Origin of the sequence: Moellerella wisconsensis ATCC 35017 (genome assembly GCF_001294465.1) — a bacterium.
GTDB lineage: Bacteria > Pseudomonadota > Gammaproteobacteria > Enterobacterales > Enterobacteriaceae > Moellerella > Moellerella wisconsensis.
The window spans coordinates 1-188,353 of sequence record NZ_LGAA01000022.1; the positions used below are offsets into that span (position 1 = coordinate 1).

The following is a 188,353-nucleotide window of genomic DNA, read 5'->3' on the forward strand; positions in this document are numbered from 1 at the left end:
CACGTGAAGGGAAGGATTCAACCACAGCCAGTTCTTCCAGATCTGTTTTGATGCGATTAAGCATCGCCATACCGATCTGTTGGTGTGCCATTTCACGACCGCGAAAACGCAGAGTGATTTTAGCCTTGTCACCATCTTCTAAAAAGCGAATCAGGTTGCGTAGCTTGACCTGATAGTCGCCTTCATCTGTGCCAGGACGGAATTTAATTTCCTTAATCTGGACAATTTTTTGTTTCTTTTTCTGTTCTTTCTGAGATTTACTTTTCTCATACAAGAATTTGCCGTAATCCATGATCCGGCAGACCGGAGGCTCAGCATTTGGGCTGATTTCAACTAAATCAACCCCTGCCTCGCCCGCTTTTTCCATAGCTTCTCGTAAACTGACGACACCGACAGGTTCACCTTCTAAATCAGTTAAACGAACTTCTGTTGCACGGATTTCATCGTTAATACGATGTGGACGTGCTGTTGGGATTCTTTTTCCGCCTTTAATACTTTATTCCTCCAGTTGATTAAGATGACGACCGCGAATTTCTTCAAGCAATTTAGCCATAAATTCATTGACATCTAAGCTGCCTAAATCTTTACCGCGACGCGTACGAACTGAAACGGTTCCATCGTTGACTTCTTTATCACCGCAAACCAGCATGTAAGGAACACGACGTAACGTATGTTCGCGAATTTTAAAGCCAATCTTTTCATTTCTCAAGTCAGCTTTAGCGCGGATCCCGACACTTTGCAGTTTATCGGCCAATTGTTGCGCATAATCCGCTTGTGAATCAGTAATATTCATCACGACAACTTGCTGGGGCGCTAGCCATGTTGGGAAGAATCCTGCATATTCCTCGGTCAGAATACCGATAAAGCGCTCTAATGAGCCCAGTACCGCACGGTGGATCATCACCGGAACAATACGTTCGTTATTTTCACCAACATAAGAGGCATTCAGTCGACCCGGTAAGAAAAAGTCTAACTGCACTGTACCGCACTGCCATGCACGATCTAAACAATCATACAGAGTAAATTCAATTTTTGGCCCGTAGAATGCACCTTCTCCTGGCTGATATTCAAATTCAATATTGTTATCTTTTAATGCGCCAGCTAAATCGGCTTCAGCTTTATCCCACAGCGCATCATTACCGATACGTTTTTCTGGGCGAGTGGATAATTTAACCACAATTTTTTCAAAGCCAAATGTCGCATAAACATCATAAATCATTTTAATGCAGCTGCTGACTTCACTCATAATTTGTTCTTCAGTACAGAAGATATGTGCATCATCCTGAGTAAAACCACGAACTCGCATTAAGCCATGCAATGCGCCTGATGGCTCATTACGATGACAGCTACCAAATTCTGCCATTCTTAATGGCAAATCACGGTAGGATTTCAAACCTTGATTAAAAATTTGTACGTGCCCTGGGCAGTTCATTGGTTTAATACAATATTCACGGTTCTCTGAAGAGGTCGTAAACATCGCGTCTTTGTAGTTTTCCCAATGTCCTGTTTTTTCCCACATCACACGATCCATCATAAATGGACCTTTAACTTCTTGATATTGATATGACTTTAGCTTAGTGCGAACGAAAGTTTCCAATTCACGGAAAATAGTCCAGCCATCGTTATGCCAGAACGCCATTCCCGGCGCTTCTTCTTGCATATGATATAAATCAAGCTGTTTACCAATTTTACGATGATCGCGTTTTGCTGCTTCTTCCAAGCGTTGCAGATAAGCATTCAGCTGTTTTTTATCCGCCCATGCAGTCCCGTAAATGCGTTGCAGCATTTTGTTGTCGCTGTTACCGCGCCAATATGCACCTGAAATTTTTTGTAATTTAAGGTGATGGCAGAAGCGCATATTCGGCACATGAGGTCCGCGACACATATCAACATATTCTTCATGATGATAAAGACCTGGTTTATCATCTTGGCTGATATTTTGATCAAGGATTTCAACTTTGTAATCTTCGCCACGCGCAACAAAAACTTCACGCGCTTCTTGCCAAGAAACACGTTTTTTTATCACATCGTAATCTTTTTTAGCCAGCTCCAGCATACGCTTTTCGAGCTTTTCTAAATCTTCCTGCGTTAATGGATGATCAAGATCAACATCATAATAAAATCCATTATCGATAATCGGACCGATCGCCATTTTGGTGTTTGGCCATAATTGTTTTATGGCATGACCGAGTAAATGAGCGCAAGAGTGGCGAATAATTTCTAACCCTTCTTGATCTTTACTGGTAATAATCGCCAAATTGGCATCATGTTCAATCAGCTCACAGGTATCGACTAACTCACCATTTACACGACCCGCGATACAGGCTTTAGCCAGACCTGGTCCGATATCACGCGCAACATCGAGAACTGAAACAGCATGGTCAAACTGACGTTGACTTCCGTCAGGAAGAGTAATTACAGGCATTTAAAATCCTTATCAACAGTGGTGACCCCCACGAAAGATCACTTGTTTGATTATTTTTGTGTATTAATTCAATACGTTAATGACAATCACCTGCTTCACCCTGCAAGTTGTGTACACAACAATGTACTCAAACCACTATAGATTGAACCACTGATATATTATGTACATTGTCAAAACTCGAAACCCATAATATCACAGCAATCCCACATAAAAAATATATAGCCTTCAACCTTCTAGACGCTTAGCTTATTAATTAACCCATTCTTTGAAGTGTTATTCTAATTATTACATTTATATTTCATTCAGTTTATTCAATTTATTGGCTTATTTTGTAATATTAACATCGGTGATTAATAAGTAATTGACTGAGTTAACGCCATTTTTTGTTTTATAGTCGGAGTTTTGAAAACTTATATATTGAACTCATTTCTACTTAAACTTTTCGAGTTTATAACCAGCGACGCGTCTGTTGGATATAATCAGACCACGATTCAGAAAAGCATCTGGCCAGCATTTTTTCTTCTTTAGGCACAGTATAATAATGCGTCAATAAAAAGAATAATCCACCAGCAATAATAAAATAGGCTGAACGACTAATGGCTGCGATGGCTAAGCTGATTAGTAAAAAAGCTAAATACATCGGATTTCTAGAGAACTTAAACGGGCCGGTAGTGATTAACTTTGCTGTGGCTTTTCGTGGATCCGGTGAGGTATTAAAATAAATAAAGTAACCCACACAAATAAATATCCATATGAGGCTTATCAGTATCACTATACTGCCAATAATTCCCGGTAATGAATAAATATCAATTGTTTGCCATGAATCAGAAGGCAGCATTAAACCAGCTAATATCATTAAAAATATCCAATTTAGAAAGGGTAAATTAAACAATTTCATCGAGTGATTCTCTCCGGCTTAATCATATTTACTGACTATCATCTTATCTATTGGCTGATGTTATTTACCCCAAGATTCCGCTGGGTTCGATATAAGCGAGTATACTAAATAGTAGAGCTGTAGAGTGTAATTGTAGAGTACCACTGTCTCATTATTTAGAATAATCATAATTTATGATCTTCTAAAAAGAACACACTTTTTAAACCCTCTAATTTTGCCATTTCATGCTGGCATGCATTACGTTTCATTTTTACCGGCATTTGCTCTATACGCTGGCGGATTAGCTCTAATTGCTCATCGAGTCCATTCATTCCTTTAATGTGTACAATCGCTGTATTAGCCTGTAAATAATCAGAAAAACTGTCTAAATTATTGCCTAATATTTCACAGGCACTGTTATCCTGCCCCCATTGAGACAACATAATATAGGCGGACTCCGGTAAAATAACGGCTATTCCTTGCTTCAAATAGCTAACTGCATTATCGCTCTGTATATTATTACTTTTAGCCGGTTGATTAAATAAAAATACCGCCCCCAAAAATATGATCACCGTACCACCGATTAGCGAGCTAGTTAATAATATTATTTTTTTCATCGTAGAATTAACCTGAAAACTAAAAATAGACGACTTAATGATAAAATAAAAGGTGTAAATCAATCTGTAAAACACAAATATTTTGTAAAGAATATTAGAGTACTAAATAATTATAGAAATAAAATTTGAGACAGAAAAGACAGAAGTATAAATAAAACAATATCTATTATCGATTAGTCTCTATTGTATTTAAGCATCTGTTATTGGCTGTTTTTATTATAAAACATGATTTTTATCTTTTTTATTTACAAAAAATAATTAGATAAATTTAAAATTACCATCTGTAAAGAACATCATATTTTGATACAGTAATGCATGAATGTTTTAATAGCCAACTATTTAACATCCTATCAATAGACACTTTTATTCCCTCTATTAGACGGTTTTTTTATAGCAATAATCTTATTTCCATTGATTTTTTTCTATACGAAAATGGTTTATCCCAGAGAATATTTTTGACCTAAAGATAAATTAGATTGTTTTTTAATCAATCTAAACATCTCTTTGATTATAATAAATAAAATTGAGTTATTAACATTAGAGCGCTAGTTTTATCCACAGGAAATGTGTGCAGTTTTGCGATCTACATCAAATAAATGATTATTAATGCCATTCGAACATCTAATATACAGATTAATAACATTTTTTGTTATGATGGTTATAATCAATTAGATCAATATGCTAAATGAAGTGTAGAAATCCCTAAATAAAGGCGTCGTAAAACTATTATGAAAGATATTATTGAACTGTTTCAGGCTGTCGGCATTGGGTTAATCCTGCTACTTCCTCTAGCAAACCCATTGACCACCGTCGCGGTGATGCTGGGTATTTCCGGTAATATGACCAAAGAACAGCGTAATCAGCAATCGTTGATGGCCTGTGTGTATATCTTCGCGATTATGACAATTGCCTTTTATGCCGGGCAATTAGTCATGAATACCTTTGGTATCTCGATTCCTGGTTTACGTATCGCCGGGGGATTAATTGTGGCGTTTATTGGTTTTGGCATGCTATTTCCGAGTAATGAAACTACCGATGATAGTGCCAGTCTTTCAAATGAAGATCCTGCTGTTTCCAAGAAACGGCAAAAAGCACCAAATATTGCGTTTGTGCCATTAGCTATGCCAAGCACTGCCGGCCCGGGGACTATCGCGATGATAATCAGTTCCGCAGCCTCAATGACAGGCGACGTAGGTTTTTCACCTTGGGTCTTAAAAGTAGCGCCAGTAGCGACCTTTTTAGCCGTTAGCGTGGTGGTGTGGCTGACATTAAAAAGCTCAACCTCGATTATGAAATGGTTGGGCTCAAGCGGAATCGATGCTATTTCACGAATTATGGGATTTTTACTAATTTGTATGGGCGTTCAATTTGTGATTAATGGGGTCATTGAGATTATCGCCGACCTACCGCATTTAATTTCAGCTCATCAATCTGTCATTGCTAAAGCGTTATAAGCATTCTTCACTTTCCATAAATAACGTGGTGCTTGAGGTGCAGGATGTTTACTCTGCACATGCTGATAAAACTCCTCAGGCGTCAATCGGTTAATCTTATTAATAGCCACTCGCCTATCATTATCGAAAGTGCGTAACAACGCCCCGGCTCCATTAACATATGCCACCACCGTGGCATAATACAGGGTTTGTGGGTGAGCAATGCCTGTCAGTTGCTGCTCGCGCAATACCCGAATATACGCGGTGCCTAAATCAATATTAGTACGAGGATCTTTTAATTCACGCGTACTTGGCTCGCCACTACGCCCCTGATAACGAAATGCATCTCGTCCTGCCGTTGACGCTTTTATTTGCATTAAACCAACGGCATTTGATTTACTCACCACATCGGGCCTGAAGTTAGATTCAACCTCAATAATTGCTCGGATCAAAGTCTCTTCGACTTGATAACGATGAGCTGATTCGCGAATAAATTGATCATAGGGTGTGCGGGGAAAAGAAGCCAGCTGCGATGAAGCATTTACCTTATGTGTTTTGCTTAACATCTTTTGAGTTGATGACGGCGTTTTTTGTTGGCTTGAACAACCAACTAATAACAAAGCCATACATACTCCACCAATATATCTTTTCACCTCTGGATCCTCTGCTAATAGCCTAAATAATTGGTATGACTCTCACCCATAATACACACTCACAATATACGATAATCGTGTTAAAAATTTGTATTCGCGAGACGCGTCATAAATAAGATAATAAACTGTATAAGTAGATAAGGCTGATAAATAATACCGATAAATTGTATTCTCCGCAGAGAATAACCAAATGTAAAAAAAATAAAAATATTTTTACTTAACTTTTACTTTAAGACATGTTTTATTCATAGATAAAACCATTGCTAACGATAGGGTAATTATAATAGAAATAGCCTTGACTTTTCCTTAATGATATTGATAATCATTATCAATTGGTGTTTTTCTTGACCGGTTAGGCTGTTTCAAAATTAGACCTTTGATCCCTTTCCTTAGACAAGTTAACAGCAGAACACCAGAGGATAGCTCACATGGCTATAATTGCAGATTATCGCGCAATATACATACCCTAAACAGCACTATCATAAGGCTTAAAATATGAAGAAGAGATTGTCGAGATTTTCTCCCCCTTTGTTTACCACGTTAATAGCAATTATTGCAATGCTCTTTATTAGTCAGCCCGCATTTGCTAAAAAATTCAAAGTGGTCACCACCTTTACTATAATTCAAGATATCGCGCAAAATGTAGCGGGTGATGCGGCAATCGTGGAATCAATCACTAAGCCCGGCGCTGAAATTCATGATTACCAACCCACACCACGGGACATTATTAAAGCTTATGACGCTGATTTAATCTTGTGGAACGGAATGAATTTAGAGCTGTGGTTCAATCGTTTCTTTGAAAACTTTAAAGATGTTCCGAGCGTTATTGTCACCACCGGAATTCAGCCAATGTCTATCCGTGAAGGCGAATACCAAGGAACGCCTAATCCGCATGCTTGGATGTCTCCCGCTAACGCAGCTATTTATATTGAAAATATTCGTGCGGCTTTAGTGAAATACGATCCACAAAATGCAGCCACTTATAATCAAAATGCCGCAGCCTATGCAGCAAAAATCGCCCAACTTGACGCGCCTCTGCGTGAACGTTTAAATCGTATTCCTGAGCAACAGCGTTGGTTAGTCACCAGTGAAGGCGCCTTCAGTTATTTAACTCGAGATTATGGGCTTAAAGAAGTTTATTTATGGCCGATTAATGCCGAAGAACAAGGGTCGCCACAACAAGTTAAAAAAGTCATTGATACCGTGCGTAAATACAATATTCCAGTAGTGTTTAGCGAAAGTACTATTTCAGATAAAGCTGCCCGTCAAGTAAGTAAAGAGACGGGTGCGAAATATGGCGGCGTACTGTATGTCGATTCGCTCTCATCTGCTGAGGGTCCTGTTCCCACGTATATCGATTTATTAAATACCACCGTAGACACTATAGCAAAAGGGTTTGGTCAGTAATGAGTAGCGCAAGTAACTTTGAAAAACCTAATTTAGTGGTTGATGATGCCACCGTAACTTACAACAACGGGCATACAGCCATTCATAACGCGAGTTTTGATATCACCGGCGGCTCTATTTGTGCACTCGTCGGCGTCAACGGCAGTGGTAAATCCACCTTATTCAAAACTATTATGGGGCTAATTACGCCATCTCAGGGGCAAGTTTCACTAAATGGTCAACCGATTAAAGCGGCCTTAAAAGATAATGTAATTGCTTATGTGCCGCAAACCGAAGAGGTTGATTGGAATTTTCCCGTTTTAGTTTCTGATGTTGTGATGATGGGACGCTATGGGAAAATGGGTTTTTTCCGCATTCCGAGTAGCGCAGATAAAACTGCGGTCGCAAACGCATTAGCTCGGGTTGATCTCACAGGATTAGGGCATCGTCAAATTGGCGAATTATCCGGTGGACAGAAAAAACGTGTATTTCTGGCCCGCGCTTTAGCTCAGGAAGGTAAAGTGTTGCTGCTTGATGAGCCCTTTACTGGCGTGGATGTTAAAACTGAAAATGCCATTATTGATTTATTACGTGGTCTACGTGATGAAGGGCATTTAATTTTGGTATCAACCCATAATTTAGGCAGTGTACCGGAATTTTGCGATCATGTTATTTTGATTAATCGCACCGTACTAGCCAGCGGCCCTACGGAAACCACCTTTACACAAAAAAACTTGCAAATGACCTTTGGCGGTGTGTTACGCCATATAAATTTATCCGGTTCAACACTTCACGATGATGATGATCAGCGTTCCGTGACTGTTATTACTGATGATGAGCGTGCCGCGGTATTTTACGGTCACGACCACGATGCTCCTGTTCATAAAAATCCACCTAAGGAATGACAATGTTTGAGTTGTTACTTCAGCCTTTTGAGTACAACTATATGGTTAAGGCGATTTGGGTTAGTGCGATTGTTGGCGCTGTGTGTGCCTTTCTTTCGGCTTATCTAATGCTCAAAGGCTGGTCATTAATGGGAGATGCGCTCTCCCACTCGGTTGTCCCCGGTGTCGCTGGCGCTTACGCTCTCGGCTTGCCCTATGCTGTCGGTGCTTTTTTTACCGGTATTCTCGCGGCATTAGCGATGACATTTATTCGCCATATAACCCGATTACGGGAAGACGCGGTGATTGGCTTTATCTTTTCAACCTTTTTTGCCGCAGGCTTATTGATAGTTTCATTAAATCCAACCTCAGTGAACGTACAAACCATCATTTTTGGTAATATTCTTGGAATTGCTGATTCCGACGTACTGCAAGTTGAAATCATTATCGGTATTTCGTTTGTGGTTTTAATGATGATTTGGAAGGATTTGTTAGTCGTATTTTTTGATGAAAGCCATGCCCGTTCTATCGGTTTAAACCCGATGAAATTAAAAATTATCTTTTTCACTCTATTAAGTGCGTGTACTGTCGCCGCATTACAAACGGTTGGGGCAATTTTGGTTATTGCTATGGTGGTTACCCCTGGCGCTACCGCCTATTTATTGACAGATCAATTCAAGCGTTTGTTAATTATTGCCGTTGCGATAGGGACAATAAGCAGCGCTGTTGGTGCGTATGCTAGCTATTTCCTTAATGGTGCCACCGGGGGATTAATTGTCACTTTACAGACAGTTATTTTTCTCCTTGCATTCTTTTTCGCGCCGAAGCATGGAGTATTAGCCTCTCGGCGTAATGCTAGAATAGAATCTGCCAATCTGCGTGCTATCCATCAGAAAAAACAACAAGGAGCGGAAAATGAATGATTTTATTGAGATATTAACCGCTCCGTTTATTTTTCCCTTTATGCAAAAAGCCATTATTGCTGCTATCGTAACCGGGGCGGTTTGCGCTGTTTTATCCTGCTTTTTGGTTCTCAAAGGTTGGTCATTAATGGGGGATGCTATCTCCCATGCTGTACTGCCAGGGATTATCTTAGCTTTTGTGGCAGGGATCCCTTTATCTATCGGTGCATTTATTTCAGGCATATTTTGTGCATTTGCTACTGGATATCTAAAAGATAATAGCCGAATTAAAGAAGATACCGTTATGGGGATCGTTTTTTCGGGAATGTTTGCTGTTGGTTTGGTGTTATTCGCTAAAATTGATACTGATCAGCATTTAACCCATATTTTATTCGGTAATATACTGGGGATCACTGATGCGGAGTTTTCTCAAACCTTATGGATTGCAGGAATTACTATTGCCATTATTCTATTAAAGCGTAAAGACTTTATGCTTTATTGTTTTGACCCTAACCAAGCTAAAGTCATTGGCTTGCCAGTTAAACTACTGCATTACGGATTATTATCTTTATTAGCATTAACTATCGTTGCATCATTACAAGCCGTCGGTATTATTTTAGTCATCGCTATGCTGATATCACCGGGAATAATTGCTTTTATTCTCTGCCGAAGTTTTGGCTGGATGCTGGTGGTCGCGGTTATTGCCTCGGTCACATCAAGCGTAATCGGCACTGTTGTTAGCTTCTACATTGATGGTGCAACAGGCCCATGTATTGTTATTACGCAAGCTATCTATTTTGTTATTGCACTAATTTATAGCAAAATTCTATTGGCACGTAAAAAAGCCAAATCACACCAGCAAGCACTTAATGCGGCCTAATATTGAATGTTTATTGCAAGGGGCATCATTTAATCCGTGATGTCCCTTTCCATTTAAACATTTGTCACTTTTCATTCTGATATCATCCCTATATTATATAAAGACATTAGCGGGCTGAGCGAGGTGGATCATGTGGCAGGCGATAAGGCGTGTATTGAGTGAGCACTGGGGTGAAGCAGAACTGCATAATAAGCAAATTCTTTCTGGCGGTGATATTCATCACACTCTAAAAGTTGATTATGGTGAACACACTGTATTCATTAAACAAAACAGGCGAGAATTTTTACCGCACTTTAAAGAAGAAGCCGAACAACTAGATATTCTCGCCCATAGCCAAACAATAAGAGTTCCGAAAGTCTATGGCGTTGGCAGTAATAAAACTCACAGTTTCTTATTACTCGAATATATTGAGTTAAAACCCTTTACTCCCACCAACGCATGGCAATTCGGTCGACAATTAGCCCAATTACATCAATGGGAAGAACAACCCGCTTATGGCTTTGATTTCGATACTCGTTTAGGCACCACATTTCAGCCAAACAGTTGGGAAAAGCGCTGGAATTCATTTTTTGCCGAAAAGCGCATCGGCTGGCAATTACAGATTTCCGCAGAAAAAGGTATGATTTTTGGTGACATTCCACAGATTGTGGAGAGAGTCAAACAGCGCCTACAAGGACATCAACCTCAACCTTCTTTATTGCATGGTGATTTATGGCCAAGAAACAGCGCCATAACTGACGAACATACGGGTGTTATTTTTGACCCAGCCTGTTATTGGGGAGATCGCGAGTGCGATTTAGCCATGTTAACCGCTTATAATCATATCCCCATCCAGATTATTGACGGATACCAGAGCATCTGGCCCCTATCTCATGGTTTTATTGACCGACAGCCTATCTATCAGCTTTATTATTTATTGAATAGTTGTAATCTATTTGGCTGTGAAAAAAGCTATTTACAGGCACAATCAATTATTGAAAATCTTTTAGCTGAATAACATTTATAGTGTTATACCGCCTGAGCATTATTTGTTCAGGCGTTTTTTTTAGCGCATTATGGACATTTAATCAAATTAGGCTCAATAAAAAACTATCAACTGAAATTACCAATTTAGTAATTTAAAGCCAAAATACAGAATTAACCCGAAGATAATTGGCCAGAAATACAGTACAAAGATCTCGCTAAAAATACTGTGGCGAGGAATGGTCACTTTCTGTTCTAATTCAGTCTGTGAAATATCATTTCCTTTAGCTTTCTCAACAATAACGTGATCTTCTAAACTCTCGCGAATAAATTTAATTTGTCGGAACATACGCAAACCTGAAGCACTGAGTGCCAAACCAACAAAAATCAGCAAAAAAATAATCATAAAACTAATATTTGCTGAAGAAAATCCCATTTCAGTCGAAGGTACCGGTGAATTTTTCCAGAAAAAATTCAAAAAAGGTGAACTTTGACGTGCCATCTCCGCCATGACTTTAATAAAATCATTTAATACCGCATTAATACCCTCACCCTGAATTCCTTTTATACCCGCCAAGCTAATAAGAGATATCAAAGTAGAGATCAGTGAAAATATAAAGATTATCCAGCCGACAACACGCTTACCTATTGCGATAGAACTCATGGTCTTAAAATTCATTTTTATTCCCCTGTATTTTTGGCATCATGATAACCGAATTTAATTATATCCTCTACGCTGATATATACTGTGTCTTGCCATGGCTGACTTTATCAATAATCAACAGAGTCATTTCTGAATAATGCTATGCTAGCTTTCTTTAAATTATTTATTGTTGGACGCTATTTATTTCTCGATGTAGTCAAAATTCTGGGTTCTAGCCATAAACTATTTTAAATAATCCAGTGCTTAGAATAGGCAATAAATGATAATAAAGGATTTATTCGTGCTGAATTGCTACACTCTCGATTATAAATAACTGTTTTACTGGAGCCCCTTTGATGTCTCATAAATTATCAATTCAAGCTGCAATTTTTGATATGGATGGTTTACTGATTGATTCAGAACCTTTTTGGTCACAAGCCACAAAAGAAATTTTGGCCGAAATAGGTGTGGATTTTTTAATGGCTGATCAAATGCCTGATACTCTTGGATTACGCATTGATCATGTCGTTGAGCTTTGGTATCAAACCGCACCTTGGCAAGGATATAGCCAAGAAGAAGTGGCACAGAAAATTATCGACCGAGTCATTAGCCTAATAGAAGAAACTCGGCCGCTGCTGCCCGGTGTTAATCAAGCGTTAGAACTTTGCCAATCTCTTAATCTGAAAATAGCCTTAGCTTCTGCCTCTCCGCTCTATATGCTAGAAAAAGTCTTAGCGCTATTTAATCTTCGTGATTATTTTTCAGCAGTTGTTTCAGCCGCGGAACTTCCCCACAGTAAACCTAATCCTGAAGTCTATTTGCAAGCGGCACAAGCCCTTGGCGTTAATCCAATTAATTGTGTCTCATTAGAAGATTCATTTAATGGAATGATTGCGGCTAAAGCAGCAAGAATGCGCTCGATTGTCGTTCCAGATCAACATCACTTCAATGATCCCCGTTGGGCACTAGCTGATGTAAAACTGGCATCTTTACATGAACTTACAGCGAAAGAGTTGCGATAACTCGCGGAGCACTTACTAATGGATTCCTCTCGTTTATTTCGGGAGGAATATCAATTAATTACTTCTATTCTGTGTATTTCTATTTTTTTACACTCTTAGTACAAAACTTACCTTCAGCATAAAATATTTCGCTTATTCCTTAATAACTAAACACTTTTCTACTGTTCCCCCCCTATCTAAATACTATAAAAAACTTTATACTGGCCATTAACTGTATAGATTCACAGATGGTATTTTATCCACCATGACAGCTGAAGGACATCTTCTTTTCTCTGTTGCCTCATTAGTTTTGGCACACAAATTAGAAATTACCCCAGAGTTTACTCAGGGCGATTGGCTACACATGCTGCCAGGGGTATTGCTGGGTGCTTTATTACCAGATATTGATCATCCTTCATCTATTATCGGCCGCTTATTTCGTGTTATCTCAGTACCTATATTTAAATTATGTGGGCATCGAGGATTTACCCACAGTTTTATCGCATGGGGATTATTAATACTTTTTTGCTATACCGGTATTCCTACCGGATGGGTATTACCGAATGATTTACTGCAAGCTTTTTTATTGGGTTATTTAAGTCATTTAATCGCCGATATGTTAACTCCCGCTGGAGTTCCGCTATTATGGCCCCTCCCCCAGCGCTTCCGTTTACCTATCTTGCGCGGTAAAACTAACAAAAAAGCAGAGCGTTTTATTGCCGTTCTTTTGACGGTTTGTGCCTGTTTTATCCCTACTCATATCTCGCTACCGTTACAACAGCAAATGTCACATTTTATAAATTTAATTATTAATCAATAACATGCGTTAATTCCAGGTCATTTTTTTTTATTACTTAATTGTCCTATTATTTATAATACTATCTAATTCGATTTAATTATAAGTAATGTATTTACTCAACTGATACCATATAACCAATAGTTAGTTTTATCGCTTTTCTTATAATAGATAATGCCGATAGCACTAATAGATGATAAATATAAATCTCAGTCTGGATCTGGAGTGTAGGGATGAATCTACCGTTAATTCTCAATGTGCTAGTTTTTGTAGCATTGATGTTCCTGTTAGCAAAACTAGGGGCTAAGGGTTGGAGCTTATCGAAAAAAGTTCTTACCGGCTTAGTTTTTGGTGTAGCTTATGGCGTCGCTTTACATTTAGTTTATGGCACTAATCATCAAACGGTAAAAGAATCTATTCAATGGTTTAATATCGTCGGTAATGGGTATGTTCAACTGTTACAAATGATTATCATGCCATTAGTCTTTGCCTCAATTTTGAGTGCTGTTGCCCGACTGCACAAAGCGTCTTCATTAGGTAAAATCAGTTTTCTGACTATTGGTACCTTACTATTTACCACCGCAATAGCTGCATTAATTGGTATTTTAGTCACTAATATGTTCGGTTTAACTGCCGATGGGCTGGTACAAGGTCAGCAAGAAAGCGCACGTTTAGATGCTATTCAAGCTAATTATGTGAGTAAAGTCTCTGATTTATCTTTACCACAACTTATTTTATCGTTTGTACCTAAAAATCCATTTGCCGATTTAACTGGTGCTAATCCAACGTCTATCATCAGCGTTGTTATCTTCGCCGCATTCTTAGGCGCAGCTGCATTGCAATTACTAAAAGATGATAAAACACGTGGTGAAAAAGCCTTAGCGGCGATTGATGTGGTTCAAGCTTGGGTCATGAAACTGGTTCGTTTAGTTATGCGTTTAACGCCTTACGGTGTTATGGCGTTAATGATTAAAGTGGTCGCTAGCTCAAACCTTGCTGATATCATAAAATTGGGTAGCTTCGTGGTTGCCTCTTATATCGCACTGGGTTTAATGTTTATTGTCCATGGATTATTAGTTTCGTTTACCGGGATCAACCCGATTAAATTCTTCAAAAAAGCCGGACCATTACTTACATTCGCCTTTACCAGCCGTTCAAGCGCTGCGAGTATTCCGCTGAATGTTGAAACACAAGTACGTCGTATTGGGGTGCCTGAATCTATCGCTAGCTTCTCTTCTTCATTCGGTGCCACTATCGGACAGAATGGCTGTGCAGGTATCTATCCTGCAATGTTAGCAGTAATGGTTGCACCAACCGTGGGTATCAATCCATTTGATCCTCTGTGGATTGCTACGTTAGTCGGTATTGTTACTATTAGCTCCGCGGGTGTTGCTGGGGTCGGTGGTGGAGCAACATTTGCCGCCTTAATCGTACTCCCTGCGATGGGATTACCGGTGACATTAGTTGCGCTACTAATTTCAGTAGAACCATTGATTGATATGGGTCGTACTGCACTGAATGTCAGTGGTGCCATGACCGCTGGAACAATTACCAGCCAACTCATGGGTGAAACGAATAAAGAGATCTTTAATCAAGATAATGAGGAACAGCTTAAACACGTATAATGTATAAGCTACCTTTACCCTAGTAATTTTTGACTAAAAATTAACTCCCTCGCAGACTCAATCAGACTCTCCGAGGGAGTTTTTTATCACTAATCCATTTAGCTATTTAGCTATTAATAAATAGCTACTCACACTGAAATCTATCCCTTTTATTTACCCTTCCATCTTTGGCACTTGCTGACGTATAAATTTCATACAAATAAAATCAATTATAGATATTATTTCCCCTAAAGAAGACCATTAGTCTGTATAAATTTTTAATTAAGCCGTTTAACCTAATTGAAATCTTGCAAAAATCAGCCTAGCTATACAATAATATCTGCGCAATAATCCGCCTCTATTTTTTGATTGGCGGTTAGTTATGGCTGTTTGGGATCCCCCAAACTATTATCATAGACAACAGATTTTATGGTATTAGAAATGACTAATATTCATACGCTAACAATTCAACATCCAGAAAATCCTTGCATAAACTGTGGTGCTTGCTGTGCTTATTTTCGTGTCTCTTTCTATTGGGCTGAATCAACCGAGGGGGACGGCAGCGTCCCTACGGAATTAGTCGAAAAAGTCACACCATTTATCAGTTGTATGAAAGGCACTAATCAAAAAAATCAGATACGTTGTGTGGCTTTGGACGGTGTGATTGGTGAATGTGTCTCTTGTTCCATTTATACGCAGCGGTCAACGACCTGTCGAGAGTTTGATGCGTCGTGGGAGAATGGCGCACATAATGAAGCCTGTGATCGTGCTAGAGCAGCGTACAATTTGCCTCCGCTACAACCTGCTGATCCAACGAAGATAGCCTGTTAGTTATCAGCACTTGATACTCTTAAGTCACGGATATCAAGTGCTCCATTTGTTGCTTCCCTGATATTAGTTATTTTGCCAAATTCTTCTTTATATTAGTAAACAAGTGGTCATCATCAGCCATATCCTTACTATGCCGCTGGCTATAACTAAATACCGTCCCTAAACACGGCTCAACAATTGGAAAAGTAAATATTTTTTCACTTCATGGAGAAAATATGAAGATCGTGCAGACAATATGAGGTTTCAGTCAGTCAGGGTAAATACAGTTGCCGCTTAAATAGAATTACGAGATTATCAAGGCATCAACTACCTAGAGGAAAATATAATGAATAAGATAAAATCTGGTTTATTAGCCGTCGCGTTATTAACCGTTGGTTTTAATGCAGCAGCTGCAGATTTACACCCTAACGGCCCTGGCCCACACTCTCAACGCCAGCATTCGCAACAACAGCATAATGCAGTTTATCAATCATCAATTCAAACTGAAAACCCGAATGAATCACTGAAAAAGTTAGCCGCAGATGCTCCGACTATTGAGCAGGGTAAATCCTATTATGTGCGTGTAGGTGTGGCTGACATTAGCGAGCGTAATTTAGCGACGAATAAACCTATCAATGATGCAAAAAATACCAAACAACGCGATAGATCTATGCAATGTGATCAAATGAGAAATAAACATAACTCAGTTTATCAGGCTTCTGTACAAACTACAGATCCTAATGGTTCATTGAAAAAATTAGTCGCAGATACCCCGGCATTAGCTACAGGCAAACCTTATCAAGTTAGAGTTTCTATCGTGGAAGCACGTAATCCACCCGTAATGCCAGCCGCGGTCACTAACTAAATATCGCTATAATATTCATCAGTTTTGTCTGTTATAATAAGCACAACCAAATAGCAACCGCCCCATACCCAACTATAATTGTTGAGTAAAGTTAAATATTGTATATGTCCTACTTTAGCCTGTGCATCTGTGCAGGCTTTTTTTTACTTCGAATATCGAAGTAATAGTAATTAACAATCTAGGTTTAAAATAAGATACGTAATAACGCCGTTACTATTGAAGCCGATAACACAATCACAATAAATGGTTTTTGATACCAGGTTAAAATACCCGCCACGATCACCCCAATAATTTTAGCCCCATCAGAGAATTGAGTACCTTCAAATAGCGTAGATGTCATCGCGACAGAGAATAAAATAATAATAGCTGCTGCTGAAAAAAGAGTTTTACTGTATTCAGATAAAATAATCCGCCCTTGTAATAACGCTCCCGAAGCCCGCATTAAATAAGTTGCCAGCGCTAATAAAAGAATTCCCGCCAGCATTAACCAAGAATTAGGCATTGTATTATCTCCGAACATAGAGCAATAAGCTCAATAATGAAACCAGAACAGGTATCCCCGCAGGTAAATATGGGGTTAAAATGACAGCCAAAATCGCACCAATAATCGCCGCGGCTCTTAAACGTTTATCCTTTAAAGCGGGTAAACACAGCGCCAAAATAATTGCTGGGAACATCGCATCCATACCAAACATTCGAGTGTCATGAATAAATGTTCCTAAAACTTCACCAATAATCACGCCGGCTGGCCAACACAGCATAATTCCTAGGCCGCATAGCCAAAAGGCGGCTTTTTTGTCTGCCTCTGTCTGTTGTGCCAATCCAAAAATGACACTTTCATCATTCATAATATGGTAGCCCAAATAAGCCTTTGCGCCTTTTCCGGTCAAATTACCCACGGCAAAACTAAAAGGAATATGCCGAGAATTAACTAGGATCCCTGCTAATGCCGCGGAGATAGGACTACCGCCCGTAAAAACAATACCGATAAATAAAAATTCTGAGGCGCCCGCCAAAACTAAAATGGATAAGGTTAATGGAACCCACCCATCAAATCCTTGAGAATGTGCTAGCGCCCCATAAGAAACACCCACAATCAAATCTGCCAAGCATACCAGCGCAATATTTTTAACCGTGTTATGATTTAAAGCTATTGTGAACATAATTTTCGTTCTATATATTAAACATTCGTTCATTATGTTGTTATAATTTTATAAAAGCAAGTCAGGAAGGATTGTAAATTGAGCATCTCATCTCCCCCGATTGCATTAATTTCACAGGCGCTAGTACGAGAAAGAAAGAAAAGTGGTTTATCATTATCAGAAGTATCCCGTAGGGCGGGTATCGGTAAATCAACACTTTCTCAATTAGAATCGGGCACTGGTAACCCCAGCATTGAAACACTGTGGGCAATTTGTATTGCATTAGATATCCCTTTTGCCAAGCTCATTGAACCGGAAAAACAAGAAATAACAATTATCCGCCACGGTGAAGGCACAATGGTCAGCGCTGAACATGCTAACTATCTGGTCTATTTATTATCATCCTCACCTGCGAATGCCAGAAGAGACATCTATACCGTTATTGCCCAGCCCGGTAGAGATAGAATCTCTGAGCCCCACATGCAAGGCGTTAAAGAGCATATTATCTTAATGACTGGACAAGCTTTAGTCGGTCCCTTAGATAATCAAACCGAGTTATTTCCTGGCGATTATATTTGTTATTCCGCCGAACAGCCTCATATCATGAAAGCTTTAGTGCCTGATACCATGGCTATTATGATCATTGAAAAAAGCTAATTAACGAGTAAAAATGGCGATTAGTTTAAGAAGATTATTAATAAGGGCAGGAGCAGCAATCAATTAATAACTGATACTATGATAAACAATGTACGTCTATATTTTGAGGGTATTTAATGAACTACTACGATGAAATTAAAAATAGTGTGGATGCTCGGCTCAAAGAAAATTCAATTACTGAAATGAATATCTTATTAACTCAACTTTCACATGATCAAAAATTGACGCAAGAACAACGCTTTGAACAACAACAGCGTTTAAGAGAAGCTATATTTACTCATCATGAAACCAAATAGTCTAAAACGTAAACATCCGATATCTAAATGACAAAAAACGATTAAAACAACTAAGCTGGATTATCACTATTCAGCTTGGTCAAGCAACCTGTCAGAATGCTATTAACACGAGATTAATTGGTTACTTACTGAATAACTGAACTGACCATTTTCACGTTTAAACTTCGATACATTATATTCGAACCTATACATTCGCAGCTATACCTACGCAGCGATATAATAACCTCATAGCTGTGCTTTAGGATATGGATAAAAAAGTAGGTAAATCAAAATATTATGTTGTCTATAATCAATTTCATACAACAACAATTAAATAAGAATTAATGCGAATGGGATAATCAATAAAACGAGGGATAACATAAAATGATTGGAGCGGCCAGTGGGAATCGAACCCACATCATCAGCTTGGAAGGCTGAGGTAATAGCCATTATACGATGGCCGCGTCATTGGTGTTGATCATAGCGCTATCATCAGTAAGTGTAAATAGCATAACACTATTTTTTTATCTTGTATCGTATCTCGCTGTATCAAATAACGGCTAATTAAACCTTATGATAGCAATAAATAAAAAGCCAGGCCAATAGCAAGAGGATATGCCCTGTGGAACAGAACATTCCACTAGCATGTACTATTCGCGTACTAGATTTTATCTTTTGGCTGGCAGATATACACCCATGCGGGAGGAACATTGCGGTATACTCTTACTTTGCTAAACGAGAAGTAGCGGCTTAGCATGTTTTCACAGCCTTTGGTATATTGAAATAAAATAAATCGCCCTGCACTACTCGCAACTCTTTGATTTACTTGTTTCAATATTTTCAATCCACAACGTTTACTGAGTGAGCGAAACGGGATCCCTGATAAAATAATATCGTAATTATCGGCCAAATACTCTGCGGAAGTATGTTTGACACTCATTCTTGAATCACTAACTTTATTCAAAATAGAAACAAAATTTTCATCAATTTCATAGGCATCTAATAAAGAATGTTCTCCCATACATTCCAATATTTGTTTGGTTAAAACACCATCTCCAGCACCTATTTCAGCAATATTTAAATCTTGCTGCCAATTAATTGGTTTTAGCATCGCATCACACAACCAACGAGAAGAAGGCATAATTGTTCCCATACTTTTTGGCTGCGTAATAAACTTTTTCATGTATAAAAAATAACTACTAAATGGAGAATACGACAGTAAATCCATGCTTATCTCCTTATTATTATGTTTTTAATTTCGCTTCCATTACGACACATTTCGCATCCCAGATACGAAATTAAATTCAGATAAAAATCCAAGCCACTAAATACAGATACCGCATTGATTACAATAGCTCAATTTATTCATTAATCGTGAATTACAATGGCAACATTTAGCACTATCACGCTCGAATTTATTCGTCGTATAACCATAACGACTAGCCATTTTTCCATGCTGTTGAGGATCACTTAATTGCTGATATTTATCTGCTTTACGCCCAAACATCATGCTTAAAAAACCCATAATAATAACCTCACTAGCTGCCTGAATTCGAATAACAGTAAACTATAGAGTTACCTTCACACTCAATAGTAACAGCCATTTATTACAGAACATTACATAATCAAACAAATAAACCAAAAATAATAAAATTACATAATAAATCGAGTAAATTAGAATTAAATTAATTCATAATTTTCTCATATTTTTGAAATTACTAGAATATAACCAGACATAATGGCATGAAATTTAGCTTAAGTTAATTCAAATACATTGAAAGTAACCTACTCTACAGATTACTTTTTAGATCTTAATTACATAGCTATACCTGCAAAGCATCACTAACATAACTTAAATATTATCTATAAATTAGCCAGTGGATCCTATAAAAAAATAAAAAGTGTCCCTTATTTAGTACCACAATACGGAGTAACATCTTCTCCATTGAATAATAAATTACTATTTTATTGGAAAATAAACCTATGCAGATTGATAAAAAAACCATTACTATCGAATTAATTCAGCCCGATGAATATCAACAATGGTTACCTCTTTGGCAGAGCTACCAACAGTTCTATCAAGTTACACTCTCTGAATTAACCACTAAAATAACTTGGCAACGTTTTTTTGATACTAATGAGCCGGTATATTGTGCAGTAGCTAAAATAGGAAATGAATTAATTGGCTTTACACACTTTGTTTTTCATCGCTCAACTTGGGCAGAAAAAAATTTTTGTTATTTAGAAGATTTATTTGTTGTACCCAATATTCGAGGAAAACAAGTCGGTAAACAATTAATTGATTATGTCAAGCGGCAAGCATTAGATCAACAATGTGCACGGTTATATTGGCATACCCAAGAAACTAATAGTACCGCACAAAAACTTTATGATTGGGTCGCAGAAAAACCCGGTGTAATTGAATATAGAATGGCACTATAAATAAGCAATTATTATCTAAATATAATAATGTTTTAATAATTAATCATCCCCATCTCAATTTAATGAAATGGGGATGACATTTGTAAGAAAAATAGTTTTTAGCAATCAAGCTAATTATCTGCCAATATAGGAGCTACTGTTTTAACCCGTTTATTATTCACAAATCCAGGTTGAGGTACTTTAATAAAGAAGGTTAATATACCGGCAAAGATATATAGTAAAGTGTATGCCCATACTACTCCTTCAATATCAAAGAACGGTAAAACTAAACTGGCAATCGCAGGCGCAGCAAAGTTACTCAATCCAGCCGATAAATTATAAATCGAAACAGCAGCACCTTTGTGATGAGGTTCAATCGATGGGAAAACTGCCGTCATTGGCACAAATGCTGCGACAAAAACACCTAATAAAATCGCTGGAATCAATGCGATAGCAAAATTGTGACCATAATGCAGTGGTAAGTAATAAAATAATAAACTGGAAACGGCCATACCTAAACAACCGAACCATCTTACCTGACGGATCCAACCAATATGTTCACCTACAATTCCCCAGAATATATTGGTGAAAATAGTAGTAAAAAAGAATACTGCCCAAATTTGCAGCCACTCAGAAATTGTAAATCCTAAACGGTCAACAAATAACAATGGCATAATAATCGCAAATCCGAATAAAGAAATGGTATTAATTATTCGTATAATCGAGGCCATAAAAATATTGCGATTAGTAAATAAAATCGTAATCGCTCGTGAAAGTTCGGTTAATTTTTCTTCAAGTGGTAAATTAACTTTTGAGCGATCAACGGGTATATTTCTCAGGCTAAAATAAGCAATCATTCCACCAACAGCTACCCAGCCAATTGCCATCCATAGCGTTCCTATTTCACCTAAAGCAGGAATAGTTAAACTCGGTAAATAACTGCCGATAACACCGATACCGACAGAATACATGGCCCAGAACCATCCTGTAGCAGCGGCTAAATGATTTCGTGGAATAACTTGTACCAGCATCATCATAAATGAATAAATAAATAATGGATAAGCCAGTCCACGAATACCATAGAATAATAGCATTAAAGTATAATTATGCATGCCTAGGCCAAAAGCCATAAATAAAGTATGCATGACTATCCATAATAAAAAACCAATTAACATTGCTTTTTGCGGTGTAATAATCTCAGCAACAACACCTGATGCCCATGCTGCTATTGCTGCTGCGAGGCCATATACAGTAAATACCATCGCTGATTGGGTTGGTGTAAAACCAATATCCGTAATATGTTTAGATAAAAAAGCCATTTCAAATCCATCGCCACTCATAAAAATAGCTATTGCGATGAATCCCCAAAATAAGTTTTTAGGTAAACCTAACCAATACTGCTTTTCTGTCATAGCAGTGTTCCTCATTATTTGTAGTAAAAGTACAAGGTAAGATTAAATAATTATTTGTTTTGTAATCGGTAATTTTTAATATTCTAAATTAGCTAGGGGTAGGTTAAGGTTAAATAACTGCCCCGATTTTTATTTTTAACCGGTATTGTTGATAAACTATGCGGCACCTTATTTTGCTCAACCGATGTAGCAGTATGTGCAAATTCATTATTTAGTGTCAATTAGCGTTAAAATATTTGTGACCGAGGTCTGAGAATGCAACAAAAAACCTCATGCCCATCACAAATAATTAACCTTATTAAGTACGAGAAATTCGTATATCTAATAAGAAAAATAACGATAAAAAATATCAATATGAGCGATATAGTGAATAGGCCACACTTTTATTCATCGATATCGCCCTCGTTATTATTCTGGCAACAATTTCCGAGCCTCTACCTGTTGCTTATATAGCAAACGAAATAGTGCTAAACGTTGCTGTAAATAAGCTTGATTCGCCTCTTGTGGCTGATATGAATTACTGATAGGTGGTTTTTTGCAAACTTGTTTTTCATCACCACCGACCGCTAGCCATGCGAGCCTGGCCGCACCTAATGCCCCAGAAGAGCTGGCTGGATGCGTAACAATAGGAATGTTAACAATATCTGCAATTAATTGGGCCCAAATCGGGCTACGCGCACCGCCACCGGTTAAACTACACTGCTTAATATTCGTTTCACTGTTGGATAAGACAGCCATTCCATCGGCCAACGCAAACGCAACACCTTCAATTACCGAATATCCCATCAATGCACGGTTCGTTTCATGTCTTAAAGCAAAAAACGATCCCATCGCATAAGCATCATTATGTGGAGTTCTTTCCCCAGATAAATACGGCAAGAAAACCGGTGCTCGCTGTTTATCTTGCTGCGATAATTCGGCAATTTCTTCCATTAACTGATTTTCTGTGATCGACAGTAAATTGCACAGCCAACGCAAACAACTAGCAGCGCTTAACATTACGCTCATTTGATGCCAACGATGCGGTAGAGCATGAGCAAAGGCATGCACTCCACGTTCAGGCGCTGTCTGTAAGCGATTATTAACCACAAAAATAACGCCAGAAGTACCGAGCGAAATAAAAGCATCATCTTGATTTATCGCCCCTACACCGACGGCAGACGCAGCATTATCCCCCCCACCTCCAGCGATAATTACCTCGGCACTTAATCCCCATTGAGACGCTAACTCTGCATTTAAGCAGGTACTTTTTTCACTGCCTTCGACTAATCGAGGCATCTGTTCACGAGTTAATTGTGTCGCTGCTAATAATTCATCAGACCAATCACGCTTAGCCACATCCAACCATAAGGTGCCGGATGAATCAGACATATCGCTGATATATTCCCCACTCATTTTCCAGCGCAGATAATCTTTAGGTAATAATACTTTGGCTATTTGATTGAATATTTCCGGCTCATGCTGTGCCACCCAGCGTAATTTAGGCGCTGTAAACCCTGGCATAATAAGATTGCCGCTAATCGTTAAAAACTCCGGATGATGAGCTAGCAACCATTCACATTCTGCAGCACTGCGTGTGTCATTCCATAAAATACAATTTCTGAGAACCTTTCCTTGACTATCTAATAATACTGCACCGTGCATTTGCCCCGATAAGCCAATCGATTTAATCCCAGCCCATGCCTCTGGCGCACTTTGCCTTAATGCTGCAACCACCGAATGTGTAGCATCCCACCATGCATTAGGCGCTTGTTCTGCCCATTGCGGTTTAGGACGCTGAACCGTCAAGGTGACATGGCTAGATGCTACTATTTCACCTTGATTATCAATAATTAGCGCTTTTAGCTCCGAGGTTCCAATATCAATTCCGAGATACATGTTTGCCTCTCTATAAACAGTTTTTTGGCAAATTATTTTGGCGTAAATTACTGTCTGGTGTCGTTATCCAAGCCTCAATATTAGCCACGGTTTGTTGCATCAATTGATAAAAATCCGTTGATAGAGCTAATTCACCAAATAACGTTTTATCTGCAACGAAAGTAGCTAAATCGCCTTCATGATTCAAAAATGACTGATAATGTAACTGATTCATTACCCCATCCTGATACTCATAAGGGATCTTTTTCTCCGCCCAATAGCGTAAGAAAACAAAGAATAATGCGGGTAAGACAGCCGTTGCTACGGGAATATCACCCTGCGCGTAACGCTCAATAAGTGTCGGAGTAATAAACCCAGGAATTTTTGATAAGCCATCCGCAGCAACACGTTGATTAGTATCTTTAATATACGGATTACCAAACCGTTCTAATACTACATCACGGTAAGCCGCTAAATCTAATGGGCTTGGCGATAGCGCCGGGATGACATCTTGAGTAACATAATTCCAAGCCATCTGACGAATAGGCTCTTTATGTGTACTTTCATCAATATAGTTCAGTCCGGTTAATGTTCCCGCCCAAGCAATACAGCTATGGCTGGCATTTAAAATACGGATTTTCGCCTCTTCCCACGGCAATACCGAACTGACCATTTCGACTCCAACCTGCTCTAGTTTAGGCCGTCCATTAATGAAATCATCTTCAATAACCCATTGAATAAACGATTCTCCCATCACTGGTACTTGATCATCCCAGCCGGTGTGCTGTTTGACACGTTCAGCAATATCAGCGGTTGGACGAGGAGTAATCCGATCAACCATCGTATTCGGTGACACAGTTTGTGTTTTTACCCACTCATACAGGGCATTATCCCCTTTGGCCTGTAAGAAAGAGAGAAACCCATGGCGAAAACGTTCACCATTGTGCCGCAAATTATCACAATTCAATAATGTAATAGGCTCACCCTCATTCTGTGAACGCGCTCGTAAAATGAGGCTCAGAGCACCATAAATTGTACGGCTGGCGCCCGCTAAATCTGCTTGAATATCGGCCTGTTGAAGATCCAATTCATGCTGTGGCGTCAAATAGTACCCCCCCTCGGTAACAGTAAATGATAGAACCCGAGTTTGTGGCTGACAACCCTGCACAATTAATGCACTAAGATTTTCATCCCACGGAAGGATTTTCTTGATTGACGTAATTTTTTCATAATGACGTTCGCCTTCAGGTGACACGGTTTCTAGCGTATATTCACCGTGCTGAGCAGCTAATTTTTCTAATAACTCATTGGCATCATTACGAATATTTCCCAGCGCGATCGACCAACTATCATCACCTTGAGCGATTAATCGATGCAAATACCAAGCTTGATGAGCGCGATGAAAAGAACCTGCACCAATGTGCATCCAAACAGAATGTTGCTGCGGCATAATGCCTCCTAAGAACCAATTAAACATTTGACCTTTAAAGGGGCATCTGCCCGTTTGTTATAGTTTAGTTAGGTTTATGCTATAAATACTGCGAAGCTTCTCACAAAATAAACATTTGCCCTTTCAAATAGCATCTGCTCACAAATACAATAAGCTCAAATAATTGGGGAATGGCTAATGCAAAAAGAAGAAAAAAAACAGGAACAGGCGGCGCGGGCAGCTTGGATGTACTATGTAGCAGGAAAAACACAGCAAGAGATAGCCCATGAGCTCGGATTATCTCGTCAAGTAGCGCAAAGACTGATTTCTATGGCAAATGAACAAGGAATGGTCAATGTCAAAATAACCCATCCTATTAGTGAATGTTTACAATTAGCTCAGCAATTACAACAAAAATATCAATTACAACTGTGTCAAATCGTTCCTTCAGGACAATTAGATAACCATGCAGTAAATAACATGATTGCTGTCGCTGGTGCTGAAGTCATGACTCAGTGTGTTGATCACGCAGAATCCACCATTATCGGCGTAGGATCGGGTAAAACTTTACGCTCAGTAATTGATGCTTTGCCCCGTTTAAATTATCCCGCACATCAATGTGTTTCGTTAATAGGAGCCATTGCCAGAGACAGCTCAGCAACACGCTATGATGTCCCTTTATGGTTAGCTGAAAAATTACAATGTAAACACTTTATTTTGCCTGCTCCATTATATGCCGATAGCTTGATCGATAAACAAATGTGGTGCCAACATCGCGTTTATCAAGATGTAACCACCAAAGCATTACATGCGGATGTGACATTTATTGGGATTGGTGAAGTTAATTTAGGCTGTCCTTTAAACTCAGAAGGATTTATTACTGATGAACAAGTCGAAAAAATAAAAAAACAAGGCGCAGTTGCCGAATTACTCGGGCACTTTATTTGTGCGGATGGTAAACGATGTCAAACCGAATTAGACGAAACATTAACCAGCATTCCATTAATGAAAAATACCTCTCGCTCTATTATTGCATTTGCTGGTGGTGATAATAAATACTTAGCCATCAAAGCCGCATTAACTGGACGATGGATAACAGGTTTAGTGACTGATGAACATACCGTAAGAAAATTATTAGCAGATAAAAACTAATTTTTATTCATAGATTCTGTATTAGTGTCACTATTTTCTAGATCCCAATTAGCTCATGATAAGAATTAATTGGGATAATATTCAATCCTGTCATGACGACTAAAATTGGTAATCATTTAAACTTAATATGCTTGTCTAACATTAACTTGATTCATCCATGACTCAACGTTACAGTAACGTTGGATTAGTCGATATATCCCAATTATTGATAAAAATAGCCCAGTCTATTAATAGGGGACTGTTAGCCTTGAGTTAACAATTTTATTTATTAACCCACTATATTTCACTTTATTATTTACGGCTCATGTAATTCATCTATTTATGAGCTGAACTTTATGCTTATTACTAACAGACTACTTTAGATAATCATTTTATGGAAATTACTATACTTGTTTTTTTAGTCGTCTATATCGCGATGGGATTTGGCAAACTCCCCGGCTTTAAAGTCGATCGTACGGGCGCAGCTGTCATTGGTGCATTAGCCATGATGGCCGCAGGCAGTATAACCGCGCAACAATCTTGGGCAGCTATCGACTATCGCACTATTGGTATGTTATTTGGCTTAATGGTAGTTTCCGCCTCTTTTGTGGTTTCTGGCTTTTACGACTGGACAGCTCACCGAGTCGCGAACCTTAAAGTCAGTGCACCGATACTATTGGCAGTATTGATTGCTGTGGGTGGCCTATTATCTGCACTCTTGACAAACGATGTGGTGGTAGTTGCAATGACACCGCTGTTGGTCTCTATCACTTTGTCACGCGGGCTAAATCCTATTCCTTTTTTACTCGGCTTTTGCTTTGCTGCAAATAATGGTGCAGCCGGTTCGCTCATTGGTAGTCCGCAAAATATGATTGCAGCGCAGGGATTAGACTTATCATTTGTCGGGCTATTACAAGTTTCAGCCCTTCCTGCATTAGTCTCATTACCGATTATTTGGGCTGTATTAAGTATTATTTATCGTAAGCGCTGGTATTTATCTTCAGCCGACAGCGCATTACCAAGCCTCAATAATCAAGAAAAAACACCGTTAAATCTCTGGGAAACGAGTAAAGCAGGTATTATAACCGCTATTGTCATTGTCGCATTCGTGGTCAGTGATATTCCCCGCGAATTAATTGCACTTACTGCCGCTGGATTTTTATTGCTTAATCGCTCAATTGCCTCTAGTGATATGTTAAAATTAGTTGATGGTAATTTATTATTACTTATCATGGGCTTATTTGTTGTTAATGCTGCATTTTCTGCAACTGGTCTTCCTCAATCGCTGCTAAATGACCTCCACCATGCTGGAGTAGATCTTAATAATCCTTTAATATTATTCTTTACTACTGGCGTACTCAGTAGCATCGTAGGGAATAATCCGGCAGTTATGTTATTGGTGCCCTTTTTAGCGCCAGATGGGAATGCAGAAGCGCTTGGTGCAGCACTGGTGCTTGGCTCCGGGTTTTCCAGTAATTTATTTGTCTTTGGCAGTTTAGCGGGGATCATTGTGGTCGAACAAGCCGCTGTTTATGGGGTCAAAATTTCCTTTATGGAATTTGCTAAATCGGGTGGAATTGTCGCCGTAATCTGTATGGCAATGGCTGCTGGATGGATAATATTCACTGGCTAGTCAATCAAATTTAAGTTATTTATTAATTTTCACAAGTTATAAATATTAATTCTCTATCAAACTTTTACCAAGACAAACGCGAAAGTTAGCCTATAAAATAACGGCTTTGAAAATAGTGTTATTAGATTAATCAATTGCTAAAACTCTACGGAGAACTGCCTAATAACGCTAATTTTTGACTAGCGTAGAAAAAGAGTACACTAAGCAATACAGCGTAATAATAGCAATTGAACGGTAATTAGCTATTAGATGTAATCAAGTTAAAAAATGAGGTAAAAATGAAGCTAACGCCGATAGAAAAACTACAATTACTCATGCTATGTGACATCTATAAGCAATCAAATATTCAAGGCAACTTTAATCCGCAACTTATTGAAGATGCTATTCGTTCAGGTAATAGTTGGGTGATTGAAGAAAACTATGCCTCATTAATCAATCAACCTGATATTGATGACAATAAAGTTGCCTTAGTTTTTCAAATATTAGCCATGTATCGAACTATAAAATCTAGCTATGACAAATTGTCAGAGGCAGATAAACAGCGATTAAGTGAAAAACTACAACCTTTTGGTCGAGAGAAGGATCTACAATTTTGTGGTTTTGATGCTAACTTAGAAGCTGATTATTTTAGCATTGCTAATATGCTCAAAAAAAGCAAACGATTCATCGAAATAACTGGCTTAGATAGCGATTCACATACTTTAATGTTACCTACTTACCAAAAGATGTTAACTGTCTATACTCCTTTATTTAATACTCGTCATATGGCAGAAAAACTCAGTGTGGATGATTTAATTCGTATTTTCTCCATTCGTTATGAAAGCCATTAGCGCCTGAATTCTCTGCCCTATTCCAAGTTACTGGTAACTATCTTTCTAGTAACTTGGTTGATTAAATAATATAACTAATCACTACTATTATATTAAAAAATATAAAATACTCCTTAGTGTAAAATTAGTAATTTTATTATTTACCTTTAATAGAATGTAATTAAAAAATTAAACTCATTGTTTAAAAATAAACAATAAATATTAAATTATTCTAAGAAATACAGTTATTGAAATATTTATTCAAACATTTCATATAAAACACTCTTCATATAATTAAAACAAGAAAACAATATTTAACATAAAAATCAATAGGCTATTCAGTTTTACACTTTGAAAATTGGAGTTTTCAATAAATTAACCAATCGATCATATTACAATGATCATATAAAGATACATGCACTTGATTGTATAAAAAACAGTTTATTTATTAACTACATTAATAAATGAATTGATATGCATCATTAAATAAATAAATTTTTCTGGTATGGTTTACTGACAGGTGAATACTGTTTTAATGTTATGTTCCTCAAAGCCCTCGCTCATTGGAGGGCTTTTTTAGATATTAACACCGAAATATATAATTATTATCTATCAATCTTATAATATGCAATATCAAAAAAATTATTTATACTGTATATATATTATATTTTCAGCTAAGAATATAAATAATAATCCTATCATCGCCTGACAATATGATGATAATTATCCATACATAAAATATAGACAGTTGTTTCGCCTTGATATAGTTCTGCTCAACTATATTGAGAGTTCACAGAAAAAATCCGCGTTTAGAGTCTATGTTTCAAGCACTTTTTTAACTGTTATAATTATTAATATACAAAATCCATTAACATAAAAATGCTCCGAAGATACTCATACAATTCATTTTTCATCTGCAGACGAAGTATTTGATATTAACTGATGAGATTCTTGCTGTTCTCTATTTGGTGCTGCAAAAGCTAATGTTTTAATCCAATCAGCTAACAATGGCGTTGTTTTCTTGGCTTCCAATACTGCTCGTTCTTGTTTGGTTAACCGAATAACAATAACTTCTGTTTTCATAATAACTAAATTCCATGACTAAAAAATCTAATTTGCCACAGAATCTTTATTTTACTATCACAGAACCATCTGATTTACTTAGATTTACCTATTATATTCATTCGCGTATAATCCTTTAAAAAACCAATAACTATTAATAGCTCTGTTAAATATAGAGGATAAAAAATTATTGGTGCAAATATATTCGCTATTCTCGCATATCGTGAATATCCAGCATCTGATGATGAGCCACATTTAATTTAGAGCTTGTATCATCGCAGAATTCTTGTAATTCAACAGACCCATAATCACTCGACAGACAGATATGATTAATAGTAGAGGAGGAAATCACTCTTGATAAATCAATAGCTTGTTTTAATTTTTTAGTACAGGAAACTTGTTCTGTTTTACAGTCATCATACGCAATCGCAATCACTGCTTTTAATGATAAATGATCGAAACTGACATCAGTAGTACCTTCAGCAGGTAACGCACTACAACTGATCCCTATAAATAAACAACAAAAAGTAATATTTTTCATCATGTTAAACCTACTTGTATTAGTCTGTTTTATACAATTAACGGCGACAGATAAAATTACTCCTTCTGTAGGATCCTTGATATTTATCCAGCCATTATTACTTGTATTGATAAAGCAATAAGCTAATGCCACTAGTTTTAATCTTTTACAAACAATTAATGATAAGTTATTACTAATCGTTAACAAACGCAACAACAAAAGATATTTTAAATAATGTCAAATTTACTCAAATTAATATTTTTTATTTATCAAAATTATTTTAGTCGCTCTCACTTTATCGCTCCCTCTTTTACCAAGTAGACAACAACATGAAAAAAGGATGAAAGTGCTCTAATAAATAAGTCAGTTATATGAGAACTTTTATAACCCGTTGAATTAACTTCAGATATTATATCTATTCCCTAACTAACCTTAATAAATTAAAGATTGATATCCAAAATAACAACGAGTATTCTCCTAGCTATGAGTACCTGACTGTATATATCAAGTATTCATAGCGACATTACTCACATTGCTTCCAATTTATTATTTAGACCAGTCGATATCTGAGCTGGTCTTTTTTTTATATAAAAAATTAATTAATAGCTATTTATCTTTATTAATTAGTTTCTGAGTTTGATTAACGCGTTTTTCGATCTGATGTTTTTTCTCAATCCCATCATTTTTTATTTTTTGACTATCAACATCTAAGCTTTTATCAATCTTTTTCGTCCCTTGAGTCTGTAGAGCTTTTTTACTGTCACAATTACCTGATATCCCTATCTTCTGCTCTAATACTTCATTTCTTGCCACTTTTTTAAAATCACACTGTGCTATGGCTGAAGTCGATAATAAAAATAGCGATACTATCCAATATATATTTTTCATAACACCTTCTATTTAAGCTATTTTACAAAACCATTATAAAAATAATGAGGAAAATTAAATATTATATCATTGTCTGCTGTTATCTAACTTAACGTAGCTTTCTATATTAATACCACTTTAGTATATATACTTATTGTAACTAATTGTTATTTTAAATAAGTAATTGACGAATTATAAAATGATATATTTAATTCTTTTTGTGAGCATCAATATTAGTGTTTTTATTTATCTTGCTTTATGTGCTCTACTCATATAAATATATATCATTAATAATTTTTTATTTATTGGGTGTACAAATTGAATCTTCTAAATTCAATCTGGAAATTTTTTAGTATCTATCAGACTCGTAAAATACGCGTTATTCATTTACTCATTTTATTATTAGTTATCACTCAAATTATTATTAGTAATTGGATGGAAATAGCTAAAACTGGTGTGATTGTAGATCAAGGCTATCAATTTTATTGCACTTGGCTACATATTATTATTGGGATAAGCTTATTTTTTTTAGCTCTCTATTTTATTATCAACTGTATGAAAAATAGAGGAATTCATTACTTTTTTCCTTATTTATTTGGTGATTTATCTCAAATAAAAAAAGATTTTAAATTACTTAGTCATTTAAAATTACCAGGAAGCTCTGCTAATGGCATAGCCACTTCAGTACAAGGTTTAGGACTAGGGGCATTATTTTTGGTCGTTAGTTCTGGGTTAATTTGGCTGTTATTGTGGTTACAAAATGCTCCTTTAGCTAATGAAGCCAAAAATATTCATAAAATGCTAACTGGTTTGATTGAAATATATATCGTTGGCCATGGTAGTATGGGATTGTTACATTTTATATTATGGCATAAACATCATTAAGATCTAAAGAAATCGATATTAGAATATCGTTTTAATCTCAAAAACGATATTCCTTCGATACATTTATTAAATAATATTATTATAATAACATATAATTTTCATTTGAGATTAAACTAGAAAATAATATCATGCTATTATTCTTTAACGATCACATGATGATTTATCGCTCGACCATTCAACAAAAATTGCCTTATAGACGCTATCATCTTTACCGACAATCGATATTTCACCCCATTTAGCTGCATTTTTTTCAATTGAACCTAATAAGTCTAATTGAGTTGTTCGAGCTACATAACGTTTTCCTTGTTTATCAAAGGCTTTATAGCAACCGCTAAACCCTGTCAACTCAACTTTGCTTTCACCCCGATTAACTACCGTTATCGCTAATTTACGTTCATACAATGCTTGGCCGTTAATCACTAAAGTGCCATTTTTTGAAGAGAAAGTTTCAACTGATAAGCTATTTTTTTCAACATTAAGTGTTGTTGCTTGTCCACTGCATGAAAGATACAACAAACATAAAGTTCCAAGTGTTTTTTTCATTCTACTCCTACTATCAATAGTATATTGAATAGTGCTTATTTTATAAGCCATAATCCTTTTATTTATCACAATAACAATTCCTTTAATAAACAATAGCACGCGTTTTGATTATAGGCATAACTATTGCTCTCTGTTTATTTTACTACACACTTTTATCGCTCGGATGCAAGTTCCTCACGACATAACAGAGAAGTGATAGTATCATTGCTGGCTATTATGTATTTTATTTATTCGGAATTTTGATTGTGACCTCATTTGCTGAACTTAACGCGCTTCCTGCGGAACAACTTACCAACTTAAACGAGCTGGGTTATTTGACTATGACCCCAATACAAGCCGCGGCATTACCGGCGATCCTCGCAGGGAAAGATGTCCGTGCACAAGCCAAAACAGGCAGCGGTAAAACAGCAGCTTTTGGTCTCGGCCTACTTCAGGGTATTGATGTCAAACAATTTAAAACTCAATCACTGATCCTATGTCCTACCCGTGAACTAGCTGATCAGGTAGCAAATGAATTACGTCGCCTTGCTCGTTATCTGCCGAATATCAAGGTATTAACTCTGTGTGGTGGTACGCCTTTTAGTATTCAACGTGATTCTCTACTGCATCCCGCACATATTATTGTCGCTACGCCGGGTCGATTATTAGATCATCTTAAAAAACAAACTGTTGATCTTGATGCTTTACAAACACTGGTGTTAGATGAAGCTGACCGTATGCTCGATATGGGCTTTGTCGATGCAATTGATGAAGTTATTGCTTGCATGCCTACTCAACGTCAAACCCTGCTATTCTCGGCCACATGGCCAGAAGCTATTGCGGCTATTAGCCAGCGAATTCAAAATCAACCATTAACAATTGAAATTAATTCCGTTGATGAGCTCCCTGCTGTCGAGCAGCAATTCTATGAAGTGCCTCGCAAAGGTAAAATCGATTTATTACAAAAGCTATTGAGCCGTGAGCAACCCGCTTCATGCGTAGTATTTTGCAATACCAAAAAAGATTGCCAAGATGTCTTTGAGGCTTTATCCGATAGTGACCAGAGTGTACTGGTGCTGCATGGTGATATGGAACAGCGTGATCGTGACCAAACCTTGGTACGTTTCTCAAATGGCAGTAGCCGGATTTTAGTCGCGACAGATGTCGCTTCTCGTGGATTAGATATCAAAGCATTAGAAATGGTAATTAACTACGAACTGTCTTGGGATCCTGAAGTTCACGTCCATCGCATAGGGCGTACTGCCCGCGCAGGAGAAAGTGGCTTGGCTATTAACTTGTGTGCGCCTGAAGAAGCCCAACGTGCAAACGCGTTAGAAGAAATGCTCCAGATAAAACTCAATTGGCAAACTGTTCCGGGAGGATTACAAATTACTCCTCTCGAAGCTGAAATGGCCACATTATGTATCGATGGTGGTAAGAAAGCTAAAATTCGTCCCGGCGATATTCTCGGTGCCTTAACTGGTGATATGGGCTTAGAAGGTGCAGATATTGGCAAGATTGTCATTCACCCTGTACATGCATATGTTGCGGTTAAACAATCTGTGGTAAAACATGCTTTAAAACAGTTACAACAAGGTAAAATTAAAGGGAAATCAGTCAAAGTTAGATTATTAAAATAATCCTCTTTTATTATCCTCCAGTTTTCTTTCACATCTTTGAGGAAGGAAACTGGAATTATTTCGCTAATATACAACGGTTTCTTAGTCTAAAAATAAAATTTCAGTCACAAAAAAAGCGACCTTATAGGTCGCTTTTTTCTGACTCTAACTTGTTGATTTAACAACTAAGTTTTATATGGTGCCCAGGGCGGGACTTGAACCCGCACAGCCTTACAGCCGAGGGATTTTAAATCCCTTGTGTCTACCGATTTCACCACCTGGGCTAAATTCTTGGAGGCGCGTCCCGGAGTCGAACCGAGGTTCACGGATTTGCAATCCGCTGCATGGCCACTCTGCCAACACGCCATCTTTCATCTCATACTGTAGTTATAGTTGAGATTGGAGCGGGAAACGAGATTCGAACTCGCGACCCCGACCTTGGCAAGGTCGTGCTCTACCAACTGAGCTATTCCCGCTTTAAAACTGTTTTATTGATTTATTTATTTATTTTATAAATCATTGCGTTGTATTTTACGCATCTTACATTTCTAGTCAACACAATTAATGTTTATTATCATTAGTTTTAATTTTTCTTTAGTATATGATAATCGCTAAAAGAAATAATACTGATATTTTTATCAATGCATTGGAAGATTTATACATAAAAATGGACCTCATTTTAGGTCCATTTTCTAATTTTGGTGCCCAGGGCGGGACTTGAACCCGCACAGCCTTACAGCCGAGGGATTTTAAATCCCTTGTGTCTACCGATTTCACCACCTGGGCTAAATTCTTGGAGGCGCGTCCCGGAGTCGAACCGAGGTTCACGGATTTGCAATCCGCTGCATGGCCACTCTGCCAACGCGCCTTACCTAATCTCATTACTTTAGCAATCTGAGATTGGAGCGGGAAACGAGATTCGAACTCGCGACCCCGACCTTGGCAAGGTCGTGCTCTACCAACTGAGCTATTCCCGCCTTCAAACTTTTCAAACTCACTGATTTACTTATTTATTTTAATAAACCGTTGCGTCGTTCGATGCGTTGCATTTTACTGATTTCACATTTCTAGTCAACACAATTATTTAATATTCAGTTCGTTCGGCGATTTTTCAATCATTTCGATCACGCTTCATTCAAATCAGACCATGCAGCCTGTAAATATTGAAACATTGACCAAAAAGTTAAAATTGCCGCGATATATAAAAGAACAATCGCCGCTATCTCAACTTCCATATTTGGCCGCCATAATAACCCGACTAATGACATCATTTGTGCCGTAGTTTTAAATTTTCCTATCCAGGATACCGCTACGCTACTTCGTTTACCTATCTCGGCCATCCATTCTCTTAACGATGAAATAATAATTTCACGCGCTATCATAGTGGCCGCCGGCAAAGAAACCCACCAAACATTATAATGTTCTGTCACCAAGACTAATGCAACAGCCACCATCACTTTATCCGCAACCGGATCTAGAAATGCCCCAAACTTAGTCGTCTGCTTCCAGAGCCTCGCCAAAAAACCATCAAACCAATCGGTGATAGCCGCAATGACAAAGATAAATGCACAAGCAAAGGGTGCCCATGTATATGGGAGATAGAAAGCCAAAACAAAGAATGGAATTAAGGCTACGCGAAATAGCGTTAACAGAGTTGGGATATTTAGTTGCATAATGCTCGCTAACTTTTTGGCCAGAATAAATTTTCTTAATATGGTGCCTTAAGACACCTACTGTTTCAATGCATTATAAATCTTTTCTGCTAATGCGTATGAGATCGAGGGCACTTTTGCGATCTCTTCTACACTTGCATTACGTAAGGGTTGTAAACCCCCCATATATTTTAGCAGCATTTGCCGCCTTTTAGGTCCAATACCTTCAATTGATTCTAATGCGCTGGTATTTTTAACTTTTGCTCTTCGCTGACGATGCCCAGTGATCGCATGATTGTGTGATTCATCACGAATATGCTGGATAACATGCAATGCCGGTGAATCGGGAGGTAACGAAATTCCCTCACCTTCAGGTTTAAAAAATAATGTTTCTAATCCTGCTTTACGATCACTACCTTTAGCTACACCAATTAATAAAGGATGATTTTTATTCCAATCAACTTCTAATGATGAAAAAACATCTTTTGCTTGCGCGAGCTGTCCTTTACCTCCATCAATAAAAATTATATCGGGGATTTTATCCTCATCGAGATGCTTACCATAACGACGCGTGAGTACTTGATGCATCGCCGCATAGTCATCACCACCAGTGATCCCAGAAATATTATAGCGCCTATATTCTGATTTTACTGGGCCATTTTCGTCAAAAACCACACATGAAGCTACTGTTTGGTCACCCATCGTATGTGAGATATCAAAGCACTCCATACGCTGAATATGTTCAATTCCAATCACCGTCGATAATGCACGGAGCCGCTGATGAATTGTTGATTGCTGAGCTAATTTAGTGGTTAAAGCGATAGTCGCATTGGTTCTAGCTAATTTCAAGTAGCGCGCCCGAGCACCTCTAGGATGGGTCTGGATATTAATTTTACGGCCTGCAATCTCTGATAATGAATTAGCCAGTAATTCTTTATCAGGCAATGAGAAATCGAGTAATACCTCGCTCGGTAATGTTCTATTTTCACTGCCTTGTAAATAGAATTGTCCTAAGAATGTCTGAACAACTTCATTTAATAATGTTCCGTTAGGTATTTTAGGATAATAACTGCGACTCCCTAATACTTTTCCTTGGCGAATAAACAATACATGTACACAAGCCATTCCAGCATCAAATGCAACACTAATTACATCTAAGTCATCTTCACCGCCTGAAACATATTGTTGTTCAGTTACGGCTCTAACAGCTTGAATTTTATCACGATAACGGGCTGCTTCTTCAAAGCGTAAAGCTTTACTGGCTTCTTCCATACGCGTAATTAATCCGGACAATACTTGTTTATCTTTACCAGATAAAAATAATCGCACGTAATTTACTTGGCGTGCATATTCTTCGTCACTAATCAGCTCAGAAACACAAGGCCCTAAACATCGACCAATTTGATACTGTAGACAAGGCCGTGAGCGATTACGATAAACACTGTCTGTACATTGGCGAATTGGAAATAATTTTTGCATTAATGCTAACGTTTCCCTCACCGCATATGAGTTTGGGAAAGGACCAAAATATTCACCTTTTTTATGTTTTGCTCCTCGATGCATCGATAATCGTGGATGCCGTTCGCTGCTGAGAAAAATATAAGGATAGGATTTATCATCACGCAATAATACATTATAACGGGGCTGATAAAGCTTAATATAGTTATGTTCAAGTAGCAGTGCTTCGGTTTCAGTATGGGTAACCGTAACATCAATTTGTGCAATGTTTTTAACTAGTTGTTCAGTTTTTTTACTCGCAACATTGCTGCGAAAGTAGCTTGATAATCTTTTTTTCAGATCTTTAGCTTTTCCGACATAAATAACCGTCCCTGAGATATCGTACATCCGATAAACCCCTGGTTGGCTAGTAACCGTTTGTAAAAATGCACGTGAATTAAATTGATCTGCCACTTTGATAAACCCGCTCTATTGCTATTAATCCATAGCTTATTGCTATATGAGTTAATTCTACATCACTACGGATATTTAGTTTACTAAACATTCTATAACGATAAGAATTAACTGTTTTAGGACTAATTTGCAAACGTTCTGCGATAACAGTAACCGCAACCCCCCCTGCAATCAAGTGCATAATCTCCATTTCTCGCCGTGAAAGTATCGCGTATAAGTCGCATTGCTCAGCATAACTAGCACGATGTAACGCTAATTTCTGTGCTATATCTGGCGATAAAAATTTTTGCCGTGTATTAACTACTTTTACTGCATCAATAATATTGTCCATGGTGGCACTGATACTGAGTATGCCATGAACCCCCATTTCTAACGATTTCAATAAACAAGCATAATTGTCATATGCCGAGTGTAATAAAATCACTGCATCTGGTTGTAAGCGCATCAGAGTTTGTATTTTATCTAAAGAGATAAAATGGCACTGATTTGCATTCATTAAAATAACATCCGTATTATGATGTCGGCACCATATGATAGCCTGGCTCACCATAGATACCGCTTCCAATACTTTAAGGCGTGAGCTCTTCGTAAAAATAGACTGTAATCCATGTAAGATAATATTATTATCTTCAATAATGAGTATATTAATCAAAGAATATCCTTCTTCTTAGTTAATATTTTTTATATCTTTAATAATCAGTCTGAATAAACCTGATCCCCAGATAATCAAATATCTTATTTGTCATGCTAATAAAATGACTAAATTATTGAGCTAACATTATTAATCACCAGCGATGCATACTATAAACATTCAATAATTCAATATCAAACAAGCTTAATCATACAATAAGCGTTTCATTACAGCATTAAAAGATAGAATAGAAAGTTTATAGCTTTTGATTTATTTAATTATCATTTAAATGAATTGATTTATATTTGATATTCAAATTAATTTTTATTTAGTTCCAAATAAAAATAGCTATCCTTACGAATAGCTATTTTTATCATATTTATCTGTTTTAGCGACATCATGCCTAAATAGACTATTTAGCAACTCTTTGAATCTTATCATCCGCTAGGCACGTTTTAATTTTTCCGTATTGGCTAAGTAAAGTGCAATAACCAGAACTAGAATGGCCCCCGCGTGTAGTAGTGTCGTCGTTGGGTCGCTATGATCAACAATAATCAGACGAATTATTGCAGTTATCCCTATATAGATAAAATAACGTAATGGGAAATGATAACCTGATGTAAAATACTTAATAATCAGAGCAATAAACTCGAAATACAAAAAATATGTAACAATACTTTCGAGCAGTTGATAAGAAGTTGTCTCCTGTACTTCGTTTAATATATCACCAAACATTAATGATGATAAAATATAAGTTTCTTTAACTAAAAAGAACACTAGTACTGTCGCAAGACAGATTAATCCCAAATTAAGAACCCACTGTAGTAGCGAGGCCATCTTTTCTATATAGTTGATATCTTTCATCTTTATGTATTCCTGCACTACAATTTAAACCGCATTATTTTTAAACTAAATTTTAATGCTATATTTTAAGCCAAATTCCAAGCCTCTTTTCCATCTATCTGCATCAGTGGACTTATTTTTATCACACCGTACCTTAAAACCCTCTTAAATTATGTTACTTCAGACGAGGTATCAAAAGCATTGGCTATTACCTAGTACGAAAACTATACACTTTCAATCAATACAGAATCATGCAAAAAATCAGTTAGATACAAAATACTAGGGAATATTTAACTTCTTGATTTTATTTTTATCTGTTTACTAGAAAAACGTTTATCTAGATCGACATCGCTAATTAAAATCCGATTAAATTCATTATTTTCTCGAATAGATTCAATATCTGCATCAGAGTGTGAAGCTTGAGAATGCACAATATGGGATACTTGATAAACAACTGGCGAAGATAAATCACTAGCAGAAGCTACCGCTGTGCTAAATGCAAGGCTAATCGCTATCAGTAAGCCAAAGACTGATTTAGTCCAAAAATCATTTGCCATATTTATTTACTCCAGATAGACAGTTAAGTTGTTATTCATTTAACACCTAAAACTGCAATGGAGTGACAGTTAAGCGTAATAATTTGCGATTTTCATGTAAAGTTATCAGTAAGATAAACAGTATATAAACAAGAAGGCCGATAAAAATATCACCGTACCTTCTTGGTTTAAACCATATTGAAGCTAATCAATCAAATAATTAAAAATGATCGACTTTCACAACATCGGAAAAATCAAATTTTCCTGTTCGTGGATATGGCTCAGTATTGGCTTTACCCACAGCAATCATCAGACAAACTTCATGATTTTCAGGTAGCTTGATTAATTTTGCCATCGCATCAAAATCAAAACCATCCATTGGACAGCTATCTAACCCTTGGCCTTTCGCTGCTAGCATTAATGTTTGGGCAAAAATACCGGCACTTCGCATAATTTCATCACGCTGAACTTGAGGACGATCACGGTAATATTGATCAATTGCAGAAGTCATTAATGATTTAACTTGCTCTGTTGCCCCTTCCCAGACACGCTGCGGTTTGGTTTGCCAACTAGTCACTTCAGCACACAATACAATCAACATAGAGGCATCAGTCACTTGTGGTTGATCCCACGCAATTTCACGTATCTGCGCTCTTAATGCTGGGTCTTCAACTAACACCGGGCGCCAGTGTTGTAAGTTAAAGGCACTGGGCGCATTTTCTAATACTAACTCAATTAATTGCTTTTTTTGATCTGAACTCAATATAAATTTACTATCGAATTGTTTAGTTGCCCTACGTTGTTTGATAGCTTCTATCACGTTCATCGCTAAACTCCTTGCTAATAAATGGCAAAATTAACCTGACTTATTATCGACAATAATGACAGTTATCCGTTCAATCTAAACTGCTCAATTAGTCACCACTCGGTGATTGCCTTTTTAAATCAATCAGTAATCGCCAACAAAAAAATCCTAGAATGAGTATACCAAGGCACAAAATGCTCCACAAAATATAATGTTGCCATTTCGTATCATTGGCTAAATTATTTTTATTCTTCAAACGATCTGAACCACCCAGCTCAATAATATCTTTATCCGCTTCAATTTGATTAAATTGTGCCATCACCTGCTGGGGTGTCAACGAACTCGCTAATAACTCGGTTAATGGCAAGCTGCCATTTTGAGCATTAATATTACCCCAGACTAATAAATAAGGCGCAACTCCTTGTGCATTAAAAATAATATTCATTCCATCACGCGTACCAGAAACATACGGAGGATGTTCCCCCCAACCACCTCTAAGCGCTGTTATACGCATTTTACGGATGATTAAATTATTCACGGTGATCGGTAAGCTATATTTCTGCAGATCATTATCCTCTAATGAATAAACCACATAATTCCCTAAGTGGATCCACGGACCATCGGCATGTGATTGATAATCAATTTTTATCGGTAATACCTGATTTTTTTGCTGTAATGTGATTTTTAGCGAACTAATCAATTGTTCTGTGGGCAAACGATAAGTAACTTCATTACGCGTTTCACCTTCATTAGTTTGTTTAAACTTAAATACTTGTTGTCGCGCTTGTACATTTTTATGCTGAGAAATACCGTTTACAGACATAATTTTTGGCGCTGATTGTGATTTATCGGTATCGATAATTAGTAACCAATAGGCTGATTGAGCCTGTTTATTTAATACAATATTGCGGCTAATTAACTTACCATCAACTGACGTTAACTCCATTAATGGCACATTATTTGCCAACGGTGTCCAATTTTTTTATCGCTACTGCTGTACACCGTTGCTTTTGCTTGCCAATTATTAGTTATCGTGGACCAATTAATAATTAATTGATCTAATGGCGTGGCTAATTCTTTCTCATCCTGAGCCACTAACAAATAGGCTTGATTATTCACATTTGAATGCTGTTCAATCATTGCCCCCGAAACTTTCAACCAGATACCCTTCTCAGTATTAATCTCTAACTGCGGCTTATTATCAGTCACACTGTTATTTGTAATAAATTGAGTTTGTACCGGATACAGCATAAATTTTATCGGCGTTTGTACCGAATTTTCTGTGCTATCTTTAAACAGTGAAAATGGGATTTCCTCACCTTCGCTATTGAACACACTAATATCTTGTAAACTGTCTGGATACGCCGAATTTAAATAGGCCTGCTCTGGTAATTGTAACCAATAAAAAGCGTCAGTATATTGGGTTACCAATGGCTTATTTATCGATGAATTGCTTATCGGTACCTTTGGCGTGGTTAATTCAGTACCTTGATAAAAATCATATACCATCCATGCAGTGGTGTTATTTTCATTAGCAACAGCAGATAAAGTAAACACCGTCAATAATGATATCAATAACCGAATCAGTGCGGAAAACATAATCCTACTTTTTGGCATCGGATAATTCTCCGGTTTCTAATGGTGAAATTTGATTTCTCGGTGGTAACGGAGAAAAATAACCCACAACTAAAATTAATACAGCGACCACAATAAATGTTATCGCTTTGATTAATCCATCTTCATTAGTTATGTCAATTAAAAATAGTTTAGCCATTACCGCACTAAGGATAATTGCACCTACAAACCAACTGATTCGTTGCTGTTTATTGTGAGCCATAATCATGATAATTAACGCAACGAGAGTCCAAACTATCGATAATGTTGTTTGAATAAATCGTGAGTCTAAAATACTGCTGAGAGACCAATATAAATCAAGATAATCCACCAGCCCCCGTAATAAAACACCATTAAACCAACAAATACTTAAGATAATAATAGCTAAATTTAAGCTATTAACTAAGATCTTACGAGTCTTACTTGACAGATTTTTTAACCGTCGAATACAACGCGTAGCACAAATCAATGCCACAATGCTAAATAGTCCCGCCTCATCCAATGGATTAAGTAAGGGAATATAAGTCCAAAATGTTAACTTTCCATCGAGTAAGTTTCCGGCTAATGAACAGCCAACCATTAATCCAATGAGCGGTAATGTAGCTAGCCAATATAATTTCTTATGCAAAACCATCGGATTAATACAACTCCGCTGTAACCAATAAAGCATTAATATAATTGCTACCATTGCCATGATATAAATAAAGTAGCTCCATTCCGTCATGCCCCAAGGCAATAATGAAACGAACCAAGATATTTCAACAGCCAAGAAACACAGAATCAGCCAATATGTAGCAATATGCATAGTCGCATAGAACCAGCGAGGAACTTTTTGATAAGAATTAACAATAAATAGAATCAAGCTACCCAATAATACCGGCCAAATCAGTGAACTTTCAGCCTTACCTAAGGGTTCTTGATTATTAATGAAATCTAAGAACAGATAATAATATCCCGCCAGCCACAATAATAATTGGCAATAAAGCAAACTTGCCCATTGAGTTTTCATTCCTACTACACGCCAAAACCAGGCAGATAGAACAACTACTGCCATAATAGTAAAGCTTTCTGATTCTATGCTCCAAGATAGAATATCGGCGATATCGAATAGCCAGTTAGCCCATGCACATAAACTAAGCCATAAAAACAGTCGGCTAATAACTTTAGTTAATGGTTGTCCTGGGCGATAATAACGGAATAATACACCGGCAAAAGTACAGCATATAATCAATACTGGCACCATATAAACACTACCTCGACTCCATGTTGTGAAGCCCAGTCCGCCGAGTAATGTCATACTACTAACAAAGATCAACAAGCTACCAGCGATAATCACATTTCTACGATTTTGCTGAAAACCAAACCACAGAATAGCCAAACCTTCTACTGCCCAGACAATAGAGGTCCATTCATAAGAAATCGCGAGGGGAATGGCTAATGTTATAAATGCCATTCCCAAAGTAATGTATCCCAACGCTAAGTTTCTGCCTAAAAAATAATAACGTTTATGCGATATGTAGCCGATGAATAAATATATTGCTGCAAAAATTAGTGCTGAAAATGCAGCGCCAAGGTAAAAAGGCTCAACTAATACATACTGCAACATAAAACTAATTATCGGTGGACCAAATAATAAAACATTATCAACTAACATCTGTTGATGTTGACAGTTTTTATTAGCGAAGAGCTGGGTCAATAAGCTGAAGATTATTAAGTTGGCGATTAATAATAGCTGGCAAGAAAGATAATATTGGTGCTGATAGTATTCCATACCCCACATCAATGCAGTGCCATAAGTAAATATAAACCCTATCAGGTTTAACGGCCGCCAAGACTGCCAATAACTTATCACCAATATCCCAAGAGATAACATAAGGTAATAAGAAAACAATACAATATGACTCCCACCGCCAGTAGACAGTAAGATAGGCGCAGCATAGCCCCCAATAGATGCTAACATCGCCAAGCTTACTGCCCGCTGTAAAATAGCTAAAATTACACTCGCCGTACAAATAAATACCATCAACATTAAGGCTGCAATATAAGGCAGCATGAAATACAGTTTACTGGCAGCAAACACGGTAATATATAAACCGCCTATCGCCCCGCCCTGCAAAATAAGCGCATACAATAACCGTTTCTTTTTTAATCCAATCCCTAATCCTAATAATATAATGCAGCCAACTGCCGCAAAAATTAATCTAATTTGTGGCGATATTAGCTCTTTTTCGATACTGAATTTCAATAAATAGGCTAAGCCCAAAAATAACAATAAGATACCAATTTTAGCTAATGGATTGCCTTTAAATAACCAAGAAATAAAATGGCTAACCACAGTGATAACTTCAGGGGATTTATTAACCTTAGACTGTAGTTCTGGCGCTGTAAAAGAAGGGATATCAATCATTCCTTGAGCCTTCAAGGAAGACATATCTGCTGTCTCTATTTCACTTTGTTCACTCGGAATCGCTTTTATCTGCACATTTGTGGGTAATAGTTGCTCTTGTTGACCATGAGTCGGCGAAGTAATATCCGAGGATGAAAATGTCGGTGACGGTAACGATGACGACGATAAAATGGACGACGCTGAAGATAATCGTCGTTCAAGTTGCTGAATCTTTTGCTTTTGAAGTGCTAATTCTTGCTGTATCCGCTTGGTACGACCCATCGCAATCAATGCCAATATAGGGGAAATAATTAGCAGACTAACAATCAACAATCCGATAAATAACAGTTCATCCACTCTGGGTTATCTCTCAAATGTAGGGACGGGAAGGTTTCCTCATCATCGCCATGAAGTAATAGGCTGATCAGTAATTAATAGCAATAACATCCATCTGGGTTAAAAACACATTTGCCACATAAGCGTTCTATCATCAAATAATCATTCGCCATGACAAGTATAAAACGAATAGTGAATACGCGCCATTAGTGTATTTGTTATTACATTAATCAATCGTAATACCAACATCTCAGCTAGTTCCCTGACTATGTTTAGTTTGGAATAAGCATTAATGATAACTGATCTCATCAAGCAATACTTAGTATGATAAATCATTTATTTTCCACAAAATTTTAAGCCAAATAAATCGCAAATCGTACTATTTAAAATTTAATTTTTCTAAAAAAACATTTCATTTGAATTAAAAATCTTTCATTGATATTAATCTCTCAAAAATAAAACCTAACTCTGTTTTATAAATAAATAATGTGTATAGTTAATATATTATAATTATAAAAATGTTTCTGTTCACCATAATCTAATAATAGAAATAATAAATAGTTTATTGCGTTTACGTGCTGATGTTTAATTCTGATAACTTTATAATGAACCTATCATAATGAACACATCAAAATAGGGTTTTATTAACTGATATTTAAATAATATTAATATATTTAGACTTACCTCATGAGGTAGAACATGATTTTATTCCAGACAATTTTGGCCGCCTTAGGCCCCATTATTCTAGGCTTGGCCGTTGGCTATTTTTCTGGCAAATACGGCTTCATAAAAAGAGAATATTCCCAAGCATTTGCTGATTTTGTGGTCAAAATAGCTTTACCTTTTGCACTTTTTTTAGCCGCGGCAACGGCTTCGCCTTCAGTGATCCTCAATATTGATTATTTACTGGCGTTGGCTGCCGGTCTAATCATCTCTTACGCTATAGGTTTTATCCTCGGAAAAATTTGTTTTAAACACGATAAAAAAGATGCTGCCATGCAAGCTCTTTCGGTATCCTTTCCGGATATGGCCTATTGTGGTCCACCGGTATTATTAGCCACTGTAGGTTCTTCTGGGCTAATTGCCATGGTACTCGGTAACCTTATCTATACAGTGATTATTATTCCATTTACTTTATTAATGATAAGTGGCAATAAACAAGGCAAAAGTATTTCAAGTTCATTACTCCATGCTGTTTCTCAACCTTTAGTTTTTTTACCTATTCTTGGGGCTATTTTAGCCATCACTGGGGTAAAACTGCCTGAAGTCGTACAGAACTCCGTCAATGAATTAGGAAAAACTGCCGGCGGGGTCGCGCTATTCTTCTTAGGGTTATTACTTTCTGGCATCAAGCTAGTCATCAACCGCGAAATTATCTTTAATGTGGGGATCAAAAATATTATTCAGCCTGCATTAATTTTAGCTACAGGTATGGCATTGGGACTGGAAAATGATTTACTTAAAGCTGCATTTCTTATCGGTGTACTCCCTACAGCGACCGCCGTACCTGCATTAGCGATCACCAATAAAGCCTATACCGATACCGCAGCAGCAACCGTGCTGTTAAGTACCTTGTTCGCGTTAGTATCGATTATTGTCGGTATTTCAATTGTCGAAATGATGTAAGGTAAACTATCTATCGGGCAACAGCGTCATACAAATATTATTATGCCGATGTTGCCTAAGATATCTTAACCATCAAGATACCACGACTGCGCTGAATTGATTTAAAATAATAATCTTATCTAGCTGGATACTTTGTCCCCTATTTTTCTCATTTTCTCCACAGTTAAGTTTGCAACCCATTGACTAAAAAAAGTATCATATCCCTATTATTTCCTTCCATTTCTTCACTCGAGAACTAGTTAATCATGAAAATTAGCGATGAACTTGCTCATGCAATCGCTTCCGTTACTGAAGTTGCTGCAATAGCAGCCTATGATTGGGTTGGTAAACAAGATAAAAATGCAGCAGATTTAGCTGCGGTTGAGGCGATGAGAAATCGTCTTAATGAAATAGATTTTCAGGGTAAAATCGTTATTGGTGAAGGTGAAATTGACGATGCCCCGATGCTGTATATTGGTGAAACTGTTGGACGTCAACATAGTAACTCGTCGTTAGATATTGCCGTAGATCCGATTGATGGTACTCGAATGGTCGCTTGCAATGAACCAAATGCAATCGCTGTACTCGCAGCTGCTGAAGCCGGATCTCTGTTGCAAGCTCCTGATATGTATATGGAGAAGCTAGTTGTAGGCCAACAAGCTAAAGGTGTGGTCAGCTTAGATAATCCTCTAGAAACTAATATTAAGTTGCTTTCCTCTGCGCTCAATAAACCCATCGAACAATTATCTATCTCTATTTTAGATAAGCCTCGTCATCAGCACATTATCCATCGACTCCGTAGTCAAGGAGTTAATGTCATAACTATGCCTGATGGCGATGTTTTAGCCTCATTGTTAGCTATTTTGCCGCAACATAATATTGATATGATGTACGGTATTGGTGGTGCTCCTGAAGGCGTAATTAGCGCGGTTATCGCCAAAGCCTTAGGCGGTGATATGCACAGTCGTTTAATTACCCGTGATCAAGCTAAAGGTAATAGTGTAGAAAACCAGAGAATTGCAGAACAAGAACGTACTCGCTGTCAACAAATGGGTGCCGAAGTCGGGCAAATTCTCACCTTAGATAACGTTGTAAGAAGCCAAAATATAATGTTTGCGGCTACAGCGATTACCCCGGCATCACCAATGGCAGGAATTTATAATGATTTGTATGTGAAAACGACAGAAACATTATTAATTAATGGACACAATAAATCTTTAAAATTGATTAAAAATCACTATTATCAATAATCAAACAATAATTCTCTCTACGCTGGTGATCTCCTCTATTACCAGCGGCTCATTTCTTATAATTTACAAAAAGATCACTAATTAAATCGAGAAAAAATTTAATAAATCAGATAATTAACTTTTTTTCGATAATCAAATCTATAAACCTAACTAAACGAGTTAATTCTTTTAGTCCATAAAGTGACCCCGTCACTTAAATATCTACTCATATTTTTTATAAGTAAATAATCTAAAATTGATAGCATGATTTTCACTCCCCTCCAGCCTAATTTTTAGGCATTTAAGGTTAAATCAATTCTTTTTTAGAAAAAATAGTTTCATTTATACGCAAACTAATAATTTATGAGCTAATATTTAACAAGTAATTATTATTTTTATCGCATTATTCTGGCTAAAATTTCTATAGGGAGACCATTTATGTATCAAGATTTACATGGAAAAGTAGCCATTATTACTGGCGGATCATCCGGTATTGGTGCTGCCGTCGCTGAACGGTTGGGCCAAGAAGGTATGAGTGTGGTAATCAACTACCATTCAAACAAAGATGATGCTCAAAAAGTAGCTAATATCGTAGAACAATCTGGTGGTAAAGCCGTTATTTATCAAGGTGATATTAGCGATGAACTACATGCTAATCAGGTAATTGAAACCGCGCTAGATAGTTTTGGTCGGTTGGATTTATTGGTGAATAACGCCGGAATTGAATTTCAAAAACCCACTCATGAAGTTGATTTAGCGCAATGGGAGCAAGTTATTAGCGTTAATTTGACGAGTTTTTTTCTTACGGCTAAAGCGGCGATCAATTACTTTATTAAACATAATATCAAGGGCTCTATTATTAATATGTCATCAGTCCATGAAATTATTCCTTGGCCGACATTTGTCAGTTATGCCGCCAGTAAAGGTGGCGTGCGAATGCTGACTAAAAGCTTAGCATTAGAATATGCGCCTTATGGTATTCGAGTAAACAGCATCGGTCCTGGAGCAATTGAAACGCCAATTAATCATGAAAAGCTACAGGATGAACAAAAAAGAGCAGCATTAGAGAAAATGATCCCAATGGGTAACATTGGTCAGCCAGAGGAAGTAGCAGCAGCGGCAGCATGGCTAGCTTCTTCTCAAGCCTCTTATGTGACAGGAATTACGTTATTTATTGACGGTGGAATGACTTTATACCCGTCGTTCCAAGGTGGTGAAGGCTAAACCTTCATTTTTAGCCGATTCATTATCTGTATCATGCGTTAGAATACATCAATAAAAAAGGCCAGCGCGAATAATCGACGGTGGCCTTTCTTTTTATACCTTTTCAATTAACGACTGCACTCAGCCGTTCACTCAATCAGGCAGATTAAAAACTAGCGATCTAATGTCATTCTGTTCAACATAGGTGCCGTTATTACCATTATAATTGCGATAACACCGGTTACAATACCAATATTTAAGAATACATCGCTATAGACATTCAAAGAAGCAATAGGGTCGGCAATTTGACCTTCGGGTGCTGCAGTCAGTGAAGCCACATATCCAGCAATAAATGCTGCCGCAGAGCTAGTCAGGAACCATGATCCCATGATAAAGCCCATCAAACGCTGAGGAACTAACTGTGCCACCATCGCCAGACCTAAGCCAGAGATCATCAATTCGCCAATACTTTGTAGTGCATAACAAACAACTAACCAACCGACAGAAACAATCCCAGCATCGGTGGCAAATTTAGCGCCTAATGGCAACACTAAGAAAGCTCCGGAGCACAGCAGCATTCCGATAGCAAATTTGTGAGGCATAGGTAAATGGTCACCCAGCTTATTATATAAAGCGGCTAAAATTGGACTCGCCAACATAATCCATAAGGGGTTCAGGGCTTGATACTGCGCAGGTTCAACCGTAATACCAAAAATTTCATGCTCAACGTTATGAATAGCAAAGAAATTTAGTGAAGTTGGCATCTGGCTGTATAGAACAAAGAATACCACGGCCTGCATCATCAAAATAAAAGCTACTATCATTTTACGGCGTGCTGCGCCCGTCAGTGCAAAGGTCTCTTTGGCAAAAATGATAAAGATACCCAAAGAGATAATCCCTAACGCTGCACGCGCAACACCCATGTTATGCAGTAACCAAGTAGATAAAGCTACTAATGCAATCACACCAATAATTGATGCAATCAATTTTGAAATGACTAATGGCTCAAAGTCAGGTTTAGAGCCATGCTCTTTCACCCAATGTTTACATATGAAAAAGTTAATTAGAGTGATCACTAAGCCAACTACACTGAGGGAGAATGCGACATCCCAACCATAGTGTTTGGCTAACCATGGTGTAGCTATCATTGAGAATAATGAACCAATATTAATCGACATATAGTACATGGTAAATGCACCGTCGAGACGTGGATCATTTTTATCATAACATGTTGAAAGTAAAGATGATGGGTTAGCTTTAAATAAACCATTACCCACGGCAATCGTTGCCAATCCAATATAGACTAATTCTACATCGTGACCAGAATATGCCACTAAGGCATAACCAACTATCAGTACCAGTGTTCCCAGCACAATGACACGTTTGGTCCCGAGGACTTTATCACCTAACCAGCCACCAATCGCGACAAACCCATACACTAGCGCGGTAAATGCAGCAAATAAGGTGAAGGATTGGGTCTCTGACATACCTAACACCTGGGTTAGATATATTGCTAAGATACCTTGTAGACCATAGAAACCAAAACGTTCCCATAGCTCGATAGAGAAAATTAGGTAGAACGATTTTGGCTGTTTGAATGCATTCAAACTCACATCGTCGTTATTTTTATTCGTTGACACAAGTGACCTCTATTACAACCTGTACATAAATTAAAAGGAGTACTTCTGTACTCTCGGCTTATACTCTCAGTTTGTACTCTCAGTATTATTATTCCCATCAACATCAGTTCAGGCTTATTGGCTACACTCAGCTACCCTATTCTCCTAACTGAATGATACCCTCTGCCGCTGGCCTGATACTGTTATATTCTGGGTACATCTCAAGAATTAAAACCAAGAAAAGATTATTATCAGATAATTACAGTACTTATTTCCTGCTCATTATTTAAGCTCTGATTGTCGTCTTAAAATATAAATATTTTTATATGCCCATCATAATTCACAAATGATCATCCACTTGCGCTATAGGCAAACAGTGAATTTGATGACATTGGACATAGAATTAATACTTATAAATCATGGATAGTAAATTCAATGAGTTAAAGCAATAAATGATTTTTTATTCATCACACATCGCATAACTTTCGGCTAATATGTGCAAATCATCGCAGCAATATACGCTATTTATGCACCAAAAATAAAGATTTAGCTAGTATTAATTCATCACTATGCAGCTTATTATTGTGATAAAGCTTACTTTTACAGTTACATGGGGATTAGATTATTGGCGTTAATTTAACCTTATATCATCCAATTTTATAGAGATCATACTAATTAGCACAAAATATATTCATTACTATATTAATGTTTTATTGTTAATATTTTAGACAATATATTTTCTAAAAGTTAATTTCAGCACAAATAATCAAATAACTGTTAGTAATTTATTATTTTATGAATATTTTATTACACTTGAAATTAAAATCATCTATTTCATCTAGAAAGTAGAAGCTTTAGTTATGCTAATTACTGGCTAAAATGGATAGTTTTTAATCTAATATTTAACACAATAATAAAGCTCAATAAGTTGATTTTCAGTGTTCAAAAATCAACCTAAATCTAAAAAAGAGACAAAAAAAACCCGGTTTAAAACAAACCGGGTATAATGCATTCTACTCAAGGATTTTCGTTACTACGTTTGAAACGGATTTCAACGTTAGAACATCAAAATCATCATCTCATAGCTGCATTATTGCATTACTTTATGTAAAGAAATGAAAGATGAGGGTAAAAATATGCATTCTTGCAGCAGCAAAAAATCATATTCATTGTTATATATGACTTGGCTTGTCTCACAAAGTTCATCTTTTTTTCGTTATTTTTTATAATTACGTTATATTTAAACTCTGCTTTACGTGAGTTAATAATAAACATCCATTTATCCGATTGAAATTTAAAGAAAAATAAAATAAGGCCTGCTGTGAAATATTTTACTGTCAGTATAATGATTATTTTTACTCTACTCACTGCAGTAGCTACCGCCTCTCCTTTTATACCTTCCGAGATCAATCAGCTTTCTGAGCATGAAATGTCCGAGTTGCTAGCTCAAGCAGAACAAGGTACAGCAGAAGCTCAATTTAATCTTGCAATCTCCTACCAAGCGCAACGACAATTCAAAAACGCGTTACACTGGTATTTACTCGCAGCACAACAAGGCTTTACTAAGGCTCAGATTAACTTGGCACTACTGTATCAAAACGGTTATGGCAGTGAAAAAAATCCACAACAGCAAGTCTATTGGATGCAGATAGCCGCCCAGGCGGGAGATCCGCTCGGTCAACTCAATATGGCTGATTATTGCCTACATGGGGTACCTACTGTATTAGCCGCTGATCCCCAACAGGCACTACAGTGGCTAAACAAATCTGCACAACAAAATTATCATCCGGCACAATTAACTCTAGCCTATTGGTATGAACAAGGTATTGCTGTTCGAGCCGACCCACAGCATGCTCAACAGTTATATAAGCAATTAGCCGAAGATAGCAATGCACAAGCGCAATATATTCTAGGTTATCAATTAGCAACTGGGAAATATCAGCCCATTGATTATACACAGGCTTATCATTATTTTAACCTAGCGGCACAGCAAGGATTAGCCCAAGCAGAATATAGTTTAGGCATGCTGTATTTACAGGGGCAAGGCGTAGCAGCTAATTCAACACAGGCCAAAAATTGGTTAACTAAAGCAGCCAAACAAGGCGAGATTTCTGCACAATTTAATCTTGCCTTGCTTTATACCCGTGGAGATGGTGTTAAAAAAGACAATAATCAAGCCTGCTATTGGTATCAACAAGCCGCACTACAAGGAAGTGCTGAAGCGCAATACGCGACCGGGGCCTGTTATCAATATGGGATTGGATTTGCACAAAACGATAAGCAGGCACTTAGCTGGTATAAAGCGGCGGCTCAGCAAGGTTATGAACGCGCAAAAAAGAAAGTATTAATCCTCTCCCAGCATTAATCATCTATATTACTGTCGAGCCAACTGTTCATTGGTATTTTATGGAAAATTATTTTCAATTCAATACCATGCAGTTCTGTTAGCTCGACGATGTAAGATTAACAAGCTAGCTACGGTTGTTTTTTAACCGCGCGATATACTCGTTGTGGGCGGCCTACCCTGCCATATTCAATTTCTGCTTCAATCTTATGTTGACCTGAGCAATATTCTAGATAGCGACGGGCGGTCGTGCGGCTAAGCTTTAAGTCTTTAGCGATGCTTTCTGCTGTATGCTCCGCTTCAGAATGTTGAAATAATCCCAGCACTTTATCGAGCGTGAGTGAATCAATCCCCACAGGCAACTCTTCTTTTGCTTCGCCTCGCGCATAAGTATTGAACATATCATCAATTTGACTTTGGCTTGTTTTATCATTCGCTTGCAGCACTGATCTGCGTTGAATAAATCGATCAAGTGTTTGCCCTAACCGTTCATAGGCTATCGGTTTGACCAAATAATCAAACACTCCCAATCTAATCGCCTCAGAGACTGTTTCCATATCACTAGCCGCCGTAGTAAAAATAATGCTGGTATCTATCCGCTCTTGAATAAGCTCATGCACCAGATCAATGCCTTTACCATCAGGTAAATAGTTATCAAGCAGAATTAGATCGGGCTTTAACACGTCAATCATTTTTCTGGCTTGAGCTAAATCACCCGCTACCCACACTTTGTCACACGCTGGATAGTTTTTGATAAATTCGCCATGCATTTCTGCTAGCAGCATTTCATCTTCCACAATGAGGATTTTAATCTTTATCATTTGGTATCTTCACTTTTGGAATGAAAATTGAAAAAAGTGTGCCGCAGGGGTCATTATCTTCGATAATCATCACTCCCTGACATCGTTTTACATACGAGGCAATCAAATATAATCCTATACCATGTCCTTCTGGTGATTGTATTTTTGTCGTTATTCCTCTTTCAAAATAGTTGTCGCGCCCTTCTTTAGGGAACCCACATCCTTGGTCAGCTACTTCTATCACAATCTCTTTCCCTTCGTCCGATAAATATAACTCAATCTGCTTATTTCCTTGCGGATTTTTCAGACTTGCTTCAAATGCATTATTTAACAGATTACCTAATATGGCACAAAATTCTGTACTCGTCAGCTTAGCCGGAATTTCACTCAGTTGACATCCTTCGATAAACTCTAATGTCAAGCCTAACTCTTTGGCACGATGATATTTTCCAAACAATAATCCCGCAACTTGTTTATCCGCAAACTTTCCTCGCAATGAGTCAATAAGCTGTTGTTGTGAAGCGGATTCACCTTTGATCATTGCCAGTGCTTGCTGATATTCACCCATCTGGATTAAACCACCTAACGTAGACATCCAATTAAGGTGTTCGTGCCGTAAAGTACGTAAATTTTCAACATATTGTTTAACTTGAGTTAATTGAGTATTTAAAGATTCAATATCATTTTGACTTCGAAAACTGACTACTGAGCCCATCTGCTGCTGTCCATCCATAATTGCAATACGACTGGAGATCACGTTCAATCCATTGAAAGTTGAGAGCTGATCATACTTAGCGTCTGATGTATCAGAGAGGAAAAAATTAACCGGAGTAATAACACTGGAAATAGGCCGTCCAATTAAGCTTTTTTCTGGTTCAATAATCCCTAACATTTGGCGCGCATTATGATTAATTGCAATAATGTTACCGTCACAATCGATTGCAATAATACCTTCAAAAACCGCATCAAAAATTGCATTTTGAAGCATCACGACCTGTACGATTTTTTGCGGTTCCATACCCAACATTTGACGCCGAATATGCCGAGAAAAGCCCCAAGAAAAAAACAATAAAATCACTAAAATAGCCAAAAATGCACCCGCAGTTTGCACTAAGAACTCTGCCCGTGACACATTGATCGTTTTAGTTAAATAACCAATTGAAACAACCCCGATGACCTTATTATTAGCATTAAAAATAGGCGTTTTTGCACGTATTGCCCCGCCAATAGAGCCTTCTCCGTCAATGAAATAGCTTTCACCTCGTGCCATTGCACCAGGCTTATTCCACTGCATCATAAAACCAATTTTTTCACTATTGGGATGATAAAGCCGAATCGAATTTTCATCTCCAATCACAATATAGTCAAAGTCAGAACGGGAGTTTAATTTATCCGCGATAGTTTGTAAGCGATGTGTGTCTTTATTTTCAACCGCGCTCACAATACTGTCCATTGAGGCAATGATTTTTGCCTGATTCATGGCGAGCGTACGAACATTATTAATTAAATTATTCTGAAAACTGTCAGTAAAGTATTTACCCAGTACCGCTATCAGCACGACAGAAGCCAACAGTAATAAGATGAACACGCGGACCGGAAACGATATAGAGCGGATCTGATGGGCGAATATTTTATTGTCCAAACCTTTCATCGTAATCCTAATATAAGTTTTTAATGACAGATTATACATTTATCCATTGATAACACATAATAAGCACACTGAGTAATAATCAATATAACTAGCTATAAAAAATGCGACAAATTTCATTAATGTTAACAATAACATCCTGATAACCTAATATGTATTGTATACATAATAATAATTAAAATAATAAAAACCAACTAATAAAACACATATATTTTAATTAAATTAATAAAAACCATTAAATAAATACAAAACAAAGTTCAAAACTTGAAATAGGTCAAATATATTTTACTATTAACTACCTACTATAATTAGCAACTGGCAAAGATAATTAAATAAGTATATTTACATTCTAAATATTTATTAATTGAATAAACTTATTTAATTAACTTTAACATTAGCAACATTTAGCATACATCTCTAAATGAGATGCAGGATACCCTATATGTTCGAACAAATTGCCTTCCATCAGGTGAAGCGTCACGAGAACAGAAAAATCATTGAAATCAGTAAGTTTTTACAAGAAAATAATTTAGATATAGATTCCAGTGTTGATGTTTTTATTACCGTCACCAAAAATGATAATTTAATTGCGTGCGGTGGATTGGCAAAAAATATTATTAAATGTGTTGCCATTAGCGATGAAGTTCGGGGCGAAGGTTTGGCATTAAAACTTGCAACTGAACTTATTAATCTAGCTTATGAAAATAATATAACGCATCTATTTATTTATACTAAAACCGAAAATGAAGTTTTATTTAAACAATGTGGTTTTCACACGCTAACTATCGTACCCGGTATTATGGTTTTAATGGAGAATAGCCGCTGTTATATTAAACGCTATATTAAAAGCTTAACCGCACAACGTAAACCAGGCACTAAAATTGGCTCTATAGTGATGAATGCCAATCCTTTTACCTTAGGACACCGTTATCTAATCCAACAAGCGGCGAAACAGTGTGACTGGCTGCATTTGTTTGTAGTTAAAGAAGATACCTCACGCTTTCCGTATGCCGATCGCTTAAATCTAATCGAAGCCAGCACCCAAGATATCCCCAATTTAATTATACATAAAGGTTCCGAATATATTATTTCTCGGGCAACCTTCCCTTGTTACTTTATTAAAGAACAAGCGGTAATCGATCACTGCTATACCGAAATTGATATCAAAATCTTTCGTCAATATATCGCGCCCGCGCTAGGGATCACCCATCGCTTTGTTGGCACCGAACCATTTTGCGCCGTCACTCATCAATATAACGAAGATATGCGCTACTGGTTAGAAACTGAAGAGATGCCTTTCCCTGCTATCGAGCTGGTTGAACTCCAGCGAATGGTTTACAACGGCACTGCAATTTCTGCATCACAAGTTCGTAGACTGCTCGCTAAAAAAGATCTTGCGGCAATCAAGCCTATTGTTCCTGAAGCTACTTATCAGTATTTACAGAAGCTGGTGGCTTCTCGGCCAGTATCAGCACCGAGCCGCTCCGAAAATTCTACTTTAGTCACAGGTGAATTATGAAAATACTCCATGCCGCGGTTGCCGGCACTCTTGAATCCAGTGATGTGATGGTACGCATCGAACCGCTGGATGATCCTGAGGAACTCGATCTGCAAATCACCAGCAGCGTTGAAAAACAATTTGGCGCTGCTATTCGTAAAACAGTATTAGATATTTTAGAACAACAAGATATTATTGGCGTACAGCTCATCGTTGATGATAAAGGTGCATTAGATTGCGTATTAAAAGCCCGAATCGAAGCCTTGATAGCACGTGCTTGTGATATTGATTATCTGCCGTGGGAGGGTCAAAAATGAGCCCTGAAAGAAAAAAACGTACCCGCAGAAGCATGTTATTCGTCCCAGGCTCCAACGCGGCCATGCTTAGTAATTCGTTCATCTATAAAGCCGATGCACTGATGTTTGACCTTGAAGACTCGGTGACACTGCGCGAAAAAGATACCGCTCGTCGTTTAGTTTATCATACATTGCGTCATCCGCTATATCAGGATATTGAAACCGTTGTTCGCGTTAATGCTCTCGATTCCGCTTATGGTGTGGCTGATCTGGAAGCTGTCGTCCGTGGCGGTGCAGACATTGTTCGTTTGCCAAAAACCGATAATGCACAAGATGTGATTGATATTGAAAGCGAAATTTTACGTATTGAGAATGAATGTGGCCGTGAACCGGGCAGCACCGGCCTACTCGCTGCTATAGAATCGCCAATGGGAATTACGCAAGCCGTTAATATTGCTCACTCATCACCACGGTTGATGGGGATTGCATTAGGCGCAGAAGACTATGTACGCAATTTACGTACTGAGCGTTCTCCCGAAGGTGTTGAGCTGTTATATGCACGCTGTGCCATATTGCAAGCTGCACGTTCTGCCGGTATTCAAGCTTTTGATACCGTCTACTCTGATGCCAATAATGAAGAAGGCTTTCTCAAAGAAGCATCTCATATCAAGCAATTGGGCTTTGATGGTAAATCACTAATCAATCCACGCCAAATTGAGTTATTACACAATCTGTACGCGCCGACCCAGAAAGAAGTCGATTATGCCCAACGTGTTGTCGATGCGGCTGAAGCTTCTGAGCGTGAAGGCCGCGGTGTCGTTTCTCTCAACGGCAAAATGGTTGATGGCCCAGTCATCGAACGTGCGCGTTTGGTTCTTTCTCGCGCTGCATTATCAGGACTCCGGGAAGAGTAAGGTAGAATTATGACACAACAAACTCAACGTCAGGCCCGCGTATCCGCATTTGCTCATGATGATGCGCCGCGTCTGTTTAATGATATTGGTAAAGTTCAACAACAAACTCAAAAACCAAGAAACCGTAAATTGTGTGCCGATCTCGAAGAGGCTATTCGCCGCTCAGGCCTTAAAGACGGAATGACCATTTCATTTCATCACGCATTTCGCGGTGGTGACTTAGTGGTCAATCAAGTTTTAAAAATTATTGCAGATATGGGATTCCGTAATCTGACCCTCGCCTCTAGCTCGCTTAGCTCTTGCCACTCACCGCTGGTAGAACATATCCGCCATGGGGTGATTAGCAAAATTTATACCTCTGGGCTGCGTGGCACACTAGCCGAAGAAATTTCACGCGGATTATTGAAAGAACCGGTACAAATTCATTCTCATGGTGGTCGCGCTAATTTAATTCATAGCGGTGAATTATCTATCGATGTGGCCTTTCTCGGTGTACCTTCTTGCGATGAGTTCGGTAATGCCAATGGGTATAGCGGTAATGCTTGCTGTGGTTCATTAGGCTACGCCAAAGTGGATGCAGAAACGGCGAATAGCGTGATTATGTTGACCGAAGAATTAAAGCCTTATCCACATAATCCTGCCAGTTTGAAACAAGATGAAGTGGATTATATCGTACAGATTAAGCGCGTCGGGGATGCCGATAAAATCGGGGCTGATGCTACTCGTATGACTTCAAATCCGCGCGAATTATTAATCGCACGTCGTGCCGCTGATGTGATTGAAAAATCAGGTTTATTTAAAGAGGGTTTCTCTCTACAAACCGGTACCGGTGGCGCCTCATTAGCAGTGACTCGGTTCCTTGAAGAGAAAATGCGTCGCCATAATATTCATGCTGATTTTGCCTTAGGTGGAATTACATCAACCATCGTTGATCTGCATGAAAAAGGCTATATTCGTAAATTACTTGATGTACAGAGTTTTGACCGTGCAGCGGCTGAATCCTTAGCTCGTAATCCAAATCATATTGAAATTAGTGCCAACCAATATGCTTGTTTTGATTCAAAAGGTGCCTCCGTTGATCGTTTAGATATCGTGGTGCTTAGCGCTTTAGAAATCGATACACAATTTAACGTCAACGTACTTACCGGGTCTGATGGTGTGATCCGTGGCGCATCGGGTGGTCACAGTGATACCGCGGTGGCCTCAAAATTATCGATTATTGTCGCACCACTGGTTCGTGGGCGTATTCCGACATTAGTCGACGAAGTCATTACCTGTGTTACTCCCGGCTCTAGCATCGATATTCTGGTGACCGATCACGGCATCGCCGTCAATCCGGCTCGTCCAGAATTGAAACAGCAATTAGAATCCGCGGGTATTCAAATCGTGTCAATTCAGTCTCTACGAGAACGCGCAGAATTACTAACCGGAAAACCGGATCCGATTGAATTTACGGATAATGTAGTTGCTGTCGTGCGCTATAGAGACGGCTCTATCATTGATGTTGTTCATCAAGTGAAGGAGTAAACCATGTTTCACCCACTGCCTAACTCACCACAACAATTTGCAATAACACTATCTGAATTGCTGGCAAGTCGTGATGCCCGTCAAGCTCGCCAGCAAACTTGGTTACAGAGCCATCAGGTAACTCTGATTTCGTTTACTGTCGTTATCCCCGGTCCAGTTAAAGATAATCAACGGGTCAGGGATATCTTCAATCAGGGATTATGCGCGCTAAAACAAGTTGTTAGTGAACGGCAGTGGGTGATCATCGCTCAGCAATCACTGGCATTAACCAGTGGCCCTGAATGCTTGGTTGCTGTCGATGCTCCCGCAAAAGAAGTTAAACAACGGATGATCGAAGCAGAGCAACAGTTTGCAGTAGGTCGATTATGGGATTTTGATGTTTTCACTGCCCAAGGACAGCTACTTTCTCGCCAGCAATTAGGGGTAACTGAAAGACGCTGTTTAGTCTGTGACCAACCAGCAAAAGTCTGTGCTCGCCAACGGACCCACTCATTGTCTGAAATTCTTAATCAAATTGAGGTATTGGCTAATGCGTCAATCAACCATTAATCAAGCTGGATTGCTAAGCGCAGAAACGGTGAATTATTTTAGTCAACTCGGCTGGCAAGCGATGTTAGCAGAAGTCAATTTGACACCTAAACCGGGTTTAGTCGATCAATTTAATAACGGTGCACATAAAGATATGTCGCTGTTAGATTTTCATCGCAGTGCTCAGGCAATCGCTCAACATTTTCCGGCTTTTTTAATCGCGGGGGCTACCACAGCTCAGTGCCCTAGCCAGCAAATTTTATCATTAATCAGACCGATTGGTTTGGCGTGTGAAAAATCAATGTATCAGGCAACCTCGGGGGTAAACACCCATAAGGGAACCATTTTTTCGCTCGGATTAACCCTCACTGCTGTGGGTCGATTAATCGCACTGAAATCAATAGTCTCACCATTTGCTATCCATCAGTTAGTGGCTGAATTTTGTCAGGGAATAACCCTTGAACTCAAAACAAACAGCATATCTCCCACCGCTGGGCAGCGTTTATACCAAGAATATGGTTTAACCGGTGCGCGTGGCGAGGCTGAAAATGGTTATCCTTTAGTCATTCAATTAGCGCTACCGCACTATTTGCAGCGATTATCGGAAGGAAAAACACAGTCAGTCGCACTATTAGAAACACTGATTCTACTTATGGCACACAATGACGATACCAATATTGCAAATCGTGGAGGTATGCAGGGACTTTCTTGGATTAAAAAAACTGCGCTCACCTTACTTTCTACTGGAGGATTAACTAGCAAGGCTGATTTTCATAAAATAAGTACCTTTGATAAGCACTGTATTAATAGAAATCTCAGCCCGGGAGGAAGCGCTGACTTGCTAATTCTTACCTGGTTTTTAGCGCGTCTACCTTATTCAGGCGTTAAGTTACAAAATTGATATTAATTAAATATGAATATCAATTTATTTAAACCATAAATGTTTTTTATTGAAGATAAAATTACTTAAATTAAACAGTGAAATAATTAATTTAAATAACTGTTTGAAATAAAATTTGATTTATTTTTTCTCAATATTGATTTAACCAAATTATAACTTATATCTATTTTAATTAAATACGAATATTAACAAATCCATAATATTAATATTTATTATATATAATATTAATCAAGTTTAGTTTTCTATTAAAGGAAATTGGCCTATGAACAAGAGTAAAATGTGGAAGCTATTATTATTAATAGCTATTCCCATTATTATTGCCCTCATACCCACGCCCTCGGGGTTACCTCATATAGCGTGGTTATTATTTGGATTATATCTTGCAGCCATTGTTGGGTTGGTATTAAAACCCTATTCTGAACCGGTAATTTTAATTGCTACTATTGCTGCTAGTGCTGTAGTTATTGGTATGACGGGAACTAAAGATATTAAAGTCTCGGCAGTTTTAGGCGGGTATGCTTCAGGCACAACTTGGTTGGTCTTTGCAGCCTTCACGCTAAGTGCAGCCTTTGTAATTACCGGTTTAGGCAAACGACTGTCATATATTTTAATTGGTAAACTGGGCGGCACTACCTTAGGACTGGGTTATGTTACGGCAATTCTTGATTTAATTATTGCACCTGCAACGCCATCAAATACTGCACGTGCTGGCGGAATTGTATTCCCTATCATTAATAGTGTGGCGGTCGCGTTAGGCTCTGATCCGGTTAAAAGTCCGCGTAAAGCTGGGCATTATCTATTAATTAACGTTTATATGGTGACCAAAACCACTAGCTATATGTTCCTTACTGCAATGGCGCCAAATGCCTTAGCATTAGCCATGATGTCGGACATTATGGGGATTCATTTAAGCTGGGGTGGATGGGCATTAGCGGCCGCAGTTCCTGGGCTGATCATGTTAATTTTAACTCCGTTGATTATTTATAAACTTTACCCACCAGAGCTAAAAAAGGTCAACAATAAAGAGATAGCCGCGCAAGGCTTAAAAGAATTAGGCCCGATGACCCTCAGAGAAAAACTGCTTGGCGTTATCTTTATTCTGGCACTTTTAGGCTGGATATTTGCCGGTAATTTCGGGGTTGATGCTTCCTCTATCGCATTATGTGTTATGGCACTGGCTTTAATTCTCGGGGTGGTTACCTGGGATGACGTATTAAAAAATAAAGGCGGCTGGAATACGCTTATCTGGTACGGCGGGATCATCGGGATGTCTGGCGTCCTGACCAAAGCAGGATTCTTCAAATGGTTAGCCGATGTCATGGGGCAGCACTTATCCTTTGGTGACCAAACCATGTTGGCCTTCTTCGTCATTATGTTCATCAGCGTAGCAATTCGCTATCTATTTGCTTCGGGCGGCGCTTACGTTGCAGCCATGGTACCGGTGTTCGCAACCGTCGGTATGGTTGCTGGTGCACCTCCAATGCTATTAGCACTTGGCCTACTATTCTCTAACGCCTATGGCGGTAGCTTAACCCATTACGGAGGCGCTGCAGCCCCTATCATCTTCGGTGCAGGCTACAACGATATTCGTTCATGGTGGATTATTGGTGGAATTATTGCATTCTTAAGTTTACTGGTTCACATGACTATTGGTCTCGGTTGGTGGGAGATCCTCATCAATATGGGGCTAATCTAATACCACTATGTTTACTCTATCAAAAAACAATAATGGCGGAATGATCACTACCTAGCCATTGATCAAAAAAGGGACTCTATTGTGCAATTGAGTCCCTTTTTTTAACTTTATTATTCCAGGTTGCCATACTTCACGCTGCAAATTTCGGGATCGACTTCTGTTCTGCAACATGAATTATTCCAGCTAAGAAGCCCAAATAAGAAGAGTAATACTGATGAAAAAAATACCCTGTATATTAATGCGTGGCGGCACATCTAAAGGTGTTTTTCTGCTAGCTGATGATTTACCACAACACATTGAACAACGCGATAAAGAAATTTTAGCGCTAATGGGTTCTGGTCATGATCTGCAAATTGACGGTATTGGCGGCGGCAGTCCACAAACCAGCAAAGTCGCAATTATAAGTCGCTCAACACATCCTGAGGCCGATATCGATTATTTGTTTGCCCAAGTATCAATTACCGAAAAAATTGTCGATACTGCGCCCAACTGCGGCAATATCTTGTGTGCTGTAGGTCCATTTGCGTTAGAAAAAGGTCTTATACCTATAACAGGTGCCACAACCACAGTACGGATCCGAAATGTAAATACCCAAACATTGATTAACGCGACCATACAAACCCCCAATCAGCAAGTCACTTACCAAGGTGAAACCTCAATTGCCAGTGTACCGGGCACTTCCGCACCTATCGCTCTCACCTTCTTAGACGCCTGTGGCGCTAAAACTGGACAGTTTTTACCTACCGGCAAGCCTATTGATATTTTTGATGGTGGTATTGAGGCCACCTGCTTGGATATGGCGACTCCGGTCGTAATTATCGCGGCACAACAATTGAATAAAACCGGTTATGAAAGTGCTCAAGAATTAGAGTCTGATAGGTTATTTATGCAAAAATTAGAAGCGATTAGATGCCAAGCCGGACAAGCGATGGGATTAGGAGATGTCAGCCACAAAGTGATCCCTAAACCGATTTTGATTTCACCGGCAAGACATGGCGGTACAATTAATGCCCGTTACTTTATGCCGCATAAATGCCATGGAGCACTTGCTGTCACTGGTGCGATCGCTATCGCAGCAGGTGTAATGTTACCTAATAGCATTTTTCCCCCCTTCTTAGCGAAAAATCTGGATATGCAACATATTACTATTGAGCATATCAGTGGTGATTTTGAAGTTACATTAAACTTACAAGGCGATTTTCCGCAAGGATTACAAGCCTCTATTATTAGAACAGCTAGAAAACTGTTTGCCGGTGATGTTTTTATTCCCTAGCTACTATTTATCAAAAATTAGATCAGCCTTATCAAAAATTAGATCTGGCTAACTATTCGATACTTTCTGATAAACAACGAAAAATGGCCTGATGAAGATCTCAGGCCAAATTAAAGAAATAAACAATTGTTTAATACAGACCTAACAATGCTCCAACCCCTAAGGTGAAGAAGCTGAATAACCATATCCAACCAAAAGAGTAACGTAAATGACGCCCCATATCGGTGCCCGCTAATCCCATGGCTAACCAAGCCGCCGGAGAGAATGGACTAACAAACGTTCCCGCATTGTTACCAATCGCCATCGCATACACCACGGATGAAGGATCAACGCCCGCAGTTTCCGTAATTTGTTGAATAATCGGTAACAGTGCAAAATAGTATGCGTCAGTACTGGTAAAAATATCGAGTGGGACGCCTAGTATACCCACAAAAATATGTAATTTAGACACCCAATGGGTTGGCAATATAGCGGTTAAATCTTCAGCAATAGCGCGTAGCATGCCACCATCACCGAGTATCCCTAGGAATGCTCCCGCAGCTAAAATAATAGCCACCATACCTAATGCCTGCGGTGCGTGTTTAGAAATGATTTTCATCTGATCTTTCGGATTAGGAAAGTTCACTAATAATGCCAGTGACAACGCTATCATAAAGACATAAGGTGCGGATAATAATCCTAATGCTAAACAAATAACTGAACCCACAATCAGTAAGCCATTAAAAATCGGTCTTATTGGTTTTTGGATCTCACTTTGGCTGGCCAAATCATCTTCATCTTCTAGCAAAGAATCCAATTCATATGGCGTAGTACCCTGTAATTGCGCCGCAGCAATACGACTTTTTTCGCGCATTCCCATAAAAATTGCAAATACTGCAGCCCCCGCGACTCCGGCAATTTGTACAGGGATCAATCCCTGCCATAACATCGATGCATCAATCCCCGTAACTGCCGACGCTCGCCCAAGAGGCCCGCCCCATGGTACCATATTCATTACTCCCATACTGGCACTCATCAGCAGCAACATTAAATAAGGGCTCATACCTAATTGGCGATAAAGCGGTAATAATGCAGGAATAATAATCAAAAATGTTGCGGCACCAGAACCGTCAAGATGGACTACCGCTGCAATTAACGTGGTCATAATACACACAATAATTACATTACCTCGAGTCATTTTAACCATCGCACGAATTAGCGGGTCAAAAATATGCAAATCTTTCATCAAACTGAAGAATAGAATTGCAAACAAAAACATGGCGGCAACTTTTGAAACCTTATTTATTCCACTCTCAAAAAAGACTGATATTTCAGATATTGAATAACCCGCAATCAGAGCGCCAATAAAAGGAATACAAGACATTGCTATAATCGGGCTCATTTTCCCCATCATAAGCAATGTGACTATCGAGACAATAATTAAAATACCGATTATCGTTAGCAAGGTTATTTCCTTCTCAATATAATTACTTCTTCATTATAGAAAATTTTAATTTCAGCATAAAACCACCAGCCTAGCTTTGCCAAATTAAAACCAAATATTAATTTTACTAAGTATCTACAATGAAGAATTTCTATTTATATTTAAATAAAGCTAGCAGCAATTAAATATAATCCTTATTTAATCACTCACTAAAAATATGTTTCTTTCATTGTTTAATATGACTATATAGTCTAAACCTTATATAAATCAATCTTATAATATGCAAGGTGATTTTTTAATTTTTGCTAGTTAGTACACATTTCAATAAAAAAATAACTATAATAATAATTAAAACACTGGTTTTATTATCCATTAACAACATAAAAACCATTAATATATATTTAAACCAATACCAGAGAGTTTTAATTATTCCAAAAGAATAACTGGATAATATTAATCATATATTTTCCCAATTATCATTTTATTTGAAATTTTAATTATTTTTTTAACTCGTGATGAATAGTTTATTTTTTTAGATTAGTATGAAATACTTTTTTGTACTTGTACTCATAATCAAACTCACCCATTTATGCACAAAATATAACCTACCACTAAAACAATAATACTACGAGTTGACTGATTATTTGCCCACTTGCCACATAAATCGCACAACAATTTATAATTTGCCCGTTTATACTTATCAAAGTACGTTCCATTAAATAACGATAAGGAAGGGATAGATGAGTAAATTATTTTCCCCAAGCCCGTTGGGGCAATATTCACTGGATAATCGCATCGTTGTTGCCCCTATGTGTCAATATTCAGCCCAACATGGTTTAGCCAATAGTTGGCACGCTCAGCATTATACTAATTTAGCACTTTCAGGCGCATCGCTGGTTATTTTTGAAGCGGCAGCAGTCAGCCCTATCGGCCGGATTTCTGATCACGATCTTGGGCTGTGGGATGATCAACAAGCCGTTGAACTGAAAAAAATAGTTTCGGATATCCGCAGCTATTCTTCAGCCAAGTTAGGCATTCAAATCGCTCATGCAGGCAGAAAAGCCTCAACTGAGGTACCTTGGCTTGGTGGACATGGAATCGATGAACAGCAGCCACGAGGCTGGAAAACAGTCGCACCTTCTGCCATTGCATTTGATGATTACCCAGAGCCTGAAGCTTTAACTCAAGAAAATATTCAGCAGATTAAACAACAATTTATCGATGCAGCTCTCCGAGCAGAAACCGCAGGATTCGAGGTTATTGAGTTGCATGCAGCGCATGGCTATTTATTGCACCAATTTCTATCTCCACTATCGAATCAACGCCAAGACCAATATGGCGGCAACTTTGATAACCGATTACGCTTGTTAATTGAAACATTTACTGCTGTACGTAACGCCGTTGCAGAAAAGACAGTCGTTGGCGTACGAATTTCAGCCACCGATTGGGTAGACGGCGGATGGAGTTTAGCCGAATCTATTGAGCTAACTGAACGGCTTGAAGAATTAGGCTGTGATTATATTCATGTTTCTTCAGGTGGATTATCAGAAAAACAGCAGATCCCTGTAGGGCCTAATTATCAAGTTCCTTTAGCACAAGCGATCCGCGAGACAACAGATATTCCGGTGATTGCCGTAGGATTAATTACCGAGCCAGAACAAGCAGAAGCAATTATCGCTACCGAACAAGCTGACTTTATCGCATTGGCACGAGGTATTCTCTACAATCCTAGATGGCCATGGCATGCGGCGGCAAAATTAGGAGCTACAATTCATCCTGCACCGCAATATTTACGCTGTGCACCACATCTATATAAAAATTTATTTAGTTAATAACAGCAAAATTTATTTAGCTGTTATTTGACTAATAACTACAATAAACCCGCCTGTAATATTTAACTTACAAGGCGGGTTTATAAAATTTCAAATCAACTATTTTGCTGCTGTTATATTAACGAGTAGAAATAGTACACTGCTGAACGAAGCCAAGCATATCTTGTTCAAAACCACTGCTGGCTTTGCCGGTTTTAGTTAATTCTTCGTCAATACGTTTAAATTCTTTAATACCGTATTTTTCGATAGTTTTATCATAAGCACAGCCACAAATTGCACTCACAGCAGCTTTAGTTTCACCATCAGGATCGCCAGAAGCTTTGATACAACTATTAATAAAAGTAGCTTTATACTGTTCAATTTCGGCTTTATCATCAGAGCAGCCAGCCAGTAATGTCATAACGCTAGCAATTCCTAATACTAATACGATTTTTTTCATGTTAAACCTTACCATTCTGTTTTTAATCGCTCAATCATATTAAAAGTAAAAATATCATTTTGGACTTTTCATTTTTAGACTAAGCGGCCAGTTTAAGAATATATAGATTATATGATAACGCCTAATTAAAAAAAAATCCGGTGCATTTTCATAACTTAACTTAAATTTTTCATTTTGTTTTATTTTATCCGGCAGAATTGAATGAGCGCCAGCGATAATAGAATAAAGCTATCAATATAAGAATGCAGCCAATAATTTGAATCAATGGCATCCTTTCGCCATACCAAAAAGCAGCAACAAATACCGTCATTACCGGTTCTAGAATCATAATAATAGCGGCATTTGCCGTTGTGGTATTTTTTTGCCCAATCAACTGCAAGACAAAACGTAAGCAGGTTGCAATGACTACACTGGCTAAAAACCATAATAATGTTATCGACGAAAATTCAGTCGTCCAATTTTCGAACAATACAGATAATATTAATCCAATTGTACCAGTACAGGTCAATTGAATAGCGGTGAGGGGAAATATTGGAATACTACGTGCATACAAACTGGTGTAACAAAAATAGATCGCTTGTGCTAATGCCGCAGCTAAAAACCATAATTGGCTAGATTTAAATTCAACCTGAGCTTTAAATAAAGTCAAACACGCTAGCCCCATAATTGCCACCGGTAAAGCTTGCCAAAAATAACGGGCAGGCCTAATTTTCAAAATAACCCACGCTATTAATGGAACAAACAACATCGATAAACTCATAATAAAAGCCCCTTCACCTATTGAATCGGTGATAGCAACTGCATAAATCCACAGCACTAAATTCAGGGCCATCCAGCCTCCTGTCATAATAACCTTGGGTAACTGACGAAGAGGAAAACGATTCTTTTTACCGTGGCAAAAAGGTAACAAGATAATTGCCGCAAACAAAAAACGCGTCCCTAAAAAGCCAAAGATAGGCATTCCCTGCACCGCTTCACGAGAAAAAACCCATCCCCAAGCCGCGATAAAGGTGGTTAATACCAAAAATAACTCGGCTTTACGCTGTGGTTGCATTTTTTCTCCTACCGACTAACTGAAACGCTGTATTTATTATCTATAATAGACCGTTTATATATTAAACCAATAATAATTTAACTCATGCTAATATAAATAATATTAAACCGAATCGAGTTAAATTTCACCCTTACACCTCTGTATTTGCATATATCACGAGCATTATAGGCATAAAAAAAACTATTTTGGCAAAGAGTGATTAACATACCAAAATAAAAGAAGATTTTTACGATGAGCTCTTATTCAATTAATTGTAAATATTAATAGCAAATATGCCCCAATAAAAAACAGGCTATTCACTATAATAAGCAAAATAGCCTGCAGAAACTATATTAGCACTAAATCAATCACCAATAACCCAAGTATTTCCACCACATACTGCCTAAAGTGAGCCAAATAATTAAATTAACAATACTCATGATAAACCCCACTTTCCACCATTCACCGAGTGTGGCATATCCCGAGCCAAAAATAATCGGTGCGGTGCCGGTACCGTAATGTGTCAGAGACATCATTAGTGAAGAAGAGAATGCTAAAGTTAAACCAAGCAACATCGGTGGCACACCTAATGCTAGTCCAGCGGCAAAAAAAGCGGCAAACATGGCAGTGATATGAGCGGTAGTACTGGCAAAGAAATAGTGGGAATAAACATATACAAGGACTAATATCAGCATTCCGCCGATCCAGCTAATGCCCATTTGCTCAATCGAACCACCAACAGTCATTGATAACCACTTGATTAATCCAAGTTTTCCCAAATAAGTCGCCATCATAACTAAAGCCGCAAACCACACAACGGTATCCCAAGCACCTTTATTTTTTAACACATCATCCCAACTTAATACGCCTGTCGATAATAAAATAGCCAAGCCAATAAGTGCAGCAGTGGTCGGATTAATTGCAAAGGTATTACCAAAGATCATGGCCGGTACGCCCGCCCACATCATCAGTAACAGTGCAAAAACGCCAAGCGTTATAAATTCAGGTAACGATATTGCGCCTAATTCTTGTAAACGCTGTTTAGCAAAATTAGGCGCATTCGGCGTGACTTTTATTTCTGGCGGATAAATAAAATAAATAATCAACGGCATCACAATTAAAGAAACTAACGCTGGAACAAATGCAGCAATGGCCCACATACCCCAAGTTAATTCAAATGCAGATGCGGTGCCCGCAGCAATCAGACTAACAATTAATGGATTTGGAGCAGTGGCGGTAATGAACATCGCTGAAGTGATTGGGTTAATATTATAATTCACCAAAGATAAATAACGGCCAATTTTCTTGGTGGTCCCATCATCAGCTTTTGAACCGAAACTGTCTGAAATAGAACGCATAATAGGATGAATAATTCCACCACCTCTTGCGGTATTACTTGGTGTTACTGGTGCAAGTACGGTTTCAGCTATCGCCAGAGAATAAGCAATACCTAACGTGTGTTTACCAAATAGAGAAATAAAATAATATCCTATTCTCGCTCCTAATCCGGTTTTATTTAAACTCATTGATACCATAATAGAGATACCAATTAACCAAATTAAGTCATTAGAAAAACCACTCAGAGCATCAGTAATTGCGCCTTTGGTCGATGTAGGATTGGTAACTCCAGTAACGGCAACTAATGCTAATGCAACAATGGATACGGCACCTATTGGCATTGCTTTACCGATAATAGCGGCAATAGTACCGACAAATAATGCTAATAGATGCCAAGCTTCTGGCGTAACACCTTCGGGGACAGGAATAACAAACCAAATAATTAAGGTAATAGCTAGCGAGATAAGGCTTGGAATAACTTTTAACGGCGTGAGTTTATTCATCAGGATATCCGTAGAGGTCAGAGTTTATTATTAGTTATAAAAATTCAATTATTATGTTATGGCCTTATAAGAAATATACTTTGATCGTTATCACTAAGTAATGAAAAAATTAGCAACCCATCGATTGTTAATTAAATGTGAAATTAAAGTTTGTGTATTCTGATGAATATCTCTACAAATAATAACTACTATACCCATAAACGCATATTTGTAGAGATATTAACTGTTATACATGATCCTTAATTACAAGATTTTAAATTAATATTCCAATTACTTCCTGAAGATATTTGGTATTTTTCCGCGAAATTCATCATATTCAAAGCAATTGAGACATTCATTAAGCTATTAATATATACCAATGGCTTTCCCTTATTTACATCACCAAAGGTTGACACAAAAGGTGCCTTACCTTGGTATTTGATCACTTTATGCTCAAATATTGTGATACATAATTTATCATGTTTATTAATATTAGCTTTCTTGAGCATATCAGCAGGAATATTTGTCCAGACATTACCATAGCGTATATCTAATATAGAAATATTACCGCTAATCTGCTGTTCACCTGTTATTTCTGCTGCTTGATAAGGAATAGAAGTTATTTCTTGAGAAACTTTGGCACCCACATCATCAAAACGCATTAAACCGGAGGCTAATTTAGCACCGACATAGGCGTAAACATCACGGCCATGAAAGGTATAAGATTGATTGGAGTTTTTTAATCTATTCGTCGCTTCATTAATTTCTCTGACTTCAGCAATACCGAACTTTTCCGCTACCAATGTCAAAGTTCCATTATCTGGTGAAACGAAATATTGATTATTTTTTGTTTTCAATACGACGGATTTACGCTCTGTTCCAACACCAGGGTCAACAACGCTAACAAATACAGTTCCTGCTGGCCAGTACTCTGCAGTTTGATATAATCTATAAGCAGCCTGCCAAACATCATACTCAGGAATATCATGGGTTAAATTAAATAATTGAATTTTATCATCAACGGTAAACGCTACCCCTTGCATTGCAGATACAGCGCCATCACCGAGACCAAAATCGCTCTGTAATACTAAAGCATGGTTAGCCATCGAGGAAAAGGATGAAAGCCAACCAAGGATAACTAGCGAAAGTAATCTTTTTTTCATATAAACCAACCTAGAATATAGTTTTATGCAGAATTATTTCCAATCAAAAAATGATATTATTCTACTAGTATGCATTAACTTACAACAATATACTATTTTTAAAATGTAAGTTAATTTATATTTATAAATTCAATTAAAAAATAATACGTTATTATTTTAAAGATCTTCCCACAGGCAAATGATTTTACATTTAAAAATGTGAAATAACTCGCAAAAAATAAATTTTAAATAGTGTAATAGACAGGCAATTAAACGAGAAATATAAAATTAAATTAGTAAATATTCATTTTAAAATTAATATATTTAAATTACCTGAGAATATTTCAGCATAATTATTATGATTAAAAACTACTTAAGTATATAAATAAACTCAATCAATTATAAGATACTTTATTTATCGAATCAGCATAGAGAATAGAATTGGTCAGCAGTTATAGAGAATGATAAATATACTTTTACCACATCAGAATATATTACCTCAGTATTAATACGGCCTAAATAACAATCTAGAGAATCTGTCAATAAATGGAATAAGCACCCCACGGCTATCGCTTTTATTTTCCATGAAGGAATAAATAATAATAATCCATAAATAGTAGCGGCCCAAAGAGTATGTAGTGGGTGAAAGCCAATACTACAACGATTGGGATCAAAAATCGGCGTGGCTAATAAATGGTCTAAATCTATTGCTATAGTCGCTATCATTAAAAATGCTGCCAGTTTCCAATGCTTCCCCCAAAATAAATAGGCTAATAATAGAGGAACCAAAAAATGGAAACTGTAATGGAGTATATTTCTAATCAACTCAAAATTTCCAAGCAATTCAATATTCTTAATCAACTCAGACATCGCAATAAAATCTCTAATTGGTGAATAGTTTTGTGTCTTTATTGAATATGATTATAACGTAAAATATTAAATAACATCGAAATTCATTATTATCTGAGAAATAAAACTTGAGAGATGATAGACAGGAGTCGAAGTTGATAAGTTGAATCGACAAAAGAAGAACTGCAAGCTACTCAAAAATGATATTCTTTTTCATCAGAATAACATAGGTAACTTGCAGTCTTTTATGAGGCATTCAGTTAACGCAAGCAAAATTATCAAACAGCATTATTATGCTCAGTTATCAAATCACATCAATACAAATACGATTAGCTAGCGTTACAACCTATCATGAATTAGCCACAAAATAGTCCGCCGTACTGGCGACTAATGGTTGATGACCACGAATTTTATCGGCCATTTTTTCAGCGATCATAATTGTCGTCGCATTTAAATTACCAGTAATAATTTGTGGCATAATTGATGCGTCAACAACCCGGAGGTTTTCAACACCATAAACCTTACCTGAGCCATCAACTACCGCCATTTCGTCAGTGCCCATTTTACAACTACCACACGGATGGAAAGCGGTTTCCGCACATTCTCGGACAAAGGCATCCAATTCTTCATCGCTCTGAATATGTTTACCCGGCTTAATTTCTTCGCCGCGATACGCATCCAGCGCCGGTTGTGACATGATTTCACGAGTGATGCGAATAGCCGCTCTGAACTCTTCCCAATCTTGCTCCGTAGACATGTAATTGAACAAAATACTCGGATGTTGACGTGGATCGCGTGATTTTAAAGTTACACGACCGCGACTAGGCGAACGCATTGAACCAACATGTGCTTGAAAACTATGCTGATTAATTGCATTACTGCCATTATAGTTCACCGCTACAGGCAAAAAGTGGAACTGTATATTTGGCCAATCAAATTTATCGCTAGAGCGAATAAATCCCCCGGCTTCAAATTGATTGCTCGCACCAATGCCCGTGCCTTTGAATAACCATTCAGCGCCAATCATCGGCTGATTGTACCATTTTAATGCTGGATACAAAGATACGGGCTGTTTACATTCATACTGAAGATACATTTCCAGATGATCTTGTAAATTCTGCCCGACTCCCGGCAATACCTGTACCTCAGGAATATTAAATTGTTGCAATACTTCCTGCGGACCAATACCTGAACGTTGTAATATTTGTGGCGAGGCAATCGCTCCCGCACACAGCAACACTTCTTTTCTCGCTTGAGCCTGCACTGGTGTATTACTTTCACCAATAAAATAACGCACGCCTTTGGCTGTTTTGCCTTCAAATTCAATAACATCAGTGGTAGCGTGAGTAACTATGGTTAAATTACTGCGTTTACGCGCTTGATCAAGATATCCTCTGGCAGTGCTAGCACGGCGACCTTTCGGGGTGACCGTTCTGTCCATCGGACCAAAGCCTTCTTGTTGATAGCCATTAAGATCATCCGTTTGCGGATAACCGGCTTGAACTCCGGCCTCAACCATGGCATGAAATAATACATTATTGCCATTTTTTGGTGTAGTCACACTCACGGGACCTTCGCCGCCATGATAGTCGTTAGGGCCAATATCACGGGTTTCTGCTTTGCGAAAATAAGGCAAACATTCGGCATAGCGCCAATCTTCAAGGCCCGGTGTTTTCGCCCAATTGTCAAAATCCATGGCATTACCGCGAATATAACACATGCCATTGATTAATGAGGAACCTCCGAGACCTTTTCCGCGTCCACACTCCATACGACGGTTGTTCATATGAGGCTCAGGATCTGTTTCATAAGCCCAGTTATATCGTGTTCCCTGCAAAGGGTAAGCTAAAGCCGCAGGCATTTGAGTCCGGAAATCAACACGATAATCCGGGCCTCCCGCTTCCAGTAGCAGCACAGTAACATTAGGATCTTCTGTCAAGCGGGTAGCAAGAACGTTACCGGCTGAACCAGCACCGATAATAATGTAATCATAGTCCATTGTTATCTCCTCTGTTTCAGTCATTATGAGTTAATAGATAATTTAAAAAACCGATTCAAAATCTCCTAATTCAACTTGGATAGATTTTATTTGGGTATAATTTTGTAAAGTGACAATGCCATTTTCGCGGCCAACACCGGAGTGTTTATATCCACCCACCGGAACTTCAGCGGGTGATCCTCCCCAAGTATTAATCCAACAAATTCCAGCCTCCAATTGATGGATAACACGGTGAGCTTGCGCTAAATCTGGAGTTACAATTCCTGCCGCTAAACCATACAGCGTATTATTTGCACGGCTGATTACTTCTGATTCATTTTGATAGCTTAAGATACTCATCACAGGGCCAAAAATTTCTTCTTGGGTAATTTTCATTTCATCGGTGCAATCAGTAAAAACAGTCGGTGCAACATACGCTCCATGCGCCAATGCGCCTTCTGTTAAACGATGACCACCGCACAGCAATTTTGCGCCCTGCTGTTTACCACTATCAATATATTGCAGCACACGTTCCATATGTTGAAAGCTGACTAATGGACCAAAATTAGTCTCTGGATCCGTCGGCTCGCCTACACGAATACGCTGTACACGCTCAATGATTTTTTGTTCAAAACGCGATTTTAATGCGTCAGGAATAAATACCCGAGTACCATTGGTGCATACCTGCCCTGAGCTATAAAAATTAGCCATCATGGCGATATCTGCGGCTTTATCGAGATCTGCGTCCTCAAAAATAATCAGCGGCGATTTACCGCCCAGTTCCATGGTGACATCTTTTAAGCTAGAAGCAGATGCACTTGCCATCACTTTTTTACCGGTAACAACCCCCCCGGTAAATGACACTTTGGCGATATTAGGATGCTCAGTTAGCCATTGCCCCACTTGAGCGCCGGTCCCTGTTAAAACATTAAATACGCCATCAGGAACTCCTGCCTCGGTATAAATTTCAGCTAACTTAAGTGCTGTCAACGAGGTGACTTCACTGGGCTTAAAGATCATCGCATTTCCCGCGGCTAATGCCGGCGCCGATTTCCATAAAGCTATCTGAATAGGATAATTCCATGCGCCAATACCAGCTACCACGCCTAAAGGTTCACGACGGGTATAAGCAAAGGTGCTTTCCCCTAACGGGATCTGCTGGCCTTCGAGCATCGGGATCAAGCCAGCATAATATTCCAGCACATCAGCGCCAGTAACAATATCAACCGCTTCAGTCTCAGAAATCGCTTTCCCAGTATCTAATGTTTCTAATTGGGCTAGTTCTTCATTACGTTGGCGTAGAATATCGACCGCACGGCGTAAAATACGCGAGCGTTCCATCGCACTCATCGCCGCCCAAACTTTTTGCCCGCTGTTCGCACTTTCAACCGCACGTTCAACATCTTCAGGCGCAGCGGATTGCAGAGTTGCAATTATCTGACCATTGGCAGGGTTAATTGCTTCAAAGGTGTTATGTTCCGGACAGATACTGTCAACATAAGCACCATGGATATAAAGTTTTTTTAATTCAGTAACCTGCATTATTTCTCCTTTAAGACTTGCCGTATGCAGCCAGTTGCATATCGATATAATGATTAGCGATAGTTATCGCCTCATCAGACTGAAACGGCTTTTTGTTCAATGCACTCCGTAGCCATAAGCCATCAATAAGTGCAGCTAACCCCTTGGCAGACTGTCTGGCGTGGGGTTTGTCCATCACACGCGCAAATTCAGCGCATAAATTCGAGTAAAGCCGTCTATCATTCACTTGTTGTAAACGATAAAGATTGGGCTGATGCATACTGCTGGCCCAAAATGCTAACCAGGTTTTCACCGCTGGGCCACTGGTTTGGCTAGGATCAAAGTTAGCCGCGACAATCGCTCTTAATCGCATCGCAGGCGAACTGTCTTCCAGCAAACGTAAGCGAATAGCCACAGCAAAACCTAATTGATACTGGATATACCGCATACTGGCTTCGAGTAAGCCGTTCTTATCTTTGAAGTAATGGCTAATAATACCGTTGGATACGCCAGCTTTACGTGCAATCAACGCAATACTGGCTTCCTGCATACCGACTTCATTAATAACTTCTAAAGTTGCCTGGATTAATTGCTGTTTACGAATCGACTGAATTCCAACTTTTGGCATGCTTTTTAACCCGAAAAATCATTTTGTCTTACCCCATTAAACTTTTTTTTTATTGAATGTTCAATCAATATTACATATCTTTTATTACAAATGGTTTACAAAGATAGGCTATTTTGCATCTAAAAATTTAAATGTTTTGATTAATATTCAATAAGTTAATTGAATTTTTATCTTTTCATTCTTTTACCAACAAATTCAGGAACTGCAAAATGAATACACAGAACAGTTCAAAAAAACCACAAAAGGATAAATTAAATTGCGTGGTGTTTTTCACTTCTGCCGGACTGATCCTTTTGTTCGCATTATTTACAATATTGGCTACAGATACAGCAAATGTATGGATCGTTAAGACATTGGGCTGGGTATCAAAAACATTTGGCTGGTACTATCTGCTCGCTGCAACCTTATATATTGTTTTTGTTATCTTTATCGCGACATCTCGTTTCGGTAATATCAAATTGGGGCCCGAGCAATCAAAACCCGAATTCAGTATGATCAGCTGGGCGGCGATGTTGTTTGCTGCTGGGATTGGCATAGATTTAATGTTTTTCTCTGTAGCAGAACCGGTTACTCAATATATGCTGCCACCCACAGGCGAAGGTGAAACCGTAGAAGCAGCTCGTCAGGCGATGGTGTGGACTCTTTTCCACTATGGCCTGACGGGCTGGTCTATGTACGCACTCATGGGCATCGCACTTGGTTACTTTAGTTATCGTTATAATTTACCCTTAACTATTCGTTCTGCTTTGTACCCTATTTTTGGACAACGTATTTATGGCCCTATAGGGCATACCGTTGATATTGCAGCAGTTATCGGAACTATTTTCGGTATCGCCACCACGTTAGGTATCGGTGTAGTGCAGCTCAATTATGGGCTAAAAGTCTTATTCGACTTCCCTGAGGGATTAGCCGTACAAAGTGGTTTAATTTTGTTATCGGTGATCATGGCGATTATTTCGGTAACGTCAGGCGTTAACAAAGGGATCCGTGTTCTGTCCGAACTGAATGTATTGCTCGCCTTAGGATTAATCATCTTTGTTTTATATGTCGGCGATACTGAGTTTTTACTCAATGGGTTAGTGCAGAATGTCGGCGATTATACTAACCGCTTTATGGGGATGACGTTAAACAGCTTTGCTTTTGACAGACCAACTGAATGGATGAATAGCTGGACGCTGTTTTTCTGGGCATGGTGGGTTGCTTGGTCACCGTTTGTTGGGCTATTTTTAGCGCGTATTTCACGCGGACGAACTATTCGTCAATTTGTGATGGGCACCTTAATTATTCCGTTCGTTTTTACCCTGTTATGGTTATCCATATTTGGTAACAGTGCGCTATATGAAATTATGCACGGTAACAAAGAACTTGCAGAAACCGTATTAGCCTATCCTGAACGTGGATTCTATTCATTGTTAGAACTGTATCCCGGCTTTGGATTAAGTGCCTCTGTCGCCACTATTACCGGCTTATTATTCTATGTAACTTCCGCCGACTCGGGTTCTCTAGTCTTGGGTAATTTCACTTCGGAGCTGAGTGATATTAATAGCGAAGCCCCTAATTGGCTGAGAATTTTCTGGTCGCTAGCGATTGGTATTCTGACGCTCGGTATGCTGATGACCGACGGTATTTCTGCATTACAAAATACCACTGTGATTATGGGCTTACCGTTCAGTTTCGTGATTTTCTTCGTGATGGCTGGATTGTATAAATCGCTACGGGTCGAAGATTTCCGCCGTGTAAGCTCGCTAAATACCACCGCCCCTACGCCAACGTATGGCAATGGCTCGTTGAATTGGAAACAGCGTATTAGCCGAGTGATGAATTTCCCTGGTACAAAGTATACCCAACGGATGCTAGATTTAGTCTGTCGCCCAGCAATGCAAGACGTTGCTAAAGAGTTGTCACTGCGCGGTGCAGATGTACAATTCTCTGAATTACCAGCAGAAAATGGCGAAAGGCTTTATCGTCTAGAACTAATTGTCTCTTTAGGCGAGGAGCAAGACTTCGTCTATCAAATTTGGCCTCAGCACTATTCTGTGCCCGGTTTTACTTATCGCGCACGCTCCGGTAAATCACATTATTACCGGTTAGAGACTTTCTTAATGGAAGGTACGCAAGGTAATGATTTGATGGACTATACTAAAGAGCAAGTGATCAGCGATATTCTGGATCAGTATGAAAAACATTTAAACTTCATTCATTTAAGTCGTGAAGCACCGGGACAAACCTTGACATTTCCAGGCGCAAATTGATTGATTAATATGACTAATAAGCGGAATTAATCGCCATGCAAAAAGGAGAAAACCAGTGTGGTTTTCTCCTTTTTTATCGATATGCAGCCATTTTATCGCTGTATCTTATTGTGATAAAAACCAGTGGCGCATGGTCTTTTAACGTCTAACTTTTAATTCATCGCGATATGACGCGATATAGAATTAACCCGCTAGACCATTAATATCGGTGATATAAGATTAAATAATCTGAGCTATTTGACTTTCTGCATGAATAAATTCGCCTTTAGGCACACCGTGTTTTAATTGGCCTGACTTAGGTGCTATCACCTGAACCTCCATTTTCATCGCCTCCATAATCGCAATCACATCGCCTTTTTCAACATGTGTGCCTTCTGCCACCAACCAGTTAAACAGGATCCCGGAAATAGGCGCTTCAACCCTATTTTTTGATTCAGAAACTGCACTGGACTGAGGCCATTCAGCTAAGTTATGGCTCGTAGATTGCGCCGCTAGTCCATTCAACAGCAAAGCAGGCAGCGCTAAGCTATGCCGCTTGCCATCAATTTCAATTAATGTATGCGTTAACTGTTCAGCTGGTGAAGGTAAATATCGTTTAGCCGCGGGAATTTGCACCGAAAACTCAGTTTCAATCCACTGGGTATGCACCGCAAAATTATGTTTAAAATCTGATTGTTCAACGACGGCTTGATGAAAAGGCAATACCGACGCAACACCTTCAATCTGACACTCGGCTAAGGCGCGACGGGCTCTCGCCAAGGCTTGTTCACGCGTCGCCCCGGTCACAATTAGTTTCGCCATCAACGAATCAAAAGTGCCAGGAATAACTGACCCCTGCTCTACTCCACTATCGACACGGATCCCTGGACCAGAAGGCATTAAAAAATGGGTGATTTTACCCGGTGTGGGTAAAAATCCATTCCCTGCATCTTCAGCGTTAATTCGAAACTCAAAGGCATGACCACGCGGCACAGGAGTTTCGGTGATACTCAATGGTAATCCTTGAGCCACTCGCAGCTGCTCAATAACCAGATCGACCCCCGCGGTTTCTTCAGTGACAGGGTGCTCAACTTGTAGGCGAGTATTCACTTCAAGAAAAGACAGCGTTCCATCTTGGCTCAATAAAAATTCGACCGTACCAGCTCCAACATAACCCGCCTTAGCACAAATAGCTTTAGATGCTTGGTGGATGCTGTCACGCTGGTGGTCGGTTAAAAAAGGAGCGGGAGCTTCTTCAACTAGCTTCTGATTTCGGCGTTGCAAAGAACAATCTCGGGTTCCCACCACCACGACATTCCCCTGCTTATCCGCAATAACCTGCGCTTCTATATGGCGTGGGTTATGTAGAAATTGTTCGATAAAACATTCACCGCGTCCAAATGCAACTGTCGCTTCTCTGACCGCTGAATGATATAGCTCTTCCACTTCCTCTAATTTCCAAGCCACTTTTAATCCACGGCCACCGCCACCAAACGCCGCTTTTATGGCGATAGGTAATCCGTACTGCTGGGCAAAAGCCACAACTTGGGAAGCATCAGTTACCGGGGCTTCCGTCCCAGTAACTAAAGGCGCGCCAACCTGTAGCGCTATTTGACGGGCTTTTACTTTATCGCCCAAAATATCGATGGTCTCTGGCTCTGGGCCAATCCAAGTTAATCCGGCTTCTTGAACTGCGCGAGCAAATTCCGCACGCTCTGATAAAAAACCGTACCCCGGGTGAACCAGGGTAGCACCCGATTTTTTGGCGATAGCGATTAATTTCTCAATATTTAAATAGCTATCAGCTGGGGTATTACCAGCCAAGCTATAAGCTTCATCAGCCAATTTAACATGCAGTGCATTAAAATCACTTTCTGCATATACCGCGACCGAAGCAAGGCCATAGTCGCGGCAAGCGCGAATAATACGTACCGCAATCTCACCACGATTAGCAATTAAAACTTTATCCGTTGTCACAGAAGGATTGATATTATTCATCATTTGCGCTGCCTTTATTTATTTCATTAAATTGACTAATCGGGTTAAAACGAATACGGCCATTAATCGGAATTTGTCCTGCTAAATCAATATGATACTCTGCCACAGTAGCTATTACTGGATACCCTCCAGTCAACGGATGATCATGGAGAAATAACACTGGCTGTCCATCTGCAGGCACTTGGATCGCACCGAGACACGTTCCCTCACTAGGGAGCTCTTGCGTTTGACTGCGACTGAGCCCATGTTCAGCGGATAAACGTAAGCCAATACGATTAGAGGCCGGAGTGACTTGCCAAGATTGCTGTAATAACCGTTCTAGCGCCTGAGCAGTAAACCAGTCCGTTCGCGGACCGAGATAAATATCCAGTACCGTTATCTCTTCGCTAGTAGGATAACGAAATGCCGGCATTTCAGTTAAGGAAACAGCAGAGAGCGGCGATGAGTGTTGAGATAAAGACCAAACCCGAGAGTTAATTGCTATCTGCTCACCGACTTTTAATGGCGCAGGACCAACATTGGCGAGCGAATCATAAGAACAACTGCCCAAAATAGGAGACACAGCAAAGCCGCCACGTACCGCTAAATATCGACGAACCCCAGAGGTTAACTGCCCCAATATCAGCTGATCACCACAGGATAAATGCACTGGCTGATAACTGGGCAAAGCATGAACCTGTTGATCTGCCGTGACCAACTCGATAGCACCGGTTGCCCCGGTGATAGCAATCAGCATATCGCACTCGGCTTGAGCACGAAATCCACCTTGGGTTATTTCTAAACACACCGTATCAGGAGGATTACCGACGGCACGATTAGCACTGTGCAGCGCCTGTTTATCCATAGCTCCCGAGGCGGATATTCCTAATGCCGCCTGACCAGCACGCCCAGCATCTTGATATAACGTTTGCAATCCAACAGATAATAAGGTGAGTCCGACGATAGAAGACGGTGTTTCTTTGTCGGTCATCGCGGTATTTTGCGAGGCTGGAGTTGCAGATAACACACGGCTATTTTCAGTTGAATCAATCGTGGGCAAACTAATAGTTGGGGGGGCTTGATCGGCATTATAGAAACTAACTTGATAACCGGGTTTTAATAAAGCTGGCTCGGCGCGATCAATATCCCACATCGCCATATCTGTTTTACCAATCAACTGCCATCCTCCGGGACTAGCCTGCGGGTAAATCCCACTGAATTCTCCCGCTAAAGCAACTGAACCGGCAGGAATACGAGTTCGGGGAGTCTTTCTACGTGGTACATTTATTTGTGCATCCGGCGCTATCATATAGGCAAAACCTGGGGCAAACCCGGTAAAAGCGACCTGATAGAGAGATTCTGTATGGCGAGTAATCAACTGCGCTGTTGTCATACCTAAATATTCAGCGACATCAGACAGATCTTCGCCACAATAATGAACAGGAATAGCCAAATGTTTACCCTGCTTCAGTAACTTTGCGGATAAATCACAGCGAGCAATTTGACGCGCTAAACGCGTTGGCGTAGTGATCCAAGGGGAATAATGGACTAACAATGTTTTTGCCGCCGGAATAATTTGCTCGATGCCGGCTATTGATTGAGTATTTAGTGCAGCAAAAAGCGCTAACGTGTGTTCTAAGTTCGTTAATTCAACCAATAGCGCACGATCATTTATCGGTAAAAAGCGCACAATAACCCCCTAAACATGGTAAGCCGCATCCGGCACATCGGTAATAAACATATAACCGGGAGCATGACTAAGAGCAAAAGGTACGCCAGATTTTATGACCGCAGCTTGTGGCGTCACACCACAGGCCCAAAATACTGGGATCTCGCCAGCCTCAATTCGCACGGCATCACCAAAATCTGGCTGCATAATATCACTGATCCCTAACGCTTCAGGACACCCTACATGCACCGGACTGCCGTGTACTGCAGGAAACCGCCCACTGATCATTACAGCGTCAGCCACTCTGTCGGCGGCAATAGGGCGCATAGAAACCACCAGCTCACCTTGTAATCGCCCTGCGGGTCGACATAACTGGTTAGTACGATACATGGGGACATTACACTTATCTGTAATATGACGGATTTCAATACCCGCTTCTCGCATCGGCGTTTCAAACGTAAAACTGCATCCTATCAAAAAAGTGACTAAATCAGGATGTTGATGATAAATATCTGTGGCATCAGTGATTTCATCGACAAGTTTACCTTGCTGCCAAACACGATAACGCGGTATGTCTGTACGTAAATCGGCATCTTCAGCTAATACCGTTTGCCAATTTCCCGCATCACAAACATCTAAAAGAGGACAACTTTGAGGATTACGCTGTGCATACAATAAAAAATCAAAAGCCCATTCTTTTGGCAGCGCTATCATATTAGCTTGTGTCATGCCGGGAGCCATTCCCGCAGTCGGCTGGTTAAATCCATGGCGAATAGATTCGCGCGCGGCCTTGGCAGCCGCGATTGCCGCTGTACTTGCTTGCATCAGTGCGCTCATTTTGCCTCCTCAACAATGGTGGCAGAGATAAATGAGCCGACAGTAATACCTTGCTGCTCGAGGGCTAGACGTAGCTGACGCGCCATTTCAACCGCGCCCGGGCTATCGCCATGCACACAAATAGAATCAGCCTCTATTGGCGTAAATTGGCCTTCAATAGACATCAATCCGCCTTGCTGCACTAATTGCACCATCCGCTCAGCAACCTGCTGTGGATCATGTAATACGGCCCCAGCCTGTTGGCGTGAAACTAAACGCCCATCGGCATGGTAAGCTCTGTCGGCAAAAGCCTCAGCAACCGTATTTAATCCGGCATCTTTGGCCCATTGCACTAACGGGGAGCCGGCTAATACCACCAATTCTAATTGCTTATCAAGCGCCAATATGGCGTCGATAACCGCCATCGCCTGACGCTTATCCTGCGCGATGGTGTTATATAACGCCCCGTGCGGTTTAACGTATCTCACATCTGTGCCCGCTGTCGTCGCCAAACCAATTAATGCCCCAATTTGATAAATGACATCCGCAAACAGCTCTGAATAGGACAAATCCATATTTCGCCGACCAAAACCGACTAAATCGGGATAAGCCACATGAGCGCCAACCACGACATTATTCTGCATCGCTGCTCGTAAAGTAGCCAAAATGCCCGTTGGTGATCCCGCATGGAAACCACAAGCAATATTGGCGCTACTAACAATTTTCAGCATCGCTGCATCGTCGCCCATTTGCCATTGTCCAAAGCTTTCACCTAAATCACTGTTTAAATCGATTCTTTTTCTCATTATTTGGTCTGCCTTATTCTGTGTATTGGCTTATTAGCGCCGAGGATCAAATACATTCTGCTGCTGACTACTTCAAATAGTTGAAAATAGCACTGACAGACATCGCGCCCATATACCAAGTCAATACACAGGTAATTACGCCTAACCACAACAACCAGCGTGGGTATAAATATCCGCCCATTAAATCCGCACGTTTCCAACCGACATAGATAAAAATACTTAAGCCAATCGGTAAAATTAAGCCATTAAATCCACCAGCAAAGACTAACAATGCTGCTGGGGCGGTTCCCATCATTAAATAAATCACTAGCGAGATAGCAATGAAAATGATGGTCGCAATACTGCGCTGGCGTTCAGTGATTGAACGATGAAAAACAGTAATAAATGTCATCGAGGTATAGGCAGCACCGATAACGCTAGTTAACGCAGCAGCCCAAAGGATCAGACCGAAAATACGCAAACCAAACTCCCCTGCTGCCGCTTGAAATGCCTGTGATGCGGGGTTTGATGCATGCCCAGAAATATCGATAGTCACCCCACTAGCCACCACGCCTAGAATGGCCAAAAATAAGATATAGCGCATTAAACCAACCACAATGATCCCCTTGGTTGCCGCACTCGATACAACTTTAATATTTTCAATTCCTACCGCGCCCTTATCCAATAATCGATGGGCACCGGCATAACTGATATATCCGCCAACCGTTCCGCCGACAATCGTAGTGATCGTGGCAAAATCCACCTGATCTGGCATGACACTCTGTTTTAAGGCTTCGCCTAAAGGAGGGTTAGAGACAATGGCGACATATAAGGTAAGGAAAATCATAATTAATCCCAACCCAATCATTAATCTATCAATCGCTGTACTGGCTTTACGGGAGGAAAAAATATAAATCGCCAATAAAGCACTAATCATCCCTCCCCATTTGGGATCTAAACCAACTAGTGCATTTAAACCCAATCCAGCGCCCGCAATATTACCAATATTGAATACTAGACCACCAAAAATAACCAGTATGGCCAATAAATAACCACTGCCGGGGATCGCTGCATTTGCTACATCGGATGCATGCATTTTAGTCAAAGTAACAATGCGCCAGATATTTTGCTGAACCACATAATCAATCACTATTGAGGCGAAAATACCAAAGGCAAAAGCTGAACCCATGGTTACTGTGAACGTGGCTGTTTGTGTTATGAATCCGGGACCAATCGCCGAGGTTGCCATTAAGAAGATGGCCGCAATCAATGAGGAGCGACGAGCTTTTATATAACTGCTGGGGCTTGCTTTGTGTTGAGTTGCCATGTGCAGACTCCTGATTATTTATTATTGTTTGCCGCTAACGCTATGATTGTGTGAGTTATGCACAGCTGGATCTTGCGGTCACTAGGTAGAATAACAGAGGCAATTATCGTGCCATTGTTCTATCAGACTTGATAATTGTTAATTCATTGATGTTATATTGTTGAACAATTAATAGGACATGATGAATAAATCAGCAATCTAATTCGTTTTTTCAGATTCAAAAATCATACTGCGATCACTTTTTTAACAAAAATAATATTTAATTAACATTATTATGCTTGTTAATTAAGCTAATTTGCCGAGCACTATGGTGGTGCAGTTACGTCGTTTTTCACTGTTAAAGTGCAAATTAAAAGTGCACATCGAAAATACAGATCAAAAGCGCTCGCGGCTGGCTTACGATGCCTAGCTTGCTGCGCTCTAGTGAATATGTGAAGATAACGCTGTCCCTGCTATTTCGCCGCAGTGTTCACTTATTTGCTACTTTTATCTCGGCTATCTGGGCACATAGCTATAAATAAATAGATACATAACTATAAATAGACATATAACTGTGAATATCATGAAAAAACAAAAGACTCCCCCGATCTTAGCCGTCACTATCGCAGAAACTATGCGCAATAAAATTACGTTAGGAGAATGGATTCCGGGGCAGCGATTATCCGAAGCCGCATTGAGCGAAGAGCTTGAGATTTCACGCAACACATTAAGAGAAGTATTTCGCGTTTTGACTCAAGAGGGCCTGTTAACATACACCCCAAATCGTGGCGTGTGTGTCTCTATTCCCGATGTTGCTACAATAAATGACATTTATCGGGTGCGACAACTGATAGAATGCGATGCGCTACAACACGCTTATGCTATGCATCCCGCCGTCGAGAAAATGCAGCAAGCGGTAAGCAATGCTCGCGTTCATGCAGAAAATAAATATTGGATAGGTGTCGGAAGTGAGAATATGCAATTTCACATGGCGATAGTGGAGCTTTCTGATAGCCAACGATTAATTAAACTCTATCGCCATATTTCAGCCGAATTACGTCTCGCCTTTGGCCATCTGCAAGATGCAAAATTATTGCATGCTCCTTATATTGATCAAAATGCGCAAATACTTAACTTACTTAATGCAGGAAAAAATCAGCAGGCCGCTGAATCTATGCGCCACTATCTTGATTTATCTGAGCGCACTTTACTCGCAGCACTCGCACGCCAAGCCTTATAGCGAATATATTCGATCAATATAATAATCTTAATCATAAAGTATAAGGTTTCTTGGAACGTTAAAAAATTAACCCCGCGATAAGTCAACACTATTAAAATTCATAATTATGCAATAATAGCCTAAACATAATAGCTGATAATATTCAAAGCGAGTTATTCGACAAAGTAATCTTCGGATATTTATATTTGTATCAAAATAAATCATTGCTTTCAGCGTAAAATACCGAGATCATTCACTGCATTCAATCAAGTAACATCTTATTTAATTGATAAAGACAATGAGTTAACTCCTTTCTAGAAAGAATTAATTAACCTTATCATTCCTTAGCTTTCGATTCTTTACCTCAACTAAAAGCTGTCAGTTTAAGATTTTTAATTATTCAAAATTTATTATTAATTCACAAAATATGATTGCGAAGCCTAAGATATTTGTGTATTTTTATTCACATAAAATGCATAAATAGAGGCAAGTATGTTAAAGAAAATTATTTTCGCAGGATGTTTATCGCTGATGGCATTCTCAGGGGGAGTGGTAGCCAAAGAAACTTATGTGGTTGGATCTGGCGGAACTTATCGTCCCTTTGAATTTGAAAATAGCCAAAAACAGCTGGAAGGATTTGATATCGATATCATTAAGGCTATCGCCCAAGCAGAAGATTTCGACATTAAATTAATCAACACGCCATGGGAAGGTATTTTTGCCACTCTGTCGACCGGTGATAGAGATATTTTAATTTCAGGTATTACGATTACCGATAAGCGTCAGAAAATGGTCGATTTTTCTGCCCCTTATTTCCCAGCAGATCAGGCGATTGTCGTTAGTGAAAACTCAAAAATTGCAGATTTAGAGGGATTAAAAAAACTTAATGTCGGCGTGGTGAATTCCAGTACTGGGGATATTGTAGTATCCGATATTATTGGTAAAAACAGCACCGCAATCAAACGCTTTGATAATACACCGTTATTACTGCAAGAACTGTACGAAGACGGAATCGATGCCGCGGTCGGGGATGTAGGCGTGGTAAAATATTATATCAAAACTCACCCAGAGAAAAAATTCAAACTGATTTACGACCCACACTTTGAGAAACAATATTTCGGCATTGCCGTCGCTAAAGGTAATAGTCAATTACAGCAAAAAATTAATACTGGTTTACAAAAAATCGTTGCCGATGGTACCTATGCCAAAATATATCAGCACTGGTTTGATGAACAGGTCCCCGAATTACCAAGTAAATAATTAAGTTATTAATTAAACCATACTGTGGGTAAATAGGATTTTATCAGGAATGTGTTATGACAGGATTTCGCTGGGAAATTATCGAGGAGTATGCGCCTTTATTTGCTGAAGGCGCATTAATGACCATCAAATGTACCATTATTTGTGTCATTTTAGGGACGCTCTGGGGCTTAACCCTTGGGCTAGGCAGAACGGCTAATGCTGAACAAGGCCCATGGAAACTAGGATTGCGTATTTTTGTACAATGGCCTGTTCGTTTTTATGTCAGCGCATTTCGTGGTACGCCATTGTTTGTACAAATCATGGTGGTTCATTTCGCACTGGTTCCATTATTTATCAATCCACGAGATGGGCTATTAGTTACCAACGGTATTATGTCGATAGATACCGCCAGAATGTTACGTTCAGATTATGGTGCGTTTCTCTCATGTATTGTGGCTATTACATTAAATTCAGGGGCTTATGTTTCTGAAATTTTCCGCGCGGGTATTCAATCGATTGATAAAGGTCAAATGGAAGCCTCCCGCGCTTTAGGCATGAGCTGGGCGAAAACAATGCGTAAAGTCATTTTGCCTCAAGCTTTTCGGCGTATCCTGCCTCCGCTGGGCAATAATGCCATTGCGATTGTCAAAGATTCTTCATTAGCTTCGGCTATCGGTCTCGCTGATTTAGCTTACGCCGCGCGTACTGTTTCCGGCGCATATGCCACTTATTGGGAGCCGTATTTAACTATTTCAGTTATTTACTGGATGCTGACCTTTATTCTGGCGCAGTTAGTTCAATATATGGAAAGAAGGTTAGGCAGAAGTGATTTACGTTAATAATTTACAAAAACAATTTGGTCAATCACATGTGTTGCGTGGCATTTCCTGTGAAATCAAACCTCAAGAAGTGGTTTGTGTTATAGGCCCTTCTGGGTCAGGAAAAAGCACTTTTCTGCGCTGCTTAAATGCATTAGAGCGTCCGGATGGCGGCGAGATCATCGTCAATGGTTTTAATGTACATGATCCTAAAACTGACCTGAATAAAATGCGCGAAAACGTTGGGATGGTCTTCCAGCGCTTTAATTTGTTCCCACACATGACCGTGCTGGAGAATTTAACTATGGCACCACTGATGGTTAAAGGATCGAAAAAAGCCGAGGTACTGGAGAAGGCCGAACAATTATTAATCAAAGTGGGTCTGCTGGACAAAATAGATGCATGGCCTGCCAGCCTTTCTGGTGGACAGCAACAACGGGTCGCCATTGCTCGCGCATTAGCCATGGATCCATCGATTTTATTGTTCGATGAACCGACATCTGCTCTTGATCCTGAATTAGTGGGTGAAGTTTTATCGGTGATGAAAACATTGGCGACAGAAGGTATGACCATGGTGATTGTGACCCATGAGATGGGATTTGCTCGTGAAGTTGCAGACCGGGTATTTTTTATCGATCAAGGGATTATTCAAGAAGCCGGAACGCCGGAACAGATTTTCAATCACCCTCAGAATCCTCGTACCGCCAGCTTTTTAAGCAAGATTTTATAACTTTTAAGGTTTATCTCTGCGGGGATAAACCTGTTTCCTTGCAAATCGATTCTCCGCCACGCTAAAAATCTATTCTCAGCTATTTTAAACACCATTACTCTATGTTAGCGTAACTAATCACATATAATTAATGTCATTATTATCATTTTTTGAATAATAAACTATTATTATAGTGAAAGAACAATAGTCTTCAAATTATAGCCCTCGGCTAAATCCACTGTTTGCTCTCAGCTTTCCTGATAATAGATAGCCGTTCTGACGCCTATTCGCTGGGATAAGACAAATATCAACCGGAGATACCAATTATGACCGTAAAGATCTTAGGTTATGCCGCAAAATCCGCTACTGCGCCTCTTGCTCCATTACATTTTGAACGCCGCGAACCTCGCGCTGATGATGTAGTTATTGAAGTTCTCTATTGCGGCGTTTGCCATTCAGATCTACATCAAGCACGTAATGATTGGGGCTTCAGCCAATACCCATTAGTTCCTGGACATGAAGTTATTGGTCGCGTCACATCTGTCGGTAAAAAGGTGACTAAATTTGCTGTCGGTGATATCGCCGGCATTGGTTGTATGGTCGATTCTTGTCGTCAATGTAACCCATGCAAACAAGGATTAGAGCAATATTGTGAAGAAGGCAATATTCAAACTTATAATGGTAACGATCGTCATGACCATAGCGTGACCTATGGGGGATATTCACAATCAATCACTTGCAGTGAAGATTTTGTGCTTAAAATTCCTCAAGGTTTAGAACTGAGTGGTGCAGCACCTTTATTATGCGCAGGCATTACTACATGGTCGCCACTGCGTCATTGGAATATCGGTAAAGGCAGTAAAGTCGCTATTGTAGGACTCGGTGGCTTAGGTCATATGGCTCTGAAATTAGCCAATGCACTAGGCGCTGAAGTGACCTTATTTACCCGCTCTGCCAATAAAGAAGCGGATGCACGACGCCTCGGAGCCCATCATGTGATTTTATCCAACGATCCTGAGCAAATGGCGCAAGTAAACGGCCAATTTGATCTGATTATCGATACCGTCCCTTATACACATGATATCAATTTATACATGCCAACCTTAACGTTAGACGGAACACTCGTCTTTGTTGGTTTATTGGGAGAAATTGATCCGACAGTCAGCACCGTATCTATGGTATTAGGTCGCCGTTCGATTGCTGGCTCATGTATTGGGGGAATTGCAGAAACCCAAGAAATGCTCGATTTTTGTGGACAATATAATATCACTTCCGATGTTGAAGTGATTAACATGGCAGAGATCAATGAAGCCTACGAACGGATGTTAAAAAGTGATGTGAAATACCGCTTTGTAATCGATATGGCAACATTACGCCCTTAATTTTCCGAGCTACGTGAACAGAGTAACCGGCTAAATTATCTAATAATTTCACTCGTGATTACCTACCGTCCATACTGATTATGGACGGTTTTTATGGGTTCTACTCCAGATAATGCCCGCCACTATTCTTATAACTATTCTTGCAACCATTCTTATATCTTGCGCCATTGATAATTCTATCGTATCAATAATAAAGCGGTTATCCAGCACATACATAGAGCTTAATCACCGGTAGATTAATGTCAACCTCAACGTATTTATTCAGTTATACACCTCATTTATTTAAACTTTTATTAAATCCGTTGCAGCATTACCTTCAAAAATCGGGATGCCAATATTAGTCATATAGTCAATGCCAATACTGCACATTCAACTATAATCAATTTTCATCTCAACTTTACGTTCCCTACTAATCCATAAAAAGAACCCCGCTTAGAAGCCGATGAAATTTATCGTTCTTGTATTCGCCCATATAGTAGGCAATATCACACAATATATTTTTATATAATATTAATTTAAATAATTTAGTGGACATAAGAGGCTATAAAATGAATAAATACACTGAAATTACAACTGACATCGCGAAAAACATGACTGAATTAAGTAAAAATATTCCCGATGTGATGAAAAGCTTTTCAAATTTAGCTAAATCAGGTGCTGAAGCCGGAATTTTGGATGAAAAAACCAAAGAGCTAATTGCAATGGGGATAGCAGTTGCGGGTCGTTGTGATGGATGTATTGGATTTCATACAAAAAAATTAACCAGCTTAGGGATCTCAGAGCAAGAATTTTCAGAAATGTTAGGCGTAGCTATCTTTATGGGGGGTGCCCCTTCTGTGATGTCTGCGGCTAATGCCCTTTCTGCTTATAAAGAATTTAGCCAGAAATAATTGGCCTGATTATACAACCAATAATAAATCGACTATCTGACAAAAAAATAAAATAGCGCCCTTAAAATAGTGGACGCTATTTAATATCAGCATGATTAAAACATAGGTTAAATAACTTACTGTGGCTGATTAATTTTAACCACTAATTTACCAAAGTTTTTTCCTTCGAGCATTCCCATGAAAGCACTAGGTGCATTTTCAAGCCCTTCAACAATTTGTTCTTTATAATAAATCTTATCCTGTTCTAACCACGCGCTCATTGCTTGGGCAAATTCATCGTACCGATCAGCATAATCATTAAAAATAATAAATCCTTGTACTTTAATCCGCTTAACTAACAATTGTCCCATCAGCATAGATAAACGATCCGGGCCTGATGGCAAAGATGTCGCATTATATTGCGAAATTAATCCACATAATGGAATTCGCGCACGCGGATTTAAGAGTGGTAACACCGCATCAAAAACTTTTCCGCCGACGCTTTCAAAGTAAACATCAATTCCTTTATCGCAGGCTGTAGCCAGCTGTTGTGCGAAATCAGCATCATGATGATCGATACACGCATCAAATCCCAACGTTTCTACTGCATAACGACATTTTTCTTTTCCGCCAGCGATACCGATAACCCGACACTGTTTTATTTTACCAATTTGCCCGACGGTCGCCCCCACAGCTCCGGTTGCTGCCGCAACTACAATAGTTTCTCCCGCTTTCGGCTGGCCAATATCTAATAAGCCCATATAGGCGGTAAAACCTGGCATCCCCATGACACCTAAAGCCAGTGAAGGATGTGCCGGATTTTTACCCAACTTGATTAAACCTTCGCCGTTAGAAACGGCATAATCCTGCCATCCTGTATAGGCTAAGACCCATTCGCCTTCAGCGAAATCAGCATGTTGTGATGATTCAACTTGGCAAACTGTTGCGCCAACCATTACATCCCCTACGGCCACAGGCTCAGCATAGGATGCGGCATCACTCATACGACCACGCATATACGGGTCTAACGATAAATAAATACTGCGTAATAGCATTTCACCAGACTTAATGCTTGGTTTTTCTACATTTTCCAGTCTGAAATTCTCTGCCGTTGGGGCACCATGTGGACGAGACGCCAGCACAATGCGCTGATTTTTTGTTAGAGTCATGTCAGAAGTCATAATATTTCCTGTAATTTTTATCACCGACTATCTTATTATCGAAATACATATTATTGATATAGATAGATAAATAATAGACCGGTCACTTAGTTGTAGGGTAAAAAATCAATTAATTTGATTTTTAATTAGTATGAATCACGGCGATTACCGTGAATTATAGTTTCTCTAGTTTTAATCACTGTTTGGAGTAATAACTATTTTCTTTAATCAATTATTAGGTTTCAGTAAATCTTTAGTACTTTCTAAACATTGATGTAGCCCGGACTGATCTTGATATAATTTATTCAAGACACTGGCCCCCACCCACAAAAAATACAATTGATGAGCGGTTTTTTGGCTATCACTTGGCTTAATCGAACCATCGGCGATACCTTTTTCAATACATCCAGCAATAGAAGTAACCACTTGATCGGCACCATTACGCAGTGCTAAGCGCATTGGTTCTGATAAATCAGACACTTCGGCACTCAGTTTTACGACCAAACATTTGTTGGCATTACAGCATTGGTCATCTTTGCCTTTCCAGTATTCAAAATATTCTAACAAGCAATCATAGCCACTGCGCTGGGGATGATTAAAAATATTACTTGCCTGCTCGAGGTAATGTTTAAAATAAACGTGAATAAGCTCAGTACCAAATAACTCTTTAGATTTAAAGTAATGGTAAAAAGAGCCCTTTGGCACATTGGCTAATTTCAGTAACTCTGATAGCCCCACTTTAGTGAAGCCCTTGGTTACAATCAGTTGATAGCCGACATCAAGTATATGTTGGCGTGTATCATTAGTCGTTTCATTCATAACTTTCATCATTAAGGTTATCGATATCAATTATCATAGAGGGAATTAGACCAATCGTCTAGTCACGTTGCTCATTTTGAGCATGACTTGCCTCGCACATCACATTAATTCTTTGAATTTAAATGAAAAAAATTTCAACCTCTACCATAAATAGCTTTATTTTTAATCAATAAGCCCCGCACCTAAAGCAAAAAATAAAACACTAGACGACTAGTCTATTTTTTTGTTAGTGTGAATACATAGTCAACATAATCCCTCGAGTTACTCGGTTGATAGTTAATAACATCAGCGATTAATTCAGCCAGTAACCTAGTTTAGGACAATTTAATGCTTAATTTTAATTTCTATAATCCAACTCGTATTATTTTTGGGGCTGAAACCATCGGTCAATTAAATCAACTTATTCCAAGCGATGCCCGCGTTCTGTTACTGTTTGGTGGTGAAAGCGCACGACGTAATGGTACCTTAGACGAAATTTATCGAGCATTAGGGCAACGCAAAGTCGAAGAATTTGGCGGTATAGAACCTAATCCAAGTTATGAAACATTAATGCGAGCTGTCAGCCAAATCCGTGAAAATCAAGTTGATTTCTTACTTGCTGTGGGGGGTGGCTCGGTAATTGATGGCACTAAATTTATTGCGGCAGCGGTTGAATATGACGGTGAACCATGGGAGATCCTCGAAACTCGCGGTAGCAAGATTACTCGAGCATTACCGTTTGGTTCCGTATTAACCTTGCCTGCAACAGGTTCAGAGATGAACAGTGGTGCAGTTATTACCCGCAAAGCGACACAAGATAAACTGTCCTTTATGAACCCACTGGTTTTCCCACAATTTTCTATTTTAGATCCAACCAAAACCTATACATTGCCGACACGTCAAGTAGCAAACGGCATCGCCGATGCTTTTGTCCATGTGGTCGAACAATATTTAACCTACCCGGCAGATGCCGCAGTACAAGATAGATTTGCCGAAGGATTATTACACACACTAATCGAGATAAGCACTCAGATTAAAGATGCACCAGAAGACTATGCCGTGCGGGCTAATTTAATGTGGGCAGCCTCTTTAGCCCTCAATGGATTAATCGGTGCAGGTGTACCTCAAGACTGGTCAACTCATATCATCGGCCATGAGCTAACCGCGATGTACGGCATTGATCATGCAAGAACATTGGCTATCGTTCTGCCGGCTAATTTACAGATACGCCGCGAGGCTAAACGTCAAAAATTACTTCAATATGCGCAGCGTATTTGGGGAATAACTGACGGAACAGAAGAAAGCCGTATTGATCAGGCAATTGAAAAAACCCGTCAATTCTTTGAAACGCTGGATATCGGCACCCATTTATCCGACTATGATTTATCTACCGATACTATCGATGCAGTAATTAAACAGCTTGAAAAACATGGAATGACCGCGATTGGTGAACATCAAGATGTCGATTTAGCAACTAGCCGTCGTATTTTACAAGCCGCGCTTTAATTGCTCAGCCAGCGTAACTATTAGCTACCTTAAATATAAGAGAGATGCCAATGAATATCCTGCTCATTTTGACCTCGCATGATAGCTTGGGCGATAGTGGAGAAAAAACCGGTTTCTGGCTGGAAGAATTAGCTGCGCCCTATTACACCTTTATTGATGCAGGCGCACAAGTTACACTTACCTCGCCAAAAGGTGGATTACCGCCATTAGATCCAAAAAGCAATCAGCCTGAATTTCAAACGGCTGCAACCGTACGTTTCAGTGCCGATACTTCGGCAATGCAAGCGCTGCAGACTACCCTGCCCTTATCTACAATTAATGTGGCGAATTATGATGCCATTTTCTATGCCGGAGGACATGGTCCATTGTGGGATCTGGCCGAAGATCCGTGCTCAATTAGCTTAATCGAGCACGCGATTAAAGCAAATAAACCCGTGGCTGCCGTTTGCCATGCGCCAGGGGTTTTTCGCCATACTAAAGCCGTGGATGGACAATTTTTAGTGCATGGGAAATCAGTCACGGGATTTAGCAATAGCGAAGAGCAGGCTGTTGGTCTTACCGACATTGTGCCTTTCTTGCTTGAGGATATGCTGAAAAATCATGGGGCTAACTACAGTAAACAGCAAGACTGGCAGCCATACGTGGTGACTGATGGTTTATTAGTTACCGGGCAAAATCCGGCGTCTTCAATGGAGACAGCTCAAGCAGTATTAAACTTATTATCAGCAAAAAATAGTGCTGGCGCCGCATAAGGGTGACATCATAGAAATGCCTATCTTTGTGAATAGATTATATTATATTGCCACACTATAAGCACTAACAGAGACAGAAAACGCGGCATAAAATACCGGATAGAATATAGATAAGCCAAGTGGATTAACTCTTTTTGGCTTATAGGAAAAGGGAAGAATAATTTATTATTCCTCCCTTTTTTAATCATAGTATTTTAATTATTTATCGACTTATCACGCCGACACTAACGCTGCGGTATAACTCCAGTTTGCAGCAGAAGTTAGCATACGATTTATTTATTCTAGTATATGGCTTATATCTTCTTTATAGAGAGAAGATATACAACGACTTATTAGAATTTATTCGCAACATTTTACCGTCAGTGTTTCAAATTAGTCTTTTACTATGTTAAACCGCTATTATTAAACTTAAAAACAGCTATGTTTTGAACAGCTATAGTAAGTATCTATAGTAAGTATCTATAGTAAGCGGCATTAAGCGGCGCTAAACTCTCGAATAAGATGCTGTTTATAATCAGCAATAAACTGGTCAACCTGTGGCTGTTTAATCACATCATTAACCATAAACGAGGGCAGACTCGTCATTCCTAAAAACTGTTGTGATTTATGGAATGGAAAATAAACACCATCGACTCCCTTCCCTTCAAAGAAATTATCAGCATCATTAAAGGCAGCTTCAGGTGCGTTCCAGGTAACTGAAAGCAGATATTTTCGACCTTGCAATAAACCACCACTTCCATATTGCTTCGTTGGATCTTTACGGGTTCGTCCATCACTTTCATATAACTTAGAATGACCTGCCGTATAAACCTCGTCCATATATTTTTTAACTTGCCACGGCATCATCATCCACCAGCCCGGCATTTGATAAATTATCGCCTCGGCCCATAGAAATTTTTCAACTTCTTCCTCAACTTGATAACCATGCTCAATATCTGTCGTTTTAATGGTATGACCTAACTCGGCTAACTGATTACACGCCGTTTCATGCAATGTTCTGTTTAATTGTCCACCGGAGTGACCAAATTGATGCCCACCATTTATTAATAATATATTCATAAGCTAATCACCTTAAGTTGAACCAATATCATAGACTTTAATTTATGTGATCAGCTTAACAAAATTGACATAAATCTGACAGATTGTTCTAACGTCAGTATTGAAATCTCGCACAAAAAGATAATTAAAAAATCATACTGTGCATCCAGTTTATTTTCTCTAAAATAGAGTGATATTAAGATATCAAAATTCCCATCTATCTCATCTACGCATCACTATTTCGGTACAGTTCATCATAGGCGTGGCATTCGTTATCTCGCCCAAAAAGAGCCCTAAGCTTTTTTACCTTCCAACTTTCTGTCTTCTCTCACGCATACGCCTTAGCTTCAGCTTGCTTTTAATTATAAATAGAGCCCGGGCATAAATACCCGCACGTCGCTCCAACGCCCTGCGAGGTTTATCTACCGGCGTACTATTTTCTAATTCTGCAAACTCACTATTTACGGCTTAGTGAGCTTAGGCTAAATTTTTAAATGTGTACGCTTGAGGTTCCGTGATAAATGCAAGCATGACAGTAATGTTATTCAGCGAAAGAGTTTTCTCGGTAATTAGAGTGATGCAATAGCGCCTAACTCACGGCTGTTTTCTCAGTCGCTTACATCACTCGCGTACGATAGCTTTCTTCAATGACTTCTCCACGGGCGCTGTTTTAGATTTACTGCTCGAGTAGATAAAGAACAGTGCAATACCTAAACATATGACTGCTCCTAGTCGTGTTGACGAGAAGTGAATGACTTCGTTTCCTAACCAACCGAAGTTATCGATCAGCATACTCATTGTCAGTTGCCCAAAAATAACCGCAACAGTAGCTACAGCTGAACCGATTCGTTGGACTGCGATCACCATAATAACGATATAAGGCACACCACAAAGAGCCCCCAGTAACTGCCATTTTGGAACATCCAGCAGTGTAAGTGCATGCTTTGGCTCAAAGAAAAAGATCAACAGAGCGGTAACTAATGCACCAGTAGAAAAGGTCAGGAATGCACTTCGGAATACACCGACATTGCTACCCAACTTTCCACCTATTGCAGCCTGCATGCTCAGCACGGCTCCACCTACCACGGCAAGAATAATCATCAAAATATTCATAGTTTTACCTCAATCTTTTGCCACTAAAGCCAGAGCAGCAACAATAAAAATAAGCGCAATGACTCTTTTACGATCAATTTTGCGATGAGCGGTGCCAAAAAGTCCATAGTGGTCAATCACCAGACTTTTAAATACCTGGCCTGCAAGAATGCCGATCATGGTCATTGCAATACCAATACTGGGAACCGCAATAGTGAGGATCACCACATATATCGGTCCAAGAATACCGCCTACTAATGTCCATGCCGGTTGCGAGAAAAAAGAGGGGCTATTACGCGGGCTGAAGAAAAGCATCAGCATGAATGTCAGCGCAGCACCGACACCAAAAATGCTAAATGTGGCCCATAAATCTCCAACTTCCTCGCCTAGTGGTCCTAATAAACCAGCTTCAACGGATAATCCCATCCCGCCAGCAACGACGAGTAATATAAATAAAAGCGGCATAAAACAGTCTCCAACTTGGTTTAGGAGACAGATGATAAAGATGCTCAGAGTAATGAAAAACAGTATAATTCATGAAACACTTTTGCAGGAATCGAGATAATGTATGATGTCAGTTCAATAAACTTTCGTAGCTTATTGTTTTTTATAGAAGTTTTTGATTCACAGAGTTTTTCTGAGGTTGCCAGGCGAGAGGGAGTGTCTGCGTCGATGGTGTCGCGAGTGATTCTGCAATTGGAAGATACTCTCGGACAGCAGCTATTCTACCGTAATACTCGCTCTGTCATTCCGACCGAAGCTGGACGATTATTCGTAGGATATGCCCGAATAATGAGTGAGCAGCTCAGCGAGGCAAGAAAAGAACTTCAAGACAGATCTCTTGAACCTTCAGGGTTGGTAAGAATCAATGCGCCGGTTTTTTTTGGCCAACGGCATATTGCGCCCTGGTTGACTGGCCTATCCGAGCGCTACCCTAAGCTATTGATCAAGTTGGCGCAGACAGATGACTATATCGATCCCCACCGTGATGCTTCAGATATTATTTTTCGTATTGGAACACTTACCGACTCATCTTTTCACGCACGCATCTTCTGTACTCAGCGCTACCATCTTGTTGCGTCTCCTAAATACATTCAAAAGTGGGGAATGCCAGTTATCCCTTCAGATTTAGCACAGCATAAATGTCTGGTTTATGCGGGCTCATCCGGCCCTAATCGATGGCTATTCAGAGAACAAAATGATAACTGGATTCATTATCCGGTTTCTGCATTATTGATTTCTAACAATGCAGAAACGCTTCTTACTGCTGCTTTAGGTGGAATGGGGATGGTGCTCTTCCCGGACTGGCTGATAGGAGACAGCATTGATAAAGGGAAACTGGTCAGAATTATGCCCAATCTTGACGCTGCCATAAAAACAGAGCCACAGCATATTGCTGCGATTTATCCAAATGCCCGTCATCCCCCTCTGAATGTTAGAGCGGTTATTGACTACTTTCTGGAGGTTTATGGCGCCCCCCCTTATTGGCAATTCGACTGAATAATATATCTAATAAAATCATGCAATTAAGATGATCAACACGAACGCTCTAAAGATAATATATCACTAATAGTTAGCGTGCTTTTGGCGTATTAAGTGTGTGCTGATCTAGAGAAAATAAAATGCAGTTATTCCGGAAATTCTCGGTCAGACGCTCTGATTGCATTGATATAGTTGTGAAGAACGCCACGAAATCGTCATCATAACGAGGGAAGTGGCGCAGTCTCGGCACATTATCTGCATTCAGTCCATTGCTCAGTTATCTGCTTTTCACCATCAGAGACTGCAAAATCATTTCTTGTGTCTGCCATCACATAAGCGATTTTACCTTTAGTTTCAATAAATAGATTACCATTTTTCTTTTTCATTGCAGGGCTGGTTATTGTTGTCTTATCAGGCCTATTAGCTTTAAAAATATCTCCATTAACCTCTACATTAGCCAGCGAGAAATCTCTCATTTCTCCTACAACACCGTTTTTTATTGCCGCTTTGGCATATGAGCATCTGTATTTTATTAAATCAGATGATGACGCGGCGACAACAGATGTTATCGATGCCCCTGCTATAGCTAAAGATGATGCCTTTAATGCCTTACTTTTGTATTTGCTAGAGTCGTTGCTGGAGCGGCTATATAAACTTGATAAGCTTGAGTTATTATTACGCTTATATGTATTTGAACTTGATGAATAGCCCGTTCCTATACGGCAAGTTTTGCTAGCTGAAATGCAGCTATTACCACAAGGTATTCCTTTTTTACAATTTTTTGCTGACGCAGGAAAAGAAAAAGGTAGACTCAATATTGCAACTGATACTGATATAAGAATTATATTTTTAGCCTGCTCCATATCCTCACCATAAATTTAACTTAAGATTCATTAATACTATCAGTGAAACGAAAAAAGACTCAATCAAAAGACTCTATATGTGAACTGAGTTACAAGCCCAAGAACAAGCTAGATTGTGGTAATAAATTAGGCACTATGTGGTCAATTTATAACTATCATCAACCAATGCCTTAAGCTCACTTTCAGGGAAGTCACTATCCAACTTTATAGTAATCCAATGCTCTTTATTCATATGATATGCAGGATAAATATTTTCTTTTAATCGCAAAGAACCGACTAATTCAGAGGGAACCTTTAAGTCTATAATATCAACGATGTCATCAGTTCCACCTTCATACAGTTTTTTAGAAGGAACATCCATGATTAGAGCAAACCATTTTGAGTTATTTTTATGCCTGAAAATGATGTAGTTAGGAAATCTATCCCATAGATATTCTGCGGCGACACCATAATTACTCTGAATATAGTCTACAAGCTCATTCCTTTTCATTTTCTTTGCCCTTCTCTATTGATTTACTTTCATAATGATAAACCTAAAGCGAAGTATATCAAGATGAACTCTTAGCACTAATAATAAATCCTGTAATAAAGAAGATAGTTGGAATAGTAATAAAAATCATATTAGACGGGATATCGACTGCACCCCGATTTTTTGTGATACGTCCATTGAGCATAGTTTTAATTTATTTAGGAATAAGTGCAAAGAGTTTAATGATGCAACAGATTATTTAAAATCAGCCTAAAACATCAATTAAATAAATTCAAAATTAATAAGTATGCTATCTCATTAATTATGGACACTGATATTTCTATTATTAGTAACACATTGCGCGAACATAAATCTCGATTACTTATTCGTGCAAACGAAAACTCCCTAGATAAAGCATCTAGGTAAGCTATTAATTATGCGCACGAGTCTCAGGCTTAGTGTCATTGGCGATATTCATCCTAGTAACCAGATAGACTAGTGAGCGACTCAATCTGCTGAAAAAATAGCTACCCAGCCCAAGGCCGTGCTAATGAATCAAAGAGAGCAAAAGTTAAATACTATTGACTATTAAAATAAAAACTTTAATAGTATCTTTTAGTGACTTAGGTGAAATATTTATTTTATTATTGGTTCACTTTCAACTGCAAACATCTATTCTTATAAAGGATTTACAATGGACAGACGAAGTTTCATGCTAAAGTCAGCGATTCTAGCATCCTCCATGTTATTACCATTTAAAGTATTAAGTAAGCCGACTGCTGACAATAATCTTAACGGAGCAACTTTTAAAGAAGTAGAGCCCAAAGACTTCATCAAAGTAAGTTACGGCCCAGATAAAAATAACTACTTTGAATTAAGGTTACCTAAACAAATCGCAGGGAAAAAAGCACCAATAGCTATCGTGATTCACGGCGGGTACTGGAGAAACAAATACACTCTAGATTATATGAGTTACTTTTGTGAGTGGTTAAAAAATAATGGGATCATAAGTATCAACATGGAGTATCGTAGAATTGGAGACGTCGGTGGAGGATATCCTAATACATTCCTTGATGTGTCCGCATGTATAGATAGCATTCCACAGGTACTTGACAATATAGAGTCATTTGATATCAAGAATATTGACCTCAATAACACTGTCTTAATTGGACACTCAGCAGGAGGTCATCTAGCTACTTGGGCTTTTAGCAGAGGAAGCATTACTCAAGAGAGCCCTCTGTATGATGAAAAGATGTTTACGATTAAGAAAGCAATATCATTAGCCGGATTATTAGATCTAGAATATGCAAAAAAATATCACTTATCTAACGATGCAGTGCTAGAACTAATAAATGGTGTTCCTCTAGAGTTTATATCTAAAAATATCTCCCCTATAGATATGTTGCCAATAAAGAATGGAGAAGTTATTTTATTTCATGGTAATAAGGATAGTGAAGTTCCCATCGAAATAAGCACTAACTATAAAGAAAAAGCACAAGAAAATTGTCAATATTTTACTATCAATGGAGCTGGACACTTTGATCTGGTGGATCCCAAATCGCCTTATTTCAAAGAGGTAGGTAATAAAATATTAACCTCTTTTCTATAAAATAAATTCGCTATAACCATCTGAAATATTACGCATTGTACAAGCAGAAAATTTATCTATCTAACCTAATGATCGCTTAATTATATCCAATACCATTATGGAGTAAGTAGAATTGATCTGCTTTTTAACTAAATTAGTAAGAAAGGCGATAGCTGATAACTGAGCAAAGGACAGCACGCTGCCCTATTTTTTATCTTTCTGCTCTTGGTCTTTCACCCCACTTTCGCGGAATAAATTATCTAATGCAAAAATTCCGGACTAAAATCCTCTTCGAGTTATTGCTGTTAGCCTTGTTAATAAGCATTAATCTATATCGCTAAGAGATAAGGGTAATGGGCTAGATGATATTTCCGTATAGTTCCAGTGCCGATATGTGATACTGTAAGTCATTGATAAATAATTTTTTATTGCATGTAATGCTAGGGTGGGAATCTCAAGAAAACCTAGTACCTTTCGTTTTCAGCGCGTATTTTTCTCCTAAATCATCGCCAAACTCAACAAGCCATACCAAACAATCATTTATTTGGATCACATCAATCTCATGCGCTGATAAATCACTGCGCCCATGAAAGAAACGGTTTCACTTCGTAAAATACACAACATCGCCCTTATCTGCACAATCTGTACAATCTGTACAATAAAATTATTTCAGTTTTAAAATTCTACAAAACATATGGCCAGACCGCTCCACGCCTAGGGACTTGCGAGGGATCACAAACTGAAATGTGTGAAAGGATTTTCAGTAAATTTCAGCTTTTGGATCGCCGAATAGATCGCATTAAAAACATAACACAATGAAAAATATCGATAATTTTTATTTGTCGTAGGATTGATTAGATCGCGAAACTAACCGCATAATTTCAAAGAGTCAGTAATTATGCGGGTTTAGGAGAAATGAAAAACTGAAATAAGCTATAAAGATATTTATAAAAATTAGCGTGACATATTTTTGAAAAATAAAATGTATTGTGACATGTCACAAACTAATTAGGGCACGCAAAAAACCTGTCGCCATTTTGTCGCCAATGACTCATAAAAATAAAAAAAGCCACTTCATTAAAAGTGGCTTAATGTACTGATTTAACAGCTTAAAATTGGTGGGTCGTGGGGGGTTCGAACCCCCGACCAATTGATTAAGAGTCAACTGCTCTACCAGCTGAGCTAACGACCCGATAAGTATTATTTAACGCCTCTCATTCTGTACAGTCAATATTTTTCTGCTATTTTTATTAATATGGTTAATCCTAAACCATCTAAGTAAATGCTTTGTCATCAACAGGTTAAGTAATAGTCACTTCGAGCTCTATTAGCAAACTTTTTATTACTAGAACTACAATTTGTGTCACAATAATTTCGCAAACACCGTCACAACAATAAAAAAACACTGTGACAGCGAGTAACAATAAAAACATCGGACAGAATATGGCAGACAATCATCAAGCGACAACTAGCCACCCTGTGGCAGAAAAAAATCAATTGCGGCGAAGTCTTAGCAATCGTCATATCCAATTAATTGCTATTGGCGGAGCGATTGGTACCGGCTTATTTATGGGATCAGGTAAAACCATCTCGCTAGCGGGACCTTCGATTATCTTTGTTTATATGATAATCGGCTTTATGTTATTTTTTGTGATGCGAGCAATGGGCGAATTATTGCTTTCAAATCTTAACTATAAGTCGTTCAGTGATTTTTCGGCTGATCTTATCGGTCCGTGGGCTGGTTTTTTTGTCGGCTGGACCTATTGGTTTTGCTGGGTCATCACCGGAATTGCAGATATTGTGGCGATTACCGCCTATGTCAGCTATTGGGCACCAAATTTTCCAGAATGGGTGACGTCATTTATCTGCGTGCTAACCTTGTTAACTTTGAATTTAGTCTCTGTTAAGTTATTTGGCGAGATGGAATTTTGGTTCTCAATGATCAAAATTGTAGCGATTGTTTCACTGATTGTTATCGGTGGCACACTAATAGGCATGTCATTTACTTCGCCTTCGGGACACACTGCTGCGCTAGAAAATATCTGGAATGATGGAGGGATGTTCCCTAAAGGGCTGAGCGGATTTTTTGCTGGTTTTCAAATTGCTATTTTTGCTTTTGTGGGGATTGAATTAGTCGGAACAGCCGCTGCGGAAACCCGTGATCCTGAAAAATCTTTACCAAAAGCCATCAATGCTATCCCTTTCAGGATTATTACTTTTTATGTGCTTTCTCTCATTGTAATTATGGCAGTGACGCCTTGGCGCACCATCTTGGCGGATAAAAGCCCGTTTGTTGAGATGTTCGTGCTCATTAGCCTGCCTGCTGCGGCCAGTATTGTGAATTTTGTGGTATTAACCGCGGCAGCATCATCAGCGAACAGTGGGGTGTTCTCCACCAGCCGTATGTTGTTTGGTTTATCAAAAGAAGGTGATGCCCCCAAACAATTTAGTCAATTATCACGTAAAGCAGTACCTGCAACGGGCTTGATTTTTACTTGTCTCTGCCTGAGTTGCGGTATTATCTTAATCTATTTTATTCCAGATGTGATGCATGTGTTTACCTTGGTAACCACGGTTTCAGCTATCTTGTTCATGTTTATTTGGAGCATGATTATTTGCAGTTATTTGGCATTTAGAAAAAAACGTCCGCACCTGCATCAAGCTTCACGCTATAAAATGCCGGCAGGAATAGTGATGTCATGGGTCTGTTTGGCGTTCTTTGTCTGTATGATTATTTTGTTGACCTTACAACCAGATACCCGCCAAGCATTATTAGCTACCCCGTTATGGTTTGTGGCGCTATTTATTGGTTATAAAGTGGTACAACGCCGCAAACAAAAAGCATAATCGCTCTGCGATAAGATATAGATAAAAAAATAGGCGCTGATAATCAGCGCCTATTTTCATAATGACCCCATATAATTTAGTTTATTACTGTTTCAAGCTACAATATTCTAATGGGTTTTATACTCGGCTTCAGCTTCATCAAAACGTTGCTGTGCTTGAGCACTCGGAGCTCTAGTCACTAAGCTGACTGCAAATATAGCGATTGAGGCTAGAATAAAGCCGGGAATAATTTCATATAATCCAAACCATTTATACTGCACCCAAACCAAGACCGTACCCGCCCCTACTAGCATACCTGCCAACGCGCCACTTCGGGTCATGCGTTTCCACAGTACTGAAATTAAGACCACCGGGCCAAAGGCAGCACCAAAGCCGGCCCAAGCATTACTAACTAAGGCCAAGACTTTGTTTTCTGGGTCTCGAGCAATATAAATAGCGATAGCAGAGACTAGCAGTACCATGCCACGACCAACCCACACTAGCTCTTTTTGACTGGCATTTTTGCGTAAGAACGGCTTATATAAATCTTCAGTTAATGCGCTGGAACAGACTAATAACTGGCAGCTTAATGTGCTCATTACCGCCGCTAAAATCGCTGATAATAATATCCCGGCAATCCATGGATTAAATAATACTGTGGCTAATTCCATGAAGATACGTTCATTGTTACTATTAACCGGCCCAGCGAGTTGCGGGTTCATTTCGTAGTAAGCGATACCAAAGAAACCTACAGCAATGGTGCCGATTAAACATAAAACCATCCATGTCATACTGATGCGACGCGCACTACGAATAGTACGGTGAGAATCCGCGGCCATAAATCGGGCTAAAATATGCGGTTGCCCAAAGTAACCTAAACCCCAGCCTAACAATGAAATGATCGCCACAAAATTAAGCCCTTTGAACATATCTAAATATTCAGGATTTTTGGCTTCAATAATCGCAATCGAGGATTCAAAGCCGCCCACCGACATAATCACCATAATTGGAGTTAAGATTAAAGCAAAAATCATTAATGACGCTTGTACTGTATCAGTCCAACTTACGGCTAAAAATCCGCCTAAGAAAGTATAAGCAATCGTTGCTAACGCCCCGAGCCACATGGCTTTTTCATAGCTCATATCGAAGGTGCTTTGGAATAATAATCCACCGGCAACTACGCCAGATGCACAATAAATGGTAAAAAAGACTAAAATAACTAGCGCTGAAATGATACGCAGTATCTTGCTATTGTCTTCAAAGCGACTAGTAAAATAATCCGGCAACGTTAACGCATTATTATTTTTTTCAGTATGAACACGCAGTCGTCCTGCGACAAATAACCAGTTAAAATAGGCTCCAAGGCTTAAACCGATAGCAATCCAGCTTTCTGAAATACCCGCCAAAAATACCACGCCTGGCAATCCCATTAATAACCATCCACTCATATCGGATGCTCCCGCAGAGAGTGCGGTTACTACGCTTCCTAGACTTCGCCCACCGAGGATATAATCATCAAAACTGTTGGTTGAGCGGTACGCTAGATAGCCGATAAGTAGCATAAAGCTAATATAGATGATAAATGTCACTATCATCGGTGTACTTATAATCATCGGTTTTCTCCATTGAATTTTCGTTGTTATATTTTGCAAGTTACTGCTTTCCGTGTTTTACACGTGTTATTGCTGTGAAACTCTAATTACCTTGCCTATTGTTAATAATTTATCTTTACTAATTTTTAGCGTTTTACCCGCATCATCAAGGCTATTAACCTAGGTTATCGTAGGGTTTATAGCCTGAATTTAACCTCATTTTTAACTTTATCAATAAATAATGTTGTACATAATTGTTTAATTATGTTGCACATTTAGCGATCTAATTAGCTATTTATGTATAACTATAGAAAATATCTAATTAATTTAGATAGCCTCAATCCTAGACACTCAATTGATAATTTAACAAGAAATTGACTTATATTTATCTTAAAAACGACGTGTTAATCACATTTATTACTTTTTGACTATGTGGATTACATCAATTGATTAACTTACAAAATCAACACACCGCCGAATAAAACAAATAAAATCAAATATATAATAGAGAAATTTATTATATATATATTTTATTGATAGAAAAAATACGACTTAATTCACATTTCTTTGCTAACTATCATTAACAAAGTTGCACAATGTTGCAACATGATCGATATTGATACCTAACTAAGTAAATTCGTCGACATAATGTTGAAAGGAGCGGGGATGAGCAGTACAACCATGGGTGTCAGACTTGATGAAGCAACTCGAGAGCGAATTAAAACCGCTGCTCGGCGTATTGACCGAACTCCACACTGGTTAATTAAGCAGGCAATATTTAACTATCTGGAATTCCTTGATAATGAACAGATCATCCCTGAACTTTCTGCCCAAAAAGATAGCAGAGAAGACAGTTCTGATGAAGAAAATTCTGTTCCTGAAACCACATTCCAACCGTTTTTAAGCTTTGCTGAGCATATTTTACCCCAGTCGGTTAAACGTTCTGCAATTACCTCAGCTTATCGCCCCCCAGAAACACAAGCAGTGCCAATGTTATTACAGCAAGCTCAGCTCCCTGCCCCGCAAGCGGATGCGGCGCATAAGCTGGCCTATTCAATTGCCGAAAAATTGCGCAATCAAAAAAATGGTATAGGTCGTTCGGGATTAGTTCAGGGGCTATTACAGGAGTTTCCGCTCTCCTCTCAAGAAGGCGTCGCGCTAATGTGTTTAGCCGAAGCATTATTGCGTATTCCAGATAAAGCCACCCGCGATGCGTTGATCCGCGACAAAATTAGTCGAGGAAATTGGCAATCGCATTTAGGGCAAAGTGCATCGATGTTTGTTAATGCAGCAACTTGGGGACTGCTATTTACAGGAAAATTAGTTTCTACCCATAATGAAGCCAAATTATCCTCATCACTTAATCGTATTCTCAGCAAAAGTGGCGAGCCACTAGTGCGTAAAGGGGTCGATATGGCGATGCGATTAATGGGTGAACAATTTGTGACGGGCGAAACCATCGCACAAGCGCTAGCCAATGCCCGTAAATTAGAAGAAAAAGGCTTTCGTTATTCCTATGATATGCTGGGTGAAGCGGCATTAACCGAAGAAGATGCCCAAGCCTATTTAGTCTCGTACCAACAAGCTATTCATGCTATTGGCAAAGCCTCAAATGGCCGAGGAATTTACGAAGGACCAGGGATCTCAATCAAGTTATCCGCTCTGCATCCGCGCTATAGCCGAGCGCAATATGACCGAGTAATGCGTGAACTGTACCCTCGTCTATTAGCGCTGACATTACAAGCTCGCCAGTATGATATCGGGATCAATATTGATGCCGAAGAAGCCGATCGCTTAGAGATCTCCCTCGATCTATTAGAAAAACTGTGTTTTGAGCCGCAACTCGATGGCTGGAATGGTATTGGATTTGTGATTCAAGCCTATCAAAAACGCTGTCCATTAGTCATTGATTACCTGATTGATTTAGCACAACGCAGTCGCCGACGCTTGATGATCCGCTTAGTTAAAGGGGCCTATTGGGATAGCGAGATCAAACGCGCTCAAGTTGACGGCTTGGAAGGTTACCCGGTATATACCCGCAAAGTGTATACAGACGTGTCTTATCTAGCCTGTGCTCGTAAGCTATTGGCTGCGCCAAATCTGATTTATCCTCAATTTGCCACGCATAACGCCCATACGTTATCGGCTATCTATCAACTGGCAGGCCAGAATTATTATCCTGGTCAATATGAATTCCAATGCCTACATGGCATGGGCGAGCCATTATATGAGCAAGTTGTAGGTAAAGTCGCCGACGGTAAATTAAATCGCCCATGCCGTATTTATGCACCGGTAGGCACCCATGAAACACTGTTAGCTTACTTGGTGCGTCGTTTATTGGAAAACGGCGCTAACACCTCATTTGTTAATCGTATTGCTGATAACACCCTACCGTTAGAGGAATTAGTCGCCGATCCAGTTAGCGATGTACTAGCATTAGCTGAAACCGAAGGCCACATTGGAATACCCCACCCCAAAATTCCACTGCCGCGTGATCTGTACGGTACACGCCGAGTCAATTCATTAGGATTAGATTTATCCAATGAGCACCGGCTCGCCTCCCTATCGAGCGCGTTACTGACCGCCTCGATGAGTCCCAAACTAGCCGAGCCGTTATTGGGCGGAAATTGGCACTCAGAGACACCACTCGCGGCAGCTAAACCCGTTATTAATCCAGCACAGCAGCAAGATATTGTTGGCCACGTGCGCGAAGCTAGTGAGGCCGAAGTTGAACATGCCTTAACCGTGGCGCATCAAGCCAGTGAGATTTGGTTCGCGACGCCGCCTTCAGAGCGTGCCGCCTCGCTGTTACGTGCCGCACAATTAATGGAGCAACAGCTCCAACCCTTATTAGAGATTTTAGTGCGTGAAGCAGGAAAAACTTATCAAAATGCAATTTCAGAAGTTAGAGAAGCGGTTGATTTCTTAAATTATTATGCCGTGCAAGTGCGTGATGATTTTGATAACAACACCCACCGACCATTAGGGCCGGTAGTCTGCATTAGTCCGTGGAACTTTCCCCTCGCGATTTTCTCAGGCCAAATTGCAGCCGCATTAGCCGCTGGCAATACTGTGTTGGCTAAACCCGCTGAGCAAACGCCATTAGTGGCGGCCATGGCGGTCTCATTGTTGCATCAAGCCGGCATCCCGCGTGATGTATTGCAATTATTACCCGGCGATGGTGAAACTGTCGGCGCGACCTTAGTTGGCGATCCTCGGGTGCGCGGCGTGATGTTTACTGGCTCGACCCAAGTCGCTGGCTTGCTACAACGTAATATTGCCGGTCGTTTAGATATACATGGCCGTCCAACGCCATTAATTGCCGAAACGGGTGGGCTAAACGCCATGATAGTCGATTCCTCCGCATTAACCGAGCAAGTGGTGACCGATGTGGTGGCTTCCGCCTTTGACAGCGCGGGCCAACGCTGCTCTGCCCTGCGCATTCTGTGTGTGCAAGAAGATATCGCTGAACACACATTAAGAATGTTAAGAGGCGCTATGGAAGAGTGCCGCATGGCCGATCCACAACATTTATCCACCGATATAGGCCCAGTGATCGACGCACAAGCCAAACAAGTTATCGAGCAGCATATTCAACAAATGCGCAATAAAGGCAAAGTAATTTTCCAAGCAGCATTAGACAATAGTGCTGATCAAGCCGAGCAACAGGATGGAACTTTTGTTAAACCGACACTTATCGAACTGGATTCTTTCGACGAGCTAAAACAAGAAATTTTTGGCCCTGTATTGCATGTTGTACGTTATAAAAGTGAAAATCTCGACTCACTCATCAAGCAAATTAATGCCGCGGGCTATGGATTAACCCTAGGCGTGCATACTCGAATTGATGAAACTATTGCTAAGATTGTCGCGCAAGCCAAAGTGGGTAATTTATACGTTAATCGCAATATGGTCGGAGCCGTAGTGGGCGTGCAACCTTTTGGTGGCGAAGGATTATCCGGTACCGGTCCTAAAGCGGGTGGTCCATTATATTTATATCGCTTATTGGCAGAGCGTCCCGCAAACGCACTGCTCAAAACACTAGAACGTCAAGATAATGAATTGCCAATGGATGCCACTTTGCGTTCGACGTTGTTAGCACCGTTCAATGCTTTTAGCCAATGGCTAAATGAGCAAGCAAATAATGAATTAGCTGCTGTGACAGAAACTTTTAATCATTTGTCACAAAGCGGTACTTGTCGGGTATTACCGGGACCTACTGGTGAGCGAAACACCTACTCGTTATTGCCCCGAGGCCAGGTCTTGTGCCTAGCGGATAATCGCCACGATATCTTAATTCAACTTGCCGCTGTATTAGCCGCCGGCTGTCAAAGCCTGTGGCCATCATCCGATATTCATCAACAAATAGCGCGTGAGTTGCCTGAGCAAGTGCGTCAAACTATTCAGTTCACTAAACAATGGCAGGATGATCCACTGGCTATTGAAGCGGTGATCCATCACGGAGACAGTGATCAGCTCAGAACCGTATGTCAGACGATTGCCCAGCGTAAAGGGCCGATTATTTCGGTGCAAGGGTTTGAACGTGGGGAAACTAACCTATTATTAGAGCGCTTAGTGCATGAACGTTCGCTAAGCGTTAACACCGCTGCGGCCGGGGGTAATGCCAGCTTAATGACTATTGGCTAAGTGGCTAAGTGGCTAAGTGGCTAACGTGCTAAGTAATCATAGATTGACCATGGATAGATAAGCCAATAAAAAATTGCTTGATATCTATCAATTAATATCTACAAAGTTGATATCCACAGAATTAATAATCTTGGATATCAACGAATTAATCTAATGATAAGCTCAATATTGATATTTATCGGTATCATGGATAGCAAGGAGCGCTATACAGTATGGCCAGATACGATACAAAATAAATGCAAAATAAATTACTGAGCAGATAAAAAAAGCGTCGATAACATTTATCGACGCTTTTTTATTAATCACTCTGATGCTGTTTAGCCGCAGTGATTGACAGCGTGTACAGTTTACGACTAATAGTAGTATTAATAACAACGCATTATTACTAACTTATCGAGATTAACCTGCTGCCTTGACCTCTAAATATTCATCGGTATAGATAACACATCCAATGAAATTAATTAGAGCTCGTATGCCAATTTAAATATTGCTCATATTTACGCAGCGCAATATTGTAGTTACTGAAAGCTGACTCAGTTAATTTATCACTGAGTTGCTGCTGGATAACATCGGCAGTGAATTCTTTCATCGAGAAATTAGTTGAAGAAAGTAATTCATCTAAGCGGCGTAGGCGAACAACATATTCACGAACGGTGCTATGGCTCATTTCAGTCTGCTCAAACAAATACTGTTTAAATGACATAATGTCAAAATAATCAGTATTGCTGTTACAGAAAATTTCGCTGCAAAAACGACATAATGCAGTAAATTTTCCCTGTAGCTCATTCCATTGTTGTTCATCGACTAACTCGGTCATCTCGGCGATAGCATCTTTGTTTAGAATTTTATCGTCAAAAACTAACGAGATACGGTCGAGTGTTTTATGGCAATGTGCACAATAAGTTTGGCTGTGTTTAAAATCTTTGATGTAACGGCTAAGCGGCCGCTTCTTTACATTAGAAACAGACATGATATTAAAGCCCTGTGTGTGAGTCTTAAAATTAAGAAAAAATAATATTACTGCTCTGTATTTAGGCGTGCTCGCAATCTTTTTACTGCCTGACTGTGTAGCTGACTTACGCGAGATTCCCCAACATTAAGTACTGCGCCAATTTCTTTAAGGTTTAGTTCCTCCTGATAATACAGGGTTAGAACCATTTTTTCCCTTTCCGGAAGGCATTCTATCGCGTCTATCACTCTTTGGCGAATTTCTGCGACCACTAGAGTTTGAAGTGGATTTTGCTCGTCGTCAACCTCTATTACAGGTTCACAGCTCTCACCGTAGTTTTCATGCCACTCTTCATAGGAAAAAAGCTGACTACTATTAGTGTCGGTTAAGATTTGTCGATAATCGGCTAAGTCGAGCTGTAAATGCTGTGCAACCTCTTGTTCTGTTGCATTTCTTCCGAGTTGTTGCTCCAGTAATTGCATCCCCTTAGAGACTTCACGAGCCTGACGCCGAACGCTTCTTGGTGCCCAATCTCGCGCACGTAGTTCATCCAGCATCGAGCCTTTAATACGTTGTACCGCATAAGTTGAAAAAGATGCGCCTTGCTGTGCATCAAAGCGATCTACCGCATTTAATAAGCCAATACTACCTGCCTGAATTAAATCATCCAGTTCAACACTGGCGGGTAACCGGACTTGTAATTTCAGTGCTTCATGTCTAACTAACGGTAAATAACGTTGCCATAGCAAATTTTTATCCATTTTCCCATCCTGGGTATAAACATCATTCACAAACACGCACCTGTATTTTCAGAAAAGTAAGACCATTATCTGAAATACAGCCCAGAGCAATGGGCTGATAAGCGTGTGAAATGTCTATTTATTCCGACTAAGAGAAAGGATATTGCTACTTGTAACTTTTAAGTCATCGCTGATATTCGTCTCTATTAGGAAGCGATATTGTAAGCTATCAAGCGCGCGCTTGGCCAAAACAGCCTAGCGCATGGCCTGTAGCGCAATCTCAGTCAAACTATTCGCCATTTGCATCGCTTGGGCGATCGCCTGCTGTTGAATTTTATACCGACTAGCGCTGGAATATGTTTCTAGAATATCCGCTTTCACAATACGAGTATGCGCATCCGCGGTATTGGCAATATTAGTACTTAAACTTTCAATGTTCTGATGCAGTCCCGTAATCGTTGCCCCTACCGAGCTACTCACTTCATTGATGTGGTCGTACGCCTGTTTTAAACGAACTAACCAGCTATCCGCCGAATTCTTTGGTGCGTATTCAGTTAATTTATCCGCGTGCTCCCCAATAACTCGCAACTGAACATCCCGCTGACTTCCCGGCAAAATCATCACTGAGTTAACCTCAACATCATACAATTTTATCTCTGCCGTATGTGGGTCTTTAACCACCATTAATAACGTATTAGCCTCAACCTGTCCCTCGGCATTGACCAAACGACGAAACGAAGCACCTGCCGGTAATGTTAGATGAGGAAATATTCGACTAGGCAGTAATTTAATGTGGCTATCAGCAATCGGTAAAGTATCTACATAGCGCTGTATTTCAGGCTTTACTAGCCTGTCTAAATCATCGACCGAATTAATAGCTCCAGCTTGATGATACTGAGCGTTAAACGTCGCTCCATCAATAATCCCCGTGCTGGTAATGGCAACCTGTATCGCCCCTACATTATCGACGCTAGTTGCCAAATCCAACATAATATAAGCGTTACCTAAACTGTGTTTAATGGCTATTTTATCGGTTACTACCGGCCCTGAATGTTGCTCTAATGAAATAAGTTCCCCAGACATAGCTGGCAATGCATTAGCAATCAAAATATCAAATCCGGTACTACTATCATATGTTCCTCTAGGGCCTGGCCAGCCCGCTGAAATATCAATATCGTGAAGCGGTGTAGCATTACCTGATAGCAAAGGATCCACCGATGTTCTATGGTTTCCGGCAATCTCCACACCGTGAAGAACTTGTTGGTCATAATAACGGTCAGCCTCAGAAAATAGCGCAAACTCGATATCCTCTAATTTCAAACTCTGAGTCGTCATAGACTGAACCTCTAGTGTCAGCGTGTCATTGGCCGAGTCACCAATTTGTACGCTAAACTCACGCGCTTGCTGCATCAGATTAATACCATTAAAGTGGCTCTGCTGCGCTTCACTATTGATCCCGCGCAGCAAGGTTTTTACTTCTTGATTAATATTGGTAATATCGCCGATATTATTAAATGAACTCTGCGCTTGAATAGCTAATTCTTGTAATCGAGCTACCCGGGTAGTTAAGCCTTTTAACGATCCCCCCAATACCTGAAATGCCGAAATAGCATCATTGGCATTACGTATTGCTCGCTGCATACCGCGAACTTTATTATGCATATTGCTGCCAATGGTATAACCGGCGGCATCGTCTCCAGCATGATTAATTCGATTCCCTGTAGTTAATTGAGTCAACGCCTTATTCAAGGCCTGATTATTATTTTGCATCTCTCGCACAGTTTGGTTGACTGCCGGGTTAAACCCCAATGTAATCGTGCCCATAGTGTTCCTTATTATGTGTTTTTATCTGTCGCTAACATCATCACATAAGGAGAAAATTGCTGGTTGTAATCGCTGCGTATGGTTTTGTTATTTTTTAAGGGAATTATCAGAGGGATTGAATCTGGCGGGAAAACGCATAAAAATAGACATAAAAAAGGCCGGAAAATCCGACCTTAAAATAACCTAAAAAACAAGAATAATAATTTAGGAATAAGAGTAACGATTAACGCATAGCTTGCAGAGCGATTTCTGTCAGGCTGTTAGCCATTTGCATTGCTTGGGCGATAGCTTGTTGCTGAACTTTACGGCTTGAAGCTTCTGAATAAGTTTCGATGATATCAGCTTTAATGATACGTGCATGAGCATCTGCGGTATTAGAAATATTAGTGCTCAGGCTTTCGATGGTATTATTTAAGCCAGTAATTGTTGCACCCACAGTGCTGCTAACTTCGTTGATTTTATCGTAAGCTTCTTTCAGTTTACCTAACAGCGTATCTTTAGAAACAGTCGTTGCATCATATTCTTTCATAACTTCAGTATGCGGACCAACAACATCTAACGTCATCTTTCTTTTACTACCATTCATTACTTCAATTTTATTGATTTTAACTTCAAACAATTCAACATCGCCCGAAGATTGAGTAGTCACAGATAATAAGAATTTACCTTCTTCAACGGCTCCACTATTATCCAGAACTTGTTTCAATTCAGTGATTTTACCAGATGCTGTACCTAAAGCCGTTGGAACACTTGTAGTTCCTGGAGCGATAGTAATATTTGTATCGTCAATAACTCGAGCAGCAGCGGACTCCTGCACTTTCGGTTTAACTACACTATCAATGCCCGTCGTCGCAGAAATTGGTGTTGATAATGTATATAATGCATTAAAATCATTTTGATCTAATGCATCAGTACCATTTAAGCTAACCGCTACTGAAGCTTTACCCGCAGCATCCATTGATGTAACTAAATTTAAAATAGCGTATTTATCTTTGGTATCATTTTGAATAGCGATTTTATCAGCCACTGCGTTACCATGTTGATCCACTAAAGCGAACATCCCTTTAGCACCATTTGCCATTGATGCCGTCGAGATAGCCGTAAAATCATCATCCGCTGCGATAGTTAAATTATCACTAGCATTAAAGTCTGTGATATCTACCGCTGTTGTGCCTAGTTTAATATCACCCGCGACAATGGCCGTCACTGTAGTATCAGTCCCTTTAGCAACGGTAACACCTGTTGCTGGAGCTTTTTGCAGATAACGGGTTTCGCTAGAGAATACTGAGAAATCAATCTTATCCATACCCAACGATTTAACCGTCATCGATTCTACGTTTAATTTAATTTGATCTGACGCAGAGTCACCGACCTGAACGGAGAATTCACGCTCTTTTTCCATTAGGTTAACACCATTGAAGTTCGCCTGTTTTGCATCGCTGTCGATACCAGCAATCAGTGACGAAACTTCTTTTTGGATGTTAGCGATATCGCCAGCACCGTTGAATGAGCTATTAGCCTGAGTCGCTAGTTCTTGTAAACGAGCCACACGGTCGGTCAGACCTTTCAATGAACCGCCCAACACTTGGAATGCAGAGATTGCATCGTTGGCATTACGTACAGCACGTTTCATGCCCGTAATTTTAACTTCCATGTTTTTACCGATGGTATAACCCGCAGCATCATCACCTGCCGTATTAATACGGTTACCGGTGGTCAGGCTGGTCAGCGCTTTATTTAATGAACTGTTGTTCGCTTGCATTTCACGCGCTGCCTGATTGGCCGATGGATTAAAACCCATGTAGATAGATGACATGTTATTTCCTTTTAAGTAATTTTTATTAGGCATCAAGCCTTATTATTACGGGAGTTTCCCGTTGCCAAATTACTATCGTCATCTAGCCAGTGACTCTTTAATAATTATTTTATTATTTATTCAATATTATTATGCTAGCACAAATTTTACGGTTAAATCTGGACAATTAAATATAGGCTATATTCCATGGCTATTAATAATTGATAAGCAATTACCTATATAGTGCTAACATGACACAGGTTTGTACTAACATGGCATTGGTATATTACTAACATGACGTGGGTATCTGACTAACATACTACGAACGCTAAATTTTTTGTGGGCTTGGCCGATAGAGATAAATATCATTGTTATTATCTAAAGGAATATCCTATGCCTACGATTAATCCTGCCCAAGCCAACACTAATAGTGCGCTACAAAAAACACCCCCTACGATTTATGACGCTAAAACTAAAAGCCAAGAAGTCCAAAATATATTGCACCAAAAAGAACAAAATGTCATTACTGAAGCTCAAGAAAAACTATCTAGCGATGCTTCTGCATCACTGAATAATAATAGCGATTTAAATATTGATTCATTTTTAAGCCATGCAAATAAAAATAAACAATTAGAAATCGATAAAATTCAGCAAACAATTAATAAAAATACGCTTCAATTAGAAAGCTACCATAAATTTGATACTTTAATGCGAGATTTTCAAAAATCCTCTGAAGCACTGGTCTTCTCTAATAACCGCATTGAAATGAAAGCCTCAGTGGATAAAGACACTCAGGATTTTAAAATTACTCCCAGTGCGCAATCTCCCAGTTCGGATTTTAATTTAACTGTAAAGCAATTAGCGATGCCTCATCAGTTAAAAAGCCAAGCATTACCCGCAATAAATAGCTCTTTAGGTGACACTAATACCAAAGAGCGCACCGTTAATATCCTCTTTAAAAACGGGGAAATATTAGAGCTCAAATTAACTCATAAACAAACATCGCCACAAGAAATCGCTAAGGCGATTAATGCAACCAAAAAAGGCCTGACCGCGCTGGCTATTCCGAGTGATACCAATAAAAGTTATTTATCAATTAGCTCAACGGATACCGGCAGCCAAGCGGCGATTAGCAAAATTACCGTCAACCATGACTCTCAATTAGCCTTATATTTGGATTATGATGCCACTGCTTCTTCCACCACCACGCCAACCGGCATGCAACAATCGCAAGCCGCGCAAGATTCGAAAATCATGATTGATGGCGTAGAAGTCACTCGAACTAGTAACACTCTGACCGATGTCATTAAAAATACTGAAATTTCGTTGCTCCAATCCTCGAATGAATCTGTCGGCATTATTATTGAACAAGACAACCAAAGCTTTGTTAAAAATGTGACTCAGTGGATTACGGGTTATAACGAGTTACGTCAATTTCATGATCAAGCAACGCATAATGATATTGATGCCGATAAACGTGGACCGCTAAGTTATAACAACCCCGCGTCTAATTTGATGACCGCCATAACGCATATTATGCGTAGCCAATTTGGTGAGGGTAAAATATCCCATCTTACTGATCTTAAAATACGGACTAATAATGATAATATTTTTGATATAAAAGAGGAAGATGCGGCAAGTTTCCAGAAAATAGTCACTGAAAACATGGAAGATTTTAAACAATTATTCATCGGTAATGACCAACATCATGGATTAGCCGGTGAAATAAAATCATTTATTGATCACGAATTGCAACAACGCGGCCAAAATAAAAATAGTGCTTTAGAGCAAGTCCAATTTAGATTACAAAAAGATAATCTTAGCTTAAAAAATAAAATCACCAAAGTGGAAGAAACTACCGTTCAAAAAATTGAACAATTAAAAACACAGTTTGCCCAAATGCAAGCCGCGGTCAATCGATTTAAAGATGCTGAAAGTAGTCTTAAATTAATGACAAGGCAACGAAATGACTAATTTATCGGCACAAAAGTTATATCAATCGGTCGATAATGAAAGCCAGATTTTACACTCATCGCCGCAGCAAATTATTCATATTTTGCTAAAAACAGTGATCTCACGGATTAAGCAAGCCAAGTTATTTATTCAAAAACAAGAAATTGTTAAAAAGGGTGAATCGTTCAATAAAGCCATCGATTTACTGCAAACGATTATTTATGCTGATATCGATTTTGCTGCCTTACAACGCGAAGATGCGGCATATACGTCGTTATACCATACAGTAATCAAACAATTAATGTATGCCCATCTACATAACGACGTTTCTATTCTTGAATCCGTGATCGACGAGATGAGTACACATTTGATACTGCGCCAAAGTCAAGAAGAGATACAATGAGGTTAGTAACTGAATACAATGCGGTGGCATCAATTAATGGGCTAGGTCAGTCATTATTGAACTATGCTGCACAGGCACAATGGGAGCGGCTATATGCACAGCAACCGATTTATTTATCGGCAATTGAGCAACTCAGCAAACAATGTGCAACCATAAAATTAACCGCGCAGCAGCAGAGCGAACTGGATGATTTATTAGCCCAAACTCAAACTATTAATCATCAGTTATTGTTACTTAGCCAATCTCATCTCGCACAACTAGCTCGTGGATTATGCCACCAGCGACAGTATTTAAAATTAGAAGCCGCCTACGGGAATTAAAAAAATGGCCTGAGATTACTATCAGGCCATTTTCTATTTTGCAGATTACGTGTTGGTGCTAAATATGTATATTCATCATATGACGGTAAAGATCGACTATATAAAAAAATACCGAGTAAGATCGAGAATTAACTCAAGCACTGGCTTGCCGTTGAATAATACTATTTGCCGGCAACCAAATACTGGTTTCAATAAAAACGCCATCACATTAATTAATTAGAATGGCAAGCTATTAGCCGCAAATTTATCGATAAAATAGTATTGTTGCTCTATATTTTATTTGCTCTATATTTTATTTGCTCTATATCTTATTTGCTCATATAGACCTCAAGAAAGGTTTATACAATGAAAGGATTTTCAATCAAGGAGAATACTAGAATTTTACGTGGAATAGAAACGGCTTAGGGCGTTAGCTATCCCCCAAGGACAAGCTATCAATTCAGCCATTCACCGGAATCAAAACACATCAATAAATCGTAAGCAATAAAAAAGGCCGATAAACGACTTATTCAATGCTTTCCACTTTTTTTGCTACTTATTGGCATAGTTTGCATACAGTAGAAGCAATATTGGCGTTGCAATAATATCACCAGCAAGAGTAAATGGAGTACTTATGATATTGCCAGCTAAATTACCCGCATTCAATGAGTTATATCTCTCTGTAGTATAAAACTCAACCTTATAGGGTTGGTTTAACTTGCCATTTAGTTTTGATGGAAGAGTAATTCCGTCTCGCTCAAATAAATAACCACTTATTCGGATAGTTTTAACCCAAGACCTATCTTTATCATAACGCGTTTCACTAAAACCAAAATTTTTGAGACTTCTTTCTTGCTCTGGGGTTAGCGTATATTTTTTATCTATATAAACAAAGTATTCATCATTAAATCTTACCAGCCCTTTACTACGTACATCCGGCTTAAGTTCGACTCTAATCACACCATCTGGATTATCGAACGCAGACAATGGAATTACTTTTACTAGCTCGTTAAGTTCCATTAGCTCGGCGGAACCCTTAGTTAATATATAAATATATTTATCGCCTAAGAAACCATAGCCTGAGGTCGGTATCTCAATATCTTTTAATTTTTCATGAGTCAGCTTATTCTTAATGCTGATATCTTTATATTCAAAAACTGAGACAATATTATCTTTTAAATCGACGTGTTCTCTTGTTTTAGTCTCATTCACAGCATTTGATTGCCAAACTATTGCCGTTACACACCCAGTAGAACTTAAAATCGATACACTCAAAAAGCACGCTAGTAATTTATTCATTCCATTTTCTTAAAATAGTTTAGCTTAAGTTCTAAGAATGCTAGGACAATACTTCATTTAGCGCAATAAAAACTTACTTATATGAATTAGTCTGATATGAGTCAAATAATCGCAGAAGAATGATAGGAAAAAACATCAAAAGTGTCTCCTATCACGCGAGGCTAAATTATAATTTTAAACCCAAACGCCCCACTTATCTCCCATGCAATTAAGAAAATAGCTTATTAAATATTAATATGTTAATCGTTCTAAATCTGCATATTCATCACTTCTTGATAAGCCGAAACCAGTTTATTTCTCACTTGTACCGCAAATTGCAACGATATTGTGGCTTTTTGTGAATCTACCATCACGTCGCTTAATTCCACATTGGGCACTTCTTGGGTAAATAAACGCGCTTTTTGCGTCGCATTATTTTGTAATTTATCGACATTCTTAATCGCATTAACTAATTGGGCTGAGAAACCTTCATTATTTGCCCCCGTTACTGGTGCAGACAACATGCTAATGGGCTCAAGTTTATTAATGGATAATCCACCAATACTGTCGATTGCACTTATTGCCATGAGTTATTTTCCTGTTTGATCGTGAATTAGTTGCAGCATAAGCAAGATGGCATAAAAGCTACCACAGACAATCAGAATCAAAGCGGATAATTACACTAAAAATTAAAAGCTTATCTACCGATAAGTAATTTTTTGCGGCGCCATAATACTGCAACATGACACGAAAATATTCGATAGCCAAACAGAGGAGTCTATTTTGTCACGCCACATTATTTGTATTTATTTACACCGCAAGGGCAAAAATTGACTATGAGCGCAATTAATACATCTGTGAGTCCGACGGCTAAATTTGCCGCTATCATGCAGAAAATAAAATCCGACCATAAAATACCGTTAATCATTAGCAGTGCGATGGCGATAACAATTTTTCTCAGTTTATTTTTATGGCTGCAAGGGACGGAATACCGTCCACTGTTTACCCATTTAACTGATCAGGATGGGGGAGAAGTTGTTACTCAATTGAATCAAATGAATGTCCCTTATAAGTTTTCGGAACATGGGGCAGCAATCTTAGTTCCTTCAGACCAAGTGCACGAAATACGCCTAAAACTAGCACAATTAGGGCTACCTAAAGGCGGTAATATAGGTTTTGAATTGCTTGACCAAGAAAAGTTTGGTTTGAGCCAATTCAGCGAGCAAATTAATTATCAGCGCGCCTTAGAAGGTGAATTATCCCGAACTATTGAATCTCTCGGTGTGGTCAATAAAGCGCGAGTGCATTTAGCATTTCCGAAACCAACGTTATTTGTCAGAGAGCAAAAACAACCAACCGCATCGGTTACTTTAAGCGTGCAAGATGGGCGTGTGCTTGATGAAGGACAAATCAACGGAATTGTTCATCTCATCTCTGGCAGTGTATCCGGATTACCGGCGACAAATGTAACTATTGTTGATCAAGCGGGTCGTTTATTAAGCCATCCCCAAGGGATCGGACAAGATTTAGATACCAGCCAATTAAAATATGTTCAAACCATTGAAAATCGATATCAACAACGGATTGAATCGATTCTGTCGCCGCTGGTGGGTAAAGGCAATGTGCATGCTCAAGTTACCGCACAAATGAATTTTGCCAAAACGGAAGAAACCTCTGAGCAATATTCGCCTAATCAGCAAACAGAAAATGCCACCATTCGTTCACGACAAATTAGTAGTAGCCAGCAACAGCATGATTTTCTTGCAAATGGTGTCCCGGGGGCGTTATCCAATCAACCTGTCGCCACCCCTGCGCCTGAGTCTAATGCTAAAAATGCGCCTTCGGCAAAAAATAGCGCGGAAACCACGCAAAAAATCAATGGTAATCAACGCCTTGATGAAACAACAAACTTTGAAGTTGATCGCCATGTACGCCACACCCAGCACCAAGTCGGCCAACTGCAACGCTTATCGGTCGCGGTAATTGTCAATTATCAAGAAAATATAGCCAAAGGGGCGAAGGATATTAATTTACCTATCCCTACGGATAAACTGCAACAAATTGAATTATTAGCCAAAGATGCCGTCGGTTTCTCGCTTGAGCGTGGCGACAGTCTCAATATTGTTAATGCGCCTTTTGAACAAATAATCGGCGAAGATTTAATTGATGATATTCCGCTATGGAAAGATCCTATTTTCCTATCATTCATTATTGATATAGGTCGCTATCTACTGTTTGGACTAGTTGCGCTTGGGTTATGGCGAGGAATGATTAAACCACAGATTATTAAACAAAAAGCCGCCCGTATTGCCGCGAGAACTGAAGCTGAACATCAAGATAAATTACGTATCGAGCAGCTTGAACGCCAAAAAATTGAACAAGAGGAAGCCTCTCGTCGTACACAAGCTAAATACCGCGTGACCGCAGAAATGCAGGGCGTGAGATTAAAAGAGATGGCACAGCAAGACCCTCGCGCTATCGCTATGATTATTCGTGACTGGATGGGGAAAGAATAATGCCAGCAAATGGAATGGAAAAATGCGCAGTGATTTTAATGTCACTGGGTGAAGAGCATGCGGCAGAAATATTTAAGCATTTGAATAACAAAGAAGTGCAAAGATTAAGTATCGCTATGAGTCAATTGCGCCATATATCAACGCAAGAGCTTTCCGATATTCTGATCGAGTTCGAAGATAATACCATGCTCTATACCTCACTTTCTCAGGATAATGACGGTTATCTGCGTAACGTATTGATTAAAGCCCTAGGCGAAGAACGTGCCGATAATCTGCTTGAAGAGATTTTTGACAGCCAAGAGACCACAACAGGTATTGATACACTGAATTTTGTTGAACCTCAATTAGCTTCTGAGCTGATCCGCGATGAACATCCACAAATTATCGCCACCATATTAGTTCATCTACGTCGAGAGCAAGCTGCTGATATTCTGGCTTTATTTGATGATAATTTACGCAATGACATCATGTTACGTATTGCCACCTTTGGTGGTGTTCAACCGCTGGCATTGGCAGAACTGACCGAAGTACTAAATAATCTGCTCGAAGGCCAAAATGTTAAGCGCAGCAAAATGGGCGGTGTACGTACTGCAGCAGAAATTATCAATCTGATGAAAAGTCATCAAGAAGAAAATGTTATTGATGCAGTTAAAACCTATGACGATGAATTGGCACAAAAAATTATCGATGAAATGTTCCTCTTTGAAAATCTGTTGGGTATCGATAGCCGTTCAATTCAGCGTCTACTCGAAGAAATCGAGAATGAATCACTCGTCATCGCACTGAAAGGCTGTAAACCTGAATTACGTGATCACTTCCTGAATAATATGTCTCAACGTGCGGCCGAAATTTTACGTGATGACCTAGAATCTCGTGGTCCATTGCGCTTATCACAAGTGGAATCAGAACAAAAAGCGATTCTCATGACTGTTCGCCGCCTGGCCGATAGCGGAGATATCATGATCAGTAATGGTGACGATAGCTATGTCTAATCAACGCCAAATTAACTGGCATCGCTGGCAATTAGACGATTTAAACGCGGGGAAGCTATGGGCTTCCCCCCCAGCGACGGCAGAAACAGCCACTGACGATAGCAACCTAGAAACGCCAGAAATTGATCCTACTTTTTTATTGGAACAACTTAAACAGGCAGCGCGAGAAAGCGGAACCCAAGCTGGGTTTGCTGTGGGTAAAGATCAAGGATATCAAGAAGGTTATCAACAAGGGCTAGAAATAGGTCGTCAGCAAGCACGAGATGAGCAGCGCGTTTGCCAGCAGCAAATCACCGAACAATGGCAAACCAGCTGTGAAAACTTCACACTGGCCCTGCAATCTCTGGATAAACGTATCGCTATCGAACTAACTTATACCGTTTTAGATACGGTAAAACAGCTTATCGGTAATGATAATAGTGAATTACATCCACATATTATGCGCCAAATAACCCCAATTCTCAGCGCACAGAAACGCCGGATTGAGCACGCTAAATTAGTGGTACATCCTAACCTTATCGCACAGATCCAGTGTCATCTTGGTGAACAATTAGCGACTTTGGGCTGGCGTATTGAAGCCTGTGAGACCATGCACCCACAGGGCTTCAAAGTCATAACTTCAGAAGGTGAAATTGATGCCAGCCTAGAAACTCGCTGGCAGCAACTGTGCCAACTGAGTATGCCCGAGGACGCGTAATGAATCTTCACTCACAGCGTTGGAAGCAACCTTTTGCTACGTTGCCCGAGCAAATCAATCAATTGCCCGCTTACCGAGTTTATGGTCAGCTAACACGTGTCACTGGCTTAATATTAGAAGCCACAGGATTACAATTGCCGTTAGGTGCAGTATGTCGTGTTGAACCTAACCAGCCTCAGGATAGAGATATTGACTGCGAAGTGGTCGGTTTTGATGGCGCTAAACTGCTATTAATGCCGTACCATAAAATGGTCGGTGTTATGCCGGGGGCGCGAATTTATTGCCATCATCAGTACTCGCAATCACCTTCTTCGGCTCGAGTATTTCCCTTAGGAGAACAATTGCTGGGACGGGTGATTGATGCCCAAGGCCAGCCACTAGACGGTAAAGCGCCCCTAAATCAGCAACATGCAGCTGCGCTACATACACCGCCACTCAATCCATTATTACGCCGTCCCGTCACTCAAACGTTGGATGTTGGCGTACGGGCGATTAATGGCTTATTGACCGTCGGGCGTGGGCAACGTATGGGATTATTTGCCGGTTCTGGCGTCGGAAAAAGCCGCTTATTAGGCATGATGGCGCGTTATACCGAAGCCGATATTATTGTGGTGGGATTGATTGGTGAACGTGGACGCGAAGTAAAAGAGTTTATTGACAATATTTTAGGCGACGACGGATTAAAACGTGCGGTTGTAGTCGCTGCACCTGCGGATGTTTCACCATTATTGCGCTTGCAAGGAGCTGAATATGCGACCCGTATTGCCGAAGACTTTCGCGATAAAGGATTTAACGTACTGTTAATTATGGATTCCTTAACGCGCTATGCAATGGCACAACGTGAAATAGGATTAGCGATTGGCGAACCTCCTGCCACCAAAGGCTATCCCCCTTCGGCCTTTGCTCGCCTTCCCGCTTTGGTTGAACGCGCAGGTAATGGAATTGATGGCGGCGGCAGTATTACCGCCTTCTATACGGTATTAACCGAAGGTGATGATCAGCAAGATCCCATTGCCGATGCTGCGCGAGCCATTCTTGATGGCCATATCGTGTTATCTCGCCATTTAGCCGATTCCGGTCATTATCCCGCCATTGATATTGAGATTTCGATTAGCCGAGTAATGACTGAGCTGGTAGATAACGATTATTTTAGCCACGTACGGCGGTTTAAACAGCTTATTTCACTGTATCAACAAAATATGGATTTAATAAATGTAGGCGCTTATGTCGCTGGCAGTCACGTATTAATTGATACTGCAATCCGCTTATACCCTCATATGATGGAGTATTTACAACAACAATTAACCGAACATTGTGATGATACGATGGCAAAACAACAATTATGCGAATTATTAAATTTCACATAACAGCCAACTGCTTTTATTACTCATAAAATACAGCAGGAGCGATAGCAATGAAACCTCGTTCGGCTTTTCTCAATTTAAAACAGATTAGCGCTCGAAAAAGCGAACAATTAGCGTTGCAATTAAAACATCAGAATCAACAAGTTCAGCACTTACAACAACAATTGCAGCAACTGACTGATTATCATGCAGAATATCAACAGCAACTGGGGCAACAATTACTCCTCGGGTTGACATCTGCGACGATAAAAAATTATCACGTATTTTTATCGGTGTTAGAGCACTCAATAGCCCATCAACAACAGCAACTGGTAATCAGTGAACAACAGCGCAATAAAGCACAACAGCGCTGGCGGGACAGTAAACAAAGAGAGCAAGGATTCGCGACATTAGTTCAGCGACAGCAAATGATAGAACAGGCTAAGCATCAGCAACGCGATCAAAAATTAATGGATGAATTCGCACAACGTACAACTTATAGGTTAAGCTAAATATGGAAATTCAATTATCACCTACTACGCCGACAGCAAAATATTCTTCAGCCTCCATAGATGCTGAAAATATAGACACTGAAAACAGAGATACTGAAAATAAGGCCCCTAATTTTAGTCAGTATTTGTCCTCAGCTCAGCCTGCAAAGACTAATAAATTATCTAAACAATCTGTAGCAGACGATGAAATATCAGATCTCGCTAATACAAATACGTTTGCATTAGCTGAGACTAAGGCAGAGATTAACCATCAACCGATTAATCCGTTGTCTGCGCCGGATATTGCTGCATTTAATCTGACTCTCAATCAGCAGGATTTCAAATTATCAACACAAGAAAATACCAATGAGCCTAATGATCTTGACGCTAAAATACTTGATTCAAACATATTCAGCTCTCTAAATAATCGGACAATCAATAATCCAAAAACCACAATAGCCTATGGTAATCATGAGATTAAAGGGCTAGCGAGTGATGAAAATAATCTCGATAGCGTGCCGTTAGTCGAGGAGCAGAGCCTTAATAATGCCTTCAGTATAGACAAAATATTTAACCGAACGCATGGATTGAATACGCCCCCATCCGTTGCCACTAATAACTTAACCAGCCAGACTAAGCGGGAAAATATCACCAAAAAAAGCACAATGCTATCGGCTCGTAATGCACAACAAACAGAATTGATCGCCGCTAAAGCCCTGCAATTTGCAACCATTCAATACGCACTAACCCACAATAAACACGTCGGTGATAGCCAGAAATTAAATGCCGAGGCTTGGGCCGAAAGCTTACCGGCCACAGCTAATAACGGAGGAAAATTATCTGTGGCGGACAGTTTTTCAACTCTGGCCTATGGGGGAAATTACACATCATCTTCCACCGCTTTAGCCAGCGCACCTTTAACTGCACATTATCAAACTGAAGAGTGGCAAACACAATTTCAACAACAGATTTTACGCTTTAATAAAAGCCAACTGAATCACGCTGAACTTATATTACACCCGGCAGATTTAGGGAGTATTCAGGTTAAAATAAAAATAGAGGCTAATCAGGCAAAATTTGAATTTATTGCTATGCACGATTCGGTAGGTGCAGTAATCAAACAGGCGCTACCTGAATTAAAACATGCCCTCTCCCAACAAGGGATTGAATTAACTCAATCTGATATTATTTTAGATAATCAATCGATGAATAATAAACCTTCTCTAAATTCAGAAAATCCGTCGTTAGCTCAATATACTGCGAATACCCATGAGCCATCAGAAAATTCGTCTTCAGAAAATCCATCAAATAAACAAAAACAAAAGGTTAGCTTGAATAATTCGAATATCTCAACAGCCTTATTAACCAATATAATTAGCGATAAATTAAACAATAATAATTTAACGTCTAAAAACAATATCAGTATATTTATTTAGTGCCGATATCGTAAAGGACAATAAACACTCAATGACGATAAATAACCGTATTTTTCAGTCTTTATTTCCGGTTCATTAGCTAAGAATTTAAGGATAATTAATCCGGTTGTTATTTCATTATATTTGTATTAACTGACCTGAAGGATTCAGGTTATCTAAAAAAAGGATTTTACCCATGAGCAATACACAAAATACAACAAAGTCACCGTTACTGATTATACTTTTCACAATATTCGCCATGACTGGTGTGATGGGAGGTGCAGGATGGTGGATATTACACGCCGAGAAAGAGAATAATAGCCAATCCGTTCAAATTGAAAATGAATTGGAAGTGATGCCGCCGGCTCCTATTTTTCTGCCACTTTCTCCCTTCACGATTAATTTAATTAGTGATGATAATAAAAATCGAGTGATTTATATAGAAATAACGTTACGACTGGCGGATGAAACGACACGCCAACATTTAGAGCAATATATGCCTGAAGTACGTAGCCGATTATTATTATTAATCTCTCGCCAAAATATTTCCGAATTAGCATCAGATGAAGGAAAGCTATCTTTGATGTCTGATATTAAGGAAGTTCTAAGACCTGGTTTGGTAGTCGGTGGATCCGAGCATACGATCACCGATGTGTTATTCACTACGTTTATTCTGCGATGATAATATGAGCGAAAAGATAGTTTCAGAGGCAGATAAAGATAATCTGTCTCTGGATGAAATAAAGGCCCCCGTCATGGGGGTTGAAAATATGGGGATTGATAACCATCCTCAGGAGGTACAAAACCTCATACGCCCTTATGATCCGAGCACCCAAAGACGCGCAATACGCGAACGTCTACAATCGCTAGAGATCATTAACGAGCGCTTTGCCAGACAATTTCGTATTGGGTTATTTAATATTATTCATCGAAATTCAGATATTACCGTCGGCGCGATAAAAATAGAATCGTATAACGATTTCTCTGAAAATTTATCTCCGATGACTAATTTAAATTTAGTGCATTTAAATCCGCTCAGAGGAACTGCACTATTTACATTTGAAAAAACCTTAGTTTATGTTGCAGTTGATAGCTTATTTGGCGGAGATGGACGTTTCCCTGTTAGTCGAGGAGAGCGTGAATTAACCCCAACAGAGCAACGTATTATTAATAAAATGATGCGGCTTGCATTGGATGCCTACCGGGATGCATGGAGTTCTATCGCTAAAATTTCGCCTGAATATATTCGCTCAGAAAGTCAGGTTAAGTTTACCAATATCACCTCATCACCAAATGATATTGTTATTACTACTCCATTTTTAATTGAAATAGGCAATATGGTTGGGGAGTTCTGTATTTGTCTGCCTTTCACCATGATCGAGCCACTGAGGGAGCAATTAATTAATCCTCCCGTAGAAAATAATAAACAAGAAGAGAATTCTTGGTTTGGCGGATTAGTTAATCAGGTTAAATATTCTGAATTAGAATTAGTGGCTAATTTTATCGATCACCCAATGCGCCTGTCTAATATCTTGCAGCTAAATAAAAACGATGTCATTCCAATTGAGAAACCAAACAGCATTTTTGTCCACGTTGATGGAGTACCGGTACTTAATGGCAAATATGGCACGCTAAATGGGCAATATGCTCTACAGATTGAGCATTTAATTAATCCTGTTTTACATCATTTGGAAGAAGAAAGATCATGAGCGACGAAATTAAACACATAAAAGATAGTGAAGTAAATTTAGCAGATTCAACCGCTGAAGAAATGTGGGCGACAACCGTAGCACAACAATCACAACCGCCTAAGCCGGATGATAATGGCCCGGCTATTTTTGATAAGCTTGATATTAAAAATATTGATGGTTCATTTTCAGATATGAAAATGATCATGGATATTCCGGTCAAAATGACCGTTGAGCTCGGCAGAACCAAAATGACTATTAAAAAATTACTCAGTTTAACCCAAGGCTCAGTAATCTCCCTTGACGGTATGGCGGGCGAACCGCTAGATATTTTAATCAATGGCTATTTAATTGCTCAGGGTGAAGTCGTGGTGGTTGAAGATAATTACGGTATTCGAATTACTGATATTATTACCCCCTCAGAGCGGATGCGTCGTTTAAGTAAATAATAATTGTTAGCCGAATAAAGTAGAAATAATAAATAAATTGTTTGGGATATTATATATTTCAAAAATTTAAGCTGCTATTTTTTCTCTTTAAGCCAGCAATAAGGCGGCATTCTGCCGCCTATTTTTATTAAAATCCATTTTATAGATACCCATAATGGCTTAATTATGTTTAATGATAGTTTAATAAAAACTAGTGCTTGTCTTATATTTCTAATTACTCTCGCGATAGTCATTCTATGGGCGATGAAACGTTTTATGCCCGAAAAATTTAGTACATCCAAGAACCAGAATATACTAAAAGTTATTAGTCAGCATAATTTAGGCGGCAAAGAGCGCTTAAGCTTAATTGAATTTAATCAACAATATTTATTAATCGGGATAACTCCCCAAGAAATCACTTTATTAGCGACCCATTCAACAATCGAGACTATCAATAAAGAGGATATATTAATCAATACAGATCAAATAAGTTAATAATTTCTTTATTCCTATTCTATTTTTAATTTTAAGCATCCGGCTAACCTAGTTTATACCGCTATTTAAACTATGATCAGTCTATAATGAGTAAAAAGCAATGCGCTATATATTCGCCAGTGTAACACTATTTTTAATCATATCCTCGCCAGCCCAGGCTCATTTACCAACGTTTTATAGCCATGAACTCGCTGATGGTGGTCAATCATGGTCACTACCGGTACAAACACTATTAATGATCACCGCTTTAGGCTTTATTCCCGCGGTGATATTAATGATGACCAGTTTTACCCGAATTATCATTGTGCTTGGATTGCTGCGCAATGCATTAGGTACGCCAACCGCACCACCTAACCAAATTTTATTAGGGCTAGCGCTATTTTTGACTTTTTATATTATGTCACCGGTACTGGATGATATTTATCAACATGCTTATCAGCCTTTTAATCAAGAAAAAATTAGCTTAGAAGAGGCGTTAGATGAAGCTATTAAGCCACTACATCAATTTATGTTAAAGCAAACTCGACAAACAGATTTAGCATTATTTTCTAATTTAGCTAAATCTCCGGAGTTTAATTCAGAAAGTGATATTCCATTACGTATTTTAATTCCATCATTTATTACCAGTGAATTAAAGTCTGCATTTCAAATTGGTTTTATTCTATTTATTCCATTTTTAATTATCGATTTAGTCGTCGCTAGCGTATTAATGGCATTAGGAATGATGATGGTACCCCCTGCAACCGTCTCATTACCATTTAAATTAATGCTATTTGTTATGGTCGATGGCTGGCAACTGGTCATTGGATCCATCAGTCAAAGCTTCTTTAGTTAGGAAATCTACCATGACACCAGAGTTTATTGTTGGATTAGGCATTGGCGCAATGAAAGTAGCGCTAATCTTAGGTGGCCCATTATTATTAGCAGCATTATTAAGCGGATTAATAATCAGTATATTACAAGCAGCGACACAGATAAATGAGATGACGCTGTCGTTTATTCCTAAAATAATCTGTGTTTTTGGTATTGCCATCTTGCTTGGACCTTGGATGCTAGATTATGTTTTAGATTATATCCAACAGTTATACAGCCAAATCCCTAATGTTATAAATTAAAATGATAACTTTAAATACGACTGAACTACTTGCGATATTAAATCAATATTTTTATATTGTGGTAAGATTATTAGCTTTTATGACTATTGCCCCACTATTTAGTGAAAAGGCATTCCCCAAAAAAATAAAGTTATTATTAGCGTTATCAATCTCTATATTAGTATTTCCTAATATTACAACTAATAAAACTGCAATTCTATCACTTGAAGGTGTGATGATCATCATTTTACAAATGATCATCGGTTTATTAATTGGTTTTGCCTTACAATTTATGATTGTAACCGTAAAATATATTGGTGAGCTCATTGGTATGCAAATGGGGCTTTCTTTTGCTATGTTTGTTGACCCCTCTGGCGGACCTAATATGCCAGTAATCTCACGTTTTTTAAACCTGATATTTATTTTATTGCTATTCTCATTTAATACACATTTATGGTTTTTATATTTATTGGTAGATAGCTTTAATGTTATTCCGATCTCTTCAATCCCATTGAATAAACAAGGTATCTGGTTAATTATTCAATCTGCGGGCTATATTTTCCTGTATGGATTATTGTTCTCGCTGCCATTTATTTTTACCCTTTTAATGATCAATATTGCTTTAGGTATCTTAAATCGTATGACGCCACAGCTTTCTGTTTTTGTCATCGGCTTTCCTATCACAATGCTTAGCGGAATTATTATCATCTTCTTTTCTCTGCCGTTATTCCCAGCTTTTAGCGAACGGATCATCTCATCAAATATGGATTTTATTTTCAAATCTATCGAATATTTAAACTAAAAAAGCCCTGTCTTAGACAGGGCAACGTATCAATTAAAGCACTCTTATTGCTGTATCTCAACCGGCTTATTTAACGTAATTTAAGATATTAACATCTTTCATTAATGAGTAATTTGAATAGGCATATAATAAAGCCGTTTTTATATTCATTAATTCTTGAAAACCTTTAAGAGGATCTAAGAATTGCACCTCGGTTATCCTCTCATTAGTAATATCTGTTATTTGCTTATCCCGTTGATTAAGCGCATCAACTTCTTCTAGTTGTAATCCTATCTTAGCCATCGACAAACTAATATTTTTATTAAATTTATCTAATTCATTTTTAGATTCGTCCAATGCAGTACGCTGTGCATCTCGCGTTGCTTGGCTGGCATTATCCGTCGGAACTTTTAACGCATTAATAGCTTTATCTAATAAGGTGAAAACATCGTCATTACCCACTGAAGTTAATATATCTTTACCTGTAACATTCACTACCGTACTGTGATACTGATCAATTTGCTGTGATTTAGCTTCTCCCCCCTGATATTCTAACTTCCCAGCGACTAATTGATAAGGAACAACATTAGATTTATCGCCAGAAAAAATATATTCGCCACTATTATCCTGTCGGTTAACTTGCGATAACATTTGATTTTTAAAATTAGTTAATTGCTGAGCATAAGTATTTCGCTGCTCGTCACTGGTACCCACTTGATTCATTCCAGAAATAATAGTTTCATTAATATTTTTGATATTTGATGAGATGCTATCCATAGTATTTGATTGAAATTGCATCGCCTCTTTAGCTGAATCACGAATCAACGTGTATTGGCTACGTAAACTTTGAGCTTGTTTTAAACGCATAAGCTCACGATGCCCGGCCGGATTATCCGCAGGAGATAAAAAATTCTTTCGAGCATTAAATTTTTCAGATTGGCTTTGTTGAGCTAAATTATATTGGTTAATTCCTGCGGTTTTCGTTTGGGTCATTAATAATGTACTGAGGCGCATGTTTTCCCTTACTTATTTTGTATTTTCAATATTTATTTTTATGTATTAAGCGATTTAAACTTAATATAATTTATTATTTTAAATTATTAATTAAAATATCGAATAATTGGTTAGCCGTTGCTAATACTTTGGCATTAGCTTGGTAATATTGTAATATAGTATTTAGTTCAAGATATTCTTCATCCAAGTTAACCCCTGAAATTGATTCTTGCTTTGCAAATAATGATTTAGTAATAGCTAATTTATTGGTGTAATCGCTACTGGCTTTATTAGCTTTATCACCTACCGATGTCGATAATGAAATTAAAGATTCTGCAAAGCTTTTTTTACCATTAATACGATGTTCCTGTTGTAAATTAAATATTTCATTTAAATTTTGTGCATTATCTGCCCCATTATTCCGGTTAGCTTTTGCCGCAATTTTATCCGGAGAAATAATATTTAATTTAAGATCAGGAATAGCATTTTGAACTGTAATTAATTGATAACTATCACCTTCTTGGCTAAGTGGTCGTGTTGGTGGCGTAACAACTAATCCATCAAATTCAAAATTACCAGAAGCTAATATATGAGGATGAATCTGAGTATTATCAGATAAACGGTTAATTTCCCAATCACTACCTTTACGCGTTATTGTATATTCAGAAGCTTGAACATCACCAATTTTGCTGGTATCAAACGTTACCGTAAAATGGTCTTCCCGCGAATTTTTGCTATTAGCAATAATCTCTGGCTGCCCATAAGTAAACATATCAATACCGGCGGCATTATTTAGATCAAAACCTTTTTTATGTACTTGGTTCATACTTTCAGCAAAAATTAAAGCCGTTTGATTTAATTGATTATTAGCTGAGTCAATAACTTGATTTCTATATTTTAATTCACCCACTATTTTACCTGATCCTAATGCCGCCAAAGTTAATTCTTTGACAACACCTAAATCATTTTTTACCCCAACAATAACTTTGCTACTGTCTGAATTAGAATTAAAAGCAACTAAATCAATATTTTTATCTTGATAAACTAAATCCATTCCATTAGATAAAGATAAATTAATAAAACCATCGACCTCTTCATTTTTCACTTCAACTAATCGACTTAAATCATGTATGAAAATTTCACGTTGATTCAGCATATCGAAAGGTTCGATACTATTAGCACTTTTAGCATTAAATATATCGTGATTTAATTTAGCAATTTGGCTTGCGAGTGTAGAAACTTGATCGGCATAATCCGTTACACGTTCATTTGAATTTCGCTCTTCTTCGGTTAACTGATTATCCATAAATTTAAATCGATTAACTAAATCTTCTCCATCATTTAATACTTGCAAACGTGAAGTTTGATCGCCTGCATTGCCGCTTAATGTAGCAATACTTTTAAAAAATTGATTAAGCTGTGAGTTAATATCACTATCTGATTCAGCAAATAATTTACTTATCTGCTGTGATTGTTGAAAAAACACCTCAGACATGCCCAAGTTAGATAATGACTTATTGTATTGTTTATCAATAAGACTGTCATATTCCCGTTGGATTTTACTAATATGTGCCCCAGTCCCAAGATAACCATCTGCCGTTTTTAACCCATTATTAGCGCTCATAATTGCCGTTTGTCGTTTATATCCATCCACTTTAGATGAGGATATATTATTGCCAATGGTCGACATTGCGGTATTTGCCGAGTTAATACCACTCATTGCAATATTTAATAAATTATTTGACATGACTGTTCCTAGAAAGATAATTTTATCTTTATTCTTTTAAAGAAAAATAAAGATGGAATAGATTTAAGGGCCTAATATTATATCGGCAAAATATTATTATTCTTAAAGGATGAATGGCGTTTTAATAATTAAATTTTAGTGATTTTATTATTTATATTTGAATATATTAATATGAATAGATGGATATAATATGGCTATTTAAATACGCTGATTTAAATAGCCGAAATATATTCCATTAATTATTGATTGAATTTTGAGCACTAAAGATAATTATTAAAATAACTCACTCAAATCATATTGTACTGTAGCTTCCTGCTCCAAAGAACGAGTTAATTGCTGAATAATTTGAGTTAACTTTTGGCTATAATGAGGATCAGTTGCATAACCGGCTTTTTGAATTGCCACTGCAGCTTGCTCGGCATTCGGAGCGTTGATAACACCTTGATAACGCTTAGAACGACTAACTAATTGTGCATAATCAGAGAGTGCATCAAGATAGGAGCTATACACTCTGAAATCTTGTTTACATTTTACTTTTTGACCATCAATATATTCAGTTGTGGTTATTCGCGTAGTTTTTCCCGACCAATTTTTGCCACTTTTAATTCCAAAAATGTTATAGCTCGGCTGACCGTTGGGATTAAGGATTTCTTTTTTCCCCCAGCCGGATTCTAATGCCGCTTGGGCTAAAATCAGCATATAAGGAATTCCTGTGTTTTGCCCTACGATACGCGCTGGGACCAATAATTTAGTGAGAAATTCACGGCTACCGGGGGATAAAATCTGTCGTGCTTTAGCCACTAAGGTATTTTGCGACCATGCATCTGACCAATTTTGCTCAGCATGGAAAAAAGCAGACATATGACCGGATGGCGATTGGCTCAGCGGTTGTTGCACGCTATGGGACATATTCGACGGTGATAATGGTGTTTTTTCTGGTTTAATGACTAATTGTTGGCTGAGCTGCTGTACAATTTTATCCGCAAAACCGAGACCATGACGAGAGAGATCTTGAGCGATTTGTTGATCATATAATGAGGTGTACAATTTAGATTGTTCACTGCTCATCGCGTCATTTTGTGGCAAGGCAGCACGCATGCTTTTCAGCATCATATTAACAAACACACTTTCTAATTGTTGTGCCACTTGACGCAACCCCTGCTGGGGTTGCTGACTCACGTGATTTTTAAGTTGGTTCAGCGATTGAACATCAAACGCTGCTCCACCAATATCTGGCATGCTCATCCCCGTGTGAAGTGGAGTACGCATGATTAAATAATCTCCAATTTAGCATTTAAGCAACCGGCACTTTCCATCGCTTGCAGAATAGACATTAAATCCGCCGGTGTTGCACCTAAAGTATTCAATGCAGAAACCACTTTGTTGAGATCGGCGCTGGTATTAACTCTTTGCAAGCGATTATTGGGTTCACTAATATTAATATCGGTATTACGACTAACTACTGTACTCCCACCTGCTAGAGGTGCAGTTGGCTGACTAACCTCAATTTGACTGTCGACAGTGACCGATAAATTACCTTGCGCAATGGCACAGCTTTCTAAGGTAACATGTTGATTCATGACCACAGCCCCGGTACGAGCATTCAGAATAACTTTGGCATCTTGAATAGCCGTTGGCACTTTAATATCTTGAATTTGTGCAATAAATCTCACTCTATCGCTATCACGTAATGGCAATTGTAATTTAATCGTGCGGGCATCTAAGGCGGTAGCAATGCCATGGCCTTTGAGGCGATTAATACTATCAGTAATATTTTGTGCCTGAGTGAAGTTATCTTCATTGAGTTGCAAATTAAGAAACTCTTTATCTGTAACCGACATCGCAACTTCACGTTCAATCACTGCGCCATTAGAAATTCGCCCACCTGCAAGCTGATTGATTTTTACGCTATTTTTCCCTGATTCCGCACCGATACCGCCAACAATAATATTACCTTGTGCCATCGCATAAACTTGATTATCAGCGCCTTTAAGTGGAGTCATTAATAAGGTTCCGCCACGTAAGCTCTTCGCATTTCCTAAAGAAGAAACCACAATATCAACGGTTTGCCCAGTACGTCCAAATGGAGGTAATTTAGCTGTAATCATGACTGCCGCGACATTTTTAAGCTGCATATTGGTTCCCGTCGGGACAGTAATACCCAATTGAGACAACATATTACTCATACTTTGGGTGGTAAAAGGGGTCTGCATGGTTTGGTCGCCCGTGCCATCTAGCCCCACAACTAGCCCATAACCAATTAAGGCGTTATCACGGATACCCTGTAATGAGGATAAATCACGAATACGCTCAGCGTGTAAATTCAGTGGCACAAAAAATAATATGCTGCACAATAACAGTCGCAAATATGAAACTACACCATTTCGCGTCGATAAAATCGCAAAGCTACGCATAGAGATTTCCTAATTAGAAAGGAGAAACATTTAAAAAGAAACGCTGTAGCCAACCCATATTTTGCGCTTCATTAATATAGCCATCACCAACATACTCGATGCGCGCATCTGCAACCTGCATCGAGTTCACCGTATTATTTCCATTGATGGTTCTTGGATTCACCACGCCCGAAAAACGGATATATTCGGTTCCTTGATTAATCGCAATCTGCTTTTCACCCACCACGCGTAAATTACCGTTAGCCAATAATTGGATCACCGTAACCGTAATTGTGCCTTTAAAAGTATTTTTGGCATTAGCGCCTCCTTTGCCTCCGAACTCACTTTGCCCTTCCATCGACATATCGACCGTATCGCCTGCAATTAATTTTTTTAGAAACTTAGGCGTAATCCCGGCACTAAAGCTGCTTTTACCGTTTCTCCCCGCATTGGCCGACGAATTTTTGCTAGCACTGACATCTTCTTGTAACGTAATCGTCAACGTGTCGCCGACATTCCGGGGTCGCCTATCTTCAAATAAAGGTTGATAAGCATAATAAACAGGCTGACTTAATTGATAAATTGCACCGGTATTAATATGCTCTATCGCTGCCGCTGGTTGAGCGGAAGTTGGGCCATTAACCAATGCCTTTTTAGGGATATACGCACATCCCCCCGCTGTTATAACCATAATGAGAATAATAAAACGCCACATTGCAGTAATCTTTCCTTAATATAAGCAAAAAGAGTGCAACGGTTATTCAGATAATAACCGCAGTACACTCTTAGCCACTTTTTTTCAAAATTAGAGGGAATGAATTTATAGCTGGGTTAACTTCTGCAACATCTGATCTGACGTTGTAATCGCTTTGCTATTTATTTCATATGCACGCTGAGTTTGGATCATACTAACCAATTCTTGTGCTACATTAACATTCGATGTCTCAACATAACCTTGGTAGAGAAACCCTGAGCCATTAATGCCCGGGGAATTTTCAACTGGTGCACCTGAACTGTTAGTTTCCAGGTACATATTTTCACCCATACTTTCTAAACCGGCGTCATTAACAAATGTCGTCAATGTCAATTGACCAATTTGCTGAGAGGCAGAGCTGCCAGCTAAGGTAGCACTAACAATTCCATCACGGCTAATTTCAACTTTATCAGCACCATCAGGGATAACCATTGCCGGTGTGATCACAAAACCACTGGCAGTCACTAATTGACTATTTTGGTCAATCTGAAACGATCCATCACGAGTATAAGCATCAGAACCATCAGGCAGTTGAATATGAAAATAACCATCACCTTTAATCGCGATATCGGTGGATTTATCAGTTTGAGATAAATTCCCTTGGCTATGAACACGTTCAGTCGCGGTAGTTCTGACCCCCGTACCGATTTGCAATCCCGATGGTAAAGTAGTTTGCTCCGACGATAACGCCCCCGGTTGGCGAACGGTTTGATACATTAAATCTTCAAACACCGCTCTTTGACGTTTAAATCCGGTGGTATTTACGTTAGCCAAATTATTGGCAATCACATCCATATTGGTCTGTTGAGCATCAAGACCGGTTTTAGCAATCCATAATGAACGGATCATTATTTTACTTCCTATATTTTAGCTAATTAATTAACGCTATAATTTGCTTGTAGTAATTAGTTTATTGATAATAATTGATGGCTACGCTGTGCGTTTTCATTTGCGCTATTAATTACTTTCATTTGCATCTCAAATGCCCGTGCATTACTTATCATGGCAACCATAGCTTCAGCCGCATTTACATTACTGCCTTCTAATGCGCCACTTACCAGTTTGATTTTATTGCTGTCTTCAATCTGTGCACCTCGGGCTAACGCTGCCGGTGACAGTGTAAATAGCCCCTGATCACTACGTACCAAATCTTCAGAATTCGCAGTTACTAAACGCAACTTGCCAATCTGAGTTAGTTTTGTTGGCGGCTCAGTGGGTAAAAAACCGGTTATTGTGCCATCCGACGCAATGGATAATTGCGCATTTGGCGGTGTTTGAATTTCAGCACCCCCCCCATCACCGGGCGACCATTAATGGTCAGTTGCCCCTCAGCGGAGACTTGAATATTGCCATTGCGGGTTAACGCTTGCTGGCCATTTTCAAGTTGTACTAGTAAATAACCTCCATCACTGAGCGCAACATCTAATGAGCGCGCAGTAAAATTAATCGGCCCCGCGCGATTATCGCTGCCCGGTGTCGAACTTAATGGAAACATTCGCGTGGCTTGCCCGTGAGGATCGGTGACTTCAACCGTACGCGCGGCAGCTAATTGCGCTTTAAATCCATTCGTTGAGACATTGGCTAAATTATTACCCACAATAGCTTGAGCAGATAATGCCTGCTGTACACCGCCCATCGCGGTATAAATTACACGATCCATCAATTACCTACCTGATTAACGCAGACTGACTAAGGTCTGTAACATTTGGTCTTGGGTTTTAATAGTTTGCGCGTTCGATTGATAATTACGTTGAGCCACTATCATAGTTACTAACTCTTTGCCCATATCTACGTTCGACGCTTCCAAAGCGCTTGAGGTCAAACTACCCAGTGATCCCGTTCCCGCCGAACCAATCAACGGGCCGCCAGAAACACCGGTTTCAGACCAGACATTCTCACCTTTAGATTCCAATCCATTCGGGTTAGCAAAATTAGCCAATACAACTTGCCCCAAAATCTGTTTTTCTGAATTAGAATATTTCGCTACGATGCTGCCGTCCGGCTCAATAGCAAAAGAGTTAAATTGACCGGCTAAGTAACCGTTTGGCGTGCAACTATTAACATTGGAAGCATTAACCCGTTGCTGCACCGTATTAGCAAAATTAATATTAATTTGATTAGTTGCAGAGCCATTATTACCTTCCAAAGTGAAATCCATGGAACTTGGCTTGCCGCTAACTAATCTGCCTTGCTGATTAAAATATAATTCGCTGGCTGTCGGTGCTGCGCTGCTAGCGGGATCAACCACATAAACATTCCACTTAGTTTCACTACTCGCGGCTGTCGCTGGACGACGTGCAAAATAAGCTTGTAGATCGCGCTTATTGCCCAAGCTGTCATAAGTCGTCATCGGTGTAGAATAGTTATAGCTGTCAGTATTTGCGGTACTAAAAGGTATTGCGCTATTATCAATTGCGGTTTCACTGGAATTTAAATTTACAGATAGCGCAATTTTATCCGTGGCTTTCGCATTCATCATCTCTGCTGGGATCTTAATCGCAGTGGGCGCAGCTCCTTTTTGTAACGTCATCACGCCGTTTATTTCTGTCGCCGGATACCCAGAGAGTCTCAAGCCTTGAACATTGGTTAAATAACCAGCAGTATCTTTGGTCAATTGTCCATTACGCGAATAAAATACATTCCCATTCGAGTGTTCCATACGGAAAAAGCCGTTACCTGAAATAGCCAAATCAGTCGGTTTACCGGTTCCAGTAACTATACCGTCGTTAAAATTTTGCCCAATACCTGCCAATTTAACCCCAAGCCCAGCCCCTGAACCGGCCATCATATCGGCAAAAGTAGCAGAACCACTTTTAAAGCCAAAAGTCCCTGAGTTGGCAATATTATTACCAATCACATCTAAATGGCTGGACGCCGCATTTAATCCACTAATTGCCTGAGAAAAAGCCATACATTTTCCTTATGTTAATATTCAGTTATAAGATCTCTCGGACTTCATCCAATGAGATAGTTTTATTAAAGCCCACGGCTAATTGTGTGCCCTGCGCGTTATTACTGACGGAACTGACTCTGCCATGCATTAATGGAACCGTTGCAATGACGCCATTTTCATTTTTAGCCGTAATTGAAAAAGTATATTTACCCGGTGGATGTACGCTGCCATCAAGTCCTTGGCCATTCCAGCGATAATGATAAACACCTGCGCTCATAGGAAGGTCTTCTTCAATATGCTGAACTACATTTCCTTGTTTATCTTCAATAGTGAGCATAATCTGTTGGGCGGGAGAAAACAGTTCGAAACCAAAAGGCTGAGATAGAGTATTGTCTCGACCCTCGGCAGTCATCTGCCCTAAGGTGATACTGTTTCCTCTAAACATTACGTCTTTGTCTTTTAAGGCGATAGCATCCAAATACTTTTTCGACTCTATTTTTCCGGCTAAGTTATTAACTGTCTGATTTAAACTTTCAATGCCCTGAACCGTTTTAATTTGCGCAATCTGAGAGGTCATCTCATGATTTTGCATAGGATTAGTGGGGTCTTGGTTTTTTAATTGGGTCAATAACATATTGAGAAAATTCTGCTCAAGAGATTCTTCTTTTACGGCTTTATTATTTTGAGTTGACTCGCCAATATGCCCATTGCTTCGTACTTCATTAATACTTGCAGCAAATCCCATATTTTTCCCTTATTGCCCCAACGTTAACGTTTTTTGCAATAACGATTTAGACGTGTTCATCACTTCAATATTGGCTTGATAACTTCTGGAGGCAGATATGGTATTAATCATTTCGGCCGCGACATCAACGTTAGATTTGCGTAAGTAGCCATTAGCATCTGCAAATGGATGTCCCGGCTGATATTCCAATCGAAAAGGTGAAGCATCACGGATAATCTGTTTAACTTCGACACCACCAATATGGCCCTGATAATCAGGCTTAACTTGAAAAACTGCTTGTCTGGCCTGATAAGGATTGCCGTTCATATCGGCAACACTCTCGGCATTCGCCATATTACTTGCGCTAATATTTAAGCGTTGAGATTGCGCCACTAAAGCCGAACTACTAATATCGAGAATTGATAATAAAGCCATCATTTTATCCTATTGTAAAACCGCTAACATTTTTTTAACTTGACCATTAAGCATAGTAAAACTTGCCTGATATTTCAGTGTGTTATCTGCGAAATTACTTTTTTCAATATCCATTTCCACGGTATTGCCGTCTAAAGAAGCTTGATAAGGCACGCGATACAGCAAATCCATTTCTAATGGTGACATCGGTGCCGAGGCTAAATGCTGAGACGAAGTCACCGCTAACGTCAGCGATTTAGCGGCACCAGCCTGCAGTTTATTTTGTAACTGTTGACTAAAATTAATATCGCGCGCCTGATAACCAGGCGTATCCGCATTAGCAATATTGGCTGCCAATATAGTTTGGCGTTGATGCCTTAATGCAACAGCTCGTTGCTGAAAACCAAGCATCCCATCGAGTTTATCGAGCATCATCTTCCTTACATATATTTAACCTGACTCATAGATTAAGAAGTCAGCAAAAATAATGTTTGTTATATTTTCTAAGGGCTCACTATCTGGGCTATTTGCTTCAAACTATTTGCTCTGAACTATTTGTTCCGAACTATTTGATAGTAAAATGATAGTAAAATAATAGTGCAGCATAACCAGCTCTTAGATGAGTTGAATTTAATTTGGCGTTAGCTTAGCGCGAATAAAAAATAGTAAATGATAGAAAAAGAATGATAATTGGGCTTATTTATCACTATTTAGAAAAAGAAAAAAACGTAAACTTTAATATGATAAATATCATGAAAAAATAAGCTCTCGGAGAGAATATTGATTAAATTAGTCTCATTTTGTTTGCTGGTTTTAACCACAGATATTTATGCCCAAGAAAGTGTGTTAAACAGCGATTATTTAAAAAATAACTCGCTGAAAGATTTAGCTACCGAATATTTTGAACAATTAAATCTAGCGCAAGATTCAGTTAAGATTCATATCAATAATTCACAGGGATTTCCTAACCACTGCAATAGATTTTTTATAGAACGCACTTTCTATAAAATACCTTGGGGAAAATTAACTTTACCTGTTCGCTGTAATGAAAAAAAATATTATCTTCAAATTGAAGTACAAGTCACAGGGGGATATTGGGTAACTAAACAGAAAGTGGCGAAGAATAGCGTGTTAAAAATCACGATGCTGACCAAAAAAAGAGGATTAATCAATCGATTACCCAGCGGGGTCATACGCCAAAAATCGGCTTGGGATGGCCAGGTAAGCTTATACTCATTATCCCAAGATAGCCCAATAACGCATACCATGCTCAGAAAACCTTGGCTTATTCAAGCAGGACAAACCATCACCGTAAGTACATCAGGCCAACAATTTCAAATTAATGCGACAGGACAAGCGCTAAATAATGCGACCACAGGACAAAGCGTAAGGGTTCGTATGAATAACGGCCGTATAATCACCGCTATAGCTAGCCATCAGGGCATGGCAACTATTTTATCCCTGCTAGACTAAAGTTTAGATTTTCTCTGCCGTTAATCTAGATGTAGCAATTTATATCATATGATAACAGGGATATTACTATGACAATTAACAAAACAAACTCACTGACCTCAGCGTCATCTATCAAAAGCTATCAGCCTGATGAGCAACGCAATAAAGTCGCGACCGTACGCGAATTTCAGCCTGAAGTGAAAAACCTCAAACAAGAAAACTCGGTTTTTATTACTGAGGATGCACGTCACTTACAGCAAGATTCACAAGATATTAATCAACAAAAAATAGAGCGTATTAAGCAGGCGATTAATAATGGCAGTTTTACTATCCAAGCAGAAAAAATTGCAGATAAATTAATTAATCAAACTATTTTAGATCTTAAAATAAATAAATAAATAAATAAATCGATGAATAATGATTTTCTTTCGTTTCACCAATCACTCACCGAAGATCTGGGGCAATTAGAGGCGGTATTATTGCAAGAAAACACACTTCTCTCGCAAGCGCATTTAACCCCCAGTTCACTGCAATCTATTGCTGAAAAAAAACGTCGTCTGATAGAAACTATTCAATATCGTTTAAAACAAGCTCAATTAATTCCTACGGATTCAAGCAGCAAAGAAACGATAATCAAACAGCAGCTACAAAATAAATTAACTCGATTACAAACAACAAATCATCATAATGGCCTATTACTCGAAGCTAGAATGATGCTTAATCAATATAAACTTGATTTTTTAGCTCCTCATTATTTGCCTGAATATTATGGTGAACAAGGTTATACTCAACCACTTATCCACAAACGTTATGAATCTAAAGTATAACTCATCTTATTTATTAAATAATTCAGTAATAATTAATCCATAAATTTAGCTAAAAATTAAAATATACACTCAATAGCCGCTTATATTATATAAGTGGTCATTGACTTGTTTAATAAAACGTAACCTAACTTATTAGCTGACAACAAGAGAAAACTTTATTATCTATTGATATTATTCACTTTTCTAAATTCTAATGATGGCTACTAGATACCATTTATCCGTATCGTAGGTAAATATCATCTCAGACAATCGATTGCTTTAGCTTTTCCTATACATCCGCCTAAAATCCTTGCTCAAAAGAAATAGCTCACAATTTCTGTGGATAATTCCTCGAAAGGGCTGTGGATAACTTACTGTAACAGCATCCCCATGCAGCCTATCCATTATTGAGCAAAAAACAACCAGTATCTGTGTTTGATAAAAAAATTCCCGCTAATCCGCTTATCGATCTGCTGAGCGATATCCGAATGAACGGGACTAATCTAGCTTACCTTAAAATAAGCTATTTATAGTTAGATCACGACAATAATTATTTAATTATCTATATACTAATTAATAATTTATTTTTAAAACGAAAGTTATTTAGCCATTATCTTAATTTAAATAACTCTCAATTACCGATTTGTGCCGTCACTTGCACTCGACGATCATTCACCAATTCGAGACTCGATAATACCGTTAACTGAGGCAATGTACGGCGTAAAAAACGCGAAAGTAATGATCTCAATGGATGATTAACTACTAATACTGTTGGTAAACCGGCTAATTGCTGCTGTTGCATCGCGGCTAATGCTTGCTGCTCTAAAGTTTCGGCTAATCCCGGTTCAATACTGCTACCGGATTGGAATGCCTGCATTAACATATTTTCAATTCCCTGCCCTAAACCTATTAATTGTAATTCTTTACTATCAGAAAAATACTTCTGAGTAATTGCCCGATTTAATGCAACGCGTACAATCGCCGTTAATTCATTAACATCTTTCTGCTCTGGTGCATATTCCGATAATGTATCAATAATGGTCCGCATATCGCGAATAGGAATTTGCTCATTTAATAAATTTTGCAATACTTTATGGAATAAAGTTAACGAAATAATATCAGGCATAAAATCTTGAGTCAGTTTCGGCAAGGTTTTACTTATCTGCTCAAATAATTGTTGTGCTTCTTGGCGACTAAATAATTCGCTGGCATGTAAATTTAACAGATGATTAAAATGTGTCGCTATTACTGTACTAGCGGCGACCACGGTATAGCCAAAGACTTGTGCTTCCTCTTTTTGAGCTTCATCAATCCACACAGCAGGTAAACCAAATGCGGGTTCTTCCGTTGCTATTCCCTCTAGCTCAGCTTCGGCACCACCGGGATTAATTGCCATCCATTTTCCCGGATAGGATAAACCTCGCCCGACTTCTGCACCTTTAATTAAAATTCGATAACCTTCCGGGCTCAATGACATACTGTCACTAATATGCACAACTGAAGGTAAAAACCCCATTTCTTTGGCGAATTTTTTACGAATACCACCAATTCGATTTAATAATTCGCCGCCTTGGGCTTGATCAACTAAAGATATTAGACGAAAACCAATTTCAAGCGCCAGAGGATCTTCAGGTTGCACATCATCCCAACTGGCTTCTGTTGGCTTATAGGCAGATTCAAGAGTAGGTTGTTCAAAATCATCAGCTTGCGAGGATTGTTGTCCACGTTTAAATAGTCTCCAACCTAAAAAACCAAGTACCGCAGTAAATAGTAAGAAAATAGTATTCGGCATACCCGGGACTAAGCCTAGCATGCCTAAAACGCCAGCAGTAAGCATTAATACTTTAGGATTATCAAATAGTTGGCTTACCATCTGTTCACCAACATCTTGATCTGTCGCAACTCGAGTTACAATGACTCCGGCAGCGGTGGAAATAATCAATGCTGGGATCTGTGCTACTAGGCCATCACCAATGGTCAGCAGAGTATAGGCACTTGCTGCATCGCCCGCCGCCATATCGTGCTGCGCCATACCTATTACTAAGCCACCAATAATATTAATCGCCATAATCAGTAATCCAGCCAGAGCATCACCGCGGACAAATTTACTGGCGCCGTCCATCGAACCATAAAAATCAGATTCTTGGGTTACTTCCTTGCGACGAGTTTTAGCTTCATGTTCATCAATGACTCCGGCATTCAAATCAGCATCAATCGCCATCTGCTTTCCGGGCATTCCATCGAGAACAAAACGTGCACCAACTTCGGCAATACGTCCTGCTCCTTTAGTTATTACCATGAAATTAATCACAATAAGAATAATAAAAACGATGATCCCAATAGCAAAGTTTCCCCCCACCAGAAAAGAAGCAAATGCCTCAACAACTTTTCCCGCTGCACCGCCTCCAGTATGTCCATCCATCAAAATAATCCTAGTAGACGCAATATTTAGAGAGAGGCGCAGTAACGTTGAAAATAATAAAATGGTCGGAAACGCGGCAAATTCCAAGGTGCTTTTAGTAAACATAGCCACTAATAACACCATAATTGACAGCGCTATATTAAAAGTAAAAAAGAAATCTAATAAAATAGGCGGGAGCGGTAAGATCATCATTGATAAAATCAATAAAATAAGTACCGGTCCGGCTAATATTTGCCACCGTTTTTTTGATATTGCGCCAGGTAATGACCATCGCGAGGTCTGGTTAACCATGTGTATTTTTCTCTTCTGCAAAATCCAGTGCGCGAGGCACCGGTAAATTAATAGGCTGCTGAGGTTTTAATCCTCCACGCCGTTTCCAATGTTTTAATTGATATATCCAGGCCAAAACCTCAGCCACTGCGGCATATAACTCTGTTGGGATTACCTGATCAATTTCGCTGTGCCGATATAATGCACGCGCTAAAGACGGTGCTTCTAATACAGGGATCTGATGTTCTGCGGCTCGCTGTTTAATATTTATTGCCATCAGGCCTCGTCCTTTTGCCAGAACTTTTGGCGCTTTCATTTTTTGGCGATCATATTGTAATGCCACCGCATAATGAGTCGGATTGGTCACAATGACATCAGCTTGTGAAATATTTGACATCATACGCCGCCGTGACATTTCCTTTTGTTGTTGACGTAGTCTGGCTTTAATTTGCGGGTCACCCTCGCTCTGTTTATATTCATCTTTTATTTCTTGTTTACTCATCCGTAGTTTTTTCATATGCGTTCTAAATTGGTTATAAACATCAAAACCAATCATCGGGACAGTAATAAAAATAACCATGAATACCATTAAAAGCACCATGCTAAAACCAGATGATAATGCTAATTGCAAAGGTCGAGTAACAAGTTGATTAATCGCTGAGAAATTATAAATAATAATAAAATATAGGGCAGTTAGAACTAAACTAACCTTTAATATATTTTTAAATAATTCAGCCAACATATTTTGGCTAAACATTCGCTTTAATCCTGATAATGGATTTAATTTTTTTAAATCAAATTTAAGCGGTTTTTTAGGTAATGAAATACCGCCATATAATGCAGGTCCAATAAAGGCAATAATCATTAAACCACCTACAATCGGTAATAATCCTTTCATTGTATGTTCTAAACCATGCTTAATTTTTTGCGGTAACAAATCAGAATGAACTAAAATTTCACGTTGAAAAACCAAATTTTCGGCTAATACAATCCATAATTGATCAATGAGATAATCTCCTCCGATCCAAAAAAAAGCACCACCGCTCAACATCATCAAAAAAGAGCTCAGCTCTCGTGAGCGTAAAACTTGCCCGTCATCTCGTGCTTTTTCTTTCCGTTGGGGGGTCGGTTCTTCTGTTTTTTCTACATCACTATTTTCTGACATATCACTATGTTACCGACTAAATTTAACCATTAGGCGTGTAAGGATCACATAAATCAGTTAGATCAAAGACAGGAAAAAATGCATAAAATAGGGTTTATTAGCATCTTCAATTATTGAGAATTAAGAATAAGTTTTGATAACAAAAAATAACATATTAAAGGATTAATTTAGCCTAATGAAAAAATTAAGCCTATTTAATCTCATTTTTTTGTTATTAAAAATAAAAATAGAGAATTTAAATATCGTGCTTTATTTTTCACCTAATAAATAGATGATTTAGGATTTATTAACGTTTCATCCTGTTCATAACACTTATATACTTGATAGAAGTATATAAATAACAGTTTAAAAATAGGATACATTATGAAAAAAGTACTATTAGCTTGTGGTTTAGGTTTATTAGCACTGACCATTACCGCATGTTCAGAAGAAGAAAATAAATCGCAAATTGCGGGCGCAACTGAGACCTGTAATACTTATTTCAATGATGTCGATTTAATGATCTCTAAAGCCTCTGAAGACCCACGGACGAAAGCTCAGCTAGACGCAATGCAAGAACAATTAAATGAAGGTAAAAAACAGATTGCTGCATTACCGAAGGATCAGCAAGATGTAGAATGTCAAAAAGGTATCGATACAATGAAACAATTGAAAGCTGCTATAGAAGGCGCTCAATAAGATATCAGTCAGCGATAATTAATACCCGAAATAGTAAAAAAGAGGAATTAACCTGCAAATTAAACTATTCCGGGTATATTTTTATTTCTGGTTCAATTTTTTGATTAAATAGTATTCTTTTTTTGTATGGCTATTTGTCGCTTTAAAATATGCTCTTCAGTCTCTTTATTTAATACAATAATCGTAATTCTACGGTTTTCCGCAGCCCCACCATCTGCGCTAATAGGTAACGTCGATGCCATACCTATTACCTGTAATATTTTTACATCATCGACGCCAGCCTTAATTAACGCTCGACGCGTAGTATTTGCTCGATCGGCTGAAAGTTCCCAGTTACTGTATAATCCACGTATATTAGAAAAAGGTCGGTTATCCGTATGCCCAGAAATACTTACACGATTAGGATAGCTGTTAATGACCGGAGCAAGTGCATACAACGTTTTCTGCATTTTAATATCTAATGATGCGCTACCAGAAGCAAACATCGGTCTATTTTTACCATCAGTAATTTGGATCTGTAGCCCATCCTCAGTTAACTCAATCAGCAGATTTTGTTTCATCTCTTTTAAGCGCGGATCAATATCAATGATTGACTCTAAATCATTCTGTAATTTATGAAAACGTTCTTCTTCATCATCAGGAACACCTTCGTTATTAGCCCAAAAATCTTCCATCGTTTGATAAAAATCACCTTTAATCTCATTAGGAATAAAATTTTCAGTATCACCCATTTGTTGCCCATCATGGATTGAGGCATTAATTGGTATACGAAAGTATTCGGCTAACATTTTTATTTCTTGCGGGCTAGAAATTGAAATAATCCACATGACAAGAAAAAAAGACATCATTGCGGTCATAAAATCAGCATACGCAATTTTCCACGAGCCTCCATGATGACCACCATGGCCTCCGCGCGATTTCCTTTTTTTTATAATAATTGTTGGTTTATTATTTTTCATCGGTATCAATCTTAAGAATTATTGGCAGAAGAAGAAACTTTTACTTTTCTGACATGCTCTTCTAATTCACTGAATGAAGGTCTATCATCTGAAAATAACGTCTTCCGACCAAACTCCACGGCTATTTGTGGTGCATATCCAGAAAGATAAGACAGCAATGTCACTTTAATACACTCCATCATTTTTATTTGTAAATGACTTTTTTGGCGCACTAAATTAGATAATGGTGATACAAATCCATAAGCTAATAAGATCCCGACAAAGGTTCCAACCATTGCATTACCAATTAGAATACCTAATTCTACCGCGGATTGATCCGCCGAACCTAGCGCATGCACAACGCCCATAACCGCGGCCACAATACCAAATGCTGGTAATGAATCTCCTAACATGGCTAAGCTCGTTGCAGGAATATCACTTTCACGTTCAAACGTATCAATTTCTTCATCCATTAATGCTTCTATTTCATGAACATTCATATTTCCAGTGACAATTAAACGTAAATAATCTAATAAGAATGTCATCAAATTTTGATCATTAAGTAATCGAGGATAATGTGAAAATATTTCACTATTTTTAGGATCATCAATTTCTTTTTCTAATGATATAGCACCAGAAATACGTACTTTAGTCATAACTCTAAATTGTAAAGCCATTAAGTCCATATATAAGGCTTTATTGTAATTAGAATTAGCAATAAGTTTAGGGAGAATTTTGACCGTTGCTTTTATTGCCCGCCCATTATTTGCCACCAAAAAGCCGCCAATACCTGCACCTAAAATAATTAAAAATTCGGCAGGCTGATATAATGCTGCTAAATGTCCGCCGACAAGTGTATATCCGCCAATAACAGCACCAACTACACATAAATAGCCTAAAAATACAAACACATGACATTCCTTATAAAACATAAATGACGGGATAGGCCTGAATTATCGGGAATGCTCATCATTCCTGTACACTGTCTTTTTACATCGTATATTGAGAAGAGAAATTCAGTACCTGTAGATCAACATCGGCAATATTATGCGAATGTTTACGTCTTTTTATCGCTCGTGACGGTGGCTGACATAAACTACAAATAAAGCTATTAATAGGTTGATGCGCATAAGTAACAAAATGCCCTTTACAACAACGGCAAGCTGATAACTGTAATAAATTGCTGTCAATAAAACGAATTAATGTCCATGCACGAGTTAAACCTAAAATAGGTTCTTCACCTTCAACTGCAGGGCATTGTTCCAAATAAAGTTTGAATGATTTGATCACTGCATCAATACCAGTTTCCTTTGCACTATGAGTTAAATAATAATAAATATTATAAAACATCGAGGAATGAATATTATGCTCCCAAGTCATAAACCAATCTGTAGAAAAAGGTAACATTCCTTTTGGTGGCGGATAACCTTTTAATTCTTTGTATAATTTAATCAGCCTTCCACGACTTATTTGTGTTTCACTCTCTAGCATTTGTAATCTAGCACCTAACTTAATTAGATCTATTGCTAAGGTGATATCTTTAGCTTCTTGAACAATACTTTTTACTACCACTTTATGCTCGCTTTTTATTTGCTGTTTTTATTTTCAATAAATCATGATGTAAAGTTGTTGATAATAAAATACCGGTATGAATTTGCTGTAAATCGTCTACTCTTGAATCTTTAGTTAATTTTTCAATTAATTCATTGCTAGCAAATCGTAACTGACAAATAAATTGGTTAGTTTCTGCTAGTTTAATTAATTGACTTAAAGATAAGTTTGATAATGTAGCGGCCATAGTATCTGAAACGCCTAACCTAAACATAGCTGATGATTTTTCATCTTTAATCAATTGTTGTGCTAAAAGTAAATAGGATAAATTCATATCATAAATTTGTTTAAGAAGCTCTGCAGTATTCATTGTTTTTCTCTTATTAAAAAATGGGTTTTTATTTATCAAAAATATTAATTCTCTAATTTAAATTAAATGTCTTTATTATTTTTAAATATAGTAAAACCCCACAATATTAGCTTTATAAATCAATGACTATAGGCTAGTTAATTAAGGGCGGATTTTATATCAAAAATAGTCGTCATTTATTATTAAATCTTATAGATAATTATTTACTATTAAATACTCCATAGATAAAAACAACTCTTTTTTGTATGAAGTATATCGTTAAATGTTTTATTATTATCGATATCTAAAATGTAAAAAAAGAACTTAGCTAAACAATATAATTAAACACAAAAAAAAGCAGCGTAATCGCTGCTTTTTGTGTATTTTACAACCAGGCGTTAAATCGTTTTATATAATAACGTTTCATTAATTGAGCAACTAGACAATAGCTGACTAATGTCAATATTAACCATGGAAAATAACTTAATGGTAAAGGCTGTAAACCAATCAATGGACCAAATGGAGAGAAAGGTAAATATATCCCTAAAGTAACGATTATTATGGTCGTTAATAACACAGGCCATGCAGCAGTACTTTGAATAAAGGGTATTTTTTGAGTTCTCAACATATGTACAACTAATGTTTGAGATAATAATCCTTCAACAAACCAACCTGACTGAAATAATGATTCCCCAGCCAGAGTATTAGCTTGAAAAATATACCACATTAACCCAAACGTTGTAATATCAAAAATAGATGAGGTTGGTCCAATCCATAGCATAAAGCGGCCAATATTTTTAGAATCCCACTTACGTGGACGTTTTAAAAATTCTTTATCCATTTTATCCCATGGTAATGACAATTGAGAAATATCATATAGTAAATTCTGGACTAATAATTGAATAGCTAGCATCGGTAAAAATGGAATAAAGGCACTCGCTATTAATACAGAAAATACATTACCAAAATTTGAACTGGCCGTCATATTGAGATATTTAATAATATTACCGAAAGTTTCCCTTCCTTTAATTACCCCCTGCTCTAATACCATTAAATCTTTTTCTAATAAAATAATATCTGCTGATTCTTTAGCAATATCCGTTGCTGTATCCACTGAAATACCCACATCTGCATCTCTTAATGCAGGAGCATCATTTATTCCATCTCCTAAAAAACCGACAGTATGGCCATTAGCTTGTAATAATTTTAATAATCTCGATTTTTGCAATGGGGTTAATTTACAAAAAACGCTATGTTGCTCGACTTTTTGACTTAATTCCTCATCAGGCATATCTGCTATTTCTGAACCAGTTAGAATAACGCCAACATTAATACCTACATCACTACAAATTTTTTCAGTAATTACTGCATTATCTCCTGTAAAGACTTTTACCATGACTCCATTTTCACGTAGGGCTGCAATTGCAGAAATAGCACTTTCTTTGGCTGGATCAAGAAAAGTTAATATGCCTTGTAATTCAAGATGCTGTTCTGAATTTACCGTAAGCGGTAATTTTATCTCCTCGTTAGACATCGGACGTGTAGCTAATAATAACACTCTAAACCCATCACGATTATAACGATTAACTAATGCCATAATGTCCATCTTAGCTTGTTTATCAAGCATTCGACATTCACCATTCATGGAATAAGTTTGGCAAACGGATAGCATTTCTTCCGCAGCACCTTTACATATTAATAAGTTTTTCCCTTCTCCCGTACTGACGGTAACCGATAATCTGCGACGAATAAAATCAAAAGGTAACTCATCAATTTTATAATATGCTGGCAATAATGCTTCAATATCTTTTTTGCCTCGTCCACGGCGAATAATCGCCTGATCCATCATATTTTTTGTGCCACTTTGATGAAAACTATTTAACCATGCTAGATGTAAAATAGTCTGATTCTCATTGCCTAAGCTGTCGAGATAATGCTCTAATATAATACGATCTTGAGTTAATGTTCCCGTTTTATCGGTACACAATACATCCATAGCTCCAAAATTTTGAATAGCATTCAATCGCTTAACGATGACTTTATGTTTAGACATCGCAATTGCACCTTTAGCCAAGTTTGAACTAACAATCATCGGCAGCATTTCAGGTGTCAACCCAACAGCAACCGCTAATGAAAATAGTGTTGCCTCAAACCAATCGCCTTTAGTAAAACCATTAATTAGCAAAACAATCGGTACCATAATCATCATAAAACGGATTAATAACCAACTTACACTATTAACACCACGATCAAATGACGTTTGTGCTCGAGTTCCAATAATCGATTTAGCCAATGAACCAAAATAAGTATCAGCGCCCGTTGCAACCACGATCCCTCGAGCAGTACCACTAGTTACATTAGTTCCCATCAGACAAATATTTGATAATTCTAGTAATTCAGACTCAGACTGACCATGAGATAGTGGTTCTGTATTTTTAGCTTTGATCTCACCCAAAGTATCATATTTTTCAATCGGGATAGATTCGCCAGTTAAAATAGCTTGGCTAATAAATAAATCTCGAGAATCTATCAGTCGTAGATCAGCAGGGATCATATCTCCTGCAGACAATAGTACGATATCCCCCGGCACTAAGCATTTAATTGGGATTTCTTTACGGATTGATTTACCTGCGTTTTTCTCTCGACGTAATACTGTCGCTGTTGTTCTTACCATGGATTTTAATGCTTCAGCAGCTTTATTGGTCCGATATTCCTGCCAAAAACGCAATAATCCACTGAGGCACACCATAGTTATAATGATAATAACCCCAGTTAAATCAATATCTTCATTACTTAATGAGGGAATATAATAATCAGTAATAAAACTGATAGCAGCTAAGATTATTAGTACATAAATAAATGGATTATTAAATGCCGCTAAAAATTGTTTCCATGCAGGAGGAACCTTTTCATGGGCAACCTCATTTTCGCCAGTCGAAATTAACCGATCAAGTGCATCTGTATCAGTTAAACCCAACAAATTAGTATGATAGTCGTTGAGTGTTTGCTCTAAACTTTTTATCGCTTGCTCTCCCACAATGAATGATCTGCGGGTGCGTTTAGCTGAGCTACGCTCTTTAGCTTTTTTTTCAGTCATAATCTCAAACTCAGGCTTTTACATTATCAACATAATGTAACGTCATTGCTTTACTCTCTGACTGAAAAATAGCTTTAAATATCATCTATAATTCAGTCAGATAGCGCTGTTTATACACCTCGATGGAGGGTGATCGTCCATTTAAATCTCCTGTTAATGGGACAAATAATTTCTATGCAGGAAGCTCCGATGCGATTTTCCAGTTAATCGCACTGACGCTTTTTTCAATACTAATTCGACAAACTAAGGCTTCAATTTCCTTCTGCTCGGCAGGCGTCGCAAGCACTTCAGCTCTCACCTCTAATCGCTCTGGTTGTAACATATCTTTGCTGCTTAATGAACGTAATCGAATATGTAGTCCATTTAAAGCTTGTAATATCAAAGTTCTAACTAAAATTTCATCATTCTGATGGCAAGTAACATGGATCTTGTAACATTGCTCTATATCAATAGCTTGCTGGACTGGTTGTTTATTAATTCGTTGTGCTGCTTCACGTAATAAGATATTGGCGCATAAAATAATTAACGTCGCGGCAGTGGCTAATCCATATTGACTTAAACCACATAGCACACCAATTCCCGCAGAACACCACAGTGTTGCAGCGGTATTCAAACCGCGAATATTCATGCCTTCTCGCATAATTACTCCAGCCCCTAAAAAACCAATTCCGGAAACAACTTGAGCAGCAATACGTCCTGGACTGTCCGGTGAGGTTGTTACTGAACTTAAAATAAATACCGCAGCGCCTGTTGCTACCAGCGCATTAGTACGTAATCCCGCCATACGCTGACGCCATTGGCGCTCAGCCCCAATCAATGCGCCTAAACACATAGCAGCAATAAGATTTAAAATATATGGAGTTAATAACATGACTTTTCCATCCAATAATGGATTAATAATCATGTGCAGCAAAATTGTGCACACAGCAAAAACTAAATAAAATTATTCAGTGGCTATGCGTCAATGCCCGGAGGAAATAAGGTATGGCTGGTATAGATATTGGCGTGGATACTGGTATGGATATAGCACAGCATAACAATCGTCCCATAAAACTTTACTGCAAATAAACCAATAGCAGATAAGCTCCATCATTAGAGATAGAATATATATTTTAGGGAGTACTTACTGGGATTCAGAAAGGTACTGCCCGCCGAGTGGCAAGCAGTTAAATCAATAGAGAATTACTGGCTTGCCTTAAAAATAAGCTGTTATATGACAACTCTGACTGTCCAAGTATTATTCTCCAAAACAAAATTTCTTGAAGTATATGAGCGGATTTAGCATAAGTAAAGCTAAAAATCGTCGATAGACACTAATTTTTATTCAACTTCATTATCAATTGGCGTAACAAAAATGCCCTCTTTGCCTTCTTTTTCATTAAAAAACCAAATGCCACCGGGATAATCAGGTAACGAAACTAAATACATATTACCTTCACTAAACGGCTCTATCAGCAGTATGGTGCCTTGGCGAATATGTTCTCCATCGCTTTTAACGTAAACACGATCATTAATTTTCATTGTTGGCTTACCCCTGAGAAAAATTTATAAACTAAATTATATTCTAGCCATAACGAAAAAGCCCGTCACTAAAAAGTGACGGGCTTTAGAAATTAGTATCGAAGCAGAGCTTAGATAGCAGTTACGTTAGCAGCTGCTGGGCCTTTAGCGCCATTTTCAATTGAAAATTCAACTTGCTGGCCTTCTGCCAGAGTTTTAAAACCATTGGTTTGAATGGCAGAGAAGTGGACGAATACGTCTTTGCTACCATCAGCTGGAGTGATGAAACCGAAGCCTTTAGACTCGTTGAACCACTTAACTTGACCTTTCATTTTGTCAGACATTTGACTTTTCCTATATAACATCAAAAAAACTTGCCGTTTGGCATAGATACTGGCCAGAGTCGACTATTTAATCGAAAAAACACTAAGAAGGAAGCGGTCAAAAGCTATCAAGGATAACATTTATACAACACACTAAACTCAGTAATCGTACATCAAATAGGACTGTTTTTCAGGCCGTAACTTATTAACTCACGAGTGAAGAATAATAGCAACTACTTTTATTATTAATATTAAAAAAAAATGAATAACTTTAACCTTAGTCACTTTTATAAACATTCTTATATAAAAAACATCTTATTCTATATTCGGTTGCAATAAACTAATCATCATATTAGCTTCTATTATCTATCGTTTTCTGCCGTACATTCATCATACTTCTAAATAAGTATGACTGAGGAAAAAGCAATCAACATAATACAATCGAGTACAATAAAAATTGCAACTGATATATAACAATTTATAAACCTCATGATATCCTGATTACATATAAACACATTGCGCTATAAAGAATGGGTAAAATATTATGGATAGCATACAAACAATCTTAACCGACGAACTAAATAATATAAATAACAAAGAACATCGTACCGGGAAGCCTTACTTTAATAGCCAGTTTATCGTTAATCACCCTATTCTCTGCTTAGGTATGCTATTAGCTTATATACCTTTAGCATTTTTGATTTTATATGCACCTTATTTTGGACTGTCATGGCTAATTGGCTTTACGGTACTGTTTATCCTACTGGCAGGTATTCTATTGTTTGATATTAAACCAATTTATCGTTTTGAAGATATCGGCGTGTTAGATTTACGCGTCTGCTATAATGGCGAGTGGTTTGTTGATGAAATAATTTCTGCTAGCTGCTTGGATAAAATCCTTTCTTCTTCTGAAGTTAATCCTCAGATGAAACAAGAAATAATTCGTTTACAGGCTTTAAAGGGAGGATTATCTTTTTATGATATCTATCATATCGCCTATCCCGAAATCTCAACACCAGAAGCTCACGTATCCATGGTGTAAAAATCACCAATTTTCAATGAAATAGAATAAAAGTTAACCACAATGGACACTGTATAGCCAGTTAAAAAAAATAGTTATTTTTATCGTTGACAGCAATCATCGAACTCGTTAATATTCGCCTCGTTCTTAGGAACACAGTAATTCCTCCATAGTTCAGTTGGTAGAACGGCGGACTGTTAATCCGTATGTCACTGGTTCGAGTCCAGTTGGAGGAGCCAGATTTAGAAAAGCCCGCTTTATGCGGGCTTTTTGCAATTTATTATTGTATTAGATACATTTCTAGCCATAGTCATTGCCCCAATACTAGCCAATAATTTCCTCTTTCAGCCTAAGCCAATCATATCTATCCGACATCAGTAAGACTATTCCCTGTAATCTGGAAACCGTTATTTAAATTCAATATAACTTCGCAAATAGTACGAACATGAGATTAAATTCAATGATCTTATTCTCTGGTTGTTTTTAACTTATATATGTTGCTGGCAAATATTGAATGATCTACTTATCAAAAAATAGTGATAATATTTATTGAGTGTTTTTTGCACTAACCTCATGGAAAATACACAAAAAATCATCTTTTTGAACATTGATTAGCCAGTCGGCATTTTTTTGTATTTTAATGCTTTACAAGCCAAGCGATGATCGTTAATATTCGCCTCGTTCTCAGGAACACAGTAATTCCTCCATAGTTCAGTTGGTAGAACGGCGGACTGTTAATCCGTATGTCACTGGTTCGAGTCCAGTTGGAGGAGCCAGATTTAGAAAAGCCCGCTTTATGCGGGCTTTTTGCTATTTGTCGTTTAGCCTAATAGCTATTTGTACTAACGGCACCGTACTAACTTTAACTGTATTTTTTTATAACTTTTGAAACATAGATTTATGTCATTAATTTTAAAACTAACCATATCGTATATTCTCCCATAAATTAGCTGGGTATTTTAGCATTGCTATCTAACTTAACCAGCTAATAAAAATATCTGCCGCTTTTTACCTGTCCTTAGCTAATTGATTAATTTTGGTCAAACAACAATCAATAAGAACAGAAAACCATCAAACACACTTTTTTTTCTTTTTCTCCTTTGACTTTCCATTCTGAGAACGTTAATATCCTTCTCGCTTTGAAGCAATTCCTCCATAGTTCAGTTGGTAGAACGGCGGACTGTTAATCCGTATGTCACTGGTTCGAGTCCAGTTGGAGGAGCCACTTCAAACGCATCATTATATTTTCTTCATTAAAACTCTCTAATCTAACGTACCTTAATTACTACTTTCACTGTAAATATTCCAATAATATACTAATTCTATATTTTCATTGATCACATTATTCTTTATAAAGAATAATAGCTATTTTAGTTATTTCAATTTATCATCCTATCCCGGCCTGAGCACCCTGCTCACCTATAATTATTGTTCTGATAATGGAGCCGGTTCTATGACTATCCCTGCAATGACTTTAACCATCCGCCGTCCTGACGATTGGCATGTACACTTTCGTGATGATGAGATGCTCAAAACAGTGGTTCCTTATACCAGTCAATTTTTTGGCAGAGCAATTGTGATGCCTAATTTGGCATCTCCCATCACCACAATTCAGGCAGCCAAAGAATACCGCGCACGTATTCTACAAGCCGTGCCTCAAGGTCAAAATTTTACGCCATTGATGACCTGTTACCTCACTGATAATACCGATCCACAGGAGCTAATTGACGGTTTCACGCAAGGCGTGTTTACGGCTTGCAAACTTTACCCAGCCAATGCCACCACTAATTCTACTCATGGTGTGTCTGATATTAAAAGGATTTATCCCGCACTAGCTGCGATGGAAAAAATAGGCATGCCACTCTTAGTGCACGGTGAAGTCACCGCAAGCCATATTGATATTTTTGATCGCGAAGCATTATTTATTGAACAGGTCATGGAACCCGTCAGAAAGCAGTTTCCACAGCTTAAAATTGTGTTTGAACATATCACGACTAAAGAAGCTGCGGAATATGTGCTGGCAGGAGATAAATATATTGCCGCTACATTAACGCCACAGCATCTGATGTTTAATCGTAACCATATGCTAGTAGGCGGAATTCGTCCTCATCTATTCTGCTTACCTATCCTTAAGCGTAATATCCATCAAGAAGCTTTACGTAATGCTGTTACCAGTGGTTGTGATCGATTTTTCTTAGGTACCGATACTGCACCTCATCTTAAACACCGTAAAGAGTCTTCTTGTGGTTGTGCTGGCGTTTTTAATGCACCTACAGCACTGGCTGCTTATGCGACTGTGTTCGAAGAAATGAATGCACTTAATCATTTTGAAGCATTCTGTTCACTCAATGGCCCTAAATTTTATAACCTTCCAATCAATGATGGTCGAGTTAAATTAGAAAAAAAATCCACCATTGCGGTAGAATCTATTCAATGCGGTGATGACCAACTGATCCCGTTCCTGGCTGCCGAAGATATTCACTGGACAATCAGCAACGTAGAGTAATTATTTGACTGCCGGCGATCGATTTATCTATCGTCGGTAAACTCCTGTATTACCGTGTTCATTTCCGAACACTGTTTAATTTCCAGCTATTCTACTATCGCTTTTGCTCTCCTAATTTTACTGTCCTAATCTAGGGTTCCCCTTAAAAGATAAAATTTTTCTCTTTTCTATTATTGAAATCTCTCTATACTGGTATCACTTATTGTTATAAGTGCCTCGCTCTTAGTCAGTTCACGATATTAATAATTATCACGTAGTATGATTAGGAGGTTTTATGGATAGAAAAGATGATGTTATTCAAACTCATCCTGTTGTTGGTTGGGATATCAGTACCGTAGACACCTATAATGCTATGATGTTACGTTTACACTATCTTTCAGGTCATACTGAAGCCGCAGAGAATGCGACTATTGATAAAACAATGTGGCTTACTACCGATGTAGCAAAACAACTTATTCATATTTTGCAGGCTGGAATCGATAAGATAGAATCCAGTGAATATAATGAGTTAGATCATAAAAAGCACTAGCGAAAATAATGGGTATTCAAGTGATGAATACCCATTACAATTAATTGCAATATAATTAATAACACTAGTTATATTCGTTCCCTCACTAAAAATCATTAAATTTACAGACTACCTTTTTCTGCTTAGCCAGATTAAATACTAAAACATCAATGAATTAATTGTATAGAATTAAATTAATTTAAAACACATAGAAATAATAAATCATATATTTGTCTTTATTTAGTTGACAGTAATATCAAATTCCATTTATTGTAATCTCCATTAAAGGACAAGGATGTTCAAATGAAGATATTAATCATTGATGAGTGTTATTACACACGTCTTGGTATTACCGAATATTTATCAAAAAATGACTCTCTTAAATTTGTGAGCGTCAACAACATTACTGATGCAACGGCATATGTAGAGAATGACAATCCTACAATTATCTTGGTAAATTTAACTTATTATTGTCATCATTCAGATTTTTGCCCACGGTTGCAATCTTTATTTAAGGTGGCTCAAAATACGCGTTTTTATATTTATATTGACGCCCCTTATCCTTTTACTGATAAACCAGTGTTATTAAAAGATAACTTTTTCTTAATGTCTAAAAATATTATTGAAAAAACGCTGGATAAACTGATTTTTGATTCGTCTCAAATAGAACATATTACTCAGTTAACCCATGAGTTAAATTCATCAGTATTTAGTTATCAAGAACAGTGTATAATTAATAGCTGGATGAATGAGATCCCTAATCATGTTATTTCTAAACGATTAGGTATTAGTAATAGTACCGTTTATTCTCATAAAAGACATATCACAGCAAAAGTATTTGTTAAAAATAGAATCGAATTATTTTTTATTTATAATATATTTAAATATTTATATTAATAATAAATTTAACTATTAAGGTAAAAATAAGACACCGTATTAAATCATAAAGTAATACGGTGTTTTTATTCTATTTTTCTGGATTGATAAAACCTGCAGATAAACGATGGCGCGATTTATTAAAAATTTTATTACTAACTTCACGCCCAGCACGACGGCTACGCTGCTCTTCTTCAGTCAGTTTAGATTCTTCTTGGCAAGCCACGCTACAGCAACCTTCATATTTTTCGGCACACGTTGGGCACTGAATAAATAATAAATGACAACCATCATTTTTACAATTGGTATGAGTGTCGCATTCGCTACCACATTGATGACAATGTGCTAAAACATCTTCGGTGATCCGCTCCCCCATGCGATTATCAAAAACAAAGTTTTTGCCTTTAAAACGTAAAGGTAAACCTTGTTCTTTGGCTTTACGCGCATATTCGATAACGCCACCTTCGACATGATAAACATTATCAAAGCCGTTATGTAGCATATAAGCGCTGGCTTTTTCACAGCGAATACCGCCGGTACAATACATAACTATTTTTTTATCTTTTTGATCTCTCAGCATATCTACAGCCATCGGCAATTGCTCTCTAAAAGTATCCGATGGAACTTCCACTGCCTGCTCAAAATGTCCAACTTCATATTCGTAGTGATTACGCATATCAACAAATATTGCGTCCGGATCGTCTAACATCTGGTTAACTTGTTCAGCTTTCAGATATTGCCCTGTATTTGATGGATTAAAACTCTCATCCGTGATCCCGTCGGCAACCACGCGGTCACGAACTTTCATGCGTAATACCCAAAAAGATTTACCATCATCATCGAGTGCGATATTTAAACGCAAATTATCTAGCTCCGGTGAGATGCTATAAATCAGTGCACGCAGTGCCTCAACCTTCGAGGAAGGCACACTTATTTGTGCATTAATTCCTTCTTTTGCAATATATACGCGACCAAAAACCTGTAACTCTAAAAACAGTTTATACAAACGATCACGAAACTCTTGTGGGTCAGCAATGGTAAAATATTTATAAAACGAAATCGTGGTCCGTGGCTCAGTCTCCGCCAACATTCTTTCTTTTAATACTTTATTTGAAACTTGATTATGTAACACTGGCATGGTGTTCTTAATTCCTTTGTAACTAGCTAATATTTATATGTTTAATATCAAGAATGTCCACGCAGTGTCCACTTTTGATGGTTATTGAATATTATGACCCAAAATTGTCAAACAAAAAACCATGCTAATTTAAAGGGTTTAAACCGCTAAATGAGCTATTAACCGATAAATCTTCGATCTAAAAAAGAAAAAAGGAGAATTTCTTCTCCTTTCATAATTACAAATTAAATTTTTTATATAACGTTAAACACTATATCTAACTAATTAACTCTATTTTTGCCGGTAATCCCTGCCGTACAGAAGCGCCAGAGACCCAATCTAACCAGGTATTAGTCACTTCACGCGTTGGATCAGCAAAACCAAGATCATTTAAATTGATGCCTGAAGCATTCGCTTTGTTCATCGCCATCGCTTGGCCATCCAGATAATGTTGGCTGGCGCCCATTTCTTTGTGCCCATAGCCATGTTCAATCGCTAGCACGCCAGGCATTACGCCATCGAGTAAGCTAATTTGCGCTTCAACCGTTCCTCCCGGAGTTATGATTTTGACCCAATCACCGTGTTTTACTCCCATTTTCTCACCCTCTTTTGGATTTAAAGCCACTAAATTGGTCGGTTTAACATGGCGCAAACGTTCAATCATCGTTGTCGAGCTGCTCATAACATGAGATTTAAATGACATCAATTTGAGCGGCCACTCTTGAGGTAAATAAACCTGATCAATATCGTCGCCATTTGATAAACGAGGAGGATAATAGGTTGGGCAACCACTGTAGCGCTCACCAGTGATGGCATGGCGATTAGCTGCGACTGTTGGATTCCAAATTTGCAGCGATTTTTTCCACTGAGGACCCGTTGCATCGCCATCCCACGCTTTTTCATGCGGAGCAAATCGGCCCCCTCGGCTATAAATATACGCCACACGCAGCTGTTCATCCGGTTTTAAAATCTGAGTTATTGCTGGCATAATGCGGTCAACACCACTGATTAATACTTCTTGCTCAGTTAGCGGTGCGACCGGTTTTTCGCCCAACATAGCCATGTTAGCCGCAATGCGTAAATAGTAGTCTTCTGCGGTATTTAACGGGTATTTATTCCCTTCGGTATCTTCAATCGCATTATCACCAAAGCCCGGTAAATCCAGCTGCTTAGCCACTGCAATACAAAATGATTCCATCGAAACAGGCTGGCCATCTGCCGTTTTTACCGTACGAGATCCCACCACCGGCCAACGGGCAGTACTGGCTTTTACTTGAACTCCCGCCCATGGCGCACTAAACCCCCAACTTTCAAAGTTATGGGTATCAGGAACAATATAATCAGCCAATGCCGTAGTTTCGTTCATGAAGGCATCAATGCCAATAATCAACGGCAAATGCTGGGGATCTTTCAGCTTTTCTTCCATGACCTGACGAATACCCGCAATACCATATAGCGGATTGGTCATATTCGTGATCCATGCCTTCAATGGGTACGGATACCCAGCTAAAGCAGAACCCAGTTGTTCGGTCAATTGACCTTTAGCGAAAGGATACCACGGTGCTTTAGCTGGATAAGGCGATTGCCCTGCGGCGACTCGCGTCTGATATTCCTCTGATTTTTCATACACTTCATTACTGCGTGAAAGCACCATACCTTTTGGTTTTATTTTGCCCGCAAAACTGTCCATTTTATAGCATGGGCCATCGGTCGCACCATTGAATTTACCGCCACCAACAGACACACCGCCTTTAAGATTTAAGTTACCAATCAATGCGTTAAGCATTACTACTGACCATGCAGTATAAAAGCCGTTGCCGCCCATCATACCGCCATGAGAGATAACTGCGGCTTTACGCTGATAAGAAGTTAGTGCTTTACCTAATGATTCAATAGTGGTGACAGGTACCTGACAACGCTGGCTATATTGCTCCAGTGTCATACGTTGTGCTGATTCTTTTAAGCATTGGAAGCTGGATTTCACGGTAACTTCACTGCCATCGTGCAATCTAATATTACGCGTGACAAACAAAGCGGCTTGCTCAACCTGATCAGCCGGTTTTAACTCGCCATTAAGGGTTTCGACTAACCATGCGTTTTCATCATCGCCTTCACCACTAAGATGCGAAGCTAATAATAATTGCCCTGCTAAGGGGTGTTGATCATCGGTTATGACTAAATGAGTCGCGTTAGTCCAACTTTTTTCACCGACCGCGAGCATTGATTTTTCACTTGGCACCGATAAATAACTGGCGTTATAGCGTTCATTTTCAATGATCCAACGGATCATACCCATCACTAATGCCGCATCAGTTCCCGGCTGGACCGGTACCCAGTGCCCATGATCATTGGCTAAAGTAGTGGTTAATGGCAGTGCTGGCGCCACCACCACATAATTAAATGAATCGCGCAAACGTGCATTAGCTAATTGGCGGCCCTGTCGCTTAAACGGATTGCCGGATTGCGCTGGAGAGGTTCCTAAAAATAGTGCGAAACGGACATGATCCCAATCTGGCTTAACGTGGGCATTTTTATCCAAATCATTCATCAATGCCCCGGAGCCGGCGCGGTAGGCTAATCCGCAATATGATCCATGCGCGCCAAAGTTTTTACTACCAAAACTATTTTGAGCAAAGCGACGAATAAAGGTATCACGACCATCATCACCGGCATTGGTAACTAACAACTGATTAGCTTTAGGTCCCAATTTGGGCTGATTAGGGTCAATCGGCGTATTGAGGTCACGAATTGCACGTAAGCCATCAATATGGCCTTCACCGAATAAGTTCCCGCCTTCAACCACTTCAGTGATCAACTGTTCAAAACTAATCCGTTGCCACTGACCTTCGCCACGTTTACCGACCCGTTTCATCGGCTCAAGAATACGTTGCGGGCTAGTTAGCCCTTCCATTAACGTTGCCCCACGCGCACAAGCGGTTGAGCGACTTTCTAGTCCACTTTCACCGGACATTTTATTAAATGCGGTTTCTAATGGCATGTTATAAGCAAAATGCTGATCTTGAGATAATGGATGATACGGATTGCCGGCAATTCGAATAACATCGTTGGTTTCACGATCAATACGCGCTCGGATACCACATTGCGTCCAGCAGCCAAAACATTGTGTCATGGCAACCACTTGCTGTGGATTGGGTTGCCAACCGCTAATGCCCGTCGCCCTCCCTTCTGGGATCAACGAGTTACCATTAATTCTGTCCAGTGTGACTTTACCCGATGTTCCATTGACTAAGCCATCGACCGCGCGTTTTGCGACATCGCGATAACTCACGCCGAAGGCGGCCAATCCCCCGAGAACTAATCCGCCTTTCAGCCATTGACGTCTTGTAGTTTTAGCCATGTTGCACTCTCCTAACACACCAGCGAATACCTTCACGAAAAATAATAATTAACGCTATCCATAGACAGAACGTACCGATAAGCCCCTGTAAACCATCAGTTCCTAACGGGAACACATAGGGATTATAGAGAATATTATTTTTAGGTACGGCTTGGACTTCCATTAAGAAGACCCAACGTAATGACCAGGTTAATGCCATAGAAACTAAGGCTAATACGGTGATATAAACCACCGAGCGGGTTTTGCTCATGTTGCTAATCGACATAATTAATGCCATCAGCCACAGTGCACTCATCCCGATTAACATCCACCAGCCTGGGCTAGCAAATTGCAGCTGCTCACGAATAGCAATACCGGAAATCGTATCGCCCGCTACCCATAAAGCAAAACTGACTGCCAGTAATAGCAAGGTCACAGTTTGCCAACGCGCTAATAAGTTCTGATATTGAGGCTCACGGCGAGCGCCTAAGCTAATCAGTGCTGGGAGCGCTTGCATCGCACTAAGCAACATTAATACTGGTACCCACCAACTAAACCAAATCGGCCTAGCGCGAATAACTGAGGCTTCACGCCCGGTATACAGTAATAAACCAATAGCTGATAATGCCGCCAATAATGCTATCCATCGTGTGGCTTTAAATTCTTTATGCCACACCTGTTTTACCACCAGTGCCACAAAATACAGGCCGAGAAAGGTGGTAAACATCGGCAGTAACACCGAACCCCATGCCATCCATGACCATGGCGTCGGATACGCATAAAAATGCCAAACACGTGCGGTTTGATGCAAGTCAGCGGTCAAGGCTAAAGGGGCAGTTATCCCCATCGTGATAGCAATAAAAACCGCTATCATTTCTAAGCGCTGATTCTGTGATTGCCCCATCCAATGCTGCCAACAGGCATACAACACCGCACACGCAGAAATACCAATAAAGAAGAAATATTGCACCGCCCACGGTAACCAAAAGAACTCCTGCGGCTGTGCCATAATTTCAGCGATGGTTGTGACTTGTGAGTTCATCAAAATACCTCCTGCCATAACTCGGGCTGGCCTTTGCCCACCAGTGGCTGTACAAATGCATCATCTAATCCGAGATAGAAAACCTGCGGTAATGTGCCTTGTTCAGGTTTTAATACTTTAATTTCAGACTCATGCTGTTTTAGCATTTGGCGTAATGTACTGTTTGGATCTTTTAAATCGCCGATAATTCGCGCGCCACCAACACAAGATTCAACACACGCAGGTAACAATCCAACGTCTAATCGGTGAGCGCAAAAAGTACATTTATCAGCGGTTTGCGTAGAATGGTTAATAAATCGTGCATCGTATGGGCAAGCTTGAACGCAATAAGCGCAACCAACACAGCGTTCATTATCGATCACCACAATGCCATCTTCACGCTGGAAAGTAGCTTGTACAGGGCAAACAGGAACACAAGGTGGGTTGTCACAATGGTTGCACAAGCGCGGTAATAATACGTTAGTGATCCCCTGTTGACCGCTCACTGATACTTGATATTGATTCACCGATGTTCTGAATTGCCCTTGCGAGGATTGGTTTTCCACCGAACAACTCACCGTACATGACTGACAACCGACACATCGACGCAAATCGATTAACATGCCGTAACGTCGGTCTGGGGAACCTTCTCGTCGAGTTGGGGAGAAATTAATTCCCGCCTCTGCAATCGGAACTAATGATGCTCCTGCGGTTAATGCGCCGAGCTGTTGTAGAAATTTACGTTTACTCAGATCCATATTTGGCTCCAGTATTACACTGCTAATACAAAATATTTAATTAAGAATTTGATGGTTAAGGCCATCTTCTGCGGCCTTTCGATCACTCATATACTGATACGGTCGATAACGCTGTTATTTTCATTTTTGTTTAAATTCGGTATGTTATCGTTACTCCGTTCCCCGATGAGCTCAGGTTGTATTAACTGCACCAGAGGCCGAATGGGAATAGCTTCATTGTATGAAACCGATACTTGCTCTCCCTATTGTGGTTTACCACATACCCGAACTAGACTTGATCTAAAACAAGTAATAACTCAAATATGATGAAAATAAATATCAACAAATCGCATCGATGGTCAGTAATTTTACTTATGCTATGCAGCTTTTCTCTGCATGCCGCAGAATGGACGATCGGCGTGCTGGCATTACGCGGTTCGGTATTAACACAAAATTACTGGCAACAATTAATCGACACACTTAATAAAGATATTCCCACAGAACATTTTCGTTTAGTGCCACTTAATTTAGATGAAATGCGTCAAGCCGTTGAAAGTCAGCAAGTGAATTTTTTATTAACTAATCCCGCACAATTTATTCAATTGGATAGCCGCTATAATCTGCGCTGGCTGTTATCATTGCGTTCGCCACGGGAACCCAATAACCAAACACGTAATGTGTTAGGCAGCCTGATTTTGGTGCGCAATGATGACAGTGTGAACTCACTAGATGATTTAATTGGTAAAAATGTTGGGGCTATTTCTCCAGATGCTTTTGGCGGTTATTTGTTGGGGTATAAAGTCATTCGTGATAATGGCTATGATCCGAATAAAGACTTTAAAATGCAGTTTTTAGGCTTTCCGGCGGATGCTTTGATTTATGCATTAAGAGACAAAACATTATCTGCAGCGATTGTGCCCAGTTGTCTGTTAGAAAATATGCAAAAAGAAGGGTTAATTAATTCACAGTTGTTTCGCCCATTGATCCAACATCCAGCCTCATCTTCTTGTCTTACTAGCACCGAGCTTTATCCTAATTGGTCTTTCGCCGCGCTAAATAATGTGCCCGATAATTTGGTAGATAAAGTGACCCGTATATTATTGTCTTCAGATAATGATGGCTTACGCTGGGGAGCGCCCTCTTCAGTAAGCCAAGTTGAAGCCCTACTGCGCTCGGTGAATCAACATCCTCAACAACGTCAATTTTGGCGTGATATCGTCAGTTGGATTGTGCAATATCAACTGGCTATTGGCGGTATTGCCCTGATTTTTATTCTTTTAGGCATTAATCATATTTGGATTGCCTTTCTGGTGAAGCGTAGAAGTCGCCAATTAGAAAAGGCTCATAATCAATTACGTCAGCAAGAAGTCGATTTAGAAAAGGCTCAGCGCCTGAGTATTCTGGGCGAAATGGCTTCGGGGTTTGCTCATGAGCTCAATCAACCACTAGCAGCAATCCGCAATTATGCCCAAGGTAGTGTTATCCGTCTGAAACAAGAATCCGAACAACATCCACTGATCCCAGCCTTAGAAAAGATAGATACTCAAGCACAACGCGGAGCAGATATCATACGAAATCTGCGCTCATGGGTGGGTAAAACACATCAAGATCAGCCAATAAATTATAGCTATCAACCGATTATCCAAACCGTTCTTCATCTCTGGCGGCTGCTGCGTATTGAGCAGTATTATCCTAAAGCACAACTATTTTTACCCACAGGTGACGATATCGAACTACGTCTGCCAGATACACTGCTAGAACAATTATTATCCAACTTAATTAATAACAGCTTGCAGGCAGGCGCTGAAAAATTGCGTCTTGAATTACATCCAGGTCCCAATCACTTTTTATTGATTTTACAAGATGATGCAGGCGGTATGAACGATCAACAATTACACCGTGGCATCATACCTTTTTCAACCACTAAACAAGATGGCTTAGGCTTGGGATTAGTTATTTGTCAGCGGTTAATTCGTAGCCAAGGTGGCGATATTCGACTAGAAAATCAATTATTTGAAGACTCGACTGATAACATTGTTGATAATAATGCCGCAGAAGAACAAACCGCAAATAGACACCTTATGGGATTAAGAATGACGTTAATTTTCCCGCAAGATTGCGTTCATCAAAAAAATAATCTGCTATAAACGATAGGCGTATTTTTACGCCGTTCTCTACCACGGAATTATCTGATATAACTGATATAATACATAATTATTTTGCTCTAAGGGCCAAACCAGATGCCAATCATTCACTTAGTTGATGATGACCCGGATGTCACTGATGCCTGCCAATTCCTACTCGAAACACTCGGTTACGAAAGCCAAGTTTGGAATAACAGTAAAAATTTTATCGAAAATGTAGATCTATTAACTGAAGGCATAGTGTTGTTAGATATGAGAATGCCAGAAATCGATGGCCGTCAGGTCTATAAAAAATTGCTAGATGCTCACAGTACTTTAGCGGTCATTTTTTTATCCGCGCATGGTGATATCCCGATGGCGGTCGAACAAATGAAATTTGGCGCCATTGATTTTCTGCAAAAACCTATTGATAGCCAATCGCTGATTAACGCGCTTGCACATGCAGAAATAGCCACTCGTAAAGCTACTCAGAAATATATAAATATGCAGCGTTATCATAGCCTAACGCCACGGGAAAAGAATATTTGTGCCTATGTCATCCAAGGAATGCTTAACCGTGAAATTGCCGATGTAGCTTGTGTTTCGGTACGTACTGTGGAAGTTCACCGCTCTCGCGTGATGGAGAAAATGGCGGTGAAAAATATTGCTGAGTTGGTAAATATCATGCAATCGGTTAATATTTAAAATTATTAGTTTGTTATAATTGATGGTTTTACTATAAAAAAATGTGTTACTGATGACTATCAGGCGCATATACAGTAAATAGATTCGGAAACAGATGACTAAGACTCCCACTTTTCAAGCCCGTTTTTTGCATCCTCGCTACTGGTTATTATTACTGGGTATTGGGCTGCTTTATATTCTGACGCTTTTGCCTTATCCAATAATCTATTGGATGGGAACACGCCTTGGGCGCCTTTCGCGCCATCTGTTAAAATCTCGCGTTAACATCGCTGATAGAAATTTAGCGCTGTGTTTCCCTAATATGAGCCTCAGAGAACGCCAAAAATTAATTCAACAAAATTTTGAATCGGTAGGAATGGGTATTTTTGAAACCGGAATGGCTTGGTTTTGGCCCGATTGGCGTATTCAACGCTGGTTTACCATTAAAGGCCGTGAAAATATTCAGCAAGCACAACAAACTGGCCGAGGCATTTTAGTCATTGGGGTGCATTTTCTGACCTTAGAACTCGGAGCACGGATTTTTGGTATTTTAAATCCCGGAATCGGTGTCTATCGCCCTAACGATAACCCATTACTCGACTGGCTACAGGCGTGGGGACGCGTGCGATCGAATAAGAGCGTTATCGATAGAAAGGATGTCAAAGGCATGGTGCGTAATCTGAAACAAGGGGAAATCCTGTGGTATGCCCCTGATCATGACTATGGTCCTAAAAACAGTGTATTTGCGCCTTTCTTTGCTGTCGATAAAGCAGCTACAACCGTGGGAACTTCAATATTACTGCGTTTAGCCAATCCGCTGATCATTCCCTTTACCCCGCGCCGTTTACCCCATGCCCGAGGGTATGAATTAATCATTCAACCGGCGGTGGAAGATTTTCCAATGAAAGATGAAGTCACTGCGGCGGCATTGATAAATCAAGTGGTAGAAAAAGAAATTATGCAAGCGCCTGATCAATATATGTGGTTACATCGCCGTTTTAAAACTCGCCCCCCCGGTGAGCCTTCTTTATATGGTAAGCTCGATAAATTACACGATTAACCGGCTGATAGTTATTCAAAAACTAATAAATATCGGCCATTAACATGTAGTATGAGGTCTATGGTCAGAATATCGCAAAATACCTATTGGAAACGCAACTTATATGTTGTCTGGTTTGGTTGCTTCCTTACAGGCGCAGCTTTCAGTCTGATCATGCCTTTCTTACCACTCTACGTTGAAGAACTCGGCATAACCGATCCCGGCTCACTCAGCTTATGGACCGGGGCGGTATTCAGCATTACTTTCTTATTCTCCGCTATCGCCGCTCCATTCTGGGGGAAACTCTCTGACCGTAAAGGGAGAAAATTGATGCTATTACGTTCCGCCCTCGGTATGGGGATAGTGATGGTATTGATTGGTTTTGCACAAGATATTTGGCAATTACTTATTTTGCGTGCTTTGCTAGGGATACTAGGCGGTTTTGTTCCCAATGCCAATGCATTGATTGCTACACAAGTTCCGGTGAAAAAAAGTGGCTGGGCATTAGGTATTCTATCGACTGGTGCGGTTAGTGGTGCATTAATTGGTCCTTTAATTGGTGGTATATTAGCTGACCATTATGGCCTAAGGCCGGCCTTTTTTATTACAGCTACCGTATTATTTATCTGTTTTTTAGTCACTCTTTTTTATGTCAAAGAAAACTTCACTCCGGTTTCGCGTAAAGATGCACTTAGTAATCAGCAAGTTTTTGCTTCATTAAAAAACAAGCGTTTAGTTATTAGTTTATTTTTCACCACCATGATTATTCAAGCCGCCATGGGGTCAATCAATCCTATATTAACTCTGTATGTCCGGGATCTCTCCGGCTCTATCGAAAATCTGGCCTTTATCAGCGGTGTTGTCGCGTCTATTCCGGGTATTGCCGCCTTAATCAGTGCCCCTAGGCTCGGTAAACTCAGTGACAGAATTGGCCCGGACAAAGTATTACTCGCTGTATTAGGTGCTTCAATTTTTGTCTTATTTCCGATGGGATTAGTCAGTAATTACTGGGAATTAGGCGCACTGCGCTTCTTACTCGGGGCATTGAATGCCGCCTTATTACCGGCGGTACAAACACTCATTATTTATAATATTTCTCATCAAGTTACTGGACGTATTTTCAGTTATAACCAAGCATTACGCGATATAGGTAATGTCACCGGCCCATTGATGGGATCTCTGGTCGCGGCAACTTATGGATTTAGAGCTGTATTTTTCTTCAGTGCCCTATTAGTATTAATTAATCTAATTTATTCTTGGTATTCAATAAAATACCAAACAAAAAACATATAATTACCACGGAAAATTTACGTTATGTTGATAAATATATCTGTTAATTTATCTCTATTTAATCCAAATCTACTGACTAGCTTATATAATTAATATTCTTTATCTAGAAAAACCAATCAATTTGTTGTTTTTATTAATAAATTATATTCTCCTCTCTTTCATATAACATTTACTCTTTCTGTAAATAATAAAATATGTTATTACAGGTAATACATGTTTAAAAATGAGAGTTCCCTCGAACTTTCATCTAAAAAACATGCAAAAGCCAAGAAAGATGTTCTCTATCTAGACGCTTTTATAATAATGTATGTTGCATAAATGTTTACAGAAAGGGATGCTGTACACATAAAATTAACGTGCGTTGTAAGGATATTTAATAGCAACGTTATTTTATAACCTAAGTTACCCAAGCTGCGGCTCATTACGCGCATTGGTGTTCTCTGGGTATATTGCCAGCTACAACCTCATTGAGGTTATTGACGAGAGTATTCAGATGGAAAATTCAGTAACGAAAACCAAGACTTTTTTTGGTCATCCTTATCCCCTCAGCTCATTATTTCTCACCGAAATGTGGGAACGTTTTTCTTTTTATGGTGTTCGTCCACTATTAATCCTATTTATGAGCGCCGCGCTATTGCAGGGCGGAATGGATCTCCCCATTGAACAAGCCTCCGCTATCGTCGGTATATTTGCCGGTGGCGTGTACATTACCTCACTCCCCGGAGGATGGTTAGCCGATAACTGGCTCGGACAACGCCGTGCCGTATGGTATGGCTCACTAATTATTGCTTGCGGTCACTTATCGATTGCATTATCCGCATTCTGGTCCGATACCTTCTTTTTCATTGGATTACTACTAATTGTGCTCGGTACCGGCTTATTCAAAACTTGTATTACTGTCATGGTCGGCACTTTGTATAAAAAAGAAGATCCTCGTCGTGATGGCGGTTTCTCTCTATTTTATATGGGTATTAATATGGGCTCATTTATTGCCCCTTTAATTATTGGCCCACTGCATGAAAAGTATGGCTGGCATTTAGGCTTTGGACTGGGCGGGGTCGGCATGTTAATCGCCTTACTAATTTTCCGTTTTTATGCCGTACCACAAATGCGTCGTTATGATAAACAAGTAGGCTTAGATTCCAGTTGGGATCATCCTACTGTGCAACGTAAAAATGTAGGTCTGTGGGTAACTCTAGCCATGGCAGCATTAGCTGTCTTGGTCGTGCTGATTAGCCGCGGCACAATTCCATTTAACCCATCGATTATCGCCAAAAGTTCGGCTTACATTATTTCTATCTGTGTCGGGTTGTACTTCTTGTTTATGTTCTTTTTAGGCGGACTAACATCCAGCGAACGCTCTCGATTATTAGTATGTTTAATTTTATTAATTGCAGCAGCTTTCTTTTGGTCAGCATTTGAACAAAAACCGACTTCTTTTAATATTTTCGCTCGTGACTATACCGACCGCCAGTTAGGAAGCTTTGAAATCCCGACTATCTGGTTCCAGTCAATAAATGCACTATTTATTATTATTTTCGCACCGATTTTCAGCTGGTTGTGGCCTTCGCTGGCGAAACGTAGCATGAATCCAAGCAGTATCAGCAAATTTATTATTGGGATCTTATTTGCAGCGGGCGGTTTTGCCATCATGATGTTTGCCGCCAATCAAGTTCTTGCGACCCAAAGCGGCGTGTCTCCCGGCTGGTTAGTGTTCAGTATTTTACTGCTCACCATGGGGGAACTCTGCCTCAGTCCTATCGGGTTAGCCACGATGACCTTATTGGCGCCACAAAAAATGCGCGGACAAGTGATGGGACTATGGTTCTGTGCCAGTGCACTGGGTAACCTAGCCGCAGGGATTATGGGTGGGAATATCAATAAAGAACAATTAGGCTCGATGCCAGAATTGTTCTCTCATGTTTCTATCGCGTTAGTTATCTGTGCCGCTGTATTGGCTTTACTAATTATACCCGTACGAAACATGCTTAAAAATGCAGATCAAAAAGAACTCACATCTCAATAATTAGCCACTAAATATACAGCGAGGCACGTATTTTGACCCGTGCCTCGTTATTTTAAATCTTACTTATTTCGCATCTCAGTCACCACAGCATCTGCTCTAGCCGCAAACCAACGTTCACGTAATTTGTCATACACCAGATTATAAATATAGGTATAAAATAAGAAAAATGTAAAGAAACCAATCTCTAGCATAAAGGCATTAAATAATGTCATATTAAGCAATAGTGCAATAACCGGAATACCGATAATCACAAAACTTAATTCAAACCCTATTGCATGAATGACTCGTATCACGGTCGAACGAGGCCCTTTGGATAAAGGCCAAAAATAATCAAAAATCATGTTATAAACTACATTTAATATCATGGCGATAGTTGATAAAATAATCGCCACGCTCCCCATCTCAAGTATCGAACGGCCTAACATGAGTGCACTTATCGGCGCAGTAATCGCTATCGCAATAACTTCAAAACATACCGCGTGAAAAATACGCTCTCGCAAAGACTTTTTATTAACACTCATTTAGTACCTCAAAAAATTATTCTCAATTCTGTATAAAATAAGTCCTACTTTTCAATGCGAAGGATTAACCTAAATAGTCCTCTATATCGCATCTTACTTGAACTCTGATTGCTATAGTGCAATTATCATCGGTTCTATGTATGAATACAAAATACCAGCCATCGATAAAACCGATACCATGATGAATTATTCGTTTGATACATTACGCACTTTCGTTGAGGCCGCAGCACTAAAATCTTTTTCTGCCACCGCACGTAAACTAAATAAAAGCCAATCAACCGTCAGTACGCTGATTGCAAATTTTGAGACCGATATAGGAGTCTTACTGTTCGAACGCCAAGGTCGTCAATCAATTCTCACCCCAGCAGGAAGAAAAGTTCTAAGCTTAGTTGAGGATATATTGTCTGCCAATGAACGCTTATATGCGGTAAGTATTGAGTTGAACCAGCAGGTGGAATCTCGATTAAGCTGTTGTTTTTCTGATATTTATCAGCCGCCACATACTGACTATCTCATGCAAGAAATGGATGCAAAATTCCCACAATTAGAATTTGAATTTATTATTGCAGAAAGTGAAGATACATTGTCACTGCTACAAAATGGTCACGTGCATATAGGTATGATTGACTCTCGTGCTGAATATCCGCCAGATATTGCATCTGCACGATTGCCTAAACAGGGCGAAATGGGGCTGTATGTCATTCAAGATCATCCCCTAACCAAAGTCACTAAATTAACCCATCAGCACCTAACTATGACTCGTCAATTGCATCTGAGTAGCAAGAATCAATTAATGATCAACAGTGAAAAATTATGGGTTGCTCCCACCTATTTATTACTGTTAGAAATGGCAGAGCAAGGCATGGGTTGGTCAATTTTACCCACTTGGTTAGTAAAACAATTTGGTCATGATAAATTGGTCAGTTTGCAATATGCTCAGTGGCCTAAATTAATTGATGTTGATCTGGTCTGGTCAAAAACTAATCCTCCCGGACTAGCAGGTTATTGGTTAATTAATCAGCTGCTGACAGAATAATGAAATATTCCGCAAAAGCATATTAACATTATGACTCTATTATTTGTTCTCTAATATAACCGTTTCATTGATAAGAAGAATAATATATGACCGCTTCTACTTTTCCCGTTTATTACGTTAATGCTTTTACCGATCAGTTATTTAAAGGCAACCCAGCCGCGATTATATTACTTGATCAGTGGCTAGATGATACGTTATTAATTTCTCTTGCCGCAGAAATTAATTTATCTGAAACCGCATTTATCGTCGATCGACATATTCGCTGGTTTACGCCCAAAATAGAGGTTGATTTATGTGGTCATGCTACATTAGCCGCCGCTTTTATCATCGATAAATTATCAACCAGCCAACAACCGATTATATTTCAATCGAAATCGGGAGAGTTAACCGTCACCCGAACGACTAACAGATTTACGCTAGATTTTCCCCAAATAGCTTGTTCAATCGCTCCCACCGAATTAAAAGACCATCTGAGCAAAATTATCCATACCCAAATTGACGAGTTGTACTTAGCGAATGATCGCTATATTTGCTTTTTATCTCATGAGCAAGATGTCGCTTCTTGTTCTCCTGATTTCGATGCAATAGCCCAATTACCTCTCCCCGGCTTATGTGTTACTGCATTATCTCAAAACAACACCTGTGATTTTGTATCACGTTATTTTGCTCCCGCGAAAGGTGTTAATGAAGATCCGGTAACCGGAACTGCCCATTGTGCGATTGCACCGCTTTGGGCCAAACGATTAAATAAAAATCAGCTTACCGGACATCAAATATCTGTACGTGGCGGATTTGTAGATTGCAAAATTATTAACTCGCGAGTTCATCTTTCTGGGCAAGCCACTTTATTTCTGAGCGGAACGATTCAACTCGAAAATTATTTAGATAAAAAATAACAGGCTAGTATAATAAAGGCCATGACTATCAGCGAATAGCACCGGTTCTATTTTAACTTATCGTTTCTATACAATGGCTAATCACCCTAAAATCGCGGAAATTAAAATCATAACTCGGGTATTACCAGTGTAGATAATTAATCCTAAGGATGTTGTATGGCTATAGAAGTACCCCAAAAAGATCCCGCAGAGTGCTTATTAGAGGCAAAAATATCATCATCGATAACGAGGGTATCGAAAGTTATTTTTCCGACCACCACCAATCATCATGACACCTTATTTGGTGGAACTGCGCTCGCGTGGATGGACGAAGTCTCTTTTATTACCGCCACACGTTTTTCTCGTAAACGATTAGTTACTGTTTCAACTGAAAAAATTAACTTCACTCACCCTATCCCTTCCGGCACTATTATTGAATTAATTGGTAAAGTTATCCGCGTAGGAACCACCAGCTTGACAGTGAATGTATCTATTTTTCTTGAAGATATGTATTCCGAAGGCCGCGAAGAAGTTATCCACGGGCAATTTAATTTTGTAGCGGTTGATGATCAGGGTAAACCAGTAAAAATACTGGATAATTAATTTTTATTCCTCCGAAATACACAATGAAAATAACCAGTAAAACTCATGATTAATAGATTTTTAATTCACCACTGGTTATTTTTATTTCTTATTGTACAGTATTATTTTTTTCTAATTAATCGATAAAAACTCAAAATATATTTTTATTGAATTTTATCTAAAAATAGCTGTATTTGGTCTCATTATTAAAATTTCAAACTGGGTATAATAACTCAAACAAGAAAAGGAGATCATATATGTATAAAACAATATTAGTGCCAATTGATGTTTCAGAAGATGATTTAACCGAATTGGTTATTTCTCATGTTAATGAATTACAAAAAATTAGCGGTGCATCAGTTCATTTTTTAGCAGTCACAGCACCAATTTCTACCTACTTTCGTTATGGTAGAACGATGATCCCTACAGATTTTCCGGATGATGAAAAACAAGCTGAAGCCATGGCTAAAGAGCTAAAACAGAAAATAAAATTGTTTTCTATTCCTGAAGATAAAATTCACAGCTATTCATCGATTGGATCAGTCAAAGACTGTATACTCAATACCGCTGAAAAAATCAATGCTGACTTAATTATATTAGGTTCACGTAGGCCAAGTATGAGTACCTATCTATTAGGTTCAAATGCAGCATCGGTGGTTCGATATGCTAAGACCTCAGTTATGATTATTCGCTAGTCATTATCTAATGATCTTAATGAGAAATATATGCACACAATTTGTGTGAGTATTTCACATCTAAATAGGTTAAATTAGCATTTCATAAACATTTTAGTGACTTTTTCACACCCTGCTATATTAGCAGGGTTTTTTATGTCAAAATTACAGTCACTGAGTTTATATCCCGTTAATTACGTTCCTAATTCCCATTTACCCGCGCTTTAGCTATCGATTAACAAATATAATGGCCAAAAAGAATCAGCATAATTTCCCCATACTGCCAATGAGTAGCGGACCGCTACATGAACAGGTTTATCACTCGTTACGCGATGCTATTCTTAATGGCCGGTTACATCCAGGTAATAAAATTCCCTCCAGCCGAGCAATGGCTGAAATTCTATCTATCTCACGTAATTCAGTCATCGCTGGTTTTGAACGCTTAGTTGATGAAGGCTATCTAGTCACCAAGCGAGGTTCAGGCACCTATATTTCAGACATCATCCCTGATGAATTAACTAAGACTTCGATTCCAATCATAAAGAGTGAAATATATTCCCCCATAGATTTAGAAATAAATCCTAATATTTCTGCCATGCTTGATATATGGAAAAAACTACAAACTTCACTAGCCAATAATAATTTGTTTAATATTGGCATTGGCTGCGCAGATTTATTTCCCCATCAAACTTGGGGGAGATTATTAAAACGCGCATGGCATCAATATCAGCATAGTCAAATATCTCATAGTGATCCTGCCGGTTTTCAACCCTTACGTGCCGCAATCAGTCAATATGCACGCGCAACTCGAGGATTAAATTGCACAGAAGAACAAATCATTATTGTTAATGGCACCCAACAAGCGATCAACTTAGCCACTCAGGTTCTAACAAAGCCTAGCGATAATGTTTGGCTCGATGATCCCGGCTATGATGGTGCTTATGGTGTTTTTCTGTCTGCGGGTATGATGGTTAATTCAGTCACCAGCGATCAACAAGGAATGGATATCTTCTATGCTATTAATAATTTACCAACTGCCAAATTAGTATTTACTGCTCCATCACATCAGTTTCCACTGGGCGGCGTCCTGAGTTTAGAACGTAGATTACATTTACTAGAATGGGCCGTTGGGCATAAAAGTTGGGTATTTGAAGACGATTATAATAGTGAATTTCGCTATTCTGGCAGACCCCTACAGGCACTCCAGGGCTTAGATAAATATCAGCGCGTTATTTATGCTGGTTCATTTTCTAAAATGATGTTTCCTGAGTTTAGATTAGGATTCATGATTGTTCCTCCCCCCCTACTTGATGCCTTCAAACTGGCAAAATATTATGCAGATTCAAGCAGTTCATTTCTAGAACAAGCTACCTTAACGTTATTTATTACAGAAGGGCACTATGCACGCCATGTAAGACGTGTTCGACGTGCTTGTAATGAACGAAAAAAAGCGCTTATTGATGCCATTGAGCAGTATTTAGGCGATAAATTTCGCGTCCATCCGGCTGATTCAGGTATCCATCTTGTTTGCTGGTTACGCAATGGTCTAACCGAAGCTCAAGTCATTGAGGCTTCACAATCGTTAGACTTTAAAATTCAGCCGTTATCACGATATTGCCGTCAGCCTCCGGAACACCCCGCCGTTTTATTTGGTTTTGCCGCTCATCCTGCTGAAAAACTAGTCGCAGGAATTAAAGCACTCGCGCTGTTACTCTAAATATTATTCTATCCTATGAATGCAGATACTATTTTTTATCGTAATATTCTTAATCAAATAGACTAAATTAAACACTTATTCAGTCTATTTAACGTGGGAATATACTTATTTAGGGCAAATAGTTGAGAGGTGAGTTAAATTTTGCTGTTCCCGCATAAAGCTAACATGGGTCTCATTGTTACTGGTTCTCTCAATGCGAATAACATAGATACTATCAAAATCATCACCTTTCCATTTAGGCACTTGTTCAGAGTCTCCCCCTAATTGCTCCATAATAGCTTTAGCTGTTTTGACTAAATTATCATGCTCCCATGCCACAAAAATTACTGAATCTGCGTATTTATCATTTAATAAAGACCTCTGTAATTCCTTAGTTTCTTTAGCGTGATATTTAAGATTAATTGGCAATGATAAACGGATCGCCGTCGGGCTAATGGTTTGTAACGCACGCAATGAATGCCCCAACTTATTTTGTTTTGGTGCTGCCGCATAAATTGCCTGTGGGATCCCGTACTTATTAATCAAAATATCAGGCAATGCTAATGAACGATTCAATCCTTTGCAGGTTAATTGTCCGCTGTCATTATCTGGTTTTTCACCATGACGAATAAAGACGATTGTTTGTGAGGAATATGCCATTTGTCCTAGACTCGCGATGACTAAATTTAAAATAATGAATAATTTACCCATAATAATTATTCCAATTTTTGAATACAGCTTTCGAGAAGAAATATTCAATTTATCTTCAGCTATTTAAGTTAATCTATACGATGATAAATTGACTAGCAACTTGAATAATGATCATATACTTAATAACACACTAGCCATAAAGTCATTTATTTCCAACCGCTAATAATAACGCCAGCACCAATGATCACGATTAGAGCCCCTACCCAATCCGTTGTCGTAAGAACTACACCATCGACAAAACGTAACCATAACAATGCAGTAACAATATAAATCCCGCCATAAGAAGCATAAATTCTACCACTTGCCTCAGGATGCAAACTTAAAAGCCAAACAAATCCCATCAGGCTTAACACCGCAGGAAGTAATAACCAAATACTGCCACCTTTTTTTAACCATAAATAAGGAAAGTAGCAACCAGCGATTTCCGCGATTGCTGTGACTACAAACAGTAATGTGATTTTTAATGGCATTTAACTTCCTTTGTAATTTTAACTTCAACAGACAATAATCTCTATTATATAGCTGAAATAACATAAATCAGCATAGGCCTTAATCTAATTAAATTAAAAATAAAGACTTGAGAATAAAGCTAGATTTAATCATTATTAAGCACGATAATGCATAATATGCTTATCAACAATTATTGTTACGAATTAAAAAGTAACATTAATCTTTGTCCAAAATGTACGTCCTGATTGATTAATCGGTTGCTCAAAAGAATAACTAAATCCACTATTTCCAACAAAATTCAAACATTTCTATAAGCTTAATCAAACAGATTATCAATGCCAGAACTGAGCTTAATATAATCATTCAATTGATAGGCCGCATTAATAGAGAAAGCAGAGTAACTCGCACTACGATCAAAATCTTACCCAATCACATTTTTTTGATTAATAGCAATACGCCCTTGACGACTCACTAATCTTAGTGATCCGGCACTGCTCCATTTATCTTTTTACCAATCTAAAGTTAAGCGAGTTTCTAATGGTGGCATTTGAGATAATGCATAATAATCGCTGATATTTTCTTCTCGAGCATAAGCAAGACTGACATCCATAAAGATTAATTCGCTTTCATTAATATTTTCTACGCTAGGATAAATATAATTTTCTTATTACATGGTAATCTATAATTTAACTTAGATTTATTTTAGGTGAAGAATTTCTGTAGCTGTAAATAAACTATTAATCACGATATGAATTATTATTAATTTATGACAGTTTTTATATTCGCTCTGTGTCATATCATAACGCATAGACATATTATGCATAGCAACGAATGGTCGGTGAAGAGAACATGCTGTATTTTGCATCAATGATTTTGAGAACACAGTAGCAATAGACAATATAATCATCGAGAATAGGGCTAACAAGCCACGTTAGGCAGAAAAAACGTTCTCACCTGTAATCATATTCCATCATTTATATAATTCGGTCTGAATTGTATCTTATATGATAAATAATTATTATCGTTTTTATTCTAATTAATGCTATTTTTAATATCTTCCATATAGGATAGTCCATTAATACATTAAACGAATCATTACTTTTAATCCTACTCTAGCTAATTTTTATACAGTAAAAAATTATTAGAAGATAATTTATATTATCGCCATAAAAAATGAACTATATCTAATATATTTAGTTTTATTGCATATCTATAAATATATTTCTATAAATACAGTTCATTGTCTCAAGTTAAACAACATGACCTATTAATTAACCGATTTAATTCCCCAAATAGCCTCAGCTACCGGAATAGTAGTAAACTCTTTAATAATAGTATTATATGTTTCACCTGGATTTAAATCAGAGAATTGATTGGGATAAATAAATTTCGCCAAATACTCTAAGCCCACAATATTATAAGTGTGATTATAAAAGTTATGATATACGCCGTATAATTGATTATCAGCTACCGCACTAATTTGATTAAATCCAACACGATTCTTTAAGCGCTCAAAACCAGCGGCGGTTTCTTGTGTTGTAACACCATAACCAAACGGAACCGCAATATTCTTTTTATTTACCCAGCGAGAGCCTGTCACAATATAAACATCAGGTTTAGTACTGATGACTTGTTCCAAAGAAACGGTACCAGAAGATCCCGGTAAATAATGGCTACCGATATTATCAGCCCCCACAGCTTGGATCATTCCCCCCCAACCCGCATTGTTATGGGTAAAACAGCAACTGTCTGAACCATTAGCTCCGGCTTTTGCTTCAACAAAAACACGAGGTTTAATCGCAATTTTAGCTGTTTTGATTTGTATATTGTCTAAATGCTGCTGATAGAAATCGGTATATTGCTTAGCTTGTTGTTCTTTATTCAGTATTAAACCTAATAAACTCACGCTCGCTTTGGTATTTTTAACCGGTTCCAAAAAGGTATCGACGTAAATAATCGGAATATTAGCTTGTTTTAATTTACTTACCACGCCTGAGCCTTCTAAAGCTGGCTTAGCTCGTAATTGAGCGATCAATACATCTGGACGCTGTGCAATAACTAACTCGGTATTAACTTCACCTTTATCATTAAATCCCATATCAGAAATATTATTCATTGTTGATTTCCACTGACTTTCTAACAATGAAACCGCTTGAGGGTCAGATTTTTTTAAATTGTTATTCCAAGCAACAACTCGCTCAAAAGGATTATCTCTATCGAGTAATGCTAGCGCTAAGATATCTCGACCATCTTGTAAAACAATACGTTTAGGTTCTTGCTGTAATGTAATTTTTTGCCCATCAGTATCTGTAAAAGTAACTGGATAAGTAGTCGCGGTGGCAGAAAAGGCTAATGAAGCCAGTAATGATGCTGAGAGCAGGTGACATTTTATTTTCATATTATACCTCTATATTAAGAATACAGATGTTAACAGTTATCATTATCACCAGCAAAGAAAAATGCTATTGTTACTTGCGGATAATGTTAATTTTTAACATTATCATCATGCAGCCTCCCTCTACCATATCACTGCCATCGAGTAACCATTAAAATTGCGAGCTATCTGGTCAATTATTTGATAATTTTTAGTAGTTATTAATGGTTAGCATAGAAATTGCCCTTAATGTTTAATCTTCGATAATAAAAACTGCTGAGTCTTACTGACTATCTCCTGCCATTGCGGTAATTTTTCCGGTGTAAAAATCACCTCAATAAATACCCCTATTTCAGGCATGACAAACATCGCTTTGCAGGTGTAATATCTTTTAGCCAAGGGCAGCCATATGCAGTCAAAAACCACCGATATACGCCCGTCTATTTCTGCCCAATAGTAATTATTAATATTTTCATCAAAAAAATAGCGACTACTTCTATCCGCAAGCTTAGTGCGGACTGATTTTTTAGTCACCTTAACAGAATAGAGATTTAATTCCTGATGATACATCATCGGATCAAAACGTTTATCCTCACGTTTTTTAAGATAAAAATTACGCATATAAGTTAGATCAGGATCAGTTTTTTGTAATGGCTCAACACTAATGGTTAGCCCATCAAATCCCCGTTTTTTTTCCACCATTCTTCCTGATCTCCAGCCTGCATATCTGGCCAATTGATGATCATCGGCAATACTCTAAATTTCGCCTCACAGCCTTTTTTATTATAGATAAAATCGGCTTCAAAATACTGGCATCTTCATATTCTGCCCAGTAAATAATATAGTTCGCCGGAACTTCCATCACATGACCATTGAATTTACCGCATATAAAACCAAGTCTATTATCGGCAAAAGTCAATAGCGATAATATTAATAATACTATTATTATATAATTTAATCGTAAAACTGAATAGATTACTTGCCTCACTCTTAATAATAACCTCAGAATTATAATTACCCCCTTCAATAATAAATTATATTCTTACTATATAAATAATAGTTAATATAATAAATAAAAATATATTACATAGGGAAAATGAAATAAACCATAATCAAAAACAAAAAACATCTACTTAAAGTAATTAATAATCTATTAATATGAAAGGTATGAGAAGTAAAAAAAATAAGTCATCGCCATGGTAAAAAATAACAACCAGACCAATTACAAATAATAATTTAATTATCTGCACTTGACGTATCACCACCCGCAATGCCCGCCGCCAGACTCGCAAATGCACTGACTGTGGCTTTTTCATCTTCGGTCAGTTGACTTACATCTTTGCTATACAGTTTCTCGGACAGTATTCCCACCGCTTCGGCCGTCATTGTACCGAGCGATTGGGCGCCTGCATTTTCACCTTTTATTTGTTTATCCACCGATTGATAATCGCTGTGCATCTCGGTTTTATTGGCATTCATGGAAGCCGTGATATTCAAGTCCGATCCAACACTGCCAGACACACCGCCACTCTGTTGCTTTGAGTCGTATTTATCGGTGGTTTGTTAAGATATTTTTTGTATAACAAGAGAAATAAATAAAAAGATTAGACGCAGCTCTTCGTGCCGACGGCTAAAGGTGAAGTAGTTAAAACCAAACGATATTCAGTGGGTTATTTACAGAATAGAGGTCAACCCAACCTCAGCCCATAACTTACCTTAAGTAGTAAGTAACTGAAATATATGGAATTTTAGTCGGGTACGCACTACACCTCTCTCACCAAGCCGGACAGTTGATCATCCAGTTGGCTGAGAGGGAGTAAGATAATTAATGAAGATCGTAGTATTTACAGGGATCTTCTTATAATTAATCATTCGGTGAGTTGGCAATAAATGGTGTTATTACAATACTTAGATTTTCGTATATCGCTTTGTCTATCAACTTGATTATTTTGTGTATATAGTCAATTGATTGAGTATCTTTTAACTGTTCTTTCAGAGTATTAAACTCTTCTTTTAGTGCTGATAGCATTTCACTCCCTGCATAGAACTCTTCATCACAATTAGTTAGCGCTGATAATATTGGAAAAGTGCCATTATTTAATGAAGTGAATAACTGTTCATTCCCATCATAGTTATTCACAGACATTACTGAATCATATCGCTCTGTATCCCATAGCAAAAAAGTATACATAATTAATTAACCTTTGTTTTACCCGGAAATGTATTTACTAGATTTCCATGTTTATCTGTAATAACAGTCATTATAGATGTAGGATTGCCGCCACTTTTCGCATCAATACCTATTGGTCGCCCCATATCAACAAAACGCATATAGTTACCAGTGGTTTGGGAATAAATAACGGGAGATTTAACAACAGTATCAGATTGTAAGATTACTATCAGATTGTAAGATTACTTTTAACTCATCTTTAGTCACTGTAAAGTGAGATTTGTTAGCTCCCCATTCACCACCGTGTTTCTTCCATGCATAATCAAGCCCTGAGCCTGTAGAACCATCACCGATTTTTACATTAACACGAGACTGTGTAATTGAATTTTTCCACTCTGAGCTAACTTGCTCTGTAGGTAATGTATGCCCAGACTCCACGCTTTTAGGTGCCGCTACATCTGGTTTCACATTCGGCTTGCTAACAACCTTATTCCCTAAATAACCACCTGATACAGCCAGCCCACCAAGACCAACATTGATACTACCTTCCGCGATCTTACCATCAATAATTTGACCAATCCCTGTTCCAGCCTGATATGAACCGCTCGAAATCAACGCTAATCGCATTAATTGGCTTATTCATCCCGGACCTGCTAATAATGCATCTGTGCCGATTGCGGCTTGCCATACATGCCGCTCTTCGGTACTTAGTTGGCCTAATGCTTTATTGTATTCTGCAGACAAATCAGGTTTCGCACTGCTTGGGTATTTCAATATCTGCTCTACTACTTTGAGGGCATCCGCTTCACTCATTCCTCTCAATTGCAATTGAGTTCCATACGCATCAAGGTATTGAGCTAATTCTAATTGTCCGGCTTCATCCAACTTACCGGAGCCATAGCGGGAAAGTAAACTATCGCTATAATTATCTTTATCTGTCAGATAAATAATATTTTGAGAGGCTTCTTTAAGATTTTTACCTGTCTTCTGATCGTTGAGTGCTTTATCCCTTATATCTCGATCATCTTGACTCAAGAAGTTATTCTCAACCGT

The 188,353-nt window shown here is 38.8% G+C and carries 167 protein-coding genes, 11 tRNA genes and 3 pseudogenes; 82 read left to right on the top strand and 99 right to left on the bottom strand.

Features of this window, described 5'->3' with window-relative positions; translation table 11 throughout:
* From infC to M992_RS11000, 4 genes are all read right to left on the bottom strand, one after another.
* Positions 1–493, bottom strand: a 493-nt coding sequence (gene infC / locus M992_RS10985; protein ID WP_072165954.1) for a translation initiation factor IF-3, incomplete at its 3' end; no start/stop codon positions are given.
* A 3-nt stretch (positions 494–496) separates the two neighbouring features.
* Positions 497–2,425, bottom strand: coding sequence for a threonine--tRNA ligase (gene thrS / locus M992_RS10990; protein WP_053908647.1), 1,929 nt, complete (start codon positions 2,423–2,425; stop codon positions 497–499).
* 448 nt (positions 2,426–2,873) lie between these two features.
* A complete protein-coding gene (locus M992_RS10995) occupies positions 2,874–3,281 on the bottom strand; it encodes a methyltransferase family protein (RefSeq protein WP_167308882.1) in 408 nt (135 codons plus the stop codon).
* A 206-nt stretch (positions 3,282–3,487) separates the two neighbouring features.
* Complete coding sequence (locus tag M992_RS11000; protein WP_053908649.1) at positions 3,488–3,919, bottom strand: hypothetical protein; 432 nt, start codon at positions 3,917–3,919, stop codon at positions 3,488–3,490.
* Between the two features lie 728 nt (positions 3,920–4,647).
* On the opposite strand from M992_RS11000, the gene M992_RS11005 reads away from it, so the two are divergent.
* Positions 4,648–5,373, top strand: coding sequence for a MarC family NAAT transporter (locus M992_RS11005; protein ID WP_047254705.1), 726 nt, complete (start codon positions 4,648–4,650; stop codon positions 5,371–5,373).
* Here M992_RS11005 and M992_RS11010 read toward each other — a convergent pair.
* Entirely contained in the window at positions 5,346–6,005 is a 660-nt protein-coding gene (locus tag M992_RS11010) for a transglycosylase SLT domain-containing protein (RefSeq protein WP_053908650.1), read from the bottom strand. The two genes, M992_RS11005 and M992_RS11010, sit on opposite strands and share 28 nt — an antisense overlap.
* Positions 6,006–6,500: 495 nt before the next feature.
* Here M992_RS11010 and M992_RS11015 point away from each other — a divergent pair, with 495 nt between their 5' ends.
* The 5 genes from M992_RS11015 (at position 6,501) to M992_RS11035 (ending at position 11,054) form a co-directional block, all read left to right on the top strand.
* Positions 6,501–7,412 (top strand): metal ABC transporter substrate-binding protein, encoded by a 912-nt coding sequence (locus M992_RS11015; protein ID WP_053908651.1) that lies wholly within the window; start codon positions 6,501–6,503, stop codon positions 7,410–7,412.
* Positions 7,412–8,296 carry a manganese/iron ABC transporter ATP-binding protein gene (locus M992_RS11020; protein WP_053908652.1) on the top strand — a complete coding sequence of 295 codons (885 nt, stop codon included), beginning with the start codon at positions 7,412–7,414 and terminating at the stop codon, positions 8,294–8,296. Before M992_RS11015 ends, M992_RS11020 begins: the two co-directional genes overlap by 1 nt.
* A gap of 2 nt (positions 8,297–8,298) precedes the next feature.
* Complete coding sequence (locus tag M992_RS11025) at positions 8,299–9,198, top strand: metal ABC transporter permease (RefSeq protein WP_053908653.1); 900 nt, start codon at positions 8,299–8,301, stop codon at positions 9,196–9,198.
* Positions 9,191–10,057: a metal ABC transporter permease gene (locus M992_RS11030; protein WP_053908654.1), complete on the top strand. Its 867-nt coding sequence runs from the start codon at positions 9,191–9,193 to the stop codon at positions 10,055–10,057. Before M992_RS11025 ends, M992_RS11030 begins: the two co-directional genes overlap by 8 nt.
* 130 nt (positions 10,058–10,187) lie before the next feature.
* On the top strand, positions 10,188–11,054 hold the full coding sequence (locus tag M992_RS11035) for a fructosamine kinase family protein (protein WP_053908655.1): 867 nt from the start codon (positions 10,188–10,190) through the stop codon (positions 11,052–11,054).
* A gap of 105 nt (positions 11,055–11,159) precedes the next feature.
* Here the strand turns inward: M992_RS11035 and M992_RS11040 are convergent, their stop codons facing one another.
* Positions 11,160–11,699 (bottom strand): YniB family protein, encoded by a 540-nt coding sequence (locus M992_RS11040; protein ID WP_053908656.1) that lies wholly within the window; start codon positions 11,697–11,699, stop codon positions 11,160–11,162.
* Between the two features lie 320 nt (positions 11,700–12,019).
* Here M992_RS11040 and hxpB point away from each other — a divergent pair, with 320 nt between their 5' ends.
* The 5 genes from hxpB (at position 12,020) to M992_RS15330 (ending at position 16,739) form a co-directional block, all read left to right on the top strand.
* The gene (gene hxpB, locus M992_RS11045; protein WP_053908657.1) at positions 12,020–12,685 is read left to right on the top strand and encodes a hexitol phosphatase HxpB; all 666 of its coding nucleotides are present in this window, start codon (positions 12,020–12,022) and stop codon (positions 12,683–12,685) included.
* 244 nt (positions 12,686–12,929) lie between these two features.
* On the top strand, positions 12,930–13,484 hold the full coding sequence (locus M992_RS11050) for a metal-dependent hydrolase (RefSeq protein WP_053908658.1): 555 nt from the start codon (positions 12,930–12,932) through the stop codon (positions 13,482–13,484).
* A gap of 209 nt (positions 13,485–13,693) precedes the next feature.
* A complete protein-coding gene (locus tag M992_RS11055) occupies positions 13,694–15,085 on the top strand; it encodes an L-cystine transporter (RefSeq protein WP_053908659.1) in 1,392 nt (463 codons plus the stop codon).
* Positions 15,086–15,505: 420 nt separating this feature from the next.
* Entirely contained in the window at positions 15,506–15,895 is a 390-nt protein-coding gene (locus M992_RS11060) for a YkgJ family cysteine cluster protein (RefSeq protein ID WP_053908787.1), read from the top strand.
* 325 nt (positions 15,896–16,220) lie between these two features.
* Positions 16,221–16,739 carry a hypothetical protein gene (locus M992_RS15330; RefSeq protein WP_053908660.1) on the top strand — a complete coding sequence of 173 codons (519 nt, stop codon included), beginning with the start codon at positions 16,221–16,223 and terminating at the stop codon, positions 16,737–16,739.
* 184 nt (positions 16,740–16,923) lie between these two features.
* On the opposite strand, the gene M992_RS11070 is transcribed toward M992_RS15330, so the two are convergent.
* Both M992_RS11070 and M992_RS11075 read right to left on the bottom strand, forming a co-directional pair.
* Positions 16,924–17,241 (bottom strand): AzlD domain-containing protein, encoded by a 318-nt coding sequence (locus tag M992_RS11070; protein ID WP_053908661.1) that lies wholly within the window; start codon positions 17,239–17,241, stop codon positions 16,924–16,926.
* Between the two features lie 4 nt (positions 17,242–17,245).
* Positions 17,246–17,902 carry an AzlC family ABC transporter permease gene (locus M992_RS11075; RefSeq protein WP_053908662.1) on the bottom strand — a complete coding sequence of 219 codons (657 nt, stop codon included), beginning with the start codon at positions 17,900–17,902 and terminating at the stop codon, positions 17,246–17,248.
* A 78-nt stretch (positions 17,903–17,980) separates the two neighbouring features.
* On the opposite strand from M992_RS11075, the gene M992_RS11080 reads away from it, so the two are divergent.
* Positions 17,981–18,538, top strand: a complete 558-nt coding sequence (locus M992_RS11080; RefSeq protein ID WP_053908663.1) for an XRE family transcriptional regulator — start codon at positions 17,981–17,983, stop codon at positions 18,536–18,538.
* A gap of 116 nt (positions 18,539–18,654) precedes the next feature.
* Positions 18,655–18,834, top strand: a complete 180-nt coding sequence (locus M992_RS11085; RefSeq protein ID WP_053908664.1) for a DUF2526 family protein — start codon at positions 18,655–18,657, stop codon at positions 18,832–18,834.
* Positions 18,835–19,202: 368 nt separating this feature from the next.
* Here the strand turns inward: M992_RS11085 and M992_RS11090 are convergent.
* The 3 genes from M992_RS11090 to M992_RS11100 form a co-directional block, all read right to left on the bottom strand.
* Positions 19,203–19,277 (bottom strand) — tRNA-Gly (locus M992_RS11090).
* A gap of 197 nt (positions 19,278–19,474) precedes the next feature.
* Entirely contained in the window at positions 19,475–20,041 is a 567-nt protein-coding gene (locus tag M992_RS11095) for a class I SAM-dependent methyltransferase (RefSeq protein ID WP_053908665.1), read from the bottom strand.
* A gap of 96 nt (positions 20,042–20,137) precedes the next feature.
* Positions 20,138–20,338 carry a hypothetical protein gene (locus M992_RS11100; RefSeq protein WP_053908666.1) on the bottom strand — a complete coding sequence of 67 codons (201 nt, stop codon included), beginning with the start codon at positions 20,336–20,338 and terminating at the stop codon, positions 20,138–20,140.
* A 458-nt stretch (positions 20,339–20,796) separates the two neighbouring features.
* Here M992_RS11100 and M992_RS11105 point away from each other — a divergent pair, with 458 nt between their 5' ends.
* Complete coding sequence (locus M992_RS11105; RefSeq protein WP_053908667.1) at positions 20,797–21,255, top strand: GNAT family N-acetyltransferase; 459 nt, start codon at positions 20,797–20,799, stop codon at positions 21,253–21,255.
* A gap of 110 nt (positions 21,256–21,365) precedes the next feature.
* On the opposite strand, the gene M992_RS11110 is transcribed toward M992_RS11105, so the two are convergent.
* The 3 genes from M992_RS11110 to dalD all read right to left on the bottom strand — a co-directional run bounded on the left by M992_RS11110 (position 21,366) and on the right by dalD (position 25,953).
* Positions 21,366–22,646 carry an MFS transporter gene (locus M992_RS11110; protein ID WP_053908668.1) on the bottom strand — a complete coding sequence of 427 codons (1,281 nt, stop codon included), beginning with the start codon at positions 22,644–22,646 and terminating at the stop codon, positions 21,366–21,368.
* Between the two features lie 408 nt (positions 22,647–23,054).
* The gene (gene xylB, locus M992_RS11115) at positions 23,055–24,524 is read right to left on the bottom strand and encodes a xylulokinase (protein WP_053908669.1); all 1,470 of its coding nucleotides are present in this window, start codon (positions 24,522–24,524) and stop codon (positions 23,055–23,057) included.
* A 10-nt stretch (positions 24,525–24,534) separates the two neighbouring features.
* A complete protein-coding gene (gene dalD / locus M992_RS11120; protein WP_053908670.1) occupies positions 24,535–25,953 on the bottom strand; it encodes a D-arabinitol 4-dehydrogenase in 1,419 nt (472 codons plus the stop codon).
* A 177-nt stretch (positions 25,954–26,130) separates the two neighbouring features.
* Here dalD and M992_RS11125 point away from each other — a divergent pair, with 177 nt between their 5' ends.
* From M992_RS11125 to M992_RS11135, 3 genes are all read left to right on the top strand, one after another.
* A complete protein-coding gene (locus M992_RS11125) occupies positions 26,131–27,084 on the top strand; it encodes a sugar-binding transcriptional regulator (protein ID WP_053908671.1) in 954 nt (317 codons plus the stop codon).
* Between the two features lie 373 nt (positions 27,085–27,457).
* Complete coding sequence (locus M992_RS11130) at positions 27,458–28,696, top strand: ArsB/NhaD family transporter (RefSeq protein ID WP_053908672.1); 1,239 nt, start codon at positions 27,458–27,460, stop codon at positions 28,694–28,696.
* A gap of 278 nt (positions 28,697–28,974) precedes the next feature.
* Positions 28,975–29,526 carry a YfbU family protein gene (locus tag M992_RS11135; RefSeq protein WP_053908673.1) on the top strand — a complete coding sequence of 184 codons (552 nt, stop codon included), beginning with the start codon at positions 28,975–28,977 and terminating at the stop codon, positions 29,524–29,526.
* Between the two features lie 882 nt (positions 29,527–30,408).
* Here M992_RS11135 and M992_RS11140 read toward each other — a convergent pair.
* The 3 genes from M992_RS11140 to M992_RS11150 all read right to left on the bottom strand — a co-directional run bounded on the left by M992_RS11140 (position 30,409) and on the right by M992_RS11150 (position 31,975).
* Positions 30,409–30,588 carry a hypothetical protein gene (locus tag M992_RS11140; protein ID WP_053908674.1) on the bottom strand — a complete coding sequence of 60 codons (180 nt, stop codon included), beginning with the start codon at positions 30,586–30,588 and terminating at the stop codon, positions 30,409–30,411.
* Between the two features lie 187 nt (positions 30,589–30,775).
* A complete protein-coding gene (locus M992_RS11145; protein WP_134473697.1) occupies positions 30,776–31,240 on the bottom strand; it encodes a hypothetical protein in 465 nt (154 codons plus the stop codon).
* Between the two features lie 453 nt (positions 31,241–31,693).
* On the bottom strand, positions 31,694–31,975 hold the full coding sequence (locus M992_RS11150) for a hypothetical protein (RefSeq protein ID WP_053908676.1): 282 nt from the start codon (positions 31,973–31,975) through the stop codon (positions 31,694–31,696).
* 288 nt (positions 31,976–32,263) lie between these two features.
* Between M992_RS11150 and M992_RS11155 the strand changes: the two genes are divergently transcribed.
* On the top strand, positions 32,264–32,839 hold the full coding sequence (locus M992_RS11155; RefSeq protein ID WP_248842522.1) for a cytochrome b/b6 domain-containing protein: 576 nt from the start codon (positions 32,264–32,266) through the stop codon (positions 32,837–32,839).
* A 141-nt stretch (positions 32,840–32,980) separates the two neighbouring features.
* On the opposite strand, the gene M992_RS11160 is transcribed toward M992_RS11155, so the two are convergent.
* On the bottom strand, positions 32,981–33,382 hold the full coding sequence (locus M992_RS11160) for a DUF4354 family protein (protein ID WP_053908678.1): 402 nt from the start codon (positions 33,380–33,382) through the stop codon (positions 32,981–32,983).
* 245 nt (positions 33,383–33,627) lie between these two features.
* Between M992_RS11160 and dbpA the strand changes: the two genes are divergently transcribed.
* On the top strand, positions 33,628–35,001 hold the full coding sequence (gene dbpA / locus M992_RS11165; protein ID WP_053908679.1) for an ATP-dependent RNA helicase DbpA: 1,374 nt from the start codon (positions 33,628–33,630) through the stop codon (positions 34,999–35,001).
* 176 nt (positions 35,002–35,177) lie between these two features.
* On the opposite strand, the gene M992_RS11170 is transcribed toward dbpA, so the two are convergent.
* The 14 genes and pseudogenes from M992_RS11170 to M992_RS11240 all read right to left on the bottom strand — a co-directional run bounded on the left by M992_RS11170 (position 35,178) and on the right by M992_RS11240 (position 45,715).
* Positions 35,178–35,264, bottom strand: a tRNA-Leu gene (locus M992_RS11170).
* Between the two features lie 8 nt (positions 35,265–35,272).
* Positions 35,273–35,346, bottom strand: a tRNA-Cys gene (locus tag M992_RS11175).
* Positions 35,347–35,380: 34 nt separating this feature from the next.
* Positions 35,381–35,456 (bottom strand) — tRNA-Gly (locus tag M992_RS11180).
* Between the two features lie 223 nt (positions 35,457–35,679).
* Positions 35,680–35,766: transfer RNA gene (locus M992_RS11185), tRNA-Leu, on the bottom strand.
* Between the two features lie 8 nt (positions 35,767–35,774).
* A tRNA-Cys gene (locus M992_RS11190) sits at positions 35,775–35,848 on the bottom strand.
* Positions 35,849–35,881: 33 nt separating this feature from the next.
* Positions 35,882–35,957 (bottom strand) — tRNA-Gly (locus M992_RS11195).
* A 147-nt stretch (positions 35,958–36,104) separates the two neighbouring features.
* Complete coding sequence (pgsA, locus tag M992_RS11200) at positions 36,105–36,653, bottom strand: CDP-diacylglycerol--glycerol-3-phosphate 3-phosphatidyltransferase (protein WP_053908680.1); 549 nt, start codon at positions 36,651–36,653, stop codon at positions 36,105–36,107.
* 57 nt (positions 36,654–36,710) lie between these two features.
* Complete coding sequence (gene uvrC, locus M992_RS11205) at positions 36,711–38,543, bottom strand: excinuclease ABC subunit UvrC (RefSeq protein ID WP_053908681.1); 1,833 nt, start codon at positions 38,541–38,543, stop codon at positions 36,711–36,713.
* The gene (locus M992_RS11210; protein ID WP_053908682.1) at positions 38,527–39,195 is read right to left on the bottom strand and encodes a LuxR C-terminal-related transcriptional regulator; all 669 of its coding nucleotides are present in this window, start codon (positions 39,193–39,195) and stop codon (positions 38,527–38,529) included. The genes uvrC and M992_RS11210 overlap by 17 nt, the downstream gene beginning before the upstream one ends.
* 423 nt (positions 39,196–39,618) lie before the next feature.
* Complete coding sequence (psiE, locus tag M992_RS11215; protein WP_053908683.1) at positions 39,619–40,038, bottom strand: phosphate-starvation-inducible protein PsiE; 420 nt, start codon at positions 40,036–40,038, stop codon at positions 39,619–39,621.
* 269 nt (positions 40,039–40,307) lie between these two features.
* Positions 40,308–40,574 (bottom strand): hypothetical protein, encoded by a 267-nt coding sequence (locus M992_RS11220; RefSeq protein WP_053908684.1) that lies wholly within the window; start codon positions 40,572–40,574, stop codon positions 40,308–40,310.
* A 199-nt stretch (positions 40,575–40,773) separates the two neighbouring features.
* A complete protein-coding gene (locus M992_RS11225) occupies positions 40,774–41,379 on the bottom strand; it encodes a nitroreductase family protein (protein WP_053908685.1) in 606 nt (201 codons plus the stop codon).
* Between the two features lie 88 nt (positions 41,380–41,467).
* Positions 41,468–42,975, bottom strand: a pseudogene (locus M992_RS15640) (DUF3999 family protein).
* The gene (locus tag M992_RS11240; RefSeq protein WP_053908688.1) at positions 42,962–45,715 is read right to left on the bottom strand and encodes a DUF2339 domain-containing protein; all 2,754 of its coding nucleotides are present in this window, start codon (positions 45,713–45,715) and stop codon (positions 42,962–42,964) included. Before M992_RS11240 ends, M992_RS15640 begins: the two are co-directional and overlap by 14 nt.
* Positions 45,716–46,396: 681 nt before the next feature.
* Here M992_RS11240 and M992_RS11245 point away from each other — a divergent pair.
* The 3 genes from M992_RS11245 to M992_RS11255 all read left to right on the top strand — a co-directional run bounded on the left by M992_RS11245 (position 46,397) and on the right by M992_RS11255 (position 49,752).
* Entirely contained in the window at positions 46,397–47,320 is a 924-nt protein-coding gene (locus M992_RS11245; protein WP_053908788.1) for an AEC family transporter, read from the top strand.
* 245 nt (positions 47,321–47,565) lie between these two features.
* On the top strand, positions 47,566–48,549 hold the full coding sequence (glpX, locus tag M992_RS11250; RefSeq protein WP_053908689.1) for a class II fructose-bisphosphatase: 984 nt from the start codon (positions 47,566–47,568) through the stop codon (positions 48,547–48,549).
* A 417-nt stretch (positions 48,550–48,966) separates the two neighbouring features.
* A complete protein-coding gene (locus tag M992_RS11255) occupies positions 48,967–49,752 on the top strand; it encodes a glucose-1-dehydrogenase (RefSeq protein ID WP_047257155.1) in 786 nt (261 codons plus the stop codon).
* A gap of 152 nt (positions 49,753–49,904) precedes the next feature.
* Here the strand turns inward: M992_RS11255 and dtpA are convergent, their stop codons facing one another.
* The gene (dtpA, locus tag M992_RS11260) at positions 49,905–51,371 is read right to left on the bottom strand and encodes a dipeptide/tripeptide permease DtpA (protein WP_047257156.1); all 1,467 of its coding nucleotides are present in this window, start codon (positions 51,369–51,371) and stop codon (positions 49,905–49,907) included.
* Positions 51,372–52,695: 1,324 nt separating this feature from the next.
* Between dtpA and M992_RS11265 the strand changes: the two genes are divergently transcribed.
* Entirely contained in the window at positions 52,696–53,715 is a 1,020-nt protein-coding gene (locus M992_RS11265) for an SEL1-like repeat protein (RefSeq protein WP_134473701.1), read from the top strand.
* A 110-nt stretch (positions 53,716–53,825) separates the two neighbouring features.
* On the opposite strand, the gene dpiA is transcribed toward M992_RS11265, so the two are convergent.
* Both dpiA and dpiB read right to left on the bottom strand, forming a co-directional pair.
* Complete coding sequence (gene dpiA / locus M992_RS11270) at positions 53,826–54,515, bottom strand: two-component response regulator DpiA (protein ID WP_053908691.1); 690 nt, start codon at positions 54,513–54,515, stop codon at positions 53,826–53,828.
* A complete protein-coding gene (gene dpiB, locus M992_RS11275; RefSeq protein WP_053908692.1) occupies positions 54,502–56,145 on the bottom strand; it encodes a sensor histidine kinase DpiB in 1,644 nt (547 codons plus the stop codon). The genes dpiA and dpiB overlap by 14 nt, the downstream gene beginning before the upstream one ends.
* A 439-nt stretch (positions 56,146–56,584) precedes the next feature.
* Between dpiB and citC the strand changes: the two genes are divergently transcribed.
* The 8 genes from citC to M992_RS11315 all read left to right on the top strand — a co-directional run bounded on the left by citC (position 56,585) and on the right by M992_RS11315 (position 64,775).
* The gene (citC, locus tag M992_RS11280) at positions 56,585–57,661 is read left to right on the top strand and encodes a [citrate (pro-3S)-lyase] ligase (RefSeq protein WP_053908693.1); all 1,077 of its coding nucleotides are present in this window, start codon (positions 56,585–56,587) and stop codon (positions 57,659–57,661) included.
* The gene (gene citD / locus M992_RS11285) at positions 57,658–57,957 is read left to right on the top strand and encodes a citrate lyase acyl carrier protein (RefSeq protein ID WP_053908694.1); all 300 of its coding nucleotides are present in this window, start codon (positions 57,658–57,660) and stop codon (positions 57,955–57,957) included. Before citC ends, citD begins: the two co-directional genes overlap by 4 nt.
* Positions 57,954–58,850, top strand: a complete 897-nt coding sequence (citE, locus tag M992_RS11290; RefSeq protein ID WP_047257366.1) for a citrate (pro-3S)-lyase subunit beta — start codon at positions 57,954–57,956, stop codon at positions 58,848–58,850. Before citD ends, citE begins: the two co-directional genes overlap by 4 nt.
* Before the next feature lie 9 nt (positions 58,851–58,859).
* On the top strand, positions 58,860–60,377 hold the full coding sequence (gene citF, locus M992_RS11295; protein WP_053908695.1) for a citrate lyase subunit alpha: 1,518 nt from the start codon (positions 58,860–58,862) through the stop codon (positions 60,375–60,377).
* A 3-nt stretch (positions 60,378–60,380) separates the two neighbouring features.
* Positions 60,381–60,926, top strand: a complete 546-nt coding sequence (gene citX, locus M992_RS11300; RefSeq protein WP_053908696.1) for a citrate lyase holo-[acyl-carrier protein] synthase — start codon at positions 60,381–60,383, stop codon at positions 60,924–60,926.
* Complete coding sequence (gene citG, locus M992_RS11305; protein ID WP_053908697.1) at positions 60,907–61,806, top strand: triphosphoribosyl-dephospho-CoA synthase CitG; 900 nt, start codon at positions 60,907–60,909, stop codon at positions 61,804–61,806. Before citX ends, citG begins: the two co-directional genes overlap by 20 nt.
* A gap of 262 nt (positions 61,807–62,068) precedes the next feature.
* Positions 62,069–63,502 carry an anion permease gene (locus M992_RS11310; RefSeq protein ID WP_053908698.1) on the top strand — a complete coding sequence of 478 codons (1,434 nt, stop codon included), beginning with the start codon at positions 62,069–62,071 and terminating at the stop codon, positions 63,500–63,502.
* Positions 63,503–63,716: 214 nt separating this feature from the next.
* Entirely contained in the window at positions 63,717–64,775 is a 1,059-nt protein-coding gene (locus tag M992_RS11315; RefSeq protein WP_053908699.1) for a 4-oxalomesaconate tautomerase, read from the top strand.
* 130 nt (positions 64,776–64,905) lie between these two features.
* Here the strand turns inward: M992_RS11315 and M992_RS11320 are convergent, their stop codons facing one another.
* A complete protein-coding gene (locus tag M992_RS11320; protein ID WP_053908700.1) occupies positions 64,906–66,219 on the bottom strand; it encodes a CitMHS family transporter in 1,314 nt (437 codons plus the stop codon).
* 719 nt (positions 66,220–66,938) lie between these two features.
* On the opposite strand from M992_RS11320, the gene M992_RS11325 reads away from it, so the two are divergent.
* On the top strand, positions 66,939–68,030 hold the full coding sequence (locus tag M992_RS11325) for an NADH:flavin oxidoreductase/NADH oxidase (RefSeq protein ID WP_053908701.1): 1,092 nt from the start codon (positions 66,939–66,941) through the stop codon (positions 68,028–68,030).
* A 118-nt stretch (positions 68,031–68,148) separates the two neighbouring features.
* Here M992_RS11325 and M992_RS11330 read toward each other — a convergent pair whose 3' ends face one another.
* The 8 genes from M992_RS11330 to betI form a co-directional block, all read right to left on the bottom strand.
* Positions 68,149–68,469, bottom strand: a complete 321-nt coding sequence (locus M992_RS11330) for a hypothetical protein (protein ID WP_053908702.1) — start codon at positions 68,467–68,469, stop codon at positions 68,149–68,151.
* 184 nt (positions 68,470–68,653) lie between these two features.
* Entirely contained in the window at positions 68,654–69,523 is an 870-nt protein-coding gene (locus tag M992_RS11335) for a DMT family transporter (RefSeq protein ID WP_053908703.1), read from the bottom strand.
* A 347-nt stretch (positions 69,524–69,870) separates the two neighbouring features.
* Complete coding sequence (locus M992_RS11340) at positions 69,871–71,343, bottom strand: DASS family sodium-coupled anion symporter (RefSeq protein WP_053908704.1); 1,473 nt, start codon at positions 71,341–71,343, stop codon at positions 69,871–69,873.
* Positions 71,344–71,582: 239 nt separating this feature from the next.
* Positions 71,583–72,485, bottom strand: coding sequence for an SAM hydrolase/SAM-dependent halogenase family protein (locus M992_RS11345; protein ID WP_053908705.1), 903 nt, complete (start codon positions 72,483–72,485; stop codon positions 71,583–71,585).
* A gap of 402 nt (positions 72,486–72,887) precedes the next feature.
* On the bottom strand, positions 72,888–73,334 hold the full coding sequence (locus M992_RS11350) for a DUF6122 family protein (RefSeq protein WP_053908706.1): 447 nt from the start codon (positions 73,332–73,334) through the stop codon (positions 72,888–72,890).
* Between the two features lie 328 nt (positions 73,335–73,662).
* A complete protein-coding gene (betA, locus tag M992_RS11355; RefSeq protein WP_053908707.1) occupies positions 73,663–75,312 on the bottom strand; it encodes a choline dehydrogenase in 1,650 nt (549 codons plus the stop codon).
* Positions 75,313–75,354: 42 nt separating this feature from the next.
* Positions 75,355–76,833, bottom strand: coding sequence for a betaine-aldehyde dehydrogenase (betB, locus tag M992_RS11360; protein WP_053908708.1), 1,479 nt, complete (start codon positions 76,831–76,833; stop codon positions 75,355–75,357).
* Positions 76,834–76,843: 10 nt separating this feature from the next.
* Positions 76,844–77,440: a transcriptional regulator BetI gene (gene betI / locus M992_RS11365; protein WP_053908709.1), complete on the bottom strand. Its 597-nt coding sequence runs from the start codon at positions 77,438–77,440 to the stop codon at positions 76,844–76,846.
* A gap of 209 nt (positions 77,441–77,649) precedes the next feature.
* Here betI and M992_RS11370 point away from each other — a divergent pair, with 209 nt between their 5' ends.
* The gene (locus M992_RS11370; RefSeq protein WP_053908710.1) at positions 77,650–79,692 is read left to right on the top strand and encodes a choline transporter; all 2,043 of its coding nucleotides are present in this window, start codon (positions 77,650–77,652) and stop codon (positions 79,690–79,692) included.
* Between the two features lie 219 nt (positions 79,693–79,911).
* Here M992_RS11370 and M992_RS11375 read toward each other — a convergent pair whose 3' ends face one another.
* The 5 genes from M992_RS11375 to M992_RS11395 all read right to left on the bottom strand — a co-directional run bounded on the left by M992_RS11375 (position 79,912) and on the right by M992_RS11395 (position 86,245).
* Positions 79,912–81,672, bottom strand: a complete 1,761-nt coding sequence (locus tag M992_RS11375; RefSeq protein WP_390892500.1) for an acetyl/propionyl/methylcrotonyl-CoA carboxylase subunit alpha — start codon at positions 81,670–81,672, stop codon at positions 79,912–79,914.
* On the bottom strand, positions 81,662–83,338 hold the full coding sequence (locus M992_RS11380; RefSeq protein WP_053908711.1) for a 5-oxoprolinase subunit B/C family protein: 1,677 nt from the start codon (positions 83,336–83,338) through the stop codon (positions 81,662–81,664). Before M992_RS11380 ends, M992_RS11375 begins: the two co-directional genes overlap by 11 nt.
* 9 nt (positions 83,339–83,347) lie before the next feature.
* The gene (locus M992_RS14985; protein WP_053908712.1) at positions 83,348–84,154 is read right to left on the bottom strand and encodes a putative hydro-lyase; all 807 of its coding nucleotides are present in this window, start codon (positions 84,152–84,154) and stop codon (positions 83,348–83,350) included.
* Positions 84,151–84,939, bottom strand: coding sequence for a LamB/YcsF family protein (locus tag M992_RS11390; RefSeq protein WP_053908713.1), 789 nt, complete (start codon positions 84,937–84,939; stop codon positions 84,151–84,153). Before M992_RS11390 ends, M992_RS14985 begins: the two co-directional genes overlap by 4 nt.
* A gap of 67 nt (positions 84,940–85,006) precedes the next feature.
* Positions 85,007–86,245: an NRAMP family divalent metal transporter gene (locus M992_RS11395; RefSeq protein ID WP_047256619.1), complete on the bottom strand. Its 1,239-nt coding sequence runs from the start codon at positions 86,243–86,245 to the stop codon at positions 85,007–85,009.
* Positions 86,246–86,807: 562 nt separating this feature from the next.
* Between M992_RS11395 and M992_RS11400 the strand changes: the two genes are divergently transcribed.
* The 6 genes from M992_RS11400 to M992_RS11425 all read left to right on the top strand — a co-directional run bounded on the left by M992_RS11400 (position 86,808) and on the right by M992_RS11425 (position 92,484).
* Positions 86,808–87,464 carry a GntR family transcriptional regulator gene (locus M992_RS11400; RefSeq protein WP_053908714.1) on the top strand — a complete coding sequence of 219 codons (657 nt, stop codon included), beginning with the start codon at positions 86,808–86,810 and terminating at the stop codon, positions 87,462–87,464.
* A gap of 471 nt (positions 87,465–87,935) precedes the next feature.
* A complete protein-coding gene (locus M992_RS11405) occupies positions 87,936–88,703 on the top strand; it encodes a basic amino acid ABC transporter substrate-binding protein (RefSeq protein WP_053908715.1) in 768 nt (255 codons plus the stop codon).
* Positions 88,704–88,759: 56 nt separating this feature from the next.
* Positions 88,760–89,524: an amino acid ABC transporter permease gene (locus M992_RS11410; protein ID WP_053908716.1), complete on the top strand. Its 765-nt coding sequence runs from the start codon at positions 88,760–88,762 to the stop codon at positions 89,522–89,524.
* The gene (locus M992_RS11415; RefSeq protein WP_053908717.1) at positions 89,511–90,233 is read left to right on the top strand and encodes an amino acid ABC transporter ATP-binding protein; all 723 of its coding nucleotides are present in this window, start codon (positions 89,511–89,513) and stop codon (positions 90,231–90,233) included. Before M992_RS11410 ends, M992_RS11415 begins: the two co-directional genes overlap by 14 nt.
* 305 nt (positions 90,234–90,538) lie before the next feature.
* Positions 90,539–91,594, top strand: a complete 1,056-nt coding sequence (locus tag M992_RS11420; RefSeq protein ID WP_053908718.1) for an NAD(P)-dependent alcohol dehydrogenase — start codon at positions 90,539–90,541, stop codon at positions 91,592–91,594.
* A gap of 548 nt (positions 91,595–92,142) precedes the next feature.
* The gene (locus tag M992_RS11425; protein WP_053908719.1) at positions 92,143–92,484 is read left to right on the top strand and encodes a carboxymuconolactone decarboxylase family protein; all 342 of its coding nucleotides are present in this window, start codon (positions 92,143–92,145) and stop codon (positions 92,482–92,484) included.
* Positions 92,485–92,600: 116 nt separating this feature from the next.
* On the opposite strand, the gene M992_RS11430 is transcribed toward M992_RS11425, so the two are convergent.
* Complete coding sequence (locus M992_RS11430) at positions 92,601–93,644, bottom strand: NADP-dependent oxidoreductase (RefSeq protein WP_282955650.1); 1,044 nt, start codon at positions 93,642–93,644, stop codon at positions 92,601–92,603.
* Between the two features lie 207 nt (positions 93,645–93,851).
* Complete coding sequence (locus M992_RS11435; protein WP_053908720.1) at positions 93,852–94,442, bottom strand: TetR/AcrR family transcriptional regulator; 591 nt, start codon at positions 94,440–94,442, stop codon at positions 93,852–93,854.
* 327 nt (positions 94,443–94,769) lie between these two features.
* Here M992_RS11435 and M992_RS11440 point away from each other — a divergent pair, with 327 nt between their 5' ends.
* Both M992_RS11440 and M992_RS11445 read left to right on the top strand, forming a co-directional pair.
* Positions 94,770–95,927 carry an iron-containing alcohol dehydrogenase gene (locus tag M992_RS11440; protein ID WP_053908721.1) on the top strand — a complete coding sequence of 386 codons (1,158 nt, stop codon included), beginning with the start codon at positions 94,770–94,772 and terminating at the stop codon, positions 95,925–95,927.
* Between the two features lie 50 nt (positions 95,928–95,977).
* On the top strand, positions 95,978–96,679 hold the full coding sequence (locus M992_RS11445; protein ID WP_053908722.1) for a type 1 glutamine amidotransferase domain-containing protein: 702 nt from the start codon (positions 95,978–95,980) through the stop codon (positions 96,677–96,679).
* Positions 96,680–97,153: 474 nt separating this feature from the next.
* Here the strand turns inward: M992_RS11445 and M992_RS11450 are convergent, their stop codons facing one another.
* The 3 genes from M992_RS11450 to M992_RS11460 all read right to left on the bottom strand — a co-directional run bounded on the left by M992_RS11450 (position 97,154) and on the right by M992_RS11460 (position 99,274).
* Positions 97,154–97,738 carry an NAD(P)H-dependent oxidoreductase gene (locus M992_RS11450; protein ID WP_053908723.1) on the bottom strand — a complete coding sequence of 195 codons (585 nt, stop codon included), beginning with the start codon at positions 97,736–97,738 and terminating at the stop codon, positions 97,154–97,156.
* Between the two features lie 600 nt (positions 97,739–98,338).
* Positions 98,339–98,830, bottom strand: coding sequence for a DMT family transporter (locus M992_RS11455; protein WP_053908724.1), 492 nt, complete (start codon positions 98,828–98,830; stop codon positions 98,339–98,341).
* A 9-nt stretch (positions 98,831–98,839) separates the two neighbouring features.
* Entirely contained in the window at positions 98,840–99,274 is a 435-nt protein-coding gene (locus M992_RS11460; RefSeq protein WP_053908725.1) for a DMT family transporter, read from the bottom strand.
* Between the two features lie 99 nt (positions 99,275–99,373).
* Between M992_RS11460 and M992_RS11465 the strand changes: the two genes are divergently transcribed.
* The gene (locus tag M992_RS11465) at positions 99,374–100,309 is read left to right on the top strand and encodes a LysR family transcriptional regulator (RefSeq protein ID WP_053908726.1); all 936 of its coding nucleotides are present in this window, start codon (positions 99,374–99,376) and stop codon (positions 100,307–100,309) included.
* A gap of 233 nt (positions 100,310–100,542) precedes the next feature.
* On the opposite strand, the gene M992_RS15100 is transcribed toward M992_RS11465, so the two are convergent.
* A complete protein-coding gene (locus tag M992_RS15100) occupies positions 100,543–101,154 on the bottom strand; it encodes a hypothetical protein (RefSeq protein WP_134473703.1) in 612 nt (203 codons plus the stop codon).
* Between the two features lie 133 nt (positions 101,155–101,287).
* Positions 101,288–101,644: an MmcQ/YjbR family DNA-binding protein gene (locus tag M992_RS11480; protein WP_053908729.1), complete on the bottom strand. Its 357-nt coding sequence runs from the start codon at positions 101,642–101,644 to the stop codon at positions 101,288–101,290.
* Positions 101,645–102,317: 673 nt separating this feature from the next.
* On the opposite strand from M992_RS11480, the gene M992_RS11485 reads away from it, so the two are divergent.
* Positions 102,318–103,232 carry an alpha/beta hydrolase gene (locus M992_RS11485; protein WP_053908730.1) on the top strand — a complete coding sequence of 305 codons (915 nt, stop codon included), beginning with the start codon at positions 102,318–102,320 and terminating at the stop codon, positions 103,230–103,232.
* A 1,095-nt stretch (positions 103,233–104,327) separates the two neighbouring features.
* On the opposite strand, the gene M992_RS11490 is transcribed toward M992_RS11485, so the two are convergent.
* Positions 104,328–104,403: transfer RNA gene (locus tag M992_RS11490), tRNA-Lys, on the bottom strand.
* A gap of 251 nt (positions 104,404–104,654) precedes the next feature.
* Here M992_RS11490 and cycA point away from each other — a divergent pair.
* A complete protein-coding gene (gene cycA, locus M992_RS11495; protein ID WP_053908731.1) occupies positions 104,655–106,058 on the top strand; it encodes a D-serine/D-alanine/glycine transporter in 1,404 nt (467 codons plus the stop codon).
* Positions 106,059–106,165: 107 nt separating this feature from the next.
* On the opposite strand, the gene putP is transcribed toward cycA, so the two are convergent.
* Complete coding sequence (gene putP, locus M992_RS11500) at positions 106,166–107,650, bottom strand: sodium/proline symporter PutP (RefSeq protein WP_053908732.1); 1,485 nt, start codon at positions 107,648–107,650, stop codon at positions 106,166–106,168.
* A 645-nt stretch (positions 107,651–108,295) separates the two neighbouring features.
* Between putP and putA the strand changes: the two genes are divergently transcribed.
* Entirely contained in the window at positions 108,296–112,276 is a 3,981-nt protein-coding gene (gene putA, locus M992_RS11505; RefSeq protein ID WP_053908733.1) for a trifunctional transcriptional regulator/proline dehydrogenase/L-glutamate gamma-semialdehyde dehydrogenase, read from the top strand.
* 457 nt (positions 112,277–112,733) lie between these two features.
* Here the strand turns inward: putA and fliZ are convergent, their stop codons facing one another.
* From fliZ to M992_RS11525, 4 genes are all read right to left on the bottom strand, one after another.
* The gene (gene fliZ, locus M992_RS11510; RefSeq protein WP_053908734.1) at positions 112,734–113,246 is read right to left on the bottom strand and encodes a flagella biosynthesis regulatory protein FliZ; all 513 of its coding nucleotides are present in this window, start codon (positions 113,244–113,246) and stop codon (positions 112,734–112,736) included.
* Positions 113,247–113,293: 47 nt separating this feature from the next.
* Positions 113,294–114,016, bottom strand: a complete 723-nt coding sequence (locus M992_RS11515) for an RNA polymerase sigma factor FliA (RefSeq protein WP_053908735.1) — start codon at positions 114,014–114,016, stop codon at positions 113,294–113,296.
* Positions 114,017–114,220: 204 nt separating this feature from the next.
* Positions 114,221–115,789, bottom strand: coding sequence for a flagellin N-terminal helical domain-containing protein (locus tag M992_RS11520; RefSeq protein WP_053908736.1), 1,569 nt, complete (start codon positions 115,787–115,789; stop codon positions 114,221–114,223).
* Between the two features lie 223 nt (positions 115,790–116,012).
* A complete protein-coding gene (locus tag M992_RS11525) occupies positions 116,013–117,605 on the bottom strand; it encodes a flagellin N-terminal helical domain-containing protein (protein WP_053908737.1) in 1,593 nt (530 codons plus the stop codon).
* 372 nt (positions 117,606–117,977) lie between these two features.
* On the opposite strand from M992_RS11525, the gene fliD reads away from it, so the two are divergent.
* From fliD to M992_RS11540, 3 genes are read left to right on the top strand one after another with little or no spacing between them, the layout of a single operon-like run.
* A complete protein-coding gene (fliD, locus tag M992_RS11530) occupies positions 117,978–119,558 on the top strand; it encodes a flagellar filament capping protein FliD (RefSeq protein WP_053908738.1) in 1,581 nt (526 codons plus the stop codon).
* On the top strand, positions 119,551–119,940 hold the full coding sequence (locus M992_RS11535; RefSeq protein WP_053908739.1) for a flagellar export chaperone FliS: 390 nt from the start codon (positions 119,551–119,553) through the stop codon (positions 119,938–119,940). Before fliD ends, M992_RS11535 begins: the two co-directional genes overlap by 8 nt.
* On the top strand, positions 119,937–120,260 hold the full coding sequence (locus M992_RS11540) for a hypothetical protein (RefSeq protein WP_053908740.1): 324 nt from the start codon (positions 119,937–119,939) through the stop codon (positions 120,258–120,260). The genes M992_RS11535 and M992_RS11540 overlap by 4 nt, the downstream gene beginning before the upstream one ends.
* A gap of 531 nt (positions 120,261–120,791) precedes the next feature.
* On the opposite strand, the gene M992_RS11545 is transcribed toward M992_RS11540, so the two are convergent.
* Together M992_RS11545 and fliE are read right to left on the bottom strand one after the other, a co-directional pair.
* Positions 120,792–121,538, bottom strand: a complete 747-nt coding sequence (locus tag M992_RS11545; RefSeq protein WP_053908741.1) for a YidX family protein — start codon at positions 121,536–121,538, stop codon at positions 120,792–120,794.
* A 248-nt stretch (positions 121,539–121,786) separates the two neighbouring features.
* Positions 121,787–122,104 carry a flagellar hook-basal body complex protein FliE gene (fliE, locus tag M992_RS11550; protein ID WP_053908742.1) on the bottom strand — a complete coding sequence of 106 codons (318 nt, stop codon included), beginning with the start codon at positions 122,102–122,104 and terminating at the stop codon, positions 121,787–121,789.
* A 249-nt stretch (positions 122,105–122,353) separates the two neighbouring features.
* On the opposite strand from fliE, the gene fliF reads away from it, so the two are divergent.
* The 13 genes from fliF (at position 122,354) to fliR (ending at position 133,478) form a co-directional block, all read left to right on the top strand.
* On the top strand, positions 122,354–124,033 hold the full coding sequence (gene fliF / locus M992_RS11555) for a flagellar basal-body MS-ring/collar protein FliF (protein WP_053908791.1): 1,680 nt from the start codon (positions 122,354–122,356) through the stop codon (positions 124,031–124,033).
* Positions 124,033–125,025, top strand: a complete 993-nt coding sequence (fliG, locus tag M992_RS11560) for a flagellar motor switch protein FliG (RefSeq protein WP_053908743.1) — start codon at positions 124,033–124,035, stop codon at positions 125,023–125,025. Before fliF ends, fliG begins: the two co-directional genes overlap by 1 nt.
* The gene (locus M992_RS11565; protein ID WP_053908744.1) at positions 125,018–125,722 is read left to right on the top strand and encodes a flagellar assembly protein FliH; all 705 of its coding nucleotides are present in this window, start codon (positions 125,018–125,020) and stop codon (positions 125,720–125,722) included. Before fliG ends, M992_RS11565 begins: the two co-directional genes overlap by 8 nt.
* Positions 125,722–127,089, top strand: coding sequence for a flagellar protein export ATPase FliI (gene fliI / locus M992_RS11570; RefSeq protein ID WP_047256591.1), 1,368 nt, complete (start codon positions 125,722–125,724; stop codon positions 127,087–127,089). Before M992_RS11565 ends, fliI begins: the two co-directional genes overlap by 1 nt.
* 47 nt (positions 127,090–127,136) lie before the next feature.
* Positions 127,137–127,577: a flagellar export protein FliJ gene (fliJ, locus tag M992_RS11575; RefSeq protein ID WP_053908745.1), complete on the top strand. Its 441-nt coding sequence runs from the start codon at positions 127,137–127,139 to the stop codon at positions 127,575–127,577.
* Positions 127,578–127,579: 2 nt separating this feature from the next.
* Complete coding sequence (locus M992_RS11580) at positions 127,580–128,992, top strand: flagellar hook-length control protein FliK (protein ID WP_053908746.1); 1,413 nt, start codon at positions 127,580–127,582, stop codon at positions 128,990–128,992.
* Between the two features lie 175 nt (positions 128,993–129,167).
* Positions 129,168–129,653, top strand: coding sequence for a flagellar basal body-associated protein FliL (gene fliL / locus M992_RS11585; protein ID WP_047256589.1), 486 nt, complete (start codon positions 129,168–129,170; stop codon positions 129,651–129,653).
* Positions 129,654–129,657: 4 nt separating this feature from the next.
* Positions 129,658–130,680 (top strand): flagellar motor switch protein FliM, encoded by a 1,023-nt coding sequence (gene fliM, locus M992_RS11590; RefSeq protein ID WP_047256636.1) that lies wholly within the window; start codon positions 129,658–129,660, stop codon positions 130,678–130,680.
* Complete coding sequence (fliN, locus tag M992_RS11595) at positions 130,677–131,108, top strand: flagellar motor switch protein FliN (protein WP_053908747.1); 432 nt, start codon at positions 130,677–130,679, stop codon at positions 131,106–131,108. The genes fliM and fliN overlap by 4 nt, the downstream gene beginning before the upstream one ends.
* A gap of 165 nt (positions 131,109–131,273) precedes the next feature.
* Complete coding sequence (fliO, locus tag M992_RS11600) at positions 131,274–131,582, top strand: flagellar biosynthetic protein FliO (RefSeq protein WP_053908748.1); 309 nt, start codon at positions 131,274–131,276, stop codon at positions 131,580–131,582.
* Between the two features lie 100 nt (positions 131,583–131,682).
* Positions 131,683–132,417: a flagellar type III secretion system pore protein FliP gene (gene fliP / locus M992_RS11605; RefSeq protein WP_047256587.1), complete on the top strand. Its 735-nt coding sequence runs from the start codon at positions 131,683–131,685 to the stop codon at positions 132,415–132,417.
* A gap of 10 nt (positions 132,418–132,427) precedes the next feature.
* Positions 132,428–132,697, top strand: coding sequence for a flagellar biosynthesis protein FliQ (fliQ, locus tag M992_RS11610; protein ID WP_047256586.1), 270 nt, complete (start codon positions 132,428–132,430; stop codon positions 132,695–132,697).
* Position 132,698: 1 nt separating this feature from the next.
* Positions 132,699–133,478 (top strand): flagellar biosynthetic protein FliR, encoded by a 780-nt coding sequence (gene fliR, locus M992_RS11615; RefSeq protein ID WP_047256585.1) that lies wholly within the window; start codon positions 132,699–132,701, stop codon positions 133,476–133,478.
* Positions 133,479–133,544: 66 nt separating this feature from the next.
* Here fliR and M992_RS11620 read toward each other — a convergent pair whose 3' ends face one another.
* From M992_RS11620 to flgB, 11 genes and pseudogenes are all read right to left on the bottom strand, one after another.
* The gene (locus tag M992_RS11620) at positions 133,545–134,471 is read right to left on the bottom strand and encodes a flagellin N-terminal helical domain-containing protein (RefSeq protein WP_047256584.1); all 927 of its coding nucleotides are present in this window, start codon (positions 134,469–134,471) and stop codon (positions 133,545–133,547) included.
* Between the two features lie 73 nt (positions 134,472–134,544).
* Complete coding sequence (gene flgK, locus M992_RS11625) at positions 134,545–136,197, bottom strand: flagellar hook-associated protein FlgK (protein ID WP_053908749.1); 1,653 nt, start codon at positions 136,195–136,197, stop codon at positions 134,545–134,547.
* Positions 136,198–136,470: 273 nt separating this feature from the next.
* Positions 136,471–137,466 (bottom strand): flagellar assembly peptidoglycan hydrolase FlgJ, encoded by a 996-nt coding sequence (gene flgJ, locus M992_RS11630; RefSeq protein WP_072165953.1) that lies wholly within the window; start codon positions 137,464–137,466, stop codon positions 136,471–136,473.
* Positions 137,467–137,468: 2 nt separating this feature from the next.
* Positions 137,469–138,611: a flagellar basal body P-ring protein FlgI gene (locus tag M992_RS11635; protein ID WP_053908750.1), complete on the bottom strand. Its 1,143-nt coding sequence runs from the start codon at positions 138,609–138,611 to the stop codon at positions 137,469–137,471.
* 13 nt (positions 138,612–138,624) lie between these two features.
* Positions 138,625–139,305, bottom strand: a complete 681-nt coding sequence (locus M992_RS11640; protein WP_082120820.1) for a flagellar basal body L-ring protein FlgH — start codon at positions 139,303–139,305, stop codon at positions 138,625–138,627.
* 105 nt (positions 139,306–139,410) lie between these two features.
* Positions 139,411–140,193, bottom strand: a complete 783-nt coding sequence (gene flgG, locus M992_RS11645) for a flagellar basal-body rod protein FlgG (RefSeq protein ID WP_047256580.1) — start codon at positions 140,191–140,193, stop codon at positions 139,411–139,413.
* A 56-nt stretch (positions 140,194–140,249) separates the two neighbouring features.
* A pseudogene (locus M992_RS11650) lies at positions 140,250–141,004 on the bottom strand (flagellar basal body rod protein FlgF).
* A 15-nt stretch (positions 141,005–141,019) separates the two neighbouring features.
* Positions 141,020–142,255, bottom strand: a complete 1,236-nt coding sequence (gene flgE, locus M992_RS11655; RefSeq protein ID WP_053908751.1) for a flagellar hook protein FlgE — start codon at positions 142,253–142,255, stop codon at positions 141,020–141,022.
* Between the two features lie 25 nt (positions 142,256–142,280).
* On the bottom strand, positions 142,281–142,982 hold the full coding sequence (locus M992_RS11660; protein WP_053908752.1) for a flagellar hook assembly protein FlgD: 702 nt from the start codon (positions 142,980–142,982) through the stop codon (positions 142,281–142,283).
* A 9-nt stretch (positions 142,983–142,991) separates the two neighbouring features.
* Entirely contained in the window at positions 142,992–143,396 is a 405-nt protein-coding gene (gene flgC / locus M992_RS11665) for a flagellar basal body rod protein FlgC (protein WP_053908753.1), read from the bottom strand.
* 9 nt (positions 143,397–143,405) lie between these two features.
* Positions 143,406–143,807: a flagellar basal body rod protein FlgB gene (gene flgB, locus M992_RS11670; protein WP_053908754.1), complete on the bottom strand. Its 402-nt coding sequence runs from the start codon at positions 143,805–143,807 to the stop codon at positions 143,406–143,408.
* Between the two features lie 348 nt (positions 143,808–144,155).
* Between flgB and flgA the strand changes: the two genes are divergently transcribed.
* The 3 genes from flgA to M992_RS11685 all read left to right on the top strand — a co-directional run bounded on the left by flgA (position 144,156) and on the right by M992_RS11685 (position 145,654).
* A complete protein-coding gene (gene flgA, locus M992_RS11675; RefSeq protein WP_053908755.1) occupies positions 144,156–144,848 on the top strand; it encodes a flagellar basal body P-ring formation chaperone FlgA in 693 nt (230 codons plus the stop codon).
* Between the two features lie 68 nt (positions 144,849–144,916).
* Complete coding sequence (gene flgM, locus M992_RS11680) at positions 144,917–145,225, top strand: flagellar biosynthesis anti-sigma factor FlgM (RefSeq protein WP_047256573.1); 309 nt, start codon at positions 144,917–144,919, stop codon at positions 145,223–145,225.
* Between the two features lie 12 nt (positions 145,226–145,237).
* Complete coding sequence (locus M992_RS11685) at positions 145,238–145,654, top strand: hypothetical protein (protein ID WP_047256572.1); 417 nt, start codon at positions 145,238–145,240, stop codon at positions 145,652–145,654.
* 610 nt (positions 145,655–146,264) lie between these two features.
* Here the strand turns inward: M992_RS11685 and flhA are convergent.
* Both flhA and flhB read right to left on the bottom strand, forming a co-directional pair.
* Positions 146,265–148,346, bottom strand: coding sequence for a flagellar biosynthesis protein FlhA (gene flhA / locus M992_RS11690; RefSeq protein ID WP_053908756.1), 2,082 nt, complete (start codon positions 148,344–148,346; stop codon positions 146,265–146,267).
* Positions 148,339–149,490, bottom strand: coding sequence for a flagellar biosynthesis protein FlhB (flhB, locus tag M992_RS11695; RefSeq protein ID WP_053908757.1), 1,152 nt, complete (start codon positions 149,488–149,490; stop codon positions 148,339–148,341). The genes flhA and flhB overlap by 8 nt, the downstream gene beginning before the upstream one ends.
* A 363-nt stretch (positions 149,491–149,853) precedes the next feature.
* Between flhB and M992_RS11700 the strand changes: the two genes are divergently transcribed.
* Positions 149,854–150,168 carry a DUF5339 domain-containing protein gene (locus M992_RS11700; protein WP_053908758.1) on the top strand — a complete coding sequence of 105 codons (315 nt, stop codon included), beginning with the start codon at positions 149,854–149,856 and terminating at the stop codon, positions 150,166–150,168.
* Positions 150,169–150,272: 104 nt separating this feature from the next.
* On the opposite strand, the gene motB is transcribed toward M992_RS11700, so the two are convergent.
* The 8 genes from motB to cspE all read right to left on the bottom strand — a co-directional run bounded on the left by motB (position 150,273) and on the right by cspE (position 157,947).
* Positions 150,273–151,127, bottom strand: coding sequence for a flagellar motor protein MotB (gene motB, locus M992_RS11705; RefSeq protein WP_053908759.1), 855 nt, complete (start codon positions 151,125–151,127; stop codon positions 150,273–150,275).
* 11 nt (positions 151,128–151,138) lie between these two features.
* Positions 151,139–152,017 (bottom strand): flagellar motor stator protein MotA, encoded by an 879-nt coding sequence (gene motA / locus M992_RS11710; RefSeq protein ID WP_053908760.1) that lies wholly within the window; start codon positions 152,015–152,017, stop codon positions 151,139–151,141.
* A gap of 79 nt (positions 152,018–152,096) precedes the next feature.
* Positions 152,097–152,678, bottom strand: a complete 582-nt coding sequence (gene flhC / locus M992_RS11715) for a flagellar transcriptional regulator FlhC (protein ID WP_047256567.1) — start codon at positions 152,676–152,678, stop codon at positions 152,097–152,099.
* 1 nt (position 152,679) lies between these two features.
* Positions 152,680–153,027, bottom strand: a complete 348-nt coding sequence (gene flhD, locus M992_RS11720; RefSeq protein WP_047256566.1) for a flagellar transcriptional regulator FlhD — start codon at positions 153,025–153,027, stop codon at positions 152,680–152,682.
* Positions 153,028–153,391: 364 nt separating this feature from the next.
* Entirely contained in the window at positions 153,392–156,103 is a 2,712-nt protein-coding gene (gene mgtA, locus M992_RS11725) for a magnesium-translocating P-type ATPase (RefSeq protein ID WP_053908761.1), read from the bottom strand.
* 172 nt (positions 156,104–156,275) lie between these two features.
* Positions 156,276–156,974, bottom strand: coding sequence for an MgtC family protein (locus tag M992_RS11730; RefSeq protein ID WP_053908762.1), 699 nt, complete (start codon positions 156,972–156,974; stop codon positions 156,276–156,278).
* Positions 156,975–157,423: 449 nt separating this feature from the next.
* Complete coding sequence (gene dsrB / locus M992_RS11735) at positions 157,424–157,624, bottom strand: protein DsrB (RefSeq protein WP_053908763.1); 201 nt, start codon at positions 157,622–157,624, stop codon at positions 157,424–157,426.
* A 110-nt stretch (positions 157,625–157,734) separates the two neighbouring features.
* Positions 157,735–157,947: a transcription antiterminator/RNA stability regulator CspE gene (gene cspE / locus M992_RS11740; RefSeq protein ID WP_047256815.1), complete on the bottom strand. Its 213-nt coding sequence runs from the start codon at positions 157,945–157,947 to the stop codon at positions 157,735–157,737.
* Positions 157,948–158,470: 523 nt separating this feature from the next.
* Between cspE and M992_RS11745 the strand changes: the two genes are divergently transcribed.
* The 7 genes from M992_RS11745 (at position 158,471) to M992_RS11775 (ending at position 162,858) form a co-directional block, all read left to right on the top strand.
* Positions 158,471–158,968 carry a YlaC family protein gene (locus M992_RS11745; RefSeq protein ID WP_053908764.1) on the top strand — a complete coding sequence of 166 codons (498 nt, stop codon included), beginning with the start codon at positions 158,471–158,473 and terminating at the stop codon, positions 158,966–158,968.
* 142 nt (positions 158,969–159,110) lie between these two features.
* A tRNA-Asn gene (locus tag M992_RS11750) sits at positions 159,111–159,186 on the top strand.
* 461 nt (positions 159,187–159,647) lie between these two features.
* Positions 159,648–159,723: transfer RNA gene (locus tag M992_RS11755), tRNA-Asn, on the top strand.
* A gap of 373 nt (positions 159,724–160,096) precedes the next feature.
* A tRNA-Asn gene (locus tag M992_RS11760) sits at positions 160,097–160,172 on the top strand.
* A 228-nt stretch (positions 160,173–160,400) separates the two neighbouring features.
* A complete protein-coding gene (gene pyrC / locus M992_RS11765) occupies positions 160,401–161,453 on the top strand; it encodes a dihydroorotase (protein ID WP_053908765.1) in 1,053 nt (350 codons plus the stop codon).
* Positions 161,454–161,727: 274 nt separating this feature from the next.
* Positions 161,728–161,982 carry a biofilm formation regulator BssS gene (bssS, locus tag M992_RS11770; protein WP_053908766.1) on the top strand — a complete coding sequence of 85 codons (255 nt, stop codon included), beginning with the start codon at positions 161,728–161,730 and terminating at the stop codon, positions 161,980–161,982.
* Between the two features lie 282 nt (positions 161,983–162,264).
* Positions 162,265–162,858, top strand: coding sequence for a LuxR C-terminal-related transcriptional regulator (locus tag M992_RS11775; RefSeq protein WP_047256811.1), 594 nt, complete (start codon positions 162,265–162,267; stop codon positions 162,856–162,858).
* 70 nt (positions 162,859–162,928) lie between these two features.
* Here M992_RS11775 and trhO read toward each other — a convergent pair whose 3' ends face one another.
* The 4 genes from trhO to ttrB all read right to left on the bottom strand — a co-directional run bounded on the left by trhO (position 162,929) and on the right by ttrB (position 169,070).
* Positions 162,929–163,975 carry an oxygen-dependent tRNA uridine(34) hydroxylase TrhO gene (gene trhO / locus M992_RS11780; RefSeq protein ID WP_053908767.1) on the bottom strand — a complete coding sequence of 349 codons (1,047 nt, stop codon included), beginning with the start codon at positions 163,973–163,975 and terminating at the stop codon, positions 162,929–162,931.
* 256 nt (positions 163,976–164,231) lie between these two features.
* The gene (gene ttrA / locus M992_RS11785) at positions 164,232–167,312 is read right to left on the bottom strand and encodes a tetrathionate reductase subunit TtrA (RefSeq protein ID WP_053908768.1); all 3,081 of its coding nucleotides are present in this window, start codon (positions 167,310–167,312) and stop codon (positions 164,232–164,234) included.
* Positions 167,305–168,333, bottom strand: coding sequence for a tetrathionate reductase subunit TtrC (gene ttrC, locus M992_RS11790; protein ID WP_174721772.1), 1,029 nt, complete (start codon positions 168,331–168,333; stop codon positions 167,305–167,307). Before ttrC ends, ttrA begins: the two co-directional genes overlap by 8 nt.
* Positions 168,333–169,070, bottom strand: a complete 738-nt coding sequence (ttrB, locus tag M992_RS11795) for a tetrathionate reductase subunit TtrB (RefSeq protein WP_053908770.1) — start codon at positions 169,068–169,070, stop codon at positions 168,333–168,335. The genes ttrC and ttrB overlap by 1 nt, the downstream gene beginning before the upstream one ends.
* A 302-nt stretch (positions 169,071–169,372) precedes the next feature.
* Here ttrB and ttrS point away from each other — a divergent pair, with 302 nt between their 5' ends.
* The 5 genes from ttrS (at position 169,373) to M992_RS11820 (ending at position 176,211) form a co-directional block, all read left to right on the top strand.
* Positions 169,373–171,196: a tetrathionate respiration histidine kinase TtrS gene (gene ttrS / locus M992_RS11800; RefSeq protein ID WP_053908771.1), complete on the top strand. Its 1,824-nt coding sequence runs from the start codon at positions 169,373–169,375 to the stop codon at positions 171,194–171,196.
* A gap of 93 nt (positions 171,197–171,289) precedes the next feature.
* Positions 171,290–171,877 carry a tetrathionate respiration response regulator TtrR gene (gene ttrR, locus M992_RS11805; protein WP_053908772.1) on the top strand — a complete coding sequence of 196 codons (588 nt, stop codon included), beginning with the start codon at positions 171,290–171,292 and terminating at the stop codon, positions 171,875–171,877.
* 94 nt (positions 171,878–171,971) lie between these two features.
* Positions 171,972–172,916, top strand: coding sequence for a Kdo(2)-lipid IV(A) acyltransferase (locus M992_RS11810; RefSeq protein WP_053908773.1), 945 nt, complete (start codon positions 171,972–171,974; stop codon positions 172,914–172,916).
* Positions 172,917–172,976: 60 nt separating this feature from the next.
* Positions 172,977–174,188 (top strand): multidrug efflux MFS transporter MdtG, encoded by a 1,212-nt coding sequence (gene mdtG, locus M992_RS11815; protein ID WP_053908774.1) that lies wholly within the window; start codon positions 172,977–172,979, stop codon positions 174,186–174,188.
* A 490-nt stretch (positions 174,189–174,678) separates the two neighbouring features.
* Positions 174,679–176,211 carry a peptide MFS transporter gene (locus M992_RS11820; protein WP_053908775.1) on the top strand — a complete coding sequence of 511 codons (1,533 nt, stop codon included), beginning with the start codon at positions 174,679–174,681 and terminating at the stop codon, positions 176,209–176,211.
* Positions 176,212–176,270: 59 nt separating this feature from the next.
* On the opposite strand, the gene M992_RS11825 is transcribed toward M992_RS11820, so the two are convergent.
* A complete protein-coding gene (locus M992_RS11825) occupies positions 176,271–176,732 on the bottom strand; it encodes a multidrug/biocide efflux PACE transporter (RefSeq protein ID WP_053908776.1) in 462 nt (153 codons plus the stop codon).
* A 181-nt stretch (positions 176,733–176,913) separates the two neighbouring features.
* Between M992_RS11825 and M992_RS11830 the strand changes: the two genes are divergently transcribed.
* The 5 genes from M992_RS11830 (at position 176,914) to pdxR (ending at position 181,616) form a co-directional block, all read left to right on the top strand.
* Positions 176,914–177,768, top strand: coding sequence for a LysR family transcriptional regulator (locus M992_RS11830; protein WP_053908793.1), 855 nt, complete (start codon positions 176,914–176,916; stop codon positions 177,766–177,768).
* An 86-nt stretch (positions 177,769–177,854) separates the two neighbouring features.
* Positions 177,855–178,664 carry a PhzF family phenazine biosynthesis protein gene (locus tag M992_RS11835; protein ID WP_053908777.1) on the top strand — a complete coding sequence of 270 codons (810 nt, stop codon included), beginning with the start codon at positions 177,855–177,857 and terminating at the stop codon, positions 178,662–178,664.
* 156 nt (positions 178,665–178,820) lie between these two features.
* Entirely contained in the window at positions 178,821–179,246 is a 426-nt protein-coding gene (locus M992_RS11840) for an acyl-CoA thioesterase (protein ID WP_053908778.1), read from the top strand.
* A gap of 236 nt (positions 179,247–179,482) precedes the next feature.
* Positions 179,483–179,920, top strand: coding sequence for a universal stress protein (locus M992_RS11845; RefSeq protein ID WP_053908779.1), 438 nt, complete (start codon positions 179,483–179,485; stop codon positions 179,918–179,920).
* Between the two features lie 226 nt (positions 179,921–180,146).
* The gene (gene pdxR / locus M992_RS11850; RefSeq protein ID WP_053908780.1) at positions 180,147–181,616 is read left to right on the top strand and encodes a MocR-like pyridoxine biosynthesis transcription factor PdxR; all 1,470 of its coding nucleotides are present in this window, start codon (positions 180,147–180,149) and stop codon (positions 181,614–181,616) included.
* A gap of 105 nt (positions 181,617–181,721) precedes the next feature.
* Here the strand turns inward: pdxR and M992_RS11855 are convergent, their stop codons facing one another.
* From M992_RS11855 to M992_RS11890, 9 genes and pseudogenes are all read right to left on the bottom strand, one after another.
* Positions 181,722–182,306, bottom strand: coding sequence for a histidine phosphatase family protein (locus tag M992_RS11855; protein ID WP_053908781.1), 585 nt, complete (start codon positions 182,304–182,306; stop codon positions 181,722–181,724).
* A 146-nt stretch (positions 182,307–182,452) separates the two neighbouring features.
* Complete coding sequence (locus M992_RS11860; RefSeq protein ID WP_053908782.1) at positions 182,453–182,776, bottom strand: YnfA family protein; 324 nt, start codon at positions 182,774–182,776, stop codon at positions 182,453–182,455.
* 1,247 nt (positions 182,777–184,023) lie between these two features.
* The gene (locus M992_RS11865) at positions 184,024–185,154 is read right to left on the bottom strand and encodes an ABC transporter substrate-binding protein (protein WP_053908783.1); all 1,131 of its coding nucleotides are present in this window, start codon (positions 185,152–185,154) and stop codon (positions 184,024–184,026) included.
* A 222-nt stretch (positions 185,155–185,376) separates the two neighbouring features.
* A pseudogene (locus M992_RS11870) lies at positions 185,377–186,106 on the bottom strand (hypothetical protein).
* A 260-nt stretch (positions 186,107–186,366) separates the two neighbouring features.
* On the bottom strand, positions 186,367–186,651 hold the full coding sequence (locus M992_RS11875) for a VENN motif pre-toxin domain-containing protein (RefSeq protein WP_134473709.1): 285 nt from the start codon (positions 186,649–186,651) through the stop codon (positions 186,367–186,369).
* Between the two features lie 343 nt (positions 186,652–186,994).
* Positions 186,995–187,321: a hypothetical protein gene (locus M992_RS11880; protein ID WP_053908785.1), complete on the bottom strand. Its 327-nt coding sequence runs from the start codon at positions 187,319–187,321 to the stop codon at positions 186,995–186,997.
* Positions 187,322–187,323: 2 nt separating this feature from the next.
* A complete protein-coding gene (locus M992_RS15495; protein ID WP_248842525.1) occupies positions 187,324–187,461 on the bottom strand; it encodes a hypothetical protein in 138 nt (45 codons plus the stop codon).
* A 49-nt stretch (positions 187,462–187,510) separates the two neighbouring features.
* Positions 187,511–187,927, bottom strand: a complete 417-nt coding sequence (locus tag M992_RS15500) for a hypothetical protein (RefSeq protein ID WP_248842526.1) — start codon at positions 187,925–187,927, stop codon at positions 187,511–187,513.
* Between the two features lie 12 nt (positions 187,928–187,939).
* The coding region (locus tag M992_RS11890) for a hypothetical protein (protein WP_211257338.1) at positions 187,940–188,353 on the bottom strand (414 nt) is incomplete at its 5' end.

Coding starts and splice junctions, on each gene's coding strand:
- thrS (WP_053908647.1), bottom strand. CDS start 2,425: ATGCCTGTAATTACTCTTCCTGACGGAAGTCAACGTCAGTTTGACCAT.
- M992_RS10995 (WP_167308882.1), bottom strand. CDS start 3,281: ATGATATTAGCTGGTTTAATGCTGCCTTCTGATTCATGGCAAACAATT.
- M992_RS11000 (WP_053908649.1), bottom strand. CDS start 3,919: ATGAAAAAAATAATATTATTAACTAGCTCGCTAATCGGTGGTACGGTG.
- M992_RS11005 (WP_047254705.1), top strand. CDS start 4,648: ATGAAAGATATTATTGAACTGTTTCAGGCTGTCGGCATTGGGTTAATC.
- M992_RS11015 (WP_053908651.1), top strand. CDS start 6,501: ATGAAGAAGAGATTGTCGAGATTTTCTCCCCCTTTGTTTACCACGTTA.
- M992_RS11020 (WP_053908652.1), top strand. CDS start 7,412: ATGAGTAGCGCAAGTAACTTTGAAAAACCTAATTTAGTGGTTGATGAT.
- M992_RS11025 (WP_053908653.1), top strand. CDS start 8,299: ATGTTTGAGTTGTTACTTCAGCCTTTTGAGTACAACTATATGGTTAAG.
- M992_RS11030 (WP_053908654.1), top strand. CDS start 9,191: ATGAATGATTTTATTGAGATATTAACCGCTCCGTTTATTTTTCCCTTT.
- M992_RS11035 (WP_053908655.1), top strand. CDS start 10,188: ATGTGGCAGGCGATAAGGCGTGTATTGAGTGAGCACTGGGGTGAAGCA.
- M992_RS11040 (WP_053908656.1), bottom strand. CDS start 11,699: ATGAATTTTAAGACCATGAGTTCTATCGCAATAGGTAAGCGTGTTGTC.
- hxpB (WP_053908657.1), top strand. CDS start 12,020: ATGTCTCATAAATTATCAATTCAAGCTGCAATTTTTGATATGGATGGT.
- M992_RS11050 (WP_053908658.1), top strand. CDS start 12,930: ATGACAGCTGAAGGACATCTTCTTTTCTCTGTTGCCTCATTAGTTTTG.
- M992_RS11055 (WP_053908659.1), top strand. CDS start 13,694: ATGAATCTACCGTTAATTCTCAATGTGCTAGTTTTTGTAGCATTGATG.
- M992_RS11060 (WP_053908787.1), top strand. CDS start 15,506: ATGACTAATATTCATACGCTAACAATTCAACATCCAGAAAATCCTTGC.
- M992_RS15330 (WP_053908660.1), top strand. CDS start 16,221: ATGAATAAGATAAAATCTGGTTTATTAGCCGTCGCGTTATTAACCGTT.
- M992_RS11070 (WP_053908661.1), bottom strand. CDS start 17,241: ATGCCTAATTCTTGGTTAATGCTGGCGGGAATTCTTTTATTAGCGCTG.
- M992_RS11075 (WP_053908662.1), bottom strand. CDS start 17,902: ATGTTCACAATAGCTTTAAATCATAACACGGTTAAAAATATTGCGCTG.
- M992_RS11085 (WP_053908664.1), top strand. CDS start 18,655: ATGAACTACTACGATGAAATTAAAAATAGTGTGGATGCTCGGCTCAAA.
- M992_RS11095 (WP_053908665.1), bottom strand. CDS start 20,041: ATGGATTTACTGTCGTATTCTCCATTTAGTAGTTATTTTTTATACATG.
- M992_RS11100 (WP_053908666.1), bottom strand. CDS start 20,338: ATGGGTTTTTTAAGCATGATGTTTGGGCGTAAAGCAGATAAATATCAG.
- M992_RS11105 (WP_053908667.1), top strand. CDS start 20,797: ATGCAGATTGATAAAAAAACCATTACTATCGAATTAATTCAGCCCGAT.
- M992_RS11110 (WP_053908668.1), bottom strand. CDS start 22,646: ATGACAGAAAAGCAGTATTGGTTAGGTTTACCTAAAAACTTATTTTGG.
- xylB (WP_053908669.1), bottom strand. CDS start 24,524: ATGTATCTCGGAATTGATATTGGAACCTCGGAGCTAAAAGCGCTAATT.
- dalD (WP_053908670.1), bottom strand. CDS start 25,953: ATGCCGCAGCAACATTCTGTTTGGATGCACATTGGTGCAGGTTCTTTT.
- M992_RS11125 (WP_053908671.1), top strand. CDS start 26,131: ATGCAAAAAGAAGAAAAAAAACAGGAACAGGCGGCGCGGGCAGCTTGG.
- M992_RS11130 (WP_053908672.1), top strand. CDS start 27,458: ATGGAAATTACTATACTTGTTTTTTTAGTCGTCTATATCGCGATGGGA.
- M992_RS11135 (WP_053908673.1), top strand. CDS start 28,975: ATGAAGCTAACGCCGATAGAAAAACTACAATTACTCATGCTATGTGAC.
- M992_RS11140 (WP_053908674.1), bottom strand. CDS start 30,588: ATGAAAACAGAAGTTATTGTTATTCGGTTAACCAAACAAGAACGAGCA.
- M992_RS11150 (WP_053908676.1), bottom strand. CDS start 31,975: ATGAAAAATATATATTGGATAGTATCGCTATTTTTATTATCGACTTCA.
- M992_RS11160 (WP_053908678.1), bottom strand. CDS start 33,382: ATGAAAAAAACACTTGGAACTTTATGTTTGTTGTATCTTTCATGCAGT.
- pgsA (WP_053908680.1), bottom strand. CDS start 36,653: ATGCAACTAAATATCCCAACTCTGTTAACGCTATTTCGCGTAGCCTTA.
- psiE (WP_053908683.1), bottom strand. CDS start 40,038: ATGAAAGATATCAACTATATAGAAAAGATGGCCTCGCTACTACAGTGG.
- M992_RS11220 (WP_053908684.1), bottom strand. CDS start 40,574: ATGGCAAATGATTTTTGGACTAAATCAGTCTTTGGCTTACTGATAGCG.
- M992_RS11225 (WP_053908685.1), bottom strand. CDS start 41,379: ATGAACGTGATAGAAGCTATCAAACAACGTAGGGCAACTAAACAATTC.
- glpX (WP_053908689.1), top strand. CDS start 47,566: ATGAAAATTAGCGATGAACTTGCTCATGCAATCGCTTCCGTTACTGAA.
- M992_RS11255 (WP_047257155.1), top strand. CDS start 48,967: ATGTATCAAGATTTACATGGAAAAGTAGCCATTATTACTGGCGGATCA.
- M992_RS11265 (WP_134473701.1), top strand. CDS start 52,696: ATGATTATTTTTACTCTACTCACTGCAGTAGCTACCGCCTCTCCTTTT.
- dpiA (WP_053908691.1), bottom strand. CDS start 54,515: ATGATAAAGATTAAAATCCTCATTGTGGAAGATGAAATGCTGCTAGCA.
- dpiB (WP_053908692.1), bottom strand. CDS start 56,145: ATGAAAGGTTTGGACAATAAAATATTCGCCCATCAGATCCGCTCTATA.
- citC (WP_053908693.1), top strand. CDS start 56,585: ATGTTCGAACAAATTGCCTTCCATCAGGTGAAGCGTCACGAGAACAGA.
- citD (WP_053908694.1), top strand. CDS start 57,658: ATGAAAATACTCCATGCCGCGGTTGCCGGCACTCTTGAATCCAGTGAT.
- citE (WP_047257366.1), top strand. CDS start 57,954: ATGAGCCCTGAAAGAAAAAAACGTACCCGCAGAAGCATGTTATTCGTC.
- citF (WP_053908695.1), top strand. CDS start 58,860: ATGACACAACAAACTCAACGTCAGGCCCGCGTATCCGCATTTGCTCAT.
- citX (WP_053908696.1), top strand. CDS start 60,381: ATGTTTCACCCACTGCCTAACTCACCACAACAATTTGCAATAACACTA.
- citG (WP_053908697.1), top strand. CDS start 60,907: ATGCGTCAATCAACCATTAATCAAGCTGGATTGCTAAGCGCAGAAACG.
- M992_RS11310 (WP_053908698.1), top strand. CDS start 62,069: ATGAACAAGAGTAAAATGTGGAAGCTATTATTATTAATAGCTATTCCC.
- M992_RS11315 (WP_053908699.1), top strand. CDS start 63,717: ATGAAAAAAATACCCTGTATATTAATGCGTGGCGGCACATCTAAAGGT.
- M992_RS11325 (WP_053908701.1), top strand. CDS start 66,939: ATGAGTAAATTATTTTCCCCAAGCCCGTTGGGGCAATATTCACTGGAT.
- M992_RS11330 (WP_053908702.1), bottom strand. CDS start 68,469: ATGAAAAAAATCGTATTAGTATTAGGAATTGCTAGCGTTATGACATTA.
- M992_RS11335 (WP_053908703.1), bottom strand. CDS start 69,523: ATGCAACCACAGCGTAAAGCCGAGTTATTTTTGGTATTAACCACCTTT.
- M992_RS11340 (WP_053908704.1), bottom strand. CDS start 71,343: ATGAATAAACTCACGCCGTTAAAAGTTATTCCAAGCCTTATCTCGCTA.
- M992_RS11345 (WP_053908705.1), bottom strand. CDS start 72,485: ATGAAAAAAAGATTACTTTCGCTAGTTATCCTTGGTTGGCTTTCATCC.
- M992_RS11350 (WP_053908706.1), bottom strand. CDS start 73,334: ATGTCTGAGTTGATTAAGAATATTGAATTGCTTGGAAATTTTGAGTTG.
- betA (WP_053908707.1), bottom strand. CDS start 75,312: ATGGACTATGATTACATTATTATCGGTGCTGGTTCAGCCGGTAACGTT.
- betB (WP_053908708.1), bottom strand. CDS start 76,833: ATGCAGGTTACTGAATTAAAAAAACTTTATATCCATGGTGCTTATGTT.
- betI (WP_053908709.1), bottom strand. CDS start 77,440: ATGCCAAAAGTTGGAATTCAGTCGATTCGTAAACAGCAATTAATCCAG.
- M992_RS11370 (WP_053908710.1), top strand. CDS start 77,650: ATGAATACACAGAACAGTTCAAAAAAACCACAAAAGGATAAATTAAAT.
- M992_RS11375 (WP_390892500.1), bottom strand. CDS start 81,672: ATGATGAATAATATCAATCCTTCTGTGACAACGGATAAAGTTTTAATT.
- M992_RS14985 (WP_053908712.1), bottom strand. CDS start 84,154: ATGAGCGCACTGATGCAAGCAAGTACAGCGGCAATCGCGGCTGCCAAG.
- M992_RS11390 (WP_053908713.1), bottom strand. CDS start 84,939: ATGAGAAAAAGAATCGATTTAAACAGTGATTTAGGTGAAAGCTTTGGA.
- M992_RS11395 (WP_047256619.1), bottom strand. CDS start 86,245: ATGGCAACTCAACACAAAGCAAGCCCCAGCAGTTATATAAAAGCTCGT.
- M992_RS11400 (WP_053908714.1), top strand. CDS start 86,808: ATGAAAAAACAAAAGACTCCCCCGATCTTAGCCGTCACTATCGCAGAA.
- M992_RS11405 (WP_053908715.1), top strand. CDS start 87,936: ATGTTAAAGAAAATTATTTTCGCAGGATGTTTATCGCTGATGGCATTC.
- M992_RS11410 (WP_053908716.1), top strand. CDS start 88,760: ATGACAGGATTTCGCTGGGAAATTATCGAGGAGTATGCGCCTTTATTT.
- M992_RS11420 (WP_053908718.1), top strand. CDS start 90,539: ATGACCGTAAAGATCTTAGGTTATGCCGCAAAATCCGCTACTGCGCCT.
- M992_RS11425 (WP_053908719.1), top strand. CDS start 92,143: ATGAATAAATACACTGAAATTACAACTGACATCGCGAAAAACATGACT.
- M992_RS11430 (WP_282955650.1), bottom strand. CDS start 93,644: ATGACTTCTGACATGACTCTAACAAAAAATCAGCGCATTGTGCTGGCG.
- M992_RS11435 (WP_053908720.1), bottom strand. CDS start 94,442: ATGAATGAAACGACTAATGATACACGCCAACATATACTTGATGTCGGC.
- M992_RS11440 (WP_053908721.1), top strand. CDS start 94,770: ATGCTTAATTTTAATTTCTATAATCCAACTCGTATTATTTTTGGGGCT.
- M992_RS11445 (WP_053908722.1), top strand. CDS start 95,978: ATGAATATCCTGCTCATTTTGACCTCGCATGATAGCTTGGGCGATAGT.
- M992_RS11450 (WP_053908723.1), bottom strand. CDS start 97,738: ATGAATATATTATTAATAAATGGTGGGCATCAATTTGGTCACTCCGGT.
- M992_RS11455 (WP_053908724.1), bottom strand. CDS start 98,830: ATGAATATTTTGATGATTATTCTTGCCGTGGTAGGTGGAGCCGTGCTG.
- M992_RS11460 (WP_053908725.1), bottom strand. CDS start 99,274: ATGCCGCTTTTATTTATATTACTCGTCGTTGCTGGCGGGATGGGATTA.
- M992_RS11465 (WP_053908726.1), top strand. CDS start 99,374: ATGTATGATGTCAGTTCAATAAACTTTCGTAGCTTATTGTTTTTTATA.
- M992_RS15100 (WP_134473703.1), bottom strand. CDS start 101,154: ATGGAGCAGGCTAAAAATATAATTCTTATATCAGTATCAGTTGCAATA.
- M992_RS11480 (WP_053908729.1), bottom strand. CDS start 101,644: ATGAAAAGGAATGAGCTTGTAGACTATATTCAGAGTAATTATGGTGTC.
- M992_RS11485 (WP_053908730.1), top strand. CDS start 102,318: ATGGACAGACGAAGTTTCATGCTAAAGTCAGCGATTCTAGCATCCTCC.
- cycA (WP_053908731.1), top strand. CDS start 104,655: ATGGCAGACAATCATCAAGCGACAACTAGCCACCCTGTGGCAGAAAAA.
- putP (WP_053908732.1), bottom strand. CDS start 107,650: ATGATTATAAGTACACCGATGATAGTGACATTTATCATCTATATTAGC.
- putA (WP_053908733.1), top strand. CDS start 108,296: ATGAGCAGTACAACCATGGGTGTCAGACTTGATGAAGCAACTCGAGAG.
- fliZ (WP_053908734.1), bottom strand. CDS start 113,246: ATGTCTGTTTCTAATGTAAAGAAGCGGCCGCTTAGCCGTTACATCAAA.
- M992_RS11520 (WP_053908736.1), bottom strand. CDS start 115,789: ATGGGCACGATTACATTGGGGTTTAACCCGGCAGTCAACCAAACTGTG.
- M992_RS11525 (WP_053908737.1), bottom strand. CDS start 117,605: ATGTCATCTATCTACATGGGTTTTAATCCATCGGCCAATCAGGCAGCG.
- fliD (WP_053908738.1), top strand. CDS start 117,978: ATGCCTACGATTAATCCTGCCCAAGCCAACACTAATAGTGCGCTACAA.
- M992_RS11535 (WP_053908739.1), top strand. CDS start 119,551: ATGACTAATTTATCGGCACAAAAGTTATATCAATCGGTCGATAATGAA.
- M992_RS11540 (WP_053908740.1), top strand. CDS start 119,937: ATGAGGTTAGTAACTGAATACAATGCGGTGGCATCAATTAATGGGCTA.
- M992_RS11545 (WP_053908741.1), bottom strand. CDS start 121,538: ATGAATAAATTACTAGCGTGCTTTTTGAGTGTATCGATTTTAAGTTCT.
- fliE (WP_053908742.1), bottom strand. CDS start 122,104: ATGGCAATAAGTGCAATCGACAGTATTGGTGGATTATCCATTAATAAA.
- fliF (WP_053908791.1), top strand. CDS start 122,354: ATGAGCGCAATTAATACATCTGTGAGTCCGACGGCTAAATTTGCCGCT.
- fliG (WP_053908743.1), top strand. CDS start 124,033: ATGCCAGCAAATGGAATGGAAAAATGCGCAGTGATTTTAATGTCACTG.
- M992_RS11565 (WP_053908744.1), top strand. CDS start 125,018: ATGTCTAATCAACGCCAAATTAACTGGCATCGCTGGCAATTAGACGAT.
- fliI (WP_047256591.1), top strand. CDS start 125,722: ATGAATCTTCACTCACAGCGTTGGAAGCAACCTTTTGCTACGTTGCCC.
- fliJ (WP_053908745.1), top strand. CDS start 127,137: ATGAAACCTCGTTCGGCTTTTCTCAATTTAAAACAGATTAGCGCTCGA.
- M992_RS11580 (WP_053908746.1), top strand. CDS start 127,580: ATGGAAATTCAATTATCACCTACTACGCCGACAGCAAAATATTCTTCA.
- fliL (WP_047256589.1), top strand. CDS start 129,168: ATGAGCAATACACAAAATACAACAAAGTCACCGTTACTGATTATACTT.
- fliM (WP_047256636.1), top strand. CDS start 129,658: ATGAGCGAAAAGATAGTTTCAGAGGCAGATAAAGATAATCTGTCTCTG.
- fliN (WP_053908747.1), top strand. CDS start 130,677: ATGAGCGACGAAATTAAACACATAAAAGATAGTGAAGTAAATTTAGCA.
- fliO (WP_053908748.1), top strand. CDS start 131,274: ATGTTTAATGATAGTTTAATAAAAACTAGTGCTTGTCTTATATTTCTA.
- fliP (WP_047256587.1), top strand. CDS start 131,683: ATGCGCTATATATTCGCCAGTGTAACACTATTTTTAATCATATCCTCG.
- fliQ (WP_047256586.1), top strand. CDS start 132,428: ATGACACCAGAGTTTATTGTTGGATTAGGCATTGGCGCAATGAAAGTA.
- fliR (WP_047256585.1), top strand. CDS start 132,699: ATGATAACTTTAAATACGACTGAACTACTTGCGATATTAAATCAATAT.
- M992_RS11620 (WP_047256584.1), bottom strand. CDS start 134,471: ATGCGCCTCAGTACATTATTAATGACCCAAACGAAAACCGCAGGAATT.
- flgK (WP_053908749.1), bottom strand. CDS start 136,197: ATGTCAAATAATTTATTAAATATTGCAATGAGTGGTATTAACTCGGCA.
- flgJ (WP_072165953.1), bottom strand. CDS start 137,466: ATGCGTACTCCACTTCACACGGGGATGAGCATGCCAGATATTGGTGGA.
- M992_RS11635 (WP_053908750.1), bottom strand. CDS start 138,611: ATGCGTAGCTTTGCGATTTTATCGACGCGAAATGGTGTAGTTTCATAT.
- M992_RS11640 (WP_082120820.1), bottom strand. CDS start 139,305: ATGTGGCGTTTTATTATTCTCATTATGGTTATAACAGCGGGGGGATGT.
- flgG (WP_047256580.1), bottom strand. CDS start 140,193: ATGATCCGTTCATTATGGATTGCTAAAACCGGTCTTGATGCTCAACAG.
- flgE (WP_053908751.1), bottom strand. CDS start 142,255: ATGGCTTTTTCTCAGGCAATTAGTGGATTAAATGCGGCGTCCAGCCAT.
- M992_RS11660 (WP_053908752.1), bottom strand. CDS start 142,982: ATGGGATTTGCTGCAAGTATTAATGAAGTACGAAGCAATGGGCATATT.
- flgC (WP_053908753.1), bottom strand. CDS start 143,396: ATGGCTTTATTATCAATTCTCGATATTAGTAGTTCGGCTTTAGTGGCG.
- flgB (WP_053908754.1), bottom strand. CDS start 143,807: ATGCTCGATAAACTCGATGGGATGCTTGGTTTTCAGCAACGAGCTGTT.
- flgM (WP_047256573.1), top strand. CDS start 144,917: ATGACAATTAACAAAACAAACTCACTGACCTCAGCGTCATCTATCAAA.
- M992_RS11685 (WP_047256572.1), top strand. CDS start 145,238: ATGAATAATGATTTTCTTTCGTTTCACCAATCACTCACCGAAGATCTG.
- flhA (WP_053908756.1), bottom strand. CDS start 148,346: ATGGTTAACCAGACCTCGCGATGGTCATTACCTGGCGCAATATCAAAA.
- flhB (WP_053908757.1), bottom strand. CDS start 149,490: ATGTCAGAAAATAGTGATGTAGAAAAAACAGAAGAACCGACCCCCCAA.
- M992_RS11700 (WP_053908758.1), top strand. CDS start 149,854: ATGAAAAAAGTACTATTAGCTTGTGGTTTAGGTTTATTAGCACTGACC.
- motB (WP_053908759.1), bottom strand. CDS start 151,127: ATGAAAAATAATAAACCAACAATTATTATAAAAAAAAGGAAATCGCGC.
- flhD (WP_047256566.1), bottom strand. CDS start 153,027: ATGAATACTGCAGAGCTTCTTAAACAAATTTATGATATGAATTTATCC.
- mgtA (WP_053908761.1), bottom strand. CDS start 156,103: ATGACTGAAAAAAAAGCTAAAGAGCGTAGCTCAGCTAAACGCACCCGC.
- M992_RS11730 (WP_053908762.1), bottom strand. CDS start 156,974: ATGTTATTAACTCCATATATTTTAAATCTTATTGCTGCTATGTGTTTA.
- dsrB (WP_053908763.1), bottom strand. CDS start 157,624: ATGAAAATTAATGATCGTGTTTACGTTAAAAGCGATGGAGAACATATT.
- cspE (WP_047256815.1), bottom strand. CDS start 157,947: ATGTCTGACAAAATGAAAGGTCAAGTTAAGTGGTTCAACGAGTCTAAA.
- M992_RS11745 (WP_053908764.1), top strand. CDS start 158,471: ATGGATAGCATACAAACAATCTTAACCGACGAACTAAATAATATAAAT.
- pyrC (WP_053908765.1), top strand. CDS start 160,401: ATGACTATCCCTGCAATGACTTTAACCATCCGCCGTCCTGACGATTGG.
- bssS (WP_053908766.1), top strand. CDS start 161,728: ATGGATAGAAAAGATGATGTTATTCAAACTCATCCTGTTGTTGGTTGG.
- M992_RS11775 (WP_047256811.1), top strand. CDS start 162,265: ATGAAGATATTAATCATTGATGAGTGTTATTACACACGTCTTGGTATT.
- trhO (WP_053908767.1), bottom strand. CDS start 163,975: ATGCCAGTGTTACATAATCAAGTTTCAAATAAAGTATTAAAAGAAAGA.
- ttrA (WP_053908768.1), bottom strand. CDS start 167,312: ATGGCTAAAACTACAAGACGTCAATGGCTGAAAGGCGGATTAGTTCTC.
- ttrC (WP_174721772.1), bottom strand. CDS start 168,333: ATGAACTCACAAGTCACAACCATCGCTGAAATTATGGCACAGCCGCAG.
- ttrB (WP_053908770.1), bottom strand. CDS start 169,070: ATGGATCTGAGTAAACGTAAATTTCTACAACAGCTCGGCGCATTAACC.
- ttrS (WP_053908771.1), top strand. CDS start 169,373: ATGATGAAAATAAATATCAACAAATCGCATCGATGGTCAGTAATTTTA.
- ttrR (WP_053908772.1), top strand. CDS start 171,290: ATGCCAATCATTCACTTAGTTGATGATGACCCGGATGTCACTGATGCC.
- M992_RS11810 (WP_053908773.1), top strand. CDS start 171,972: ATGACTAAGACTCCCACTTTTCAAGCCCGTTTTTTGCATCCTCGCTAC.
- mdtG (WP_053908774.1), top strand. CDS start 172,977: ATGGTCAGAATATCGCAAAATACCTATTGGAAACGCAACTTATATGTT.
- M992_RS11820 (WP_053908775.1), top strand. CDS start 174,679: ATGGAAAATTCAGTAACGAAAACCAAGACTTTTTTTGGTCATCCTTAT.
- M992_RS11825 (WP_053908776.1), bottom strand. CDS start 176,732: ATGAGTGTTAATAAAAAGTCTTTGCGAGAGCGTATTTTTCACGCGGTA.
- M992_RS11830 (WP_053908793.1), top strand. CDS start 176,914: ATGAATTATTCGTTTGATACATTACGCACTTTCGTTGAGGCCGCAGCA.
- M992_RS11835 (WP_053908777.1), top strand. CDS start 177,855: ATGACCGCTTCTACTTTTCCCGTTTATTACGTTAATGCTTTTACCGAT.
- M992_RS11840 (WP_053908778.1), top strand. CDS start 178,821: ATGGCTATAGAAGTACCCCAAAAAGATCCCGCAGAGTGCTTATTAGAG.
- M992_RS11845 (WP_053908779.1), top strand. CDS start 179,483: ATGTATAAAACAATATTAGTGCCAATTGATGTTTCAGAAGATGATTTA.
- pdxR (WP_053908780.1), top strand. CDS start 180,147: ATGGCCAAAAAGAATCAGCATAATTTCCCCATACTGCCAATGAGTAGC.
- M992_RS11855 (WP_053908781.1), bottom strand. CDS start 182,306: ATGGGTAAATTATTCATTATTTTAAATTTAGTCATCGCGAGTCTAGGA.
- M992_RS11860 (WP_053908782.1), bottom strand. CDS start 182,776: ATGCCATTAAAAATCACATTACTGTTTGTAGTCACAGCAATCGCGGAA.
- M992_RS11865 (WP_053908783.1), bottom strand. CDS start 185,154: ATGAAAATAAAATGTCACCTGCTCTCAGCATCATTACTGGCTTCATTA.
- M992_RS11880 (WP_053908785.1), bottom strand. CDS start 187,321: ATGTATACTTTTTTGCTATGGGATACAGAGCGATATGATTCAGTAATG.
- M992_RS15495 (WP_248842525.1), bottom strand. CDS start 187,461: ATGCGTTTTGTTGATATGGGGCGACCAATAGGTATTGATGCGAAAAGT.
- M992_RS15500 (WP_248842526.1), bottom strand. CDS start 187,927: ATGCGATTAGCGTTGATTTCGAGCGGTTCATATCAGGCTGGAACAGGG.